Source organism: Streptomyces sp. NBC_00885 (assembly GCF_045207475.1).
Classification (GTDB): domain Bacteria; phylum Actinomycetota; class Actinomycetes; order Streptomycetales; family Streptomycetaceae; genus Streptomyces.
Map to the genome: position 1 here is coordinate 4,651,945 of NZ_CP108796.1, position 226,322 is coordinate 4,878,266.

General features: G+C 69.5%; 210 protein-coding genes, 1 tRNA gene and 6 pseudogenes (1 of these 217 running past the window's edge). 113 read left to right on the forward strand and 104 right to left on the reverse strand.

The window, feature by feature from the left end:
* The 3 genes from OHA61_RS21150 to OHA61_RS21160 form a co-directional block, all read right to left on the reverse strand.
* Window positions 1–578, reverse strand: the 5' portion of a protein-coding gene (locus tag OHA61_RS21150; RefSeq protein WP_406304325.1) for an aldo/keto reductase. Its footprint begins 412 nt before the window's first position; 578 of the gene's 990 nt are visible here — the first part of the coding sequence; its start codon is at window positions 576–578; its stop codon lies beyond the left edge, outside the window.
* Between the two features lie 50 nt (window positions 579–628).
* Window positions 629–1,219 carry a Uma2 family endonuclease gene (locus OHA61_RS21155; protein WP_406304326.1) on the reverse strand — a complete coding sequence of 197 codons (591 nt, stop codon included), beginning with the start codon at window positions 1,217–1,219 and terminating at the stop codon, window positions 629–631.
* A 92-nt stretch (window positions 1,220–1,311) separates the two neighbouring features.
* A complete protein-coding gene (locus OHA61_RS21160; protein WP_406304328.1) occupies window positions 1,312–1,827 on the reverse strand; it encodes a MarR family winged helix-turn-helix transcriptional regulator in 516 nt (171 codons plus the stop codon).
* A 25-nt stretch (window positions 1,828–1,852) separates the two neighbouring features.
* Here OHA61_RS21160 and OHA61_RS21165 point away from each other — a divergent pair, with 25 nt between their 5' ends.
* Together OHA61_RS21165 and OHA61_RS21170 are read left to right on the forward strand one after the other, a co-directional pair.
* Window positions 1,853–2,356: a carboxymuconolactone decarboxylase family protein gene (locus tag OHA61_RS21165; protein ID WP_406304329.1), complete on the forward strand. Its 504-nt coding sequence runs from the start codon at window positions 1,853–1,855 to the stop codon at window positions 2,354–2,356.
* A 235-nt stretch (window positions 2,357–2,591) separates the two neighbouring features.
* The gene (locus OHA61_RS21170; protein ID WP_324972338.1) at window positions 2,592–3,056 is read left to right on the forward strand and encodes a hypothetical protein; all 465 of its coding nucleotides are present in this window, start codon (window positions 2,592–2,594) and stop codon (window positions 3,054–3,056) included.
* A 51-nt stretch (window positions 3,057–3,107) separates the two neighbouring features.
* On the opposite strand, the gene OHA61_RS21175 is transcribed toward OHA61_RS21170, so the two are convergent.
* Window positions 3,108–3,821 (reverse strand): GDSL-type esterase/lipase family protein, encoded by a 714-nt coding sequence (locus tag OHA61_RS21175; RefSeq protein WP_406304330.1) that lies wholly within the window; start codon window positions 3,819–3,821, stop codon window positions 3,108–3,110.
* 110 nt (window positions 3,822–3,931) lie between these two features.
* Between OHA61_RS21175 and OHA61_RS21180 the strand changes: the two genes are divergently transcribed.
* Window positions 3,932–4,930 carry a WD40 repeat domain-containing protein gene (locus OHA61_RS21180; RefSeq protein ID WP_406304331.1) on the forward strand — a complete coding sequence of 333 codons (999 nt, stop codon included), beginning with the start codon at window positions 3,932–3,934 and terminating at the stop codon, window positions 4,928–4,930.
* Window positions 4,931–5,000: 70 nt separating this feature from the next.
* On the opposite strand, the gene OHA61_RS21185 is transcribed toward OHA61_RS21180, so the two are convergent.
* Entirely contained in the window at window positions 5,001–6,713 is a 1,713-nt protein-coding gene (locus OHA61_RS21185; protein ID WP_406304332.1) for a serine/threonine-protein kinase, read from the reverse strand.
* Window positions 6,714–7,130: 417 nt separating this feature from the next.
* Here OHA61_RS21185 and OHA61_RS21190 point away from each other — a divergent pair, with 417 nt between their 5' ends.
* Entirely contained in the window at window positions 7,131–9,056 is a 1,926-nt protein-coding gene (locus tag OHA61_RS21190; protein ID WP_406304333.1) for an FHA domain-containing protein, read from the forward strand.
* 144 nt (window positions 9,057–9,200) lie between these two features.
* On the opposite strand, the gene OHA61_RS21195 is transcribed toward OHA61_RS21190, so the two are convergent.
* From OHA61_RS21195 to OHA61_RS21210, 4 genes are all read right to left on the reverse strand, one after another.
* Complete coding sequence (locus tag OHA61_RS21195; protein ID WP_266481413.1) at window positions 9,201–9,590, reverse strand: PPOX class F420-dependent oxidoreductase; 390 nt, start codon at window positions 9,588–9,590, stop codon at window positions 9,201–9,203.
* A 134-nt stretch (window positions 9,591–9,724) separates the two neighbouring features.
* Window positions 9,725–10,903, reverse strand: coding sequence for a serine hydrolase domain-containing protein (locus OHA61_RS21200; RefSeq protein ID WP_406304334.1), 1,179 nt, complete (start codon window positions 10,901–10,903; stop codon window positions 9,725–9,727).
* A gap of 197 nt (window positions 10,904–11,100) precedes the next feature.
* Window positions 11,101–12,219, reverse strand: a complete 1,119-nt coding sequence (serC, locus tag OHA61_RS21205; protein ID WP_406304335.1) for a phosphoserine transaminase — start codon at window positions 12,217–12,219, stop codon at window positions 11,101–11,103.
* A gap of 98 nt (window positions 12,220–12,317) precedes the next feature.
* On the reverse strand, window positions 12,318–13,016 hold the full coding sequence (locus OHA61_RS21210) for a GTP-binding protein (protein WP_406304336.1): 699 nt from the start codon (window positions 13,014–13,016) through the stop codon (window positions 12,318–12,320).
* A 220-nt stretch (window positions 13,017–13,236) separates the two neighbouring features.
* On the opposite strand from OHA61_RS21210, the gene OHA61_RS21215 reads away from it, so the two are divergent.
* Window positions 13,237–16,128, forward strand: coding sequence for an FAD-binding and (Fe-S)-binding domain-containing protein (locus OHA61_RS21215; protein ID WP_406304337.1), 2,892 nt, complete (start codon window positions 13,237–13,239; stop codon window positions 16,126–16,128).
* Here OHA61_RS21215 and OHA61_RS21220 read toward each other — a convergent pair.
* Entirely contained in the window at window positions 16,115–16,534 is a 420-nt protein-coding gene (locus tag OHA61_RS21220; protein WP_406304338.1) for a pyridoxamine 5'-phosphate oxidase family protein, read from the reverse strand. The two genes, OHA61_RS21215 and OHA61_RS21220, sit on opposite strands and share 14 nt — an antisense overlap.
* 175 nt (window positions 16,535–16,709) lie before the next feature.
* On the opposite strand from OHA61_RS21220, the gene OHA61_RS21225 reads away from it, so the two are divergent.
* The gene (locus OHA61_RS21225; protein WP_406304339.1) at window positions 16,710–18,266 is read left to right on the forward strand and encodes an oxidoreductase; all 1,557 of its coding nucleotides are present in this window, start codon (window positions 16,710–16,712) and stop codon (window positions 18,264–18,266) included.
* 34 nt (window positions 18,267–18,300) lie between these two features.
* On the opposite strand, the gene OHA61_RS21230 is transcribed toward OHA61_RS21225, so the two are convergent.
* The 8 genes from OHA61_RS21230 to OHA61_RS21265 all read right to left on the reverse strand — a co-directional run bounded on the left by OHA61_RS21230 (window position 18,301) and on the right by OHA61_RS21265 (window position 22,807).
* Entirely contained in the window at window positions 18,301–19,065 is a 765-nt protein-coding gene (locus tag OHA61_RS21230; RefSeq protein ID WP_406304340.1) for a hypothetical protein, read from the reverse strand.
* Between the two features lie 232 nt (window positions 19,066–19,297).
* Window positions 19,298–19,945 (reverse strand): hypothetical protein, encoded by a 648-nt coding sequence (locus OHA61_RS21235; protein ID WP_406304341.1) that lies wholly within the window; start codon window positions 19,943–19,945, stop codon window positions 19,298–19,300.
* Between the two features lie 93 nt (window positions 19,946–20,038).
* Window positions 20,039–20,506 (reverse strand): hypothetical protein, encoded by a 468-nt coding sequence (locus OHA61_RS21240; protein ID WP_406304342.1) that lies wholly within the window; start codon window positions 20,504–20,506, stop codon window positions 20,039–20,041.
* 64 nt (window positions 20,507–20,570) lie between these two features.
* Window positions 20,571–20,804, reverse strand: coding sequence for a DUF397 domain-containing protein (locus OHA61_RS21245; RefSeq protein ID WP_406304343.1), 234 nt, complete (start codon window positions 20,802–20,804; stop codon window positions 20,571–20,573).
* Window positions 20,805–20,898: 94 nt separating this feature from the next.
* Window positions 20,899–21,210: a hypothetical protein gene (locus tag OHA61_RS21250; RefSeq protein ID WP_406304344.1), complete on the reverse strand. Its 312-nt coding sequence runs from the start codon at window positions 21,208–21,210 to the stop codon at window positions 20,899–20,901.
* A gap of 38 nt (window positions 21,211–21,248) precedes the next feature.
* The gene (locus OHA61_RS21255; RefSeq protein WP_406304345.1) at window positions 21,249–22,106 is read right to left on the reverse strand and encodes a helix-turn-helix domain-containing protein; all 858 of its coding nucleotides are present in this window, start codon (window positions 22,104–22,106) and stop codon (window positions 21,249–21,251) included.
* Window positions 22,090–22,623 carry a DUF6879 family protein gene (locus OHA61_RS21260; protein ID WP_406304346.1) on the reverse strand — a complete coding sequence of 178 codons (534 nt, stop codon included), beginning with the start codon at window positions 22,621–22,623 and terminating at the stop codon, window positions 22,090–22,092. Before OHA61_RS21260 ends, OHA61_RS21255 begins: the two co-directional genes overlap by 17 nt.
* Entirely contained in the window at window positions 22,604–22,807 is a 204-nt protein-coding gene (locus tag OHA61_RS21265) for a hypothetical protein (RefSeq protein WP_406304347.1), read from the reverse strand. The genes OHA61_RS21260 and OHA61_RS21265 overlap by 20 nt, the downstream gene beginning before the upstream one ends.
* Window positions 22,808–23,084: 277 nt before the next feature.
* Here OHA61_RS21265 and OHA61_RS21270 point away from each other — a divergent pair, with 277 nt between their 5' ends.
* Window positions 23,085–23,420 (forward strand): PadR family transcriptional regulator, encoded by a 336-nt coding sequence (locus OHA61_RS21270; RefSeq protein WP_406304348.1) that lies wholly within the window; start codon window positions 23,085–23,087, stop codon window positions 23,418–23,420.
* Window positions 23,417–24,445, forward strand: a complete 1,029-nt coding sequence (locus OHA61_RS21275; RefSeq protein ID WP_406304349.1) for a hypothetical protein — start codon at window positions 23,417–23,419, stop codon at window positions 24,443–24,445. The genes OHA61_RS21270 and OHA61_RS21275 overlap by 4 nt, the downstream gene beginning before the upstream one ends.
* A gap of 52 nt (window positions 24,446–24,497) precedes the next feature.
* Here the strand turns inward: OHA61_RS21275 and OHA61_RS21280 are convergent.
* Window positions 24,498–25,355, reverse strand: a pseudogene (locus OHA61_RS21280) (LysR family transcriptional regulator).
* 96 nt (window positions 25,356–25,451) lie between these two features.
* Between OHA61_RS21280 and OHA61_RS21285 the strand changes: the two are divergent.
* The 12 genes from OHA61_RS21285 to OHA61_RS21340 all read left to right on the forward strand — a co-directional run bounded on the left by OHA61_RS21285 (window position 25,452) and on the right by OHA61_RS21340 (window position 38,618).
* Complete coding sequence (locus OHA61_RS21285) at window positions 25,452–26,396, forward strand: EamA family transporter (protein ID WP_406304350.1); 945 nt, start codon at window positions 25,452–25,454, stop codon at window positions 26,394–26,396.
* 77 nt (window positions 26,397–26,473) lie between these two features.
* Complete coding sequence (locus tag OHA61_RS21290; protein WP_406304351.1) at window positions 26,474–27,262, forward strand: TIGR03084 family metal-binding protein; 789 nt, start codon at window positions 26,474–26,476, stop codon at window positions 27,260–27,262.
* Between the two features lie 3 nt (window positions 27,263–27,265).
* Window positions 27,266–28,939, forward strand: a complete 1,674-nt coding sequence (locus OHA61_RS21295; protein ID WP_406304352.1) for an acyclic terpene utilization AtuA family protein — start codon at window positions 27,266–27,268, stop codon at window positions 28,937–28,939.
* Window positions 28,936–30,534, forward strand: a complete 1,599-nt coding sequence (locus tag OHA61_RS21300; RefSeq protein ID WP_406304353.1) for an acyl-CoA carboxylase subunit beta — start codon at window positions 28,936–28,938, stop codon at window positions 30,532–30,534. The genes OHA61_RS21295 and OHA61_RS21300 overlap by 4 nt, the downstream gene beginning before the upstream one ends.
* Before the next feature lie 7 nt (window positions 30,535–30,541).
* Window positions 30,542–32,581: an acetyl/propionyl/methylcrotonyl-CoA carboxylase subunit alpha gene (locus OHA61_RS21305; RefSeq protein WP_406304354.1), complete on the forward strand. Its 2,040-nt coding sequence runs from the start codon at window positions 30,542–30,544 to the stop codon at window positions 32,579–32,581.
* Window positions 32,578–33,705 carry an acyl-CoA dehydrogenase family protein gene (locus OHA61_RS21310; RefSeq protein ID WP_406304355.1) on the forward strand — a complete coding sequence of 376 codons (1,128 nt, stop codon included), beginning with the start codon at window positions 32,578–32,580 and terminating at the stop codon, window positions 33,703–33,705. The genes OHA61_RS21305 and OHA61_RS21310 overlap by 4 nt, the downstream gene beginning before the upstream one ends.
* 48 nt (window positions 33,706–33,753) lie before the next feature.
* The gene (locus OHA61_RS21315; protein ID WP_406304356.1) at window positions 33,754–35,331 is read left to right on the forward strand and encodes a 4-coumarate--CoA ligase family protein; all 1,578 of its coding nucleotides are present in this window, start codon (window positions 33,754–33,756) and stop codon (window positions 35,329–35,331) included.
* Window positions 35,332–35,351: 20 nt separating this feature from the next.
* Window positions 35,352–36,098 carry an enoyl-CoA hydratase family protein gene (locus OHA61_RS21320; protein WP_406307411.1) on the forward strand — a complete coding sequence of 249 codons (747 nt, stop codon included), beginning with the start codon at window positions 35,352–35,354 and terminating at the stop codon, window positions 36,096–36,098.
* Entirely contained in the window at window positions 36,086–36,664 is a 579-nt protein-coding gene (locus tag OHA61_RS21325) for a TetR/AcrR family transcriptional regulator (RefSeq protein ID WP_324985560.1), read from the forward strand. Before OHA61_RS21320 ends, OHA61_RS21325 begins: the two co-directional genes overlap by 13 nt.
* A gap of 47 nt (window positions 36,665–36,711) precedes the next feature.
* Window positions 36,712–36,963 carry a hypothetical protein gene (locus OHA61_RS21330; RefSeq protein WP_406304357.1) on the forward strand — a complete coding sequence of 84 codons (252 nt, stop codon included), beginning with the start codon at window positions 36,712–36,714 and terminating at the stop codon, window positions 36,961–36,963.
* Window positions 36,960–37,361 carry a PIN domain-containing protein gene (locus OHA61_RS21335; protein ID WP_406304358.1) on the forward strand — a complete coding sequence of 134 codons (402 nt, stop codon included), beginning with the start codon at window positions 36,960–36,962 and terminating at the stop codon, window positions 37,359–37,361. Before OHA61_RS21330 ends, OHA61_RS21335 begins: the two co-directional genes overlap by 4 nt.
* 222 nt (window positions 37,362–37,583) lie before the next feature.
* Window positions 37,584–38,618: an isopenicillin N synthase family dioxygenase gene (locus OHA61_RS21340; protein WP_406304359.1), complete on the forward strand. Its 1,035-nt coding sequence runs from the start codon at window positions 37,584–37,586 to the stop codon at window positions 38,616–38,618.
* Here OHA61_RS21340 and OHA61_RS21345 read toward each other — a convergent pair.
* Window positions 38,597–39,697 (reverse strand): citrate synthase 2, encoded by a 1,101-nt coding sequence (locus OHA61_RS21345; protein ID WP_324985573.1) that lies wholly within the window; start codon window positions 39,695–39,697, stop codon window positions 38,597–38,599. The two genes, OHA61_RS21340 and OHA61_RS21345, sit on opposite strands and share 22 nt — an antisense overlap.
* 346 nt (window positions 39,698–40,043) lie before the next feature.
* On the opposite strand from OHA61_RS21345, the gene pdxH reads away from it, so the two are divergent.
* Window positions 40,044–40,679 carry a pyridoxamine 5'-phosphate oxidase gene (pdxH, locus tag OHA61_RS21350; RefSeq protein ID WP_406307412.1) on the forward strand — a complete coding sequence of 212 codons (636 nt, stop codon included), beginning with the start codon at window positions 40,044–40,046 and terminating at the stop codon, window positions 40,677–40,679.
* Window positions 40,680–40,936: 257 nt separating this feature from the next.
* Here pdxH and iscB read toward each other — a convergent pair whose 3' ends face one another.
* Window positions 40,937–42,277, reverse strand: coding sequence for an RNA-guided endonuclease IscB (gene iscB, locus OHA61_RS21355; protein ID WP_406304360.1), 1,341 nt, complete (start codon window positions 42,275–42,277; stop codon window positions 40,937–40,939).
* Between the two features lie 632 nt (window positions 42,278–42,909).
* On the opposite strand from iscB, the gene OHA61_RS21360 reads away from it, so the two are divergent.
* Complete coding sequence (locus OHA61_RS21360; RefSeq protein ID WP_389370560.1) at window positions 42,910–44,295, forward strand: PAS domain-containing protein; 1,386 nt, start codon at window positions 42,910–42,912, stop codon at window positions 44,293–44,295.
* Between the two features lie 40 nt (window positions 44,296–44,335).
* Here OHA61_RS21360 and OHA61_RS21365 read toward each other — a convergent pair whose 3' ends face one another.
* On the reverse strand, window positions 44,336–45,091 hold the full coding sequence (locus OHA61_RS21365; protein ID WP_361909793.1) for an SIS domain-containing protein: 756 nt from the start codon (window positions 45,089–45,091) through the stop codon (window positions 44,336–44,338).
* A 234-nt stretch (window positions 45,092–45,325) separates the two neighbouring features.
* Between OHA61_RS21365 and OHA61_RS21370 the strand changes: the two genes are divergently transcribed.
* The 3 genes from OHA61_RS21370 (at window position 45,326) to OHA61_RS21380 (ending at window position 47,656) form a co-directional block, all read left to right on the forward strand.
* Window positions 45,326–46,018, forward strand: coding sequence for a metal-dependent transcriptional regulator (locus tag OHA61_RS21370; protein WP_324985588.1), 693 nt, complete (start codon window positions 45,326–45,328; stop codon window positions 46,016–46,018).
* A 563-nt stretch (window positions 46,019–46,581) separates the two neighbouring features.
* The gene (locus OHA61_RS21375) at window positions 46,582–47,445 is read left to right on the forward strand and encodes an alpha/beta fold hydrolase (protein WP_406307413.1); all 864 of its coding nucleotides are present in this window, start codon (window positions 46,582–46,584) and stop codon (window positions 47,443–47,445) included.
* 88 nt (window positions 47,446–47,533) lie between these two features.
* Window positions 47,534–47,656, forward strand: a complete 123-nt coding sequence (locus OHA61_RS21380; protein ID WP_324978964.1) for a hypothetical protein — start codon at window positions 47,534–47,536, stop codon at window positions 47,654–47,656.
* Between the two features lie 9 nt (window positions 47,657–47,665).
* Here the strand turns inward: OHA61_RS21380 and OHA61_RS21385 are convergent, their stop codons facing one another.
* Entirely contained in the window at window positions 47,666–48,136 is a 471-nt protein-coding gene (locus tag OHA61_RS21385; RefSeq protein WP_406304362.1) for a subtilase-type protease inhibitor, read from the reverse strand.
* Between the two features lie 691 nt (window positions 48,137–48,827).
* Between OHA61_RS21385 and OHA61_RS21390 the strand changes: the two genes are divergently transcribed.
* Window positions 48,828–50,687: a hypothetical protein gene (locus tag OHA61_RS21390; protein ID WP_406304363.1), complete on the forward strand. Its 1,860-nt coding sequence runs from the start codon at window positions 48,828–48,830 to the stop codon at window positions 50,685–50,687.
* Between the two features lie 43 nt (window positions 50,688–50,730).
* Here OHA61_RS21390 and OHA61_RS21395 read toward each other — a convergent pair whose 3' ends face one another.
* The 4 genes from OHA61_RS21395 to OHA61_RS21410 form a co-directional block, all read right to left on the reverse strand.
* Window positions 50,731–51,558, reverse strand: a complete 828-nt coding sequence (locus OHA61_RS21395) for a hypothetical protein (protein WP_406304364.1) — start codon at window positions 51,556–51,558, stop codon at window positions 50,731–50,733.
* A gap of 62 nt (window positions 51,559–51,620) precedes the next feature.
* A complete protein-coding gene (locus tag OHA61_RS21400) occupies window positions 51,621–53,216 on the reverse strand; it encodes a transporter (protein WP_406304365.1) in 1,596 nt (531 codons plus the stop codon).
* A complete protein-coding gene (locus OHA61_RS21405; protein ID WP_406304366.1) occupies window positions 53,213–54,034 on the reverse strand; it encodes an ABC transporter ATP-binding protein in 822 nt (273 codons plus the stop codon). The genes OHA61_RS21400 and OHA61_RS21405 overlap by 4 nt, the downstream gene beginning before the upstream one ends.
* A 67-nt stretch (window positions 54,035–54,101) precedes the next feature.
* Entirely contained in the window at window positions 54,102–54,800 is a 699-nt protein-coding gene (locus OHA61_RS21410) for a bifunctional DNA primase/polymerase (protein WP_324978944.1), read from the reverse strand.
* Between the two features lie 245 nt (window positions 54,801–55,045).
* Here OHA61_RS21410 and OHA61_RS21415 point away from each other — a divergent pair, with 245 nt between their 5' ends.
* On the forward strand, window positions 55,046–56,428 hold the full coding sequence (locus tag OHA61_RS21415; protein ID WP_406304367.1) for a transcriptional regulator: 1,383 nt from the start codon (window positions 55,046–55,048) through the stop codon (window positions 56,426–56,428).
* 154 nt (window positions 56,429–56,582) lie between these two features.
* Window positions 56,583–58,226, forward strand: a complete 1,644-nt coding sequence (locus tag OHA61_RS21420; RefSeq protein ID WP_406304368.1) for a hypothetical protein — start codon at window positions 56,583–56,585, stop codon at window positions 58,224–58,226.
* A gap of 68 nt (window positions 58,227–58,294) precedes the next feature.
* On the opposite strand, the gene OHA61_RS21425 is transcribed toward OHA61_RS21420, so the two are convergent.
* A complete protein-coding gene (locus tag OHA61_RS21425; RefSeq protein ID WP_406304369.1) occupies window positions 58,295–59,611 on the reverse strand; it encodes an ABC transporter substrate-binding protein in 1,317 nt (438 codons plus the stop codon).
* A 173-nt stretch (window positions 59,612–59,784) separates the two neighbouring features.
* Here OHA61_RS21425 and OHA61_RS21430 point away from each other — a divergent pair, with 173 nt between their 5' ends.
* Window positions 59,785–60,231 (forward strand): SCO4402 family protein, encoded by a 447-nt coding sequence (locus tag OHA61_RS21430; RefSeq protein ID WP_266481800.1) that lies wholly within the window; start codon window positions 59,785–59,787, stop codon window positions 60,229–60,231.
* Between the two features lie 46 nt (window positions 60,232–60,277).
* On the forward strand, window positions 60,278–61,129 hold the full coding sequence (purU, locus tag OHA61_RS21435) for a formyltetrahydrofolate deformylase (RefSeq protein ID WP_406304370.1): 852 nt from the start codon (window positions 60,278–60,280) through the stop codon (window positions 61,127–61,129).
* 10 nt (window positions 61,130–61,139) lie between these two features.
* Here the strand turns inward: purU and OHA61_RS21440 are convergent, their stop codons facing one another.
* The 3 genes from OHA61_RS21440 to OHA61_RS21450 are packed head-to-tail and all read right to left on the reverse strand — an operon-like array spanning window position 61,140 to window position 67,278.
* Window positions 61,140–62,429: a hypothetical protein gene (locus OHA61_RS21440; protein WP_406304371.1), complete on the reverse strand. Its 1,290-nt coding sequence runs from the start codon at window positions 62,427–62,429 to the stop codon at window positions 61,140–61,142.
* Window positions 62,426–63,562: a hypothetical protein gene (locus OHA61_RS21445; RefSeq protein ID WP_406304372.1), complete on the reverse strand. Its 1,137-nt coding sequence runs from the start codon at window positions 63,560–63,562 to the stop codon at window positions 62,426–62,428. Before OHA61_RS21445 ends, OHA61_RS21440 begins: the two co-directional genes overlap by 4 nt.
* Window positions 63,559–67,278 (reverse strand): tetratricopeptide repeat protein, encoded by a 3,720-nt coding sequence (locus tag OHA61_RS21450; RefSeq protein ID WP_406304373.1) that lies wholly within the window; start codon window positions 67,276–67,278, stop codon window positions 63,559–63,561. Before OHA61_RS21450 ends, OHA61_RS21445 begins: the two co-directional genes overlap by 4 nt.
* Before the next feature lie 36 nt (window positions 67,279–67,314).
* On the opposite strand from OHA61_RS21450, the gene OHA61_RS21455 reads away from it, so the two are divergent.
* Window positions 67,315–67,620 carry a trypco2 family protein gene (locus OHA61_RS21455; RefSeq protein ID WP_324975531.1) on the forward strand — a complete coding sequence of 102 codons (306 nt, stop codon included), beginning with the start codon at window positions 67,315–67,317 and terminating at the stop codon, window positions 67,618–67,620.
* 285 nt (window positions 67,621–67,905) lie between these two features.
* Here OHA61_RS21455 and OHA61_RS21460 read toward each other — a convergent pair whose 3' ends face one another.
* Together OHA61_RS21460 and OHA61_RS21465 are read right to left on the reverse strand one after the other, a co-directional pair.
* A complete protein-coding gene (locus OHA61_RS21460; RefSeq protein ID WP_406304374.1) occupies window positions 67,906–68,421 on the reverse strand; it encodes a hypothetical protein in 516 nt (171 codons plus the stop codon).
* Window positions 68,418–72,317, reverse strand: coding sequence for a polymorphic toxin-type HINT domain-containing protein (locus OHA61_RS21465; protein WP_406304375.1), 3,900 nt, complete (start codon window positions 72,315–72,317; stop codon window positions 68,418–68,420). The genes OHA61_RS21460 and OHA61_RS21465 overlap by 4 nt, the downstream gene beginning before the upstream one ends.
* Before the next feature lie 366 nt (window positions 72,318–72,683).
* On the opposite strand from OHA61_RS21465, the gene OHA61_RS21470 reads away from it, so the two are divergent.
* Window positions 72,684–73,187 carry a hypothetical protein gene (locus OHA61_RS21470; RefSeq protein ID WP_406304376.1) on the forward strand — a complete coding sequence of 168 codons (504 nt, stop codon included), beginning with the start codon at window positions 72,684–72,686 and terminating at the stop codon, window positions 73,185–73,187.
* 77 nt (window positions 73,188–73,264) lie between these two features.
* A complete protein-coding gene (locus tag OHA61_RS21475) occupies window positions 73,265–75,379 on the forward strand; it encodes an FG-GAP-like repeat-containing protein (RefSeq protein WP_406304377.1) in 2,115 nt (704 codons plus the stop codon).
* Between the two features lie 157 nt (window positions 75,380–75,536).
* On the opposite strand, the gene OHA61_RS21480 is transcribed toward OHA61_RS21475, so the two are convergent.
* Both OHA61_RS21480 and OHA61_RS21485 read right to left on the reverse strand, forming a co-directional pair.
* A complete protein-coding gene (locus OHA61_RS21480) occupies window positions 75,537–76,853 on the reverse strand; it encodes a zf-HC2 domain-containing protein (protein ID WP_406304378.1) in 1,317 nt (438 codons plus the stop codon).
* On the reverse strand, window positions 76,850–77,446 hold the full coding sequence (locus OHA61_RS21485) for a sigma-70 family RNA polymerase sigma factor (RefSeq protein WP_324975541.1): 597 nt from the start codon (window positions 77,444–77,446) through the stop codon (window positions 76,850–76,852). The genes OHA61_RS21480 and OHA61_RS21485 overlap by 4 nt, the downstream gene beginning before the upstream one ends.
* Before the next feature lie 263 nt (window positions 77,447–77,709).
* Between OHA61_RS21485 and OHA61_RS21490 the strand changes: the two genes are divergently transcribed.
* Both OHA61_RS21490 and OHA61_RS21495 read left to right on the forward strand, forming a co-directional pair.
* A complete protein-coding gene (locus OHA61_RS21490; protein ID WP_406304379.1) occupies window positions 77,710–78,084 on the forward strand; it encodes an STAS domain-containing protein in 375 nt (124 codons plus the stop codon).
* Between the two features lie 138 nt (window positions 78,085–78,222).
* Window positions 78,223–78,735: an EF-hand domain-containing protein gene (locus OHA61_RS21495; RefSeq protein WP_406304380.1), complete on the forward strand. Its 513-nt coding sequence runs from the start codon at window positions 78,223–78,225 to the stop codon at window positions 78,733–78,735.
* Window positions 78,736–78,994: 259 nt separating this feature from the next.
* Here the strand turns inward: OHA61_RS21495 and OHA61_RS21500 are convergent, their stop codons facing one another.
* Window positions 78,995–80,506: a class I adenylate-forming enzyme family protein gene (locus OHA61_RS21500; protein WP_406304381.1), complete on the reverse strand. Its 1,512-nt coding sequence runs from the start codon at window positions 80,504–80,506 to the stop codon at window positions 78,995–78,997.
* A 159-nt stretch (window positions 80,507–80,665) separates the two neighbouring features.
* Between OHA61_RS21500 and OHA61_RS21505 the strand changes: the two genes are divergently transcribed.
* The 4 genes from OHA61_RS21505 to OHA61_RS21520 all read left to right on the forward strand — a co-directional run bounded on the left by OHA61_RS21505 (window position 80,666) and on the right by OHA61_RS21520 (window position 84,775).
* Window positions 80,666–81,859 (forward strand): amidohydrolase family protein, encoded by a 1,194-nt coding sequence (locus tag OHA61_RS21505; RefSeq protein WP_406304382.1) that lies wholly within the window; start codon window positions 80,666–80,668, stop codon window positions 81,857–81,859.
* Window positions 81,859–82,992, forward strand: a complete 1,134-nt coding sequence (locus tag OHA61_RS21510; protein WP_406304383.1) for an acyl-CoA dehydrogenase family protein — start codon at window positions 81,859–81,861, stop codon at window positions 82,990–82,992. Before OHA61_RS21505 ends, OHA61_RS21510 begins: the two co-directional genes overlap by 1 nt.
* Entirely contained in the window at window positions 82,992–83,918 is a 927-nt protein-coding gene (locus OHA61_RS21515; protein ID WP_406304384.1) for an acyl-CoA dehydrogenase family protein, read from the forward strand. The genes OHA61_RS21510 and OHA61_RS21515 overlap by 1 nt, the downstream gene beginning before the upstream one ends.
* A 389-nt stretch (window positions 83,919–84,307) precedes the next feature.
* The gene (locus OHA61_RS21520; RefSeq protein WP_406304385.1) at window positions 84,308–84,775 is read left to right on the forward strand and encodes an ATP-binding protein; all 468 of its coding nucleotides are present in this window, start codon (window positions 84,308–84,310) and stop codon (window positions 84,773–84,775) included.
* A gap of 3 nt (window positions 84,776–84,778) precedes the next feature.
* Here OHA61_RS21520 and OHA61_RS21525 read toward each other — a convergent pair whose 3' ends face one another.
* On the reverse strand, window positions 84,779–85,705 hold the full coding sequence (locus tag OHA61_RS21525; RefSeq protein ID WP_406304386.1) for a cyclase family protein: 927 nt from the start codon (window positions 85,703–85,705) through the stop codon (window positions 84,779–84,781).
* 86 nt (window positions 85,706–85,791) lie between these two features.
* Here OHA61_RS21525 and OHA61_RS21530 point away from each other — a divergent pair, with 86 nt between their 5' ends.
* From OHA61_RS21530 to OHA61_RS21540, 3 genes are all read left to right on the forward strand, one after another.
* Complete coding sequence (locus OHA61_RS21530) at window positions 85,792–86,703, forward strand: SDR family oxidoreductase (protein ID WP_406304387.1); 912 nt, start codon at window positions 85,792–85,794, stop codon at window positions 86,701–86,703.
* Window positions 86,704–87,000: 297 nt separating this feature from the next.
* Window positions 87,001–88,149 (forward strand): acyl-CoA dehydrogenase family protein, encoded by a 1,149-nt coding sequence (locus OHA61_RS21535; protein ID WP_406304388.1) that lies wholly within the window; start codon window positions 87,001–87,003, stop codon window positions 88,147–88,149.
* Complete coding sequence (locus OHA61_RS21540; protein ID WP_406304389.1) at window positions 88,146–89,195, forward strand: Zn-dependent alcohol dehydrogenase; 1,050 nt, start codon at window positions 88,146–88,148, stop codon at window positions 89,193–89,195. Before OHA61_RS21535 ends, OHA61_RS21540 begins: the two co-directional genes overlap by 4 nt.
* Window positions 89,196–89,421: 226 nt before the next feature.
* On the opposite strand, the gene OHA61_RS21545 is transcribed toward OHA61_RS21540, so the two are convergent.
* Window positions 89,422–90,405, reverse strand: coding sequence for a GlxA family transcriptional regulator (locus tag OHA61_RS21545; protein WP_406304390.1), 984 nt, complete (start codon window positions 90,403–90,405; stop codon window positions 89,422–89,424).
* A gap of 59 nt (window positions 90,406–90,464) precedes the next feature.
* Here OHA61_RS21545 and OHA61_RS21550 point away from each other — a divergent pair, with 59 nt between their 5' ends.
* Complete coding sequence (locus tag OHA61_RS21550) at window positions 90,465–91,817, forward strand: MFS transporter (protein WP_406304391.1); 1,353 nt, start codon at window positions 90,465–90,467, stop codon at window positions 91,815–91,817.
* 9 nt (window positions 91,818–91,826) lie between these two features.
* On the opposite strand, the gene OHA61_RS21555 is transcribed toward OHA61_RS21550, so the two are convergent.
* From OHA61_RS21555 to OHA61_RS21570, 4 genes are all read right to left on the reverse strand, one after another.
* Entirely contained in the window at window positions 91,827–92,417 is a 591-nt protein-coding gene (locus OHA61_RS21555; RefSeq protein WP_406307414.1) for a flavin reductase family protein, read from the reverse strand.
* An 88-nt stretch (window positions 92,418–92,505) separates the two neighbouring features.
* Window positions 92,506–93,303, reverse strand: coding sequence for an enoyl-CoA hydratase/isomerase family protein (locus OHA61_RS21560; protein ID WP_406304392.1), 798 nt, complete (start codon window positions 93,301–93,303; stop codon window positions 92,506–92,508).
* A complete protein-coding gene (locus OHA61_RS21565; RefSeq protein ID WP_406307415.1) occupies window positions 93,294–95,525 on the reverse strand; it encodes an acetate--CoA ligase family protein in 2,232 nt (743 codons plus the stop codon). The genes OHA61_RS21560 and OHA61_RS21565 overlap by 10 nt, the downstream gene beginning before the upstream one ends.
* Window positions 95,526–95,942: 417 nt before the next feature.
* The gene (locus OHA61_RS21570; RefSeq protein ID WP_406304393.1) at window positions 95,943–97,094 is read right to left on the reverse strand and encodes a flavin-containing monooxygenase; all 1,152 of its coding nucleotides are present in this window, start codon (window positions 97,092–97,094) and stop codon (window positions 95,943–95,945) included.
* A gap of 152 nt (window positions 97,095–97,246) precedes the next feature.
* Here OHA61_RS21570 and OHA61_RS21575 point away from each other — a divergent pair, with 152 nt between their 5' ends.
* Window positions 97,247–97,696, forward strand: a complete 450-nt coding sequence (locus tag OHA61_RS21575; protein WP_324990585.1) for a DoxX family protein — start codon at window positions 97,247–97,249, stop codon at window positions 97,694–97,696.
* Window positions 97,696–98,190 carry a Zn-ribbon domain-containing OB-fold protein gene (locus tag OHA61_RS21580; RefSeq protein WP_406304394.1) on the forward strand — a complete coding sequence of 165 codons (495 nt, stop codon included), beginning with the start codon at window positions 97,696–97,698 and terminating at the stop codon, window positions 98,188–98,190. The genes OHA61_RS21575 and OHA61_RS21580 overlap by 1 nt, the downstream gene beginning before the upstream one ends.
* Here OHA61_RS21580 and OHA61_RS21585 read toward each other — a convergent pair.
* Window positions 98,142–98,834 carry a pyridoxal 5'-phosphate synthase gene (locus tag OHA61_RS21585; RefSeq protein ID WP_406304395.1) on the reverse strand — a complete coding sequence of 231 codons (693 nt, stop codon included), beginning with the start codon at window positions 98,832–98,834 and terminating at the stop codon, window positions 98,142–98,144. The genes OHA61_RS21580 and OHA61_RS21585 overlap by 49 nt on opposite strands.
* A gap of 55 nt (window positions 98,835–98,889) precedes the next feature.
* Here OHA61_RS21585 and OHA61_RS21590 point away from each other — a divergent pair, with 55 nt between their 5' ends.
* Window positions 98,890–99,468: a TetR family transcriptional regulator gene (locus OHA61_RS21590; RefSeq protein ID WP_324990579.1), complete on the forward strand. Its 579-nt coding sequence runs from the start codon at window positions 98,890–98,892 to the stop codon at window positions 99,466–99,468.
* A 58-nt stretch (window positions 99,469–99,526) separates the two neighbouring features.
* Here the strand turns inward: OHA61_RS21590 and OHA61_RS21595 are convergent, their stop codons facing one another.
* On the reverse strand, window positions 99,527–100,708 hold the full coding sequence (locus OHA61_RS21595) for a thiolase C-terminal domain-containing protein (RefSeq protein ID WP_406304396.1): 1,182 nt from the start codon (window positions 100,706–100,708) through the stop codon (window positions 99,527–99,529).
* A 42-nt stretch (window positions 100,709–100,750) separates the two neighbouring features.
* On the opposite strand from OHA61_RS21595, the gene OHA61_RS21600 reads away from it, so the two are divergent.
* Window positions 100,751–101,122 carry an iron chaperone gene (locus OHA61_RS21600; protein WP_406304397.1) on the forward strand — a complete coding sequence of 124 codons (372 nt, stop codon included), beginning with the start codon at window positions 100,751–100,753 and terminating at the stop codon, window positions 101,120–101,122.
* A gap of 91 nt (window positions 101,123–101,213) precedes the next feature.
* The gene (locus OHA61_RS21605) at window positions 101,214–102,383 is read left to right on the forward strand and encodes an acyl-CoA dehydrogenase family protein (protein WP_406304398.1); all 1,170 of its coding nucleotides are present in this window, start codon (window positions 101,214–101,216) and stop codon (window positions 102,381–102,383) included.
* 298 nt (window positions 102,384–102,681) lie between these two features.
* On the opposite strand, the gene OHA61_RS21610 is transcribed toward OHA61_RS21605, so the two are convergent.
* A complete protein-coding gene (locus OHA61_RS21610) occupies window positions 102,682–103,329 on the reverse strand; it encodes a TetR family transcriptional regulator (RefSeq protein WP_406304399.1) in 648 nt (215 codons plus the stop codon).
* A gap of 286 nt (window positions 103,330–103,615) precedes the next feature.
* Between OHA61_RS21610 and OHA61_RS21615 the strand changes: the two genes are divergently transcribed.
* The 5 genes from OHA61_RS21615 (at window position 103,616) to OHA61_RS21635 (ending at window position 108,625) form a co-directional block, all read left to right on the forward strand.
* Complete coding sequence (locus tag OHA61_RS21615) at window positions 103,616–104,389, forward strand: VOC family protein (RefSeq protein WP_389371699.1); 774 nt, start codon at window positions 103,616–103,618, stop codon at window positions 104,387–104,389.
* A gap of 118 nt (window positions 104,390–104,507) precedes the next feature.
* Window positions 104,508–104,822 carry a hypothetical protein gene (locus OHA61_RS21620; RefSeq protein WP_361913913.1) on the forward strand — a complete coding sequence of 105 codons (315 nt, stop codon included), beginning with the start codon at window positions 104,508–104,510 and terminating at the stop codon, window positions 104,820–104,822.
* Window positions 104,823–105,016: 194 nt separating this feature from the next.
* Window positions 105,017–107,449, forward strand: coding sequence for a PQQ-binding-like beta-propeller repeat protein (locus tag OHA61_RS21625; RefSeq protein WP_406304400.1), 2,433 nt, complete (start codon window positions 105,017–105,019; stop codon window positions 107,447–107,449).
* Between the two features lie 73 nt (window positions 107,450–107,522).
* Window positions 107,523–107,978 (forward strand): hypothetical protein, encoded by a 456-nt coding sequence (locus OHA61_RS21630; protein WP_406304401.1) that lies wholly within the window; start codon window positions 107,523–107,525, stop codon window positions 107,976–107,978.
* A gap of 71 nt (window positions 107,979–108,049) precedes the next feature.
* On the forward strand, window positions 108,050–108,625 hold the full coding sequence (locus OHA61_RS21635; RefSeq protein ID WP_406307416.1) for a hypothetical protein: 576 nt from the start codon (window positions 108,050–108,052) through the stop codon (window positions 108,623–108,625).
* Window positions 108,626–108,678: 53 nt separating this feature from the next.
* Here OHA61_RS21635 and OHA61_RS21640 read toward each other — a convergent pair whose 3' ends face one another.
* From OHA61_RS21640 to OHA61_RS21650, 3 genes are read right to left on the reverse strand one after another with little or no spacing between them, the layout of a single operon-like run.
* The gene (locus tag OHA61_RS21640) at window positions 108,679–109,452 is read right to left on the reverse strand and encodes an enoyl-CoA hydratase/isomerase family protein (protein ID WP_406304402.1); all 774 of its coding nucleotides are present in this window, start codon (window positions 109,450–109,452) and stop codon (window positions 108,679–108,681) included.
* A complete protein-coding gene (locus OHA61_RS21645; protein ID WP_406304403.1) occupies window positions 109,449–109,874 on the reverse strand; it encodes a Zn-ribbon domain-containing OB-fold protein in 426 nt (141 codons plus the stop codon). Before OHA61_RS21645 ends, OHA61_RS21640 begins: the two co-directional genes overlap by 4 nt.
* Window position 109,875: 1 nt before the next feature.
* A complete protein-coding gene (locus tag OHA61_RS21650) occupies window positions 109,876–111,024 on the reverse strand; it encodes a lipid-transfer protein (protein ID WP_406304404.1) in 1,149 nt (382 codons plus the stop codon).
* 80 nt (window positions 111,025–111,104) lie between these two features.
* On the opposite strand from OHA61_RS21650, the gene OHA61_RS21655 reads away from it, so the two are divergent.
* Window positions 111,105–112,658, forward strand: a complete 1,554-nt coding sequence (locus tag OHA61_RS21655) for a FadD3 family acyl-CoA ligase (protein ID WP_406304405.1) — start codon at window positions 111,105–111,107, stop codon at window positions 112,656–112,658.
* 212 nt (window positions 112,659–112,870) lie between these two features.
* Here the strand turns inward: OHA61_RS21655 and OHA61_RS21660 are convergent, their stop codons facing one another.
* The 8 genes from OHA61_RS21660 to OHA61_RS21695 form a co-directional block, all read right to left on the reverse strand.
* Window positions 112,871–114,100, reverse strand: a complete 1,230-nt coding sequence (locus OHA61_RS21660; protein WP_406304406.1) for a cytochrome P450 — start codon at window positions 114,098–114,100, stop codon at window positions 112,871–112,873.
* Entirely contained in the window at window positions 114,097–115,335 is a 1,239-nt protein-coding gene (locus OHA61_RS21665) for a cytochrome P450 (RefSeq protein WP_406304407.1), read from the reverse strand. The genes OHA61_RS21660 and OHA61_RS21665 overlap by 4 nt, the downstream gene beginning before the upstream one ends.
* Window positions 115,332–115,964 (reverse strand): GTP-binding protein, encoded by a 633-nt coding sequence (locus tag OHA61_RS21670; protein ID WP_406304408.1) that lies wholly within the window; start codon window positions 115,962–115,964, stop codon window positions 115,332–115,334. Before OHA61_RS21670 ends, OHA61_RS21665 begins: the two co-directional genes overlap by 4 nt.
* Window positions 115,936–116,295 carry a DUF742 domain-containing protein gene (locus tag OHA61_RS21675; RefSeq protein ID WP_406304409.1) on the reverse strand — a complete coding sequence of 120 codons (360 nt, stop codon included), beginning with the start codon at window positions 116,293–116,295 and terminating at the stop codon, window positions 115,936–115,938. The genes OHA61_RS21670 and OHA61_RS21675 overlap by 29 nt, the downstream gene beginning before the upstream one ends.
* The gene (locus OHA61_RS21680) at window positions 116,292–116,714 is read right to left on the reverse strand and encodes a roadblock/LC7 domain-containing protein (protein ID WP_406304410.1); all 423 of its coding nucleotides are present in this window, start codon (window positions 116,712–116,714) and stop codon (window positions 116,292–116,294) included. Before OHA61_RS21680 ends, OHA61_RS21675 begins: the two co-directional genes overlap by 4 nt.
* Window positions 116,711–118,177 carry a sensor histidine kinase gene (locus OHA61_RS21685; RefSeq protein ID WP_406304411.1) on the reverse strand — a complete coding sequence of 489 codons (1,467 nt, stop codon included), beginning with the start codon at window positions 118,175–118,177 and terminating at the stop codon, window positions 116,711–116,713. The genes OHA61_RS21680 and OHA61_RS21685 overlap by 4 nt, the downstream gene beginning before the upstream one ends.
* A 285-nt stretch (window positions 118,178–118,462) precedes the next feature.
* Complete coding sequence (locus tag OHA61_RS21690; protein WP_406304412.1) at window positions 118,463–118,804, reverse strand: hypothetical protein; 342 nt, start codon at window positions 118,802–118,804, stop codon at window positions 118,463–118,465.
* Between the two features lie 268 nt (window positions 118,805–119,072).
* On the reverse strand, window positions 119,073–122,021 hold the full coding sequence (locus tag OHA61_RS21695) for a BTAD domain-containing putative transcriptional regulator (protein ID WP_406304413.1): 2,949 nt from the start codon (window positions 122,019–122,021) through the stop codon (window positions 119,073–119,075).
* 234 nt (window positions 122,022–122,255) lie between these two features.
* On the opposite strand from OHA61_RS21695, the gene OHA61_RS21700 reads away from it, so the two are divergent.
* A complete protein-coding gene (locus tag OHA61_RS21700; protein WP_406304415.1) occupies window positions 122,256–123,482 on the forward strand; it encodes an amidohydrolase family protein in 1,227 nt (408 codons plus the stop codon).
* Between the two features lie 118 nt (window positions 123,483–123,600).
* Here the strand turns inward: OHA61_RS21700 and OHA61_RS21705 are convergent, their stop codons facing one another.
* The gene (locus tag OHA61_RS21705) at window positions 123,601–123,984 is read right to left on the reverse strand and encodes a winged helix-turn-helix transcriptional regulator (protein ID WP_406304417.1); all 384 of its coding nucleotides are present in this window, start codon (window positions 123,982–123,984) and stop codon (window positions 123,601–123,603) included.
* A gap of 195 nt (window positions 123,985–124,179) precedes the next feature.
* Here OHA61_RS21705 and OHA61_RS21710 point away from each other — a divergent pair, with 195 nt between their 5' ends.
* From OHA61_RS21710 to OHA61_RS21755, 10 genes are all read left to right on the forward strand, one after another.
* Window positions 124,180–124,716, forward strand: coding sequence for a luciferase family protein (locus OHA61_RS21710; RefSeq protein ID WP_406304418.1), 537 nt, complete (start codon window positions 124,180–124,182; stop codon window positions 124,714–124,716).
* Between the two features lie 109 nt (window positions 124,717–124,825).
* A complete protein-coding gene (locus OHA61_RS21715) occupies window positions 124,826–125,464 on the forward strand; it encodes an FMN-dependent NADH-azoreductase (RefSeq protein ID WP_406304419.1) in 639 nt (212 codons plus the stop codon).
* Window positions 125,465–125,557: 93 nt separating this feature from the next.
* On the forward strand, window positions 125,558–125,971 hold the full coding sequence (locus OHA61_RS21720; RefSeq protein ID WP_406304420.1) for a DUF6640 family protein: 414 nt from the start codon (window positions 125,558–125,560) through the stop codon (window positions 125,969–125,971).
* Between the two features lie 59 nt (window positions 125,972–126,030).
* Window positions 126,031–126,444 (forward strand): PaaI family thioesterase, encoded by a 414-nt coding sequence (locus tag OHA61_RS21725; RefSeq protein ID WP_406304421.1) that lies wholly within the window; start codon window positions 126,031–126,033, stop codon window positions 126,442–126,444.
* Between the two features lie 37 nt (window positions 126,445–126,481).
* Window positions 126,482–127,117: a pentapeptide repeat-containing protein gene (locus OHA61_RS21730; RefSeq protein WP_406304422.1), complete on the forward strand. Its 636-nt coding sequence runs from the start codon at window positions 126,482–126,484 to the stop codon at window positions 127,115–127,117.
* 149 nt (window positions 127,118–127,266) lie between these two features.
* A complete protein-coding gene (locus tag OHA61_RS21735) occupies window positions 127,267–128,172 on the forward strand; it encodes an LLM class F420-dependent oxidoreductase (RefSeq protein WP_406307417.1) in 906 nt (301 codons plus the stop codon).
* 85 nt (window positions 128,173–128,257) lie between these two features.
* Window positions 128,258–129,019 carry an SDR family NAD(P)-dependent oxidoreductase gene (locus OHA61_RS21740; protein ID WP_406304423.1) on the forward strand — a complete coding sequence of 254 codons (762 nt, stop codon included), beginning with the start codon at window positions 128,258–128,260 and terminating at the stop codon, window positions 129,017–129,019.
* 109 nt (window positions 129,020–129,128) lie between these two features.
* Complete coding sequence (locus tag OHA61_RS21745; protein WP_361913861.1) at window positions 129,129–130,250, forward strand: LLM class flavin-dependent oxidoreductase; 1,122 nt, start codon at window positions 129,129–129,131, stop codon at window positions 130,248–130,250.
* A 402-nt stretch (window positions 130,251–130,652) separates the two neighbouring features.
* Window positions 130,653–132,392: an amidohydrolase family protein gene (locus OHA61_RS21750; protein WP_406304424.1), complete on the forward strand. Its 1,740-nt coding sequence runs from the start codon at window positions 130,653–130,655 to the stop codon at window positions 132,390–132,392.
* Entirely contained in the window at window positions 132,389–133,840 is a 1,452-nt protein-coding gene (locus OHA61_RS21755; RefSeq protein WP_406304425.1) for an aldehyde dehydrogenase family protein, read from the forward strand. Before OHA61_RS21750 ends, OHA61_RS21755 begins: the two co-directional genes overlap by 4 nt.
* Before the next feature lie 25 nt (window positions 133,841–133,865).
* Here the strand turns inward: OHA61_RS21755 and OHA61_RS21760 are convergent, their stop codons facing one another.
* The 10 genes from OHA61_RS21760 to OHA61_RS21805 all read right to left on the reverse strand — a co-directional run bounded on the left by OHA61_RS21760 (window position 133,866) and on the right by OHA61_RS21805 (window position 141,681).
* Complete coding sequence (locus OHA61_RS21760; protein ID WP_406304426.1) at window positions 133,866–134,117, reverse strand: type II toxin-antitoxin system RelE/ParE family toxin; 252 nt, start codon at window positions 134,115–134,117, stop codon at window positions 133,866–133,868.
* Window positions 134,114–134,368, reverse strand: a complete 255-nt coding sequence (locus tag OHA61_RS21765; RefSeq protein WP_406304427.1) for a type II toxin-antitoxin system Phd/YefM family antitoxin — start codon at window positions 134,366–134,368, stop codon at window positions 134,114–134,116. The genes OHA61_RS21760 and OHA61_RS21765 overlap by 4 nt, the downstream gene beginning before the upstream one ends.
* A gap of 346 nt (window positions 134,369–134,714) precedes the next feature.
* Complete coding sequence (locus OHA61_RS21770; protein ID WP_406304428.1) at window positions 134,715–135,194, reverse strand: hypothetical protein; 480 nt, start codon at window positions 135,192–135,194, stop codon at window positions 134,715–134,717.
* A complete protein-coding gene (locus OHA61_RS21775) occupies window positions 135,191–135,631 on the reverse strand; it encodes an RNA polymerase sigma factor (protein WP_406307418.1) in 441 nt (146 codons plus the stop codon). Before OHA61_RS21775 ends, OHA61_RS21770 begins: the two co-directional genes overlap by 4 nt.
* Window positions 135,632–135,687: 56 nt before the next feature.
* A complete protein-coding gene (locus OHA61_RS21780) occupies window positions 135,688–136,152 on the reverse strand; it encodes a DUF3995 domain-containing protein (RefSeq protein ID WP_406304429.1) in 465 nt (154 codons plus the stop codon).
* 79 nt (window positions 136,153–136,231) lie between these two features.
* Window positions 136,232–137,758: a CehA/McbA family metallohydrolase gene (locus OHA61_RS21785; protein WP_406304431.1), complete on the reverse strand. Its 1,527-nt coding sequence runs from the start codon at window positions 137,756–137,758 to the stop codon at window positions 136,232–136,234.
* 154 nt (window positions 137,759–137,912) lie between these two features.
* Window positions 137,913–139,517, reverse strand: coding sequence for a cation acetate symporter (locus OHA61_RS21790; protein WP_406304432.1), 1,605 nt, complete (start codon window positions 139,515–139,517; stop codon window positions 137,913–137,915).
* Complete coding sequence (locus OHA61_RS21795; protein ID WP_406304433.1) at window positions 139,517–139,789, reverse strand: hypothetical protein; 273 nt, start codon at window positions 139,787–139,789, stop codon at window positions 139,517–139,519. Before OHA61_RS21795 ends, OHA61_RS21790 begins: the two co-directional genes overlap by 1 nt.
* Window positions 139,790–139,939: 150 nt before the next feature.
* Window positions 139,940–141,181 carry a PucR family transcriptional regulator gene (locus OHA61_RS21800; RefSeq protein WP_406304434.1) on the reverse strand — a complete coding sequence of 414 codons (1,242 nt, stop codon included), beginning with the start codon at window positions 141,179–141,181 and terminating at the stop codon, window positions 139,940–139,942.
* Between the two features lie 173 nt (window positions 141,182–141,354).
* Window positions 141,355–141,681, reverse strand: coding sequence for a hypothetical protein (locus OHA61_RS21805; RefSeq protein ID WP_389371721.1), 327 nt, complete (start codon window positions 141,679–141,681; stop codon window positions 141,355–141,357).
* 95 nt (window positions 141,682–141,776) lie between these two features.
* On the opposite strand from OHA61_RS21805, the gene OHA61_RS21810 reads away from it, so the two are divergent.
* Window positions 141,777–142,601 carry an LLM class F420-dependent oxidoreductase gene (locus tag OHA61_RS21810; RefSeq protein WP_406304435.1) on the forward strand — a complete coding sequence of 275 codons (825 nt, stop codon included), beginning with the start codon at window positions 141,777–141,779 and terminating at the stop codon, window positions 142,599–142,601.
* A gap of 136 nt (window positions 142,602–142,737) precedes the next feature.
* Here the strand turns inward: OHA61_RS21810 and OHA61_RS21815 are convergent, their stop codons facing one another.
* The 5 genes from OHA61_RS21815 to OHA61_RS21835 form a co-directional block, all read right to left on the reverse strand.
* Window positions 142,738–143,112, reverse strand: coding sequence for a hypothetical protein (locus tag OHA61_RS21815; protein ID WP_406304436.1), 375 nt, complete (start codon window positions 143,110–143,112; stop codon window positions 142,738–142,740).
* Window positions 143,113–143,140: 28 nt separating this feature from the next.
* Window positions 143,141–145,054 carry a polymorphic toxin-type HINT domain-containing protein gene (locus tag OHA61_RS21820; RefSeq protein ID WP_406304437.1) on the reverse strand — a complete coding sequence of 638 codons (1,914 nt, stop codon included), beginning with the start codon at window positions 145,052–145,054 and terminating at the stop codon, window positions 143,141–143,143.
* A 267-nt stretch (window positions 145,055–145,321) separates the two neighbouring features.
* The gene (locus OHA61_RS21825) at window positions 145,322–145,522 is read right to left on the reverse strand and encodes a hypothetical protein (RefSeq protein WP_406304438.1); all 201 of its coding nucleotides are present in this window, start codon (window positions 145,520–145,522) and stop codon (window positions 145,322–145,324) included.
* A gap of 54 nt (window positions 145,523–145,576) precedes the next feature.
* Window positions 145,577–145,771 carry a DUF397 domain-containing protein gene (locus OHA61_RS21830; RefSeq protein WP_406304439.1) on the reverse strand — a complete coding sequence of 65 codons (195 nt, stop codon included), beginning with the start codon at window positions 145,769–145,771 and terminating at the stop codon, window positions 145,577–145,579.
* Window positions 145,768–146,622 carry a Scr1 family TA system antitoxin-like transcriptional regulator gene (locus OHA61_RS21835; protein WP_406304440.1) on the reverse strand — a complete coding sequence of 285 codons (855 nt, stop codon included), beginning with the start codon at window positions 146,620–146,622 and terminating at the stop codon, window positions 145,768–145,770. The genes OHA61_RS21830 and OHA61_RS21835 overlap by 4 nt, the downstream gene beginning before the upstream one ends.
* Before the next feature lie 124 nt (window positions 146,623–146,746).
* Here OHA61_RS21835 and OHA61_RS21840 point away from each other — a divergent pair, with 124 nt between their 5' ends.
* Entirely contained in the window at window positions 146,747–147,163 is a 417-nt protein-coding gene (locus OHA61_RS21840) for an ATP-binding protein (protein ID WP_406304441.1), read from the forward strand.
* 6 nt (window positions 147,164–147,169) lie between these two features.
* Here the strand turns inward: OHA61_RS21840 and OHA61_RS21845 are convergent, their stop codons facing one another.
* From OHA61_RS21845 to OHA61_RS21860, 4 genes are all read right to left on the reverse strand, one after another.
* Complete coding sequence (locus OHA61_RS21845) at window positions 147,170–147,676, reverse strand: hypothetical protein (protein WP_406304442.1); 507 nt, start codon at window positions 147,674–147,676, stop codon at window positions 147,170–147,172.
* Between the two features lie 438 nt (window positions 147,677–148,114).
* Entirely contained in the window at window positions 148,115–148,348 is a 234-nt protein-coding gene (locus OHA61_RS21850; protein WP_406304443.1) for a hypothetical protein, read from the reverse strand.
* A 216-nt stretch (window positions 148,349–148,564) separates the two neighbouring features.
* Entirely contained in the window at window positions 148,565–148,942 is a 378-nt protein-coding gene (locus tag OHA61_RS21855) for a hypothetical protein (RefSeq protein WP_406304444.1), read from the reverse strand.
* Between the two features lie 534 nt (window positions 148,943–149,476).
* A protein-coding gene (locus OHA61_RS21860) for an IS3 family transposase (protein ID WP_406301159.1) occupies window positions 149,477–150,645 on the reverse strand; the annotation gives its coding sequence in 2 pieces (ribosomal slippage) (window positions 149,477–150,393 and window positions 150,393–150,645; 1,170 coding nt in all).
* A gap of 75 nt (window positions 150,646–150,720) precedes the next feature.
* Between OHA61_RS21860 and OHA61_RS21865 the strand changes: the two genes are divergently transcribed.
* Both OHA61_RS21865 and OHA61_RS21870 read left to right on the forward strand, forming a co-directional pair.
* Window positions 150,721–151,374 (forward strand): HAD family hydrolase, encoded by a 654-nt coding sequence (locus OHA61_RS21865; protein ID WP_406304445.1) that lies wholly within the window; start codon window positions 150,721–150,723, stop codon window positions 151,372–151,374.
* 454 nt (window positions 151,375–151,828) lie between these two features.
* Window positions 151,829–153,070 carry an IS110 family transposase gene (locus tag OHA61_RS21870; RefSeq protein WP_406307419.1) on the forward strand — a complete coding sequence of 414 codons (1,242 nt, stop codon included), beginning with the start codon at window positions 151,829–151,831 and terminating at the stop codon, window positions 153,068–153,070.
* A gap of 394 nt (window positions 153,071–153,464) precedes the next feature.
* Here the strand turns inward: OHA61_RS21870 and OHA61_RS21875 are convergent, their stop codons facing one another.
* Window positions 153,465–153,884 carry a hypothetical protein gene (locus tag OHA61_RS21875; protein ID WP_406304446.1) on the reverse strand — a complete coding sequence of 140 codons (420 nt, stop codon included), beginning with the start codon at window positions 153,882–153,884 and terminating at the stop codon, window positions 153,465–153,467.
* Window positions 153,885–153,975: 91 nt separating this feature from the next.
* On the opposite strand from OHA61_RS21875, the pseudogene OHA61_RS21880 reads away from it, so the two are divergent.
* Window positions 153,976–154,708 (forward strand): annotated as a pseudogene (locus OHA61_RS21880) (transposase).
* A gap of 260 nt (window positions 154,709–154,968) precedes the next feature.
* Here OHA61_RS21880 and OHA61_RS21885 read toward each other — a convergent pair.
* The 4 genes from OHA61_RS21885 to OHA61_RS21900 form a co-directional block, all read right to left on the reverse strand.
* Complete coding sequence (locus OHA61_RS21885; RefSeq protein WP_406304447.1) at window positions 154,969–155,421, reverse strand: hypothetical protein; 453 nt, start codon at window positions 155,419–155,421, stop codon at window positions 154,969–154,971.
* A gap of 1,001 nt (window positions 155,422–156,422) precedes the next feature.
* Entirely contained in the window at window positions 156,423–161,150 is a 4,728-nt protein-coding gene (locus OHA61_RS21890; RefSeq protein ID WP_406304448.1) for a putative T7SS-secreted protein, read from the reverse strand.
* Window positions 161,150–161,797, reverse strand: coding sequence for a hypothetical protein (locus OHA61_RS21895; RefSeq protein ID WP_406304449.1), 648 nt, complete (start codon window positions 161,795–161,797; stop codon window positions 161,150–161,152). Before OHA61_RS21895 ends, OHA61_RS21890 begins: the two co-directional genes overlap by 1 nt.
* The gene (locus tag OHA61_RS21900) at window positions 161,794–162,306 is read right to left on the reverse strand and encodes an SseB family protein (protein WP_406304450.1); all 513 of its coding nucleotides are present in this window, start codon (window positions 162,304–162,306) and stop codon (window positions 161,794–161,796) included. The genes OHA61_RS21895 and OHA61_RS21900 overlap by 4 nt, the downstream gene beginning before the upstream one ends.
* A 240-nt stretch (window positions 162,307–162,546) precedes the next feature.
* Here OHA61_RS21900 and OHA61_RS21905 point away from each other — a divergent pair, with 240 nt between their 5' ends.
* The 3 genes from OHA61_RS21905 (at window position 162,547) to OHA61_RS21915 (ending at window position 169,699) form a co-directional block, all read left to right on the forward strand.
* Window positions 162,547–165,153, forward strand: coding sequence for a bifunctional FO biosynthesis protein CofGH (locus tag OHA61_RS21905; protein WP_406304451.1), 2,607 nt, complete (start codon window positions 162,547–162,549; stop codon window positions 165,151–165,153).
* Between the two features lie 4 nt (window positions 165,154–165,157).
* Window positions 165,158–168,310, forward strand: a complete 3,153-nt coding sequence (locus OHA61_RS21910) for a tetratricopeptide repeat protein (protein ID WP_406304452.1) — start codon at window positions 165,158–165,160, stop codon at window positions 168,308–168,310.
* 273 nt (window positions 168,311–168,583) lie between these two features.
* Window positions 168,584–169,699 carry an ADP-ribosylglycohydrolase family protein gene (locus OHA61_RS21915; RefSeq protein ID WP_406304453.1) on the forward strand — a complete coding sequence of 372 codons (1,116 nt, stop codon included), beginning with the start codon at window positions 168,584–168,586 and terminating at the stop codon, window positions 169,697–169,699.
* 63 nt (window positions 169,700–169,762) lie between these two features.
* On the opposite strand, the gene OHA61_RS21920 is transcribed toward OHA61_RS21915, so the two are convergent.
* The gene (locus tag OHA61_RS21920; protein ID WP_389371738.1) at window positions 169,763–171,355 is read right to left on the reverse strand and encodes a sodium:solute symporter family protein; all 1,593 of its coding nucleotides are present in this window, start codon (window positions 171,353–171,355) and stop codon (window positions 169,763–169,765) included.
* 167 nt (window positions 171,356–171,522) lie between these two features.
* Window positions 171,523–172,305: an SDR family oxidoreductase gene (locus tag OHA61_RS21925; RefSeq protein ID WP_406304454.1), complete on the reverse strand. Its 783-nt coding sequence runs from the start codon at window positions 172,303–172,305 to the stop codon at window positions 171,523–171,525.
* A gap of 81 nt (window positions 172,306–172,386) precedes the next feature.
* Between OHA61_RS21925 and OHA61_RS21930 the strand changes: the two genes are divergently transcribed.
* Entirely contained in the window at window positions 172,387–173,226 is an 840-nt protein-coding gene (locus tag OHA61_RS21930; RefSeq protein WP_406304455.1) for a hypothetical protein, read from the forward strand.
* A gap of 110 nt (window positions 173,227–173,336) precedes the next feature.
* On the opposite strand, the gene OHA61_RS21935 is transcribed toward OHA61_RS21930, so the two are convergent.
* From OHA61_RS21935 to OHA61_RS21945, 3 genes are all read right to left on the reverse strand, one after another.
* Complete coding sequence (locus tag OHA61_RS21935) at window positions 173,337–173,546, reverse strand: DUF397 domain-containing protein (RefSeq protein ID WP_266489668.1); 210 nt, start codon at window positions 173,544–173,546, stop codon at window positions 173,337–173,339.
* Window positions 173,547–173,741: 195 nt separating this feature from the next.
* Window positions 173,742–174,599, reverse strand: coding sequence for a helix-turn-helix domain-containing protein (locus tag OHA61_RS21940; protein ID WP_406304456.1), 858 nt, complete (start codon window positions 174,597–174,599; stop codon window positions 173,742–173,744).
* A 220-nt stretch (window positions 174,600–174,819) separates the two neighbouring features.
* Window positions 174,820–175,551, reverse strand: coding sequence for a GPP34 family phosphoprotein (locus tag OHA61_RS21945; RefSeq protein WP_266489671.1), 732 nt, complete (start codon window positions 175,549–175,551; stop codon window positions 174,820–174,822).
* Window positions 175,552–175,791: 240 nt separating this feature from the next.
* On the opposite strand from OHA61_RS21945, the gene OHA61_RS21950 reads away from it, so the two are divergent.
* From OHA61_RS21950 to OHA61_RS21960, 3 genes are all read left to right on the forward strand, one after another.
* Window positions 175,792–178,176, forward strand: coding sequence for a serine hydrolase (locus OHA61_RS21950; protein ID WP_406304457.1), 2,385 nt, complete (start codon window positions 175,792–175,794; stop codon window positions 178,174–178,176).
* 208 nt (window positions 178,177–178,384) lie between these two features.
* Window positions 178,385–180,205 (forward strand): MFS transporter, encoded by a 1,821-nt coding sequence (locus OHA61_RS21955; RefSeq protein WP_406304458.1) that lies wholly within the window; start codon window positions 178,385–178,387, stop codon window positions 180,203–180,205.
* A 193-nt stretch (window positions 180,206–180,398) separates the two neighbouring features.
* On the forward strand, window positions 180,399–181,235 hold the full coding sequence (locus tag OHA61_RS21960; RefSeq protein WP_406304459.1) for an adhesin: 837 nt from the start codon (window positions 180,399–180,401) through the stop codon (window positions 181,233–181,235).
* A 5-nt stretch (window positions 181,236–181,240) separates the two neighbouring features.
* Here OHA61_RS21960 and OHA61_RS21965 read toward each other — a convergent pair whose 3' ends face one another.
* Window positions 181,241–181,537 carry a hypothetical protein gene (locus OHA61_RS21965; protein WP_406304460.1) on the reverse strand — a complete coding sequence of 99 codons (297 nt, stop codon included), beginning with the start codon at window positions 181,535–181,537 and terminating at the stop codon, window positions 181,241–181,243.
* Window positions 181,538–181,599: 62 nt separating this feature from the next.
* Window positions 181,600–182,130, reverse strand: coding sequence for an NUDIX hydrolase (locus OHA61_RS21970; RefSeq protein ID WP_324984752.1), 531 nt, complete (start codon window positions 182,128–182,130; stop codon window positions 181,600–181,602).
* Between the two features lie 201 nt (window positions 182,131–182,331).
* Here OHA61_RS21970 and OHA61_RS21975 point away from each other — a divergent pair, with 201 nt between their 5' ends.
* The gene (locus OHA61_RS21975) at window positions 182,332–183,636 is read left to right on the forward strand and encodes a hypothetical protein (RefSeq protein ID WP_406304461.1); all 1,305 of its coding nucleotides are present in this window, start codon (window positions 182,332–182,334) and stop codon (window positions 183,634–183,636) included.
* A gap of 111 nt (window positions 183,637–183,747) precedes the next feature.
* Here the strand turns inward: OHA61_RS21975 and OHA61_RS21980 are convergent, their stop codons facing one another.
* Window positions 183,748–184,044, reverse strand: a complete 297-nt coding sequence (locus OHA61_RS21980) for a DUF3303 family protein (protein WP_324984637.1) — start codon at window positions 184,042–184,044, stop codon at window positions 183,748–183,750.
* Window positions 184,045–184,356: 312 nt separating this feature from the next.
* Between OHA61_RS21980 and OHA61_RS21985 the strand changes: the two genes are divergently transcribed.
* On the forward strand, window positions 184,357–184,830 hold the full coding sequence (locus OHA61_RS21985; RefSeq protein ID WP_406304462.1) for an allene oxide cyclase barrel-like domain-containing protein: 474 nt from the start codon (window positions 184,357–184,359) through the stop codon (window positions 184,828–184,830).
* A gap of 138 nt (window positions 184,831–184,968) precedes the next feature.
* Here OHA61_RS21985 and OHA61_RS21990 read toward each other — a convergent pair whose 3' ends face one another.
* Window positions 184,969–185,364 carry a hypothetical protein gene (locus OHA61_RS21990; protein WP_324984643.1) on the reverse strand — a complete coding sequence of 132 codons (396 nt, stop codon included), beginning with the start codon at window positions 185,362–185,364 and terminating at the stop codon, window positions 184,969–184,971.
* A gap of 10 nt (window positions 185,365–185,374) precedes the next feature.
* Entirely contained in the window at window positions 185,375–186,139 is a 765-nt protein-coding gene (locus OHA61_RS21995) for a hypothetical protein (RefSeq protein ID WP_406304463.1), read from the reverse strand.
* A 597-nt stretch (window positions 186,140–186,736) separates the two neighbouring features.
* Between OHA61_RS21995 and OHA61_RS22000 the strand changes: the two genes are divergently transcribed.
* The 11 genes from OHA61_RS22000 to OHA61_RS22050 all read left to right on the forward strand — a co-directional run bounded on the left by OHA61_RS22000 (window position 186,737) and on the right by OHA61_RS22050 (window position 194,490).
* On the forward strand, window positions 186,737–187,093 hold the full coding sequence (locus OHA61_RS22000) for a hypothetical protein (RefSeq protein ID WP_406304464.1): 357 nt from the start codon (window positions 186,737–186,739) through the stop codon (window positions 187,091–187,093).
* A 70-nt stretch (window positions 187,094–187,163) separates the two neighbouring features.
* On the forward strand, window positions 187,164–187,682 hold the full coding sequence (locus OHA61_RS22005; RefSeq protein ID WP_406304465.1) for a hypothetical protein: 519 nt from the start codon (window positions 187,164–187,166) through the stop codon (window positions 187,680–187,682).
* Window positions 187,683–187,776: 94 nt separating this feature from the next.
* A complete protein-coding gene (locus tag OHA61_RS22010) occupies window positions 187,777–188,838 on the forward strand; it encodes a hypothetical protein (RefSeq protein ID WP_406304466.1) in 1,062 nt (353 codons plus the stop codon).
* Window positions 188,839–188,855: 17 nt separating this feature from the next.
* The gene (locus OHA61_RS22015) at window positions 188,856–189,383 is read left to right on the forward strand and encodes a hypothetical protein (RefSeq protein ID WP_406304467.1); all 528 of its coding nucleotides are present in this window, start codon (window positions 188,856–188,858) and stop codon (window positions 189,381–189,383) included.
* Entirely contained in the window at window positions 189,380–189,913 is a 534-nt protein-coding gene (locus OHA61_RS22020; protein ID WP_406304468.1) for an ATP-binding cassette domain-containing protein, read from the forward strand. Before OHA61_RS22015 ends, OHA61_RS22020 begins: the two co-directional genes overlap by 4 nt.
* Window positions 189,910–190,476: an ATP-binding cassette domain-containing protein gene (locus OHA61_RS22025; protein WP_406304469.1), complete on the forward strand. Its 567-nt coding sequence runs from the start codon at window positions 189,910–189,912 to the stop codon at window positions 190,474–190,476. Before OHA61_RS22020 ends, OHA61_RS22025 begins: the two co-directional genes overlap by 4 nt.
* 10 nt (window positions 190,477–190,486) lie before the next feature.
* Window positions 190,487–190,894: a hypothetical protein gene (locus OHA61_RS22030; RefSeq protein WP_406304470.1), complete on the forward strand. Its 408-nt coding sequence runs from the start codon at window positions 190,487–190,489 to the stop codon at window positions 190,892–190,894.
* Window positions 190,887–191,642, forward strand: a complete 756-nt coding sequence (locus tag OHA61_RS22035) for an ABC transporter permease (protein WP_406304471.1) — start codon at window positions 190,887–190,889, stop codon at window positions 191,640–191,642. The genes OHA61_RS22030 and OHA61_RS22035 overlap by 8 nt, the downstream gene beginning before the upstream one ends.
* A 251-nt stretch (window positions 191,643–191,893) precedes the next feature.
* A complete protein-coding gene (locus OHA61_RS22040; protein ID WP_406304472.1) occupies window positions 191,894–192,466 on the forward strand; it encodes a hypothetical protein in 573 nt (190 codons plus the stop codon).
* Window positions 192,467–192,825: 359 nt separating this feature from the next.
* Window positions 192,826–193,092, forward strand: a complete 267-nt coding sequence (locus OHA61_RS22045) for a DUF6959 family protein (protein ID WP_406304473.1) — start codon at window positions 192,826–192,828, stop codon at window positions 193,090–193,092.
* A gap of 330 nt (window positions 193,093–193,422) precedes the next feature.
* Window positions 193,423–194,490 (forward strand): GTP pyrophosphokinase family protein, encoded by a 1,068-nt coding sequence (locus OHA61_RS22050; RefSeq protein ID WP_406304474.1) that lies wholly within the window; start codon window positions 193,423–193,425, stop codon window positions 194,488–194,490.
* A 339-nt stretch (window positions 194,491–194,829) separates the two neighbouring features.
* Here the strand turns inward: OHA61_RS22050 and OHA61_RS22055 are convergent, their stop codons facing one another.
* Entirely contained in the window at window positions 194,830–195,300 is a 471-nt protein-coding gene (locus OHA61_RS22055) for an NUDIX hydrolase (protein WP_406304475.1), read from the reverse strand.
* A gap of 18 nt (window positions 195,301–195,318) precedes the next feature.
* Between OHA61_RS22055 and OHA61_RS22060 the strand changes: the two genes are divergently transcribed.
* The 12 genes from OHA61_RS22060 to OHA61_RS22115 all read left to right on the forward strand — a co-directional run bounded on the left by OHA61_RS22060 (window position 195,319) and on the right by OHA61_RS22115 (window position 202,641).
* On the forward strand, window positions 195,319–196,098 hold the full coding sequence (locus tag OHA61_RS22060) for a GntR family transcriptional regulator (protein ID WP_406304476.1): 780 nt from the start codon (window positions 195,319–195,321) through the stop codon (window positions 196,096–196,098).
* Window positions 196,099–196,236: 138 nt separating this feature from the next.
* Window positions 196,237–196,587, forward strand: a complete 351-nt coding sequence (locus OHA61_RS22065) for a hypothetical protein (RefSeq protein WP_406304477.1) — start codon at window positions 196,237–196,239, stop codon at window positions 196,585–196,587.
* A 5-nt stretch (window positions 196,588–196,592) separates the two neighbouring features.
* A complete protein-coding gene (locus tag OHA61_RS22070) occupies window positions 196,593–197,948 on the forward strand; it encodes an FtsK/SpoIIIE domain-containing protein (RefSeq protein WP_406304478.1) in 1,356 nt (451 codons plus the stop codon).
* 81 nt (window positions 197,949–198,029) lie between these two features.
* On the forward strand, window positions 198,030–198,221 hold the full coding sequence (locus OHA61_RS22075) for a hypothetical protein (protein WP_406304479.1): 192 nt from the start codon (window positions 198,030–198,032) through the stop codon (window positions 198,219–198,221).
* A 78-nt stretch (window positions 198,222–198,299) separates the two neighbouring features.
* A complete protein-coding gene (locus OHA61_RS22080; protein ID WP_406304480.1) occupies window positions 198,300–198,956 on the forward strand; it encodes a DUF2637 domain-containing protein in 657 nt (218 codons plus the stop codon).
* Window positions 198,957–198,971: 15 nt separating this feature from the next.
* Window positions 198,972–199,160: a mobile element transfer protein gene (locus tag OHA61_RS22085; RefSeq protein ID WP_406304481.1), complete on the forward strand. Its 189-nt coding sequence runs from the start codon at window positions 198,972–198,974 to the stop codon at window positions 199,158–199,160.
* A gap of 19 nt (window positions 199,161–199,179) precedes the next feature.
* Window positions 199,180–199,335 carry a hypothetical protein gene (locus OHA61_RS22090; RefSeq protein WP_186357128.1) on the forward strand — a complete coding sequence of 52 codons (156 nt, stop codon included), beginning with the start codon at window positions 199,180–199,182 and terminating at the stop codon, window positions 199,333–199,335.
* Between the two features lie 18 nt (window positions 199,336–199,353).
* Window positions 199,354–199,677: a SpdD protein gene (locus tag OHA61_RS22095; RefSeq protein WP_406304482.1), complete on the forward strand. Its 324-nt coding sequence runs from the start codon at window positions 199,354–199,356 to the stop codon at window positions 199,675–199,677.
* Between the two features lie 90 nt (window positions 199,678–199,767).
* Window positions 199,768–199,956, forward strand: coding sequence for a hypothetical protein (locus tag OHA61_RS22100; RefSeq protein WP_328676726.1), 189 nt, complete (start codon window positions 199,768–199,770; stop codon window positions 199,954–199,956).
* Window positions 199,953–201,332, forward strand: a complete 1,380-nt coding sequence (gene repSA / locus OHA61_RS22105; protein ID WP_406304483.1) for a replication initiator protein RepSA — start codon at window positions 199,953–199,955, stop codon at window positions 201,330–201,332. The genes OHA61_RS22100 and repSA overlap by 4 nt, the downstream gene beginning before the upstream one ends.
* Window positions 201,329–201,517, forward strand: coding sequence for a helix-turn-helix domain-containing protein (locus OHA61_RS22110; protein ID WP_406304484.1), 189 nt, complete (start codon window positions 201,329–201,331; stop codon window positions 201,515–201,517). The genes repSA and OHA61_RS22110 overlap by 4 nt, the downstream gene beginning before the upstream one ends.
* Window positions 201,517–202,641, forward strand: a complete 1,125-nt coding sequence (locus tag OHA61_RS22115) for a tyrosine-type recombinase/integrase (RefSeq protein ID WP_406304485.1) — start codon at window positions 201,517–201,519, stop codon at window positions 202,639–202,641. Before OHA61_RS22110 ends, OHA61_RS22115 begins: the two co-directional genes overlap by 1 nt.
* Before the next feature lie 55 nt (window positions 202,642–202,696).
* On the opposite strand, the gene OHA61_RS22120 is transcribed toward OHA61_RS22115, so the two are convergent.
* The 4 genes from OHA61_RS22120 to OHA61_RS22135 form a co-directional block, all read right to left on the reverse strand.
* Window positions 202,697–202,772 (reverse strand) — tRNA-Arg (locus OHA61_RS22120).
* 193 nt (window positions 202,773–202,965) lie between these two features.
* A complete protein-coding gene (locus tag OHA61_RS22125; RefSeq protein ID WP_406304486.1) occupies window positions 202,966–204,453 on the reverse strand; it encodes a hypothetical protein in 1,488 nt (495 codons plus the stop codon).
* Window positions 204,450–205,370, reverse strand: coding sequence for a hypothetical protein (locus OHA61_RS22130; protein WP_406304487.1), 921 nt, complete (start codon window positions 205,368–205,370; stop codon window positions 204,450–204,452). Before OHA61_RS22130 ends, OHA61_RS22125 begins: the two co-directional genes overlap by 4 nt.
* Window positions 205,371–205,584: 214 nt before the next feature.
* The gene (locus OHA61_RS22135; RefSeq protein ID WP_406304488.1) at window positions 205,585–206,454 is read right to left on the reverse strand and encodes a hypothetical protein; all 870 of its coding nucleotides are present in this window, start codon (window positions 206,452–206,454) and stop codon (window positions 205,585–205,587) included.
* 209 nt (window positions 206,455–206,663) lie between these two features.
* Between OHA61_RS22135 and OHA61_RS22140 the strand changes: the two genes are divergently transcribed.
* Entirely contained in the window at window positions 206,664–207,026 is a 363-nt protein-coding gene (locus OHA61_RS22140; protein ID WP_406304489.1) for an XRE family transcriptional regulator, read from the forward strand.
* 210 nt (window positions 207,027–207,236) lie between these two features.
* Here the strand turns inward: OHA61_RS22140 and OHA61_RS22145 are convergent, their stop codons facing one another.
* Both OHA61_RS22145 and OHA61_RS22150 read right to left on the reverse strand, forming a co-directional pair.
* On the reverse strand, window positions 207,237–207,836 hold the full coding sequence (locus OHA61_RS22145; RefSeq protein WP_406304490.1) for a hypothetical protein: 600 nt from the start codon (window positions 207,834–207,836) through the stop codon (window positions 207,237–207,239).
* Window positions 207,837–208,354: 518 nt separating this feature from the next.
* A pseudogene (locus OHA61_RS22150) lies at window positions 208,355–208,702 on the reverse strand (MFS transporter); the annotation flags it as partial.
* Here OHA61_RS22150 and OHA61_RS22155 point away from each other — a divergent pair.
* Entirely contained in the window at window positions 208,683–208,841 is a 159-nt protein-coding gene (locus tag OHA61_RS22155; protein WP_406307634.1) for a hypothetical protein, read from the forward strand. The pseudogene OHA61_RS22150 and the gene OHA61_RS22155 sit on opposite strands and share 20 nt — an antisense overlap.
* Before the next feature lie 203 nt (window positions 208,842–209,044).
* Here OHA61_RS22155 and OHA61_RS22160 read toward each other — a convergent pair whose 3' ends face one another.
* The 3 genes from OHA61_RS22160 to OHA61_RS22170 all read right to left on the reverse strand — a co-directional run bounded on the left by OHA61_RS22160 (window position 209,045) and on the right by OHA61_RS22170 (window position 214,251).
* Window positions 209,045–211,897 carry a LuxR C-terminal-related transcriptional regulator gene (locus tag OHA61_RS22160; RefSeq protein WP_406304491.1) on the reverse strand — a complete coding sequence of 951 codons (2,853 nt, stop codon included), beginning with the start codon at window positions 211,895–211,897 and terminating at the stop codon, window positions 209,045–209,047.
* 63 nt (window positions 211,898–211,960) lie between these two features.
* Window positions 211,961–212,137, reverse strand: coding sequence for a hypothetical protein (locus OHA61_RS22165; protein WP_406307420.1), 177 nt, complete (start codon window positions 212,135–212,137; stop codon window positions 211,961–211,963).
* A gap of 236 nt (window positions 212,138–212,373) precedes the next feature.
* A complete protein-coding gene (locus OHA61_RS22170; protein ID WP_406304492.1) occupies window positions 212,374–214,251 on the reverse strand; it encodes a S8 family peptidase in 1,878 nt (625 codons plus the stop codon).
* A gap of 705 nt (window positions 214,252–214,956) precedes the next feature.
* Here OHA61_RS22170 and OHA61_RS22175 point away from each other — a divergent pair.
* From OHA61_RS22175 to OHA61_RS22215, 9 genes and pseudogenes are all read left to right on the forward strand, one after another.
* The gene (locus OHA61_RS22175) at window positions 214,957–215,784 is read left to right on the forward strand and encodes an SGNH/GDSL hydrolase family protein (protein WP_406304493.1); all 828 of its coding nucleotides are present in this window, start codon (window positions 214,957–214,959) and stop codon (window positions 215,782–215,784) included.
* 48 nt (window positions 215,785–215,832) lie between these two features.
* Window positions 215,833–216,909: an acyltransferase family protein gene (locus tag OHA61_RS22180; RefSeq protein WP_406304494.1), complete on the forward strand. Its 1,077-nt coding sequence runs from the start codon at window positions 215,833–215,835 to the stop codon at window positions 216,907–216,909.
* A gap of 154 nt (window positions 216,910–217,063) precedes the next feature.
* Window positions 217,064–217,417 carry a hypothetical protein gene (locus OHA61_RS22185; RefSeq protein WP_406304495.1) on the forward strand — a complete coding sequence of 118 codons (354 nt, stop codon included), beginning with the start codon at window positions 217,064–217,066 and terminating at the stop codon, window positions 217,415–217,417.
* A 223-nt stretch (window positions 217,418–217,640) separates the two neighbouring features.
* Window positions 217,641–217,970, forward strand: a pseudogene (locus tag OHA61_RS22190) (transposase); the annotation flags it as partial.
* A gap of 1,400 nt (window positions 217,971–219,370) precedes the next feature.
* Window positions 219,371–220,201, forward strand: coding sequence for a hypothetical protein (locus OHA61_RS22195; protein ID WP_406304496.1), 831 nt, complete (start codon window positions 219,371–219,373; stop codon window positions 220,199–220,201).
* Window positions 220,202–220,317: 116 nt separating this feature from the next.
* A pseudogene (locus OHA61_RS22200) lies at window positions 220,318–220,615 on the forward strand (SbcC/MukB-like Walker B domain-containing protein); the annotation flags it as partial.
* A 177-nt stretch (window positions 220,616–220,792) separates the two neighbouring features.
* The gene (locus OHA61_RS22205) at window positions 220,793–221,491 is read left to right on the forward strand and encodes a response regulator transcription factor (RefSeq protein ID WP_406304497.1); all 699 of its coding nucleotides are present in this window, start codon (window positions 220,793–220,795) and stop codon (window positions 221,489–221,491) included.
* A pseudogene (locus tag OHA61_RS22210) lies at window positions 221,488–222,940 on the forward strand (sensor histidine kinase). Before OHA61_RS22205 ends, OHA61_RS22210 begins: the two are co-directional and overlap by 4 nt.
* Complete coding sequence (locus OHA61_RS22215; RefSeq protein WP_406304498.1) at window positions 222,937–223,557, forward strand: hypothetical protein; 621 nt, start codon at window positions 222,937–222,939, stop codon at window positions 223,555–223,557. Before OHA61_RS22210 ends, OHA61_RS22215 begins: the two are co-directional and overlap by 4 nt.
* Before the next feature lie 163 nt (window positions 223,558–223,720).
* Here OHA61_RS22215 and OHA61_RS22220 read toward each other — a convergent pair whose 3' ends face one another.
* From OHA61_RS22220 to OHA61_RS22230, 3 genes are all read right to left on the reverse strand, one after another.
* Window positions 223,721–224,785: a GNAT family N-acetyltransferase gene (locus tag OHA61_RS22220; RefSeq protein WP_406304499.1), complete on the reverse strand. Its 1,065-nt coding sequence runs from the start codon at window positions 224,783–224,785 to the stop codon at window positions 223,721–223,723.
* Window positions 224,786–224,790: 5 nt separating this feature from the next.
* On the reverse strand, window positions 224,791–225,486 hold the full coding sequence (locus tag OHA61_RS22225) for a hypothetical protein (protein ID WP_406304500.1): 696 nt from the start codon (window positions 225,484–225,486) through the stop codon (window positions 224,791–224,793).
* Between the two features lie 210 nt (window positions 225,487–225,696).
* A complete protein-coding gene (locus tag OHA61_RS22230; protein WP_406304501.1) occupies window positions 225,697–225,984 on the reverse strand; it encodes a cell wall hydrolase in 288 nt (95 codons plus the stop codon).
* Window positions 225,985–226,322 lie beyond the last annotated feature (338 nt).

Genomic DNA, 226,322 nt, shown 5'->3' on the forward strand with positions numbered 1-226,322 from the left:
TCGGCGAGGTTGTAGAGGCACTGCTCGCTGACGAGGCCGTACGAGCCGCGCTTCTGGGCGATCTCGTTGGTCTGGGCGATCTTCCAGCCGGGGAAGTTGGACGAGCCGGCGTAGAGGATCTTGCCCTGGGCGATCAGGGTGTCGATGGCCTGCCAGATCTCCTCGACCGGTGTGCGGCGGTCGATGTGGTGGAACTGGTAGAGGTCGATGTGGTCCGTCTGCAGCCGCTTGAGGCTCGCGTCGACGGCCCGGCGGATGTTGAGCGCGGAGAGCCGGTCGTGGTTGGGCCAGGCGTCGCCGTCGGCGGCCATGTTCGCGTAGACCTTGGTGGCCAGGACCACCTTGTCGCGCCGGTCGCCGCCCTTGGCGAACCAGGAGCCGATGATCTCCTCGGTGCGGCCCTTGTTCTCGCCCCAGCCGTACACATTGGCGGTGTCGAAAAAGTTGATCCCCGCGCCGAGCGCGGTGTCCATGATGACGTGACTGTCGGCCTCGTCGGTCTGCGGCCCGAAGTTCATCGTCCCGAGGACGAGTCGACTGACCTTGAGTCCGGTGCGTCCGAGCTGTGTGTACTTCATGGTTATTCAGCCAACGCCTTGGAGCGCGCTCCAGGCAAGGGGATAAGGGGTCAGTCGCGGGGGAACTCGGCGGTGGAGAGGGTGAGCCCCAGGGGGGTGGCGGTGAGGTCGACGTCCGCGCCGAAGGCGACCGTCTGTTCGCCGATGTAATCGCCGTCCTTGGGCCGGGTGTAGAGGTGGCACTTGCCCTGGTAGGGATCGGCGATGAGGTAGACGGGCACTTCGGCAGTGGCGAAGACGGTCTTCTTGGGGCCGTAGTCGTTGAAGCCGGTGCCCTGGGAGATGACCTCGGCGATGAACTCGACGTCCTCGTAGTGCCAGCGGTCCTGGCTGTCCGGCAGTGCTCCCTCGCGGAGTTTTGCCACGTCCGGGCAGAGGCCGTTCTCATGGCCCGGGAAATCGATGCGCACGTCCGACAGCACTTCGACATCCATGCCGAACTTGTCTTCCAGCGCTCTGACGATTCTGCGGGTGATCTGCCAATGGACGTTCCGCTGCGGCGACATGAAGACGTTTCCCCCGACGATCTCGACCTTGACTCCCTCGGGGACGGGCATCTGCTCAAGCCGCTTGAACCACTGGTCCAAGCGCTCAGCGTTGTCGTCGGCCATGTCGATCCTGCCGCTCTCTACGACGGTCATCGTGGCGCTCCTCCCCACTGCCGCGGGGTTGCATGCAGTCGCCTTGTACAACGATACGCACGGTGACGACGTCACACCGTGGCGACAACTCGTCACGCGCCGCCGAACCACCCCGCCGCGTCCAGCCGGAACGCATCCGACGGGACGACCGTACGCAGCGTCTCCTCGATATCGCGTACGCGCCCCGCGCCGACCGCGCCCGCCCACTCCGCCCGCAGTTCGTCGAAGATCGCCGCCGAGCGGGTAAGCGCGTCGATGCCGTGCGGGGTGAGGCGGACGAGCTTGCGGCGGGCATCGGACGGGTCGTCCGTGCGCTCCGCATAGCCCAGGGTGACGAGGCGGTCGACCGTCTTGCCCGCGGCCTGTTTGGAGACCCCGAGGCGTCGGCCGATCTCGCTGGCGGTCGCGCCGCCGGCGCCGATCGCCTGCATCGCGAAGCCGTACGCGGGCCGGACATCCGGGTGGCCCTGCTGGGCCAGTTCGGCGTGGAGGCGGTCGATGAGGGAGCGGAACCCGGCGAACAGGAGCAGGGGCAGCTCGTAACCAGGTGTGTCGCCAAGACCGTTGCGCGATTCGACAACCTGGTTTACCTTCTTTTCGTCAACCATGTTGTCGATTGTAGGAGGCTCTCGCATGTTCACCGAACACACCCTGGAATCGGCCCCGACCGCGTCGCGTCGTGCCATGGAGTCCACGATCAAACATCTGGGTCACCTGCCACCCGCCGTCGCGCGGCTCGCCTCCTCGCCGCAGCTGCTGGACGGCTTCCTGAAGCTCAGCGCGATGTTCGAGCAGGCGACCCTGGATCCCCTCGCCCGCGAGGTGGTCATCATGGTGGTCGCCACGCGGAACGAGTGCCATGTCTGCGTCGAGATGCACACCGGCAAGCTGCGGGCGCTGGGCGCGGACGAGGAGTTGGTCGCCGCGCTGCGCGAGCGGACGCCGCTCGGCGACGAACGGCTCGAAGCGGTACGGCAGTTCACGCTGGAGGCGCTGCGTACGGCGGGCGGCGTGGGCGACGAGGAGCTGAAGGCGTTCTTCGCGCACGGCTATACCGAGCAGAACGCGCTGGAGGTGGTCATGGGCATCGGCACGTACACGATGTCGACGCTCGCCAACCGGCTCACCCGGGCGTAGGGGGCGTCGGGGCGCCCGGAGGCGGGCGCCCCGGCGGGACGCGGATCGGCTCCGCGCAGGTGGAGGCCGGAACTGGCCGGTGCGCGGCGAAGCTTGCGGAATCCGTCTTGCCATTTTGAGGTGTCCATGCCGCAATGACGGTGTGTCGCTGACCGCTCGTCAGGAGCCGAGCCGCGGATCTGATGTGCTGGCCGGTGACGCCAGACCCGTAACCCCCACACGAAGGCGGGACCCCATGAAGTACGGCACATTCACAACAGGCGCGTTACTGGGCGGAGCTGTCGCCGCGGGCGTGCTCGTCATGGCACCCATCGCCACCGCCGTGACGCCGGAGACGGCCACCCTCTCCTTCGACTGCGGTTCCTTCGGCTCCGGCACGGCGACGCTCACGGCCACTCAGGACGGCACGGCCGCGACCATCAGCGTGTCGACTTCGGCCATCAAGTCGCCCATCGCCATCTCGGCGAACTCGGTCAGGTCGACCCTCAACCTCACCAAGAACGGCTCCGGTACGGCGACGTTCACCGGCAGCTCCAACCCGGCCATCCCGGCGGGGGGCGACGTGTCCACCGGGCCGCTGACCGGGACGGTCGCCGCGGGCGACAGCCTGGAGGGGAAGTCGCTGACGGTCGTCGTCTTCGGCATCACGGTGACGTGCAACGCCACGTCCGCGCAGACGCCCGGCCCGTTCGTGTTCTGACGGCCGTAGGCAGCAAATGGGGCGGCGCCCCGCGCGCGGGACGCCGCCCGATCAGTGGGCGGCGCCCGGCTCTGACGGCCCCGCCGTGACGCCGTACGGCCCGCCCAGCCCCCACGCCTGGTGCATCGTGTCCGCGAACGCCGCCGCCAGTTTGTGTTCGCCCGTCGGGCCCGGGTGCGTCCCGTCGTACGTGTCCGCGTCAAGGGCGTACGACTGCGGCGGCGACGCCAGCAGGACCGGCGAGGAGGCCGTGTCCAGGTCGGCGACCGCCTTGGCCAGGAGTTCGTTGAAGCGGTCGCACTCCGCCGCGAAGGGGGCGTCGGAGCGGGCCCGTACGTTGGGGATGACCGGCAGCAGGACCATCCGTACACGGGGGTTGGCGGCGCGGGCCTCGGCCATGAACCGGCGGGCGTTCAGGGCCGTTTGGGTGCTGTCCGTGTAGAAGCCGAGGTCTATCAGGCCGAGCGAGACCAGCAGGATGTCCACCCGCTCCGTGGCGACCGCCTCGCGGATGACCGGGGCCATGTGGAGCCAGCCCTCGCCCCAGCCGGACAGATGGCGGCGGGCTTCGGCCGGGAAGGCCGGATCGGCGTAGGTGTGGGAGACCGGTGCGTTCGCCGACGTGTCGTAGAGCTCGGTCCGGGGGCCGACGATTTCGTACGGGCCCTCGAAGGTCGTGGCAAGGTGCTGCCACATCCGGTAGCGCCAGGTGTAGTCGCCGGCGCGTCCGATGGTCATGGAGTCGCCGACGAACATGAAACGCATGGGGGCCATCATGTCCGATCAAGCCCCGCACCTGCGATGTGAGGCTGACCACGGCCGCCGGACCGCCGCCGGACCGGAGGCATCACGGGCGAGGTGGCAGGCTGGGGGGCATGCGTTCGCTTCCGTACGTCACCGGGGCCGCCGGGGCCGTTGCCGCGTCCCTCGCGGTCCTGGTGCTCGCCGCCGTCCCCGCCTCCGCCGACGACGACTCCGGTTTCACGATCAAGGACCCGCGCATCACGGAGTCCAGCGGGCTCGCCGCCAGCCGGGCGCACCCGGGGGTGTACTGGACGCACAACGACCAGGACGAGCCGCGCGTCTTCGCGGTCGATTCCAAGACCGGCGAGACGGTCGCGACGATCACCCTCAGCGGGGTCGGGAAGCCCCGTGACATGGAAGCGATCTCGGTCGGCCCGGACGGGAAGGTCTACGTCGGGGACATCGGCGACAACCTGAACGGCAGCTGGGACCACGTCTGGATCTACGCGTTCCCCGAGCCGAAGGCCCTCAAGGACATGACCGTCCGGGCGACGCAGTACACCGTCAAATACGAGGACGGGGCGCGGAACGCCGAGGCGCTGATGGTGCATCCCAAGACCGGGCGGGTCTATATCGCGTCGAAGAACGAGGACGGCGGCGGGCTGTACGAGGGGCCCGCGAAGCTCACCTCCTCGGGCACGAACACTTTCCGGCGGATCGGCGAGGTGCCGTGGGTGACCGACGGAGCCTTCTCGCCCGACGGCAGGGAACTGGTGCTGCGCTCCTACTTCAGCGCGCGCGGATACGAGTGGAACGGCGGCCGCCTCGGCGCCGACCACCGCGTGAAGGCGCCCCTTCAGGGGCAGGCCGAGTCGGTGACGTACACCCTCGACGGCAAGGCGCTGATGTTCGGCTCGGAGGGCGGGCAGAGCGACGTGCAGCGGGTCGCCCTCGGGAAGGAGTCCTCGTCCGACAAGGGCCGCACGCCTGACTCCGGAAGCGGGAGTTCGGGCGACGCGGGCAGCAGCGGCGGCAGCGGCGGGACCGGGAACTTCACGTACGGGCTGATCGCCCTCGCCGGAGGCACGGCGCTCGTTCTCGGGTTCAAGCGGCTGCTGCGGCGAAACTAGACGTGGCTAGTCGTCCTTGCCGGACTTGACGTGCGGCACTCCGGTGGTCCGGGCGAGCTCGGCGATCCGTTCAACCGCCGCACGTAATCGAGAAGGGAACCGTGTTGGACGTCGCGTTGAAGGGCCGGCGGATCTCCACGCCGATCTCGCTCTTCAGCGTCCCGCCCTTCGACCACGTCGTCAGGCTCACAGTGTCGTGGCCCGTACCCCCTCCCGCCTCCCCGATCGACAGGATGCGCCAGTGCGGATCGACCACTGAACCGTCCTTGGACACCCAGCGGTAGGAGATCTGAGACGGCTCCGTCACGGTGAATGTCGCCGTGAACGTGGGCGCCTGATCGCCCGGCGGCGGGCAGGCGCCCGCATACGTTGTGTTCGAGCCCGTCACCGAAACCCGTACAGCCGGCGCGGCCGACGGGTTCTTGGCCCCCTGCGACGACGCGATACCCCCGGCGGGAGTCCGGTTGGCGTTCGCGTCGGTGTCCTCGTGGCGGTTGACCAGCGCGTAGGCCAACCCGGCCACGAGCAGTGTGCACACGGCCGCGCCTGCCCACACCACGGCCGCGCGCCGCTTGCGCCGAGGGCCGGAGGGCATGGGAGGGGTGATGGCGGCGGGGGCCCAGGCGTGGTCGGTGCCTGCGACAGGTGGGGCCACCGGCGGAGCGACGGGCGCGGGCGCCGTGACGGGCGCGGGCGTCGTGACGTGGGTGGTGCTGGGCTCGGGGGACGCGGCGGGCGGTGCGACTGGTGCTGCCGTCGTCGTGGGTTCGAGCGGCGCGACGTCGATTGTCTCGGGCTCTGGGGTGGTCAAGGAGTCCGGGGTTGCGACGGTGGTCGTCGAGGCCGTTTCGTGGGGCGACGGCTGTCTCGCGAGGCCCGCAGCGATCGTCGGCGCGTCGGTGGTCTCCGACGTTGCGCTGTCGTCGACGGGCGACGTGACCGCCTCGCCGATGTTCCGCAAGGCCACGGCGACTTGCTCGGCGGAGGTCCGTTCGGCGGGCTCCTTGCGTAGGAGTCCTTCGATGACGGGAGCGAGAGGGCCGGCCCGGCGCGGAGAAGGAAGTTCCGCGTCGACGACGGCGCGCAGGGTGCTCAGCGCCGAGTTCTGCCGGAACGGGGAGGTGCCCTCGACGGCCGCGTACAGCATCACACCGAGGGACCACAGGTCCGACTCGGGGCCGGAGCCGCGGCCCAGCGCCCGCTCCGGCGGCAGGTACTCGGGGGAGCCGACGACCTCACCGGTCATGGTCAGCGCCGATGTGCCTTCGACCATCGCGATGCCGAAGTCGCTGAGCACCACCCTTCCGTCGTCGGCGAGCAGCACATTGGCCGGCTTCACGTCCCGGTGTTCGACCCCGACGGCATGGGCGGCGCGCAGCGCGGTCAGCACCTCGGCACCGATGCGGGCGGCACGCTGCGGGGTGATCGGCCCCTCGGAGCTCAGCAGATCGGCCAGTGACCGGCCACGGATCAGTTCCATCACGATCCAGGGGCGCTCGTCGTCCATCGCCACGTCATGGACCGTCACCACGTTGCGGTCGGCTATCCGCGCCGCCGCCCACGCCTCCCGCTCCAGCCGGCTGTACATCCGCGCGATGTCGTCGGCGCGCAGACCGGCCGGGGCGCGCACCTCCTTGACGGCGACTTCCCGGTGCAGTTTCTCGTCGCGAGCGCGCCACACGGTTCCCATGCCACCCTCGCCGAGACGGGACAGCAGGCGATAGCGGTCTGCGACCAGCCGTCCGTCGTCCGACTTCTCCGGCGTGGATTCCTCGTTGTACATCGGGGCGATTCTCCCTCTCCTTGTGAAGCGGCTCGGCGGCGGTGCGCGGACGTCGCTCTTCAGGATCGCTCATGCGGCCGCCGACCGGGGCTCGCCGCGAGGCGGGGCGGCTCGCTCTCACCCAGGGCAGAACCTGCGAGAGCCGTCGCCAACACCACGTACGGACTGGGGCTTTCGGTTCGACGCGGTGCGGGGGAGCCTATCCCGTACGCTTTTGTGGTACGCGCCTGAGGGCCGCCCTGGCGGCCGATGACCAGACGCTTTAGGCTCTTCGCGGCCCGGGACGAATGGTCGCGAAAGGTGGAATCAACCCCTCACGACGATGTGTTGGTGTCGTACGCGTCGGCACCCGGGCCCAATTGGCGGTCCGGGGCGGGCCAGTTACCGGATATGGGCATCGTTCGCAAGGAGTGTGGAGTGCCATCGGTCATCGTAGGGCGCACGGGTCCCTTCACGGGGCAGAGCGTGGTTCTGGGCAGCGCCCCCCTCACCTTCGGGCGCAAGAGCGACAGCGGCGTGGTGATCGTGAGCCCCAACGCCTCCCGTCTGCACGCTGAGATCGTCGTGGAGGACGCGGGCTTCGTCCTCTACGACCGCGACAGCAGGAACGGCACGTTCGTCAACGACCAGCGGATCACCCGACATGTGCTGCGTCCGAACGACTGCATACGGATCGGTGAGGAATCGTTCCTCTATGAAGCGCAGGACGTCATGGAGACGGTCATGGACCTCTCCCAACTCGACGTCCCGCGGCTCGGCGCCGTCGCGGACCCCGGCATTCTGCGGGTGACGATCACCGGCGGTGGCCCGGTGGGTCTTGCCTTCGCGCTGGCGCTGGAGGAGATGCTGCACGGGCGGGTGGCGATCACCATCCACGACGGACGATGGACCAGGAACGACTCCGGGGTCGTCTGGAAGAGTGAGGCCCAGGGCAACGTCCGCCGCCAGCAGGTCGTGACCGTCCAGAGCCGGCAGTATCTCGCGCTGTCCCGGGAGGTGCAGTCGGCACTGTTCGACGAGGGTGCCTACTCGGAGATGTGGCCCGTCGGACCGGACTCCGTCGACGGCCGCCCTCCCCGTAACATCCGGATCGCCTACATCGAGGACCGGCTCCTGGAGCTGGCGAACAAGAGGGCGGCGATCCGGCTCGTACCGAAGCGATTCGACCCGGAGGAGCAGCACAACCGCCTCTCCCAGGAGCACATCCTGGTGATCTGCGAGGGCGGGCGCTCCCGCACCCGCGAACACTTCGCCGACCGTTTCGGCGGGGCCGACGCGTCGATCTACTCCCTCGACGGAGAGCACCTGCAGGATGTCGTGCTGGGGCTTCGGGTCAAGTCGAAGCTGTCGGACCCGATGAGTGTGCTGCTGACCGTGTCGCAGAACCGGTTCCTGCTCAACTCGCTGAGGGGCGAGGGCTTCTTGAACATGCGCCTCACACGCGAGGAGGCCAAGAACGTCATCGGCATCGATCCGGTTCGCCAGGTCTTCGAGGAGTGCATCGCCGCACGTCCCTGTCTGATGAGCCGTGAAGAGGACAACGAGTTCCGCTGTCCCACGCACGGGACGCTCTTCCTGCCCGCCCTGCTGCGCAGCTCGCCCCTGTGGAAGGAGATCCGGCAGGGCCTGAACCTGTTCGGTGTGGCCGAGGACGATCTGTCCGCGATCACGTCGTTCCGGCTGGACATGGTGCAGCGTCCGAGGTTCACGGCTCAGCTCAGCCGCCCGACCGCCACGAGCCCGGGCACATACGGCCTCCTTCTGGGCGACGCGGCCAACGCCATCCACTTCTGGCCCGGTCGGGGCCTCAACAGCGGTCTCGCCTCCGCCACTTCCCTCGCCCGCACCCTCAGTCGCTCGTGGCGGGGAAAGCCACTGCGCGACGCCGACTTCATCCGGCACGAAGCGGCCATGTCCATGCTGCAGTACCGGCACAAGAGCCGGGCCTGGAACGCCATGGTGACCACCGACGAACAGGGCGTCACCCGCGCCATCAAGGACATCATCGCCCGCAGCGCGGAATCGGCGCACGGGTCCGGCCCGGCCTCGCAGCGGCCCGACCTCGACGAACTGCTGGAGCGTATGGTCGCGATCCGCGAGCGTCTCGGGTCCCGGGTGCCCGGAATGCCCACGGACGAGGAACTGCGCTCCCACCTTGCCACGATCGCGCCCGCCACCCTCCGGGTCCTGCAGGAGAGCGGCGCCTGGGACACCTTGATCGTCGGTGGGGAGGAGGCCGACATCGACCTCTTCTACCAGTCGGACTCGCCGGTCTACATTTCGCGTCCGGCCGACCCCCGAAGCGCCGCGCCGGCCGGCGTCCCGCGGGAATCCATGTCCTGAACCCGCACGACGCGGGGCCACCGATCGGGTGAGGGCCAGACGGTCGGAGGTCGGCGCAGAACGGCCCAGGCTCCCCGGCAGAGGAGTTGCGACGTCGGACGTCTCAACTCCTCTGCCGGGGAGCCCCGGATCTTCAGCAGTCCTCTAGAGCGGGCGCACCTCGTAGTGCAGCGTCTTGTCCCTCATCACCTTGTGCGCGATCGGGACCAGCGCGCCGTGCATGAACGGGTGCTCGTGCAGCAGCATCTTCGACGCATGCTGGCTCTCCTCGCTGCCCGGGTCGAGCAGCCGCACCCTGGCCTTGATCGCCGGCCCGGTCGGCTTGCCGCGCGCCGTGCAGGGCGCGAGCTCGATCTCCGGGTTGTTCCGCATCCGCTTGGCCTTGCCGGACGTGGCATAGGTGCGGACGTATGCGTGGTCGCCGTCGACGACGATGCTGACGGGGGTACCGACGGGGGTGCCGTCCTGTTTGTAGCTGGTGAGCAGAACAGCCCACTGTTTTTCGAAGGGGATGAGCCCCGGGCTCGTACTCATACCTCCATGAATGCACGTTCTGCGCGCCGCGTCACGTTCGGGGGGTCTTTCCCCACCCCGCCCCTTCCCGTAACCGGGGGCAGCGCCCCCGGTTACGGGAAGGGGCGGGGTGGGGAACAAGCCCGCCGCAGGCGCTAGCGACGCAGCAGCGCGCAGATGAAGTCCTCCTGGACCGACCGGAGTTCCGCCAGCAGCTCCGGCTTGTTGTCCTTGTTCACCTGCGTCGTGATCGAGAACGTCAGCGACCGCTCCCCGTCCGGCGTCGCCGCCATCAGCTGGGTGTAGCCGGGGAAGTTGCCCGTGTGGCCGTACACGACCCCGCACCGTGTCGTGTAGCGGAAGATCGCCAGGCCGGTGGCGTTGACGCCCGGGCCCGCCGGTTCGGAGGCGCCGGCGCGCCACTGCAGCTGCTGGTGGCGCGTCGGCTTCGAGATGAGGTCGCCGCCCGCGTAGGCGCGGATGAACCTGGTCAGGTCCCTGGGTGTGGAGACGATGCCGCCGGACGCCCAGACGCCGGACGCGCCGAGTGCGGTGCTGACGTCCTCCGTGGGGTCCGGCGGGTCGACGGCGTAGCCGTGCAGATAGGGCTTGGGGAGACGGAAGCCCTGCGGGAGGCTGGTGTTCCGCAGGTCGAGCGGGCGGTAGACGAGCCGCTTCAGCAGCTCCTCGTACGTCCGGCGCGACACCGCCTCGGCCATGAGGGCTACGGCGATGTTGTCCGAGTTCGAGTACTGGTACTGCGAGCCGGGAGGGAAGGCCAGCGGTTCGTCGGCGACGAAGTCGAGCAGGCGGCGGGAGTCGAAGACGTGGTGCGGGTCGGCCATCAGGATCGCGAGGAGTTCCGGGGACAAGATGTAGTCCGGCAGGCCACTGGTGTGGTTGAGCAGCTGCCGGAGCGTCACCGCGTGCCAGGCCTCGGGGAGCGCGGGCAGGCGCTCGCCGATCGTGTCGTCGAGGCCGAGCAGTCCGCGGTCGACCAATTGCAGGGCGACGGCTCCGCTGAAGGCCTTGGCCGTGCTGGCGATGCGCATGTGGTCGGTCGGCTGCGGCTGCCGGTGGGTGCCGAGCTCGGAGACGCCGGCCCGGTAGACCTTCTTCTTGTCCCCGCGCTGCAGTACGGCGATGATTCCGGGCGGGCCGCCGGGTGCCCGGAGCAGTTCTTCGAGGCGTTCCTGCAGTGCGTTGTCGTGGCCGGTGCTTGCCGGCTCCCCGGCCACCGCGGGGGCGGACACCGGCCCGGCGAGGCAGCCGACGGCCAGCAGGACGGCGGCGGGGAGCCGCCAGGTACGGAAGCGGAAACGGGACACGGGCATCGCTCCTGACGGTGGTGACGGTGGCGGGTGCACAGAAACCAGCATCAGGAGAGGGAGACGAGCCCGCCCGCTGCGGTGGTCCATCCGGCAGACAGCGCCCTCAGGAACGAAGGCAGGCGGGCCCGGGAACGGGACGGGCCCGGCAGCATCACGCCGCCGGGCCCGGCCCGTACACATCCGTAGTGCTACAGCCAGCGCTACAGCTTCTCGATCACGTAGTCGATGCACGCCGTCAGCGCCTCGACGTCCGCCGGGTCGATCGCCGGGAACATCGCCACCCGCAGCTGGTTGCGGCCCAGCTTGCGGTACGGCTCGGTGTCGACGATGCCGTTCGCGCGCAGCGCCTTCGCGACGGCCGCCGCGTCGATGTCGTCCGTGAAGTCGATCGTTCCGATGACCTGCGAACGCTTCGCCGGGTCGACCACGAAGGGGGTCGCGTACTTGGACGCCTCGGCCCACCCGTACAGTGTCCGCGAGCTTGTCGCCGTGCGGCCGACCGACCAGTTGAGGCCGCCCTGGCCGTTCAGCCACTTCAGCTGCTCGTTGAGCAGGAAGAGCGTCGCCAGCGCGGGCGTGTTGTACGTCTGGTTCTTCAGGGAGTTGTCGATCGCCGTCGGCAGGCTGAAGAACTCCGGCACATGGCGGCCCGAGCCGTGGATACGCGCGGCACGCTCCAGCGCGGCCGGGGAGAAGACGCCGATCCACAGGCCGCCGTCGGAGGCGAAGGACTTCTGCGGGGCGAAGTAGTAGACGTCCGTCTCGGCGATGTCGACGGGCAGGCCGCCCGCGCCGGACGTGGCGTCGACCAGGACGAGCGCGCCCTCGTCGGCGCCCGGCACGAGCTTGATGGGGGCCGCGACGCCGGTCGAGGTCTCGTTGTGGGTGAAGGCGTACACGTCGATGCCCGCCTCCGCCTCCGGGTCCGGGTGCGTGCCCGGGTCGGAGGTGATGACGGTCGGCTCGGCCAGCCACGGCGCGAGCTTCGCGGCCTTGGCGAACTTGGAGGAGAACTCGCCGAAGGACAGGTGCTGGGACTTGTTCTCGATCAGGCCGTGCGTCGCGATGTCCCAGAAGGCGGTGGAACCGCCGTTGCCCAGGATGACCTCGTAGCCCTCGGGGAGCTGGAAGAGGTCGCGTACGCCGTCGCGCACCGCGCCGACCAGGTTCTTCACCGGGGCCTGGCGGTGGGACGTGCCGAGGAGAGAGGTGCCGGTGGCGGCCAGGGCGTCCAGCGCCTCCGTACGCACCTTGGAGGGGCCCGCGCCGAAACGGCCGTCGGCGGGCTTGATGTCAGCGGGAATCTGGATCTCAGCCACGTATCGGAGCGTATACCGGTCCCGTGCCGTGGTGGACACGCGGTCCGGCGGCTGAGACGGGCTTCCGGCCGCCTGACCTGCGCGTCGCGGGTCGCGCTTCAGTCCTTGTCCTGGAGGGCGTGCTCGTGCTCCTGCACGGACAGCTCGTGCAGATGCTCGACCAGCGCGAGCAGGACGAACTTGCTGGAGGAGTGGTCGCGGGCGTCGAACTCCACGAGCGGCACCTCCGTCCCCAGCGCCAGTGCCTCGCGGATCTGCTCCTCGCTGTGCAGGGGCCCGCCGAAGTCGTTGACGGCGACGATGAAGGGCGTGCCGTTCTGCTCCAGGCGGTCCAGCGCGTACCAGGCGTCGGGCAGCGCGCGGGTGTCGACGAGGACGACCGCGCCGAGCGTTCCCTCGAAGAGGCGATCCCACAGAAACCCGAAGCGTTCCTGGCCGGGCGCGCCGAAGAGATACAGGATGCTGCGGTCGTCGATCGTGATGCGGCCGAAGTCGAAGGCGACGGTCGTGGAGCCCTTGGCACGGACGCGGCGGGGGTCGTCGGGGGCGGGGGCGGTGCGGCGGGTGGCGTCGGGGGCGGGGCTCCCGGGGTGGGTGCCGGTGCCGCCGGGGTCGGTGCCGGCGAGGCCCATGACCTCCTCCGTGTGCAGCGGGCGGATCTCGCTGACGGAGCGGACCATCGTCGTCTTGCCGACTCCGTAACCGCCCACGACGACGATCTTCAGGGCGTTGACGGTCGTCCCGGCGCGCGCGGGGTGGAGCTGCGCCGGGGGGACCTCCCGCGTGGCGGGGGTCATCGGTTCCGCGGGGTGCCGGTCATCGAGTGTTGCCTTCCGGGGTGGCGAGGGCGTAACTGGAGCCGCTTGTTCCCTGATCAAGTGGTGGTCACTATAGGAGAGTTGGCGACCGCATTGGGCAGTTCGGGGCGGGCTTTGCGCACCGGTGACGGTACGCGGCGCCCGCAACCGGCAGGTTTCGTTCCGGTGTGATGTGAGCGACAGGGGCATCCTGAGACACATGGCTGAGCAGCGAGGGGCAGCGCGGAGCCGGCGCGAGACGGGCGAACTGGCGCGAGCGCTCACGCGGGCGGTGCGCGGCGAGGTGGACTTCAGCGCGGCGGCCCGGGCCCTGATGACGATGGACGCCTCCAACTACCGGCGGGTGCCGGTCGGCGTCGTCGCGCCGCGCGACGCGGCGGACGTGGCGGCAGCCCTGGAGGTGTGCCGTACGCACGGGGTGCCGGTGGTGCCGCGCGGCGCCGGTACGTCCATCGCAGGTCAGGCCACCGGCATCGGCGTCGTCCTCGACTTCACCCGCCACATGAACGCCGTCGTCGCAGTCGACGCCGAGGCGCGCACGGCGGTGGTGCAGCCCGGCGTCGTACTGGACACGCTGCGCGATGCCGTACGGCCCGACGGGCTCACCTTCGGGCCCGATCCCTCCACGCACAGCCGCTGCACGCTCGGCGGGATGATCGGCAACAACTCCTGCGGCGCGCACTCGGTGGCGTGGGGCACCACCGCCGACAACGTCCGCGCGCTGTCGGTCGTGACGTACGGCGGAGCCGAGCTGCATCTCGGCCAGGGCTGGGACGGCCCTCCCGGTAGTCACGGTGCTCCGACGGGGTTGCGCGAGCTGGTCGACCGGAATCTCGCCCTCCTGCGGACCGGGTACCCCGACGGGCTGCCGCGCCGGATCTCCGGATACGCGCTGGATGCGCTGCTGCCGGAGAAGGGCGTTGACCTGGCGCGGTCGTTCTGCGGCAGCGAGGGCACGCTGGGGGTGCTGACGGAAGCATCCGTACGGCTCGTCGACGCGCCACGCGCGCGTGCGCTCGCCGTGCTCGGCTACCCGGACGAGAGCGCGGCGGCGGACGCGGCGGCCGGACTGCTGGCGCACCGGCCGCTGACCGTCGAGGGGATGGCCGAGGATCTGGTGCGCGGTGAGCGGGGACTGCCGCGCGGCGGGGCCTGGCTGTTCGTGGAGACGGGCGGCGGCACGGCGGCAGAGGCACGGGCCCGCGCCGAGGACATCGTGCGGGCGGCCGACCCGCTGGACGGCACGGTCGTGGACGACCCGGCCGGAATGCGGGCGCTGTGGCGGGTCCGTGAGGACGCGGCGGGCACGGCGACCCGCGGCGCCGATGGGGCCGAGGCCTGGCCGGGCTGGGAGGACTGCGCGGTGCCGCCCGCGCGGCTCGGCGCGTATCTGCGGGAATTCCGCGCCCTGCTCACGGCGTACGGCCTGCGCGGCACGCCGTACGGGCACTTCGGCGACGGCTGCATCCATGTCCGTATCGACTTCGACCTGATCAGCGACGGCGGTGTGCGGGCCTTCCGGCGCTTCTCGCAGGAGGTGGCGGACCTGGTCGTCGCGCACGGCGGCTCGCTGTCGGGCGAACACGGCGACGGGCAGGCGCGTGCGGAACTGCTGCCGAAGATGTACGGCGACGAACTGGTCGCCCTCTTCGGCCGGGTCAAGGACGTCTGGGACCCGGCGGGCGGCATGAACCCGGGCATGCTCGCCCGGCCTTCGCGGCTGGACGCGAACCTCCGCTTCTCCGTCCTGCCGCGCGAACGCGTCGATGTGGCCTTCGGCTATCCGCACGACGGCGGAGACGGCGGGGACTTCTCGGCAGCGGTACGGCGGTGCGTCGGCGTCGCCAAGTGCCGGGTGGCGGGACCGAGTTCGGGGCCGGACGTGATGTGCCCCTCCTTCCGCGCGACGGGCGAGGAGCAGCACTCCACGCGGGGTCGGGCCCGGCTGCTGCACGAGATGCTCGCGGGCGAGGTGGTCCACGGCGGTTGGCGCTCCCACGAGGTGCGGGACGCGCTCGATCTGTGCCTGTCCTGCAAGGGGTGCCGCAGCGACTGTCCGGTGGGCGTCGACATGGCCACGTACAAGGCGGAATTCCTGCACCACCACTACGCGCACCGGGTGAGGCCCGCCTCGCACTACGCGATGGGCCGGCTGCCGCAATGGCTGCGGGCGGCCGCGCCGTACGCACGGCTGGTCAACGCGGCGGCGCGGGTGCGCCCGCTGGCGGCGCTCGCCAAGCGCCTCGGTGGCATCGCCCCCGAACGAGCCCTTCCGCTGCTGGCGCCGCAGACCTTCCGCAGCTGGCTGCGGGACCACCTGGCCACCCGTACGGAGGTCCTCACCCGCAGCCGCACGGCGGTGCTGTGGCCCGACACCTTCACCGACCACCTCTCACCGTCCGTTGGGCGGGCGGCGGTGAAGGTCATGGAGTCGGCGGGCATCGGCATCGCCCTGCCGCCGGGCCCGGTCTGCTGCGGCCTGACGTACGTCTCGACGGGCCAGCTCGACCGGGCCCGCACGGTCATGCGCCGGACCCTGGACACGGTGGAGCCCCTGCTGGACCTGGGCGTCCCGGTGGTGGTCCTGGAGCCGAGCTGCGCGGCGGCCCTCAAGACGGACCTGCCGGAACTCCTGACCGACGACCCGCGGGCGGCCCGCCTCGCGGCCTCGGTCCGCACCTTCGCCCAGGCCCTGGAGGAATGCGCCCCTGACTGGGAGCCGCCCCGCCTGAACCGCCCGGTCGCGGGCCAGACCCACTGTCACCAGCACGCGGTCCTGGGCGACGAGGCGGAACGCCGCCTGCGCGAACGGGCCGGCCTGGAGGGCGAGTTGAGCGGCGGCTGCTGCGGCCTCGCGGGCAACTTCGGCTTCGAGAAGGGCCACTACGAGGTATCGGTCGCCTGCGCCGAGGACCAACTGCTCCCGGCGGTGCGGGCGGCAGGCCAGTCAACGGAAATCCTGGCGGACGGCTTCTCGTGCCGTACGCAACTGGAACAACTGGAGGGGCGCAGGGGGAGGCACCTGGCGGAGGTGCTTGCGGAGGGGTTGGGGCGGGGCCTGGGCGAGGGCCCTGGGATCACCCGATCGTGAGCTCCTCGATCAGCGGCGGATCCTGGGTGAAGTCGCTGTAGCGCACCCAGCTCGGCCGCACCCGCACATGCGTGATGCCCGGCCACGACAGCCGGTCCAGGCCGTCCGGATACGCGGTGAAGTAGCACGCCTGAATGCGCTCCAGCTCGGCGCCGGTGGGGAAGTCGGCGACGCCCTCGATCTGCGCGGTGATCGCGTCGTCCCAGCCGATCACGAGCGCGATGCGGGGGTCGGCGCGCAGGTTGAGCCACTTGCGCGTCGTCTCGACGGTGTCGAAGACGATCTCGAGGTCGTCACTGACCGCGTATCCGACGACGGCGGCCTGGGGCGCGCCGTCCGGGGCCACTGTCGACTGGACGGCGAGCTTGTAGCGGCGAAGAAACCAGATCAGCTCGTCGCGGTTCATGAGCCCTCCCTACCACGGGCGCGGCGGCGCGGCGCGTTGTGCGGGGGAGCGGGGTGGCCGGGCAGGCCCGGGGGACCGGGCCGACATCGGGCGCCGTGGCGGCCGGCGGCTGCCCCCTCCGATCCGTGCCCGGTAGGGCAAGGCGAGCGCGAAGGAAGATCATTACTCTGCATGAGTGCTCTCATACGACGAGTTGACTTCACCGGAGCGTGAGCTGTGGGATCTCTTCCCCGAGGGACGTCGCGTGGACCTGCGCACAGGTGTGCCCGAGGATGACCGTGTCGCCGAGGGTGGGCAGTGGGGACCCGGGCGAATGGTTCGGGCCGCCGTGATCGTGGCGCTCCTCCAGGGCGCGAACACCGCGCAGACGGGTGCCGTCGCGTGCCTGAGGCTCGCCGGGGCGCGGATATCCGGACACCTCAACCTGGCCGGCGCGCAGATCGCTCACGCCCTCTGGCTCGAAGACTGCTGGTTCGAGGAGGGCGTGGACCTGTTCGGGGCGTCGACCCAGTCGATTGCGATCGTGGGCAGCCGAGTGCCGGGCGTGGAAGCCGGCACGATCCGTATCGAGGGGCGCCTCGACCTGCGGCGCTCTCGCCTGGAAAGCGGCTCTGCCTCGCCCTTCCACCGCAAGGTCACCGCCTTGTCGCTCATCAACGCCCACGTGAGCGGCGCCGTGAATCTCAGCGGCGCCGAGATCACCGCACCTGAGCAATGGGCAGTGTCCGCCGGCGGACTGGTCGCGGAGGGCGGCGTTTACTGCGTGGACGGATTCGTCGCGCACGGTGAGGTCCGTCTCATGGGGGCACAGCTGCCAGGCGGACTGCACATGCGGGGCGCACTACTGGAACGCCCCGGCCAACGCGGGGTGACGCTCGCCCTGGACAACGCGGTGGCCTCGACGCTCGACTTCTCCGACGGGTTCATCTCGAACGGGACCGTACGGCTGCGGGGTGCCCGGATCTCGGACAACCTGACCTTTGAAGGAGCGGTCCTGAACGGGCCGCCCGACGGTCACGGCCCGTCATTGGCCGCCCTGCTGATGCAGGCAGTCGACTTCGACTTCACTCTCGCCCGGCAACCGTCCGGCACCGTGGACCTGCGAGGGGCGCAGGTGTCCTACCTCCACGACAGCGACCGCAGCTGGCCGGACGTGGTGGAGATGGACGGCTTCGTCTACGGCTCCATCAAGGTGGACGAGGCAGGCGAGCGGCGGGAGGCAGTGGGGCGGCGGGACTCTGTCGCCCACCGTGTGGCGTGGATTCGACGCAGCCCGGGCTACAGCCCCCAGCCGTATGAACAGTTGGCAAGCTGGTACCGGAAGGCCGGCCACGACGACGACGCCCGCCGCGTACTCCTGGCCAAACAGCGCCATCGGCGTCAAACGCTGTCCCCGGCCGCGCGCGTGTGGGGGCACCTGCTCGACGTGACTGTCGGCTATGGCTACCGCCCCTGGCTGGCCGGTGTCTGGCTCCTCGCGCTGACCTTGCTGGGCACACTGTCCTTCGGCACTCACTCCCCCAACCCGGTCAAACAAGGCGAAGTCGCCCCGTTCCAGGCCCTTGTCTACACACTTGACCTGTTGATCCCCATCGGCGGTTTGGGTCAGCGCACGGCCTGGTACTGGTCGAACGACAGCCTCCAGTGGCTGGCCTACCTCCTGATCGCCTTCGGCTGGGTGCTGACGACCGCCGTCATCGCGGGTGTCACCCGCGCCCTGCAGAAAAGCTAGCGGGCGACAGCTGAGGTCAGGGCGTGGGTGGACGCTAGGAGTTGATCAGGCTCAGCAACCGCTGCGTGGCCTCGAAACCGGTACCGGCCGTCTGCAGGAACCGCTGGATCCGTCCCACCGCCTGATCGCGAGCCTGCTCGTCGCCCTCGGCCAGCGCCGCGTCGAGGACATCCGCATGGCTCGCGGCGACATCGGCCTGTTCCTGCGGAGCGCCTTCGGCTTCTCTCCTCAGTTGCTGTGCCAACTCCTGGTAGCTGACACGGCCTTGCTCGTTGTGGGACTGATAGGTGGTGGAGGTCGCACCGGGGCTGTTGAAATTCCCCGAGACGTGGTTGTCGCCGGAGCCCGACGTCTGATGGATGGTGACACCGGAAGGCGCGTGCCTGCGGCCGTAGTTCGCCACGTTCTCTCTGACTCCCACTGCGGTGGCCCGGTAGCGGCTGGGGCTGAACGGATGGTGGTCGGTCACCTGCTGATGGGCGAGCCCCAGGTCCTCCAGCCTGCCCATGATGTGATGCACGTCCGCGGGATTCCAGGCCATCTGCCGGAAGTAGCCCGACATGTCGACGAACACGTCAGGAACACTCCCGCTCGAGCTGCACAGGTGGTCCAGGGCGCCCAGCGCGAGCCTGTCCGTTTCCCCCTCCGGCGTCGACCGGGCCGGCAGGGCATTCCTGAACTCGATCTCCCTGTGGGCCCGGCCTCGCGTTGCCGTTCCGCGGCGGACGATGACGACGATCACCGGCAAGAACAAGATCACGGCTAAGGGCAGAAGGGTGACAAGGCTGACGAAGTTCACGCGGTGGTCCTCCTGTGCCGGGCGCAGCACGGAGCGTAGAGCCGGGTCGCCTGCGTGAACAAGGGCCCGGGGGAGCTGGTGCTGTGACCGCACAGGTTCGCCGGGTTGGTGGTCGTGGCGGGTGCCGCGAACACTCTGGCCGCGCTGAAGTCGATCCGCGTCGCAAGACCCCGAACGGCGCCGGCGGCCTGATCGCCAACCTGGGGACCTTCCCGGCGAGCGCATCCGAGAGCTATGACCGGGGCGTGCCGTGCCAGCGCCATGTGGTGAGGCGAGGGTGCCCGGGCAGTTCGGTGCGTCCGGTGGCCCACAGGAGGGTGGGCCAGGGAGCCGTGGTCGATGGGGCATCCGGAAACAGCCGGGCGAGCACGCGCGAGCACAGATCGGCGGGCGGGGTCCAGGCGAGCCCGAGCCCCTCGGCCAGATCATGGGTGTGCACCAAGGTCTCCACGATGCCCATCGCGGCGAAGCCCACGGGGTCCGAAACCCCGAAGACGTGGTACGCGCGGACCCGCGACGGCGTCGTTCGCACCATGGCGACCAGCAGCGCACCGCTCGCCTCCAACACCTGCAACAGCCCGGCAGATCCCGCCGCGCGGTCTGCGCGAACAGCGTTCGCAGGGCCGCCGGGCCTTCGGCTTTCCCACACGAAGGGCACGTCGCCCTCCAAAGGTGGTGCCTTGGGACCGAGTTGGGCGGCATAGGCGAAGAGGTCGTCGCTCAGGTGCTCGACGGTCTCCCAGCAGTCCCACTCCAGAGAGCCGGCCTTGCGGTCCCAGGCCGCCGAAGGTGCCTCCCGCAGAGTGGCGACGGCGAGTTGGACAGCTTGCTCAAGGTCGTCCGCGGTGACAGGCAACGGTCCGGCGGTTGATGGCGGCATGGCAGGAACCGTAGCGCGAATGCTGGGAGCGACTTCCTTCAGGAACCGGCTGGGAACCCGGCGAACCTTTCCGGTCACAGCATTGGCCCTCGTCTAGCGAATGGGGCAGTTGAGATCGGGCGATGAGCGATGGGGCGAGCACGTCACCAAGGCCACTGACAGGAACGACGGCCGTTCGAGGTAGAAGCCGATCGACACGTCGCCGCCCCAACCAACTCGATCAGCCGCTGAGTCGATCAATGTGGTCATGCGCGTGGCGTCACGATCCGATGCGGAAGCGAAGCGAGGTGCGTACTCGGTCGGCCGCTCACCGAGCCATTCCGCTGCGCTCTTCGCCTCCTCCCACGTGCCCTGGACGACCTTCCCGGGCTTCATGAGCCAGTGCGCTGTCTCAAGGGGTGGCAGATCGGAGACGGGGAAGTCGGCGACGACCTCGCGGTACCGCTGGATCAGTTCCGGCTTGCTGCCGGGCGGGGGCGGATCGGGGTGCGTAGGGCGGCGCAGGGCTTCCTGGTCGAACTGTTGCTTCGGGCCGGTCCAGAGGTAGCCGTGGACGTGCAACTGTCACCTCGTTCGGTGCGGTTGGAGGCCCGGCCCCCGGGGGAAGGGGGGCCGGGGCGGCTCGCTAGGCCGAGAGTCCGAACCGCTCCGGGTCGATCCCGGCGGCGTCCAGCTCGGCCGTGGTGAACCGGAGCGGCTGAAGGCCCGGTTGCTTGCTGTCACCCAGGGCCCAGGCGTCCTCGCCGATGCGGGCGAGGGTCACGCAGGACTCGCCGTCGGGGTGGGTGTTTCCGCCGCAGGCCTTGGCGAAGGCGGCGCGGTCGATGGGGAGTGCGTACAGGTCGGTTCCGGTCTGCATGGGTATGCCTTCCTGATCGTCCGACGGTCACAGGGCGTGGCCGTCCCCCGCCCTTGGTCGGGCGGAAGTCATGGGGGTGTGAGGGGCGGCCGCCTCAGGTGGAGTGGGGGAGCTTGGACACGACCGTGACGCCGTGGCCCCGGGCGATGACCTGGGCGTGGTGCAGCGCCTGCAGGTTCGACGGCGGGTCGCCGATGGCGTTGGTCAGCCGCTCGTTCAGCAATTCGGCTTCCGAGGGGAGCAGCACGATTTCCGTGTCCGCCGCATGCCGACCGTTCTTCGTCAGCCAGATGGGAATGCGGATGTTCCCGTCTTCGTCCTTGTAGGCGGGACGACTTGGAATGGGGTCCATTCGCCAGCCCTTGGCGACGGGCTGCTCACCTGGATTCATGTGCGTGGTCGGCATGAATCCATTGTTGTGCCGATTCCAGTCGCCTGGTGGCCTCAGTTGCGTTGTTGCATAAAGCCATCGGCGGCATTCCTGAGGAACTCCGTCGCTGCCGAGCCCGTCAGAGCATGGGTGAGGAACAGGTTGAACAGGTCAAGGTGTTGAGACACGTCGCGCGGGTCACGCAGCACCACCTCACCGGAGAACAGTTCGACCGTCACCAGACGATCGTCGTAGATCACAAAGATGTTCAGCGGGATGGCCGGGACCTCGGCGGCTTGCGGAATGATCGCGATCTCTACGTTCGGTTTCATGGAAACGTCGGCCATGTGAGCGCACTGCGCGGCCATTGTCTGCGAGTTCGCCAGTCGCCACCTGACGGCCTGCTCGGTCAGCAGGAACGTGAAAGTGCGAGAGGTGTCGTCCAGGACGGCCTGGCGCTCTATGCGCGCCTCGACAGCCCGACTGACGTTCCTGGACGGTGCGCTGGCAACCGCAGGAGTCAGAGTCTGTTCCGCATACTCGCGGATGTGCAACAGGCCAGTTGGGGCGGCAGGGAGGAAATGGCGCATCACCCTGGATGATCGCTCCAGGGCTCTCAGTTCAGCCTGTTTGTGAGACAGGCCGACGCGCGCGTAGGCGCGCCAGGATGCGTAGTCGACGTTCGCCCTGCGGGCCAGTACCAGTAGATCGTGAGTTATCTCTTCCGGCACCTCAAGAGCAGCAAGAATTCGCTCGACGTCGATCACGCTCGGCAGGGAACGGCCGGTCTCGATGCGGCTGATCTTCGTCTGGCTCATGTTGCATCGAATGGCCAGGCGCTCACCACTCAGCCCGGAGGCCAGGCGGAGACCCTTCAGGGCCCCCGCCAAGTCCCTTCGTTCTCTAGCTTGATGCTCAGGTTCGATAGTCACTGAACGGAATGGAACTCTCTAGGGCTTGGTCGCGCCATGCGAGGTACTGGCTGATGTCAGGGGAATGGATGAGTTCCCGGTTGATCTGCGTCCCGTCGGGTCGGTAGTTCAGGTGCACCACGGTCGTCTCGTCGAACATCCAGAAATCCTGGTTCGGCACGCCGACTTCCCGTTCCGTCACGTCAACGATGCGGTAGTCCTCTCCGGCCTCGACGTTTCCCGGGATCGCCCACTCGAACAGGTACCGGCTGTAGTCCGTCAATGGCCTATGGACCAGCTTGGCCCGGGTCATGGTACGGCCAGCTGCCTTGTGGCCCCGGATCGTCTGGTGCCATGTCCCGTTGAAGTCCTCAGGCTTGGGTTCACCGGCGAGGAAGCTGCTGAGCGTCTCGGCCTCGGCCGGCATGGTGTACACCTGGTGCACTTCAAGCCGGAATGCCGAGTGCTTGAAGTTCCGGAAGTACGCCTTCCACTCGTCGCCTTCCAGCAGGACAGGGCTAGAGCCATCCACGGGCACGTGCGGCCTCCTTCAGGAGTTCCTCGGGGAGCAGGACGACGGACTCACCGTCGGGTGTCGGACGAGCCACGTTGTAGCCCTGTACTGCGAGCATGCTCGGCTGGTCGGTGGCGAACACGGTGGGGCAGTCGCCGTTACCGCACTTGTCGTCGTCCCCCGTACTGCATGGCCCCCCGGCGATCATGGTTAATTCCATGTGGTCCTCTCTCTCCAGCGGTCGACAGCAAGCTACGGAGAGTGATCACCCCTGGCAAGGGCGGCCAGCCCTTCAGTCACGTTCTCGCATAGATACCTGGTCGCCGACCACCAGTCGGCCTGCCGCGGCCACCTCCCGCGCCGGCGCCCCCAGTTGCCCGATCCCCCGGTGCCCCGCCCCGCCCCTGCGAGGTGGCGGTCCTCCTGTTTCCTGGACTAGTGTGATTCTCGAACTAGTCGAGACTTCGAGAGGGGGGCCGGTCTTCATGGCCGAACCTCACCCGGCGTGGGTACGCGCATGCCTGCAGCTCTGCCTGCTGGGCGTCCTGGAAGCCGAAGGGCCCAGCTACGGCTACGCGTTGCTGACCCGCCTGTCGTCGGCCGGCCTCGGCACAGTGAAGCCCGCAACCCTCTACCCCGCGCTGGCCCGTCTGGCGGAGGAAGGCGCCGTCGAGGTGCAGTGGGCGGCGGGAGAGGCCGGGCCGGGGCGCAAGTACTACCTCATCACCGAAGAGGGCCGAGGGCGCCTCGAGGACCAGCGCACGGCCTGGAAGGACTTCAGCACCACAGTGACGGCGCTCACGGGAGGGAAAGGACTATGACGGCGAACACCAGCATCCAGTGGACGCGGGAGGAGGACGAGAGGTGGGCTGCCGCCTTCGAACTCGAACTCGTTCTGAAGCACAACCCCCAGAAGGGGCTGGCGGACCAGGCCCTCGCCGAGGTCCACGAGATGGTGACCGAGACCGGCAGGTCGGCGCGGGACCTGTTCGAAGACCCCCGGCAGTACGCAGCCTCGGTCGCGGCCGAACGGATCGACGAGGCGCACACGAGCAGGGTGGACCTGGCGGGTACGACGGCCGGTGAGCGGTTCACCGCCGGGCTCGCGGTGGCCGGGTTCACAGGAGTCCTGCTGAGCGTGATCGTCTGGGTCCGCGACGGGATATGGACCGATGTGTCGTGGGCGATGCTGACCGGCGTCGGCGCGCTTGCCGCAGCCACCGTGGTCGCCTGTGTCGCGCTCGCTCTGCGCACCGCGGGCCGCGTGGCGGCGATGAGGGCGTGTCTCGGAGCGTTCGCGGTCGCGCTGGTGGGCGGAATCGCAGCAGCTTCCCTGCTGCCCCATCACGCCCTGTTCTCGCTGCCCGCGCCGGTACTGGCGGCGGCATCGGCAGCGGTGATGGCGGGCGCGCTCTGCTTGCCCGAGGGAACAGCGGACAGGTGGTTCGCCCCGGCCCGGGGCGGTGACACCGAGGCGTGGCTCCGGCGCCTGGACGGGCTGCTGCGCGGACGTCACGGAATGTCGGCGCAGGAGGCGCGCGGGCATGTGACCGAAGCCCGCTCACACCTGGCCACGGCACCGGAACTGACGGCGCAGGAGGAATTCGGCGATGTGGAGATCTACGCATCCCGGTTGGCCGGCGGTCCGGGCCGTGAGGGGCGGGCCCAGCGGCGACGGGTCCTTGGCGTCGGGCTGCTCGCCGTGCTGATCGCCGTGGCGTGGAGCGACGAGCTGCGCAGTCCGGACGTGGTCTCGTACCGCTTCTGGGCCCCCGTGGTGCTCCTGGTGATGTGTGCGGCCGACATCGTGCAGGTGTCGAGGGACCTGCAGCGCCACAAGCGGTGAAGGCACCGCCCGAACGGCACCGCTCGAACGGGGCCGCCGCCTGGGGGCCACCTCACTGGTGCGCGGTCACCTCCCGTGCCAGCGCCCCCAGTTGCCCGATCCCTGGGTGCCCCGCCCCCGCCCGCCACGCCAGGACCACCTGCGCCGGTGGTGCGTCCGTCAGGGGGCGGTAGGCGACTCCCGGGTGCGGATGCATCGCGGCGGTGGAGGACACGGAGACTCCCGTGCCCCGGCCCGCCGCGATGGTCGTCAGCCAGTCGTCCGTGTTGCCGACCGTGAGCGTCGTCGTGGGGCGGGCCGACGGGGGCCAGAGGTCCAGGGCGGTCAGGCCCGAGACCGTGTTCAGGATGACTGGGCCCGCCGTCAGGTCCGCCAGCGTCAGGGTGGCGCGGGCGGCCAGGGGACCGTCCGAGGTGACCGCCGCGATGCGGGGTTCCGTGAAGAGCAGCTCGGTGACCAGGCCGGGGGTGTCCACCGGGCCGCGCAGGACCGCCGCGTCGACCTCGCCGCGGGTCAGGCCCGCCGTGCGGTCGTCGATGCGGAGGAGTTCGAGGGGGGTGCCCGGGTGTTCCCGTTCCCAGCGGCGCAGCAGGTGAGTGGTGTACGGGCCGAGGGCCGACCAGGCGTAGCCCAGCCGCAGGGGTCAGTGGCGCAGGCGGGCCGGGTCGAGGGCCTCGTCGAAGGCGGCGACCGCGACCGCGGCCTTGTCGCGGAAGACGTGGCCCTCGGCGGTCAGGGCGAGATGGTGGGTCGAGCGGTCCACCAGCCGGGTGCCGAGGTGTTTTTCCAGCGCCGCGAGCGTGCGGGAGACGGCCGGCTGTGTCAGATGCAGCCTGGCTGCCGCCCTGGTCACGCTGGATTCCTCGGCGATGGCGAGAAAGCAGCGGAGATGGCGCAGCTCGATGCTCATGCGTGTGGAGCATAACCGCAGCCCAGTCGGCATTTCACCCTTCGCGCGTCGACCCGTAGCTTGGAGGGGGTCAGAAATCAGCCTGGGAGGTGTGCGGTGGACGAGACCCGTGCCGTGGTCGTCGCCAATGAGCCGGAGGCCGCTGCCGCACTGGAGGCTGGCGCTCCCGCAGCCGGTTCCCGCCGCGCGCTCGCGCCCGTGGCGCTCGTCGTCGCAGGGGCGCTCTCCGTCCAGTTCGGTGCCGCCATCGCCGTGCTGCTGATGCCGCGCGCCGGTGCCCTCGGTGTCGTGACGCTGCGGCTCGTCCTCGCCGCCCTCGTGCTGCTGGTGGTCTGCCGGCCCAGGCTTCGCGGGCACTCGCGCGCCGACTGGCGCACGGTCGTCGCCTTCGGTGCCGTCATGGCCGCCATGAACGTGCTCTTCTACCAGGCCGCCGACCGTATCCCGCTCGGCGCGGCCGTCACCTTCGAGGTGCTGGGCCCGCTCGTGCTCTCGGTGATCGTGTCGAGGAGGCTGGTCAATCTCGTCTGGGCGGGCCTCGCGCTCGGCGGTGTGCTCCTGCTCAGCGGCGGTGGTTTCGACCGGCTCGACCCCGTGGGCGCGGCCTTCGCGCTCTCGGCGGGCGCGATGTGGGCGGCGTACATCGTCTTCAGCGCCCGTACCGGGCGGCGCTTCCCGCAGGCGGACGGGCTCGCCCTGGCGATGGGGGTCGGGGCGGTGCTGAGCCTGCCGCTGGGGCTCGCGGAGTCCGGGTCCAAGCTGATCGTGCCCTCCACGCTCGGGCTGGGGCTCGCCGTCGCGCTGATGTCCTCCGTCCTGCCGTACACCCTTGAGCTGCTCGCGCTGCGCCGCCTGCCCGCGCCGACCTTCGCGGTGCTGATGAGCCTGGAGCCGGCGATCGCGGCGACGGCCGGGTTCTTCGTACTGCATCAAGCCCTTTCCGCGGTCGATGCGTTGGCGATAGCGCTGGTCATCGCGGCGAGCATGGGCGCGGTGCGCACTCAGGTGGCCGGAAAGGCACCGGGCGACCTCAAAAAGTAAAGCAAGCATGCTTGCTTGTTTTCGCTGGCGCTGCCATGCTCCGGGGCACACAACGTCGTGTCCCGAGGGAGCGCACCGTGTCCGACCCGGCCGTCGTACTCGACGATCTGCGCAGCGAGAGCGATCAACTCGACCAGCTGGTGGGGGAGTTGACCGAAGAGCAGTGGGCGTGTCCCACCCCCGCGCCCCGCTGGACCGTCGCCCACCAGATCGCCCATCTCGCCTGGACGGACGCGGCCGCGCTGCTCGCCGTCACCGACCGCGAGGCCTTCGGCGCCCAGGTCGAGAAGGCCCTGAAGGCGCCTGACGACTTCGTCGACCAGGGCGCCGAGGAGGGTGCAGCGCTGCCGCCCGCCGAGCTGCTGGCCCGCTGGCGAGCCGGACGCGAGAAGCTGCAGCAGGCCCTGCGCGCGGCACCCGCCGGAGCGCGTTTCCCCTGGTACGGGCCGCCGATGAGCGTCGCATCGATGGCGACCGGACGCCTGATGGAGACCTGGGCGCACGGCCAGGACATCGCCGACGCGCTCGGAGCCGTACGCGAACCGACCCCGCGCCTGCGGCATGTCGCCCACATCGGGGTCAGGGCACGCGACTACGCCTTCGGGGTACGCGGCCTCACCCCGCCCGCCGAGCCGTTCCGCGTCGAGCTGACCGCGCCGGACGGGGAGCTGTGGGTGTACGGACCCGAGGACGCCGCCCAGCGTGTCACCGGGCCCGCGCTCGACTTCTGCCTCCTGGTGACCCAGCGCGCGCACCGCGCCGACCTCGCCGTACGCGCCGAGGGCGCCGACGCCGACCGGTGGCTCGACATCGCGCAGGCCTTCGCCGGGCCGGCAGGACCGGGGCGCGAGCAGAGGGAGGCGTAGAGCGTGCTGCGCATCGCAAACGCCTCCGGCTTCTACGGCGACCGCTTCGACGCCATGAAGGAAATGCTCACCGGCGGGCCCCTCGACGTCCTGACCGGCGACTATCTCGCCGAGCTCACCATGCTCATCCTCGGCCGCGACCGGCTGAAAGACCCCCGCCTCGGCTACGCCAAGACCTTCCTGCGGCAGCTGGAGGAAAGCCTCGGCCTCGCCCAGGACCGCGGAGTGAAGATCGTCGCCAACGCGGGCGGGCTCAACCCGGCAGGACTCGCCGACGCCGTACGCGAACTCGCCGACCGCGTCGGCGTCCCCGTCAAGGTCGCCCATGTCGAGGGCGACGATCTCGCCGACCGCTTCCCCGGCGCCCTCAGCGCCAACGCCTACCTCGGCGGCGCCGGAATCGCCGAGTGCCTGCGCGCCGGGGCCGACGTCGTCGTCACCGGCCGGGTCACCGACGCCGCGCTCGTCACCGGGCCCGCGGCCGCGCACTTCGGCTGGGGGCCCGAGGACTACGACGCGCTCGCGGGCGCGGTCGTCGCCGGGCACGTACTCGAATGCGGCACCCAGGCCACCGGCGGCAACTACTCCTTCTTCAGCGGCCACGACGTACGCCGCCCCGGCTTCCCCCTCGCCGAGATCCACGCCGACGGCACCAGCGTCATCACCAAGCACGACGGCACCGGCGGCCTCGTCGACGTCGGCACGGTCACCGCGCAGCTCCTGTACGAGACCGGAGGCGCGCGCTATGCCGGACCGGACGTCACCGCGCGCCTGGACACCGTACGGCTGGCGCAGGACGGCGAGGACCGGGTGCGGATCTCCGGCGTACGCGGCGAAGCCCCGCCGCCCACCCTCAAGGTCGGCCTCAACCGCATCGGCGGTTGGCGCAACGAGGTCGTGTTCGTGCTCACCGGGCTCGACATCGAGGCCAAGGCCCGCCTGGTGCGCGAACAGCTCGACGACGCCTTCGGCAAGCACCGCCCGGCCGAGGTCCGCTGGGAACTGGCCCGCACCGAGCGGCCCGACGGCGACACGGAGGAGCGCGCCAGCGCCTATCTGCGCCTCGTCGTGCGCGACAGCGACCCCGGCAAGGTGGGGCGTGCGGTCAGCGGCGCGGCGATCGAGCTGGCGCTCGGCAGCTACCCGGGCTTCCATGTGACGGCCCCGCCCGGCAAGGGCGCGCCGTACGGGGTCTTCGAAGCCGAGTACATCGACGCGGCCGAGCTGACGCACACGGCCGTACTGCCCGACGGGCGCCGGATCACGGTGCCGACTCCCGTATGTACGAAGGACGTCGAGCCGGTCCCGGACGAGGGCCGGCTGCCCGCGGAACTGCCCGCCGGGCCGCGCCGGGCCGCGCCCCTCGGGCTGGTCGCCGGCGCCCGCAGCGGCGACAAGGGAGGCGACGCCAACGTCGGCGTGTGGGCGCGCTCCGACGACGCCTGGCGCTGGCTTGCCCACGAGCTGACCGTGAGCCGCTTCCGCGCGCTGCTCCCGGAGACCGCGGAGCTGACCGTCGTGCGCCATGTCCTGCCGAATCTGCGCGCCCTGAACTTCACCGTCGAAGGAATCCTCGGCGAAGGCGTCGCCGCGCAGGCCCGCTTCGATCCGCAGGCCAAGGCGCTCGGCGAGTGGCTGCGCTCGCGCTACGTCGACATCCCGGAGGTATTGCTGTGACCGTGCTCGCCTCGGCCGTCGACCCCACGGGGCCCGAGTACGCCGCCCGCCGCGAGGCCATGCTCGGCCGGCTCACCGAGCTGGAGGCCGAGCACGCGAAGGCGCTCGCGGGCGGCGGCGAGAAGTACGTCGCCCGGCACCGTGCGCGCGGAAAGCTGCTCGCGCGCGAACGCATCGAGCTGCTGCTCGACCCCGACACGCCCTTCCTGGAGCTGTCCCCGCTCGCGGCGTGGGGCAGCGACTATCCCGTCGGCGCGTCGATGGTCACCGGCATCGGCGTGGTCGAGGGCGTCGAGTGCCTGATCACGGCCAACGACCCGACCGTGCGCGGTGGGGCGTCCAACCCCTGGACGCTGAAGAAGGCCCTGCGCGCCAACGAGATCGCGTACGCCAACCGGCTGCCCTGCATCTCGCTCGTCGAGTCCGGCGGGGCGGATCTGCCGTCCCAGAAGGAGATCTTCATCCCCGGCGGGGCGCTGTTCCGGGATCTGACGAGGCTGTCGGCGGCCGGGATCCCGACGATCGCGGTCGTCTTCGGCAACTCGACCGCCGGAGGCGCGTACGTCCCCGGCATGTCCGACCACACCATCATGATCAAGGAGCGCTCGAAAGTCTTCCTGGGCGGGCCGCCGCTGGTGAAGATGGCGACGGGGGAGGAGAGCGACGACGAGTCGCTCGGCGGCGCTCAGATGCACGCCCGTACGTCCGGACTCGCCGACTACTTCGCCCTCGACGAGGCGGACGCGCTGCGGCAGGCCCGTCGCGTGGTCGCCCGCCTCAACTGGCGCAAGGCGCACGGCGATCCGGGACCATCCGCGCCGCCCAAGTATGCGGAGGAGGAGCTGCTCGGGATCGTGCCCGAGGATCTCAAGACTCCCTTCGACCCGCGCGAGGTTGTCGCCCGGGTCGTCGACGGCTCGGACTTCGACGAGTTCAAACCGCTGTACGGGCCGAGCCTGGTGACCGGGTGGGCGCGGCTGCACGGCTATCCGGTGGGCGTGCTGGCCAACGCGCAGGGCGTGCTCTTCTCGGCGGAGTCCCAGAAGGCGGCGCAGTTCATCCAGTTGGCGAACCAGCGCGATGTGCCGCTGGTCTTCCTGCACAACACCACCGGCTACATGGTCGGCAAGGAGTACGAGCAGGGCGGCATCATCAAGCACGGCGCGATGATGATCAACGCGGTGTCGAACTCGAAGGTCCCGCATCTGTCGGTGCTGATGGGCGCGTCGTACGGGGCCGGGCACTACGGCATGTGCGGGCGGGCCTACGACCCGCGCTTCCTCTTCGCCTGGCCCAGCGCCAAGTCCGCGGTGATGGGGCCCCAGCAGCTCGCGGGCGTGCTGTCGATCGTGGCGCGCGCTTCGGCCGCCGCGAAGGGGCAGCCGTACGACGAGGAGGCGGACGCGGGGCTGCGCGCCATGGTCGAGCAGCAGATCGAGGCGGAGTCGCTTCCGGTGTTCCTCTCGGGGCGGCTGTACGACGACGGCGTGATCGACCCCCGCGACACCCGTACGGTCCTCGGACTGTGCCTGTCCGCGATCCACACGGCACCGGTCGAGGGCGCGCGCGGCGGCTTCGGCGTCTTCCGGATGTGAGGCACTGATGATCTCCACACTGCTGGTCGCGAACCGGGGCGAGATCGCCTGCCGGGTCTTTCGCACCTGTCGCGAGCTGGGCATTGCGACGGTCGCGGTGTACTCGGACGCGGACGCGTCGGCACTGCATGTGCGGGAGGCGGACGCGGCGGTACGACTGCCGGGGGCGGCGCCCGCGGACACGTATCTGCGCGGCGACCTGATCGTGAAGGCGGCGCTGGCGGCGGGCGCGGACGCGGTGCATCCCGGCTACGGATTCCTGTCCGAGAACGCGGAGTTCGCACGGGCGGTGACGGACGCGGGCCTGGTGTGGATCGGGCCGCCGCCCTCGGCCATCGAGGCGATGGCGTCCAAGACGCGCGCGAAGGAACTGATGGGCGGCGCGCCCCTCGACCCGGCGACGGTCACGGAGGCGGACCTGCCGCTGCTGGTCAAGGCGGCGGCGGGGGGCGGCGGGCGCGGCATGCGCGTGGTGCGCGCACTGTCGTCTCTGGGTGCCGAGCTGGAGGCGGCGCGTTCCGAGGCGGCGTCGGCCTTCGGTGACGGCGAGGTGTTCCTGGAGCCGTACGTCGAGGGCGGGCGCCATGTGGAAGTGCAGGTGCTGGCGGACGCGTACGGGACGGTGTGGGCGCTCGGGACGCGCGACTGCTCGCTCCAGCGCCGCCACCAGAAGGTCATCGAGGAGTCCCCGGCGCCGGGCCTGCCCGCCGAACTGGTCGCCTCGCTCCACGAGTCGGCGGTGACGGCGGCGCGGGCGGTGGGCTACCGGGGCGCGGGCACGGTGGAGTTCCTGATCTCCCCGGCGGGCCGCGCCCACTTCCTGGAGATGAACACCCGCCTCCAGGTCGAACACCCGGTGACGGAGGCGGTGTTCGGCCTCGACCTGGTGGCGCTCCAGCTGCGGGTGGCGGAGGGTTCGCGACTCCCGGCGACGCCGCCGGAGGCCAGGGGCCACGCGGTGGAGGCGAGGCTGTACGCGGAGGACCCGGCGACGGGGGGGACGCCGCAGACGGGGGTGCTGCGGGCCCTTGATGTACGGGTCCTTCCCACCCGCCCGCCCTTGAACGTGGGGGGCGGGACCCCCCACACCCCCGCGAGCCCGGCGCTGCGTGCGGGCGGGCCCGTGGACGACGGCCCCGGAGGTGGGGCCGCCGCAGGCCACGACCTCGTGCACGCCGCCCCCTGGCTGCGCGTCGATGCCGGGTACGCCGCCGGGGACTCCATCGGCGTGCACTACGACCCCATGATCGCCAAGGTCATCGCCTGGGCACCCACCCGCGACGCCGCCGTACGGCTGCTCGCCCAGGCCCTGCGGCGGGCGCGCGTGCACGGGCCCGTGACCAACCGGGCTCTGCTCGTGCGCTCCCTGGAGCATCCCGACTTCACCGGCGCCCGGCTCGACACCGGGTTCTACGAGCGGCACCTCGACGCCCTCACCGCGCCCGCCGCCGGGGAGCGGTACGCCGCCGTCGCCGCCGCGGTCGCCGATGCCGCCGCCCGGCCCGGAGCCTGGCGGAATCTGCACTCGCAGCCGCAGGCCAAGGGCTACGGCGAGCACGAGGTCCGGTACCGCCGAACCCGCGGCGGCGGGTTCGAGCTCGTCGACGATCCCGGTGTGCGCGTCGTCGACGCCCGGCCGGACCGGGTGCGGCTCGAGATCGACGGGGTCGTGCGGCCCTTCGACGTCGCCGATCACGGTGACGGGTACGTCCACATCGACAGCCCCACCGGCGCGCACGCGCTCGCCGTGCGGCCGCGGTTCACCGATCCGCAGGACCGGGCCGAGCCCGGCTCGCTGCTCGCGCCCATGCCCGGCACCGTCGTCCGTGTCGGGGACGGGCTCGCCGCGGGGGTCAAGGTCACCCAGGGGCAGCCGCTCGTATGGCTGGAGGCCATGAAGATGGAGCACCGCATCCTCTCGCCCGCCTCCGGCATCCTCACCGCGCTCCACGCCGTACCCGGCCGTCAGGTCGAGGTCGGCGCCCTGCTCGCCGTCGTCAACGAAGCAACGGCGGAAGCCACACAGGAGGAGGACACCGCGTCATGACCATCGAGAGCCAGGAACACACCGCACTGCGTGCCGCCGTCGCCGCGCTCGGACAGCGCCACGGCCGGGGCTACGAACGCGAACAGCTGTGGGCCGAGGCCGCCAAGCTCGGCTATCTCGGCGTGAACCTCCCTGAGAAGCACGGTGGTGGCGGCGGCGGTATGGCCGAACTGTCCATCGTTCTGGAGGAGTTGGGCGCCGCGGGCTGTCCGCTCCTCATGATGGTCGTCTCACCCGCCATCTGCGGCACCGTCATCGCCCGGTTCGGGACCCCGGAGCAGAAGCAGAAGTGGCTGCCGGGCCTCGCCGACGGCAGCCTCACCATGGCCTTCGGCATCACCGAGCCCGACGCCGGGTCCAACTCGCACCGGATCACGACCACCGCGCGCCGTGACGGCGACGGCTGGGTGCTCACCGGGCGCAAGGTCTTCATCTCGGGCGTGGACATCGCCGACGCCACCCTCATCGTCGGCCGCACCGAAGACGCCCGTACGGGCAGGCTCAAGCCCTGCCTCTTCATCGTCCCCCGCGACGCCGAAGGCTTCCAGCGCTCGCAGATCGACATGGAACTGCAGGCCCAGGAGAAGCAGTTCGAGCTGGTCCTCGACAACGTCGCCCTGCCCGCCGACGCCCTCGTCGGGGACGAGGACGCCGGTCTGCTCCAGCTCTTCGCCGGGCTCAACCCCGAGCGCATCATGACCGCCGCCTTCGCCATCGGGATGGGAAGGTACGCACTCGCCCGCGCCATCGACTACGCCAAGACCCGCCAGGTCTGGAAAGAGCCCATCGGCGCCCACCAGGCCGTCGCCCACCCCCTAGCCCAGGCCCACATCGAGCTCGAACTCGCCCGGCTGATGATGCAGAAGGCCGCGGCCCTCTACGACGCCGGCGACGACATCGGCGCGGGCGAGGCCGCCAACATGGCCAAGTACGCGGCCGGTGAGGCCTGTGTGAAGGCCGTCGACCAGGCTGTCCACACCCTCGGCGGCAACGGCCTGACCCGGGAGTACGGCCTCGCCTCCCTCATCACCGCCGCCAGGGTCGCCCGGATCGCCCCGGTCAGCCGCGAGATGATCCTGAATTACGTATCCCACCAGTCCCTGGGTCTCCCCAAGTCCTACTGACAAAGGAGATTCTGGGCGTCCACCCGGAGGACACAGCGAGGGGCCACGATGGTGTTTCAGAGCGAGTACGCAAGTGTCACGCCCGTCACCGAGCCGATCCACGACGCCGTGCTGGCCCGAGCAGCCGAGTTCGGCGACGCCATCGCCCTGGTCGACGGCGTGAACGGCACCACCGTCACGTACGCGCAGCTCGACCGGTTCCACCGGCGCATCGCCGCCGCCCTCGCCGACGCGGGCCTGCGCAAGGGCGACGTCCTCGCCCTGCACAGCCCCAACACCGTCGCCTACCCCTCCGTCTTCTACGGGGCGACCCGCGCCGGCGCCTCGGTCACCACCGTGCATCCGCTCGCCACGGCGGAGGAGTTCGCCAAGCAGCTGCGTGACTCCTCCGCCCGCTGGATCGTCACCGTCTCACCGCTGCTCGAAGTCGCCCGCAGGGCCGCCGAACTGGCCGCGGGCATCGAGGAGATCTTCGTCTGCGACCGCGCCGACGGGCATGTGAGCATCCTCGACATGCTCGGCTCGACCGCACCCGAGCCGGACGTCGTCATCGACCCGGCCGAGGACATCGCCGCACTGCCGTACTCCTCGGGCACCACCGGCATCCCCAAGGGAGTGATGCTCACGCACCGCTCCATCGCCACCAACCTCGCCCAGCTCCACCCGCTGATGCCGATGGGTCCCGGCGAGCGCATCCTCGCCGTACTGCCGTTCTTCCACATCTACGGACTCACCGCGCTGATGAACGCGCCGCTGCGGCAGGGCGCCACCGTCGTCGTACTGCCCCGCTTCGAGCTGGAGAGCTTCCTCGCGGCGATCGAGACGCACCGCATCAACGCCATCTACGTCGCCCCGCCGATCGTCCTCGCCCTCGCCAAGCACCCGGCCGTCGCGAAGTTCGACCTGTCCTCGCTGGAATACATCATCAGCTCGGCCGCGCCCCTGGACGCCGAGCTGGCCGCGGCCTGCTCCAAGCGGCTCGGGCTGCCGCCCATCGGCCAGGCGTACGGCATGACCGAACTCTCGCCCGGCACCCACCTCGTCCCCAAGGGCGCCGAGAACCCGCCGCCCGGCACCGTCGGCAAACTCATCGCGTCGACCCAGATGCGGATCTGCTCCCTCGACGACCCCGGCAAGGACGCCGCACCCGGCGAGGAGGGCGAGATAGCGATCCGCGGCCCGCAGGTGATGAAGGGCTATCTCGGACGTCCCGAGGACACCGGCCGGATGATCGACGCCGACGGCTGGCTGCACACCGGCGACATAGGCCGGGTCGACGACGGCTGGCTCTTCGTCGTCGACCGGGTCAAGGAACTCATCAAGTACAAGGGCTTCCAGGTCGCGCCCGCCGAGCTGGAGGCGCTGCTGCTCACCCACGAGGGCATCGCGGACGCGGCGGTGATCGGTGTGTACGACGAGAACGGGAACGAGATCCCCAAGGCGTACGTCGTACGGCAGCCGGCCGCCGACGACCTCAGCGAGGACGGCATCATGAATTTCGTCGCCGAGCGCGTCGCGCCGTACAAGAAGATCCGCCGCGTCGACTTCATCGGCGCGGTTCCCCGCGCCGTGTCGGGAAAGATCCTCAGGCGTGAACTGAGGGACCGGGAGAGGGAGAACACGTGACGGAAAGCCTGCCGGAAGGCATGACGCAGCGCCCGCCGCTCCTCGCCACCGCACGCGAACGGGGCATCGCCACCCTGACGCTCAACTCGCCGGACAACCGCAACGCCCTGTCGGCGCGGCTGGTCGGCGAGCTGGCGCAGGCGCTGGCGGACTGCGCCAAGGACGAGTCCGTACGGGCTGTGGTGCTCACCCATACCGGGTCCACGTTCAGCGCGGGCGCGGACCTGAAGGCCCCGCCCAACCCGTACACCTTCGTCGGCCTGCTGCGGCAGATCGTCACGCTGCCCAAACCGGTCGTCGCCCGCGTCACCGGGCACGTACGGGCGGGCGGCCTCGGCCTGCTCGGCGCGTGCGACATCGCGGCCGGCGCCACGGGCGCGGACTTCGCGTTCACGGAGGTACGCATCGGGGTCGCGCCCGCCGTCATCTCCCTGCCCCTGCTGCCGCGCATGGACCCGCGCGCGGCGGAGCGCTACTACCTCACCGGTGAGCGTTTCGACGCGGCCGAGGCGGCCCGCACCGGACTGCTCACCCTCGCCGCCGACGACGTGGACGCGGCGCTCGCCCCGGTGCTCGACGGACTGCGCAGAGCATCCCCGCAGGGCCTCGCCGCATCGAAGGAACTGCTCGCGGCCAGGGTGCTGGAGGCCTTCGACCGGGACGCCGAGGACCTGGTCCAGCGCTCGGCGTCCCTGTTCGCGTCCGCCGAGGCCCGCGAGGGGATGACGGCCTTCCTCGAACGACGGGATGCCGCATGGGTGTGGTGACCTCCCCCAAGCAGGACCGCAGCCGGGCGACCCGCCAGCGGCTCCTGGAGGCCGCGGTGTCCTGCCTCGCCGAACACGGCTGGGCGGGCTCCACCGTCTCGGTGGTCGCAGAGCGGGCGGGAGTCTCACGGGGCGCCGCGCAGCACCACTTCCCGACCAGGGAGGACCTGTTCACGGCGGCCGTCGAGTACGTCGCGGAAGAGCGCTCGCAGGCACTGGCAGCGCTCCCCACACAGGACCGCACGGCGGTCGTCGCGGCTCTCGTCGACCTCTATACGGGCCCGCTGTTCCGGGCCGCCCTGCACCTGTGGGTCGCGGCATCCAACGAGGAGCAGCTGCGCTCACGGGTCACGGAACTGGAGGCCCGGGTCGGCCGCGAGACCCACAGGATCGCGGTCCGGCTGCTGGAGGCCGACGAGTCCGTGCCCGGGGTGCGGGAGACGGTCCAGGGCGTGCTGGACATGGCCCGCGGGCTGGGCCTGGCGAATCTGCTGACGGACGACGCGGCGCGTCGGAAGCGGGTGGTGGCGCAGTGGGCGCGGCTGCTGGAGGAGGCGCTGGGCTGAAACGTATCTGCATACCGGGGTATGCAGATCTGCTGTACGCTCATCTCATGGCTGAGACGACACGCATCACGGTGACGCTCCCCACCAAGGATGTGGAGGCGCTGAAGAAGCTGACGGACAACGTGTCCGCCTATGTGGCGGAGGCGGTTGCCCGCCAGATAAGGCACCAGCTGCGCGACGAAGAGTTCGAGCGCTATGAGGAGGAGCACGGCGCCTTCACCGAGGAGGAACTCGCGGAGGCACGGGCCCGGATCGCCGAGGCGCTCAGCCCCGACAACCCGGCGGCGAGGGCAGCGTGAGCTTCTTCGCTCAGACCCTTGTGCTGGATTCCGAAGGACTGTCCGCCTGGCTCACGCAGGACCGCAAGATCACGGCGATCCTCAGGGCAATCGACAAGGCCGGCGCCGAATTCGTCGTCTGCGCCAACACCATCGTCGAGGTGATGCACGCCCGGGTGAACCTGCCTCGGCTTCAGTGGGCTCTGTCGCAGGTAAAGGTGGAGCCGGTCACCGAGGCGTCCGCGAAGGCGGCGGCCCGCCTCCTGAAGGGCACCGGGCTGCACGGCCACAAGTACGCCATCGACGCGACCGTCGCCGAGATGGCGCTGCGCCAGCCCGGGCCGGTCGTCATGCTGACCTCCGACCTCGATGACATGGCCCGGCTCTGCGGCGGCAGGGTCCGCCTTATGAGCCTCTGACGCCCGTTTCCGGTCTGTGACCCGGGCCATTACGGTTCCGCCCGCTCCGCAGTACCCTGGGCGAATGCTTCTGCTCGTACGACGCCGCCACGTGGACTACGTCCGCGTCACGAGCATGGGCTGTCCGCGCTCCGTCTGACCCAGCGCACAGCCCCCTCTCCACCCGGCACCCCTGGCCCCGCCCCACCCCCGGCGGCCCCACGGGACCCGTACACCCCGCGGATGCAAACCATGTCGTACCTTCAGCTCCCCGTCATCGACCTCCCGGCCGCCGACCGCGGCCCCCAGGCCCGGGCCCTGCTGCACGCCCAGCTGCACAGCGCCGCCCACGACGTCGGCTTCTTCCAGCTCACCGGCCACGGCGTCACCGACGCCGAGACCGCCGCCCTCACCAGCGCCATGCGGGCCTTCTTCGCGCTGCCCGATGCCGACCGGCTCGCCATCGACAACATCAACTCGCCGCACTTCCGCGGCTACACGCGCATCGGCGACGAACGCACCGGCGGCGCCCAGGACTGGCGCGACCAGCTCGACATCGGCGCCGAACGGCCCGCCCACGTGCCTGGCCAGGGCGAGCCCGGCTACTGGTGGCTGCAGGGTCCCAACCAGTGGCCCGCCGCCCTGCCAGAGCTGCGTACCGCCGCACTCACCTGGATCGACCGGCTCAGTTCCGTCGCCGACAAACTGCTGCACGAACTGCTCGCCGCCATCGGCGCGTCCCCCGGCTTCTACGACGACGCCTTCGGCGACCGTGCCCACCTCCACCTCAAGCTGGTGCGCTACCCCGGCAGCGGCCCCGACGGCGGCCAGGGCGTCGGCGCCCACAAGGACTACGGCTTCCTCACCCTGCTCCACCAGGACGAGATAGGCGGACTCCAGGTCGAACGCGGCGACGGGCAGTTCCACGAGGTGCCGCCGCTGCCCGGAGCCTTCGTCGTCAACCTCGGCGAACTCCTCGAAGTCGCCACCAACGGCTACCTCAAGGCCACCAACCACCGCGTGGTCAGCCCGCCCGGAGCCGTCGAGCGCTACTCCGTGCCGTTCTTCTACAACCCGCGCCTGGACGCCCGTATCGAACCGCTGCCCTTCCCGTACGCGGCGAACGCGCCGGGCGTGACGGCAGACCCCGCGAACCCGCTGTTCGCGGAGTACGGCCGCAACGAACTCAAGGGGAAACTGCGGGCACACCCGCTGGTCGCCGCCCGCCACCACGCGGACCTGCTGAAGCAGGAGCGTCAGCCCGCGATGTCCTCGTAACCGACGATCTCGCGCGGGTCCCGCGCCGCAGGACCGACATAGCGCGCCGACGGCCGCACCAGGCGGCCCGTGCGCTTCTGCTCCAGGATGTGCGCCGACCAGCCGGCCGTACGGGCACAGGTGAACATCGACGTGAACATGTGCGCCGGGATCTCCGCGAAGTCCAGCATGATCGCCGCCCAGAACTCCACGTTCGTCGCCAGAACCCGGTCCGGACGGCGATTGTGCAGCTCCTCCAGCGCGGCCCGCTCCAGCGCCTCGGCCACCTCGAACCGCGGCGCGTCCAGCTCCTTGGCCGTACGGCGCAGGACCCGCGCCCGCGGGTCCTCGGCGCGGTAGACCCGGTGCCCGAAGCCCATCAGCCGCTCGCCCTTGTCCAGCGCCCGCTTCACATACGCCGTCGCATCCCCCGTGCGCTCGATCTCCTCGATCATCCCGAGCACACGGGAGGGAGCACCACCGTGCAGCGGCCCCGACATGGCGCCGACCGCGCCCGAGAGCGCCGCCGCGACATCCGCGCCCGTGGAAGCGATCACGCGCGCGGTGAACGTGGAGGCGTTCATGCCGTGCTCGGCGGCCGAGGTCCAGTACGCGTCCACAGCCTTGACGTGCCGCGGGTCCGGCTCCCCGCGCCAGCGGATCATGAACCGCTCCACGACGGACTCGGCCTTGTCGATCTCACTCTGCGGCACCATCGGCAGCCCCTGGCCGCGCGCCGACTGGGCGACGTACGACAGAGCCATCACCGCGGCACGGGCCAGATCGTCACGCGCCTGCGCCTCGTCGATGTCCAGCAGCGGCTTCAGACCCCACACCGGGGCGAGCATCGCCAGCGCCGACTGCACATCGACACGGATGTCACCGGAGTGCACGGGAATGGGGAAGGGCTCGGCGGCCGGCAGCCCGGGGTTGAACGCGCCGTCGACCAGCAGCCCCCACACATTCCCGAAACCGACATGGCCGACAAGATCCTCGATGTCGACACCTCGGTAGCGCAGGGAGCCGCCCTCCTTGTCGGGTTCGGCGATCTCCGTCTCGAACGCGACGACTCCTTCGAGTCCAGGTACGAAGTCGGACATCAGCGGCTCCTCAAGATGTGTACGACGAGCAGGGGTCGGAGTGGATCTGTCACTCCGGTGATGCCCCGTGCGGGAGGTGGTCACCCAACCGCCGGGGAGGCAGGCACGATATCCCCTGCTGTATGGAGGCCACAGTGGCCCGACCCAAGATTTTGGCGGGTCCGCCTCATGCGGGGAAGCGTGACATCCGGCACACTGCCCCATTCCGGACGGGAAGGATTAGCGGCACTCCGTGCCGGGCAAACTCGGCCCCTGCGGCAATATTGGCCCCGTGACCGACCACTCCGCCCCGAACCCGGTTCCCGACGCCCCGCAGCCCGATCCGCTCCCGTACGACCCCGCCGTCATGCGCAAGCAGTACCGCTCCACACCGCTCCTGGAGACGGATCTGGCCGACAACCCCATGGAACAGTTCGCCCGTTGGTTCGAGGAGGCCGCGTTCGCCGGTCTGCACGAACCGAACGCCATGATCGTCTCCACCGCCACACCCGAAGGCCACCCCTCCTCGCGCACGGTGCTGCTCAAGCAGTACGACGCGGACGGCTTCGTCTTCTACACCAACTACGGCTCCCGCAAGGGGCAGGAACTCGCCGCCAACCCGCACATCTCGCTGCTCTTCCCCTGGCACCCCCTGGCCCGCCAGGTCATCGTCACGGGCACGGCGGCCCGCACCGGCCGCGACGAGACAGCCGCGTACTTCCGCACCCGCCCGCACGGCTCGCAGCTGGGCGCCTGGGCGAGCGAACAGTCCTCGGTGATCGGCTCACGCGACGACCTGCTGCGCAGATACGAGGAGCTGGCGACCCGCTACCCCGAGGGCGAACAGATCCCGGCCCCGCCGGAGTGGGGCGGCTACCGGGTCGAACCGCAGGCGATGGAGTTCTGGCAGGGCCACGAGAACCGGCTGCACGACCGGCTGCGGTATGTCCGTACGGGCGAGGAGGGGGCGGCGCCGTGGCGGGTGGAGCGGCTGGCGCCGTGACGTCCGGGTGCCCGGATACGCAGAAACCCGCGGGCTCTGGTCCCTCCTTGCGGAGGAGCCGGCCGGACATACCGGCGAGCCCGCGGGTCGGTGACTGCTTGGAATTTCGGCCGACGGTCAGTCGGCTGCACACAGAGTGCGACGACGGGCCGTCAGCCCGCAGCCACCTCACGAGTCCGAGAAGAAATCACTTCCGGAACACCTCCTTTCCTGTGTGCACGACACATTAGGAACCTCCGGGCAGCGGATCAACCCATTTATTCGGTGACCTCTCGCTTGCTGGAGTACGCATAGCCATCGGCCCGCTGGAGGAGCTGCAGATTCACGTAGGAAACGCTGAAGCGGCCAGTCGGTGTCGTCATGCTGTGCTGGCCCGTGGCCCGCACAGAGATCCGGCCGGTCCAAGTGCCTAACCACTTCCCGGTGGGCACGGTCGCACGGACGAGGTCGCCGGTGGCGAAGCCGTAGTGCCGCTTGCGGCGCGAACGCCGGAGCCGAGGGAATCCGAACCGGTCGGGGGTGGTGCGGGCGTATACGCCGCGCCCTGTAGCCCTGATGACGCAGACCTGCCGCGGGACGCGGACGATGGCGTCCCCGCTCTCGTGGTCAAGCCGACCGACGGAGAGGGCGTCGAGGGTATGGGACTTGGCCAGGCCCATGGCAGTGCGGTTCCACTTCGTACGGCTTCCTGACCAGGCATGTACCGGTCTTCCGAGGGTCTTGAGGGCATCGGTCAGTTGCCAGCGGGTCGCGTTCATGACCCCGGCGTCATATAGCGGTGCTTTCGCCTGCTCCAGGACCGCCGCGAGGCGATTCGGCCGCTTGGCCAGGAACTTCTCGACGGGAGTGGATCCCTTTGCCTGGTTGCAGGGGACGCAGGCGAGGGTCAGATTCGAGACGCGGTTGGAGCCGCCACGGCTGCGGGGGCGTATGTGCTCGATGTTCAGCGGCACGCCTGTGGCTCCGCAGTAGGCGCATGCGCGCCCCCATGTGGCGAGCAGGTACTCGCGGATCTCGGTCCCTGCCAACGTGCCGTTCTGGTACTCAACCGCGGTGAGGCTTCTGCCCTCGCTCATGGCGTGGGTGTCGAACGCGACCCGTTCGACATGGATCTCGGTGACTGGTGCGTATTGGCAGAGGCGCCGGGCGATCGACAGTGTCGAGTCGACTCGGTGTCGCAGCGACGGGGCCAACCAGCCCCGGGGGCGGGCGCGGTTGTTGGACCGGCGCGCCCGGTATCGGCAGTTGGCTGATCGTCGTCTGTGGCGGTATCCCGCCCGCTGCCCCATGGCTTTGTGGATTTGCTCGCCCCGGTGCTGGAGTTCGACTGATGCGAGCCCCCGTCGCACGGTCATCGGTGTGCCGTCCGCGGCGATTTCCGTTTTGGTGTCGGTGAGGGCGATCCCTGTGCCTTTTGAGCCCGGGTCGATGCGTAGTTGTACTCCGGCGACGTCGGAGTCGGCGTGCGTGCGGTCCTTGAGGCGGATGGTGAATGGTGCCTGCCGCGCGACCACCGCCCGCCCTCTGGTCAGGAGTTCGCGAGCCCGGGCCGGGTGGCAGGGCATGAGGGGTTGTCCGTCCTTCGCGAGGACGAACACCGAGCTTGCTCCTGCTCCGCCCTTGTACCTGTTGCCATGTGTGAGGACGTCACCGTCCCCGGTCTCTGCCTGTGCGGCGTGACGCCGACGGGGCCGGGTGCTGCGCCCGCCGGTCTCCCCTCGCCTATGTTCCCTGTCGGAGCCCCGTGCGCTGGCGGGGTGTCCGTGAGCCGTTTCGTCCCCGCTCCCAGGGGGTGTCTGCTCCCACGGATTCCAGAGCGGGCTGCTGAGGAAGCACAGCCCGGTGGGTCTGCTCGCCTGGAGGAAACGTAGTCATCGAAGGCACCTCCTTCTGATCTCGCGATCGCGATGACTTGGGCTGGCCACTCGGCCCGCCCCGGTGACGGGGCAGACCCTGGCTGGGAGACCAGGGAGCGAGTGGCCTCCTATCGACGTGTGGTGAGCGACGCTAGCCAGGCGGACTCCGCCGAATGCCCGGAGCTGGCCGAATGCCCTCGTATGTGTGATCGGCTCCGGAATCTCGAACAGGTGACCGCTCATCGTGTAGCGCCGATTCGGCCGATTTCCGGAAGGCAACGATTTCCGGGAACAGGGTGTGTCCTGTGTCACGTTCCAGTTGAATGATCTGACGTGCACAGTTCGCGCGGACACGTCCTGCCAGGGGGTTCAGGATGAGTGCTTCCAGGAGTGAGACCACCAGTGCGCTGGGGCCCGACGAGCCGGACCGGGAGGGCGCGGGGTTGGACGATTCTGCGCCGGTGCCCGGGTCGGAGTTGCTCGCGGCGCTGCTTGACGGGATGGATGCCGCCCTGTGCGCTTTCGACGCCGGCGGCACGATCACGCACTGGAACCGTGAGGCGGAGCGGATTCTCGGCTGGTCCTCCGAGGAGGCCGTGGGGCGGCGCGGGTTCGCCGGGTGGGCGGTGCGGACCGCGGATGCCGGGGAGGTGGAGGGGCGGCTGATGGCCGCGATGGACGCTCCCGGGCGGCAGGTTCATGAGTTCGCGTTGCTGCGCAAGGACGGCGGGCGGGTTCTCGTACGGACCCAGTCGGCGCGGGTGCTGGGCGCGGACGGGAAGCCCGCGGGGGTGTACTGCGCGTTCAGCGAGGTGCATGCGCAGATCGACCTGGAGCGGTCCATCGCCCTGAGTGAGGCGCTGTTCGACGACGCGTCATGGGGTGTCGTCCTGGTCGATGTGGATCTGAGGCCGACGGTCGTCAACAGCTATGCGGCGCGCGCGCTGGGCGCGGGGCGTACGTCTCCGCTCGGGCGGCCGCTGGGTGAGCTGGTCGTCCAGGGTGTCGAGGAGCTGGAGGGCGCGCTCCATCATGTGCTGGCGGAGGGCGCGCCGCGGGGCCTGGCGGAGCTGTGGGTGACGCTGAGCACGACGCAGGGGGAGCGGCGCCGGTGCTGGCGGAGTGGTTTTCTGCGGCTGGCCTCGCCGCTGGCGGAGGAGCCGGTGCCGCTCGGGGTGGGGTGGCTGTTCCACGACGTGACGGAGTCGAAGCTGGCGGAGCAGGAGGCGGACCGGCTGCGCTTCCGGTCGAGCCAGCTGCACCGGGCCGGGCGGGCCGCGGCGGAGTGCGAGGACCCGATGGAGGCGGCGACGGCGTATCTGGACTTCGCGCTGGCGGGTTTCGCGGACCACGCGCTGCTCGATCTGATGGAGCCGGACGGGGAGCGCCTGGTCCGCGCGGCGGCGACCCCGTCGGGTGCGCCGGGTCCGTGCGTCGCGGTGGCGGGCGGCGGCTTCCCGGTCCGCTATCCGCAGGGCCATCCGGCGCTCCAGGCGGCCGACCGCAATGGTTCGGTCCGGGCGAGCGCGCCCGCGCCGGCGGCCGCGACGGGTGACTGGGCGGCGGACCGCCAGTGGCCGCGGGACGCCGTGCACGCGCTGTGCACGGTGCTGCGGAGCCGGGGCCGGACGCTGGGCGTGGTGACGTTCCTGCGGGGGGCGAGCCGGCCGGCCTTCGAGCGGGCGGACGCGATGTACGCGGAGAGTGTGGCGGTGCTGGCGGCGGCGTCGCTGGACCTGGCGCAGCGGGCGGAGGAGTAGCGGAGGAGTAAGGGGGCGCAACCGGGGGCCCGGCGCGCAGCTAGTGCCGGAAGAAGATCCGGTCCCCGTACTCCGTCATCACGCGCCCGTTCCAGTCGTGCCCGCCGTCCACGTTCCCCGAGCGCAGCAGCGGCGGCTCGATCCCGCGCTCCACGAGCTGCTCGGCCGCCGCCGCCATCGTCGCCTGCATCAGCGCGCTGGTGACGACGGTGGACGCGGGCGCGAACGGCGCCTCGATGCCCTCGTGCGTGAGCTCCGCGTCGCCGACCGCGATCTTCGAGTCGAGGACGATGTCGCAGTGGTCCTTCAGGAAGGTGCCGGAGACATGCCGGGACTTGGTCTCTTGCGCGTACGCCATCGATGTCACGCCGATGACCTTGAGTCCGAGCGCCCGCGCGTTCATGGCCATCTCGACGGGCAGGGCGTTGCGCCCGGACAGGGAGATGATCACGAGGACGTCGCCGGACTTGGCGGGGCTGGAGTCCAGGACCGCGCCCGCGAGACCCTCCACGCGTTCCAGCGCCGAGCCCAGGGTCGCGGGCATGACGTCGACGCCCACCACGCCGGGGACGGCGAGCAGATTCATCAGGGCGAATCCGCCCGCGCGGTAGACGACGTCCTGCGCGGCGAGAGAGGAGTGCCCGGCGCCGAAGGCGAACAGGCGGCCGCCCGCGGCGACGGTGTCGGCGATCGCGGCCCCGGCTTCGGCGACGTTCGCGGCCTCCTCGTCCCGTACGCGCTGAAGCAGACCGATCGCGGCGTCGAAGAACTGACCGGCCAGCTTGCTCTCGCTCATCGCCGAGCCCTTTCCGTGGGGTGGGAACGCGGATGGGTACGTAAGGAGTACGCAGACGGGCCGCTGGGGGAATACCAGTGCCGTCGATCACGTTGCGGTCTGGACCATTGCCCTGTCAATACGCTCTCACCGACCGGCTTCCCCGGGCACGGCACGGTTGTCGGTGGGATGCGCAAGAATTGGGTCGGGGCCAGCGCACGACTGATTTTCTAGTCACAGCATCGAGGGGCACGTATGTCCGGACTGATCGACACGACGGAGATGTATCTCCGCACCATCCTCGAACTGGAAGAGGAAGGTGTGGTGCCCATGCGCGCCCGTATCGCCGAGCGGCTCGACCAGAGCGGCCCGACGGTGAGCCAGACCGTGGCGCGTATGGAACGGGACGGCTTGGTGCAGGTCGCGGGCGACCGCCACCTGGAGCTGACCGATGAGGGCCGGCGGCTGGCGACGCGCGTCATGCGCAAGCACCGGCTCGCCGAGTGTCTGCTCGTCGACGTGATCGGCCTGGAGTGGGAGCAGGTCCATGCGGAGGCGTGCCGCTGGGAGCATGTGATGAGCGAGGCGGTGGAGCGGCGGGTGCTGGAGCTGCTGCGCCATCCGACGGAGTCTCCGTACGGGAACCCGATCCCGGGCCTGGAGGAGCTGGGCGAGAAGGCGGAGGCCGATCCCTTCCTCGACGACGGCATGGTCTCGCTGGCCGACCTTGACCCGGGCGCGGACGGCAAGACCGTGGTCGTACGCCGAATTGGTGAGCCGATCCAGACGGATGCGCAGCTGATGTACACACTGCGGCGGGCGGGCGTGCAGCCCGGTTCGGTGGTCAGCGTGACGGAGTCCGCGGGCGGAGTGCTGGTGGGCAGCAGTGGGGAGGCGGCGGAGCTGCAGGCGGATGTGGCCTCGCATGTCTTCGTGGCCAAGCAGTAGGGCGGTCGCCGGCGTCGGCCGGTAGCGGTTATTCACCCGCCAGTAACCGTTTTCCGTCCGGAATGGCAGCGCCCGGGCGAATCGCGTGCCAGGCTGTGGCTGAGGCATATGACCCGTGGCCGGGGTGGGAGTCCACCCGGCGAAGCCAGGGGGAGGATCACGGTATGCGCCCGTCGTACGCCCCGCGCGCACCGCAGCGCGCTCAGCACATCCCGTGCACTGCGTACAGCCCGAGCACCGCGCACGGCCCGAGCGTCCCGCTCGACCACTCGTACGTCCCTTCTTCAGGGGAAGGCCCCGGCGCCCATGGGCGCCGGGGCCTGTCCTCCCCTGTGCTGACCCGGAGCCCCGAGCTCTCAAGGTCAATCCCCTCGGACCCTCTTCCCCGAGTGGCCCGCCTCCCGCTGAAGATCTCCCCACGGCCACGGGAGTCAATCCTCGAGCGCGGTCACTCGAACGAGCGGTGTTGCGCGCCAGAACCCGGTTTTCGAATAAAGGTTCGATAGTCTGGCAGGACGAGACGGAGCTCGACCACCGGGGGAGAGAAGGGGGTGCCAGGCCAGATGGTGCGGCGCATCGATGTGACCGGAGCCGAGGGCGTACGCCTGGCTGCCTGGGAGTTCGCGGATCCGCCCAAGGGGCGCGGCGAGGCGGAGCGCTCCCCCGGGGTATTACTGCTCCACGGCCTGATGGGCCGTGCCTCGCACTGGGCATCGACGGCCCGCTGGCTGGCCGAGCGCCACCGGGCGGTCGCCCTCGACCAGCGCGGCCACGGCCGCAGCGACAAGCCGGCGGAGGGCCCCTTCACCCGCGAGGCGTACGTCGCCGACGCGGAGGAGGCGGTGGAGCAGCTGGGCCTGGCCCCCGTGACACTGATCGGCCACTCGATGGGCGCGCTCACCGCCTGGCAGCTTGCGGCCAAGCGCCCGGACCTGGTCCAGGCGCTGATCATCTGCGACATGCGGGCCTCGGCGCTCGGGGCGGCCTCGCAGCGCGAATGGGAGGACTGGTTCCGCTCCTGGCCGGTCCCCTTCGCGACGCTGGCGGACGTACGGAAGTGGTTCGGCGAGGACGACCCCTGGGTGGAGCGCAACAACCCGGCCCGCGGTGAGTTCTTCGCGGAGGTCATGGCCGAGCGGGCGGACGGCTGGCGGCCGGTCTTCTCCCGGCGCCAGATGCTCAAGTCCCGCGAGACCTGGGTCCATGACGCGCACTGGGAGGAACTGGCCCAGGTCCAGTGCCCCACGCTGGTGGTCCGCGGCCTGGACGGCGAACTGGGCCGCGCGGAGGCCCAGGAGATGGTGCGGGTCCTGCCGCGGGGTGAGTACGGGGAGGTGGCGGACGCCGGCCACCTGGTGCACTACGACCAGCCGGAAGGCTGGCGGACGGCGATCGAGCCGTTCCTCGACGGCGTCCTGACGCCATGAGTGAGGCGCCTCGCCGGGTCGCGAACTTCTGGGCGGGGCGCCGGAGTTACGGCAAGATCGACCGGACAGGGCCCTAGTCCCTGCGGGGATGGGGACCGCCTTCAGCCGCGGCGGCAGCGGCTGGGCGGTCGGCGAGGTCGGCCTCGTGACGTTCAGGTTCGAGGTCGTCCGCTGCGGGGGAGCGCTGTCAGCCTCGTGGAACCTCGGGTGAGCGGACCGGTCAGAAGTTGAAGACCGAGCCGTCGCCCATGCTGCCCTCCATCTCGCACGGGTTGCCGTACATGGCCGACCAGTCGACCCGCTTGCCCTGCCAGACACCCTGGGCGCTGATCACCACGGGGTTCCACTGGCGCGTACACATCTTGTGCGAGGTCTTCTCTCCCAGCGCGGAGAACTGGCCGTCGACGATGAACAGTTCCGTGCACGCGGCCGCGGCGGCGGGGTGCGTGCCGTCGGGGCGCGGGGCGCAGGTCAGGGTGACGGCGCGCGACACCGTGGCGGTCTCGGCGGTCTCGCCCATACCGATGGTGAGGACGAGGGCCGAGGGGGCGTACAGGCTCTTCGCCTGGGCGGGCTGCTGCGTGGGCTGCGTGGGCTGGGCGGCCTGTGCGGCGCCGGTCGCCGCGGTGCCGGTCAGCACAAGTGCGGATGCCGTGGCGACTGCGGCGACTGTGTTTCGGATGTAACGCATGTGTGAAAACTCCTTCGCTCGGGGGGTGATTGCGGTCGGGAGTCTTGCGCATGCGGACAGTGAGTGCACATCGATCGCGCGTTTCCGGCCGCGTACGTTCGTTCGGTGGTGACCGAATGGTCGTTCGGGCAGCTCGGGGCAGGTGCGGAGGGGTGTCCAGCATATGGACGATCTTCGGTGGTGCAAGGGAAAACTATCTTCTGAGCTGCGCAGATGTGCGGACGACTCTCCGTGCGAGAGGGTCGCATCGTCTGGAAACTGCCGCTCGGTCAGGGGCGTTGCGACGGCCGTGAGTTCCGCCTTCGGGGGCGGAACGTATACGGGTGCTAATCCTTCCGACACGCCGAGCGGCGAGACATTCTCATCCGACCCGTGCGAGATCGCTGACGGTCCGTGGATTCCGCATCTACCTTGAGTACGGTCTCCGAGTCTCAGGGAGTGACGCATGGAACGCAGGCGGTTATTGCATGCCGGGGCCGGGTTCGCACTGGCGTCCGTGGCGGGGCAGATCGCGGTCCCGGGCACGGCGAAGGCCGACCCCGCAGGCACAACCAGCACGGCAGACCCAGCCGGCCGAGCCGGCGCGACCAGCACCACCGGTGACACGAGTACGACCACTGGGGTGGAGGACTGTTCGGGCCCTCCCCTCTCGACCTACGGCGTGGCATCGTTCACGGCCGCGATAGTAGGTATGACAACCCTCGGCGACCGCGCGTACGTCGTCGCCCGCGGTCAGAGCCCGCCGCTCCTCGGCGAGATCGATCTGACGTCCAGAACCCTCACCAGAACCGTCCGGCTCGGGCGCGGCGAGGGCGGCTGGGCGGCGACCGTATCGGGCGGGCAGGTCTACCTCGGGACCTATCCGTTCCCGGACATCTACCGCTTCGACCCGGCCACCGGCGAGGTGAAGCTGATCGGCACGGTGGGCCCGTCGGGCGGATTCGTCTGGTGTCTGACCACGGCGCCCGACGGCACGGTCTACGCGGGCACGTCTCCGCGCGGCGAAGTGTGGGAGTACAAGCCGGCCACCGGCACCCTGCGCAATCTCGGCAACGCCGTCCCCGGCCAGCAGTACGTACGCGCGATCACCGCCGACGACCGGTACGTCTACGCGGGCACGCTGCCGTCCGGCTATGTCGTCGCGTACGACCGGACTACCGGTGTGAAGACGAACCTCACGCCGACGCCCTACGGCGGCGCGGCCGCCATGATCGCCCGCGGCGGCCGGGTGATCGCGGCGCTCACCAAGTACCTCGTCGACATGGCGGCCGACGGCAGCGACGCACGGGTGATCGCGACGCCGGCGGCCGAGCGGCTGATTGACGCGATGACGATGACGGAGGACGGCACGCTGTACTGCGTCGGCCGCCCCACCGGAACCGTCTACCGGCGGGACGGCGACACGCTCGTGCCGGTCGTCGCGCCGGTGAGCGGCGACGAGCACCGCGCGCTGATCCCGCTCGACGGGGGCAGAACGCTGCTCGGCGGCGCTGGCAGCGGCCGGCTCTGGTGGCTCGATGTGGCCGGCGGCCAGTCGGACATACTGGAGCTGATCGACGCGGGCCTGTCCGGGCCGGATCCCGTGCAGTCCATGACGTACGGATCACACGGGTCGGTCCACGTCGGCGGGCACTTCTCGATCACGACGCACCGGCCGGAGCGCGGCACGCCCAAGCGGGTCAGGGTCGCGGGCGAGCCGAAACAGCTGCGGGTGATCGACGGCAAGGTGTACGCGGCGATGTACCCGAGCACCGAGGTGATCCAGCTCGACCCGGACCGCGGCAGGGTCAGGTCACTGGGCTTCATCGACCACGAGCAGCAGCGGCCCACGGACTTCGTGCGCTTCGGCCGCGAACGCCTGCTGCTGTCGAGCGCCCCGGGCGTCGGCCTGCTCAAGGGCGCGCTGACCGTGGTGGACACCTGGCGGTGCAGACTCCAGGTCTACCGGGACGTGATCGTCGACCAGAGCGTGATGTCGGTCGCGCTGGACGACCGGCACGGCTGCCCGATCGCTTATCTCGCCGGGGACACCTGGGGCGGCGGCAGTGTGCCGCCGACCCGGCCGAGCGCGACGATCGCCGCCTTCGACCTGCGGCGCCGCGAGGTGCTGTGGGAGGTCGCACCGGTCGAGGGGTACGCGAGCATTCAGCACATCGAGGTGTGTGACGGTGTGCTGTACGGGGTCTACAAGCGCCTCGCGGGCGCCTGGTTCGCGATGGACCTCCAGACGCGTACGGTCCTGCGGACGGGCAAACTGCCGAGCTACGGCGAACTGAGCGTCCACCGCGGCCAGGTGTACGCCTCGGTGTTCGGCGGGCTGGTCTACCGGCTCGGACCGGGGCTCGACGAGCCCCAATTGGTGCTCGGGGGCCTCGGCGACGGCTGGTACAACCCGCCGCAGCTGGCCTGGGAACGGTCGTCCTGGTACGCCTGGGGCGTCGCAGGCCGCGATCTGGCCAGGCTCCGGCTCAATCCGTCGTGCCCGAGCGGGGTCGATACCAGGGTGCGGCCGCCGGACGAGGCAATACTGGAGTCGCTGCTCGCGAACTGAGCGATCAGGGGCACGTGTTGCCCCGTCGTGCGGGACGAACCCGTCAGCCGATCGGCTGACGGGTTTCCGTCCGTACCTTCACCGTCGCCTCCGCCACGGCCTTGAGGTCGATCTCCTGCGGGGACCGCTTGGCGCTCTCGGGCGTGACGATGGCCACCGACGCACTGGTGTTGCCGTCGGCCCAGGCGCACATCGGGAGCGTGGCCTTCCCGCCCGTGGTCTGCTGAGTGACCACCACCTGGCAGCTCACCGGCACGTCCGAGCCCGCCGGGGTGAAGTCCGCCGCCGGCACGACGATGCTGGAGCCGTCCGCCTGCCCGGCGCCCGCCAGCAGTTTCGTACGGGCCAGATCAGGGTCCTTGATACGGCCGTGCAGGCCTGAGACGACCAGGACTCCGGACTCGGACGCCGACACGTACTGGGCCACGGAGCCCCGGGGGTCGCGGATATTCGCCTGGCTCGTTCCCGCCAGCGCGCCCTGGTGCTTGTCCGACTGGTCGTCGGCAAGCTTGTATTTTCCGTCGAGCAGCGTCGGGGGGAGGGTGAGCCGGTACTCCGCCTTCGGGAAGCCCGCGCCCGCTGCTCGCTCTCCGGCGGGACGAATGACGCTGTTCACCAGCCAGGCAACAGCGACGAGTGCCGCGATGGACGCCACCACGATGCTCAGGACCATGACCGTGCGGTCCTTCTTCGGCGGCGGTACGGGAGGCGCCATCGGCAGGCCGCCCCAGCCGCCGGGGGCGCCCGCGCCCGGGTAGGGCTGCTGGTACGGGCCGGGAGGCGGCCCCCCGTACCCCTGCGGGTTCTGCGGATACTGCGGGTTCTGCGGGTACTGAGGCTGCGTGTAGGGGTTCGGGGGCGGCGTAGACATGATCGTCACGCTATCCGTACGCCGCCACGCGGCGGGCGCCCGCCCCCTCAACCCTCCCCGGCTCAGCCCTTGCTGACCGCCGCCAGGATCTCCGGCAGCCGGTTCGCCGTCTGCGGCGCCGCCAGCCGTACGCCCGCCCAGCCGATCAGCAGGCCGTACGCCGCACCCACCGGCAGCAGCACCCATGTCGCCGACTGGCCGCTCGCCGCGTGCAGCAGGATCGTCAGAGTGATCACCGGTGCGCACAGCACCGCCGCCGAGATCATGCCGCCGAAGATCGAGATCCAGGCGAGCCCGCCCTGCCCGGGGGCGACGTTCTTGTACGCGCTGTCCTGCGGGATCGAGTAGGGGAAGCGGGCGGAGGCCACCGCGCCCGTCGCCAGCATCGCGCCCAGCAGCGCGAAGGACAGGCCGAGCGCCTCGGGGAGGGCCTTGAAGTTGCCCAGCAGCGACGCGGTGAGCACGGTGACGAGCGCGGTGTACGGAAGGGTGATCACGAGCAACGCCAGGGCGCGGGCGCGCAGTTCGGTGTACGCGTCCTTCGTGGACGAGATGGTCAGCGCGACCATCCAGAACGCCGAGGTGTCCTGCCCGAACTGGTTGTACATCTGGATGCCGAGCATCCCGGCCGCGAAGCAGGCGAAGTAGATCGAGCCGGTGCCCTGAAGGGCGTTGAACAGCGGCACGATCAGACCGATCGCCAGTGCCGTCACCCAGGCCGCCTTGGTCTTCGGGTCACGCCACACATAGCGCAGGCTGCGCTGCATCACCGTGCCCGTGCGGCCCTCGGGCAGCAGCCGGTGGAAGTTGGAGGCGGACTCCTTGCGGGTCGGTTCGGACGCCGCCGCCAGTGTCGAGCCGTCCGGGGTCGTCATCAACTTCGTGAGGCTGCGCTGCCAGGAGCCCAACAGCAGGGCCAGGGCGAGTACGGACAGGGCGAGTTGGGCGACCGCGGCCCCGTACGCTCCTTCGCTCGCCGAGTCCACCGCGCCGATCGCGGACGCGGGCGGAAGCCACCGTACGACCGCCGTCACCGGGTCGAGCGCCGAGAGGCCGCCCGCGTCGCCGAGGCGCTGGGCGCCGAAGTTGACGATCTGGATGCCCACCGCGATCACCAGTCCGCTGAGCACGGCCAGGTCGCGGCCCTTGCGCGAGGTCAGCAGGCGGATGTTGGCGGCGGCGACCGCCCGCGCGAGCGCCACGCACACCAGCAGCGTGAGCGGCACGGCGATCACGGACACGACAACCGCTGTCCCACCGTGAGCGATCGCGAACGCGGAGCCGACCGCCAGACAGAGCGTGAACAGCGGCCCGATGCCCACCAGCGAGGCCGCGAGCAGCGCCGAGACCAGCGGGCGCGGCCGCAGCGGCAGCATCACCAGACGCGTCGGGTCGAGCGTCTCGTCACCGCTCGGGAAGAACAGCGGCATGACCGCCCAGCCCAGGGCGAGCACCCCGGTCAGCAGTACGACCACCGACGCCGCGTGATCGTTGCCGCGCAGTGCGATCAGGCCGATGAGCTGGAGTGCCGCGAAGAGCAGCGTGACGACGACGGACGAGATGTACGCGGCCCTGCGGCCCGACGACTGGCGCAGGCCGTTGCGCAGCAGCGACAGCTTGAGGCGGACGAAGACCGGGGTGAGTGCGGAGGTGCTCACCTGGCGCCACCGCCGCCGAGCCAGTCCAGCGACGCCCCGGTGTCCCGGCCGTTCGCCCCCACCAGCTCCAGGAAGGCGCTCTGCAGCGAGGGTGCGTCGCCGCGTACCTCGGCCAGCGGGCCCTGCGCGCGGATACGGCCCGCCGCCATCACCGCCACCCAGTCGCACAGCGACTCCACCAGCTCCATCACATGGCTGGAGAAGACGACGGTGGCACCCGAGGCGGTGTACCGCTCCAGGACCCCGCGGATGGTCTGCGCAGAGACCGGGTCGACGCCCTCGAACGGCTCGTCCAGGAACAGCACTTCGGGATTGTGGAGCAGCGCCGCCGCGAGACCGATCTTCTTGCGCATGCCCGTCGAGTAGTCGACCACCAGCTTGTGCTGCGCGCCCGCCAGGTCCAGTACGTCGAGCAGCTGCGCCGCGCGCCGGTCGACCTCGTCGCCCGGCAGGCCCCGCAACCGTCCGTTGTAGGCGAGCAGTTCGCGGCCCGAGAGCCGCTCGAACAGGCGCAGGCCCTCGGGCAGTACGCCGATACGGGACTTCACCTCGACCGGGTCGCGCCACACGTCGTGGCCCGAGACCTCGACCCGGCCCTGGTCGGGGCGGAGCAGGCCGGTCACCATCGACAGGGTTGTCGTCTTGCCCGCGCCGTTCGGGCCGACCAGGCCGATGAACCTGCCCGCGGGGAGCGTGAGATCGATACCGGCGACCGCGATCTGCTCGCCGAACCTCTTCCACAGTCCCTCAACGCGAACGGCGGGCGGCGCTGTTCGCGCTCCGCCCGCCGTCTCGGCTCCAATTGCCTGGTCCGGCATGGTGCCCCTGCCCTTCGATGTCCCCGTGGGTATGTCTGTACGGGGACCACCTTATGTACGGCGCGTCCTAACCGCGCCGGGCCCGTTCAGCTGCCGCATCCCGCCCGCACGCGTAGGCCAGGGGGCTGATCAACTCCTCCGCGTCCGGCAGCCATCGGTTGGCCGGGGTGGGGCGGCGCGCCCACTGGACCGCGCCGTACCCGCCGATCCGGGTCGGCGGGGCGGCGACGTAGTGTCCCTCGCCCCGCGCGATCAGGTCGATGCCGCTCGGTGTCCAGCCGAGGGTGCGGATCATGTCGGGGATCTTGGGCGCCGCTCCGGGCAGTACGAAGAACAGCATCCGGCGGTCGGGGGTGCAGGTCACCGGGCCGAGCGGGAGTTCCATCCGCTCCAGGCGCGCCAGCGCCAGGAAGCCCGCCGACTCCGGGACTTCGAGAGCGTCGAAGGTGCGGCCCGTCGGCAGCAGGATCGAGGCCCTTGAGTGTTTCGACCACAGCCGGCGGGCGGCGACCGCGCTTCCTGTCGCCTGGTTCGCCCAGTCCGGCCTGGCCGGGTGGGCGCCGGGCGCCGGGCACGCTGTGTCGCCGCACGAGCAGCGTTCCCGGCCCTCCGCCGCCTCCAGCCAGGTGCCGGGGAACACGTCCCAGTGCCGCTCTTCCGCGTACCGCACGGCATTGTCCAGCAGCTGCTCACCTCGCTGTTGGGGGATCCGTGCGGCTTCCGTGAGTCCGATGGTCTCTTCCACGTCACACTCAACTCCCGCCATCACCTTGAGTTACGGGCGGGTCTCGGGCGGGGCCCGGGGCATCGATCCTGCACGCGGGGCGCATGGGTGCACGGGCGGGGGCGCGCATGCGGCGGGGCCGCAGCGGGCGGGTACCCACTCGCAATGGGCGTCACGCGGACCGGGGCGTCAGGGAAAAACCCGACCAACTCAGTCCAAGTCTGCATTGTCCGACATCGGCCGGGCATTGATCACTTCATGGATCACCGCGGCCTCAGGGGGTAATCATGGCAGCCAGGCCTCTCGTCGCCCGACAACCGAACGAACGGTTGCAGGCGCTCATTCAGGAAGCCGGGTGTTCCAACGCCGGCCTCGCCCGTCGAGTCAACATGGTGGGAGCCGAGCGGGGTCTTGATCTCCGCTACGACAAGACATCGGTGGCGCGGTGGCTGCGCGGACAGCAGCCGCGCGGCCGGGCGCCGGGAATCATCGCCGAGGCGCTGGGCCGCAAACTCGGGCGCACGGTCACGATCGACGAAATCGGCATGGCGAACGGCAAGAACCTCGCGTCGGGCGTCGGCCTGCTCTTCTCGCCGACCGTGCTGGGCGCCATCGAGCAGGTCTGCGAGCTGTGGCGCAGCGACGTCGGCCGCCGCGACTTCCTGTCCGGCTCCGCGGTCGCCGCGTCCGCGCTCGTCGAGCCGAGCCGCGACTGGCTGATCACCGGCGCGGACAGCCAGGTGGCGCGGACGGCAGGGGCGCGGGTGGGAGCCTCGGACGTCGAAGCGGTACGGGCGATGACGGCGGCGCTCACCGAACTGGACCACCGCTTCGGCAGCGGGCATGTCCGACCGGTCGTCGTGCACTACCTGAACAGCGTGGTCTCCGGGCTGCTCTCGGGCTCGTACCGCGAATCGGTCGGCCGTGAACTGTTCGCCGCGGCGGCCCGGCTCACGGAACTCGCCGGATACATGGCCGTCGACACCGGCCAGCCCGGTCTCGCCCAGCGCTACTACATCCAGGCGCTGCGCCTGGCCCAGGCGGCGGGCGACCGGGGATACGGAGGCTATGTGCTGGCCGCCTCCATGAGTCATCTGGCGGCCCAGCTCGGGAATCCGCGCGAGATCGCCCAGCTGGCGCGGGCCGCCCAGGAAGGCGCCCGGGGGAGGGTCACGCCGAGGGCCCAGGCGATGTTCTTAGCGGCCGAGGCGCGTGGCCACGCCCTGCTCGGGGACGCCCGCACCTGCCACGAGGTGGCGGGGAAGGCGGTGCGCGCGCTGGAGCAGGCGGAGCCGTCGGCGGGCGACGACCCCGCCTGGATCGCCCACTTCGACCGGGCCTATCTCGCGGACGAGCTGGCGCACTGCTACCGCGACCTCGGCCAGCCCGAGGCGGCCGCGCGCCATGCCTCGGACGCGCTGGACGGCCTGCCGGAGTCGCGGGCCAGGCGGCGGGCGATCGGGCTCGTGCTGCTGGCCACCGCGCAGGTGCAGCAGCGGGAGGTCGAGCAGGCCTGCCACACGGGCACGCGCGCGGCGGAGCTGCTGGGCAGCCTGCGCTCCAGCCGGGGTTCGGAGTACCTGGACGATCTCCAGCAGCGGCTGGAGCCGTACGCGGACGAGCCGGCGGTCCGCGAGTTCGGGGCGCGTCTCGAGCTCCAGGCGGCGTAAGGGGGATCGCGGGGTAGCGATCGCGGGGTATCGGCGGGCAATACCAGCGTCTTGTGCAGCAGTCTTGTCACCGCTCCCACGCGTGTGTGCGGAGCGGCCGAGTCACCCGGTAGCGTGAGCCGTCGATTCCGTAGGTCCACACGTAGGAGTCCCGGTGACGCAAAGCGGACAGGGTGACGAGCAGCAGCAGCCTGCAGCTCGGCCCGCGCACGAAGGCGTCGTGCTGCCCGCCGACGGAAGTGACCCCTGGATACCGGGCGTCTCCGAGGCTCAGGCTTCTCCGGCGGGCGGCCGTCCCTGGGGCGAGCCGTGGGGACCGCAGCAGGGTGGACCGGGTGCGCCTGGTATGCCGGACATGTCCGGCGGCCAGGGCGCCCATGCCGCGCAGGACGGCTGGGGTCAGGCCCCGCAGCCCGGCTACGGCGATCAGCCGCAGGGCCCGCCGCCGCAGGAGCCTCAGCCGGGATACGGCGCGCACGCGCACCAGCAGGGCGCGCATGCACTGCCGCCGCACGAGCCTGCCGCCCAAACCGGGTACGGCGCCCAGCCGCTCCCCGCGCCGGGCGCGCCGGCCCAGTCCGGGTACGGCGGCCAGCCGCTGCCCCCGCAGGGCCCCGCCGCGCAGAGCGGATACCCGCAGGGTCCGGCCCCGGACGAGTACGGCACGCAGGTGCTGCCCGCGCAGCCCGGGGCGTACGGCGCGCAGCCGCAGCCTCAGCGACAGCCGTTGCCGGACGCCCTGCCCCCGCACGCCGCCGGCGCGGACTCCGACGCCACGCAGTACATCCCTCCCGTCGCCCCGGGCGCGCCGCCGGGCCAGAACCCCGCCGAGTCGACGCAGTTCCTCGGCGCCGTGCCCGGCCGGGGTCCCGCGCAGGGGCCCGACGCCGATGCCACGCAGTACATCGCGCCGGTTCCGCCCGCGCCGACCGCCGCGCCCTTCGGGATCCGGCCGGGGGCTCCGGGGGACAGGCAGCCTCCCGCGGAGTTCGACAGCCTCTTCCGTACGGACGCGCCCGCGGACCGGATTCCGGACTCCACCCGGCAGTTGCCCCGCTTCGAGGCGCCCCGGGTGCAGTTCCAGCAGCCGCACCAACAACAGCAACAGCAGCAGTACCAGCAGCCGCAGTACGAGCCGCACGACCTCGACCCCGAGCCCGGCGTGCACAAGTCCTCGCGCACGCCGGTCATCGCGGCGGTCGTCATCGGCTGTGCCGTACTCGGACTCGGCGTGAGCATGGTGATGTTCAACGGGGACGACAAGAAGGAGGACTCCGGCACGGGCAAGAACGTCGCCGCCTCGTCCCCCGCCCCGAGCGGCAGCCCCCAGTCAGCCGCCGACCCCGCCAAGGCGCAGGCCGAGGCGCTCGACAAGCTTCTTGCCGACAGCAACAACAGCCGCTCCGTCGTGATCCGCTCGGTGGAGAACATCAAGCGGTGCCAGAACCTGGACCAGGCGACCACCGATCTGCAAGGCGCCGCGCAGCAGCGCCGCGGTCTGGTGACCCGGCTGGACGGTCTGACCGTCGACAAGCTGCCCAGCCACGACGAGTTGACCTCGGCGCTCACCAGGGCCTGGCAGGCGTCCGCGTCGGCGGACGACCACTACGCGGCCTGGGCCCAGCAGGTCAAGGACAAGAAGGGCTGCAAGGACGGCAGGGCGCGCAACACCGGCCAGACCGCCCTGGCCAACCGCGCCAGCGGTGAGGCGAGCAAGGCCAAGAAGGAAGCTTCCGGGCTCTGGAACGACATCGCCGCCAAGTACGGGCTCACCAAGCGGCGCAGCGAGCAGCTGTAGAAGCGGCCCGCGGTGGCTAAAAGGCCTCAGAGCACCTCTGGGGCTCAGAAGGTCTCAGACGGAAGTTCTCAGAGGGTCGAGGACTCCGTCAGCGTCTTGGTGACGTCCACGAAGCCCGGCTTCTGCGCCACCAGCCGCCCGCCGCGCACCACTTGGAAGGTCACGCTGCGGTTGACGATCCGCGGGAAGCTGGGCGCGCCGAGCATGTCGTCGTACTCCCACCGCAGGGTGGGCGTGAGCCCGCCGGTCGACACCTGCACCCCGTTGTCCAGAGCCTTCGAGATCATCCCCGGGGTGATCTTGTCCGCGTTGAGCGACTTGATGACCGTCCGCAGCACGGTGTAGGCGATCCAGGTGGTCTGGACGCCCGCGTCGGCGGGGTCGATGCGGTTGTCGCCGAAGGCATGGGCGCGGATGACCTTCTCCATCTCGTTCCAGCGCGCATCGCCCGCGTCCGGGTACCAGCCGGTGACGTACGCGCCTTCGAGCGGGCCGTTGCGGCCGCCGGTGCGGTCGATGAGCGGCTGGCCGACGCTGCCCATGACGGAGGAGATCCGGATCTTGCGGTTGTCCTCGGGCAGTCGTCGGAAGGAGTCGACGAAGGTCTCGGTGCGGTCCCCGAGGGCCGCCGTCACACACCCGGGGCGGTCCGACCCGACCGATATGCCGGCCCCCGCCTTCTTGCGGGCCTGCTTGGCCTGCGAGGTGTAGTCGGTAGCGTCCTCGGCCGCCAGGATGTCGGTGGACTTGTCCCGGCTGCCCTCGGAGAGACCGGAGTTGAGGAGCAGGGGCAGTTCGTCGCCCGCGAGGGTGTTGGGTCGTACCAGCGAGACCCGCTCGCAGACGTCGGCGAGCTGGCGGCCGTTGCCCGCGAGGAGGGACGCCTGGCCGCCGTTGACGGGGTAGGAGAGGTAGCTGGTGAACTCCTCGCCGGATATCCCGTACCCGCCGATGTAGGGGATGCCCGCGGCTTCCAGGGGAGCCATGAACGCGTCGCCGTGCTGGCTGTAGGAGCCGACGACCGCGACCACGCCCTCCTTCACCGCCCGCCGGGCGCAGGCCGCGGCGCCGGTGGAGCTGTTCTCCTCGTTGCAGGAGATGACGCGAAGCTCGTGCCCGTCCAGGCCGCGCTGTGTCTTGGCCCACTTGGCGTAGGCCTTCGCCATCGCGGGCATGCCGGGCATGTTCGTCGCCCGGGTGTCCTCGGGAGCGAAGGTCATCACCTTGACGGGCTCCCTGGAGCCCCCCGAGCCACCAGGGAGCACGCCACAGCCCGCGACCAGCGACGTTCCAGCCGCCACAGCTGCCGTGGTGGTCGTCCAAACGGCGCGAACGCGTGCGGTCCTGGAGGGGCGGGGGGAGGAGGAACGTCGCCAACCGGTCATGGTCAAGTACATTTCCGCCCCCCGGGTAACGGCGCAGTGAGCGTTGTTCAACGAAGGGTGACGGGAAGGTGAATTACGGGGGGCGGTCAGGCCGACCGGCGGGGGAACGTACGATCGACGGCGTGCAGCAAGGTTCGGTCCCCTCTTCCCGTCGCGGCCGTCGCTCATCCACCATGGGCGGCATGCCGCTCAATGACATGCCCTGGTGGCGCTGGCGCAGCAATGTGCGCTCGGCGCTGCACATGCTTTCCGATCCCGTCTTCCATCAGGAGTGCTGGCTCGCAGGCCGCGAGGGGTACGGCGACGTCACCGACGCCGTGTACCGCCTGGTCGAGGACACCTGGCTGGACAACTGGTCCGCCGAGAAGTACGTCGGCACGATCTTCCGCGACTCGGGCGAGGCCGCGCTGGTCGACGTCGCCGTCCTGCGCGTGCTGCGGATCATGCACCAAGTCGGTGCGGACGCTCCCGTATCGGCGTATCTGGAGCATCACGGCTGGCCGGAGGCCGTACGGGCCGCCCGTGAGGCGCATGTCCGGCTCTCGGCCAACGACGGCGAGGACCCGGACGCCCCGCCGCGCTCGCTGGATGTGCTCCGCATCATGACGCGGTCCGCCTGACGGACGCCTGCCCTGCCGGGACCGGCGGATATGGCAGTCTACGAGGATGACTGACCAGTACGTCCTGACGCTCTCCTGCCCGGACAAAAAGGGCATTGTGCATGCCGTGTCGAGCTATCTCTACATCACCGGCTGCAATATCGAGGACAGTCAGCAGTTCGGGGACCGGGACACGGGTCTGTTCTTCATGCGGGTCCACTTCTCGGCCGAGGAGCCGGTGACCGTGGAGAAACTGCGGGCGGGCTTCGCCGCCGTCGGGGAGTCCTTCCGGATGGACTGGCAGATCCATTCCGCCGAGGAGCCGATGCGGATCATCCTGATGGTCAGCAAGTTCGGCCACTGCCTCAATGATCTGCTCTTCCGCTGGAGGACGGGCGCGCTGCCGGTCGAGATCGCCGCGGTCGTCGCCAACCACACGGACTTCGAGGCGCTCGTCACCTCGTACGGCATCCCGTTCCATCACATTCCGGTCACCAAGGACACGAAGGCGGCCGCCGAGGCGCAGGTGCTGGAGCTGGTACGCGCCGAGAATGTCGAACTTGTCGTACTCGCCCGCTATATGCAGGTGCTCTCGGACGATCTCTGCAAGCAGCTGAGCGGCCGGATCATCAACATCCACCACTCCTTCCTGCCGAGCTTCAAGGGCGCGAAGCCGTACCACCAGGCCCATGCGCGCGGCGTGAAGCTGATCGGCGCGACCGCGCACTATGTGACGGCCGACCTCGACGAGGGCCCGATCATCGAGCAGGAGGTCGAGCGCGTCGGCCACCAGGTGACCCCGGAGCAGCTGGTGGCGGTGGGTCGCGACGTGGAGTGCCAGGCGCTCGCCCGCGCGGTGAAATGGCACGCCGAGCACCGGATCCTGCTGAACGGTCGTCGTACGGTCGTCTTCGCCTAGCTCGAAAACCTCAGGGCGACTGCCCGGGGGCGTTGTCGCACAGGTCGTCGAGGAGGAACGCGTCCTCCTGCAACTGCAGCTGCCGCTCCGCCTCCAGTTGCTCCAGCAGCCGCGTCAGCAGCGCGCTGCTCCGCGGCGCGCCCAGGAACTCCAGCACCGCCCGGTAGAACGCGTCCCGCAGCGTCGGCGGCATCGCGTCCGAGGCGTCCAGGCAGATCTGACCCGCCCCGTCGAAGAGGTCCTGGACGGCTCGCGTGCTGCGCGACAGCGGTACGGAGCCGAACGCGCCGCCGGGGAAGTACGGCCGCTCCGCCGGCTTCGCCGCCTTCGCCCAGTCCTCGCGCGCCTCACGGGAGGTGAGACGGCCCAGCAGGTCCCACGCCGCGGCACTGGGCTTGAAGACGGCTGCCAGGTCGCCGGAGACCTCGTAGACGTGCGCGCCCGCGCTCCTGGCTCCCAGGAAGCGGGCGGTCGGCTCGGGCAGGACGTCGTCGCCGTAGTGGCGGCGGATGAACGAGCCCTGGTGCTCATGGGTGCAGTCGTCCCGGTTCAGCAGCCCGTACCGGCCGTTGCCGAGCAACTCGAAGGAGTAGCGCAGCCCCTCCGCGCCGAGGGCCTTGCCGTCGTCCGCGTCGTCCCCTTTGTTCTTGGCCAGCAGCCTGCCCCACTCCTCCCACGCCGGCCTCGTCGACTGCCACGAGGTCTTGCCGGTCGCCCAGCTCTCGTACTGTGCGGGTCCCTGCCGCTGCAGCAGCAGGTCCTCCACCCAGTCGGTGCCCGGCCAGCCCGAGGTGGCGCCTGAGCCCATGCCGAGGCACCAGTCCGGCTTCTTGTCCGGGCTCGCCCCGCGGCTCCACACGAGCGACTTGAGGTCCACCCGCACGGGCGCCCAGTAGGCGTGCGTACGAGCCTCGCCCCGCTCGTTCTCGACGGTCACGGCAGGCGCCCACGGCGGGACGGCGGCCCCGGCGACCTTCTCGGGGAGCGGATAGGCGTCGCCGGTGCGGGCGTACTCGACCAGATCGCCGGGGCTGCTCAGGATCGCCAGGTCCGGCGGCGCGTCCGCCTGGAGCTGGGCGAGCAGCGTCTCGCGCAGGGAGCGGGTGCCCTTGTAGACGTAACTGCGCCCGGTCCGCTCGCCGATACGCCGCAGCGCCGCAACGAACGGCCGTTCCTCGCCGTCCGTCCACGGGCCGAGGACGACCAGTGTGCGCTCCTCGGCCGCGTCCGAGCAGCCGCCCGCCGTCACGGCGGCGGCGGTCAGCAGACAGCTGGCCAGCAGTGCCCTCAAGCGCTTCATGTGAGCCTTCGTCGGGGGCGGACGGCCGGATAGGGGCGGCCGTAGAGGAAGAGCGTGACGCCGCAGGCGAGCGCGCCGGCACCGCCGGCGGGCACGACGACGCCCGCCGTCAGCGACCAGCCCTCGGGGTGGGCCCCGCGCATCGCCGCGTCCGCCTCCCGCGCGGCCGACTCGATCCGGCGCGTGGCCGTGTCGTCCGCGGACACGGATTCGAGCCTGCCCACAGCCGCACGCGACCGCTCCTGCGCCGCATGCTCCCCGTACCCGCCGAAGGCCAGCAGCGCGGGAGTCAGCAGCACCGGCACCGCGGCCACCGCCAGCTGCAGGCTGATCAGCCGCAGCCGGTCCGCCAGGAACACCGAAGTGCCCAGCAGAACGAAGGCGAAGAGCACGGCCGCCAGAGCGGCGGCGGCCGCGCCGGTCAGCGTGAGGGGGCTCCAGGCCGCCAGCTCGTGGTTCTCCCCCTGGAGCTGGCGCTCCAGCTCCCGGAGCCGTTCGAGGATGGAGATCGGCTCCTGCGCGGTTCCCGCGGTGACCGCGCGGTGCCGGCCGCGCAGCATGTCCTCGGCGTAGGCGACCCCGGCCCGGCGCAGGACAGGGCTCGTACGGTTCCGTTCCGCCCAGGCGATCTTGTCCCCGTACGCGACGACCAGGCCGGAGACCACCCGCAGCTCCTGCTCCTGACCCTTGTGCAGCGCCCCGGAGCGGGCTACCCGGCTGAGGCTCTGCGCGGCCTCCGTCAGCAGGGAGCGGTAGGTCTCGCCCAGCTCGACCAGACCGGGCGTCGTGCTCTTCAGCAACCGCACATCGGCCTGCCCCTGGGCCAGTTCGAGGGAGGTCCTGGCCCGGGCCAGATCGACCAGCGCGGGTGCGCACCGGTCGCGCAGCCGCTGGGTACGGCCGTGGATGTCGCCGTACGCGGCCGCGGAGAGAGCGAGGGAGACCACGGCGAGCACCGGCAGGACCAGCATGCGGCGGCGCAGGAACGCGGCGGTGGGGCAGTTGCCCCCGGGGGTGCGGCCCGCGGCGCGCCGCCACAGCGCGGGGAAGAGCCCGCGCAGCGCGGGCAGGGAGCGAGGTGCGACGAGACGCAGCCGCGTGAGGGCGGGCCTGACCCGCTCGCGGAGCTTCACGCGTTCTCCCCGGGGTCGCGCAGCCAGAGCCGGCGCGGCAGCCACACCGCCAGGGACCGAGGTCCGCGGCCGGGGCGCCCGTTCCTGTGCCCGTCCCGGTCGTGTCGCAGGCCGAGAGGACGCGTGCGGTACGCGTTGTCGAGCAGCGCCTCCGCGAGCTCGGCGTCCTCGGCGAGGTCGGTGCGCGGCACCTGCTCGGCCAGCCTGCGGTAGCAGGCGGAGAGCTGTTCGCGCAGCTCCCGTTCACCGGCGGGTACGGGAATCCCGGGCGGGAGCGAGCCGCGCAGCTCGGCCAGCGGGTCCTTCTCCCGTGCGGCGGCGACCAGTTCGAGCAGCAGCTCCAGGAGCTGGGCGGTGAGCCGCTCGTACGCCTGCCGGTCGGTGAGGCCCTCGTGGCTGACCAGCCTGCGCAGGGCGGCGTAGGCGCGTACCGCCGATGCCACGGTCGGCGGCGACCCGTCGGCGGGCGGGCCGGCGTGGATGCGCACCATCGCCGTACGGGCGGCGGTGCGATGCCGCGAGTCCGGCGGCACGCCGTCCAGCGAGGCCAGGGCCAGGTCCGGGCTGCGGCGGGCGAGATGGATACGGGCCAGGCCGAACGCGGCACTCCCGAGCGCGTGGTTGCGCCGCCACACCGCATCGTAGAAACGCATGGCCTGCTGCTCGTGCCCCTCGCGGAACTCGGCGTCCGAGGTGGAGTCGGCGAGCTTCTCGTGGCAGTAGCCGAGGGCGAGCTTCGGCGCGTACTCGCCGGGAATCGCGTCGTACACCTCGTCGAAGCAGGTCAGCGCCTGGCGCACATGGCCGTGGGCGAGTTCGGTCAGGCCCCGGTGCCAGTCGAGTCGCCAGTCGTAGCGCCTCCGGTCGCCGAGCAGCCGCCCGGCCCGGTCCAGCTCCATCGCCGCGGTGACCAGCTGCTGGTCGCGCCCGCGCTGCTGGTCGCGGGCGAGCTCCAGATGGAGGCGGCAGCGCAGCAGGTGCAGTTCGGGCGAGGGCAGCCACTCGTCGCTGAGCTGGAGCAGACCGGCCGGGTCGGCGTACGAAGTGCGCTGCAGCTCCTTCCAGTTGGGGTCCTGCTGGTCCGCCTTGGGCACGGGCAGGGCCACCGCGACCTCGGCAGGGCCCGGCACCTGCGCGTCCTGGTCCTGTCCGGACGGCTTCGCCGGGCTCGCGTGCCCCGGGTCGCCGCCGCTGCCGCCGGCCCGCCAGCGGGTCAGCGGCGGGGCCTTGCCCAGCTGCCCGTCGAGGGCGGTGGCGGCCCGGTCGAAGAGCGGCGACGGCTCGAAGGTCTCCTCGCCGAGCCGCAGGGAACGCAGTTCGCGCAGCACCCCGCGCAACTGGAGCGCCATCTCCTGGGCGGTGGCGTAACGCCGCTTGGGGTCGCGTGCCATGGCGCGCCGCAGGGCGCGCTCCAGCGACTGGGTGCCGAGGTCGGCCGGCGGCACGGGGTCCTTGGCGAGCAGTTCGTCCAGGACCGCGCCGACCGTGTACAGATCGCCCGCGGTCGTCATCTCGCCCGAGGGGCCCGTCTCGGGCGGTCGGTGGCTGACCGGTCCCGGTGTGCCAGGTCTGCGGACGCCCGCGACATCGATGAGTTTGATGCCCTTGCCGCAGTGCAGCACGTTGGTGAGGGAGAGATCGCCGTAGACGAGGCCCTCCTGGTCGTGGAGATAGCTGAGCGCGTCCAGGATCAGCAGTCCGTAGACGACGATGAACTCGCGCACCCGGGGCCCGGAGAACGGCGGACGCTGCCGGCCGATACCGGCCGCGACCCACTCCAGCGGCGCCCCGTCGGCGAACTCCATCACGATGAACTCCGCCGAAGCCGAGGGATGGCGGGCGTAGTTGACGACCCGGATCACGGAGGGATGGTTGAGGCTGACCAGCCGCAGCCGCTCCTGATGGGCCTGGAGGACCGCGGCCGGATTGCCGGGGTCGAGGATTCCCTTCAGCGCCACCGGCCGGTTGTCCAGCAGCAGATCGCGGGCGAGATACACCTGCCCGTGGCTGCCCTGGCCGATCGGGCCCACCACCTCGTACTGCTGGTGCAGCCGGTCGCCGCCCGTCAGATGGGGCCCGGCCGGTGCGGTGACGAGCGCGTCCGGGTCGCGCACGGCGACCACGGGCAGATCGGTGAGCCCGTCGCCCGGCGGCTCCACGACGAACTCGTGCGGGCCGAGCGGCCCGGCCATGACCTGCTCGGCGGCCTCGGCGTCCAGCAGCGCCGTCTCGACGTCGACTGCGAGCCGGAACAGGGCGTGCGGCAGGGCGGGCGAGTCGTGCAACGGGCCGCCGTGGCAGAGCTGTTCGAGCTCGCGGCGCAGCTTCGGAGACCGGACCTCGGGGCGGCGGGGTGCGGGACGGCCCGCGGTGGCCGGACGCGCGGGGAGTTGCCGTAATCGCTGCTCGCACTCGGCCAGCCGGTTCACCCGCGCGGCGAGCCGGTCCGCGCGGCGCTGTGCCCACTCGGGATCGAGGAGTTCGCTCCGTACGCGTGCGAGCAGTGGGGAGCCCGGATCGCTGAAGACGAGCAGCAGCCGGCTGTCGCCGCGTGCGAGCAGGGCGCGGAGCAGGGCCGTGATCTCCGCGTCCTCGGAGGCGGACCGGTCGACGGCTAGAAAGGCGGCTATCAGTGGCGGGCTCTCCTCGGCGATCTGCTCCAGGCGCGCGCCGTGGGATCTGCCGCCCTCCAGGCCGATCCGCTCGGCGGCGTGGACGGCGAGCTCTCCGGCCGTGCGGTTGGTGGCGTCGACGGCGATGTCGATGCTGCCCACCTGTGGCTCGCCCGCCGGGCTTCCGGACGCGGAGGGCGGGCTCTGCTCCCGGTCGGCGAGGGTGAGCACCGAGCGGATGGTGTGCAGCAGCGCGTGCTCGCCCTCACCGGCGAAGGCCAGCTCGACGGGGTCGGTGTCCGGCTCACCGTCCAGCCAGCGGGTGAGCCTGCGGTGCAGTCCGGGGACGCGGCCGGACGCGGTCCGGTCGGGTGCCACGGCGACATCGCGGGAGACGGCGCGGGGGCCGGTGACCCTCAGACCGAGGCGTTCCAGCGGCAGATGCTTGAGGACCGTCTCGGTCGGGATCATGTACGCGTGCTCCCGCCGCACGGGTGCCTGCGGGGTGCCGAACTGGTGGGCCACGATGCCGATGAGACGGCGGGAGCGGCTGTGCACGACCCCGCCGCCGCTGTAGCCGTGCCGGACCACGTAGGGCGAGCCCTCGGTGTCCAGCTGCACCCACTCGGGCCGGTGCGCGGGCCCGCCGCGCCCCATCAGCCGGGCGTCGAGGTGCTCGCCGCCCGGCAGGTCCTCGGGATAGCCGGTGAAGTGCACGGGTTCATTGCGGGCCGGGATCTGGCGGTGCAGCACGGCGTGGGGCACGGGCGGCTCGTGGTCCAGCTTGAGCAGGGCGAGATCGCCGCTGAAGTGCGCGGTGGGCAGGACCAGATACTCCCGCAGCAGCCGGGCGCGCAGAGGCTCTGGCGCATCACCGGACAGCGCGGCGGCGGGCACGTCGACATAGACCGTGTCGAAGGGGGCGCGGGTGCCGTCGCGTCCGGGCCGGGAGAGCACCGTATGGGCGCAGGTGAGCACCAGTCCCCCGGGGAGCAGCACCCCGGCGCCCAGCGGGCGGCCGGAGCGATCCTGCGTACGAAGCAGACAGACCCGCCAACCCTCTTCGGGCGACGATGAGTTGGACGTGTGCCACGGCTCCCTCATACTTCCCAACCATAACTACAGGAGACGGGGTGCGCGATGGCTGAGCGTGACGATGCCGCTGTGGCGGGACTGGCCGAGGTGATCGGACAGGTCCGCGACGAGCTGGAACGGGCACAGCGGGCGGGCGAGGGGCGCGACCTCAAGTTCAGCGTGGAGAAGGTGAATCTGGAGTTCGCGGTCCAGGTACGCCGCGAGGGCAGCGGACGCGCGGAGCTGCGCATCGGGGTACTGACGGCGGGCGCCGGCGCCTCGGCGGCGCGGGACACGACGCACACGATCCAGATCGAACTCAAGCCACAGGGGCGGGACGGGAACCCGAACGTGGCGGTGGGCGGGGAGTGAGGTCACGCCATGGCGTGGCGGTTCAGCGACCGGCGGCCGGGGCACGAGCCGCGAGGGTGATGTCGGTGAAGTCGCGGTCGTCGTGGGTGTAGATCGTCGCCTCGACGCGGCGCGGGCCGGTGGCCCTGGTCAGCCCAGACCAGCTCCTCCTTCTCCGCGCTCGCCCGACGCCGTGCACCAGGATCCAGGCGGGGTCGCCTGAGCGTGCCCCTCGTTCGGGCGCGCCATGAAGTGAAGCGGCTGGCCAAGGAAGAACCTTGGCCAGCCGCTTCGGTCACCGTTGTGTCACCTGCCGCTCGTAGTGGCCGACTGCAGCACCGTGCAGTCGGAGGTCCACGACGGCAGCTCATGCCGAACCTGATCGAGATCGCGCCCCGGGTAGCTCGGTGGCGCTTCAGGGATCCCGTGGGCTTCCAGAAGGTAGAAGTCCGCACGATCTCCACTGACGGAATGATCGCCGTCCGGGAAGAATTCCAGCTCCAGTCGCAATCCGCCACCGGCGACCCCGGAAGGCCGACTGGACATTACCGAGAATGCCATTAGTTGCTGTTGCTGCGGCGCTCCGCTCCAGTGAAACGATTGCAGTCCGTGGACCACAAGGAGGGCGGAATTACCCGTTGGATAGTACGACGCAGTTCGCATGTCGAAGAGCAGCGCCGCACGATTCGCGGTCGGACACACTCTGCAATCCAGGAGTTGCGCGTCCTGCAGGGCGTCTTGTTCCTTCAGCGGGTCCCAGCCGATGGGCTCCGGAGCCTGACGGTAATCCTGGGACGTGAAGAAGTTCTCGATGAGGGTCATTGGATCGGAATGTGCCAGTAGGGGTCGGACTTGATCACGGTCTTGCCGGTCATCGGATTGATGATCTGGCCTCCCTCATTGAGATAGCTGATATAGCCGTTGGGGTACGGATGCGGCCCACTGGTCACCGGATCCATGACGCGCACGTATCTGACGCTCTTGTGGAATCCGTTAGCCGAAGTTTCGGATGCCTTGATGTAATAGAACCACCCCTTCAGGTTGTTAGCCGTCGCAATGGCCTTGCGGCCCTTGGGGAGCCAGAGCTTTTCGCCCTGGGGCCCGACGATGTCGGCGATCAGGCACCGGCTGTTGTGGACCAGCACCGCGGTGTTGCCGGCCAGCACGTAGTACGTGTGGAGGTCGTTGATGGTGAGGTTGTAGGCGGGCGCGAGTCCGGTCCGATGGTGGACGCTGTTGATCTGTGCTGTACGCCCGTCGGGGGTGCGGAGGTTGTCCTGGGGGGTGAGGTCGGCTGCGTTTTTCCACGTCTTGTCGTTTTCGGTCCAGAAGGGGTGGTGGTCCGTTGTGGTGAGGGTGCCGCCGCCGTTGGTCTGGTCCAGGGTGACGTCGGTGAAGTCGCGGTCGTCGGGGGTGTAAATCGTGGCGTCGACGCGGCGCGGGCCGGTGGCCCCGGATTCAGGGTTGGTGGCCAGCACATGGTCGCCGGTCTTGATCTGCTCGATCGGTCTCGTGGTGTGGTCACCCATCAGAACGCGGGTGCCGGCCGGGAAACTGTGCTTGGCCTGCTTGACGAGGCACTCGGCCGCTTCTTTGCCCGCCCGAGTTCCCTTGACGATGCCTTCGACGCCGTCCTTGGCTTTCTTGAGGAGCTTGAGCTTGCCGATGGGGAGTACGCCGACGACGGCCATGGTGCAACCGCCCCAGGCGGGTTCCTTGATGCACCTTTCGATGTCGGCGGCGCCGGTGATCTCCCAGGCGGCCTTGCCGAGTAGCTTGGCGAGTTCGGGGTCGGGTTTGGCGAATTCGATCTCGTACTCGTCCGCTGCGTAGATACACGGCGGCACGGTGTCCCGGTTGTAGGGGACGATGCAGCGCTTCTTCTTGTTCTTTGACGCCTCGGCCTGCTGCTTTTGCTGTTCCTCTGCCTGACGCTTCGCTTCGGCGATCTCCGCCTCGCGCTTGCGCTTGACCTCGGTCCAGGCTTGGCTCGCGGCTGCGTCGGCCTCGGCCTTGCTCTTGCCGGCCGCGACTGCGGAGTCTCGTGCCCGTGCGGCGGCGTCGTCCGCTTCGCTGGCGGACTGTCGGGCGTAGCTGGCGGAGAACTCGGCCTGTTGGGCGGAGGCTTCGGCGGCGTCGGCGTCGCGGGCGGCGGCAGCTGCGGCGTTGCGGGCGGTGGCTGCGGACTGGCTTGCCTGGTTGGCGCTGGCGGTGGCGGCGTCGGCGGATTTCCTGGCGTCGGCTGCGTAGCCTTCGGCGGCCTGGGCGGACTTCTTGGCCTCGCCTGCGGCGGTGGCCGCTTCGGCGGCGGCTTTGTTGGCTCTGGCGGCGGCTTCGGCGGCGCGCCAGCGGTTGGCCTGGGCCTTGGCGGCGATGATCTGGCCTTCGGCCAGGAGCCGTGCGATCTGGGCACGGTGGTGGGCGGTGAGGCCGTCCTTGCGGGCGGCCAAGTACTGGCCGACGGTGACGAACTCGTGCAGCTTGTCCGGGGGCCCGGCCAGGGCTGCCTTGGCGGCGGCCTTGACCTCGTCACCGCCGTCGTTGACGAGCTTGGAAGCGATGACCTCTTCGTCGGTCACGCGGGCGCCGTACTGGCCGACTTCGAGGAAGGTGGCCAGGGCCTTGCCGGTGCCGTCCTTCAGGGCCGCCTTGGAGGTGTCCTTGACGCTGATCCCGCCGAAGTTGTTGACCTTGGAGACGGCGACGGCGAGGTCGGTCTCACCGACGACGTACTGGCCGCTGGTGTAGAAGTCGGCGACCTGCTCCGGGGTGCCCTTGAGTGCCTCGGCGGCGCCCTGCCGGATCGAGGGGTAGGGACTGCTCACGCTGAGCTGGAGGACCTTGTCACGACTCTCCTCCAGGGCCGCCTTCTTCCAGCCGCTGCGCAGGTACTCCAGAACCTCGGCATCCGAACCGCCGAGCGCCTTGATGGCGGCCTGCTGCTGCCAAGGGCCGCGGAGCTTGAGGGCGTCCAGGGCGAGCTTGCGGCCCTTGGCCGCGGTTGCTGGCACGTCCACGTCCGACTTGGTCGCCTCGTCGGCCAAGGTCTCGGCGTTGGCGTCGAGGGCGCGGGCGTCACGGGCGACGGTTGCGGATGCGGAGATCAGACGGTCGCTCTGGGCCTTCTCGGTGCGGGCCTGCTCCAGAGCGGCCTCGCTGCGGGAGGTGAGATCCTCGGTCTCGACGTCGAGAGCGACCTGGTGGACCTTCTTGGCGGTATTGACGGCGATGGTCGCGGAGTCGGCGGCGGCCTTCGCGGCGGCGGCCCACTTGCGGGCGTCGGCGGCGGCGGTCGCGCTCTGACCGGCGTACTTCGCCGCGAGGTCGGCGGCGTCGGCGGCCTTCTCGGCGTGGTCGGCGGCGGAGTTCGCCGCGTCACGGGCGTCGGACGCCTGCTGTGCCGAGCGGCGCGCCAGGGCGGTGGCGTTGTCCGCGGCGCGGTTGGCGGCGCCTGCGTGGCGGCGGGCCTCGGCCGCGGCGTTGCGGGCCTCGGCGGAGTGAACACCGGCTGCCTCGGCGTGCCGGTTGGCAGCATCGGCCGAGTCCGCAGCGGCGTTCGCGTTTTCGCCGGCGCTGCGGGAGGCGGCCGCGGCGTCACCGGCGGCCTGCGAGGCCTTGCGGGCCTGCTCCGCCGCAGCGCCGGAGGCACGGGTCAAGACAGCCGCGTTGCGGGCGACGACTGCGGCCTGCTTGGCGGCCCCGGCCTTGCTCGCGTCCCCGGCCGCGGCGATCGCCGCGTTGTAGGCGTCGTTGGCCGCGTTCGCCGCCGCGGCGGCGGCGTTCGCGGTCTGCGCCGCGGCGAGCGCGGCGGTGCGGGCGGCCCGGTTGGCGGCGTTGGCCGCGCCGATCGCCTGCTGGGCGGCGGCGGCCGCGGCCCGCGCGGACGCGGCGGCCTGCTGCGCCTTGTAGGCGGCACGGTTGGCGTCCTTGCGGGCCTCCTCCGTCTCCCGGGCGGCCTTCGCTGCGGCTTCCTTTGCCAGGTTCGAGGCGGCGACCGCGCGGGCAGAGGCATCCTCTGCCTTCTTGGTGGCGGCCTCGGCCTGGCGCCCCGCCTGCTTGGCCTGCTCGGTCAACTGCGCAATCGTGGCATGTTCCTGGTCACGGTCGCGGGCGACAAACTGCCCGACGTCCAGGAACTCGGCGATGTCGTCCGCGGTGCCCTTCAGCGCAACCTTCCCGGCGGCCTTCATGTTCGGACCACCGAAGTTGATCAGCTTGGAGACCTCAACCTCGTTATCAGTCTCCTGCGCCTCGTACTGGCCGCTCTCCAGAAACTTCGCAACAGCCTCCGGGCCGGCCTTCAGCGCAGCCTTGCCCGCGTCCTTGACCCCATTGCCGCCGAAGTTGATGACGCGGGAGGCTTCGACCTCCTGGTCTTCCTCCAACGGGCCCTTCCAGCCACTCCTGAGATACTCATGCAGCTCGTTCGGGGTGCCCTTCAGCGCCTTCTTCGTCGCCTCCCGTACGGCCACGCCACCGGTGTTGAAGATCCGGCTGGCATCAACGTAGTCGTCGTCGTACTCGATCGTGGGCGCCTCATCGAGGTACTTCCGGACATCCTCATCCGAACCCAGCAGCGCCCGCTCGGCCGCCTCCCGGATTCCCGCTCCGCCGTCCTCCCAGTCGGAGACGACCAGGGCCCGGTCAGAGGGGAAGTCCTCGGGACCCTCCTGGGCCGACGCGGGCGCGGCTCCCAGCAGCCCTACCGCCAGTGCCATGGGCAGCACAACACTGCAGATCCCCCGACGTGTTCTTCCCGCCACGTTGGATGACGTTCCGGAATTCGATCTTCCGGAACGGAATGTTCGCCGTTCCATCCGGCAGGCTCCCCCTCATTCGCATTTCAACTTTCCGTGTGCACAGGTCAGCTCCCGCCCCGGGTGCACCGGTTGGTGCGACAGTTTCCGGCCAAAAGGATTCAGTGACTGGCGGCGTTACTGCTGGCCGTGTGAACCCAAGCCCCTGGCACCCCGCAACGCCCCCTGGGGGTGGGATATGCATCCACAACACCCTACATGTGTTTTACTCAAGGGTAACTTGTGTACAAGTCTTCACACTTGCTCCATTGAGCCAAGGGGGAAACCGTGGCGATATCCCGTGCCCGCACAGCACTCTTTACCGGTCTCATCGGCGCGATCACAGCTGTCGCCGGGATCACGATGTTCGGCGTCGCAAACGCCTCCCCGCAGGCGGCAGAACCGGCATCCGCCTCCGAAATGCCCTCGGCGGTGGAGGACTTCTCTTACCCGGGTGCCGCTCAGATCCAGAAGGACCAGAAGATCCTCCTCAAGCGGGGCGACGGCCACATCACTCTCGTCAGCTGTGACGGAACCCCGGACATCACGGTCAAGTCCCGCACCGGCCAGAAGACCTACTGTTTCGACGTCAGCGCCAAGCAGGGCTACCTCTCCCTCGAGCTGCCCGACGCTTTCGGCATCTGGACCGAGGTCTACCCGGTGAAGGCGACCATCACGGCGGGGGGCAAGGAGACGGTGGTCAACGCCGCCGCCAACGACTACAAGCCCTTCGGAGAGGCCGGAACCTCTGACCAGCGCTCCGTCCTCGTCGAACTCCGCGTCACCAGCTGACAGGCGACAGACCTTCCCGGCCCGCGGCAGCCCATAGCCAGCCGCTGTCTGAACCTCGTGGTGTAAGGAAACAATTCGTGTCTGCAACACGTACTCGCGCTGCCGCTGCCGCGAGCGCCCTGACAGCCGTGGTCACCTCCGCCCTGCTCGGCCCCGCTCACGCTCACGCAACAACTGGTCCAGCCACCGCCGACGGCTACACGTTCACCGCCAAGCTGGAGATTGGTGACGGTGACACCAAGCGCGCCTGCACCGGAGCACTTGTCGAACCGCAGTGGATACTTACCGCCGCCTCGTGCTTCACCAGCGGCAACGCTGAGCTGACGCCCGGCAAGCCACAGTGGAAGACGGTCGCCACCATCGGCCGCGCTGATCTGTCCGCCACAGGTGGGCATGTCAGCGAGATCGTCGACCTGGTGCCCCGTGAGGGCCGCGATCTGGTCATGGCTCGCCTGGCCCAGCCTGCCAAGGGCATCGCCCCCGTGACCACGGCCGCCTCTCCCGTCGCCGTCGGCGACACGCTCACCGTCGCCGGTTTCGGCCGTACGAAGACCGAGTGGGTGCCAAACAAGCTCCACACCGCCGCGTTCACCGTCAACGCCGCCAAAGAAGCCGGCCTGGACATCGCGGGCAAGACCGCGAACGACGCCATCTGCAAGGGCGACACCGGCGCCCCGCTCCTGCGTGACAACAACGGCACGCCCGAACTCGTCGCCGTCGCCGGGCGGTCTTGGCAGGGCGGATGCCTCGGCGAGAGCGAGACCCGCACCAACGCCGTCGCCGCACGGGCCGACAACACCAGACTCGGCACCCGCCTGACGCCCGGCCAGGACCTGCTGCCCGGCGACACCCTGGCCTCGGCATCAGCCCGGCTGACCATGCGCAGGGACGGCAACCTCGTCGTCACCTCCACCGCAGGCAAGACCCTGTGGTCCACCGGCACTGCTCAGGCCGGGTCCTTCGCGCGGCTGCAAAGCAGCGGGAACCTCGTCGTCCGCAACGCCGCTGACACCGCCACCCTCTGGGAGTCCAAGACCTCCGGCGCCACCACGGCCGTCCTGACGGACAGCGGTGACCTCACCCTCTACAACGCGCAGAAGCAGTCCCTGTGGTCCAGCGGCACCGCGATCCGTCACGACTACAACGGTGACGGCCGCAGCGATCTCGGTGCCTGGTACGACTTCGAAGCGGGCGCGGACGCCATGTACACCTTCCTCGGCAATGAGAATGGCACCGTCAGCGCCCCCAAGAAGTCCTACACCGCCCAAAAGGGCGCGTGGGAAGCGAAGTCCATGAAGTTCGTCACCGGCGACTTCAACGGTGACGGGCGCGGAGACATGGCCGCCGCCCACGGCTACAGCGACACCAGCGTCAAGATCTGGGTGGCACTCGGCAAGCCCGACGGCGGCTTCGACACCCCCTCCGCCGCCTGGAGCGCCCCGGCCGGCAGCTTCCACATCAGCTACATGACCCCGCAGGCCGGCGACTTCAACGGGGACGGCCGCGACGACATCGCTGTCTGGTACGCCTACCCCGACGGCACCACCAAACTGTGGACCTTCACCGCGACCGACAAGGGCACCTTCAACGCCCCCTTCACCTCCTGGTCCGCGCCGAAGGGCACCTGGCTGCGCGAGCGCACCAAGTTCATCACCGGTGACTTCGACGCGGACGGCCGGGACGAGATCGGTGTCTTCTACCGCCAGGGCGGCAACTCGGTGAAGACCTATGTCTTCACCACCGAGCCCAACGGCGGCTTCTCCACCCCTGCGGTGTGGTGGGAAAGCGACTCCCTCGACTGGCACCGCGCCCAACCGCACTCCGGCGACTTCAACGGCGACAGTCACGACGACGCACTGCTCTGGTACGACTACGCCGACGGCAGCGACAAGACTTCCACCATCCTGTTCGAGAAGATCGACGGCAAGGACCGTTTCGGCTCCGCCAAGGTCACACTCAACAGCGCGCCCGGAAACCTCGACGTCAAGCGCCTTCAGATCGTCACCGGCGACTACGACGGTGACGGCCGCGACGACCTCGCTGCCCTGAACCACCAGGCCGACGGCGGGGTCAAGATGTGGACCTGGACCGCCCGCCATGACGCCATGTTCAACGGGGGCAAGGCCGGATGGGCAGCCCCCGCCGGCAGTTGGGTGTACGACTCCACCACCCTCTTCAACACCTACAACTGATATCCCGTCCGACAACAACCCAAGGGGGCTCACCTGTGGTGAGCCCCCCGGCACCTCACCAGCCTGGTGGCCTTCGCCACCGGGACTCGGAGCATCACCGCCGAACTCGGCGTCATCCGCGCAACACCACCCAGACACCGCAACTGAAACGCGCAGGCTAGAGCCTGCTCAGCGATGCCGCCGCGAACAGCACGTCCCGGATCGCCTCCCGGTCGCCGTCCTGGCCCGCCGCTGCCTCCTCCGGGGAGACGTGCCCCGCCACCAGGCGGCAGAACTCCAGGCCGTCCAGCGCCACTTGGGCAACCGCCTGGTCCGCCGAGGCGACGGCCGCCGGGGAGTCCAGGGCGATGTACCAGTTCCCGCCGCCCGAGCCCTCGACCTCCAGGTGCAGTGAACGGCCGGGAGCGCCGGCCGCCACCAGATGTCTGGCCGGTCCGGCGAGCCCCGCGCGTCGGCGGTCGGCGAGGGCCGCGGGCAGCAGCCGTGCCGCCAGGTCGATCATCCGGTGCAGATGGGAGCCGCTCGGCGGCTCGTACGGGTAGTCCACCGCGTCGGCGATGTCGCCCGCGTGGATCCAGCACTCGAAGGCCCGGTCCAGCAGGGAGTCCCGCAGCGGCAGGGCGAAGTCCCCGTACGAGACGGACAGTTCGGCGACTCCGCGGCCCGCGAAGGACACGGTCCTGATCAGGGTGTGGCTCTGGTCGCGCCACGGTTCACGGACGGCGCGCGTGCGCGGCAGGCCGGTGGTGCGCCAGTACGCCTCGGTGCGATCGGCCGGCACCTTCGGTGCGTTCGCCCCGAGGGGGTCGTCCAGGCCGAGCGCGCTCGCGACCAGGCCGTCGATGGCCATCAGGTGCCCGATCACCCCGGCGACTGTCGTCCGGCGGCTCACCTGCCGTTCGTCCTCGAACCACTTGAGGTGCACCGGCGCGTGCCATTCCGACTCGCCGATGTCCCGCAACAGCGCGTCGAGCCGCGCGGTCTCGGCGTCGTACGGAGTCGCCCAGAGGGGCACGGGGATACGCGCGGGCCTGCGCCCCAGGCAGTTCTCCAGCACCCGGAAGCGCAGCAGCGGGTCGAGGTCCAGATCCCGGTCGGTGTGCAGCAGCGCGACGGCGTCGCGCAGCCGCAGGGCCTCTTCCGCACAGGGCGCGCAGTCGCCGAGGTGCTGCTCGACCGCCGCGGTCTCCTCGGCGGAGCAGGCGGACAGCGCCCACGCGCCGAGCAGCGACTTCAGCACGCTGTGGGAAGGCCGTTCGACGGGCGCCGACGGTGCTTCGGGTACGGGCCGCGGCTCGGGCACGGTCGGTGGTTCCGGCTCGGGAACGCCGCGGAGCGGCAACAGGCGCGCGGGCGGGTCCAGATCGTCCGCCGCCGGCCGCGGTCCCGGTATGCGCGGACCGCCTCGCACTTCGTCGCGGCCGTCGTCGCCGGAGCGGCCGTTTCCGCGGCCGCTGTCGAATGGCCCGTTCACAAGGAGCGTCCGTATCGGGGCGGGGAGGAGCCTTTCAGGGAGGAGCCTTCCAGCGGGCGCGTGTTGGCGGTGGACAGCAGCTGGAGGCCGAGCCGCAGCCGGCGCCTGGCCTCGTCCTCGGTGACCCCGAGGTCGGCGGCTGTCTGGCGGTAGTCCCGGCGCTGGAAGTACGCCAGTTCCAGTGCGTCCCGCAGGGGCGCGGGCATGGAGGTGACGATGTAGTCGGCGCGGGCGGCGACCGCTGCCCTGCGTACCTTCTGCTCCAGCTCCTCGGTGGTGCCCTCGCCGCCCTGGGCGAGTGCGGCGGCCTCGGTCTGGCGCAGCCGGTGCACGGCCTGGCTGTTGGTGAGCCGGGCCACCCAGGAACGCATCGAGCCGTGCTTGGGGTCGTAGGAGTCGGGGTTCTCCCAGATGTAGCCGAAGACCTCACGTGTCACCTGGTCGGCGGCCTCGTCGTCGTCGAGCACCCGGTGGGCGAGCATGTGCACCAGTGAGGCGAACTTGTCGTACAGCTCTCCGAGCGCGGCGGCCTCTCCCCGCGCCAGCCGCTGCTGCATCCTGCGGTCCCAGCGCGGCGGTGTGTCCTTTGCCATTCGGCCCCCAAGCCTGTCCCCTGTGCCTGTCGCCTCTTCGAATGTAGTGCGCGTTGCGGCGAACGCACGCCCCTTTATGGCAAGTGCGCCCCCGAGGAGCAGGTTCAATGGTAGGGGCGGTCCGCTCCCGTAAGCCTGCCTTGAGCTTCGTGTTTCAGTCGGGAGGAGCGGGGCAGTGGCGTCAGGAAGGGCAGCTTCCGGATGTGTCCGGCCGCACCACAGCGGGCGCGGCACTCCGGATCGGCGTGAGGAGAGGTCCGGACGTGATGCTCAAGGTGGACGAGACCCGTCAGGGCACATGGACCGTGCTGCACGTCCGCGGAGAGCTCGACCTCGTCTCCTCGCCCATGATCCGCCAGCACGTCCACGACGCGGTCGCCGTCGGCCGCCGCGATGTGGTGCTCGACCTCTCCGAAGTGCTCTTCTGCGACTCCAGCGGTGTCGGAGTGCTCATCGCCGCCCGCCGTCTGCTGCGCTCCTGCCGGGGCAGGCTGCGCCTGATACTGCCCGCCCACGGCGCCGAGGAGGGCTCGCACGTCAACCGGGTGCTGGGCGCCCTGGGGGTGCGGCGCCTGTTCGAGGTGTACGCGGACACGCACTCGGCCACCGACGAGGAGGCCCAGCCGCTCTCCGCCTGACGCGGAAGCCGCTCCCGTGGTCACCGTGTGACCCATTGCCGTCACCAGGCGTACCCGCGGATGTCGTCGTGAGGTCGTCAGCAGGTAAATGGGGGAGTAGTTGCACGCGTCAGCGCTCGGAGTCGTACGCTCGCCCTCATGGACAGCGCAGAATACGAGCGCAAGATCGCTTCCCGCTTCGCCGCCTTCGACCAGGACGGCAATGGCTACATCGACCGTCAGGACTTCAGCGGGGCGACAGCCGCGCTGCTCGCCGAGTTCTCCACCACCGCCCGCTGTGACAAGGGCCAGGCCCTCTACAGCGGTGCCGAGGCGTTCTGGCAGGGCATGGCCGGGATTGCCGATGTGGACGGCGACCAGCGGGTCACCCGCTCGGAATTCATCACGGGCGCGGTGAAGAGACTGCGCGACAACCCCCAGCGGTTCGCCGAGATCGCCCGCCCCTTCCTCCACGCCCTGATCGACATCGCCGACGAGGACGGCTCCGGTGTGACACCGTCCGCCGCCGAGCGTGTGCTGAAGGTGCTGGGCGTCGAACCGACGCTGGCGGCGCGGGTGGCGGTGGGCCTTGACGCGGACGGGGACGGGCGGATCACGGAGGAGGAGATCCTTTCGGGCTTCGCGTCGTACTTCGTCACGCCGGAGCCGTAGGCGTCCTTACCTGGTTCGTGGTGGACGTCGCGGCCGTCGGCGCCTGCGGCGGGCCTTGTCCCCTACCCGCCCTCCCCCAGACTCCGTCCGGGGGGACCCCCAACCTCACCGCGCCTCAAACGCCGGAGGGGCTGAATTATTCAGCCCGTCCGGCGTTTGAGGACATGCGGCCGAAGGTCGCATACGGGGGTCTGGGGGCTTGCCCCCAGTTCGGGAAGGGGCGGGTCGGGGAACAGCCCCGCGCAGCGGAACCCACCCTTCACGAATACCGTTCCCGCAGCCTGTACTTGAGCACCTTCCGCAACGTCTCGTTCCGCGGCAACCCATCCGTGATCTCCAGCTGCTCCGGCAGCTTGTGCACCGACAACCCCGCCCCCCGCAGGTACGACGTCACGGCGTCGAGCGTCAACTCCTCCGCGCCCGCCACCTGTTCCACCACCGCGCACACCCGCTCCCCCCTCTCCGCGTCCGGCAACCCGATCACCGCGACGTCCGCCACCCCCGCGTGCTCGTGGAGCAGGTCCTCGATCTCCTTCGCCGAGATGTTCTCGCCCTTGCGGATGATGACGTCCTTCAGCCGCCCGGTGAGCACGAGATGCCCCGAGTCCGTGACATGCCCGAGGTCGCCGGTGATGAAGAAGCCCTCGCCGTCGAAGGCCGCAGCGGACTGGACCGGGTCCAGGTAGCCCTGGCAGACCGCCTCGCCGCGCAGGCGGACCTCGCCGTCCACGATGCGTATCTCCATGCCCGCGGGCGGCCGGCCCTCCGTCGTGGCGAGGTTGTCGGCCGTGTCGTCGGGCGTGCCCATGGTGATCATGGGGACCTCCGTCATGCCGTATCCGTGGGTGAGCCCGCAGCCCATCTCGCGTACGACGGCGTGGTAGATCTCCGGCGGCTTGGGCGCCCCGCCCCCGGCCAGCAGCCGCAGGCTGGGGATCAGCGGGCGCTCGGGCTGTTTGCGCTGCTCGGTGAGGAACATCGAGTAGAACGCGGTGGATCCGCCCGCGACGGTCACCCGGTGTCCGCGGTATTCCTCCAGCGCGTCGGGCAGCGCGAACTGCTCGAACATCACCGCGGGGAAGCCGTACAGCAGCAGCATCACCGTGTAGTCGGGCCCGGCGATGTGCGCGAAGGGGAAGGCCATCGAGCCGACGTCGTCGGCCGACAGATGCAGTGCGTGCGCCAGGCACGCGCCGCCCGCGATGAGGGAACGGTCGGTGTGCAGCACGCCCTTGGGGTCGGATGTGGTGCCCGAGGTCCAGTAGATCCAGCGCACGTCCGTCCCGGATTCCGGCGGCGGTGGCAGGACCGCCGGATCGGCGTCGGGCAGCGTGTCGTACGCCTCGAAGACCAGTGGCGGTTCGGGCAGTTCCAGCGCGAGCCGGTGCGCCATGCGCGCATGGTCGAAGCCCCGCCAGGTCCCGGGCACGGCGAAGAACGCGGCCTTGGACTCCCGTAGCGCGAAGCCGACCTCGCGGTCCCGGTAGAAGGGGATGACGGGCGACTGTACGGCGCCGATGCGGGCGAGCGCGAAGGAGAGCAGTGCCGTCTCGATCCGGGTCGGCAGCTGCCAGGCGACCACGCTTCCCGGTCGCACGCCCAGTTCGTACAGACCGGCGGCGACCCGCTCCGAGCGGTCCCGCAGTTCGCCGAAGGTGAGGCTGCGGCTCTCCTGGAGGAACACGGGCCGGTCGGGGGTGAGGGCCGCCCTGCGCAGGACCAGTTCCCAGAGGGTGCGCGATGCGCCCAGGGCGTGTGCGGTCTCGTTCATGGTCCGTAACCCTCCATTGCTGACGGGTAGTCAGATCGTCCCGAGAGCGTAGGGCTCACCGCCTTGTCGGTCCAGGGGTGCGGGGCTAGCCTGATTTCTGACGGGTCATCAGATTCAGCGCTGCCCGGCGGCCGCACCGGGCACGGCGGAGGGGACACCATGACGGAACTGCCTCGGATCGTCAGCGTCGACGACCATGTGATCGAGCCGGCCCACCTCTTCGAGACCTGGCTCCCGGCGAAGTACCGGGACCGCGGCCCCCGGCCGCTGACCGCGGGCATCGGCGAGCTCGCGTACGTCGCCGGGAAATACCGGATCACCATGGACCCCGACGGCCCCCCGACCGACTGGTGGATCTATGAGGACCTCAAGTTCCCGTACAAGCGCAACATCGCCGCCGTCGGCTTCGACCGCGACGACATGACCCTCGAAGGCATCACCCGCGCGGAAATGCGCCGGGGCTGCTGGGACCCCAAGGAACGCCTCGCGGACATGGACCTCAACCATGTGGAGGCGAGCCTGTGCTTCCCCACCTTCCCGCGCTTTTGCGGGCAGACCTTCGCCGAGGCCCACGACAAGGAGGTCGCGCTCGCCTGTGTGCGCGCCTACAACGACTGGATGGTCGAGGAGTGGTGCGGCGACAGCGGCGGCCGGCTCATCCCGCTGTGCATCATCCCGCTCTGGGACATCGGCCTGGCCGTCGCGGAGATCAGGCGCAACGCCGCACGCGGCGTGAAGGCCGTGACCTTCTCCGAGATCCCCACCCATCTGGGGCTGCCGTCGATCCACTCCGGCTACTGGGACCCGTTCTTCGCCATCTGCCAGGAGACCGGCACGGTGGTGAACATGCACATCGGCTCCAGCTCCCAGATGCCCGCCGCATCCCCGGACGCGCCGCCCGCCGTGCAGGCCTCGCTCAGCTTCAACAACGCCATGGCCTCGATGATGGACTTCCTCTTCTCCGGCGTCCTGGTGAAGTTCCCGCGGCTGAAGCTGGCATACAGCGAGGGCCAGATGGGCTGGATTCCGTACGCCCTGGAACGCGCCGACGACGTGTGGGAGGAGCACCGGGCCTGGGGCGGGGTGCGCGATCTGATCCCCGAGCCGCCCTCGACGTACTACTACCGGCAGATGTTCTGCTGCTTCTTCCGCGACAAGCACGGGATCGCGTCCCTCGACGTCGTCGGCCGTGACAACGCCACCTTCGAGACCGACTACCCGCACGTCGACTCGACCTTCCCGCACACCAAGGACGTCGCGCTCGACCACGTCAAGGGCCTGGACGACGAGACGGTCTACAAGCTGATGCGCGGCAATGCGATCCGCATGCTCGACCTCGACCTGGATCGTTGATGGACCTCACGTACACCGCGGAGGAGGAAGCCTTCCGGGCGCGGCTGCGCGAGTGGCTTGACCTCTCGCTGCCGAAGCTGCCCGCCCGGCCCGACCCGCTGGACTGGCCGGGCCGCCGGGCGTACGACACCACCTGGCAGCGGATGCTGTACGACGCCGGATACGCGGACGTCCACTGGGACGCGTCCCCCACCCAGCGCCTGATCTTCCTTGAGGAGACCGAGCGGGCGGGCGCGCCCTATGTCGGCGCGAACTTCGTCGGGCTGCTGCACGCGGGCCCCACGATCGCCGCCGAGGGCACGGCCGGCCAGCGCGAACGCTGGCTGCCGCCCGTACTGCGCGGCGACGAGATCTGGTGCCAGGGGTTCAGCGAGCCGGACGCGGGCTCGGACCTCGCCTCGCTGCGTACGAGAGCCGTGCGGGACGGCGACGACTATGTCGTCACCGGCTCCAAGATCTGGACCTCGCACGCGGAGGTCGCCGACTGGTGCGAGCTGCTGGTGCGCACCGATCCGGACGCGCCCAGGCACCGCGGTATCTCATGGCTGGCCATGCCGATGGACGCGCCCGGGGTCACCGTCCGCCCGCTGCGGACACTGGCCGGGTCGGCGGAGTTCGCCGAGGTGTTCCTGGACGAGGTCCGGGTGCCGGTCGCCAACCGGGTCGGCGAGGAGAACGACGGCTGGCGCGTCACCATGGTCACCCTCTCCTTCGAGCGCGGCACGGCCTTCGTCGGCGAGGTCGTCGCCTGCCGCCGTACGCTCGGCGAACTGGCCGCCGCCGCCCTCGCGAACGGCACCTGGGACGATCCGGTGCTGCGCCGCCGGCTCGGCCGCCTGGGCGCCGAGTTCTGCGCACTGTGGCGGCTCATCCAGTGGAACGTCAGCGAGTCCCAGCAGACGGGCGGCGTGCCCGGCATCGGCGGCTCGGTCTTCAAGCTCCGCTACTCCCACGCGCGCCAGGAGCTGTACGAGGCGGCCGCCGAGGTCCTCGGCCCCGATGCCTTCGACCTCGACCGGCAGTGGGCCGCCGACCGGCTCTCCTCGCTCTCGTACACCATCGCCGCGGGCACCTCCCAGATCCAGCGGAACATCGTCGCCGAGCGGATCCTCGGCCTGCCGAAGGGGCGCTGATGGACTTCCGGTTGACCGAGGACCAGCGTGCCCTCCAAAAGGGCGTACGGGAATTGCTGGCGGGCCGCTTCGGGCCCGAGGCGCTGCGGGCCGCCGTGGAGCGCGGAGGCACGGTCGACCGTGAGCTGTGGCGCGAGCTCGGCGCGGCCGGATTCTTCTCGCTGCGCCTGCCCGAGGCACAGGGCGGTGCCGGGCTCGGGCTGCCCGAGGCGGCCCTGGTCTTCGAGGAGGCGGGCCGGGCGCTGCTGAACGGGCCGCTGGTGGCGACCCATGTGGCCGCCGAGCTGATCCCGGAGGCGGCGGACGGCACCTGCGTGGTCACCTGCGCGACCCAACTGCGCTCGCTGATCCCGCACTTCGCCGAGGCGGATGCGGCCCTGGTGATCCACGGCACCGGGATGCGCAGGCGGGACCCGAAGGACCTGCCCCGCGCCCGTGCCGTGCGGTCCATGGACCCGCTCACCCCGGTGCACCGGATCCCGGACGGGACGCCCGCCAAGGCCCCGCCGCGCCCGGACGCCGTGCTCCTGACCGCCGCCGAACAGCTCGGAAGCGCCGCCCGCACGACGGAGACGGCCGTGCGATACGCCGGGGAACGCGAACAGTTCGGGCAGCCCATCGGCGGCTTCCAGGCAGTCAAGCATCTGTGTGCCCAGATGCTCGTACGCACGGAACTGGCCCGCAGCGCCGTCTACGCGGCCGCCGTCACCGAGGACTTCACCGAGATCGCCGGCGCCAAGCTGCTCGCCGACGAGGCCGCGGTGCGCAATGCCCGCGACTGTCTTCAGGTGCACGGCGGGATGGGCTTCACCTGGGAGGCGGAGGTGCATCTGCATCTCAAACGGGCCTGGCTGCGCGGGCAGATGTGGCTGACGGCCGCGGAGGCGGAGGAGATCCAGGCGGATGCCTTGGCCTCAGCACTCTGAAGCGTCACTGAGCGTCGATACCGGGTTGTGTCCTTGGGATGACTCGTCACGGGCCGGAGTCGGGGTCACGCTCCGGTACCCTCCGTGGGATGCGAGTGCTTCCGAGCCAGGGTTGTCACGGAGTTGCCGGTGTGGCGGCTCCGGGCCCGGGAATGCGCGCCGCTCGTGCCCTGCGAGTGCGGGCTGCGAGCCTCTGTTCGACTCCCCGCAACGTGCGTCGCACAGTATGCACCACGGGTACTCCTTCGCGCTGGAATATGCCCGAAGCGCTTGTTGCGGTGACTGTACGTCAACCATGCTGTCTCGTAACGGAGTCACGTTCGGTGACCTGGTCGAGGACCTTGTCGATGCGCGAGGCGATGTGTCCGCCGGTTCGGATGGTGTGAGCGGTGCAGGTGCTTCTGGTTCAGTTGGAAGTCGGGCCCGACCCGGCGGAGGTGGGACGAGCCCGTAGGTGGGCGCGATCGCGGCTCGTAGGGTCCGGGATAGGGGACGACGAGCCGCTGGCCGAGACGCTGATCCTGCTGATCTCGGAACTGGTCACCAACGCGGTCGTGCACACAGGCTGTCCGGCGGTCCTGCGCATGCTGTTCGGCGCGGGAGTGACCGAGGCGGGGACGGTACGGGTGGAGGTCGCCGACATCAGTGCCTGCCCGCCGCAGCCGCGGCACGCCGAGGGCGACGACACCAACGGCCGCGGCCTCGAACTCGTCGACGGACTCGCCGACCGGTGGGGCTGGCAGCGGGAGGGCGTGGGCAAGTCCATCTGGTGCGAGGTGGACCGGTGCGAGGTGGACCGGGGCGCGCCCGGGACTGGGTACGAGCCCGGAGTGCGGGGCTTCGTCACCACCCCGTAGGGCTCACAGGACCGCGACCGGAGCAACGGGGGTTCCGGTGGCGCCGACGAACGGCTCGGGCATCGCGGACAGCAGGAATGCGTAACGCCTCGCCTCCGCACAGGCTGTGGACAGGTTCTCCAGGTTCCAGTTCTGGCCCTGGAGCATGCCCATCTCGACGAGATCGAGGGCGTGCACGGGCAGCCAGAGGTCCTCTATCTCCGGTGGGAAGATCTCGAAGGTGAGGGTGTCGTTCGCGACGGCGGCGACGTCGTGGGCGTGGAACCACTCGGGGGTGCGGACCGACAGGCCCGGGGACGGATAGCCGTAGCCGTGCTTGTCGCCGCCGAGAACGACCTGGATCTGTCCCGTCCGTACGAGAACGATGTCACCGGGCCCGACGGCGACCCCGCCGAACTCCGCGGCCTCGTCCAGATCCTCGGGCGTCACCGCGTGCCCGCCGGGCAGCCGGTCCAGCCCCTTGGCGCGCGCGACATCGAGCAGGACGCCGCGGGAGACGATGTACGGAGCCTTGTCGATGCCGCTGAACTGCGCGCGGGTGTGCGGGGTGATGGTGTCGGCGGACCGGCCGTTGTAGATCTTCCCCGAGTGGGAGACATGGGGCAGGGCGTCCCAGTGGGTCGCGGCCTGGAGCCCCATGGTCACGGCGTCGTCGCTGGTGGCGACGGTGCCGGGGCCGAAGAGCTCCTGGTTGATCTGAACCATGGTGTGCAGGGGGTTCACGCGGCCCGGGATGACGCCGGTCTGGATGCCGTCCTGGTGGAGAGGGAGGGCGAGGGGTACGCGACGCCCGCTGCTGACTGCTTCGGCGGCGGCTCTGACGACCTCGTCAGTGATCAGGTTCAGCGTGCCCATCTCGTCGTCGGCGCCCCAACGGCCCCAGTTGTTCACACGTTTGGCGATCTCGAAGAACTCGGCCGGGAGTGACATCGGGCTGCCTCCTGGGGCTTGTGCTCGAGTATCTGACTGACCGTAGAATCTAACGGTCCGTCAGAAACCGCGGGAAGGGGCCGGACGTGGGGAACTTCTTGGCAGGCAAGGTCGTCGCCGTCACCGGCGCGGGCCGCGGCATCGGCCGGGCCGTCGCCCTGGCCGCGGCGGCGGAGGGGGCGCGGGTCGTCGTCAACGACTACGGCGTCTCCATCGGCGGCGGCGAGCCGACGTCCGAGATCGCGTCTGCGGTCGTCAAGGAGATCGTCGCGGAGGGCGGCGAAGCGGTCGCCGTCGCCGACGACATCTCCACGATGGCCGGGGGCCAGCGGCTCGTGGACGTCGCGCTCGCCGAGTACGGGCGGATCGACGGAGTCGTGTGCGTGGCCGGGATCCTGCGCGAGCGGATGCTCTTCAACATGTCCGAGGAGGAGTGGGACCAGGTGGTCGCCACACATCTGAAGGGCACGTTCACGGTCTTCCGGGCGGCGTCCGCGGTGATGCGCAAACAGGGTGCCGGAACGCTGATCGGCTTCACCAGCGGCAACCACCAGGGGAGCGTGGCGCAGGCCAACTACTCCGCGGCGAAGGGCGGCATCATCTCGCTCGTCCGCAGCGCGGCGCTGGGCCTCAACAAATACGGCGTCACGGCGAACGCGGTCGCGCCGGTGGCCCGTACGCGCATGTCCGCGAACGTCCCCATGGAGCTCAAGGAGATCGGCGAACCGGAGGACGTGGCGGCGCTGGTCGTCTACCTGCTCTCCGACCGCGCCCGCGAGGAACGGATCACGGGCCAGGTCTATACGATCGCGGGCCCGAAGATCGCGGTGTGGGCGCAGCCGAGGGAACTGCGGGCGGGGTACGCGGAGGGAGGCTGGAGCCCGGAGAAGATCGCGGACTTTCTGCCGGGGACGGTGGGGGTGGACCCGATGCCGATGCTGGCGCGGCTGGAGGAGATGGCGAGGGCGGCGGCGTCCGGGGATCGCCCGAACGTCTAGCAGGGTTCCGCCCCGGCCGCGGGGCGCACATTCGGCCGCCTTGACCTGGGGCTCCGCTCCGTGCCCGGCGCCTGCGGCGGGCTTGTTCCCCACCCCGCCCCTTCCCGTAACCGGGGGCGCGCTGCCCCCGGACCCCCGCGCCTCAATCGCCGGCGGGGCTGAATGTGCGGCTCGGTCGCACATTCAGCCCGTCCGGCGTTTGAGGACATGCGGCCGAAGGTCGCATACGGGGTCCGGGGCGGAGCCCCGGTTACGGGAAGGGGCGGGGTGGGGGAAACGCAACTCCTAGGAGACGACGTGGACTTCGAGTTCGGCCCGGCGGACGACGCCTTCCGCGCAGACGCCCGCGCCTGGCTCGCCGCGCGCATGACCCGCCCCACCACCCCCCGCACCTGGGAGCGCCTGCTCGGCCGCGACGGATGGATCGGGATCGGCTGGGCCGAAGCCGGGTACGGCAACCGGCAGGCCCGCCTTACCCAGCAGGTCGTCTGGGCCGAGGAGTACGCCCGTGCCGCCGCCCCCGCCCGCGTCGGCCATATCGGCGAGAACCTGCTCGCGCCGACACTCATCGCGCACGGCACCGACGAGCAGAAGGCGCGCTTCCTGCCCGCGATCGCCCGCGGCGACGAGCTCTGGTGCCAGGGCTACAGCGAACCCGGCGCCGGTTCCGATCTCGCCGGGATCAGGACCGCCGCCGTCCGGGACGGGGACATGTACCGGATCGACGGGCAGAAGATCTGGACCTCACTCGCCCAGGACGCCGACTGGTGCTTCGTTCTGGCGAGGACCGAGCCCGGCTCGCGGCGCCACCACGGGCTCTCCTTCCTCCTCGTCCCCATGGACCAGCCGGGCCGCATCGACGTGCGACCCATCCGCCAGATGACCGGCACGAGCGAGTTCAACGAGGTCTTCTTCGACGGCGCGGAGGCCCGTGCCGGGCATCTCGTCGGCGGCGAGGGCAACGGCTGGCGCGTCGCGATGAGTCTGCTCGGCTTCGAGCGCGGGGTCTCCACGCTGACCCAGCAGATCGGATTCGCCGAGGAGTTGGAGCGCGTGATCCGGGTGGCCCTGGAGAGCGGCGCCGCCGGCGATCCCGTGCTCGCGGACCGGCTCGTATGCCAGTGGGCCGAGCTGCGCACCATGCGCTTCAACGCCCTGCGCACGCTGGGCGGTTCGGAGCACCCCGACGACCCCGGCGCCCCCAGCGTCGCCAAACTGCTCTGGGGCGGCTGGCACCAGCGCCTCGGCGAGCTCGCCATGGCCGTCCGGGGCGCCGCCGCGGCCATCGGCCCGTACGACTGGAGCCGTGAGCGCCCGTACGAACTCGACGCACTCCAGCACCTGTTCCTCTTCACCCGCGCCGACACGATCTACGGCGGCTCGGACGAAATCCAGCGCAACATCATCGCCGAGCGGGTGCTCGGCCTACCGAGGGAGCCCCGATGAGAGGCGTCGTCTTCGACGGCAAGCAGCCCCAGGTGGTAGACGATCTGGAGATACGGGAGCCGGGGCCCGGCGAGGTGCTGGTCGCCGTCGCGGCCGCTGGGCTCTGTCACAGCGATCTCTCCGTGATCGACGGCACGATCCCCTTCCCCGTGCCCGTGGTCCTCGGGCACGAGGGCGCGGGCGTGGTGGAGGCGGTCGGCGCGGGCGTCGGCCATGTCGTGCCCGGCGACCATGTCTCGCTCTCCACGCTCGCCAACTGCGGCGCCTGCGCGGACTGCGACCGAGGCCGCCCCACGATGTGCCGCAAGGCGATCGGCCGTCCCGGACAGCCCTTCTCCCGCGCCGGCGAACCCCTCTTCCAGTTCGCCTCCAACTCCGCCTTCGCGGAACGCACGATCGTCAGGGCCGTCCAGGCGGTGAAGATCCCCTCCGAGCTTCCGCTGACGTCCGCCGCGCTGATCGGCTGCGGGGTTCTGACGGGCGTCGGAGCCGTACTGAACCGCGCAAAGGTCGACCGCGGCGACACCGTCGTCGTCATCGGGACCGGCGGCATCGGGCTGAACGTCATCCAGGGCGCCCGGATCGCGGGGGCGTCCGCGATCGTCGCCGTCGACTCGAATCCGGCGAAGGACGCCGCGGCCCGGCAGTTCGGGGCGACGGACTTTCTCCCGTCGGCCGACGGGGTGCGGGACATACTGCCGACCGGCGCCGACCATGTCTTCGAGTGCGTCGGGCACGTCGGCCTGATCCGGCAGGCGATCGAACTGCTCGACCGGCGCGGGCAGGCAGTCTTGCTGGGGATGCCGTCGGCGACGGCGGAGGCGACCTTCGTGCCCGCGGCGATGTTCCTGGACAAGTCCATCCTGGGCTGCCGTTACGGTTCCTCGCGCCCGCAGCACGACATCGCCCTGTACGCCGAGCTGTATCGGCAGGGCAGGCTGCTGCTGGACGAGCTGGTGACCGAGACGTATCCGGTGGAGGACTTCGCGAAGGCGGCGGACGACGCGCACCACGGGCGGGTGGCGCGCGGCGTGCTGACGTTCTGAACCCCCTAGGTCCTGTCCGGCCGATCTTGCCGGGCTCGCGTGCCCTGGCACGGCACCTCTCCCCAGTAGCCCTCCGGGCACGGGAGGTACCCCCACCGTTGTCGTAGTCGCCTACGCTCCGGGTGGGCTCGCCCCCTGCCTTCGGCGGGGGGACCCCCATCCTCCGGCCTGCGATGCACCATGCCAGACCCCGCTCGCTGATCCGGCCTGATCGACCGGACAGGACCTAGCCTTCAGCGCCGGCGCGGAAAGCGCGCCGGTACGCCGTCGGCCGGACGCCCAGCGCCGCCTGCAGATGCTGCCGCATCGACTGCGCCGTGCCGAAGCCCGCGTCCCGGGCCACCTGGTCGACGGAGAGATCCGTGGACTCCAGCAGGTGCCTGGCCCGCTCCACGCGCTGCCGCGTCAGCCACTGCCCGGGGCTGATGCCCGCCTCCTCGCGGAAGCGGCGCGTGAACGTCCGTACCGACATGGACTCCTGGTCGGCCATGTCGCGCAGCTGGATCGGCTCGTGCAGCCGGCTCAGCGCCCAGGCCCGCGCGCCGGTGGTGGTCGCCAACTGCGGTTCGGGGACGGGCCGGTGGATGTACTGGGCCTGCCCGCCGTCGCGGTGCGGCGGTACGACGGTGCGGCGGGCGACGTCGTTGGCGACGGCCGTGCCGTGGTCGCGCCGCACGATGTGCAGGCACAGATCGATGCCCGCGGCGACGCCCGCCGAGGTGAGCACGTCACCGTCGTCGATGAAGAGCACGTCGGCGTCGACCCTGACGGAGGGGAACAGTCGCTGGAAGTGCTCGGCGGAGGACCAGTGGGTGGTGGCGGGCCGCCCGTCGAGGTATCCGGCGGCGGCCAGCACATAACCGCCGGTGCAGATGGAGACCATGCGGGTGCCGGGCCTGACGTGCGCGAGCGCGTCGGCCAGCTCTTCGGTGAGCCGGCCCTCCTCGTAGACGGGACCCAGTTCGTACGAGGCCGGGATGACGACGGTGTCCGCGGTGGCGAGGATCTCCGGGCCGTGCTCGACGTGGATGTCGAAGTCGGCTTCGGTGCGGACGGGGCCCGGGCGCAGCGAGCACGTGACGATCTCGTAGAGCGGAAGGCCGTCCGCGTCCTTGGCGCGGCCGAAGATCCGGTGCGGGATGCCCAGCTCGAAGGGGAGCAGCCCGGTCAGAGCCAGCACGACAACCCGGTGCTTTCTGTCATCACCCATGGCCCGATCCTATCGAATGCTGTCCCTCCGGCCACTCGATGGCGGGGATCCGCCCCCGGATGCTGAGTGACGTGAACGAGACAACCGCCGCGCACGGCAGCCCGCCCACCCTCCGTCGACCTCCTCGTGTTCACCGCGCCTGGTTCGTCGCCGTCGTCACCTTTGTGACGATCATCGGCGCCGCCGCCTTCGCGTCCCTGCCCGGTCTGCTGATCGAGCCGCTGCACGAGGAGTTCGACTGGTCGCGCGGCACGATCGGCTTCGCGGTCTCGGTCAATCTCGCGCTGTACGGGCTCACCGCGCCGTTCGCCGCGGCGCTGATGGACCGCTTCGGCATCCGCCGGGTGGTCGCCGTGGCCCTGTCCGTCATCGCGCTCGGCTCCGGGCTGACGGTCTTCATGACGACGTCCTGGCAGCTGGTCCTGTACTGGGGAATCCTGGTCGGTCTGGGCAGCGGCTCGATGGCGCTGGCCTTCGCCGCGACGGTCACCAACAGGTGGTTCGTGCGGCGGCGCGGTCTGGTCACCGGCATCCTCACCGCGGCCGGCGCCTCGGGCCAGCTGGTCTTCCTCCCCCTCCTCTCCTGGCTGGTCGAGCACCACGGCTGGCGCCCGGCCGCGATCACCGTCGCGCTCTCGGCGCTTGCGGTCGTCCCCTTCGTCTGGCTGCTGCTGCGCGACCACCCGGCGGACGTGGGGATCGCGGCGTACGGCGCGGAGGGCTTCACGCCGAAGCCGGACCCGGTTCCGGGCGCGGCCCGCCGCGCGCTGAGGGTGCTGTTCCGGGCGGCCCGCACGGGGCCGTTCTGGCTGCTCGCGGGCACCTTCGCGATCTGTGGCGCATCGACCAACGGCCTGGTCAAAACCCACTTCGTGCCCGCGGCCCACGACCACGGCATGCCGATCACGGCGGCCGCGTCGCTGCTTGCGGTGATCGGTGTCTTCGACGTCGTGGGCACGATCGCCTCGGGCTGGTTCACCGACCGCTTCGAGGCCCGGCGGCTGCTGGCGGTCTACTACGCGCTGCGGGGCATCTCCCTGCTCTTCCTGCCGATGCTGCTGGCACCGTCGGTCCACCCGCCGATGCTCTTCTTCATCGTCTTCTACGGCCTCGACTGGGTGGCGACGGTCCCGCCGACCATCGCTCTGTGCCGCGAGCACTACGGCGAGGACAGCGCGATCGTCTTCGGCTGGGTCCTGGCCTCCCACCAGGTGGGCGCGGCGGCTGTGGCCTTCGCGGGCGGCGTGGCGCGGGACGTGTTCGGCTCGTACGACGTGGTCTGGTACGCCTCGGGAGCGCTGTGCGCGGCCGCGGCACTGATGGCCCTGGTCATCCGCCGCAGGCCGCTTGCCCCGTTGCCGACGGCGCTGCCGGTCTCGCTCGTGAAGGGTGCGCCCGACCCGGTTGCCTGACGTCGGCGCTCACGCGCTGAAGCGGCCGAACTTCCCCCGGTGGAAGAGCAGTGGCGCGGCCTCGTCCGCCGCTCCGAGCGCCGCCACCCGCCCCACGACGATCAGATGGTCGCCGCCGGTGTGCACGGCCTGGATCGTGCAGTCGATCCAGGCCGGTACGGACTCCAGGCGCGGCGACCCGGTGGCCGGTGCGCGGTCGTACGGGACGCCCGCGAACTTGTCCGCGCCGCTGACCGCGAAGCCCCGGCACAGCTCGCCCTGGTGCGCGCCCAGGACGTTGACGCAGAAGGCGCCCGCGCCGGCGATGCGCGGCCAGGTCGTCGATGTACGGGCGACCATGAAGGCGATCAGCGGAGGATCGAGCGAGAGCGAGGCGAAGGACTGGCAGGCGAAACCGGCCGGGCCCATCTCGTCGTACGCCGTGACGACGGTGACGCCGGTTGCGAAGTGGCCCAGCACGCGCCGGAATTCACCCGGGTCCACGGGCAGCCGCTCGTCGTCGCCGACGGCCCGCAGGTCCGGGCGCGGCAAGGCGTCGAACGACTCGGTGGCCGTGGGGGCCCCGACCGACCTGAGGTATCGGACGGCGGTGGCCGCCATCCCTGCATGTCCCATCACATCAGCCATTGAACCTGACGCATCGTCAGATTGGAAGCCTGGCGACACAGCAGACGTGGACGGCGGCTGACTACAGCCCCCGGTACCGCGGAGTCCGGCGTTCCACGAAGCTCGCCACGCCCTCGTTCGCGTCCCTCGTCGTCATATTGATCTCCTGCGCCGCCGCCTCGGCGGCGAAGGCCGTGGCCAGGTCCGACTCCAGCGACGCGTTCACCAGTTGCTTGGTGAGCGCCAGGGCCCGCGTCGGTCCGGTCGCCAGGCGGTCCGCCCACTCGCGGGCCGTCTTCTCCAAGTCCTCTGCGGCGACTACCCGGTTGACCAGGCCGATCCGTTCCGCCTCGGCCGCCGGGAGCGCGTCGCCGAAGAACATCAGCTCCTTCGTGCGCTGCGGCCCGATCAGCCGGGGCAGCAGATACGCCCCGCCGCCGTCCGGGACGAGGCCGCGGCGTACGAACACCTCGATGAACTTGGCGGTTTCGGCAGCCAGGACCAGGTCGCAAGCGAGGGCCAGATGCGCGCCGATGCCGGCGGCGGTGCCGTTCACCGCGGCGATCACGGGCTTCTCGCAGTCCAGTACCGCACCGATCAGCCGCTGCGCCCCCAGCCGTATCGTCCGCGCGACGTCCCCGGCCACCCGTTCGCGGCCGGTCTGCGCAGTGCCGCGCAGATCCGCGCCCGCGCAGAAACCCTTGCCGGTGGCGGTGATCACGACAGCCCGGACCTCCGGGTCGGCGGACGCGGCGTCCAGCAGCTCGATGATTCGCTCCCGCTGGTCCGGGGTGACGGCGTTCATCGCCTCGGGGCGGTTGAGGGTGATCCACCGGACGCCGCCCTCCGCGCGGTGGAGCACATCGCCGCTCACCGGCACACCGCCAGCGCGTCCAGTGCCACCGCGCCCTGCCCGCGCGGCAGCACCATCAAGGGGTTGATGTCCAGCTCGGACAGTTCGTCGCCCAGTTCGAGGGCCATCCGCTGGATACGCAGCACGACTTCCACCAGCGCGTCCACATCCACCGGCGGCCCGCCCCTGACCCCCTCCAGCAGGGCACGCCCGCGCAGTTCGCCGAGCATCGCGCGTGCCTGGTCCTCGCCGAAGGGAGGGACGCGTACGGCCGCGTCGTGCAGGACCTCGACCAGCACGCCGCCCAGGCCCACCGTCACCGTCGGTCCGAACAGCGCGTCCTGGGTCACGCCGACGACCATCTCGACGCCCCGCTCGACCATCTGGCAGACCAGGATCCCGTCCAGGTCCACGTCCTCGTAGCGCGCGATGTCGGTCAGCTCGCGGTAGGCGTCACGCACCTGGCTGGCCGAGGTCAGCCCGACCTTGACCAGGCCCAGTTCGGTCTTGTGGGCGAGCTGCGTTCCGGACGCCTTCATGACGACGGGGTAGCCGACCAGGCCCGCGGCCCGGACCGCCGCCGCCGCGCTGGTAACCAGCTGTTCGCGCGGCACGCGGATGCCGTACGCCCGCAGCAGCGACTTCGCCGCGTGCTCGCTCAGCTGCTTGCCCGGGCGCATCAGTGCCTGCGCCTTGCGGAAGGAGGGGGACGGGGTGCGCGGCGCCTCGTCGAAGGGCGAGAGGTAGCCGGTGGTGAAGCGGTGGTGGTCCAGATAGGCGCGGACGGCCGTGATGCAGTTGCCGAAGGTACGGAACGTGGCGAGGCGCGAGGACCCGAGCAGCGTCTCGCGGTACGCCGCCTCCGTACCCACCGGCGACCCCCACACCACGCACACCAGCTTGTCCGTGGCCTCCGCGGCATCCACCAGGTCCTGGGCCAGCTTGTCGCTCATCGGCGGGAACGGGCCGGTGATGGGACAGATCAGGACCCCGACGGACGGGTCGTCGAGTATCGCGTCGATGATTCTGCGCCCGCGCCAGTCGCCGACCGGGTGCCCGCCGTTGTCGACGGGGTTCGCGACGCTCAGATACTCCGGTATCCAGGTGTGCAGTTCGGCCTGCTTGGCCTCGGAGAGCCGCGGGAGCTCCAGCCCGGCCGCCGTCGCCAGGTCCGAGAAGTGCGCGCCCGTGCCGCCGGAGATCGAATAGACGACGACCCCGTCGGCCACCGGCCTGCGCGCCCGCGCCAACAGCGCGGCGGTGTCCTGGAGTTCGTCGAGCCCGTCCACCCGGATCACCCCGAACTGCCGCATCGCCGCGTCGACCACCTGGTCCGCGCCGGTCAGCTTGCCGGTGTGCGAGGCGGCCATCCGTGCCCCGGCCTCGGTCCGCCCGACCTTGACCGCGACGACCGGGACCCCGCGCCGCGCGGCCCGGTCGGCGGCGAGCAGGAAGGAGCGGCCGTCCTTGATGCCCTCCACGTAGCAGGCGATGGCCCCGACCTCGGGCCGCTCGGCGAAGTACGAGATGAAGTCGGCGGTCTCCAGATCGGCCTCGTTGCCGGTGGGCGCCCAGTGGGAGAGCCGTATGCCGAGCTCCTGCAGGGCGAAGACGGGCCGTCCCTGGTGCCCCGACTGGGTGATCAGCGCGATCGCCGGTCCTTGAAGGTCCTCTCGGAACTTCTCGAAGGCGTTGAGATTGGTGTTGGGCCCGAGCAGCCGGAGCCCCGACCGCTCCACCGCGGCCGCCAGCCGCGTCTGCGCCGCCGCGCCCTCCTGGCCGGTCTCGGCATAGCCGGATGCGAAGGCGACGGCGAACTTCACCTTGGCCTCGGCCAGTTCCTCGATGACCGGCAGCGGATCGCCGACCAGCAGTACGGCGAGATCGACCTGCTCGGGCAGCTCGGCGACGCAGGGAACGCAGCGCAGTCCGAAGACGCTCTCCCGGGAGGGATGCACGGGATACAGCCGCGCGCCGACGCGCCTGGCCCAGTCGACGAGCTGCCGGGTGATACCGGTATTGGGCCGCCCCTCGGCGTCGGAGGCCCCGACGACGGCGACGGACGCGGGCCGGAAGAAGCGGTCCAGATCGGGCACGGACGCGTACAACGGCCGCCCGCTGACGTCCAGATCGCCGTCCACCGCGGTGATGGCGGCCGTGTCATGGACGGCGTTGCGGGGCTGTTCCCCGCAGGCCACCACACGTGCGCGGAGGTCGGAGGTGAGGGTGCCGTGAGTAGATCCAAGCATCGCTGTGCCCCGCTCCTGCTCGTTGGCATTGAACTGACGCATAGTCAGATTACAGACCTGACGACCAGTCAGGAACACTCCTGCGGGCAAAGCCTGGAGGCGGGCGGCGGTTCGGGGTCCGGCTCCGGGGGATTCCATACCCGCGCTCGGTGCGCGGGAGACGGTTCGATTCAGCCGACCTTCCCTGCGGGGGTGCGGGGTGCGGGCGGTGCGCCTGCGGCGGGCTTGTTCCCCTACCCGCCCTCCCCCTACGGCTTGGCGGCCGTGGGAGGTACCCCCATCCCGAACTGGGGGCAGGCCCCCAGGCCCCTGTATGCGACCTTCGGCCGCATGTCCTCAAACGCCGGACGGGCTGAATACTCAGCCTCGCCGGCGATTGAGGCGCGGGGGTCCGGGGGCAGCGCCCCCGGGTGCGGCTCAGCCCCGCGCCACCGCTCGCGCGATCCGGCGCGCGTCCAGACTCATCTCGCGGAACATCCCGCTGATCGGGTTCGTGAACCCCGTGAAGTACAGCCCCGGCGCCGTCCCCGGCGACCTGCCCCCGTGCGCCACCGGTCGGCCCCGCTCGTCGAGCACGCCGAGGTGACCGACCAGGCCCTCCAGTGCCCGCCGGTAGCCCGTCGCCGCGATCACGACGTCGGGGGAGATCCGGGTGCCGTCCGCGAGGACCGCCTTGTCGGCGTCGAAGGAGTCGAGTGCCGCGACCGGTTCGACCTTCCCGGTGCGTACCGCGTCGATCAGGCCCACGTCCTGGACCGGGATCGCGCCTTCCTTGACGCGGGAGTACAGGCCCGTGTCCGGGCGCGGCAGGCCCTGTTCCGCGAGGTCGGGCACGGCGATCCGGCACATGATCTCGCCCGCCCGGTCCACGGCGCGGACCGGCAGTCGGCGGACCAGGATGCCGGTGCGCTGGGCGGGCCAGCCCGCGGTCGAGCGGCGGACGATGTGCGGGATCGTCCGCACGGCGATGCGCACCCGGGCGGCTCCGCCCTCCACCAGGTCGACGGCTATCTCCGCGCCCGTGTTGCCGACGCCGACGACCAGCACGTCCTTGCCCGCGTACGGCGCGGCGTTGCGGTACTCGCGCGCGTGCAGCAGTTCACCGGTGTACGCCTCGCGGCCCGGCCAGTCGGGCAGCCGCGGGGTGTGGTTGAAGCCGGTGGCCACCACCACGGCCCGTCCGGTCAGCTGCCGGCCGCCGGTCGCATGGAGAAGCCAGTCGGCGCCGGACTGCTCGATACGGGAGACCTCGACGCCCGTCACGATCTCCAGCTCGTGGAACTCCGCGTACTTCTCCAGGTAGCGGATCACGTTGTCGCGGGAGACCCAGCGCCCGAACGACCGCGGCATCGCGAGCCCGGGCAGCCCGGAGAGCCGCCGGGTGGTGTGCAGGTGCAGCCGGTCGTAGTGGCGGCGCCAGGACGCACCCACGGACTCGGACTTCTCCAGCACCACCGCTCGTACGCCCCGCTCCCGCAGTGCAGCCGCTGCCGCGAGACCGCCCGGGCCGCCGCCTATGACGTACACGGGCCGGTCGTTGGTGAGCGTGATGTCCTTTTCGTCGGCCATGAACCGTGAGCGTAATCGCGCGATTACTTGATGGGTCTCAGTCAAGACGGGAATCGGTTGCGAATTGATCACGCCCCGCACACCTCTTGCGCACACGCCCCCGCGTCCGCTGAACTGACATGCCGTCAGAAATCAGAGAGAGGGAGTCCGGGATGGAGACCGTCTGGCTCACCGGCGCCGAATGGGTCGCCGTACTCCGTATCGGTCTCGGCCTGTGGTGGCTGGAGAGCTGGCGTCACAAGGACAAGAAGGGCTGGTTCGAGCGCGGCACCGGCATAGCCTGGGCGGCCGGCGTCGCGGGCAAGCACAAATGGCCCGTGGTGAAGAACGGCTTCGCGAAGGTGGTCGAGCCCCGCCCCAGGGCGATGGCGTACATCGTCGTCTACGCCGAACTCGCCCTCGGCCTCGGTCTGATCGTCGGCTTCCTCACCCCGATCGCCCTCGTCGGCGGCCTGCTCCTCAATCTGATCTATCTGGTCCTGATGATCCACGACTGGGCCGAACAGGGGCAGAACGCCATGATGGCGCTCATATCCTTCGTCGCCCTCTTCGCCATGTCCTGGCAGACCTGGTCCCTCGACAGCGCGATCGGACTCTTCTGATGCCCGCGGCACCCCGCTTCGACCTGCCCGAGGCCGACGACTTCACCCGGCCCTTCTGGGACGCGGCCACAGAGGGGCTGCTGCTGATCCGCCGCTGCCGCGCCTGCGCGAAGGCGCATCACTATCCGCGGGAGTTCTGCCCGTACTGCTGGAGCGAGGACGTCGACTGGGAGCGGGCGAGCGGCCGCGCCACGCTCTACACGTGGTCGGTCGTACACCGCAATGACCTGCCGCCGTTCGGCGAGCGCGTCCCATACACGGCCGCGGTCGTCGATCTCGCCGAAGGTCCGCGGATGATGACCGAGATCGTCGGGTGCCCGGAGGCGGAGCTGCTGATCGGCATGGAGCTTGAGGTCACCTTCCGTACGGCAGCCACGGCAGCCACGGCAGCCACGGCAGCCACGGAGGGGGACGGCGTGGCGGTACCGGTGTTCCGGCCGGCGGGTCAGGGCCAGAGCAACTCCCTCACCCAGGAATCCTCTTCGCGCCGGTAGCGCAGCCGGACGTGCCGCCGCTGCCCGTCCCCCTGGAAGAACTCCACCTCGTACGCCCCCAGCACATAGAGCGTCCAGGTCGGCACAGTCGCGTCCGGGTCCCTCCGGGCCCGGTCCCATGCGGCCCGCGAGGCGTACTCCAACTCGTCCTGGGAGTCGAGTACCTCACTCTGACGGCCGGTGAGCGCGGCGGCCAGCGCGCCCGTCGAGCGGGCGTGCAGATCGGCCCGGCTCTCCGTCGAGCTGCCCGCAGTCACCCGTCCGCGGATCCGGATCTGGCGGCCCTGTGTCGCCCAGTAGAAGCCCAGGGCGGCCTCGGGGTTCGCGGCCAGCTGCCGGCCCTTCGCGCTGGTGGCGTGGGAGGCGAAGTGCCAGCCGCGCTCGTCCGCGTCGTGCAGCATCAGCGTCCGTACGTCGGGAATCCCCTGCTCGTCCACGGTCGCCAGCGTCAGGGTGTGCGGCTCGGCCTGACCGGCGGCCACGGCCTCGGCGAACCACCGGTGGAACAGCGGCAGCGGTGTACCGGGCGCGGTGGCCGGGTCGAACCCGGGAAGCTCGGTGTCCCATACCCGCTGCGCGTGCAGCAGCGTACGGAAGGCCTTCTGATCGTTGTCGCTGTGATCCATACCGTCCATACCGTCCATGCGGCCAGTCAACACCACTCCGTCTAGAGTGGTCAGCCAAGCGGAAGGAACACGCATGCGGCAGAACCTGGCCAGGCGCGCTGCACTGGTGGACGCGTCCATAGAGGTGCTCGCCCGCGAGGGCGCCCGCGGCCTCACCTTCCGGGCCGTCGACGCGGAGGCCGACGTACCCCAGGGCACCGCGTCCAACTACTTCACCAACCGCGACGATCTCCTCAACCAGGCCGGCGGCCGCATCTACGAGCGGATGCGCCCGGACGACGCGACGATGCGGGCCATGCTGCACGGCCCGACCACGCGCGCACGGACCGCGGAGCTGGTGCGCGAGGTGGTGGAGCGGGTCACCGCGTTCCGCACCGGATATCTCGCCCTGCTCGAACTGCGCCTGGAGGCCACCCGCCGCCCCGAACTGCGGGCGGTGCTCACCGAGCGCGTCAGCGAGGACGTCGAGGCGAATGTCGAGGCCCACCTGGCGTCCGGTCTCCCCGGTGACGCCGACGCGGTCAGGATGATCTATCTGGCGACCAACTGGCTGGTGGTGGAGCGCCTCACGCTGCCCGACGTGTTCCCGAAGGAGCAGGCGGGCGATCTCATCACGGCCCTGGTCGAGCGACTGCTGCCGCCGGACGAGTAAGCCGTCCTCGGCGGAAGCCGGCGGGCCGGGCGGGCGTCAGCCCTCGTACACGCGGTACTCATCGGTCCCGGCCGAGCACCACCGTTCCGGACGAGCAGAACCAGCCGCCCGTACCGGATGCCACCGCCAGTCGCGGCGGTCCTCCGTCCCGCCGCCGCACCTGATGGCCGCCCGCCTCGCCCCGAAGCTGCCGTACCGCCTCGACCAGCAGAAACAGCCCTCGCATCCCCGGATGGCAGGCGGAGAGGCCACCGCCGTCGGTGTTCACCGGCAGCTCGCCGCCGCGCCCGATGCGGCCCTTCTCGACGAACGGGCCGCCCTCGCCCTTGGCGCAGAAGCCCAGGTCCTCCAGCGTCACGAGGGTCATATAGGTGAAGGCGTCATAGATCTCGGCGATGTCGATGTCGGCGGGGGTGACGCCCGCGCGCTCGAAGGCGAGGCGTCCGCTCACCGCCGCCGGGGAGACGGTGAAGTCCTCCCATTCCGACATCGTGGTGTGCGAGACGTACTCGCCGGTGCCGAGGATCCACACCGGATCCTTCGCCGTGTCCGGCACGTACTCCTCGGCCGCCAGCAGCACCGCGCAGCCGCCGTCGCTGCGGATGCAGCAGTGCAGCTTGGTGAACGGGTCCGCGATCACCGGCCCGTCCAGCACCTCGTCGACGGTGATCGGCTCGCGGAACATCGCGTCCGGATTGCCCGCGGCGTTCGCCCGTGCCTGGACGGCCACCGAGGCCAGCTGCTCCAGCGTCGTGCCGTACTCGTGCATATGGCGGCGGGCGGCCATCGCGTACTTGGCGATGAGCGTGTGCCCGTACGGGACCTCGAACTGGAGCGGTCCGCGCGCGCCGAAGGAGAGGTTGGAGGTGCGCCGGCGCGCCTTGATGTCGGCGCGGGCGGTCGATCCGTAGACGAGGAGTACGGCATTGGCGTGACCGGCCGCGATCGCGTCGGCCGCGTGCGCCGCCATGACCTCCCAGGTGGCGCCGCCCACGGCGGTCGAGTCCACCCAGCGTGGTTTCAGGCCCAGATATTCGGCGACCTCGACCGGGGCGAGGGTGCCGAGGCCGGCCGAGCCGAAGCCGTCGATGACGGAGCGTTCGAGTCCCGAGTCGGACAGTGCCCGGCGCGCGGCCTGGGCGTGCAGGGCGTAGGGCGTGGGACCATCGATACGCCCGCAGTCCGAGAGGGATATGCCGACGATGGCTACCTTGCGCGGAGCTCGCGGGGTGGAAGGCATGAATCTGACGGTACATCAGATAACTCGGACGGCGTGGAGCGTATGCCCAGAAGCACTGCGGAAGACGTCGACGGCTACCTCGCCGAGGTGGTGGAGCCGGACCGTCTCACGGCGCTGGTGAGGATCCGGGAGCTGTGCCGCACGGAGCTTCGTGGTTACGAGGAAGTGATGGCGTGGGGCATGCCCTGCTATCGCCCCAAGGAGGGTGAGCCTGAGATCTCCTTCGCCAACCAGAAGCAGTACATCTCCTTCTATCTGATGCGCCCGGACATCCGGGAAGGCTTCGAGGAGCGGCTGGCGGACCAGGACATGGGCAAGGGGTGCCTGCGGTTCCGGCGGACCGAGAAGATCGACTACGACCTGGTGCGGGATCTGCTGCGGGCTACCGCGGCGGCACCGGGTGAGGCCTGCTGAACTCTCGTCCTCGTACCGCTGTGTCCGCGCCTCTGTGCATCTGGATCCTCCCGTCCTAACATGACGCGCCGTCAGATACGGAGGGGACCCCATGGACACCGCCTTCACCGCGGAGCAGGACGAGATCCGTCGCACCCTGCGTGAGCTGCTGGCCAAACGGTCGGGCCCGGACGAGGTCAAGGCCGCTGTCCGCACCTGTGCCGGGTACGACCCGCAGCTGTGGGCGCAGTTGTCCGAACAGCTCGGCCTGCCGGGCCTCGCGCTGCCCGAGTCGTACGGAGGCGTGGGCTGCGGCCTCACCGAACTCGCGCTCGCCTGCGAGGAGACCGGCCGGGCGCTGCTGCCCTCACCGCTGCTGGCCACGGCGGGGCTCGGGGCGCCGCTGATCGCCGCGCTCGGGACGCCCGAGCAGCGGGGCGAACTGCTGCCGCGTATCGCGGACGGCTCGCTGACCTGCGCATTCGCCGTGCCCGGCGAGGGCCTGGCGCTCGCGCTCGCCCTCAGCGGGGACAACGCCTCGGGACAGTGGGCGGGCGGCGGCCGGGCCGGTGGCATACAGGCACGGCCCGGGGACCGTGGGGAGTGGCTGCTGTACGGGGAGGCCGGGCAGGTACTCGACGGGCGCAGCGCCGGACTGCTGCTGGTCGCCGCGCACACCGGAGGGTACGCCCGCAGCCGAACCCTCCTGTTCCTGGTCCGGGCGGATGCGGCGGGCCTGTCGCGCACCCGGCAGACCTCGCTGGACGAGACACGGCCGCAGGCGCGCATCGAACTGCGCGACTGCCCCGCCCGGCTGCTGGGCGAGGACGATGCGGCGGATGTGCCGGGGGCGCTGGCGGCCGTGGGGGCCGGGGCGGCGACCCTGCTCGCGGCGGAGGCGGTCGGCGCGGCGGCGAGCGCGCTGGACCGGACGGTGGAGTACGTCCGCGCCCGCGAGCAGTTCGGCCGGGCGATCGGCTCCTTCCAGGCGGTCAAGCACCGGCTCGCCGACCTGTACGTACGCGTCCAGGCGGCACGCTCGGCGGCGTACTACGCGGCCTGGGACCCGGCCGAGGGCGGGCTGGCACTGGCCCAGTGCCTTCAGGCGCTGCGGGTGGTGACGGGCGAGGCGATCCAGCTGCACGGAGGCGTCGGCTTCACCTGGGAACACGAGGCGCACCTCTACTTCAAACGGGCGGCCTCCGACGAGTTGCTCTTCGGGCCGGTCCACCGGTTGCGCGCGCATGCGGCGGAACGGGCGGGGCTGTTCGCGGCGCGGTGAGGGGGTGACGGGTGCGGGGTGCCGCTGCGCGGGGCTGTTCCCCGACCCGCCCCTTCCCGAACTCGGGGCAAGCCCCCAGACCCCCGGTATGCGACCTTCGGCCGCATGTCCTCAAACGCCGGACGGGCTGAGATGCGCGGCAGGGCCGCACAATCAGCCCCGCCGGCGTTTGAGGCGCGGGGGTCCGGGGGCGGAGCCCCTGGTTCGGGAAGGGGCGGGTAGGGGACAAAAAAGCCGACGGCGCCCCCCAAGGCAGGGACCGCCGTCGGCGTGACAGGACTCGGTGCAGGTAGCGCAGCTACCTCGTCGGCTTCTTGCCCGTGATACCCAGGTGCACCAACAGCGCCAGATTCGGCTTCAGTTCCGCCTGTTTCACACCCCAGGTCGTGAACCCCTTCTGGTGCGACGCCACCGCCGCCAGCATCGCCACCAGCGATCCGGCCATCGCCGCCGGGCTGACGTCCTTGTCGACCTTGCCCCTGGACTGGAGGTCCTTCACCGAGTCCGTAAGAGAGTTGGTGACGGAGTTGAGGATCTTCATGCGGATCTTGTAGAACCGCTTGTCCCCCTCCGCGGCCCCCAGATCCACCACCCGGAGGATCGCGTCGTGGCGCCGCCAGAAGTCGAGGAAGCCCTCGACCAGTTCCTCCGACGTCTGCCAGCCCGCCTTGCCGACCCAGGAGCGGCCGGAGACGAGTTCGGTCAATCCGGCGCCTTCCTTGGCCATTTCCTCGGCGATCTCGAGGACCGCGCCCTCGACGTCGGGGAAGTACTGGTAGAAGGTCGCGGGGGACGTGCCCGCCTTCCGGGCCACGTCGATGACTTTGACGTCCCGGTACGGCGAGGAGCTGAGCATCTCGCTGAGGCAGTCGAGCAGCTTCTGCCGCGTTGCCTGTCCGCGTCGTCCGGCCACGCGGCCGTCGACGGTGCGTACTTGTCCTGTCATGCCGTCAGCTTACCGAGGGGTGATCGGCGCGCGATTCGGCCGACTGCAAATGGGGTGCATCACTAGTCTTATCAACAGCCTGTGGACAACTTCCGTGGACAACTCAACAATTCTGGGCCGCTTGCATGCCGTATTGTCCGGACAATAAGGCAAATGTTCGATTCGATGCCCTGCGGCCCGCGGCGGGCGCCGTTAGCTTGAGTGTGACGGGTGCCACACCCTCCCCCTACGGCCTGGCGGCCGTGGGAGGTACCCCCATATCCCGCGCAGGGAAGGAACCAGGTCCATGGCCGCATTCCCAGAGGGCACGCCGTGCTGGGTGGACGCAGCGCTCCCCGATGTCGAGGCGGGCAAGCGCTTCTACGGTGAGCTGTTCGGCTGGACATTCCGCGAGGGCGACGGCCCGCAGGCCGACGCCTTCAGTGACGGCAAGCTCGTCGCGGCACTCGTGCCCAAGACCGACGGCCGGATGCCGACCGTCTGGGGCGTCTATTTCGCCACCGCCGACGCCGGCACGCTGGGCCGGAAGATCAGGGACGCCGGTGGTCAGGTGATCAGCGACCGCCAGCCGGTCGGGACATCCGGCACGGCCAGCGTCGCCGCGGACCCCGGCGGGGCCGTCTTCGGGCTCTGGCAGTCGGGTGACAGAGACGGCTTCGAGAAGCAGGGCGAGCCCGGATCCTTCTGCTGGGCCGAGGTGTACACCCGGGACCCGGAGCGGGTCGACGCTTTCTACGAGTCGGTCTTCGGCTTCGGGGGGACGGACCTGCCCGACTCCTCCGTCGACTTCCGTATGTGGTCGCCCGCCGGTGCCGAGCCCGGCGAGGACACCGCGATCGGCGGCCGCAGCGTGATCACCGATGCCTTCCCGGCCGAGATGCCCGGCCACTTCCTCATCTACTTCAGCGTCGAGGACTGCGACGACACCGTCGCGGCCGTCACCCGCCTCGGCGGGCGCATCCAGGCCCCGCCCTTCGACATTCCCTACGGGCGTATCGCCGTGCTCTCCGACAATCAGGGCGCGACCTTCGCCGTGCTCGCCGAACCGAAGGCCGCCTGACGGCAACCGGCAACCTGAAAGCGGCCTGAAATTAAGGGAGTTGAGCCGGTGCGGTGGTCTAGACCTAAGCCCGGCTGCTGATCCATAGTGGGGTCCCCCACGTCAGGAAAGGACCCCCGTGTTCCGTACCCGAACCGCGCTCGGCCTCGCCGCCTGCGCCGCCGTCGCCGCCGGACTGCTCACCGCGACCCCCGCCTCCGCCGCCCGCCTGCCCTGCAACCTCGCCGGAAGCGGCAGCAACGCCTACGCCAATTGCTATAGCGGCTCCTCCTACACCTGGCGTCTCGTCGTCGACTGCGACGACGTGAGCAACCCGAAGTGGCCGGTCCGCGTCACCACCCTGTACGGGGCCTGGCACACGGGTGACGGCAGCGACTCGATCTCGTGCGCAGGCTCCCTGCGGGCCACCGGACGCCTGGAGGCGCGCGGCTGAACCATCTCGGGCCCCGATCCGTGCCCGAATACGGGTGAGACACCCCGATCCGCCCCCGGGTTCGCAACCGTCGCCTTCGACAGGAAGAATCAGGGTGCGCACCGCTGAGGGCTCGGTGGTGAGACGCTGCACGGGGCCGTAGGTGACGGGCTCCATTTCTTATGGGGCCCGTACGGGGAGGTGGCAGGCAAGTGATGGAGCAGCTGACGCAGCATGACCCGAGACGGATCGGTCCGTTCGAGGTGCTGGGCCGGCTCGGTGCCGGCGGCATGGGACTGGTGTATCTCGCCCGGTCGGCGTCCGGTCGCAGGGTGGCGATCAAGACGGTGCGTACCGAACTCGCCGAGGACCAGCTGTTCCGCGTCCGCTTCACCCGTGAGGTGGAGGCGGCACGGGCCGTCAGCGGCTTCTACACGGCAGCCGTCGTGGACGCCGATCCACGGGCGGCCGTGCCCTGGCTGGCCACCGCGTATGTGCCTGCCCCCTCCCTCGAAGAAATAGTGAATGAGTGCGGGCCGATGCCGGCCCAGGCGGTCCGCTGGCTCGCGGCCGGGATCGCCGAAGCGCTGCAGTCCATCCACGGCGCGGGCCTCGTCCACCGCGACCTCAAGCCCTCGAACGTCCTGGTCGTGGAGGACGGGCCGCGCGTCATCGACTTCGGTATCGCGTCCGGCGTCTCCAACACCCGGCTGACCATGACCAATGTCGCCGTGGGCACACCCGCGTACATGTCGCCGGAGCAGGCGCGCGACTCCCGTAGCGTGACCGGCGCGAGCGATGTGTTCTCGCTCGGCTCCACGCTCGTCTTCGCCGCGACCGGGCATGCGCCCTTCCACGGCGCGAACCCGGTCGAGACCGTCTTCATGCTGCTGCGCGAGGGCCCGGACCTTCAGGGCCTGCCCGACGAGCTGAGGCCGCTGATCGAGTCCTGTATGCAGATGGAGGCCGGGCGGCGCCCCACCCCCGAGGATCTGCAGGCACAGCTCGCCCCCCATCTCTTCTCCTCCGGCAGCGACGACAGCGGGACCGCGTCCGCCTGGCTGCCCTCGCGGGCCACCGCGATGATCGAGCATCGCCGCGGCGGACGGCCCACACCCCCGGCCCCCGCCCAGCGCCCCGCCGAGCCCGCCCCGCCGGTGCCGCAAGCACCTCCGCCCCGTCAGGGCGCCGACTGGGACTCCGCCTGGCGCGGCGGCAGCGACCCGCGTACGGGACAGGCCGCGCAGTCTCCCGTCGGGGCCCCGGCTCCCGTGCCCGCGGCCGCCGGGCCCGTGCGGCTGCCCGGTTCCAAGGTCGCGATCGGCCCCGGCCCCCGGGCCTTCGACGCGGGCCGCAGCGCGGTCGCCGAGGCCGGTCCCGCGACCGGCTGGGTCCGCCCGCCCGTCGGGCTGAACGGGGCCGAGGCGGCCACCAGCACCGTCCCCGCACCCGCACCGGCCCCCGACCCGGCCCCGGCCGCACCGCCCGCCTCAGCCCAGGACGGTGCCGCCGGACACTGGCGGCCGTGGCGTTTTCGGATGTCGAACGACGTCTGGGGCACCCCCGTCGTGTCCGGGGGGCTGCTGTACGTCACCTCCTTCGAGGTGCACGCGCTGGACGTGGCCAGCGGCCGCCGCCAGTTCAAGACCAAGGACGTGGCCTGGGCGATGGCCGTCGCCGGGGGCCGTATCCACGCCTCCGACGGTCCCTCGCTGTACGCCCTCGACGCCGCGAGCGGCGTCGAACGCTGGCGGCTCCAGACGGATGCGTGGGTGTACTCCCTCAAGGTCGACCGCGGCACGGTCCTCACCGGGACGCGCGGCGGCGGCGTACAGGCATGGGAGGCCTCCAGCGGCGAGAAGCTGTGGGAGACCAGCGGGGCGCAGAGCGACTTCGAGACCCCCGAGGCCGGGCCCGCGATCTTCGACGACACGGTGTACGTGTGGCAGGACGCGAGGCTTCGCGCGCTGGAGACCCGTACGGGCGTCGAGCGCTGGTCGTACCCCGTCGGCGACGCGGCCTCCTGCGGCGGTGTGCCGGTCCGCGTGCATCCCGCGTCCGACGGCTATGTCTATGTCGCGGCCGGCACCCGAGTCCTCGCCATCGACATCGCCAACGGGCTCGTGCGCTGGCACTTCGAGGCCCCCGCGGTCTTCCTCTCGCCGCCGGTCTTCGCACCGGGCCCGGCGGTGACGGGCGGCGGCGTGTATCTCGCCGACTACCTCGGCACGGTGTACGCCCTGGACGCCACCACCGGCAAGGACCGCTGGCGCATCGCCACCGAGTCGCGCCAGTCCATCGAGCCGGTCCTGGTCGCGGGCGGCAACGTCCATGTCGGCAGCGGCAGCGCGCTCTACACCCTGGACGCCGTCACGGGCACCCCGATGTGGCGCTTCGCCGCGGGCGGCGAGGTCATCGGCGCACCGGTCGTCGCGGACGGCCGCGTCCACTTCGGCTCCGCGGACCATGTGCTCTACACCCTGGACGCGAGCGGGGGACAGCTGCGCTGGAAGCTCGCGACGGGCGGCGAGATCACCGGCTCCCCGGTGGCGCAGAGCGGTGTCGTGTACGCGTGCAGCAAGGACCGCTGTGTGTACGCGCTGGACGCGGTCAAGGGCACTGCGACCGGCCGCGGGACGCCGGGATGACAGGGGCCGTCCCAATGGCGAGGGGCACGGTCCGGGCGTAGCGTCGTGATCGAGAGCGGCGCAGGGAGGGCCGATGATGATCCGCAACGTCATCGGCTCGGTCCTCGCCCTCATCGGAGCGACGGCCGCCGTATGGAGCCCCTTCCGTGACTGGTACGACGGCCGTCACGGGCGCGACTACCGGATCCAGGACCTTTTCAACGGCATCTCGGACACCGGGGCCGAACTGCTCGGCTCGATCCTGCTGCCCTTCGCCTTCGCGGCCCTCGTGACCCTGATCGGCCTCGTGCTGCGCTCACGGCTGCTGGTCGCGCTCGCCGGGGTGATCGTGCTCGGCTTCACGGTCCTGTGGATGGTCCGCCAGGGTCAGGCTGCGGGCAGCCTGACCGTCGGGGGCGTGGGAGGGGGTCTCGGCTACGGGGTCGCCTGGGCCGTGGGCGGCGGCGTACTGCTGCTGGTGGCCGCGGCGGTGATGAGCGGCCGTACGAGCGCGGAGTCGGATCACACCGAGCCCCTGATCCTTCGGTGATTCGCGACTGCTACGGTGTCGCGCGCTGTTGTCAGGTACATCAAGTACCGCAGCACTGGGGGAAGGTGGCCATTGTGCGCCGGCATGCAAAGCTCACGGCCGTACTCGTTGTCGTGATGCTCGCCCTGACGGGCTTCTCGAGTTCGCACACGACCGGCAAGGGCGGCAGGGGCGGCAAGAGCAGGTCGGGGAGCGGCGGGGGCGACGGTGGTGGTGGCTGCTCGAACTCCAAGAAGTCGAACGGCGGTTACCGCGACTACGACAATGACGACTACAGCTCGTCCGGGTCCTCGGGCTCGTCCGGCTCGGACTCGTACACCGCCTCGCCCACTCCCACACCCACGGGATCGGCCACCGCCGCCGCGCGCGCGTATGTCGTCGACTGCGTGAAAAAGGCCCGCGGCAAGCGCAAGGCCGACACGTCCGCCACGGTGAAGGTCGTCGCGGAGGGGAGCGGCTCACACCGGTACGAGGTCGACGTGGTGTTCCTGGACGCCGCGGGCGATGTCGTCGACCGCGGATACACCGAGGTCACGCTGGACGGCGGCGAGACCAGGACGGTGCAGGTCAGGATGCAGAGCCCCAAGTCGGTTGCGCGGGTGACGAAGTGTGAGGCGGACGAGCTGCTCAGCCGGGCCGGCGATTGAGGACATGCGGCCCGAGGTCGCATACGGGGTCCGGGGCGGAGCCCCCACGCGAGCTAACGCAGCCGGTACTCGCCCCGCCCCCGCCCCTCAAAGCGCTCCGCCTGCCGCTCCGGCGGCACGTTCCCCAGCGCAATCAACTGCGGCGCATGCGCCACCGCCTGCCCCCGCGCCCCCTCCCGCGCCGCCCACACCGCCCGGACCGTCCCCTGCACCGCCCCCGTCGGGTAGGACGCAATGGTCCGGGCGCAGCCGAGCGCCGCGTCCAACGCCCCACCGGGCTCGGTGAGTTCGGACACCAGTCCCGTCTCGTACGCCCGCTGCGCCGACGTCCGTTCCGCCGTCCCCATCAGCGCGATGCGCGCCACCTCGCCGTACGGCATCCGCTGCGCCAGATAGATCGTCTCGTACGCGCTGACCATGCCGTACGTCGTGTGCGGATCGAAGAACGTCGCCTCCCGCGAGGCCACCACGAACTCGCTCTCGCCGAGCAGATAGAACGCCCCGCCGCACGCCATCCCCTCCACCGCCGCGATCACCGGTTTCCACAGGTCGTTCGCCTTCGGGCCGACAGCGATCAGCGGATCGTCGATCGAGTACGGGGACGAGGGCTGCGGCACGTCCACCGAGCGGTCGATGCCGGTGCAGAAGGCCTTGCCTCCCGCGCCCGTGACCACCACCGCCCGTACGGCGTCGTCGAAGCGGAACTGCCTCCACACATCGGACAGTTGGCTCGCCATGCCCAGATCGATCGCGTTGTGCTTATCGGGCCGGTCCAGCGTGACGAGCGCGACGCCCGTCTCCTTCTCCGTCTCGACGCGGATGCTCATGCCCGCTCCAGAAGCCAGCGCGGCACGGTGATGTCGCCGAGGCGCGTGAACGCCACCCTCACCCCGGCGCCGATCCGCAGCCGGGCCGGGGCGACGGAGCCCAGCGGGGCGTCCGGCGCGGCGACCACATTGCCCACCAGCCGGATCCGGGGCGCGTCCAGCAGCTCGACGACGACCGCGTTGTAGGGGGCCAGGGCCGCGTACGCGGGCAGCAGCGGCGGGTGGGGCACGACGTAGGACCAGATGCGGCCGCGACCGCTCATCCTGCGCCACTCGCTGTCGAAGGACCCGCAGTGCGGGCAGCAGGGCCGCGGCGGAAAGCGCAGCTCGCCGCATGCCGCGCAGTTCTGGATGCGCAACTCGCCCTGCGCGGCGTACTCCCAGAACGGTGCGCCGTCCTCGTCGAGAACCGGTGTGAGCATCTCAACTCCTCAGCAGAACAGCCGAAGTGGGCACTCCCTCGCCCGCCGTGACCAGGCAGGTCGCGGCGCCCGGCACCTGTGCGGTGGAGGTGCCGCGCAGCTGCTTCACGCCCTCGTTGATGAGGTTGAAGCCGTGGACGTACGCCTCGGAGAGCCCGCCGCCGCCGGTGTTGAGCGGCAGCCGGCCGCCGATCTCCAGGGAGCCGCCCTCGGTGAAGGCGGCGCCCTCGCCCCTGCCGCAGAAGCCGTAGCCCTCCAGGGAGAGCGGTATGAGCGGGGTGAAGGCGTCGTAGATCTGGGCGACGTCCACGTCCTGCGGGCCGAAGTCGGCGGTCTTCCACAGCTGGCGGGCGGCCGTCCAGGCGGGTCCGGTGAGCGGGTCGTCGTTCCAGTAGTTGACCATGCCGTGGTGCTGGGCGGGCAGGCCCTGGGCGGCGGAGTGGACGTAGACCGGTTTGCGGCGGCAGTCGCGGGCGCGCTCGGCGCTGACGACGACGCAGGCCAGCGCGCCGTCCGTCTCCAGGCAGTTGTCGAAGAGGCAGAGCGGCTCGCTGATCCAGCGCGAGGTCATATACATGTCGCGGGTCAGCGGCCGTTCGTACATCATGGCGGCGGGATTCTGGTTGGCGCGGTTGCGGCAGGCCAGGGCGACATTGAAGAGATGGTCGCGGGTGGCGCCGTACTCGTGCATATAGCGCCGGGCGAGCATGCCGATCTCGTCCGCGGGGCGCAGCAGCCCGAAGGGCCGGGTCCACTGCGCGGGGGTGGGGAGCTGGATGGCGGTGTTCTTCCACGGGCGGGGGCCCGAGCCCCTCTTGCGGGACCGCCAGGCGACCCCCACGCTCGCCTGTCCGGTCGCGATCGCCCCGGCGAGATGGGCGATCGTGGCGCACGAACCGCCGCCGCCGTAGCCGGCCTTGGAGAAGAAGGTCACGTCGCCGGCGCCGACGGACTTCGCGATCTCGACCTCGTCCGTCTCCTCCATCGTGTACGAGGCGAAGCCGTCGACCTCCGACGGGGCGATCCCCGCATCGTCGAGCGCGGTGAGGATGGCCCGGCAGGCCAGGGTCTTCTCGGATTCGGGGAGTTGTTTCGCGAAGGCGGTCTGTCCGATCCCGGCTATCGCGGCTGCGTCCTTGAGGCTCGCCATGAGGGGGAGGGTACAGCTAATCTGACGGGTAGTCAGCTACTAGTCGGCTACCGAGCGGGACTGCGGCGGGAGGGCTTGCGATGCGCGGCGACCTGGAGTGGGGCACCATCCCGAGGCTGGTACGGAGCGCTGCCGAACGGTACGCAGACCGGGAGGCCGTCGTCGAGGGCCGCACCCGCGTCTCGTACGCCGAACTGGGCGAGCGCGTCGAACGCGCCGCCGCCGCGTGCATCGCGGCCGGTGTGCAGCCGGGCGACCGGGTCGCCATCTGGGCGCCCAACACCCTCGACTGGGTCGTCTCGGCGCTCGGCGCGGTGACGGCCGGGGCGGTGCTGGTGCCGCTGAACACCCGCTTCAAGGGCACGGAAGCCGCGTACGTACTCCAGCGCAGCCGCGCCAGACTGCTCTTCGTCACCGGCACCTTCCTCGGCACCTCGTACGTCGCGTCCCTGCGGCGCGCGGAGGTGGACCTGCCGCATCTGGAACAGGTGGTGGTCCTCGCCGACAGTGCCCCCGAGGACTACCGCACGTGGAAGGACTTCCTGGCGGGCGGCGACGGCGTCACGGCCGCGGACGTACGCACCCGGGCCGACTCGATCCAGTCCTCGGCCCCCTCCGACATCATCTACACCTCGGGCACCACCGGGCGCCCCAAAGGCGCCGTCATCACCCATGCGCAGACCCTGCGCTGCTACGACGTGTGGAGCGAGCTCGCCGGACTGCGGGAAGGCGACCGCTATCTGATCGTGAACCCCTTCTTCCACACCTTCGGATACAAGGCGGGCATCATCGCCTGTCTGACCCGCGGCGCGACGATGGTGCCGCAGCCCGTCTTCAACGTCGACACGGTGCTGGCCAACATCGCGTCCGAGCGCATCTCCGTACTGCCGGGACCGCCGACCCTGCACCAGTCCCTGCTCGACCATCCGGCACGCGACCAGCACGATCTGACCGCGCTCCGGCTCGTCGTCACGGGTGCGGCGGTCGTGCCGCTCCAGCTGGTCGAGCGGCTGCGCAGTGAACTGCACATCAACACCGTCCTGACGGCCTACGGCCTCTCCGAGGCGAGCGGCATCGTCACCATGTGCCGCCGCGGCGACGCCCCGGAGACGATCGCGACCACCTCCGGCCGCGCGATCCCCGGCACCGAGGTCCGAGTGTCGGCGGCCACCGGCGAGCCCGGCGAGGTCCTCGTACGCGGGCACAACGTGATGCAGGGCTACTTCGAGGACCCGGACGAGACGGCGAAGGCGATCACGGAGGACGGCTGGCTGCGGACGGGGGACGTGGGGGTGCTGGACGAGGGCGGCAACCTCCGGATCACCGACCGGATCAAGGACATGTTCATCGTCGGCGGCTTCAACGCGTACCCGGCGGAGATCGAGCAACTGCTCGGCCTGCACCCGGACATCGCGGACATCGCGGTGATCGGCATACCGGACGCGCGGCTGGGCGAGGTGGGCAAGGCGTACGCGGTACGGCGCCGGGGGGCGACGGTGACGGCGGACGACCTGATTGCGTGGTCGCGGCGGGAGATGGCGAATTACAAGGTGCCGAGGGTGGTGGAGTTCGTGGGGGAGCTGCCGCGGAATGCGAGCGGGAAGGTGCTGAAGGGGGAGCTGCGGGCGCGGTGACGCCTGTGGCGGGCCCACGCGGCGGAGCCGCACATCGACACAGTCCCACCCCGCCCATTCCCGTAACCCGGGGCGCTGCCCCCGGACCCCCGACGGGGCTTCGCCCCGGACCCCGTATGCGACCTTCGGCCGCATGTCCTCAAACGCCGGACGGGCTGAAAATCAGCCCCGCCGGCGATTGAGGCGCGGGGGTCCGGGGGCAGCGCCCCCGGTTAGCCCAGCCGCACCGGAATCTCGCGCCAACCCAGGGCAATGAACGACGGGACCTGCCGCAGTTCATCCGGCTTCGCCGCCAGCCGAAGGTCCGGGAAGCGGTCGAACAGCGCCGGCAGCGCCGTCGCCGCCTCCATGCGGGCCAGCGGCGCGCCGATGCAGCGGTGGACCCCGATGCCGAAGGCCAGGTGGTCGTCCGCGCCGCGTGCCGCGTTGAACTCCGTGGCGTCGTCCCCGTAGTGCGCCGGGTCGTACCCCGCCGCCGCGTACGTCGTGACGATCGCGTCCCCCTCCGGGATCGTCACGCCCTCGATCGTGATGTCGGTGACGGCGAACCGCAGCGGCAGATTGGCGATGGACGGCTGGACGCGCAGCACCTCGTCGATCACCGCGTCCCAGCCGATCTCGCCGGAGCGTACGGCGGCGAGCTGGTCGGGATGCGTCAGCAGCGCGACGACCGCGTTGCCGATGAGGTTGACCGTCGTCTCGAAGCCCGCGCCGATGACCAGCAGCAGCGTGTAGAGCAGTTCCTCGTCGCTGAGCCGGTCGCCGTCCTCGTCGCGGACCTTGATGAGCTCGGTGGTCATGTCGTCGCCCGGGTGCTCGCTCTTGTACGCGATGAGCCGGCCCAGCACGCTGCCGATCTGCTCCTGGACGAACGCTCCGTGCTCCGGGCTCGGGTCGGAGGTGTCCATGATGGCGGCGATCAGCCGGCCGGTGTCGCCGACCAAGTCGTCGGGGACACCGAAGAGTTCGCAGATCATCCGCATCGGCAGGGGATGGGCGAATCCGGCGCGGACATCGACCGTTTCGCCCGGGGCGCCCTCGATCTCCAGGCCTTCCAGGAGCTCGGCGGTGATCTGCTCGACGCGGGCGCGCATCGACTCCGTACGGCGGGCGGTGAAGCTCGGCGCGACGAGCTTGCGCAGCCTTGTGTGGTCGGGGCCGTAGGTGGAGAGCATGTTGACCACGCCCACCCAGCCCAGGATCCAGCCCCAGGAGGGGTGTTCGCCGATCTCGGGGAAGAGCGACCAGTGCTTGCGCGGGTCCTTGCTGACCCGGGGGTCCAGGATCAGGGTCTTGAGGGTGTCGTATCCGGTGGGCGCCCAGGCGGGGATGCCGCCGGGCAGTTCGACGGGCACCACGGGGCCCAGTGCACGCAGCCGGGCGCTCTCCGCGGGGATGTCGGCGCCGAACGGGTCGAGGGCCACGGGGGTGGACGCGGTCATGCTCGGTCTCCTGGCTGGTCGGGGACACGGGGGGTGAAGCGGACGGGCAGGGCTTTCAGCGACCGGTGGAAGGGGCCCGGGCGCCAGGTGAGGCGCTCGCGGGGGGTGGTGGGCTCCAGGTCGGGGAGCCATTGCGTGAGCCGCTCGATGGCTTCGGTGGCGATCAGCAGGGTGTGCTGTTTGACGGGACAGCCGTGTTCGCCGGCGGACCACGACAGATGCGAGGCGTCGTGGGGGTGGAGGGCGCCGTCGAACTCCTTGTCCGCGAAGTGTCCGAGCGCACCGTAGGAGACGACGACGGGGACCGCCGCCTGCACCCACACGCCGTGGAAGCTCAGGGACTGGCGGGCGAAGTGGATGCCGTAGTTCGACAGCGGGGTCTCATAGCGCAGCACCTCGACGACGGCGTCCATGACCGGGCGGGAGCCGCTGGTGAGGGTGGAGTAGTAGGCCGGGTTGCCGAGGATGCGGGACAGGGCGTTGGAGACGAGGTTCGCGGTGGGCTCGTGTCCCGCGCCCAGGGTGAGGAAGACCTGCCAGGTGACCTCTTCGGGGGTGAGCTCCAGGGGGTGGTCGAGCAGCCGGCTGGTCAGGTCGTCACCGCGCTCGGCGCTCTTGGCGGCGATGAGTTCGAGTACGTAGCGTCCGTACTCGGCCTCGCCCTGCGCGGACTGCTCGCCGCCCTCCATCATCCGGCCCAGCGCGTCGTTGAGGCGTCCGCTCTCGCTGTCGGGGAGGCCGAAGAGGTTGTTGAAGACAAGCGCCATCAGAGGGCGGGCGAAGTCGGCGACGAGATCGGCGCGGCCGCCGGGGCCGAAGCGGGAGACCAGGATGTCCACCGCGCGGTGCACCCGCTCGCGCAGATCGTGCGGCTCCACCAGGTCGAAGGCGTCCAGGAGGGTGCGGCGGTAGCGGATGTGCGCATCGCCGTCGGAGAAGAGGGCGTTGGGCCGCCAGCGCATCATGCCGAGGATGGGGGAGTCCTCGGCGACCGTGGCCTCCCAGGGCCTGGGGTCGTGCGACCAGGTCTCGGCGTCGTGCAGCAGATCGAGGGCGGCGCGGCGGTCGGTGACGACATACGCGGGGACACCGGGGGCCAGTTCGGCCCAGCCGATCGGTCCCTGGGCTTTCAGTGTCGCGTAGTAGCTGTGCGGGTCGGCGGCGAAGCCCTCCTCCCAGAGCCGGACCGGAGCCGACAGGTTGAAGGCTTCTGCGGGGGCGGGATAGGTGTTCACCGGGTCTCCGTCGGCGGGGGCGGGGTGGTGCGGGCGATGAGGTGCGTCACGAGGGCGAGCAGCGCGTCGATGGAGGCCCCTGTGTCACGGGCGTCGCAGGTCACCATCGGGGTGCCGGGCTCCAGATCCAGGGAGCGGCGCAGCTGCTCCTCGGTGTAGTGCTTGGAGTCGGGGAAATGGTTGAGCGCGACCGCGTACGGGACTCCCGAATCCTCCACCAGGCCCAGTACGTCGAAGGAGTCGTCGATACGGCGGGTGTCCACCAGGACCAGCGCGCCGAGCGCCCCGTAGGCGATGTCGTCCCACAGCGAGCGGAAACGCTCCTGGCCGGGAGTGCCGAAGAGATACAGCACGATTCCGCCCGCCAGCGAGATCCGTCCGAAGTCGATGGCGACGGTGGTGGTGGTCTTGTCCCGTACGCCTGCGAGGTCGTCCGACGCGGCGGACGCCTCGGTCAGCTGTTCCTCGGTGTGCAGCGGGCGGATCTCGGAGACCGAGTCGATCAGCGTGGTCTTGCCGACCCCGAAGGGGCCGGTCACGAGGATCTTCACCAACTCGCGGGCACTGCCCGGCAAATGCAGCCCGCTGGAGCTTGTGGGCTCACTGAAGCTTGAGGGCGCGGAGGCCATCGGCGACTCTCTTCAACAGGTCAGGGTCGGGCTGGGCGGCATAGGGGACCGGCGGGCGGGCGTCCACCAGCCCCTGGTCGATCAGAGCTGCGGCGAGCACGCGTACGGCGGAGACCGGCAGCTCCAGCAGGGCCGCGGTCTCCACGACCGTGAGTGAGCCGCCGTCCAGCGTTTCCAGCAAGCTCTGCTGGGCGGCGGGGAGTTCGGCGGGAACGGGTCCCCTGCCGGTCAGCACCGAGAGGCGCTCCAGGCTGTTGCGGCTGGGCCGCGCGACCCCGCCGGTGGACAGATAGGCGGGGACCAGGGGGCGGCCGCTCCGGCGGCCGGTCATGCCTCAGCGCCGCCATCGGCTCCGCGGGGTGCGGCGGCCATCGCCTTCTCGCCGAGCCGTGCCACCTGTGAGTGGACGCGGTGACCGAGCAGGTCGAGGCGCACCTCGGGATCGCCGAAGGCGGCCACGCAGGTGCCGTGCGCGGTGGGCGCGACCAGGATGTAGCCGTGGTCGGACTCGATGACGACCTGGCGCAGCATGGCGCCGTCCTGGTCGGCGAAGGCCGCGGCGGCGGTACGGCAGGCGCCCTGCACGGTGCTGGTGATCGCGGCGACGCGCTCGGCCGAGGGCTGGGAGAGCGCGTCGGAGTATCCGGAGACGAGGCCGTCCCTGGTGAGCAGGACAGCGGCCCGTACGTGCGGGATCTGAAGGATCGGATCGAGCACCCACGCCGTGTCGCCGGAGTCGCGGCTGGTCATCGGGGGTCGTTCCCTTCGGCGTCGGTGGCGGATCGTGCGGCGGCGGTTCCGGACTGCAGGGCTCCGAGCGCGGCGGCGGCCTCCTCGGGGGTGCGCGCGGGCAAGGGCTCGGGCACTGCGGACGGGCGGTGCGCGGACGGGCGGTGCGCGGACGGGCTGTGCGCGGGCGGGGTTTGGGCGGGCAGGTCGTCGGCGCGGACCCGGCGGCGGCGCCGGGGGAGTTCGTCTCCGTCGGGCGCGGGCGCGGGGGTGGATTCGTGGGTGATGGGCGCGGTGTCGCGCGCTACGGGCGCGGGTGTACGGGCCGGGCGCGCTTCCGGCGCGGGCGCGGGGGGCGCGGGAGGTGCGGGGGGCGCGGCCGGGGCGGCCTGGCGGGTGGACCGCGGGGCGCTGGCTGCGGGCGGCCGCTCGGTGGGGTCGATATGGCTGAGGAGATGGTTCTTGACGAGCAGCACCGCGCGTACGCCGCCGTAGGGCGAGGGCGTCGACAGATCGACGGACAGGTCGAACTGCCGGGTCAGCTGGCCGATCGCGGCCAGGCCCATCCGGGGCGGGTCGCCGAGCTCGGAGAGCAGGATCGGGTCGCGTCCGGCCACCATCCGCTGTGCGTAGGCCCGTTCGTCCGAGGCCATCCCGACACCGGCGTCGTCGATGGTGACCGCGACCCCGTGGTGGGCGCGCTCCAGGTTCACCGAGACGGTGGTGTCGGGGGAGGAGTGCCGCAGCGCGTTGTCGAGCAGCTCGGCGACGATGATCGCCACCGGCTCGACGGCGTGCGAGACGAGCGCGGTGCCCTCGTCGAGGTGGTTGTGCACCTGGACCCGGTGGTAGCCGACGAGCCGGGACTGGCCGCCGGTCACCGCGTCGACCAGGTGCGACTCCTCCCGGGCCAGCCCCACCCAGGCCCCGCACACCACAGCGGCGACCTGCGCGCGGCGCAGGGATTGCTCGTTCTCGTGGTCGAGTTCGAAGAGGGTCTGTGCCAAGTCGGGATCGTCGTAGCGCTGTTGCAGCCCGCGGAGCACGTCCTGCAGCCGGTAGAGCCCGGCCTGGATCTCACGTGTGGCACCGCGCATACCGGCGCGGGCGGCGGCGTCGACCCGCTTGCGCTCCTGCGCCATCGCGGCCAGCAGCCCGGCAACCACGCTGTCCATCCCCGCGCCCAGCTCGGTCCCGGCGAGCTCCGGGTGCAGGGTCCCGGGCACCTGGACGTGCGGATGCGCGGCACGGGTTGCCTCGGCCGGAATACGCCGCTTCGCGAGATGGACCACCTCGGCGGTGAACGCCTGCGCGGCACGGTCGACCTCCTGCCGCGCGATGTCCATATGGGCGCGCAGGGTGGCGATCTCCTCGCGCTGCCGGGCCCGTTGGCGACGGGAACGCAGCAGCCCGCCCCCCAGAACGAATGCCGACAGCGTCCCGGCGGCCAGGCCGCCGACGGCCAGGTCCGGTATCTCGATCATCGAATCGACCTCGGGGATGGCAAGGGGTGGGTCCGTACGGGGGAGGACCCGCACAGTACACACTGCCATCGACCGGTCGCGCACCGCTTTGAAGGAAGATCCTTTTGGAATTGTCCGAGGGGAGACCACTTCTGGCCGAAGTGTCTGAGTGCGTCTCAAGACCTATTGGATTCACGCCACTTGATCATCGCGACCGGTGCAATGAGGCCGTGGGGACATGCTGCGGCCGCGACGGCCTCCCCTCCGCGCCGCCGCGGCCGCACCCCGTCGAAGTGAAGTCCTGAATCAGCCCTTCGGCGGGAGGGGGGCGTGGTGGTCGCCCTGGGTCGTGGCCATACCGTCGCTCAGCAGCTGGGGCGGCACAGGCGCGTGGTGGTCACCCATCGTCGTGATGGTGCTGTCGGCGGGCGGCGCCGGGGCGTGGTGGTCGCCCATGGTGGTGATGCCACCGTCGGCCGGCGGGGCGGGCGCGTGGTGGTCGCCCATGGTGGTGATGCCACCGTCGGCGGGCGGGGCGGGGGCGTGGTGGTCGCCCATGGTGGTGATACCGCCGTCGGCGGGCGGCGCCGGGGCGTGGTGGTCGCCCATCGTGGTGATCTCTTCCTGATTCGGCTCTTTCGTGCTCATGGTGTCCCCCTTGGGATGTGCAACATGACCGAAGGCGGCCTTCTGCCCGGAGACTCCCCCGAGGGTCGCCGGACAGAAGGCCAGTGGACCTGCCGCCCTCCGCTGAGGTGACGGTCCCGGCGATCCGCCTGCCCCCCGACGCGACGGATCGAATGCTGTTGAGCATGTCGGACGAGCATAAACATTCGATGAACGCCCTGGCATAGGTGTTGTCTTCAACATCCCGAATGCCTGGCGGCGCTTGCATTGAAGACACTCCCTGGTGCGCTCAGGCCGCACCGGTGAGCGGAGTCAGCAACTCCCGGACTTCCTGGGCCTCGGGCGCGCCCGTCTGCTCCTGCAGCAGCAGTGCCTCGCGCCAGCAGGCGCGCGCCCGGTCCGGCTGGCCGAGGCTGTCAAGCGCCTTGCCCAAGGTGACCAGCACATTGGCGCGGGTGCGGTCCCCGCCCATGCAGCCGATCGCGAGCGCCTGCTCGGCAGACTGCGCCGCGCGGGCCGGGCGCCGGGCCGCGAGATGCGCCTGGGCGATACGGAAGTGCGCCGTACCTTCCCACAGCCGCTGCCGGTTCTCCTCGAACCGGTCGAGGGCCTGCGCCAGTTGCTCCAGCGCCTCGGTGTGGCGACCGGCCTGGGTGAGGGCGACCCCCAGCGCGTACTGCGCGTTGGCCAGCCGGAGGGTGTGCCCGATCCGGTCGTAGATCGCGATTCCCTGCTCGGCCAGTGCGATGCCCTGCTCGGTGCGGCCCATGGCGACATGGATCCGAGAGAAGGTGCACAGGGCACTGGCCTCACCGGGAAGATTTCCGTCGGCGCGGGATCCCTCCCTCGCCCGGCGCAGGTGTGCCTCGGCCTCCTCGTTGCGTCCCTGTATGAAGGCGATGATGCCGCGGTCGTTGTCGGACCAGTACACGGGCACCGGGTCCTGCGCGGCGAGCGCGAGCACAGCCGCCTGCTTGGCCTCTTCGTCCGCCTGCTCGTAACGGCCCGCCACCATATGGACGTTGGTCAGCGACGTCCGGACGCGTCCTTCGGTGCGGGTGTCCCCAGCGGCGCGTGCCGCGTCGAGTGCCGCCAGGGCGACCGACTCGTACACCTTGGAGTTCGCGCCGGACTCCGCCAGATCCTGCGCAACCCACAGCAGGTCGACGGCGGCCCGGAGCCGCGCCCCACCGGCCGCCTGCCGTGCGCAGGCCAGCAGGCAGTGCGCCTCCGCGTAGAACCAGTCCTGTGCTTCCTCCCGGTCGGTCAGGGCGAGACCCGCCTGACCGGTGGGCTCAAGATGGTCCACCAGACGGTCGCAGGGACGCTCGATCGCGTACACCTTCGCCGCCGTCGCCAGGTAGAAGTCGAGCAGCCGGGAAAGGGCCAGTTCCCGTTCCACCTGCGGGTGTTCATCGCGCTCGGCGCATGCACGCGCGTAGAGACGCACCAAGTCGTGGTAGCGATACCTGCCCGGCGCCGCCGACTCGACCAGGGAGGTGTCGACCAGCGCCTCCAGCAGGTCCTCGGTGTCCTGGGGCGACAGGTCGAGTACGGCCGCCGCCGCGGCCAGCGAGATGTCGGGGCCGTCGGCCAGGCCGAGCAGGCGGAAGGCGCGGGCCTGGGCGGGCTCCAGCTGGCCGTAGCCGAGTTCGAAGGTGGCCTTCACCGCGAGGTCGCCGGCCTGGAGTTCGTCCAGGCGGCGGCGCTCGTCGGCGAGCTTCGCCGCCAGCACCGAGACGGTCCAGGTGCGGCGGGCCGCCAGCCGGGAAGCGGCGATACGGATCGCCAGCGGCAGGAACCCGCACGCCGCGACCACGTCGAGCGCCGCCTCCCGCTCGGAGGTGACCCGCTCCTTGCCCACGATCCGGGTGAAGAGCTGCAGCGCCTCCTCCGGCGACATGACGTCCAGGTCGACGAGATGCGCCCCGGCCAGGTCGACCATCCTCACCCGGCTGGTGATCAGGGCCGCGCAGCCCGCCGTGCCGGGCAGCAGCGGGCGGATCTGGGCGGCGTCCCGAGCGTTGTCCAGCAGGACCAGGACGCGCCGGCCGTCGAGCATGGACCGGAAGAGCGCGGCCCGCTCGTCCAGCGAGTCCGGGATGGCCGAGTCGGCGACGCCGAGGGCCCGCAGGAAGGCGCCGAGCACCGTCTCAGGATCGGCGGCGCGGTTGCCCGCGCCCTGCAGGTCGACGTACAGCTGGCCGTCCGGGAAGTGCGGTCTCGCCTCGTGCGCCACATGGACGGCCAGGGTCGTCTTGCCGACGCCGCCTATGCCCGCGAGCGCGGAGACTGCCATGACCGAACCCTCGGCGGTGGCGAGCTGGTCGCGCAGTTCGCGTACGAAGGAGGCACGCCCGGTGAAGTCCGGGACGGTGGCGGGCAGTTGCGCGGGACGGGTGACTTGCGGGGACGGGGCGGGCTCCTCGCTGGGGCGGGCAAGTTCCGCATCGGCCTGCAGGATGCGCTGCTGGAGCGTGGAGAGTTCGGGCCGCGGGTCGACACCCAGTTCGTCGGCGAGCAGCCGGCGGGTGTCGGCGTACACGGCGAGCGCTTCGGCCTGCCGTCCGCTGCGGTACAGCGCCAGCATCAGCAGCTCGCGCAGCCGCTCGCGCAGCGGGTGCGCGGCGGTGAGCGCGGTCAGCTCCGAGACCGCCTCCGCATGGCAGCCGACCTCCAGATCGAGGTCGAGCCCTGCCTCCAGAAGCTGGAGCCGCCACTCCTCCAGACGGGCCCGCTGGTTCTCGGCGTACGGCCCCGGCACACTGGCCAGCGGCTCGCCGTCCCACAGGCCCAGCGACTTGTTGATCAGCGCCCGGGCGTTGCAGCGGTCCCCGGCGGCCCGGGACTTCTCCGCCTCGGTGGCCAACTCCTGTGCCACCGCGAGGTCGAGGGCGTCGCGGCGGACGCGAATCGCATAACCGCCGGACTCGCTGACCAGCGCGTTCGCGGAGAGGACCTTGCGCAGACGGGAGGCATACGTCCGTACGGCCGCGAGCGCCTGGGAGGGCGGGGCTTCGCCCCAGATCGCGTCGATCAGCTCGGAGGCGGTGGCGGTACGGCCGTCGCGCAGCAACAGCGCGGCCAGCAGCGCGCGCTGCTGGGGCGAGCCGGACGGGAGGCTCTCCCCGCCGCGCCAGGCGCGTACCGGGCCGAGCACGCTGAAGCGCAGGTCAACGACGCCGCTGTGCTCCGGAGCGCGCTGCTCCGGTACGCGTGGCCCGCTGTCACGGTCCATAGCTGCCCCCTGCCCCCGTACTGCCGGAATCGCCCTCGACAGTCTGCCTTGTTCGGGGCGGCCCCGTCAGCAGCGGGGCACCTCATCCTGGCTCTCCCCCGGCCGGACTGCGGGGTAACCCCGGTCCTGTGAAGGCCGTGTGTGATCTTCGTCAAGGACTGCGGGTCAACGGCGGTGCGCGTCAAGGGCGTCCATCAGCTGACGGATCGTCAGATCGGCGCTACGGTGGAGCGTATGGAGACCTTCCCGAAGATCATCTCGGTGGACGACCACACGGTTGAGCCCCCCAACGTCTGGCGGGACCGGCTCCCGTCGAAGTACCGGGACATCGGACCGCGCATCGTCCGCGCGCCACTGAAGGAAATGACCTTCATGGGCGGAAAGTTCGCCCCGGTGATGGGCGCGCAGGGGGACGACGGGCCGATAGGCGACTGGTGGGTGTACGAGGACCTGCACCGGCCGCTGACCCGCCTCGACACCGCCGTCGGCTACGACCGCGACGAGATCAGGCTCGAGGTCATCACATACGAACAGATGCGGACGGGGTCCTTCAGCGTCCCGGACCGCCTCGCCGACATGGACGTCAACCATGTCCAGTCCGCGCTGTGCTTCCCGACCTTCCCGCGCTTCTGCGGCCAGACCTTCACCGAGGCGAAGGACCGCGAACTGGGGCTGCTCGGGGTGCGGGCGTACAACGACTGGATGGTGGAGGAGTGGTGCGGCCCCGACGCGCACGGCCGCCTGATCCCGCTGACCCTCATCCCGCTCTGGGACGCCCACCTCGCCGCCGCCGAGGTCCGGCGCAACGCGGCGCGCGGTGTGCGTGCCGTGGCCTTCTCGGAGATCCCGCCGCACCTGGGCCTGCCCTCCATCCACACGGACGAGTGGGACCCATTCCTCCAGGCCTGCGACGAGACGGGCACGGTCATCGCGATGCACATCGGCTCGTCGTCGAAGATGCCCTCCACCTCGGCGGACGCCCCGCCGGCCGTCGGCTCGACGATCACTTTCGCCAACTGCTGCTTCTCGATGGTCGACTGGCTGATGAGCGGCAAGTTCGAGCGCTTCCCGAACCTGAGGGTCATGTACGCGGAGGGCCAGATCGGCTGGATCCCGTACATCCTGGAACGCGCGGACGTGGTGTGGGAGGAGAACCGCGGCTGGGGAGGAGTGGCGGACAAGGTCCACCGCCCGCCGTCGGAGCTCTTCACGGAGCATGTGTACGGCTGCTTCTTCGACGACGCGTTCGGGCTGAAGAACCTGGACGCGATCGGGGTCGGGAACGTCCTGTACGAGACGGACTACCCGCACTCGGACTCGACGTGGCCGAAGTCGAAGGAGGTTGGCGAGTCCCAGATGGGCCACCTGGCGCCGGACGTGGTCGACCGGATCGTAAGGGGCAACGCGATCGAGCTGCTGGGCCTGACACCGGAAGGCCTGTGGGCAGGCCCGGGGGTGTGACTGGGGCAGCGCCACCACTCGCCGCGGCGACATCCGCGACTACGGTCTCGTCGGGAGGCCCGGGCCAGGACTTAGGACACGACGGATGCGCCGGCGGCCGTCAAGGCTGGTTGCCCGCTCAGCCTTCGGCCCAGGCTTCTTCTTCCCGCCGCGCGGCGTCGTAGGCGCGGCGGGCGTCTCCGACCTGCGGAAAGTGCGCTTGGGACCAGTCCGTGATGGCGCCGAAGAGGGGTACCAGGGTGCGGCCCAGGTTGCTGATCTCGTACTCGACCCTCGGGGGGATCTCGGCGTGGTAGGTGCGGATGATCAGGCCGTCGCGTTCGAGCTGGCGCACGCGCTGGGTGAGGACTTTGGGGGTGATGGTCGGCAGGTGTCGCTGCAGTTGGTTGAAGCGCAGCCGGCCGTGGTGTTCCAGGACCCACAGGATGGGGGTGGTCCAGCGGCTGAACACCAGGTCGATCACCGGGTTGATCGGGCACGCCTGCTCTACGGGATCGGTCACGGCTGCTCCCTCTCCTTCTCGGCCCCGTCATCGCCGAACCAAGGGGCACTTTCCTACGGGAAACCACTATACGCAGGATACTAGCCTGGTGGTGTCAGGGCAGCGGGCCCCGGTGTCCCGCCGGAGTCGCTGCTGGAAGAGCGGCCCGCTCATCGCGTAGGTGAGAGGTCCCGCGACCACAGACGAGGCATCACCATGACGTTCCCTGTACTGCCCGAGCGTGAAGGCGACCGGCCCGAGACCGGGCCCGAAGTCCCGCACCTGCAGCTCACCCAGACCAGCCCACCACAGATCAGGGAATTGCTGCTGCAGTGGATGGACATTGCGCTGCCCGGCACCGTCTGGGGCCGCAGCGAGATCTCCGCTCCCAGCTCGCGGGCACTGTTCCTCGACGCGGTCGCCCCCGCAAAGGGCGCCGTGCTGTTGCCGCCCCGCGGTGATGCGGAGTTCGCACACCTGCACGCCGACGGCAGCCTCCACCTGGCCCTGGAGCCCTCCGACCACGCCGCGTTCCTGTCCTCCGGCTGGGGAGAGAAGCACCCGCTCTACCACCTCGGCATCAACGTCGTGATGTTGTACGCCCCCCGCAGCCAGGCTGACCTGGAGGTGGCCAAGAAGGTCATCGCCGCCTCGTACGAGTACGCGACCGGCCACGCATCGCCCGCCGCGGTTGACCCTCACCCGCCGACGCGCCGGTGGCCCGTCGGCAGTACTCACCAGCGCACCTCGTAGCCGAAACCCTCTCCGACCGGCCGCCGCGCAAATCTGCTTTTGCCCCGACGGGGCCGTACAGCAGCGGCCCGTCTTCCCAGTCCCTCCTTCCTGCTCATGAACGGTCACCATGTCCTACCTGCTTCACATCGACTCCTCTTCGCTCGGGGCCAATTCGGTCTCGCGCCAGGTCGCCCAGTCCTTCCGCGACTCCTGGGACGGGCCGGTCGTCCACCGGGACCTGGCCACCTCGCCTGTGCCTCACCTGAGCGCCGCGGGCATATCGGTCTGGGGCACTGACCCTGCCCGGCACACTCCGGAACAGGCCGCGGCCGCCGCCGTACAGGACGAACTCATCCACGAGTTCCTCGGAGCGAGCGCCTACCTGTTCACAGTGCCGATGTACAACCTCACGATGCCCTCAGTGTTCAAGGCATGGCTGGACCAGATCATCGTCAAGGGCCGCACCTTTGGGCTCTCGGAAGGGCCTGCGGCGGCCGATCGTCCGGCCCTGCTGATCTCCGCCCGCGGCGGTGGCTACAGCCCTGGTGCTCCTCATCACGGCAAGGACTTCGTCGTGCCGGCTCTGGAGCTGATCCTCGGAGACTCTCTCGGTCTTGATGTGACCGCACTGACTCCTGAGCTGACGATGGCGCCCGTGGCCCCGGCGATGGCCCATCTCGTCCCGCTTCACCAGGCATCCCTGGCCGATGCACACGAGCGGGCCCGCCTGCAGGCCGAGAAGGTCAGCCAGCAGCTCGCCGCCTGACCGTCCGCCGGGAACCCGGCGCCCGTTGCCGAGGTGGGGTCACCTGAACTGCCCCTCGGCGACGAAGGAACAACACACCTTGCGGAGAACCCCATGCCCAAGCTCACCACAGGGCGAGCCCTGCTCACCCTCACCTCACTCGTCACCATGACCGGCGCATACCTCGCCGACTGGAACGAAACCCACATCTACAACCCCGACTGGCCACCTCACGCCAAGTTCCACAACGCCCAGACCATGAGCATGGGAGCCGCGCTCGGGCTTATGGGCCTGTACCTGCTGTGGGTGCACCGCGACGCTTGGTCACCCTTCCGGCTTCAAGTCATCGTCGGTGCGGCGTCGGTGTACTGGATCACTCAGCTGTCGGCGATCCTCTACCCTGGCACCGCGCTCGTCGATGGGGACTGGGTACCTCCCATTCAGCCGCCACTCGCAGGAACCATGCTGGCCCTCAACGCCCTTGCGTACGTGCTCGAGCGACGACGAATCGAGAGCCGCACGGCGTAGCACTGCTTCAGCCGCCCGCGGCGTTGTGGCGCGCCGCCCCCACCGTCACCATTCAGGACATGACGCTGAGCCTTACCGACGCCGAAAAGATCCTCGCCGACAACTTCGCCCCCTGGGTGCTCGACCTCGGGCTCACGGTCGCCGAGACCGGAGAGACGCATGCCGTGCTGCGGCTGCCCTGGTCCGGCCGGCTGGCCCGCGAGGGCGGGGGCATGTCCGGGCAGGCGCTCATGGCCGCCGCCGACACCGCGACCGTGATCGCGGTCGCCTCGGCGCGGGGGGCGTACGTGCCGATGACCACCGTGCAGCAGTCCACCAGCTTCCAGCGGGCCGTCCTCGACGCGGATGTGCTGGTCGACGCCCGGATCACCAAGCTCGGCAAGCGCATGGCGTTCGCCGACATCACCCTGACCGCCGAAGGGTCGCCGGACGTGGTCGCGCGGGCAAGCACGGTCTACGCCCTGCTCGGCTGAGAGGCCGTTGTCAGTGGCCCGGTGTTCAATCGGAAGCATGTCCAACAGACGCGAGCGAGCCAACGCCGACCCCCTCTCGCACAAGCCCTCCGACCAAGACGTCGTCATCAGGGACGAGGACTGGTACGGACGCGATCTGTCCGGACAGAGATTCACCCGGCACACCTTCTACGACACCGACTGGACCGAGGTCGTCGACGACGGCGGGATCTTCGACGAGTGCACCTTCTTCGGGGTGCGTTTCAATGCCTCCCGGCACACCCATGCCGCCTTCACCAACTGCACCTTCAAACGGTGCTCCTTCTTCGACACCCGCTTCGAGCAGTGCAAGGCCGTCGGGAGTGTCTTCCAGCAGTGCACCTTCAGCCTGATCTCGGTGACCGGCGGCGACTGGTCGTACGTCGCGCTGCCCGGTGCCGATCTGCGCAAGGCCGTCTTCGACGGTGTGCGGATGCGGGAGGCGGATCTGACCGCCGCCCGGCTGGAGGGGGCGAGCGTCGTCGGGGTCGATCTGTCCGGGGCCTTGCTGCACGGGTCGAAGCTCATAGGTGCCGATCTGCGGGGCAGCGACCTCTCCGCGCTCGACCCGCTGACCGTGGAGCTCGCGGGCGCGAAGATCGACCTGGAGCAGGCCGCCGTCATCGCCACCGCGCTGGGGTTCGACGTGACCTGAGACCGGTTGCCGCCCGCCCACCTCTTGTCTGATGGATCGTCAGGTACGACGATGGGCCCCGTCCAGCCGGTTGACGGATCGTCAGGCCAAGGCGGAGGAGGCGCACGGTGCACGTGCAGGTACTGCCCAAGGGGCAGCTCTCGTACGGAATGCAGCTCCCGGTCCAGTCGCAGAGCACCATCTACGCGGAGCCGTGGGAGGCCGCCGCCGGTGCCGAGGATCTCGCAGAGATCGCCCGGGCCGCCGACCGGGCCGGATTCACCTACCTGGCGACCTGCGATCACGTCGCCATCCCGCGGCGGCTCGCGGATGCCATGTCCACCGTCTGGTACGACCCCGTCGCCACGCTCGCCTTCCTCGCCGGGATCACCGAGCGCGTGCTGCTGCTCAGCCATGTCGCCGTCGTGGGGCTGCGGCACCCGCTCGTGAGCGCCAAGCAGTACGCCACCCTCGACCATCTCTCCGGCGGGCGGCTGATCCTCGGGGTCGGGGCAGGGCATGTCCAGGAGGAGTTCGAGGCGCTCGGCGTCGACTTCGCCGCGCGCGGGGCCGTACTCGACGAGACGATCGACGCGCTCAGGGCGGCGCTCGGCGAGGAGGAGTTTCCCGAGTTCGCCGGGGAGCGGTTCTCCTTCAGCGGGCTCGGGCAGCGGCCCAGGCCCGCCCAGTGCCGGATCCCCCTCTGGGTCGGCGGCTCCTCGCCGGCCGCCGTGCGCAGGGCCGCCGTGCGCGGCGACGGCTGGCTGCCCCAGGGTGACCCCCGTACCAGGCTTCCCGACCAGATCGCCAAGCTGAAGGCCCTGAGAGAAGCGGCGGGCATCACCGCGCCCATCGAGATCGGGGCGATCACCGAGCCGCTGTATGTGGGCGACGCGGACTGGGAGATCGGACGCCGCACCGTCAGCGGAAAGCCCGAGGCCATCGCCGAGTCGCTGCGCGCCTACGCCGCGATGGGCGTGCACCAGATCCAGGTCCGCTTCCGCAGCCGGAGCCGAAGTGAACTCACCGACCAGATCTCGGCGTTCGGCGCCGACGTGGCGCCGCACCTGAACTGACACCGGAACTGCCCAGCACCTGGACCGACCGCATCTGGACCGACCGCATCTGAACCGACCCCGCACCTGAACCGAGGAGATTGGCATGGGAAAGCTCGACGGACGCGTGGTCCTGATCACCGGCGCGGCGCGCGGCCAGGGCGAACAGGAGGCGCGGCTCTTCGCGGCCGAGGGTGCCCGGGTGGTGCTCGCCGATGTGCTCGACGACCAGGGCGAGGCTCTCGCCAAGGAGCTGGGCGAGGGCACGGCCACCTACCTCCGTCTCGACGTCGGCCGGGAGGACGACTGGAGGGCCGCCGTCGCCGCCGCGAAGGACGCGTTCGGGAAGATCGACGGGCTGGTCAACAACGCGGGCATTCTGCGCTTCAACGAGCTGGTCTCCACGCCGCTGGAGGAGTTCCAGCAGATCATCCAGGTCAACCAGATCGGCTGCTTCCTCGGCATGCGCACCCTCGCGCCGGAGATCGAGGCCGCCGGCGGCGGCACGATCGTCAACACCGCCTCGTACACGGCCCTGACGGGCATGGCGGGCGTGGGCGCGTACGCAGCGACGAAGCACGCGATCCTCGGCCTGACCCGGGTCGCCGCGCTGGAGCTGGCCGCGAAGAAGATACGCGTCAACGCCATCTGCCCGGGCGCGGTGGACACCCCGATGAGCAATCCGGACGGCGTGGACCCGGCGGCGGTGGGTGCGCTGTACCAGAAGCTCGTGCCGCTCGGCCGGGTGGGGCAGCCGGAGGAGGTGGCGCGGCTGGCGCTCTTCCTGAGCGGCGAGGACTCCTCGTACATCACCGGACAGCCCTTCGTCATCGACGGCGGCTGGCTGGCCGGAGTGAGCCTTTTCTGAGCGTGCCTGACGATGCGTCAGCTATTGACGGCTCACCCGCGCGGTGGAACAGTCGGGCTCATCCAGATCTGACGGTTCGTCAGAAACATCAGGACGGTGGTGAACCCCCTTGGAATTCGGGCTCTTTGTACAGGGATACGTCGGCAAGCGCGCCGAGACCGACCCGCTCGCCGAGCACAAGGCGCTGATGGAGGAGACCGAGTACGTCATCCAGGCGGACAAGTCCGGGTTCAAGTACGCCTGGGCCTCCGAGCACCACTTCCTGGAGGAGTACTCCCACCTGTCGGCCAGCGATGTCTTTCTCGGCTACCTCGCGCACGCGACGGACCGGATTCATCTGGGCTCGGGCATCTTCAACCCGCTGGCGCCCGTCAACCACCCCGTGAAGGTCGCCGAGAAGGTCGCCATGCTCGACCATCTCTCCGAAGGCCGCTTCGAGTTCGGCTCCGGGCGCGGGGCGGGCTCGCACGAGATCCTGGGGTTCATACCGGGCGTCACCGATATGAACTACACCAAGGAACTCTGGGAAGAGACCATCGCAGAGTTCCCCAAAATGTGGCTTCAGGACGAGTACGTCGGCTTCCAGGGCAAGCACTGGTCGCTGCCGCCGCGCAAAGTGCTGCCCAAGCCGTACGGGAAGTCCCACCCCGCCATGTGGTACGCCGCCGGGTCGCCGCCGTCGTACGCCATGGCGGCCAGGAAGGGCCTCGGCGTGCTCGGCTTCAGCGTCCAGAAGGTCTCCGACATGGAGTGGGTGCTGGAGCAGTACAAGACGGCCATCATCGAGGCCGAGCCGGTCGGGGACTTCGTCAACGACAACGTGATGGTGACGTCGACCGCGATCTGCGCGCCGACGCACGAGGAGGCGGTACGTATCGCGGCGGGCGGCGGGCTGCACTACCTGCAGTCGCTGGTCTTCCGGTACCACGACACCTTCCCGCGGCCCGAGGGCTTCCCCGTGTGGCCGGAGACCCTGCCCGAGTTCAACGAGGAGATCATCGAGCTGCTCATCGCGGAGGAGCTGCTGATCTGCGGTGATCCGGACGAGGTCTTCCGCCAGTGCAAGAGGTGGGAGCAGGCGGGGGCGGACCAGTTGTCGTTCGGGATGCCGATCGGGATCTCCCGGGAGGACACGCTGCAGTCGATCCGGCTGATCGGTGAGCACGTGATCCCGAAGATCGACACGGATCCGGTGCACCGGACGACGCGTTTCCGCGGGGCGGCGGGCTGAGGGTCCGGCTGCGCCTGCGGCGGGCCTGTTCCCCACCCCGCCCCTTCCCGAACTGGGGCTCCGCCCCAGACCCCGCGCCTCAATCGCCGGCGGGGCTGGATGTGCGGCAGGGCCGCACATTCAGCCCGTCCGGCGTTTGAGGACATGCGGCCGAAGGTCGCATCCGGGTCTGGGGGAGGGCGGGTAGGGGAAAACCCCCCGCCCCCACAGAACGGCGGCGGCCTCCCGGACCGCCGTCCCCGGGCTCCGGCCGGGTGCCCGTCGGCAGCGGCCTGCCGCACGCGCCCCGGCCGGAGCCATGAAACGGCCAGGACGGCCAGGACGGCCAGGACGGCCAGGACGGCCGAGAACCAAGACAGCCAGGACAACCAGGACGACCAACACCGCGCTGAAGGGACCGTCATGCTCGACCACCTCATCCGCTCGGCGACCGTCGTGGACGGAACGGGCGCCCCCGCGTACGTCGCCGACGTCGGGATACGGGACGGGCGCATCGCCGTCATCGCCGCCCCCGGGACCCTCGACGAGGCGGCCACGACGAGCGAGGACGCGTCCGGGCTCATCCTCACCCCCGGGTTCGTCGACCCGCACACGCACTACGACGCGCAGCTGTTCTGGGATCCGTACGCGACCCCCTCCATGAACCACGGCGTGACGACCGTCGCCGGCGGCAACTGCGGCTTCACGCTCGCGCCCCTGAACCCCGACCGTCCCGAGGACGCCGACTACACCCGCCGCATGATGTCCAAGGTGGAGGGCATGTCCCTGGTCGCCCTGGAGGAGGGCGCGCCCTGGAACTGGCACACCTTCGGGGAGTATCTGGACGCCCTGGAGGGGCGGATCGCCGTCAACGCGGGCTTCATGGTGGGGCATTGCGCCCTGCGCAGGCATGTCATGGGACCCGACGCCGTCGGCGGGCAGCCCACGCCCGGGCAGCTGGACGAGATGCTCAGGCTCTTCCACGACGCGATGGACGCGGGCGCATGGGGGCTGTCCACCACCCAGTCGTCCACCCATTCCGACGGCGACGGCAAGCCGGTCGCCTCCCGCCACGCGAAGCCGGAGGAACTCCTCGCGCTGTCCCGGGCCGTCGCCGAACACGAGGGCACCCAGCTCGAAGCGATCGTCGCGGGCTGCCTGGACCAGTTCGCCGACGAGGAGATCGACCTCTTCGTCGAGATGACCGCGGCCGCCGGACGGCCGCTGAACTGGAACGTCCTGACCATCGACGCGTCCGTGCCCGAGCGGGTGCCGCGCCAGCTCGTGGCGAGTGAGCGCGCCCGTAAGGCCGGCGGCCGCATCGTCGCCCTGACCATGCCGATCCTCACCCCCATGAACATGTCGCTCGGCACCTTCTGCGCGCTCAACCTCATCCCCGGCTGGGGCGAGATCCTCGGCCTGCCCGTCCCCGAGCGGATCGAGAAGCTGCGCGACCGGGCCGTACGGGAGGAGATGCTCCGCCGGGCCGACAGCAAGGAGGCCGGTGTCTTCCGGCGCCTGGCCAACTTCGGGCGGTACGTCATCGGCGACACGTACTCCAGGGAGAACGAGGGCCTGCGCGGACGCGTCGTGAAGGACATCGCCGCCGAGCGGGGCCAGGAACCCTTCCACTGCCTCGTCGAGATCTGCGCCAACGACCAGTTGCGTACGGTCCTTTGGCCCATGCCGACCGACAACGACCCGGCCTCCTGGGAGCTGCGCCAGCAGACCTGGCAGCACGAGGACGTCATGCTCGGCGGCTCCGACGCGGGCGCGCACCTGGACCGGATGTGCGGTGCCCCGTACACCACCCGCTTCCTCGGCGACTGTCTGCGCGGCCGCAGGCTGCTCGGCCTGGAGGAAGCCGTGAAGATGCTGACCGACGACCCCGCGCAGCTCTTCGGCCTGCGCGAACGCGGCCGCGTCCAGGAGGGCTGGCACGCGGACCTCGTGCTGTTCGACCCCGAGCGGATCGAGGCGGGCCCGGCCACGCTCGTGCACGATCTGCCGGGCGACAGCCCCCGACTGGACTCGCGCGCGATCGGCATCGTGTCGGTGCGCGTCAACGGCGTCGAGACGATACGGGACGACGAGGTGACGGGCGCGGTGCCGGGCACGGTGCTCAGGTCGGGCCGCGACACAAGGACCGTGAGTACCCAGTGACGCAGAGGCTGTTCATAGGAGGGGAGTGGGCCGAGCCCGACGGCGGGTACTACGACGTCGTCAACCCGGCGACCGAGGAGGTCGTCGGGCAGGCCCCCGAAGCGAGCCGGGAGCAGGTGTACGCCGCGGCCACCGCCGCCCGCGAGGCTTTCACCGTCTGGTCGCGCACCAAACCGGAGGAGCGGGCCCGGATCCTGGACGCGGCCGCCGATGTCATCCAGCGCGAGGCCGAACCCTACGCGGCGCTCGCCCGGGCCGAGAGCGGTGCGACCACCGCCACCGCGCGCGGTATGCAGGTAGCGGTGGGTGCGGCGCGCTTCAGGCGGTACGCGAAGGGCGCGCTGGAACCGGTGGAGCAGGGGCTGCCGCCGCAGATCAACGCAGCAGGACCGATGGGGAAGGCGGGCGTCTTCGGGGCGCTCGCCGTACGCCGCCCGGTCGGCGTCGTCACCTGCATCACCTCGTACAACAACCCCTGGGCCAACCCGGCAGGCAAGGTCGCGCCCGCGCTCGCCATGGGCAACACGGTGGTCGTGAAGCCCGCCCCGCAGGACCCCCTGTCCGTCTACAAGTTGGCCGAAGCCCTCGCGGAGGCGGGCGCACCGCCCGGCGTCGTGAACGTGGTGACCGGTTCCGCGCCGGCCGTCGGCGAGGCCGCGGTCGACTCCCCGGACGTCGACATGGTCAGCTTCACCGGCTCGACGGCAGTCGGGCAGCGCATCGCCGAGGTCTGCGGCCGCGGGATGAAGCGCCAGCTGATGGAACTGGGCGGCAAGGGCGCGGCGCTCGTCTTCGACGACGCGGACGTGGACTTGGCGGTGATGGGCATCGGCACGACGTTCTCCTTCTACAGCGGCCAGATCTGTACGGCGCCGACGCGGGTGATCGCGCAGCGCGGGATCTACGACGTCCTGGTCGAGAAGCTGACCGGCTATCTGACGTACATGAAGGTCGGCGACCCGGCGGCACAGGGCACGGTGGTCGGCCCGGTGATCTCGGCGGCGCACCGCGACCGGGTCGAGTCGTACATCGAACTGGGCAGGAAGGAAGGCGCGCGCCTCGTCGCCGGCGGCGAACGTCCCGCGTTCGAGAAGGGTTTCTACGTAGCCCCGACACTCTTCGCGGACTGCACGAACGACATGCGGGTGGTGCGGGAGGAGATCTTCGGCCCGGTGGTGGTCGTGGTCCCCTTCGACGACGAGGACGAGGGCGTCGCGCTGGCGAACGACAGCGACTACGGCCTGATCGACTACGTCTGGTCGGGGGACGTGGCGCGGGCCTTCCGGGTCGCCGGGGAACTGAGGGCGGGCGGGGTCGGCGTGAACACGATCGGCCGGAACATGGAGGCGCCGTTCGGGGGGTTCAAGAAGAGCGGCGTGGGCCGGGACGTGGGCTCGTACGCGCTGCACGCGTACAGCGAACTGCAGGCGGTGGTGTGGCCGGGCTGAGCCGGCGCCCACAGGGCGGTCGTGGTCAGCTGACGCGGCCGACGTGAATGACCACGATGGTGATCGTCCCGTCGGCGATCTCGTACATCACGCGGTACTGGCCGACGTGCAGGCGGCGCAGATTCGGTGAGCCGTACTCGGCTGAGCCTGACGGACGTGGGTCGTCCGCCAACAGGTCAACCACGGCGTAGACCTGCCTCAGGCCGTCGGGGTCGTCCTTGAGGAAGCGCGTCGCGGTGTCGGTTGCCCGCAGCCGCCAGATGATCTGATGGCTCACTCACGCCCCAGGCCCAGTCGAGAGCCGACCTCCTCGTGGGGGACACCGACGAACGTACCCGCGGCTTTCTCCGCCCGGTACTCCGCGAGAGCCAACGCGTCCTCAAGGTCGGCCAGTTCCTGCGGGTTTATCAATACGGCCGCGGGCTGACCGTGATCGGTGATGGTGATGCGCTCGCGGGCGTGCGAAGCCCGGCGGACGAGTGAGCCGAACCGGGCGCGAGCTTCGGTGATGGGCAGCGTCTCGTTCATGGCGAAAGTGTACACTTCGCGCTCCTTCGAGCGGGATGGTCGGGGAAACTTTCACAGGGGTTGCAGTTCTGGCGTCGTAGCCTTTTGGGGGCGATCCCGCGTTCCAGCCGGCGGTCGACAGCTGGTGCAAGCCGGTGGATGTCACGCTCGGCGAGGAGCAGCCGTGGGTCGTTCAGTCCGAGCCTGCACTGTGAATTGGCATATGCGCCAGCTGAGTTGGGGTGGATCACTCGTGTGAGTGACGGGCATGGGGCGTCGAGCCGCACCGGGCGGCAGTCCACCGGAGCGAGGGAACCGAATGTGCGGACGCTGCGGGGATTTCGGTGCAAGCCGGGCCTATCCCTTCTCACCCCGTTCGCCCGGAACCCACCCGCGCCTCCAGCCGCCCCAGCACCCTGCGCCCCGCGCCCCCCACCCCCACCGGGATCAGTGCGGCGCGGCCCGGGATGCGGATGCCGCCCGTGAAGGCGACCCGGGTGCGGCCCTCGCCGCTGGGGGTTGCCGCCACTCCCATCAGGATGAAGCGGCTCTGGAGCCAGATCCAGCCGGGGCGCATTACGCCGTCGAAGCGGGCCCGCGGGCCGAAGCGGCTCCGCGCCACCGCCTGGACGCGGTCGCCGTCGATCCGGGTCACCCGCAGGCCGCGCATGTCCGGGACCAGGCGGGCGAGTTCGCCGTCCAGGTCGGCCAGGAGCGGCCAGACCTCGGCATAGTCCGCCTCGATCTCGCCCTCGGTGATCAGGGCGCCTGGTACGCCCGCGGCCAGCGCGTGCAGCCGCCGCACCGGGTCGAGGTCCGCGGCGGGCGGCCAGTTGGCGGTCGTCATGATGACCACGCCTTCCTGAAGGAGTCCCGGGCCCTGTGCAGCCGTGACTTGACGGTGCCTACGCGCAGGCCGAGCAGTTCGGCCGCGGACTGTTCGTCGAAGCCCTCGATGTCCCGCAGGACGAGGACCGCCCGGTGTTCGGGCGAGAGCCGGGTCAGTACGTCCCCGATGTCTGCGGCGAGTTGCGGATCGCCCCGCTGGGGGAGGGTTGCGAGATCGACCGGTACGGCACGGGCCGACCTGCGGGCCACCCGTACGGCCTCCCGGCACGCGATCGCCCGCACCCATCCGTACAGCGCCGCCGGTTCCTTCAGGGAACGCAGTCCGCGGAAGACGGCGACCAGCGTCTCCTGGACGGCGTCCGGGCCGTCGGCCAGGGCGATCGGGGTGCAGATGCGGCCCGCGTACGGGGTGAGGACGTCCAGGAGTTCGTTCATGGCGATGGTGTCGCCGCGCTGGGCGGCGCGCACCAGCCGCTCGACATCGTCGTCACTCAACTCCGCTCCCTGATCCGGCCCGACCCGCCGGACCCCCTCGCCACGCGCAGTGCCGCGGCCGCCAGAGCCAGGCACAGCGGAGTGTAGAGCGCCAGATTGAGCCAGTAGAAGGTGTCTCCCGCGCCCTCGTCGAGGCCCGCGCGCAGCCCGAAGGCCCAGCCCAGACCGACCAGCCCACGTAGCGCCGTACCGCAGGCGACGGCAACCGTGGCCGCCTGGAGCAGTCGGCCGCGGCGCCGCGCCCGTGCGGTCACCAGGCCCGCCGCGGTGAACAGCATTGCGGCGAGCGGCAGGAGCACGGGCGGGGTGAACGGCACATCGGCGCCGAGCACCGCGTACGACAGGGCTTTCGTGTCGTCCGCCGGCCAGTGGCTGCCGGTCGCCCAGAGCACGTGCAGCAGCCCGTCGGCGGTCAGTACGGCCGCCACGGCGCGGGCGGCGGTCCGCCGGTTCGTCTCCATCACAACCTCCTCGGTGAGCGGATGCGTCACCCCACAGAGGAGCCGAACCGGCGATTCGTTCCGACGAGTTCGCAGTAGGTCAGGCGCCGAGGAAGATCGGGTTCGTGAACGCCGCCAGCGGCCCCGGCAGACCCGGAACCACCACCGCGTGCCGGACCTCCGCCCGCACATACGTCGCGTACTCCGGCGTCGTCCGCCACTCCACCGTGCCCGCTCCCTCCGGCGGCAGCGTCACCGTGTGCAGCACACCCTGGTCGGTGACGAAGCGCACCGAGCAGCCCGGCGCGCCCGTCACCTCCAGCCGTACCGTCACGGGGGTGTCGTCGTCGGCCCGGAGCCTTTCGCCGATGTCCGCGTGCTGCCCGCGGCCGCCCGCCGCCGAGAAGGACAGCGTGATCGCCTTCGACTCGGCGACGTACGAACGCCCCGCGCGGATGCCGTCCAGGATCGCCTCCCGCGTCAGGGCCTCGGCGAGGACCACTGTCTGCGGCGTGCCGACCGGGTCCGGCGAGCGGTGCGCGTCGCTGTTGCCCATCGCGGGTGTCCAGCGCCTGCCCGAGCGTGCGGCCGCGACCAGCGTGTTGTCCCAGGCCTGGAGCGAGACCTCGTCGTCGGGCGTGTACGCGCCGTTCCACACCTCCACCGCGTCCGCCTCGCCGAACCCGAACTTCCAGTTGCAGCCGATGCAGGTCGCGTGCGGATGGGCCGGGACGACCAGGCCGCCCGCCCGCCTGATCTGGCGCGCGTAGTGGCCAAAACGGTTGTCCTTGGCCCTGTAGCGCCAGTCGACGAACGTCCCGGGATCGATGCCGAGCGCCACCACGTGGCCGTTGCGCGTGGTGACCTCCTCGCCGGTGAGGATCAGCAGGTCGTCGCCCGCCTGGTCGGCCCAGTGGGCGTGCGAGGAGTGCGTGTTGTGCTCGGAGGTGTTGATGAAGTCGAGCCCGGCGGCACGCGCGAGTTCCGCGATCTCGGCGGGGGTGCGCTTGCCGTCGGAGTACCAGGAGTGCAGATGGCAGTCACCCCGGTACCAGGCACGGCCGCGCCCCTTGGCCCGCTCCGGCGGATAGACCGGCCTGGGGGTGGTGCCGGGCTCACCGAACCGCAGCGTGATGGAGACTTCGTACGCGAGACCCTGCGGCGCGACCGTGTACGGCCCCAGCGCGATGTACCAGGTGCCCGCCCGCACGGGCCCCGGGACGTAGCCCGGCGTCGCCTCGTCCGCCCGGATGAAGAACTCCGTGCGCGCCCCGCCCGACCAGCCCCGAAAACCCTTTCCGCCCAGCTCGGTGCCGCGCTCGTCGAAGATGCCGATGTCGAGCGCGTTGCCCTGGGTGCCGGGCGGGACGACGGGCCGCTCGTAGGTGTACGCGACGTGGATCTCGCGTACGCCCTTCGGGATCTCGACCGGCAGATAGACGAAGTCGGGGGAGCCGGGCGGCAGTGTGCCGCGCACGACCTTGGTCGGTTCGGCGGCGGTCGGCCCGCCGTCGTTGGGTGCGGCGTTCGCGAAGCTCACAGTGCCCAACGTAAGCGCCGTAGCGGCTCCCGTCACGAGCAGTCCTCGTCTGTCCATCGCGTGTTGTGCGTGTCCGTCGTTGCACATGCCGTCGGCTCCCCGGGGTGAGTGAGGGGGACAGGAGTGGTGTACTCAAACCCTCGTATTGAGCCGTGAACTGCCGTGCAAGGGGAAGGGGTTCGCGGGTTGCGCAGGCCTTTCGGGGAGGGGTTTCGGCCGTTGCGGTTGTGCTCTGCCGAACTCATACCCCTGCGGTCTCCGCGACCGGCCGCACCCGCCGCTGTCCCACGAGGCTGCCCACCAGGCCGAGAAGGAAGGCCACGGGCATCGAGACGAGGACGACCGTCTGGAGCGGGAACCAGTTGAGGTGCCAGTCGGGGAAGAGCGCCAAGGGGTTTCCGGTGAAGACCGGGCCGGAGATCTGCAGTCCAATCGCGCTGAAGAGGCCTCCGTACAGCGTCCAGAGCAGGCCGCCTCGGGTGTAGCGGCTCCAGAACAGGGAGTACACCAGGGCCGGAAGCAGGCAGGAGGCCGCCACCGCCAGGGCGAGAGCCGACAGGAACAGGACGTTCCATCCCTGGCACCAGACCGCCAGGGCGATGCTCAGCAGTCCGACGCCCGCGGATGCCAGGCGAGCGGCCGCCACCTCCCGGCCCTCGGTCGTGCGTCCCTTGCGCAGGACATGTGTGTACAGGTCATGGGCGACCGCCCCCGCGGCCGCCAGGGTGACGCTGGCGACGACGGCCAGCGTGGTGAGGAAGACGGCGGAGGAGACCAGTACGACGAGAAATGCTCCGTCCGCGTCGGTGGACGGGCCGCCCGCCAGCTCGCTGGTGAGCAGCAGCAGGGTGCTGTTGCCCCCGGGATCCGCGGCCATGATCGCCGGGGCGCCGATCAGCGCGGCGGCCGCCAGGCCCATCAGCGCCGTGGCGAGGCAGAAGCCGCCGACGATGCCGATGGTGTGGCGCACCGTGCGGCGTGCGGTGGCCGCGTCGGGAGCGGTGTTGAGCTGCAGGGCCACATGCGGCAGGCAGGCCACCCCCAGCACGATGGTGATCATCAGGCCGATGAAGTCGAGGGTGGCTTCCGGGTTGCTGCTGCCCGCGAACCGCAGGCCGGGACGCATATGGCCGTCGGGACGGCCGCTGCCCCGCCCGGCGGCATCGATCAGCGAGTCGGTGTTCCAGTGGAAGCGGTGGAGCAGTACGGCGGTCACAGCGAGGGCCGCGCCGAGCAGCACCACCGTCTTGATGACCTGAATCACCACTGTGCCGCGCATGCCGCCGAACACCGTGGCGCAGACGACCAGGAGGCCGATCATGACGATGGCTGTCTGCTCGGCGCCCGGACCTGCCAGTCCCAGCAGCGTCGTGGTGGTCACTCCCGCGCCGGAGAGCTGTACGACCAGATAGGGCACGCATGCGCTCAAGGTCACGACGGCGGCCGCGATTCTCACGGCGGGCCCCGGGGTCCGCAGGGCGAAGGTGTCCCCCAGGGTGTAGCCGGCGCGCTCGCGCAGGGGAGTGGCGAGCAGCAGGAGCACCCCGAGTGACAGCACCGTGCACAGGGCGATGAGCAGGCCGTCGTAGCCGAAGACCGCGACACTTCCCGTGGTGCCGAGCACCGTCGCCGCGGACAGGTACACGCCGGACAGGACGAGAGCCCCGCGTATCGGACGCATTCTGCGGCCGGCTGTGTAGAACTCGTTGACCCGGTCCCTCTCAGGGCCGCTGAGCACGCAGATGAACAGGATGGGGACGATGAACGTCAGGAAGCCCGCGAGGACCAGGGCGCGTGTGTCGGTGTCCAGGAGGCCGGACGCGGCGAGCGGGATTTCATGGCTCATCAGTACTGCTCCACGTCCTGCTGGTGCGGGGCGCGGTCGTCCTTGCGGCGGTCGTATCGCGCCGCCGTCCACATCAGGAGGGAACCCTGGAGAAGCAGTGCCAGCACGCCGACGTTGATCTCGCCCCAGACGCGGTTGCCGAGGAAGTCGGCGGCGGAGCAGGCGAGCACCAGATGTACGCCGAGGGTCAGCCCGTTGACCAGGGCGAAGGACCTGCCTGGGCGGGGCGGCCGTGGCCGCTGATGCAGGTGGTGGGCGTGCTCGTATGCCATGGCGATCTCCTGGCGGGCGTGGGCAGTTCCCTGTGCTGGGGGCTCACCAGAACACGCGTGAAACGGCGCGTCGACACGCTGGACGCACGCCGTTCACCACTCCCAATGCCGCTACGAGATCAGTGTGCTGATGCCCATTCACGCGCCCATTCACTCGAGGCACGCGCCGAGCGCGGAAGCCGGTCCGAACAGGCGGTGGGCATCGAGCGCGAGGGTGAGTTGCACCAGATCGCGCGGGCGGGACAGCACCAGGCCGGTGAGCTGCTCGAAGCGGCGCAGGCGGTTGAGCACGGTGTTGCGATGGCAGTACATGTGCCGGGCGGCCTGCGCGGCGGAGCCGCCGTTCTCGATCCAGACACGGAGGGTGTCGAACAGCGTGTCGCGGTCGGCGGGTTCCAGGTCGTACAGGGGCCGCAGCACCATGTGGGCCAGTTCGGCGGACAGGTCGGGCCGCGAGATCAGCAGCCCGTCGGGGAGGCGGGCGTCGAGCCGGGCGATCTCGCCGTCGGCGCGGCAGGTGCCGAGGGCGAGTCCGGCCATGTCACGCGCTCGGGGCAGGCTGTCCAGTCCCTGGACGACGGGGCTGATCCCGATACGGAGCCCCGGTCCGGCCTCCAGTCCGGACACGAGCGAGTCCAGGGGGCGATCGCCCAGGTGGGCGACGAGCACATCGCCCTGCGCGCAGGTGTGGCGCAGGATCCGGACGCCGCGGATCTCCGGGACGCCTTCCGGGGTGCGGCCGTACGGCGGTGTGGCTCTCACCACCGCCACCGCGAACCGTCCGTCGAGCGGCAGATCGAGGATCCCCGCCGCGTCCCGGGTGAACTCGGGTTCGTTGCGGCTCTCCAGCAGCGCGGCGAGGATCAGCCGGACTCGTTCCCCGTGCCGGCTGGCGAAGCCCTTGGCGACCTGGCGGTAGGCGTCCGCGACCATGACGGCGTCGCGGTCGTTGCTCTTCCACACCAGCTCGGCCACATGCACCAGTTGCCGCGCGTCCCCGAGGTCGTCCTGCTCCACCGCTCCGACGATCCCGCTCCAGACCCCCGAGCCGGCGACCCGGTAGGCGTGCAGCACCTCGTCGAGGGGGCGGCCCTGTTCGGCGCGCCGTATGCCGAGCTCTCTCGTGAACCGTTCGATGTCGGCGATCCTGCTCGGATCCAGCGTGGCTTCCAGCGCGTGGCGGATGCCGGTGTCCACGCACATGCGGACGTCGGGGGGCGCCAGCACGGGGTCGGCGTAGTACGGGACCTCGGCGCGGATCTTGTCGAGCACGGTGTCGGTGAACTCCGTGCCGCGCCGGAGCAGGCTCCGGCAGGCATGGTCGAAGAGTTCGAGAGGCGACGTGTCCGCGAGAGGGGGCACGGTGAGAACGGAGACGGGACTGGTGTGCATGGGCCCTCCAGCAGCGCGGAGATCAACCGCCGACGTCGGACGCCGGCGCCACCCGTACAGGAAGGCATCATGCTAAGCGGTTGGTCAGTCCAGGACGAGGATTAGGCCAAATCGTGATGATTCCGTGCGTCGGGGCCTGCCCGGACGGTCGCCCGAGCAGGCCCCGCGAGTCCTTAGTCGCTGCTCCGGCTCCGCCGCATGAGCATCATCGCGATGAGGACGAGCACCGCGATGCCGATGATCAGGCCGATGACCAGACCGGCGGAGAGGCCGCTCTTCTTCTTTTTCTTCTTCTTGCTCTTCTTGCGGTCCTTGCTGACGGTGCTGACCGTGCTGGTGGTCGACGTCTTCGCCACGGCCGCACCGGCTTCGGGTGCCGCTGTGCTGATCTGCTGGGTTACGGCGGTGGTGGGTGCGTACGCCGCCGAGGCGGCGGGCGCCCCGGCCAGCAATGCCCCCGACAGCACAAGTGCGGTGGTGGCGACGCGCAGGCGCATCATGATGTGGATCCTCCCCGTTGATGCCGGGCTCTCGGCATGGGGCACCGTACGGCATACGTTTGGGCGGTCACCAGAGACGACACGGAAGGTTCCGTATGCGGATCTCGACCACGATCTTCCTCACGGACGAGACGATCACGCCGGTACGGCTGGCGCGCGAACTGGAGGAGCGCGGATTCGGCGGGCTCTATCTGCCGGAGCACACCCATATCCCGGTGGAACGCACGACCCCGTACCCCGCGGGCGGTGAACTGCCACCCGAGTACGGCCGCACGCTCGACCCCTTCGTCGCCCTCGGCCAGGCGGCAGCGGTCACCTCGCAGCTCGGCCTCGGCACGGGCATCACGCTCGTCGCCCAGCACGACCCGATCGACCTGGCCAAGCAGATCGCCACCCTCGACCATCTGTCGGGCGGCCGCTTCACGCTGGGCGTCGGCTTCGGCTGGAACCGGGAGGAGGCCGCGGACCATGGCGTGGAATGGACGACGCGCCGCGAACTGACCCAGGACCGGATGGCACTGATGCGCGCGCTGTGGGCGGGCCAACCGACGCCGTACAAGGGCGAGTTCGGCTCCGTACGGGCCTCATACGCCTACCCCAAGCCGCTGAGCGGCCCGCGCACCCTCATCGGCGGAGCGGCGGGCCCGAAGCTCTTCGCGCACATCGCGGACTACGCGGACGGCTGGCTCCCGATCGGCGGCCGGGGCCTGGCGCAGTCGCTCCCGGTGCTGCGGGACGTGTGGTCGGCTGCGGGCCGGGACCCGGAGAAGCTGCAGGTGGTCCCGTACGCGGTCCTGCCGACGCCGGGGAAGCTGGCGCACTACGCGGAGCTGGGCGTGGAGGAGGTGGTGCTGCAGTTGCCACCGGCGGGGGAGGCGGAGGTACTGCGGGTGCTGGACGAGTTCGGGCAGTACGTGTAGGGGCGGCGAGGTGCGGGCCGTGCACCGCGAGCTGCCGTCGGTCTTCCCCTGAGTGCGTCACCGAGAGATCGACACGCCCCACGCCGAGATCATCACGGCGTGAGGCGTGGCCAGGAGCCCAGTTCTCAATCACGTGCTAGGCGCGGACTTCGGTGGAGATCACCCCGGTGTCCGGAAGCGCGCTGGGCGGCTCATCGCCGTACCAGGCGTATTCGATCGCCGACAGGTATCCATCGGTGGCCCAGAGCAGGATCTCGCCGAAGAGTGATCCCGCCTCGTCCACGACAGTCGCGTCCACAGGGATGACGCCCGTGGCAACCGGCGAACGAGGAGCGCTTTCCAGCACCTCCAGATCGACGCTCGCCGAATCCGCTGCCCATTGCGCAACCACCCGCGCGAAGCCGACCTGGGACCGCAGCTCGGCCGCTCCGGGAAACTCGTTGGCGAGGATCAGATTGATGACAGCCCGCTCCCCCTGGGTCAGGGGGCGGGGATCCATTGCGATCGGCATGGCACAGTGCCTTCGGATAGGGCGGACGCTAGTTTCTCGTGAACTTCGCGGGAATGAAGGCCGTGCCGAGCCGCGGGACTCCGTTCACCACGGCTCCTCGGATCGTGACCACCTCGCCCGCGATAAGTCGGTCCACCTCGTATTTTCCCGCGACCGGCAGGTCTGTCGCACCGCGAAGGCTGTCCAGGATCCCACGCAGGGCCTCCTCTCGCCCTCCGGCTTTCGCGACCAAGGTCCCGAACCCGTGCTTGGGCGGGTCGATGACATGCTCAAGATTCGCCGGGGTGTTCCACGTCGACCAGGCCTCATCCAGGGTCTCCGTCGTCACACGGCAACCAGGGCTCGTGTTGTGCACCAGGACCGGGGTGTTGCCCGCCAGCACGTAGTAGGTGTGCAGATCGGCGACGGTGAGGTTGTGGACCTGCTGGTTCTGCGCGGTCCATGCCGCGACGGCACTGATCTGCACGTGCGTGCCTGCGCTCGTGCGCAGCCACATGCCGGGCCTGAGGTCGCCCGCGGTGGTCCACTCCTTGAGGTCCTCGCCCCAGAAGGGGTGACCCTCGGTGGCGGTGACGGAGGACGTGCGCTCACCCCTGCCGTCGGCAGCCTTCACATCGACCTTGACGAGGTTCTTCTCGCCCTCTCCGGTGATCAGAGCGGTGACCGGTTCGGCCTCGGTACGGCCGGTGTCCGGGTCGGTGGCGAGGACCTCGTCGCCCACCTGCACCTGCTCGATGGGCACATGGGAACCGTCCGCCAGAAGCACCGGGGTGCCGGCTGGGAAACTGTTGCAGGGGACTGCGCCGCCGCTCTTGCGGGCCTTGCCGACCTCTTCCGCCGTGAGGGCCTTGCCGCCGGCCCTGAGCCAGCGCAGCACCGACAGCGAACCGAGCACCCGCTCCTGCGTGCCCAACTTCTCACCGGTCACGAGATCCTTGCCGGTGATCGCGTCGACGATGCCCTTGCCGTCGCCGATGCCGGGCAGCAGATCCAGCAGCAGCGACATCCGGCGCTGTTGCTCGGCATCGTCCGACGAGCCCGAGCCCCAGGTGTCACCGATGTGGGAGAAGTCGAAGTCGATGCCTGGCATCTCGCGCAGCTTCTCTGCGCCCTTCTTGATACCGGCGACGTGCTTGTTCGCCTCCTGCACGCCCTTGTTGGCCTGGGCGATGCCCTCGTTGAGCTCCTTCATGCCCTTGTTGGCCTTGGAGACGCCCTTGTTGGCCTGCTTCAGTCCCTTGTTGACCTCGGCGACGCCCGCGTTCATCTCCTTCAGGCCCCGGTCCATCTGGGCGAAGCCCCGGTTCATCTTGTCGAAGGCCGCGTTGATGTCCGCGAGGTCCTTCTTGAAGTCGAACACCGGCTTGGCGGCCGGGTACTTCTTCGGCTCGTAGTCCGGGTAGTGGTCGCCCACCGTGATGGTCAGGATGGCCAGCGCCAGGAGGGAATCGCTCTGGGCGCCCAGCAGCCGGTCGGCCTTGGCAATGTCGGAGCCGAGGCCGTCGAGGTGCGGCTTGACGGCCTTGAACGTCTTGACCGCCTGCTCCAGGAGCTTCAACTGCTGTTCCGGATCAGGGGCCTTGGTGGGGTCCGCCACGTCGCCCGGTTTCAGTTCGCCCAGTGCCTTCAGCTCTTTGTTCAGAGCGGTGAAGCTCGCGCCGTGGTCCTTCATGGCGTCCTGCGTGATGTACAGGAACAGGGCCGTGCCGATGCCGAGTTTGACGGCCTTCCCGGCGAAGTCCTTGAGGCAGCCCGGCCTTTCCAACAGCGGCAGGCGGTCACAGTTTGCGTACCGCGAAACCTTCGCCGCGATCTCTGCCAGACTTGGTTTGTCCCCCCGCTCGGCGGCGGCAGCGTTGCCGGCGGCTCCCGCGCCTCCTGCGAGCAGGACGCACAGCACGACGATGATCGTCGCGATTCTCGATGTGAATTTGTGGTACATGAATTCCTTGCTCAAGGGGCCGCGTTACCTCCGGTACCGGCAGCCCCTCGTTCCCCGTGACAGAAAAGTCTTGTTACTGGCGCGTACGCCGTGTGGTCGCGTGCAGTTTAGCCAGGTTCTTGTATGCCCCCGCACGGGCACCGACGGCGGTGAGTCACCAGGGAGTTGAGGACATGGAGAAGACCGTCGGCGGGGAGCGGCTCCGACTGGCAGGCCTGGCCGCCGAGCACGACTCACGTGGCGAGCCCAGATAGCAAAACCCGGTCTCTAGGCGTCGACCCGGCACCCGAAGGACACCGATACTGCGTCAGCCGCGGGCTGCCTCTCGTCAAGGCAGTCGCTGAGGTCGTCGGCCGCACCGGGCGCCTGCACGGTGGGCTCCCCGTTACGTGGTCCGTACACGGCATATGCGGGGAACAGTGCGGCGGCGGTGAGTACGGTGACGGCGATCAGGCGTGAAGTGGTCACGCCCCCCGAGCCTGCCGATACGGACGGGCCGCGCCCGGGAGACACGCGTGCGGGCTAATCCAGAGGGAGCAGCGCGGGGTGCGCCAGGAAGGCGGACCAGGTTGCGGGGGTGACGGCGAGGTGGGGGCCGTCGGTGACTTTGGAGTCACGGATGCGGATGGTGGCGGGGGCGGTGGCGACCTCGACGCAGGCACCGCCTTCGCCGCTGCTGTAGCTGCTCTTGTACCAGTTGAGCTCAGTGGTGTTCATCGTTCTCCCAGCATCTTCTCGACCAGGGACAGCGACTCCCGTGGGGTGAGAGCCTGCGCCCGGATAATCCCATAGCGCTCGGTGAAGACGCGGACCTCCTCCGGATCGGTGATCAGCCGGGGGTGTCCGTAGATCTCCGTATACGCGACCTGTTGCCGCCCCTTGGGCGTCAGCAGGATGAACGCACCATCCAGGCTCGGGTGTTCCTCGCGATCCAAAGGCATCACCTGAAGCTCTACGGTCCGCAACCGCCCGATGCGCAGCAGTCGACGCAACTGGTTCTCATGAACGGTGCGCCCACCGATCGGCCGCTTCAGCACGGCCTCCTCCAACACGAAGCTGAAGGTCGGTGCGGGCCAGCGTTCGAAAATCTGCTGCCGGGCAAGCCGGTCGACCACGCGCTTTTCGATGGTCTCTTCGTCAAGCAGCGGCCGCCGCTGGGTGAAGATGGCCCGCGCGTACTCCTCGGTCTGAAGGAGCCCAGGCACAGCCTGGTTGCTGTAGTCGTGCAGCGCGACAGCCTCCGCCTCCGCCCGGGCGTAGTCCCGGAACCAGTCCGGATGCCGCGTCCGCGCCTTCGCCTGGGCCTCCCGTACGTCCTCCACCGCTGCCTTGAGTACGCCCCCGGCCGACAGCAACTCATCGGCCCGCACCAGGAAATCGGGCTGCGGAGTCCGTACACCCCGCTCTATCGCGGAGATCAGGTCCTCCCCGCAGTGCGCAGCAACCCCCAGCTCCCGCTGGCTCATCGAGGCGTTCTCCCGCAGCACCTTGATCTGCTTACCCAGAGCGCTGAAGAGATGCGCAGTCCCATCCACTTCGGCCGGCCGCTCCGGCCGCTCTTCCGTCATGCCGTACCGCCTTCTCGGGTGACGACCGACGTTCCGCACAGCCCGCCGTCCGTACCCGTACAGTTACCCAGAGTCGCGATCAACCTCCTGGTCAGGGTACGGGGAACCGGTCACGCTCGGTGACATGAAATCCGAAATCGCCACCCCCACGGCTGAGTTCACGCAACGCTTCAGCGCCACTCGCCGCGGCGCCCGCGTGGCCCGCCGCCTCGCGGTCCACCAACTCGACGGCTGGGGCATCCCCTACGGCAGCGACCTCTCCGACTCGGCAGCACTGATCGTCGCGGAGCTGACAGCGAACGCGGTTACCCACGCCCGCGTCCAGGGCCGCGACTTCGAACTGCGCCTCACGCTCCGGCCGCTGACGCTCCGCATCGAGGTCTCGGACGCCCGAGCCGACCGCCAACCGTCCCCGAGGCCACCAACCCCCGACGCGGAGACGGGCCGCGGCCTGCTCCTGGTCGACGCACTCGCCACGGCGTGGGGCACGGCCGACCGGGTCGTCGGCAAGACGGTATGGGCCGAACTGTCGCTGGAATGAGCCGACTTACGGCGTCGGATCAGCGGCCCACACGCTGACGCTCCACACATCTCCATGCCCCAGCGACCCCCCACGCTCTTCGTTATCGTCGCTCACGATGACGGACACGTTCACGTCCGCCACGGCTGCCCGGTACTCCAGGAACCCACCTTGGTCGGTGACCTTCATGGCCGGAGCCTCCGGCGTCCGGGAGAGCGCGTCCCGCAGTTCATCCCAGGCGAGGTACTGCGGGAAGTCGACCCGCATGCTCCTGCACCACTTCTCGCCCATGACGGGACCGGAGGCCAGCCTGTGCAGCTCGATGGAGCAGTTGGCCATCACCCACTCCGGCCCCGGGTTGAATGAGAACTCGAAGAATCCGTAGTCCCGGCGCAGCGACAGACCTCCGCTGTCGACCACGTCCATGAAGCTGGCATCGATCGCCCGGTCAACCTCACTCAGGCTGGAGCCGATCCCCAGCCCGTGCAGCCGCCCCGTGGTGATGAACGACACGAGAAATGGAATCGCCTTCACGATCAGCTCTCCAGCGCTTCGATGGCGCCGTCGTGAGCGCCCGTAGGTTGATACCTCGCAGGGCAACCCAGCGAGTGGAATTGCTGGGCGCGTTTGCCCCGTTCAGTCATCTGCGGGCCCCTCGGTCAGCGCTCGGAAATCATTCAAAGCGGCAACGTAGTCCTTCTGGGCGCGCAACGGCGGAGTTGGACGAGCACTCACTTCTGCCTGTTCGGGGGCCCGCTCGGACCGGCACCCCACGTCGCCGAGCGGCGGGGCTCACGCGTTTCGCCCGGGCCCCTGTCTAACCTCGTGCTTTCACGAGGTGGGATGTCTGGCAGCTGTTCAGCTGCACGGAAAGCGCCTCTGACCAGCGAGAATGATGACTTTCGAGAGCCTGCTCTCGCGCCAGCCGAAGGCACTTCTCAGGTGAGTAACTAACCGCCATGGCGCCCGGGATTATGAGGGCTCAGGAGCGGGCACCGCGGTTAGAACGGCGGCGACCATCGGCCAGAGGTAACCGACGAGCGAGAAAGCGAATGACGCCACCGACCGGTAGCGGATCGCACCGGTCGCGTACCGGCGCTCGCACATCGGGTTGTCGGCAGCGTTCCCGAACTGGTGAGCCAGGCAGTCACACTCCCGGGTGACCGAGTTGGGCTGCCCGGACAGCGGCACGGAAGACTGCGACATCAGGGGCCTCCTGATGCTCGGCGATTCGACACCGACGAACTGTTCAGGAGGCCCCGGTCGGATGCGTCGACCACCCCACGACCACCCCATCGCGACCCTCGTTCGATCGACAAGGCCCAAGACCGGTACGACAACCGCCGGGGAAGATCTCGTACGACGAGTGAGGTGATGGAGGAGGAGCGGGGCGATCGACGGCTCGGTCCGCGGGTCCGTGGATCAGGCGTCCATGTGGAACTTGTCGATGTCCCAGTGCTGGTCGCCCCGCTCGGTGAAGACCAGGACGTTCAGCCGACCGCTGTTGAAGTTGAAGTCGCAGGTCTTGGACTTGCCCTTGCCCCCCACCTTGCACACATGGACGCCGTCCGCGGCGGGCCCGAAGAGACTGACGGCGAAGGTGCGGCCGTCCTTCTTGAGGTCCTTGACTGTGAGAGTGTCGGTGGCCGAGTTGTACGACATGGAGCCCTGGGCGTACTGCTGGCTCACGTTGTGCGTGGCGGCCGAACTCGTGCCGACGCCGACCGTGAAGGCGAAGCCGAGGCATACGGCGGCGGAAACGGGGGTGGCGATCAGCGCCCGACGTATGGACTTGTGCATGCGCGTTGCTCTTTCTGTTCGACGTGACCTGGAAGCAATGATCTCTCTTCGCAAATGCTAAACGCGCGGCGCGACTTGCCCGCCGGGGGCATCCCGATGACAGGCCTCACGCCTCCGGATCTGCCAGACCTTGCGCGGTCAGAGCTCTCCGGGCGGGGTTCGCCGTCCGAAGTCCCCAATCTGCCGGGGACTGGGGGGACTTCGGGCCTGCGTCGGCCGAGCCCGACCAGTTCGATCCAGCTCGACAGCCTGCATCCGGTTCAGCCCTCCGAGCCGGCTGTTGCCGGCACGGCCCCCGGATGGCCTCGTCCAGGATCACCTCGGATCGGCTCTGCAGCGCAGGCACACACCGACGACAGTGCATGCCGCCTGCGTGCGGGGGCGTCCACTACTAGCCTCGGGCTTTCACGAGGCTAAGGCTTGTCCCGCAAAGTCGGCTCAATGCCTGATGGCATGATCGAGGCGTGATCAGTGAACCCGACCGTCCTGGTGAGGGGCCCTGCGCTTCTCGGACAGCGGTGTTGAGGGTTCTCTTTATGCCGCCGTCTGCAACTCCTCGTACTCGGCGTGGACTTCTGCGGGAGTCTTGTAGCCGAGGCCGGAGTGGAGGCGTTTTCGATTGTAGAACATCTCGATGTAGCGGACGATCGCCCGGTGGGCATGTGCGCGTGTTGGGAACGTAGTTCGGTGCACGAGTTCGTTCTTGAGGGCGCCGAAAAATGATTCAGCCATCGCATTGTCCCAACAAACACCGGTGCGGCCGACCGACGCTCGCAGGCCCAACGAGCGGAGCTTGCAACGAAGTTCCCGAGACGTGTATTGACTGCCGCGATCGGAATGAAATACGCAGCCTTCGGCGAGGTCGATGTTCCGGACTGCCATATCGAGTGCATCCGATATGAGAGAGGTCTTCATATGGTCGGCCATCGCCCAGCCGACCACAGCTTTGGTGTGGCAGTCGATGACGGTCGCGAGATACAGGAACCCGGCCCAGGTGTGAACATAGGTGATATCGCTGACCAGTTTGCGCCCGGGAGCGTCAGCGGTGAAGTCACGGGCCAGCAGGTCGGGCGTGGCCGGCGCCGCATCATCGGCGATCGTGGTCGCCCGCCAGGGCCGCGGCTGGCATGGCACCAGGCCGAGCTCGCGCATCAGCGCGCGGACCAGCTCCGCTCCGGCCTGCACGTTCATCCGCTGGAGCGCGGCGTGGACACGCCGGTAGCCGTAGGTCTCCTGAGAGTCAGAGAAGACCTTGAGGATGACGGCCCTCAGTTCCGCACGGCGCTTCGCGGTGGCCGACAATGGCCTGGACCTCCAGTGGTAGAAGCCCGACGTGGATACTCCCGCCCAGGTGCACATCTGCTGCACGGGAAAGTTGTCAGCCTCGCCGTCGATGAACTCGTACTTCTCCGTCACCGGTATTCCTGGGCGAAGAAGGCCGCCGCTTTTCCCAGGAACTCGGTCTTCATACGGAGTTCCCGGTTCTCGCGTTCCAGTTCGCGCAGGCGGGCGCGTTCGCTGATGTTCAGGGGAGGCTCCTCCCCGGCGTGCTCTTGCCGGTACCGGCTGACCCAGGTGCCCAGCGTTCCCTCGTTCACTTGTATCTCTCGGGCGACCTCGGCGATCGGGCGGGACTCCACGACCACCATCTTGACCGCCTCGTCCCGAAACTCAGGACTGAACTTCCTACGCTTCTGTGCCACGTGCTCTCTCCGCCGTTCTGGACTTCGATCCTATGGGGACCGCTGTCCGAGAACTTCGGGGCGCCTCATGGTGTGATGAGGCATGTCCTGTTTGATGTCGATGGCACGTTGATCGATGCCGTGGACAATCAGCGCCTGGTTTGGCGAACGTGGGCAGAGCGGTACGGACTGGACCCCGATGAGGTCTACCGAGTGGCGCTGCGGACGAGGCCGATGGAGACCTTCGCGCAGGTCGCTCCGGACCAGGACCCCGGGGAGTGCCTTGCCGCACTGCACGAGCTGGAGGACGAGGACGTCCGCTCCGGCGCCTATACGGCCTTTGGCGGCGCCTCGGAGCTGCTGAGTGCTCTGCAGCCCGGGGCCTGGGCGTTGGTGACGTCGAACTATGAGCACCGGGTACGTGGACGTTTCGCACGGACGGGCTTGCCGGTCCCGAATGTTGTCGTGGATGCGGCCGCTGTGGAGGAAGGCAAACCATCGCCGCTGCCGTATCTGCAGGCCGCTGCGCGACTTGGTGCCCAACCGGAGAACTGCCTGGTCATTGAGGACGCCCCCTCCGGGGTGCAGTCCGGGCTGCGTGCCGGGATGACGGTGTGGGGCGTCAACACCCCTGCGGCGGTAGACGGTGTGCATCGTCACTTCGGCAGCCTGCGCGAAGCGGTCCGCGACATCCTCGCCTTCACATCCGAAAGCCCTCACCGGCTGGAGGGATCAACCCCAGTGGAATGATCTTGCTGTGGCTGGTGTGATCACGGCGTCGGAGCCGTCCTAATCCGGTGGTAGCGACAGCCCTCTGGGACGTACGGCAGGGCCGTTCGAGCCGTAGAAGTTGGCCGCGATGGCGGTCACGTGAGCGTCGGGCTGGCGCCTTGAGCCGTCAGGGGACTTGATCCCTATATCCAGAGCGGTGTTGCCCGACGCTCTCGTGACCACCATCGTCGTCAACACGGTTCTCTTGATCACTCGTTGGCGTCTGTGGTGCGAGCCCGCTGCATGGTGACCCCTCGTGATGCCCGAGCCGCTTCAGCTCCAACGCAGACCGGGGCCCGTGCGGTGAGCTGGTGCCACGAACAGCTGCTGAGGTGGCGGACCGACCCCGTGTCGAGTCCTCGGATTAGGTCGCTGCGTGGTTCCGCATGAGCTCGTGACCAGTACAGACACCTGAAACGCGGGGAAGGGAAAGATCTTGATCTATTGCGGCATCGACTGGGCGGAACGTGCGCACGACGTTGCCCTGGTTGACGACAGCGGCCAGTTACTGGCCAAGCGGCACATCACCGATGACGCCGCTGGCTACAAGGTTCTGCTGGATCTGCTTGCTGATCACGGCGACACAGAGGAATCCCCGATCCCGGTTGCACTCGAGACATCCCGAGGCCTGCTGGTCGCGGTGCTGCGGACCGGCAAGCGGCAAGTCTTCGCGATCAACCCGATGGCCGCTGCCCGATACCGCGACCGTCATTCGGTCTCGCGCAAGAAGTCAGACCCGGGCGATGCCCTGGTCCTGGCCAACGTGCTGCGGACCGATATGCACGCCCACCGCCCTCTTCCCCAGGACAGCGACCTGGCCCGCGCCGTCGCCGTCCTCGCCCGTGCTCAGCAGGACGCCACGTGGAACCGGCAGCAGATCGCCAACCAGCTTCGATCCCTGTTGCGCGAGTACTACCCGGCGGCTCTCACAGCCGTCGAATCCTGGAAAAATGGACTCTGTCGGCCCGAGGCGCACGAGTTGTTGAAGGCGGCCCCGACACCAGCCAAGGCGGCTCGGCTTACCCGCACACAATTGCAGGCCGCACTCAAGCGGGCCGGTCGCCAGCGCGGCATCGCAGCCGACGCCGAACGGCTTCGCGAGGTCTTCAGGGCCGACTGGGCCCACCAGCCGCAGCTCGTCGAGGACGCGCTCGGCAAGCAGATGCTTGCTCTCCTGATTCAGCTGGAGGCCGCCTGCACCGCCGCCGACAACCTCGCCGAGGCGGTTGAAGAGGCATTTCCTCAGCACCCAGACGCTGAAATCATCCTCAGCTTCCCCGGCCTGGGCACCCAGCTCGGCGCCCGCGTGCTCGCCGAGATCGGCGACGACCGACAACGATTCGCCGACGCCCGCGGACTGAAGGAATACGCCGGCGCCTCACCCATCACACGAGCCTCCGGCAAGAAGTCCAGCATCACCCGACGCTGGGTGAAGAACAACCGCCTCAACCACGCCGGATACCTCTGGGCGTTCTCCGCGATCAGCGCATCGCCCGGTGCCAAAGCCCACTACCGGCGCCGCCGCGACAACCGCGCAGACTGGCACGCCGCCGCCCAGCGCAACCTCTTCAACCGCATGATCGGCCAGCTCTACCACTGCCTCCAGAATCGAAAAGTCTTCGATGAGGAGTTCGCGTTCCCCGCACCGCCTGACGTCGCGGTCAGCGCGGCTTGACTGGCAACACCTCGTGCACCCAGGCAGGCAGCTCAGGGTCATCGCGCCAGGACGCAGTGATCGTGATGAGGGCCTCCCACGAGGCTTCGGCGCCGGACCCAGGGCGACCTGTCGCAAGCTCGGCATACAGCCGACTGCATAGGTGGGAGGTGACTTCGTAGAGTGCTCCGTTGACCTCCGCCACTCGCGCCAGATCGGATCCGGGGGCGTGAGGCGGTTCTCCATTGAGTCGGATGGTGGGGGCCGCAGCCGCGTATGTCCGTCCGTGGATGAAGTCCCGCAACGCGATCACTTCGTCCCACGTTGGCAAAGGGCGCTGGGCGGGGGCCGAGTCAGTCATCCGGCAAGGCTATCCACGAGCTCACCGTTGTTCGAGGGCGTGGCCCGAGACCGTCTACTGGCCGGGGGACCGCACCCAGGGAGCGAAGCGCTGATCGGGGCCTGCATCCTCGCGCCAGTACCGCAAGACGGTTCCCTGGACGATGTCGAGCCGCTCCGCGGCGATGAGGCACGAGACCGGCTCTTGCCCGCCTGCATCGGCCTCAAAGGTGACCACGACGGCCGGCTCCTCGCCGAGCTGACGAGTGACTTTCAGGAGCTCGTCCAGTGTCGGTGCGCGGAAGACCGGATCGTGAAAGGTGGACGGGCAGCTGACGAAGAACGGATCGCCGAAAACCAGCTCCAGGCTGTGCTGGTAGGACAGGTCGGGGCCAGCGGCAAGCCTGAGCTGCCCGCCATCCCAGGCGACGACGTCCCAATCCCACCAGGACCCTTCAGGGAGCTGGATCGCAGCATGCGGTCGTTCGACGTGCACCCTCGGCCCCTCACCCCGTTCGAACAGATCGACAGGCTACACGGCGGCCTGAGGCCCGCAGCTTGACGAGTTAGGACCCTGAGGTGTCTGGATAGTCCCGTTCACCGGGCTGAGCCCGCGCCAGTTCACGAAGCTGGTGACGGCGCTGCGTCGCGCGGGGGGCGATGCCACCCGCCGGGGCAGGCCGTGGAGCCTGCCCCTGGCAGACAGGACACTGCTGGTCACGGCGTACTGGCGCACGAACTTGACGATGCGCCAGCTCGCCCCGCTGTTCGGTATCTCCAAGTCCGCTGCCGACCGCATCATCGACCACCTCGGTCCGCTCCTGGCGCTGCAGCCCCGGCGCCGCTTCGCCAGAGACGCCGTACTCATCGTGGACGGCACCTTGGTCCCGACCCGCGACCACACGATCGCAGAACAGTCCAAGAACTACAGGTACTCCACCAACCACCAGGTCGTCATCGACGCCGACACCCGCCGGGTCGTCGTGGTCAGCCGGCCCCTGCCGGGCAACCGCAACGACTGCAGGGCGTGGAAGCAATCCGACGCCAAAGCCGCCGTCGGGAGGACGTTGACGATCGCCGACGGCGGCTATCCGGGAACCGGACTCGTCATGGCCCCACCGCCGCCGCAAGGGCGAGGAACTCCCCAACTGGAAACAGGAGCACAACCGCGCACACAAGCAGGTCCGCGCCCGCGTCGAGCACACCTTCGCCCGAATGAAGACCTGGAAGATCCTCCGCGACTGCCGCCTCAAGGGCGACGGCGTCCACCACGCCATGCTCGGTATCGCCCGCCTGCATAACCTCAACCTCGCTGGATGAACGAACGGGCCATCAGCGGCCGACCCTTCCAACCCGACCCAAAGATCTTTTGCGGGACAAGCCTTAGTTGTCCGGGGAGAGCCGTAAAGGCGAGGGCTATCTCTGAAACGACCTGTCCCAACGGCCAGCAGCACCAACCGGAGACGTGGAACCCGGCGCCCATCCGACGCGACAACCGGGCCACCACCCTGCCCGCAATCCTCCCGACAAGCCGAAACGGCCCACCGGAAGAGCCGACGGACCGTCACGAAATTTCGAGGCTAAGGATGTGCCGAACTGCCGCCCAGAGGGCGGAATCTTTCGAGCGCGCCGAGGTAGTCGATCCTGGCAACGTCGGTTTCGGGAAGGCTCATTACCTTTACCAAGAATTCTTCCGCAGCGGCAAGTGCTGCGTTGCGCAATTCGACTTGACTGACTTTGGCTACGGATTCCTTATTGACGGAAACGGAAAGCCCATCCTTCTTGAGTCGGCGGACGCGGATGCTGAATGATGTGTCGGCTCCCGTGTAGCTGAATACGCCCTGACTCCCTTCCAGGAAAAGGCGAAGTGTGTCGAGGAGTAGGGATACGGAAAGATAGATCATCATGCCCTGGTCCGGCGTGCGGCCTCGTGAACCAACTCGGTCCAGATCACCGGAGACCTCCATGTCGCCGAGGTCGAACCCACTGGGGCCGCCTTGACCGGGCCGCACGGAAAATCTCAGGCTGATCACGGGGGTCGCTCCCTCTGTCAGGTTCTAAGACGAATCGAAATCCCGCCCTCATCCATGTGAGCCCAGTCCCAACCCCGTCCCGCTTCGGGAAACTGATGGTCCCGCGGCGCCGCGAACAGGACCTGACGACGCGCTCGCCACGAGGCGTGGGGCCACGGCCCACCGCGTCGTCGGCAAAAGAGTCTGGGCCGAACTGGCGCTGTGGTGAGTGGATTTGGCGGTTACTGCGAAGTGTACGTACCTGACGCCGAGGAAACGATAGTGGATCCTCTGCTCAGTGCTCCGACGGATTCTCCTGAGAGGTGAATTCTCGCTGCATGCGGAGGATCGAAAGACTCCACAAATATGCCGCTATACCGCTCGATTTGATCCAAAGTGACTCGCAGGTCGGGGAGGTTGGTTCGCGAGTCGCACTCCACTGTGTAACCCTGTCCGACTCGTGCAACCCCAGCGACGCACCGTGCGATGCAGATTCCTCCGGACTCGGTCGCCTCTTCGACGGAATGGATCTGAATCCTGCCAGCCTCGGCCATGCTCGTACTCCTCTGGCCTGAAGTGCGATCCGGCTTCATACGTCCCGTGCCCCGACCAGGGGTAGGAGCGCCTGACGCAGCAATCAATTCCATTTCTGGTTCCTACCGCTTCACGAAACTCTGCGGAAGTTCTCCAGCGTCCCACAACTCGTCCAATCGGCGCAGAAAGGAATCGAAGTCCTGCTGCAGTCCCCGGCGCTCGCTCGCGGAGAGTTCGCTCAGCGGATCGGAGAATTCGAGACCGTCGTTGTCTGGCCCGGTCCACCCCTTAAACCGCCTGCACGAGGCACACCATGCGTACGTGATCCGCGAAGGCCTGCCCTCCATATTCGGGCGATAAATGTACATGCGAACAGACCGATGGCCACACGCCGGGCAAACACGTTCTGTCTGATCATCCGTGAATCGGGGACCTGCAACCAACTTCTGCGCTTGCTCTCTGCTGAACTCTTGCATCCCGCAGAACACCTATCCTCTCTCTCGTCTGAATTGCTCGAGCATTTGTTGACCGTAGGCTTCAGCCGCTTCTTCCGATCCGCCCCACGGATTTGCCGACTTTCTAGTCAACTCAAAATGTCGATGATGATATACCTCGTGATTTATCGTCGCGACTGCCTCATCCAAGTCCCGCAAGCCAATGTCGGAGATCTCAATCAGTGGAAGTCCGCGCGGCCCGACCATTGGGTAGCCATCCATTGTGTGCGGACTGTTCCCGAAGGCGACCCCGTCGGGAGTTCGGATCTCGGGAACGTGAACGATATCGTAGCGAGACGCAGACATTCCGGCTCGGCCCAATTCCATTTTGAGTTGATCGACGCTCACGGCCGGACCGTGCTGCCCTCCAGGGCGATTCTGGGATTCACCGCGGTGCACATCCTGCCTCGCTGGGCTGCAATCTGGTGCGAGACCATGGGAATCAGACCAAGTATGCGGGTTGGGGACGTATGCGACAGGGTTTGGGGCCGCTACCAGACCAACTGGGTCGTTGGAAAGGTAACGGGCGGTCTCTGGGTCGTAGTGGCGATGGAAGTTGTAGTGGAGCCCCGACTCGGGATCGAAGTACTGGCCCGGAAAGCGTAGAGGTGTGTGTGCTGTCGCATCCACATTCCATGTGGTGCTACCCCAGAGGGTGGTACGGGTGCGCCAGGCGATGTCGCCTTGCTCGTCGATTAGCTCGCTTGGGCTGCCGATCAGATCGGTGACGATGGCGAAGAATCGCTGGTCGATCTCCATTTGTGGAGCGCCTGCGACTGTGATGCTTTCGGTTTGGGCAACGGGGCACAAGCCCTGGTAGTCCCAAGTGAGAGTAATCGGATTCGGCAACTCCCTAGACATAGCAGTCTGTTCGCACAGGAGGGCGCTGTCCCATACGAAGTCGACCTGCTCCAGGATCGTTTCGGCGTCTGAGGCGAGACGCTGCTTGGCGGTGCGGCGGCCAAGTGGATCGTAGAGATAGCGCCAGCGTGAACCGTCGGGCGTGGTTACCCCGATGAGGTGGTTCTCCGCATCCCATTCATACCGCCAGGTGTCTGGCTTTCGGGAGAGTCGGCTCTTCTGTCGCAGGGTGATGCGCCCGAGCCCGTCGTGTTCGTAGCGGACGTTTCCGGCTCGGGTGATGGTGGTTCCGGTGTAGATGCGGGGCCCCGTCGCTTCCTGGCCGGGGTGGGACATGGGCCAGGAAGCTTCGGTCTGGTTGCCCGCGTCATCGTATGCATATCGCTCTGTCCAGCCGCGAGCGCGGACTGCAGTAACGCGTCCAGCCGCGTCCAGGTCGAAGCGACGGCTGCCGGAGAGCTGGTCGTCGATGCCTATGAGGTTGCCGTCGGTGCGGTATGTGTAGCCGCGGCGCTGGATGCTTCGGCCCGCGCTGGTGACGTTTTGGTCGGTGAGGCGGCCGAGCGTGTCGTAGGCGGACGCGAGCGTAATCGTTTCACCGACGTGGCGAGTGAGCTCCTGACCCAGTGCATCCCGTTGGAAAGTGAGGGTTCGGCCTGATGTTGTCAGACTCACGCATCGGCCTGCAGCGTCATACGTCCAAGTGCTCACTGCGCCCGACGGCGTCGTGCGGGAGATGCGCCGGCCGAGGGGGTCGTAGTCGAAGGTGAGCGTGCGCCCGTTTACGATCTCGGACTTGAGGCGTCCGAAACGGTCGCGTAGGTAGATGATCGTCGCATCTGGTCCGGTTGCCTGGGCGAGCTGGTCGGAGAAGTCATACGTGAAGGTGGTTACGCCGACTTCCGTCTCTTTGGTGACGATTCTGCCCAATTCGTCCCGCCCGTAGCGGACGGTCTGTCCCACAGCATCGGTTCGGGAAATGAGGCGGCCCGTCGCATCGTGCACGTAGGTGACGGTGCGGTCGTCGAAGTCGCTTTCAGATGCTAGGCCGCCTGTCGCGTCGTACTCGTAGTTCCAGGCTAGTCCATGGGGGTTGAGCACCTGGGTCAGGCGCAACTCTGTGTCGTGCTGGAACTCGTAGCGCACACCGTCGGCACCAGTCCGTGCCTTCAGTAGATCGAAATGGGTGTACTCGGAACGCGAAACCGCGCCCATGGCGTCGGTGTGGGTGACGCAGTTGCCCTCGCCGTCGTAGGTCCACAACTGCTCGGTACCGTCGGTCTCCACACGGCGCGCAAGTTTGCCTTCCGGCGTCCATTCCAGGCGGGTAACGGCGCCCAGTGGATCGGTGATGGTGACAGTGCGGCCGAAGGGGTCGCGGTCGAAGCGAATCGCTGCGCCGAGGGGGTCGGTGATCTGGACGGGGAGGCCGGCCCGGTTGCTGTGGATGCGGGTGGTGTTACCCAGGGCATCAGTGACTGAGGTCGCTTGCCCGTACACGTCGTAGGTGTAGCGCGTGGTGGCACCCGCTGGCTCGGTGACGGCGGTGCGGTTGCCCCGCTCGTCGAATTCCTGGCGCACCGATGTTCGGTCGGGGTTGGTTACTCGTACCGGGAGGCCAAGCTCGTTGTATTCGGCGTACACCTCTCGCCCGTCCGGGCGGACCACTGTTGTCAGCCGACCCTTCTCGTCATACCCGAACCGCGTGCTGCGTCCAAGTGCGTCGGTGTGCGACAGGAGACGGTTATGGCGATCCCGCTCGTAGCGGGTGACGGCTCCCAGTGCGTCGATCTCCGAGATGACCTGATGGGCATCGTTGATCACGTAGCGGTGGGTGGCACCGCTGGTGGTGGTCGTGGTGGTGACCCGCAGACCGGTTTCGGGGTCGATGCCGTCATAGTCGACCCGCAGAGCCATGTGGCCCTCGGCGCCTCCCTCGGCGATGCACCGGTCGCGGTCGTCGTAGGTGTACTCGTAGCGGCTGCCGTTGGTGTCGGTCCAGGACGTGACCCGGGCTCGCTCGTCGTACCCGAACTTGAGTGGCAGGCCTGAGGAGTTGATGACCTCGACGAGTTGGCTGTCGGCGTATCCGTAGCGCAGGATCTCCTGGTCGGTGCCGTCCGGCGCTGCATCGGCCAGGTGGAGGGCAGTGACGCGACCCTGGTCGGTGGTGAGCTTCAGGTGGTAGCCGCCACAGTGAACGATGCTGGTCGGCGTGCCCATCTCGTCGTACTCAAAGGTGATCCAGTTGCCGTTGCGGTCGTCGATCTGGGCAAGCAGGGCCAGTTCGGCCGTGTGTGTGGTGAAGTGCCAGATGTGACCGGTGTCGGGGTCGGTCACTGTGTAGTCCCCGTCGGTGTCACGGTCCAGAGGCCAGCGCGGGCCGTGACTCGGCATTACCGGGACGCCGGGAGCCGGGTGAGGGTAGGCCAGCAGTAGGCCGTCCTCGCAGACAAACACAACGCCCTCGGAGTCGATTTCCAGGCGCTGGTCGGCAGTCGACGACCAGGAAGGGCCGAACCAGCGCCCTGCCCGGTAGTCCGAGGCCACTCGACGGAGGAACACCAGCGGGAGCGTGCCAGGCAGCGCGACGTCCGCCTGTGACAGGTACATCGCACCGGTGGCGAGGTCAATCGGGTCGGTCTTCCCGCTTTCGACAGCCTCCGTGGTGCGGGAAGGCTTGGCGGGATCGTCGACGCCCTTACGAGCGGCCGACTCCGCGCCTTCCTCAATGCCATGCTTTGCGCCGGAGCGCAGCAGCCCCTTGAGGCCGCCCGCGCCCTTGGTGCCGATGAGTTCGGGAACCAGTCGGCCGAGGAACTCCGACGGATCCCCCTTCGCCGCATCCCACGCGTTCTTCAGCGCGCGGTCCGGGTTGGCCGCCGTGGACGCCAGCCCTGCCAGCGTCATGTTCAGGCCCTTGTAGTACTCGGCCGGGTGGGTCAGGTTGTAAGGGTCGATCGGGTTGACCGTGCGGACGAAGTTGAGCAGGCCCGCCGTGCCCTTGACGACGCCGCCGCCGAAGTGTGCCAGTTCGAAGCCCTGGCCCATGGCGTAGTCCATGGCTTCGAGCTTGAGCTTCTCGCGCCCGTGGGGTTCCTTCGGGGCGTGGGCCATCGCCGCGGTGACAGCTGTCTTTGCCGTCTCGGCCGCTTCGTTGCGGTGGCGGCGTGCCTCCTTGAGGATCTCCCGCGCCCGCTCCCGCTTGGCCTCGCCGGGGTCGGAGTCGGAGAAGGGGCCGGGCTTGGGCAGCGGGTTGTCGCCGTTGCGGGCGTCGTTGTACGCGTCGACCTTCTTGTTGTACGCGTCCGCGGCCGTCTTGGAGGACTCGTTGCCCTCCTTGTAGAGGGCGATCGCTTCCTTCGCCTTGCCCTGCGCGCTGGTGATCGACTTGGAGTACGTCTCCAGTGCCTTCGCCGCGTCCTCGAACGCGTCCGCCGCGTGCAGCCAGTCGGTGGGCAGCGTCTGGAACTTCTCGCGGAACGCCTCCGCCGCCTCGCCCTTCCAGTGACTGGCGTCGAGCTTCTTCATCCCGCCGCCGACCAGGTCGAACGCCGACTGGAAGTCCCGCAGGTTCTTCACCGTTTCGGCGATCTTCCCGGGGTTGCCGTGGATCAGCTCGTTTGCTTCCTCGGTCTGGCCGAGCTGCTGCTCACCGACCTCCGCGCCCAGGGATGAGGCGGTCTCGTCGCCCCAGTCCTCGACGGCATCCGCCCAGTCGTGCGCGCCGACCTTGTCCAGGCCATCGCCGACCTGGTCCGTTGCCCAGTCGACGCCCTCGCCGACCTTTTCCTTGGCCTTGTCGATGCCCTTGTCGACAAGATCGATACCCTTGTCGGCCCACTTCCCCCAGTCCGGCATCAGCCGTGCTCCCCCCACCGCGGCTGTTCAGCCTGATCGATCGTCGCTTGATCCGGATCGAACGTCTCGCGCAGCTGCTCGTCCATCTTCTCGCGCACCTTCGGGTCGATGATTCCCGAGCGCTCCATCGAGTCCATCTGCGCGTCCATGACGTCGTATCCGGTGTTCTTCCAGGTCTGGTTGACCTCTTTCTGGGCCTCGGAGAAGGACTCGGCGCTCCAGTCCGCTCCGTCGAACGCGGACTGGGTGCTGATCTTGTCCCAGCTCATGCCCTTGACCTCGTCCTCGCTCAAGTGCGGATTCCCGTTGACGGAGTTCACGCCGATCTTGATCGAGTCCTTGATGTACTGCTCCTGCTCGGCGAACGAGCCGGCCGACAGACCAACCGCCTGTGCGAAGCCGTTCCCTCGCATGGTCAGCGCCCGAACGCCCCATTCCCAGCGCTCGCAGAACGTCTTGAACTCCGACGTCAGCCCGCTGTGCCCCAACTCCATTCCGGACAGGGACAGATCGGAGAAACCCCGCCCGGCCGACGCCTCGCCGATCATCCCGAGGTCCTTCAACTCGGAATGCGCGAGGTTGATGCCCTTCGCGATCTCTGCCAGCGCCGACGGCGGCGCCGCGAGATCTGGATCGCTTCCGGTCATTCCGTCCCCCCGAGATCGACCGCCACCGCGTCCGGCACGATGCCCTGGACCGGCGGGAACAACATGCCCTCGTCACTGCCCGCGTCGAGTGCCACGCCCCCGGGTCCCGGCAGCATCGGCACCATCACGTCCAGCAGCCGTGAGCCCAGGATCGTTTGGTACGTCCACTCGCGCTCGGCGTCCCCCTGCGCACGCGCAAACTGTGCCAGCGCCTCCTCGTCGGAGAACGCGCAGATCCACCGAACCCCGCCCTGGTCCGCCGTCCACAGGCTCCCGTACGGGTCGATCGGGACCAGCACCGCGGTGCGCCGGAATTCCCCCAGCAAGACCGCGAACTCCCTGCGGGCTGCGGAGAGCTGATCCTCGGGAGAAGTCTCGGGTGCCGCGTCGGCCGCTGTGGCAGCGGAGGCTCCCGGCGCCCCGGTAGAAGAGGTAGCCTCCGCATCGGCCAAATCGGTCAGCCTCAGCGGCTGTTCCGGCTCCGGTATGCCGTCCCCGTTACTGGTCATGTGGCTCATGCTGGCACGATCCGATTCTCACAAGCAACGGCGTTAAGCGGGCATTTGGGCGGACATGCGGAAGCTCACCGGAGTTCCGGCGACTGCACCGTGGCCGGGAGCCACCGCCCTCCTGTTCCCGCTGAAGACGAGTCGTGAGGCCGGGCAGTTCCGTCATGAGGCCCGACGCCGGGCGCGGGCCGATCTTGTGCCCCGAGCCGGCCTGTCAGCCCGCGCTCGTATGCTCGATCCATGACGGATCACCAGCACGGACGGCCCGCACGCCCCACCGAGAACGCCATGCGCCGCGCCCTCAGGCGAGCCAGGGACGGGGTGGCGCTGGATGTCGTCGAGGCTGCCGTGCTGTTGCAGGCCCGTGGGGACGACCTCGTCGATCTGTGTGCCTCTGCCGCGCGCGTGCGGGACGCCGGGCTGGAGGCCGCGGGCCGCCCCGGCGTCATCACGTACTCGAAGAGCGTGTTCATTCCGCTCACCCGGCTGTGCCGGGACAAGTGCCACTACTGCACCTTCGCGACCGTGCCGGGGAAGCTGCGCCGGGCCGGGCACGGGATGTTCATGTCGCCCGACGAGGTCCTGGACATCGCCCGGCGCGGGGCCGAACTGGGCTGCAAGGAAGCGCTGATCACCCTCGGGGACAAGCCCGAGGACCGCTGGCCCGAGGCGCGGGAGTGGCTGGAGGCCGAGGGGTACGACGACACCATCGCGTACGTACGGGCCATGGCGATCCGCATCCTGGAGGAGACCGGGCTGCTGCCGCATCTCAACCCGGGCGTCATGACCTGGACCGACTTCCAGCGGCTGAAGCCCGTCGCGCCGAGCATGGGCATGATGCTGGAGACCACGGCGACGCGGCTGTGGAGCGAGCCGGGCGGCCCGCACTACGGGTCGCCGGACAAGGAGCCCGCCGTCCGGCTGCGGGTGCTGGAGGATGCCGGGCGCAGTTCCGTGCCGTTCACGAGCGGGCTGCTGATCGGGATCGGCGAGACGTACGAGGAGCGCGCCGATTCGCTGTTCGCGCTGAGGCGCGTCGCCCGTGCGTATCACGGCATCCAGGAACTGATCATGCAGAACTTCCGTGCCAAGCCGGACACGGCGATGCGCGGGATGCCGGACGCTGAGCTGGACGAGCTGGTCGCGACCGTCGCCGTGGCCCGGCACATCATGGGTCCCTCCGCCTGTCTCCAGGCGCCGCCCAACCTGGTGGCGGGCGAGTATGCGCGGCTCATCGAGGCGGGCATCGACGACTGGGGCGGGGTCTCGCCGCTGACGCCGGACCATGTGAACCCCGAGCGGCCCTGGCCGCAGATCGACGAACTGGCCGAGCGTTCGGCGGCGGCGGGCTTCCGGCTCGAAGAACGCCTGTGTGTCTACCCGGAGTTCGTGCAGCGCGGTGAGCCCTGGCTCGACCCGAGGCTGCTGCCGCACGTGCGCGCGCTCGCCGATCCGGAGACCGGGCTGGCGAACGCGGACGCCCCCGTCGTGGGGCACGCGTGGCAGGAGCCCGACGAAGGCTTCACCTCCACCGGGCGCACCGATCTGCACCGGACGATCGACACCGAAGGCCGGACCGCCGACCGGCGCGATGACTTCGACGAGGTGTACGGGGACTGGGAGGCGCTGCGCGAGGCCGCCGTGCCCGGCATGGTGCCCTCCCGCATCGATGCGGACGTCAAGACAGCCCTCAAGCAGGCCGCCGACGATCCGACCCGGCTCACCGACGACGAAGCCCTCGCCCTCCTGCACGCGGACGGGCCCGCGCTGGACGCGCTGACGGGCATCGCTGACGAGCTCCGCAGATCCGTCGTCGGCGACGACGTCACGTACATCGTCACGCGCAACATCAACTTCACCAACGTCTGCTACACAGGCTGCCGCTTCTGCGCCTTCGCCCAGCGCCGTACCGACGCCGACGCCTACACGCTCTCGCTCGACCAGGTCGCCGACCGCGCCGAGCAGGCCTGGGAGGTCGGCGCCGTCGAGGTGTGCATGCAGGGCGGCATCCACCCCGACCTGCCGGGCACCGCTTACTTCGACATCGCCAGGGCGGTGAAGGCCAGAGTCCCGGGCATGCATGTGCACGCCTTCTCGCCGATGGAGGTCGTCAACGGCGCGACCCGCACCGGGATGTCGATCCGGGAGTGGCTCACCGCCGCCAAGGAAGCCGGGCTCGACTCGATTCCCGGGACCGCCGCGGAGATCCTGGACGACGAGGTCCGCTGGATCCTCACCAAGGGCAAGCTGCCCACCGCCACCTGGATCGAGGTCGTCACCACGGCGCATGAGCTCGGCATCCGGTCCTCGTCGACCATGATGTACGGGCATGTGGACCAGCCCCGGCACTGGCTCGGGCATCTGCGCACCCTCACCCGTATCCAGCAGTCTGCGCTGGATTCCGGGCGGCAGGGCTTCACGGAGTTCGTGACGCTGCCCTTCATCCACACCAACGCGCCCGTCTATCTCGCGGGGATCGCGCGGCCGGGCCCCACCGCGCGCGACAACCGCGCCGTCACCGCCATGGCCCGGCTCCTGCTCCACCCCCACATCACCAACATCCAGACCAGCTGGGTGAAGCTCGGTGCCGAGGGCGCGGCCGAGATGCTCCGCTCCGGGGCCAACGACCTCGGCGGCACGCTGATGGAGGAGACCATCTCCCGTATGGCGGGCTCCAGTTACGGCTCGTACCGCTCCATCAAGGACCTCGTCGCCATCGCCGAGGCGGCAGGGCGGCCGGCGAAGCCGCGTACGACGCTGTACGGAGACGTGCCGGATGAGCGCATGCGGGCCGCGACCGCGTCCGACGGACATCTGCCCGAGCTGCTGCCGCTGCTGCCAGACTGATCGCATGAGTGCTGGAGGAGCCGCGCGCCTGTCCATGCAGGAGCTGCTGGACATCGCCAGGCGCGCGAGCTTTGTGGGACGCCGCGATGAACTGGACGCGTTCCGCGCGAACTTCGACGTACCCGTGAGCGATCCGCGGCATCGCTTCATCTTCCACATCCACGGCAATGCGGGCGTCGGCAAGAGCTCCCTCGTACGCGAACTCACCCAGGCCGCGCGCGGACGCGACGCCCTCACCGCCGTCCTCGACGAGTCCGTGAACAGCGTGCCGGAGGCGATGGAGGGGCTCTGCGCGCAGTTCGCCCAGCAGGGGCATCCGCTCAAGGCACTGGACAAGGCGCTGGCGACCTACCGCCAGCGCCGTTACGAGGCGGAGTCGGCCGCCGCGGCGGCGGCCGCGGGCCCCGGTCCGCAGCAGGAAGCCGGCCCCACGGCAGGGTCCACGACAAGCTCGACGGCAGGCCCCACCGCAGGGTCGCTCGCCGTCGCCCAGGCCGGACTGTTCGGCCTCGGCCTGGTCCCGGGCGTCGGCGCCATCGCCGGAGCCGTCGACCCGGCCCAGGTCGCCCGTGGCGCCACCACCGTGAAGGCCCTCCTCAGCGCCCACTTCGGCAAGCAGGAGGACGTACAGCTCGTACTCGACCCGATCGGTGCTCTCACTCCGGTGCTGGTGTCCGAGCTGAACCGGGTCGCGGCACACGTCCCGTGGATCGCGCTGTTCTTCGACACGTACGAACGCACCGGACCCTTCCTCGACTTCTGGCTGCGCGATCTGATCACCAGCAGGCGCCATGGCCTGCTCCCCCCGCAGGTGGTCGTCACCCTCTCCGGGCAGCGGCCGCTCGACCCCAACTGCTGGGCGGACTACGCCGGTTTCGTGACCGACCTCCCGCTCTCACCCTTCACCGAGTCGGAGGCCCGCCAGTTTCTCGCGTCCAAGGGGGTGCAGGACGAGGAAGTGGTACGAGAGGTGCTCAAGCTCTCCGGCCGGCTGCCCGTCCTGGTCTCGACGCTGGCCGAGAATCCGGGAGCGGTCGACGACCCCTGCGCCACCGCCGTGGAACGCTTCCTGAAGTGGGAGCAGGACCCGGTCCGCCGCTCGGCCGCGCTGGACGGCGCTCTGCCGCGCCGACTGAACGAGGATGTGTTCCGGGCGGCAGTCGAGGGGGACGGGGAGGGGCTGTTCGGCTGGCTGTGCGCACTGCCGTTCGTGAGCAATCGAGGGGGCCGGGCCCAGTACCACGACGTCGTACGGGACCCGATGCTGCGGCTGCGGCGCAACAGCTCACCGGAGCGCTGGCGGGCCGGCCACGACCGACTGGCCCAGGCGTTCGCCGGATGGCGGGCCGAGGCCGGGGAGGGCCTCGACGAGGAGCACCGGTGGGGGCAGGACGCGTGGCGCGAGCTGCGCGCCGAGGAGACGTACCACCTGCTGTGCGCCCGGCCGCGCACAGAACTGCCGGAGGTACTGCGGGACGGCATCGACGCGTGCGACGCGGGCATCGGCGCGGCCCGGCACTGGGCGCGGGCCGTCGCGGACGCGGGCGCCGACGGTGACATCGAACTGCTGCGGACACTGGGCAGGGACGCGCTCGCCGCGCTGGAGGACGAACAGCGCAGATGCACCACGGTGTTGGAGCTGATCCTCGCCCGTGGCGAACTGGCCCACGAGGCACGAGTGAGGGCCCTCGTCGTCCGCGGCCGTGACCACCGCAATCTGGGCGAGTACGAGCAGGCGCTGCGCGATTACCGCAGGGCGCTCACCCTGGACGACGACTGCACACGCGCGCACTACGGACTGGGGGAGACGCACCGCCTGACGGGACGGTTCGAGGAGTCCCTCGCGGAGTTCGGGCGGGCCCTCGAACTCGACCCGGCCGACATCTGGTCCCGCTCCAGCGGCGCCCAGACCAAGCACCTGCTGGGGCGCAGCGAGGAGGCGCTGGCCGATCTGGACCAGGTCATCGAGGCCAGGCCCGGCCATGTGTGGTCGCTGATGCGCAGGTCCCAGGTCCGGCGCGCGCTCGGCGATGTCGACGGCGCCCTGGCGGACATCGGCCGGGCGGAGCAGCTCGACCCGGACAACCCGTGGATCGTGGGTGAGCGAGGGGAGATCCTGCGGCACGACGGGCGGCTGGAGGAGGCGGTCGCGGAGTTCGACCGGGCGTTCGCGCTCGACCCGGCGTATGCCTGGGCGCTGGGCAGCCGCGCCATGGCGAAGCAGGCGCTGGGCAGGACGGACGAGGCGCTGGCCGACCTGGACGAGGCGCTGGAGCTGAAACCCGCCTATGTCTGGGCGCTGATCAGGCGGGCGGAGATCCATCGTGAACGGGGCGACAAGGTACGGGAGTTCGCCGATCTCGACCGGCTCGTGGAGCACGCGGAGCCGAAGGCGTGGGCGCTGGTCAACCGCGGGTTCGCCCATCAGCAGGCCGAGCGGTACGAAGCGGCGCTCGCCGACTACGGCCGGGCGCTCGCCCACGACCCGGAGTACAGCCATGCGCTGGCCTCCCGGGGCGGGGTGCACGAGCGGCTCGGCCGGCACGAGGAGGCGCTGGCGGACCTGGACAGGGCGCTGGAACTCGATCCCGAGTCGGCCGTCGCGCTGACCGTGCGGGCGGGCGTGCGGCGGGCGCTCGGAGATCTCGACGGTGAACTCTCGGACCTCGATGCGGCGGTGGCGTGCGGGTCGGACACGGCGGTCCATCTGACCCTGCGGGGCGAGGCGCATCGCCGCGCCGGGCGGTACGAGGAAGCGATCGCGGACTACGACCGGGCGGACGACCTCCGCCCCGACGACGGCTGGATCATCGGCAGCCGCGGCCAGGCGCTGCGGAGCCTCGGCCGCTTCGAGGAGGCGCTGGCCGATCTGGCGCGAGCCGCGGAACTCCAGCCGGACAAGGCATGGATCGCGGCCGAGCGCGGTGCGGCCATGCAGGACCTGGGGCGTCACGAGGAGGCCCTGGCCGAACTGGACCGGGCGATCGCGGTCGACCCGGGGTACGGCTGGGCCTACGGGCGGCGGGCTTCGGTCCGGCTGGCGATGGGGCGGGCGGCGCAGGCGCGAGCCGATCTCGACCGGTACGGGGAGCTGGGCGAGGATCTGGGGGAGCTGGATGCGGAGGTACGGGGTCTCGCCGGGGGCGGAGAGGAATAGGGCACCTCAGTCTCCCCCGGCGGGGCTGATTGTGCGGCTCGGCCGCACATTTCAGCCCGTCCGGCGTTTGAGGACATGCGGCCGAAGGCCGCATACCGGGGTTCGGGGGCGAAGCCCCCTTCGCGCCGCGAAGCGGGCGCCGGAGGTTGGGGGTCCCCCCGGACGGAGTCTGGGGGAGGGCGGGGTGGGGGAAACTCCACGCCCCCACCCCCCACTCTCGTTCGATTAAAGTGCTGCGCCAGGCATATGTTCGACGTCCAGGGAGGGCGCGGGGTGAGCGCAGCAGCTACTGCCGTGTGGGGCCGGGCCGAGCAGCAGGACTTCCGCGCCCGGGTGCGCGGTGCCCTGCTCGGCGGCGCCATCGGCGACGCGCTCGGCGCCGGGGTCTCGGCGCTGACCCTGGAGGAGATACGGGCGGACCACGGCCCCGAGGGCATCGCCGACCTCGTGCCCGCGCACGGCCGGCGCGGCGCCGTCACCGCCGCCACCCAGCTGACGCTGTTCACCGTCGACGGGCTCATACGCGCCCAGGTCCGCCGTGACACCGGCGCCTGGCATCCGCCCACCGATGTGCACCGCGCCTATCTGAGATGGGCCGCCACCCAGCGCGACTGGGGTCCCGACGAACGCCGCAAGGACGACGGCTGGCTGGCCCGCGAGGAGTGGCTCTACACCCGCCGCAACGCCCCCAGGGCCTGCCTCGTCGGGCTGGGCGACGAGACGATGGGCACTGTCGAAGCGCCGAAGAACCCGACCGCGTGCGACGCGGGCGCTCTGGTGCGCTCCGCGCCGTTCGGGCTGCTCGTGGGCTGGGAGCCGCAGCTGGTGTGCCAGCTGGCCGTGGAGTGCGCGGCGCAGACGCACGGCCAGCCCACCGCGTATCTCTCGGCGGGCGCGTTCGCCGTCATCGTGCATGGACTGGCCCGGGGCGAGACCCTCGACGGCTCGGTGCAGCGCGCGCTCGCCCTGCTGGCCGCGTGGCCCGGGCACCAGCCCGTCACGGACGCCCTCCAGCTGGCGCTCGGCACCGTACGCCAGGGCATTCCGGGCCCGTCCAGGATCGCCTCGATAGGCGCGGGCGACAGAGCCGAGGACGCCCTCGCCATCGCCGTCTACTGCGCCCTCGTCGGCGAGGACATCCGGCACGGCCTGCGGCTCGCCGTCAACCACGACGGTCCCTCCGAGGTCACCGGCTCCGTCACCGGCGCGCTGCTGGGTGCCCTGCACGGCGAGACGGCCCTACCGCCCGCCTGGCTCTCCGAGCTGGAGGGCCGCCCCACTGTCATCGAACTCGCCGACGACTTCGCGATGGAGATGACCCAGGGCCCGGCCCTGCACGGCCCCACGGTCGCCTCGCCCGGCTGGCTGGCCCGCTACCCCCGCAGCTGACGCGCGAGGACCCGGCTCCACCCCTGGGGAGCCGGGCCCTGGTACGGGGGACGAAGGCGCGCGTCAGCCGTCCGCGCCCTCGCGGCCCAGCACCTTCGCCTCGGCCGGCTCGGCAGGCGCCGGCACGCTCGCCGTGGCGAGCCCGGAACCCTCCGGTCCGTCGTCGTCCGTGTTGATCCGGGCGATGACCGCGTCGCGCTCGGGGGTGTCCTCCGGCTTGACCAGGCCGATCACGATGTAGAGCACGAGCGAGATCGCCAGCGGTACGGAGACCTGGTACTGCAGGGCCACATCGGTCCTGGCGGTGCCGTCGATCTCGTAGTTGAGGAAGAAGAAGGCGATCAAGCCCGCCGCCCAGCTGGTGAGCGCCGCGGTCGGTCCGGACTTACGGAACGGACGCAGCAGGCCGAGCATGAACGGGATCGCGATCGGACCCATCAGTCCGGCCACCCACTTGATCACGACGGTGATGATGTCCTTGAACGTGGGCGAGTTGACCTGGGTGGCGATCGCCATCGACAGCGCCAGGAAGGAGATCGTCGACAGACGCGCGGCGATCAGCCCGGCCCGCTCGGTCCAGCTCCGTGCCTTCTTGGAGATGACCGGCGCGATGTCACGGGTGAAGACCGCGGCGATCGCGTTGGCGTCGGAGGAGCACATGGCCATGGTGTGCGAGAAGAAGCCCACGATGACCAGGCCCAGCAGACCGTGGGGCAGCAACTGCTCGGTCATCAGCGCGTAGGAGTCGGACGCGTCCGGCTTCTTCGCCTCGACGAGCAGCGGTGCGCACCACATCGGGAAGAACAGCACCAGCGGCCACACGGCCCACAGGACCGCCGAGAGCCGCGCCGAGCGGGTGGCCTCGCGGGCGTTGGCGGTCGCCATGTAGCGCTGCGCCTGGTTCCACATGCCGCCGTTGTACTCGAAGGTCTTGATGAAGAGGAACGCCAGCAGGAACGTCACGGTGTACGGTCCGGCGGTCGCGTCCGTGTGTCCCTGGAGCTCCGGCTCGTCCCAGATGGTCCACAGGGTGCTGAAGCCGTCCAGTTTGCCCATGACCGCGATGAGCATCGCGAGTCCGGCGAAGAGCTGGATGATGAACTGCCCCAGCTCGGTCAGGGCGTCGGCCCACAGACCGCCGACCGTGCAGTAGACACCGGTGATGATGCCGGTGATCAGGATGCCCTGGTTGAGCGAGAGACCGGTGAAGACGGAGAGCAGGGTGGCGATCGCGGCCCACTTGGCGCCCACGTCCACGATCTTCAGCAGGAGGCCCGACCAGGCCAGTGCCTGCTGGGTCTTGAGGTTGTAGCGGTTCTTCAGATACTCCAGCGGCGAGGCGACATGCAGCTTGGAGCGCAGCCGGTTCAGCCGCGGCGCGAAGAGCTTGGCGCCGATGAAGATGCCGATGGCGATCGGGAGGGACCAGGTCACGAAGGACGTGACACCGTACTTGTAGGCGATGCCCGCGTATCCGGTGAACATCACCGCGCTGTAGCCGGACATGTGGTGCGAGATGCCCGACAGCCACCACGGCATCTTGCCGCCTGCGGTGAAGAAGTCGCTGACGTTGTCGACGCGCTTGTGCGACCAGAGTCCGATCGCGACCATCACACCGAAGTATCCGGTGAGCACGGTCCAGTCGAGACTGTTCATGTGCCCCCTCCTGGGGTCCGCCTTGTGAACGCCGTTCATGGTGTGTCCATGCGCGCGGCCACGACAACGACCTGAGGGGTCAAGTGCAAGTAAAATTGTTCGAGTTAATGACCTCCATTCACATCCGTGACTCGGGAGGGGGTGAAAAGGGGGGTCAAAAAGGGCGGCTACCGCATCAGTTCACCCGCGTTGACGAGCAGTGACTGACCCGTGATCGCCCGGGCCCGGTCGGAGACGAGAAAAGCTGCTGCCTGCGCGACATCGCCGTCCGTGGCCAGCTCCGGCAGCGCCATCCGCTCGGTGAGCCGTGCGAGAACCTCGTCCTCCGGCACCCCCTCCGTGTGCGCGGTGAACTGGACGTACGCCTGCACGGGCGGCCCCCACATCCAGCCGGGCAGCACCGTGTTGACCCGGATCCGGTCGGGGCCGAGCTCGCGCGCCAGCGAGTACATCGCCGAGGTCAGCGCGCCCTTGGACGCCGCGTACGCCGCCTGCCACACCTGTGAGGGCGCGGCGACCGCCGACTGCGTCCCGATGATGACGACCGAGCCGCCGCGCTGCTTCAGCCCCGGCAGACAGGCCCGGGTCATCCGCAGCGTGCCCAGCAGATTCACGTCGATGACCCCCCGCCAGGTCTCGAAGTCGGCGTCCGCGAGCCCGCCGAAGTAGCTGTCCCAGGCGGCGACATGGACGACCGCGTCGATCCGCCCGAAACGCTCCAGCGCGAGCGCCGCGAGCGCGTCGCACTGGGCCTCGTCGGTGATGTCCGTGGCGCGGTGCGCGGTGCGTGAGCCCTCGGGGTCCATCTCGCGCGCCGACTTGGCGAGATTGGCCTCGGTGCGGGCGCCGAGGACCGCGTTGCCCCCGTCCCGTACGACGGTCGCGGCGATCTGATGACCGAGCCCGGCTCCGACACCGGAGACGATCACGGTCTTCCCCTGGAGCAGCATCTGGGCGCCTCCCGGCTCTGGCAGTTCTTCTGACGGGGCGTCAGAGTAGGTGCCTCCACCGGAGGAAGGAAGGGGAGCGTCGTGAGCGAGGACACTCGGTCGGAGGTGTACGCAGAGCTGGCGGGCGTCGGTCCCTACGGGGTGCGCCCCGGCCACGCCCTGATCACCATGGTCGAACCGCACCCGGGCCAGGAGTACGCGTACAACCGCTGGTACGAGGACGACCACTACTACGCGGGCGCCATGGCCATGCCCTGGATGTACGCGGGACGGCGCTGGGTCGCCACGCGGGAACTCCAACTGCTGCGCTACCCGGAGAAGTCGGCCGTCGCCCAGCCCGTCACCGCGGGCTGCTACATCTCCACGTACTGGATCACCGACGGACGCTACGCCGACCACATGAAGTGGACCGTCGGGATCAACAAGCGGCTCAACCGGGACGGCCGCGTCTACCAGGACCGTACCCATGTCTTCACCGCATTCCAGGACCACGAGGCGACCGTCTACCGGGACGGGGCGGCCGGCCCGCGCGACTATCACGCGCTGGACCATCCCTACGCGGGCCTGGTCGTCGAGGTGATCGACGCGGAGGGACCCGAGCAGCGGGCGGAGCTCCTTGAGTGGCTGCGTACGAAGCATCTGCCCAAGCGGCTGTCCGGATCGTGCGCGGCGATGGTGACCGTCTTCCGGCCGACGCCACTGCCCGGCGACCGGATGACCTATGTGAAACAGGTCGAGGGCGTGGACACCCGGCTGACGCTGCTGTGGTTCCTCGAGGAGGACCCGAGGGAGCGCTGGGACTCTGCATTCGCAGGCCTCGACGTGGCGGTCGTCGAATCGGGGCTCGGGCGGGTGGAGCTCGTGGCTCCCTTCATCCCCACGGTCCCCGGCACCGACCGTTACGTCGACCAACTGCGCTGAGCCTGCGGCCGACTGGACGGCCGGACAGCAACCAGCCCCCTCGGCCAGGACGGCGGACCAGTCGAGAGGGCTTGACTCGGGCTGTCTACGAGGTGGGTGTACGGCTCAAGTCACGCACCGCGCGGCGTGGTTCGGCTGACGTCAAGGACGAACGCCGACCACGTCTCGGCGGTGAAGTCGAGGACTCCCCTTCGAGGCTCCTTCGAATCGCGGACCGCGACGGTGGCGGCGCTCTCTGCCTTGACCTCCACACAGTCTCCGTTGACGGCGGAGTACGAGGACTTGGTCCATTCCGTCAGCGCATCGTGCCGAATCAGCATGGTGACTCCGATGGTTGTGCCAGTTGTTGGGCTTGCGCGCCCAGCCGCTGATTGCAGCGGCTCTGCGGGCGACGCTACGCCGCAACATCATTGGAGACATGCGGCGTTCACCCATCTGGATGGCATATTCCATCGAGATCTTCTCAGTTGAGGATGCGCGGGTGTATCGTGCGCGCCCCTAAGCTTGTTGCTTGATCACGGGCAGCAGCTCTCCGCCACCTTGTGAATGAACTCGCGGGATTGCTCGGCGCTCAGTGCCTTGGCTCGCAGGTGCTCGTACATCACGGCGTAGCTCTGGACGTCGTTGGCCTTCTCCAGGTAGAGATCGCTGGTGACCCCCTCCAGGTAGACGACGCTTGCGTCCATCGCCTCCTGAAACTCAAGGATGGCGAACTTGCCGTACATACCGGGATGAGCCCCGACGTCGTACGGCAGGACCTGCAGCGTGACGTGCGGCTGTTCACTCAACTGCGCGAGATGCAGGAGCTGGTCGGTCATGATCTGCCGATTGCCGACGACGCGTCTCAGCAGTGCCTCGTCGATCACCGCCCAGAAGCGGAGAGGGTTGACCGGGTCCGTCAGGCGATCCTGGCGCTTGAGGCGGATCTGGATGCGTTTGTCGATCTCGCTGGGCGTGGCTTCGGGCCACATCCCCTCGATCACCGCCTGCGCGTACTCACGCGTCTGCAGCAGACCGGGAACGATCAGCGATTCGTACACCCGAAGACTCGCCGCGTCGGTCTCCAGGCCGATGTAGACGCTGTACGGGATGTCGCCGAAGGCGTGCCACCAGCCCTGCTGGCGGGAGTCCTTGGCCATTTGCATCAGCGAGTCGACGATCCGGTGGTCCTCGACCTCGTACACTCCGCACAGGTCGCGGACATCGCGCTGACTGATGGAACGGCGGCCGTTCTCCAGGCGGCTGATCTTCGACTGGGAGACGAGCAGACGCTCCGCCACCTCCTCGGCCGTCATGCCCTTCAGCTCGCGGAGCCGGCGCAGCTCCTGTCCCAAACGGCGTCGCCTGACGGTGGGGTTGACATTGGACGCCACGGAAACTGCACCTCCGGCTGCGTAGCTGAGCGTATCTACCGCTCAGCAGACTGCCACCAATGGTCGTGGCTGCGCGGCGAAATGGCTACACAGGCGTCATGTGCGAACGCGCGGGGCAGCGACAAGGCTGCCCCGCGCGTTCTGTGCGGCTCCCGAACCGGGTCAGTGGGGACGTCGGTGCGGCGGTCTTACGGGTGGTGCTTTTACTGCTGCTTCCGTGTCAGTGCAAGGCGACGCGGGCCATGGTTCCGCGGCGCGGTTGCATCGCCGCCACGGCTGCCGGCTGCCTGGTGCCGTTCACCGCGGTGGGATTACGGCGCGGCTGAGCGGCCACACCGTTCTGGACGTCCATCACGGCGTGCGCCACGAGGCCGCCCATCGGGTCGTGCCTGATGAGATCCCGCAGACGGGACCTCGAGGAACGCCCCTCGTTGCCGGGGTACAGGTGCTTGCCGAGTCCGACCGCGTGGGCCAGTGCGGCGAGCGCCGCGGTCCGCGGGTCCGGCGGTACGCCGGTGCGGATCGCACTGTCCAGCCTGGCTCTGATGTCCCGGCTGATTGCCGTGTCCGTCGCCTGGTAGCGAGTCGTCGGCAGCACTCCGCACATCTGGCCCGCCACGGCATGCACCATGCCGCACCGCTCCAGATGCGAGAGGTAAATCTGGCGCAGCCCCAGTCGGGGCCCGCCGATCCAGTGAACAGCCCGGACCGGACTGCCGCGTCTGCGCAGCAGTTCCAGTGCGGAGTCCAAAGTCGGATCTCCTGTCGGCCGTGGCATCACCACGGCGATACGATCCCCGTCTGGGGCTATCCGTCCTGCCAGAGCCAGCTCTACTAGCTGGGCTCCGGCCAGGCCGAGGTCGAGCGACTGCGGCTGCGCTGTGGTACCCGTGGCCGGGTCCAGAGCGAGCAACAGAAGCTCCTCCGGAAGTGTTCTGCGGCTCCTGCCCATCCATGCCTCCCCGCGTGGATGTACGACAGGGTGACCCCTCTCACATTGGTCTGTCGAGAGCGCCTGGGTGCTTTCTGAGGGAACCGGCAGGTATGTCGTTCTCGTCTAGGCCCGGGAGCGGGGCTCTCACACAGGACACTGGTAGATGGTTCGGACAACACGGGCTGTCGCGTGAGGATGCCTGTGAGTACGTACGTATGGCCCAAGAGCGCATGACGCAAGACTCATGGAGGAGGCACGGTGGCGGGCGAGTCCCCCGACAAGTCGGAGCAGCGGAAGTCGTCGGGGGAGACGACTTCGGGTGAGCGCGACCCGCGCCTCGCCGTGTTCCGGCAGGCATCTCCGGGGGCGACGGCTCCCCAGGTGGACCAAGCGACGGCGGTCTTCAAGCTGCCGGCGGAGCGGACGGCCTCCGAGCCGGAGGCCGAGCCGGGCACGGAGTCGGGTTCCGTGGCGAACGACGTGAGGCTGCGGGCCGCGGTGGCGGCGTGGGTGGCCGGCGACGGGGATGTCGCGCCGGACGAGAAGGCCGCTCCGGCTGCGGAGGACGCGGAGGATGCGGAGGACGCGGACGCGCAGGCCGCTCCGGTTGCCGACGCCGATGATGCGGACGCCGATGAGACCCCGGTGGCGGAGACCGCGGAGGTCGCGGACGCCGAGGTGTCGGACGTGGACGGAGCTCCGGTCCGGGATGACGCGGACGAGGACAAGGCTCCGGTTGCCGCGGACGCGGACGTGGAGGCCCCTCTGGTCGCCGAAGACGCGGACGTCGAGGTTCCGGATGCCGAGGAGCGTGAGGAGGCGTCTGAGGGCGACGAGGACGCGTCCACAGACGCAAAGTCCACGCCTGCTGAGCCCGAGCCCGCGGCAGCCGACGAGGCCGACGCGGCCCCCGAGGTCGAGGCCGGCGACGAAGCCACTGCTCCGTCCGCCGACGCCGATGCCGACGCGCCCGCGGTGAAGCCCGACACCAAGCCGTCCGGCGAGGACGAGGACGAGGGCAAGGACGAGGACAAGGGCGAGGGCAAGGGCGAAGCCACCCCACCTCCCACCAAGTCTGCGGAAGCAAACGCTCCGGCCAAGCCGCCCGTCGATCAGGCCACCGCCGTCTTCAAGGCCCCCCGCCGGCCCGCCGTCGACCACCCCACCACCGCACTCAAGGTGTCCCCGGCGCCCCGCCCCGAGGCCCCCGCCGAGCGGAGCAGTACCTTCGTGCCGCTGCGGACCGACGACGTACGGACGCCGCCCGCCCCGAGCAGGCCCGAAGCAGCCGCATCGGAGTCCGCGCCCGCCTCGCTCACCGAGGCCGAGCGGACCAAGCAGCAGCCCATGCCCCCGCTGCCGCCGCTCGATCTTCTCGCCGAGCTCACGAACACCCCGCCGCCTCCCCAGACTCCCGTCCGCACCGTCATGCGGCGAGTCAAGATCTGGACGCCGCTGGTCGTCCTGCTCCTGATCGTCTTTGCGGTTGTACAGGCTTTCCGTCCGCTCCCCGACCCCAAGCTCTCGCTCTCCGCCGAGCCCACCTTCACCTTCAAGGGCGGAAAGCTGAACATGCCGTGGCCCGGTGAGGGCCAGGGCGCGGTCGAGGTCGAGGGCGTCGGCAGCATCGGCACGTACGGCGCGCAGAAGCCCGCCCCGATCGCGAGCGTCGCGAAGACGATGACGGCGTACGTGATCCTCCAGGAGCACCCGATCTCCGGGAAGCAGGTCGGGGAGAAGATCACCGTCGATCAGCAGGCGGAGGACGAGTCCAAGATCGAGGACGAGTCGACCGCGCGGGTGTCCCAGGGGCAGCAGTTCACCGAGAAGCAGATGCTTCAGCTGCTGATGATCCCGTCCGGGAACAACGCCGCGCGTCTCCTCGCCCGCTGGGACTCGAAGTCCGAGGCCGAGTTCGTCAAGAAGATGAATGACGCCGCCAAGAAGCTCGGCATGACCAACAGCACCTACACGGACCCGAGCGGCCTGAAGGCCACCACCGTGTCCACCCCGCAGGACCAGCTCAAGCTGGCCAGGGCGGTGCTGCAGAACGACATCTTCCGCGACATCGTCAACACGCCCAACATCACCATCCCGGGCATCGAAGGGCGGATCGAGAACAACAACACGATCCTCCTCGAGCCGGGCGTGAGCGGCATCAAGACCGGCTCGTCCACCCCGGCCGGAGGCAATCTGCTGTGGACTGCCAACACGATCGTCGACGGCAAGAACCGCCGGATCGTCGGCGCGGTGATGGGCGCACAGAACGCGGCGCTGCTGCACGAGAAGCTGACGCTGGCGGTCAAGACCTACAGCCTGCAGCTGATCAAGGCCGCCCAGGAGGGCGTCACATCCGCGACCGTCATCAAGAAGGGTGAGGTCGTCGGTCATATCGAGGACGGCCTCGGGGGCCGGGTGGCCGTTGTCGCCACGAAGGACCTCAAGGCGGTCGGCTGGGCCGGTCTCCAGGTCCAGATCGCGATCGACGACGCCGGCAACAAGATCCCGCACAGCGCGAAGTCGGGCACGGTCGTCGGCCAGGTCTCGGTCGGTTCGGGCACGGGCAAGGTGACCGCCCCGGTCGCGCTCCAGCAGGACCTGGCGGAACCTGGATTCGGCGACAAGCTGACCCGGCTCGGCTAGGTACAGGGCCTGGTCCGGCCGGGCAGGGCCCAGACGCCGTCACGTCACGCGGGCGTCCCGAGATGACGGGGCGCCCGCGTGCTAGCGTCCCGGGGCAACTTCAAGGTGCCCGGACAGCGTCCTTGAACATGAACAGCAGCAAAAAGCACGTCGGAGGTAGGCAGGCCGGGTGACCACGGCACAGCCGGGGAAGACGGAGAGAGCCGCAGTGACCACCGCTGAGCCGACCCAGGCGGACGGCAGCAGCCCCGACACCGGGCTGCGAATACGTCTGCCCGCGCCCGGCCGCACCGAGCCCGGTCCTCTCGCCGACCTGCGGGACCGGCTGTCCCGTCACCCCGTGCTTCTCGCGACGGCTCTCGCCGCGCTCACCCATCTGATCTGGTTCTTCTTCTTCGCCAACAGCGGTGGCGACATCGCGGCCCAGGACGCCTGGGCCGAGTTTGTCGGACGCCATCCCGACTCGGCGTACAACCTCGCCTGGTACGGCGGGATGCACCCCGTCTCGTACAGCGTCGTCTCGCCGTATCTGATGTCGCTGATCGGCGTCCGCTCGACGATGATGGTCGCCGGTACGGTCTCGGCCGCGCTGACCGCGCTGATCCTGGTCCGCGTCCCTGCCGTCCGCAATCCCGTGGCCTGTGCGCTGGCGGGGGTCTTCGCCTTCCTCTGCAACGCGCTGTCCGGCCGGGTGACCTTCGGCCTCGGCATGATGTTCGCGCTCGGCGCGGTCGCCGCGGTCTTCTGCTGGCCGCACAAGTGGCGGATGAAACGCTGGGCGAAGGCGGCGGTGGCCGCCCCGCTCGCGGGTATCGCCACCGCGTCGAGTCCGGTCGCGGGCCTGTTCCTCGGCGTGGTCGCGGCGGCGCTGTTCCTGAACCGGCGCCGTCCGGGCGCCTACGCCCTCGGTCTGGCCCCCGTTGCCGTCGTGGCGCTGTCCTCGTGGCTGTTCCCCTTCTCCGGTACGCAGCCGATGTCGTTCTGGTCGACGTCGCTCCCCTTCCTGTTCGGGCTTTTCGTCTTCGTCCTCGTACCCAAGGAGTGGCTGACGGTCCGCGCGGCGGCGGCCGTGTACACCCTGGGCACGCTGCTGACCTGGCTGATCGACTCGCAGATCGGCTCGAACGTCTCGCGGCTCCCGATGCTCTTCGCGGGTGTGGTGCTGCTGGCGGCGCTGCCGTACACGGTGCCGAAGTCCCGTAAGTGGTACGCGCTCGTCCTCGCCTTCGCGGGCCTGAACTTCTGGATCGGCTTCAAGGCCGTGGACGACATGGTGCGTACGGCGCCGGCCGCGTCCTGGAGCCGGGAACTCGCGCCGCTGGTCAACCGGCTCCAGCAGGTAGGCGCCGAGCGTGGTCGGGTCGAGGTCGTCCCCGCCAGCAGCCACCGGGAGGCATCCGCGCTCGCGCCGTACGTCAATCTGGCCCGCGGCTGGAACCGCCAGGCCGACATGAAGCGCAATCCGCTCTTCTACGACGACGACAGGACGCTGACGGCATCCGGCTACCGCGCCTGGCTCGACCGGTGGGCGGTCCACTATGTGGTGCTGCCCAAGGGCTCGCCCGACTCCAGCGGCGCGAAGCAGGAGGCGGAGCTGGTGCGTGAGGGCCAGCCGTATCTGACACGGATCTGGAGCGACGAGAACTGGCAGCTGTTCCGGGTGAAGGACCCGATGCCGCTGGCCGACCCGCCGGCGACCGTGGACCGGGCGGGTGCGGGCGAGCTCACGATCCAGGTGAAGACGGCGGGCCGGGTGCTGATCCGGATCCCGTACTCGCCGTGGCTGAGCATCGTCGACGAGCACGGCAAGAAGGTGAAGGGCCCGCAGGAGACGGAGGCGTCGAAGAAGCGGGACGACGAGGACGAGGCGAAGACCTTCGTCAATCGCCACGGCTGTCTGTTCAAGGCGCAGGAGGACTCCGAGGGCGACGAGTGGACCGAACTGCTCGCGCCCGCGCCGGGGGTGTACCGCTTGGCTGCCCCGTACCAGCTGCCGCGTGGCACTCCGTGCCCTGATGAGCTCCGCTGACCCCCCTTACCGCCGTTTACACCTACCTGGGCCTGTCGTGCTGATGCATAGTGGACAGCCTTGACCTACCGAGCAGTTGGTCTACTGGTGCAGGTGCGACATGGCGTGCGAACGATGCGGGGGCGACAGTAGAGGTTCGCTACCCGGAACGAGATGCCCGAAGTGCGGAACAAGGGCGATGGGTGGGGCATGGGTGGCCCGCGAGACAATGGCGGGACGAGTCTCCCTCCTCTCCCGTACGGGAAAGATCCTGCTGGCGGGGGGAGTTGCCCTGACCGCGGTCGCGGTCGTCGTCTCGGCGGTCACGCTGTACGTAGGTGACTCGGCAGCGACCGAGGCGAACGGGTCCGGCGACGCGGACTTCGACCCGGGCGACTTCGGGGGCGCCCCGCAGCGCATCGTCCCCACGGCACTGCCCGGCACCTCCCCGACCGCGTCGTCGACACCCAGGCCCGCCCCGAGCCCGGGCGGCTCCGCCACGAAGAAGCCGGCCACGCCGGGGGCCCCGGTCCGGCCCTCGTACTCCGCCTGGGCGGGCCCGGGGTGCACCGGCGGCGGCCTCTACCGCGAGACAGGCCGCTTCAGCGACGGTTTCGACGGCTGGTACACGGTGAACATCGGCGGCCACAAGGGCGACGGCTGCGACGGCCGCTTCAGCGCGGTGCCGATGTCGGGCAGCGACACCAAGGACAGCGGGGGCAGGGCGACCTGGTCGTGGTACGTGGGCAGCGGATACACGACCTGCTCGGTGGCCGTCGTCATCCCGGAGGCCAACCGCGACCAGGACGTGGCGGGCGACCCGACGACGTACCGGGTGCTGGCCGACCCGGACGACGAGGACAGTGCGATCAAGTCCTTCGAGATCGACCAGACGTCACTGCGGGGCCGTGGCCTGATCGTCGAGAAGATCCCGGTCACCAACCAGCAGCTGGCGGTGCAGCTCGTGGACCGAGGCAAGGACTGGGGCAGCGACGAACGCGACGGCGCGCACCACGCGGCGGCCCAGATGCGGGCGATCTGCCGCGCCTGAGGCCGTCAGTCGTGCGGGGCGGGGGCAGTGGCCGCCTTCACGGCCTCGTCGCAGGCGTCGCACGTCAGCCGGTCCCACCGGGGCGCATGCCACAAGGTGGGTTCGGCAGCCGTGTGCACGGCCTTCTCCATCCCGGCCGCCGGACGTCCGCACATGGTCCGAGCCTCGTCCCAGTGCTCATCACCCGGCCCCGGCCAGTGAACGGCGTGGACACGGACCGGCTGGCGTATGTCGTGCCCGCTGGGACCGAAGTGGTCCTGCTCCTGGGCTGCGTCCTGTATCGCGGTGGCGTACTGACTCATGGGCAGACCCTAGGCCCGAACGGCCGTCCGGGAGAGGGGAATGCACGCCCTTTCTGTTGCGATCAGCCGGCCTCGTCCAGGAGCAGGTACAACAGCCCGACCAGGCTGCCGCCGCTGACGATCTCCCGGCGGTCGATCAGGCCGCGGATCTCCCGCAGCGGGATCCACTCGATCCGGTCCGACTCGTTCATCTCGGTGGGCGGGCCCGCGTACGTGGCTCCGTCGGCGCGGAAGACATGGTGCTCGGAGTCGGTGATGCCGTTCGCGGGCTGCGCGTACACCAAGGGCTTCATGGCTTCCACCCGCCAGCCGGTCTCCTCCTCGACCTCCCGCGCGGCGGTCTGCTGAGGTGTCTCGTCCGCCTCGATGAGGCCCATGGGCAGCTCCCACCCCCAGGTGTCGGTGATGAACCGGTGCCGCCACATCATCAGTACGCGCCTGCGCTCGTCGACCACGGCGGCCACCGCCAGATGCCGCATCCGTACGACGTGATGCTCGAATCGGTGACCGTCCGGCTGCTGGACGTCCGTGAGCCAGAGGTTGACCCACGGGTTGCTGTAGATCTGCCGTTCGCCATGGACGGTCCACCGCACGAGCCCAACTCCCATTTCCCGTACTCCGAACGGCTCTGCGCGATCTGCCCTGAGGGTCATCACTCGCTGCCTGTACGTAATGCCTCGGAAGCGGAGAGTAGCGGGTCGGGTTAGCGTGACGTCAACCGTTGTGTGATCGTCGGTCCGCTCCGCGTTGACCTTGCCGCGGAGCGGGCTGCCATGGCCGAAAAGGGTATGCCCATGCACTTCGTTTCCAGCCGCACCCGCCTCAGCAGGGCCGTCGCAGCGACGTGCGGGGTGTCGGCGCTGCTGCTCGCCGCGTCCGCCACGGCCGGCCCCGGTGCCGCTGCCGCCGGGCCGGACGGCCCGGGGGGTGACCCCTCCCGTGGGGGCGCGGTCATCACGGTGACGACCGCCGAGGTCGGCGCGCCCGGTAACCCTTCGGTGGGCGTGGTCCCGTTCACGGACGCCATCTACCCGTCGTGCGCCGACGCACCGCAGACGTCGAGCGGCTGTCAGACGGTCGGCGGCGTCAGGTATCCCTACGAGATCGGGCAGCTCGAAGTCACCGTCGAACAGTGGGTGGCATTCCTGAACACGGTCGATCCCGAGGGGCGCAATCGCCTTGATCTCTACGACGAGACCGAGAGCTCTTCGGCGTGGCCCAAGTACGGCCAGATCAATCTTTCCGCCGATGCCGGCAACGGCCAGCACTACTCGGTGGCTTTTCCAGAATGGGCGGACAAGCCGTACGGTTTCGCCAACTTCCTCAGGGCGGCGCGCTTCGTCAACTCGCTCTACAACGGTCGACTGATCTCCAGGCAGTCCAGCAGCAACGGCGACTTCAACTACGTCACCTACCGGGTCAGACTGTCGTCCCGGACCGAGCGCGGAATGTACGACCTCGCCCGGCGCAATGCGACCCGAGCCCATGACTCCGGCTTCGTCGTGCCGAGCCAGGACGAGTGGATCAAGGCGGCCTATTACGACCCGAACGGCGGCGGCACCTACTCGTACTGGAAGTACCCGACCAACCCGGGAGTCTTCGGCGACGGCGACGCGACCGCACCCAACCCCACCGTCCTCAACCCCACCACCGGCGATGTCACCAACGCGGCGAACCAGCCACTGGCCTCGTACCACGCTTCTGGCCAGCCGGCACCGAGCTGGTGCCCGGCGCAGCTGCAGCCCGTCGCCTGCTCCACCGTCAATCCGATCGGCCTGGACCCCCTCACATATGCCGATCTCTACCAGGGCAGCCTCAGCACGGTCGGCCAGGCGGAGACCACCTCACCGTGGGGCACTTTCGACCAGGGCGGCAACGCGGTCGAGTGGACCGACACGATCACGGCGCCCCCCACCGGACGGAACTCCGCGCGGGTCTGGCGGCGGCTGCACGGCGGAGTCTCCAACGCCCCGGCCTTCCAGATGTGGCCCTCGGCGGTCGGACTGCAACCGCAGGACAACGTGTTCTACAACCACACCTATCCGTGGCTGGGCATCCGGATCGGAGTGATCGGCGACCTCGGGCTCGGCAAGTCCTGAGCCTGTGGCGCACGGTGGGGCGTGAGCCGCCGCTGCAAGACGGAAGCCCTCCCGCCCTGCTGGGCGGGAGGGCCTCTGAACCGCTGTCCCAGACCGATTCTGTGCGTGCCTTCAGTTCGATCCGTACTTCTGCAGACCGGCCTGGACATCGTCGAAGGTCATCACCGGCATGATGCTCACCTTGGCGCCGAGCTCCTGGAAGAACGGTTCGGCGACGGAGGGGATGTCGGACGCCTCCTTCAGGTCGAAGACGATGAACCCGGTACGCATCCCCTCCTGCGCTCCGAAGTACGCGGCCTCCGGTTTGACCCGGTCCAGCACCGACTTCATGGTGTGCGGCAAGGTTTTGCCCGTGATGGCCTTGTTCGCCTTCTCGGTGTCCATCTCGACGGTCAGCAACACCCTCATGCTCTTCCCACCTTTCGTTGGCGCGTCGGCACACCTGTGCCCACCAGCCGATCGTCGTCGCGATCCCGGGCCTTCGCATCCGGAGCGGGCCAGTGGGGCGGGTCGGACGCCGCGCTGTTCGTCCGGGTGCCGGGTACGGAGCGCCCGGGCGGACGCGACCGATCGGGCGGCGTTGCCGGGTGTCGGGCGCGTCGGCGGGGTGGCCCGGTAGTGAGTTGTTTATATAGCCGTTAGATGATGATTGGTCACTAAATCACCCGTTCGTTTCAAAGGGGGCGCACTGTGCGCCGTTTCATGGCTCTGAGGCTGGGCGTGGTCGCCGGCCTGACCGCGGTCCTCACCGGCCTTCCGATCGCGGATGCCGCCACGGCCACCTCGCGCAACATCGCTACGGGAGGTGACGGCCAGGTCATCCACCTGCTCGCGCGCCTGACGTCGCGCACCGACCTCGATCTGGGCAACCCGGGCTTCGATCAGGGTGACGAGGAGGTGTTCACCGACGACCTCTTCCGTGGCAGCGTCAAGGTCGGCTACGACGGTGGCGTTTGCACGGTTCTCATCGTCGAACCGGACGGTTCGAGCGAGTCGCAGTGCGCGGCCACGTTCTCGCTGCCCGGGGGGCAGATCGCGGCCCAGGGGCTGATCCGGCTGCCCGCCACCGGGCAGGCCGAGTTCGACATCGCGATCACCGGCGGCACCGGAAAGTACCGAAAGGCCCGCGGCCACATCAGTGGGACGTTCCTGAATGCCACGGACTCCCAAATCGCCATCCACGTGACTCACTGAGGACAGGCGCTCCGCGAAAAGACCCCCAACCGCTCACGGTTGGGGGTCTTTCAACGGACCGGCTCCTCGAAGCGCCAGATCACAGGCCGGGCAGGCGCACGATCGGCTGCTGATCCCTCGGCGCTCCGGGCGGCCTTGCTAGCTGACGAGGCCGGCGGATGTCAGGCCACCGCCGACGGCCACCGCCCAAGCGATGCCGCGCTGCCAGCGGACGACCGTGTCAGGGCGACCTCGCGTGGCCAGCACCATGACGGAGTTGGCGGCGAACGCCGGGAGGAGAATGCCGAACAGGGCGAACGTGCCGACGGCCGACAATGTCAGCTCGACGCGAGTCGTCACTGCGCCAACCGCCACAGCTACAGCAGCGAGCGCATACAACAGCGCCGGCACATGCGTGATGTCGTCTTTCCTCAGCGGGAGGGGCCCGCGGCGCTTGTGGTGGTTCCAGTGACGCCGCTCGGTGCCCAATCGTGCCAGCACCATGATCGCCACCTCTACCACGAGGGCGATCACAGCCACATGCTCAACCGTCATGACTTCATCCTTACCTGCTGCATGCCGCAGAGATGGCGGAAATACCGATGAACGCCTTCACGGCCTCGCGCTCCGCAGAGCCAACCCTCTTGCCGTTCACGAAACGCCAGATGATGTTCGCTGTCTTCTTCGCGCCGTAACGCTTGAACAGCGCGACGGCCCGGACAACCTTGATGCTGGAACCGGCCGGTGCAAAAGAGATCAGCACAGCGGCGATAGCGGCGCTGCACTTGATGATGAACTTCGTCTCGTCCCACCAGCTGGCGGCGAACAGCTTGTGGTCCTTCTTCCCACCGGCGATCTGGGCCAGGAGAGTGTGGCGCACCTCTTTGTTGGCGAACAGAGGCGACAGTGCGGCCTGTGCTGCGCTGTCGTTCGGATACGCCGCCTCCGCGATCTGGCGCGCTGTCGGCTCCGCAGGAAGCGCGGCGAGGCGGGACTGGAAAGCCTCGGGGTCGGGAGTCGGTCGGTTAAGAACGACATCAAGGGCCGAAGCGAACTGGTCCTCGCTCAGACCCAGTTCGGCTATGCCCTTCGCAAGGGCCGCGCCCTGAGCCTGCTCCGCAGGCGTGAACTCGGATTCGTCCGCCGACGCTGTGGTGCTGGTGCTGGTGCTGGTGCTGGTGCTGGTGCTGGTGTGGTGCGAGGAGGCCGGTGCAGCGTTGGCACCGGCAACGGTGGCGAAGAGGGCGCCGGCGGTCACTGCGGCGACGAACATCGCGCTGGTACCGCGGAACGCTCGACGCGGCTGCTTGGTGGAGATGGCACTGGTCATGTGCGGAATACCCCGTATCTAGTTGTTTGGGCGCCGGTTCCCCCGCCCCGGGAGGTCAGCCCGGGGGGTCGGCGCCCGCTCGGTCGGCACCAATTCGATCATGAACCGAACGGCGACCAATGTGATGGAGGCCATGATTCCGCCTCAGAAGTTGCTCAAGGTTTCCGTTTGCGCAGTCACCACCAACGACGAGGCCGCCGCCCGTAGAGCCGCGGCTTCGTCACAGCAGCCGCGGAGCGAAGTTCCCGCCGGCGTTCCACGCAGTTCCCAAGGGCGCCAACTACGTCTGGGCCAACCGTCTGTGGTTTCAGGAACCTTCTGCTTGTGGGGAACATCGCCTACGGCCGCCAGGACATACCCGGTGACAACAACACCGGTTGGAGCCTGAAATTCTCCACAGTTCGGCGTCAATTCGGCGTGCGTAGGGATGCGCCTCAAGGCCGCCAAGTAGTCGCTGTTTCAACCGTGTTTGGCGGGCGCTGACAGTTTCAACGTCGACCGTACGCTCGGGTAATGTCCACTGGAGCAACCTGACTGGACGACGTTGCCGTTGAGATCGGGACAGCGATCGGATGGGGCACCGCGGTCCTTGCCAACATGGCGACGGTAGGGGTGCTGGGGGTCCTGCTCGGCGTCGTCGGTGCTCTGGCGGTCAGATGGGTCGCGCCGAGGAGCGATTTCACCCGCCTGGGAAGGACGTTCACTTTCGCCTGGGTGGTCTTCGTACTCGTCAAGCTGGTCGGCTGGTGTCTCGTGATGCCTCTGCTGTCGTGGGGTGAGGCAGCTGACGCCGTGCCGGCGTTGACGCGGGTCGATGCCTGGCTGGTCCTGCTCTTTGCGGCGCTGCTATGGGCTGCCCGGTCCGTGCCGGACGTCGCGTGGCCGCGTGCCGTGGCGATAGCGGCCTCCATCACAGCGCTCTACTCCAGCACGCTGCTTCTGCTCCCCGCCTGACTGTCCTGCCCACCCCGATCATCCGTACCGAATACGGTGCGACCGGAGAACTGTGATTCACCGCTTCATCATGAGCCTCCTGGGAAACCGGAAACTCATCGCCTTCGCTGTGCGTTGCTGGGTCGTGATCACGGACGGCCTGGTCCACCCGGGTATCCGAATCGCGGGTGGCGTGGCTGCGACGGGGGCCGGCATCTGCGCCATCGCATACGTCATCCGCTTCCGCGCCACCCTCGAGGAGACGCGTCACGCGGTGGAGACTTCCGAGGATCTCACCGGAGATCCCGGAAACGTGATGGACATCCTGCAACTGCTCAGCCTGGTGTGGCTGATCAGCGGCATCGCGCTGATCGTCCTCGGGCTGCTGGTGGCTGTCGCCCGGACCGGCAGCCTGTTGATCATCGTTGGTGGGTGCGTGTGGTGGGCCCCACTGGGTTTTCTGGGACTCAAGCTTCCGGCCGCCTCCGGCCTGCATCTGATCGCCGGGATCTTCGTGGCGCTGGTCATCCCGGCCGCTGTGCTCTGCCCGACCGAGCGGTTCACCGGTGGCATACGGCGGCGAGCCCAGCCGGCAACCGATGAAGTCTGACTCTGTGTCCGGATCTCATGCCCGTCGGACAGGCCGGTGGATCCGTTCCGTCTCCGCCTTGTGTCTGGCGGACAGCCGCAGGCGCCTCAATCTGATGACGGGCGCCGACGCTCGGGGGCGGCGACGCCGACAGGCCGCCGCACTTGTCCTCTCCTGCGGAGCGGCGGCCGGCTTCGGGGCCTTGGTGCTGCTGGGCCGGATGCTGGGGACACTCCTGCCGCCGGACGACTTGGCAGGTGTCGACCTGGCGGCGTGGACCTGGACTCCCGCTGTGCTCTGGCTGCTCCATCAACTCCTCAGCGTCGAGCCAGGGCTGGGTCGATCTCTGGTACGTCCGCAGGACGAATCCGTCCTGAGCACGCTGCCTGTCGGCCGCGGACACCTGGTTGCCGCCCGGCTCGTCCTTCCCACCGTCGGAGTCGCGCTCACGCTGCTGCTCGCGGTGAGCGCGCTCGCCGTCCCGTGGCTCGCCGCAGCCGAGGCCGGCAGGCATCTGCTGCCCGCGCTGCTGATCAATCTTTGCGGTTCGGTCGCAGTCGCCGCGGCCCTGCGAATCCTGTTGGTCTCCGTCTTCATGGTCCGCGTCGTCAGGGTCGCCCATCTGTCCCGGGCGCTGCTCGCCGCGGTGGGCGGCTGGCTGCTGGGAGTGTTCGCTGCGCCGATCGTCGGGTTGCTGGGAGGTGGTCCGGGGGAGGCGGAGGCGGATGTGACGCGCCTGCTCGGGAACGCCGTCGCGAACACCCGTCCACATGTATGGACAGCCATGCATACGCCTGGACGGCTCTGGTGGACCGCCGCCGGTTACCTGACAGTTGTCGTGGTGGCAGGGACCGTGGCCGCGTTGCGAGTTCATGGCACCGTTCGTCGCGACCTGACCGCCCAGAGCGCCGCTCCTGCCCATGGCGAAAGCTCGTGTGACCGACGAGGGCACATGACCGGCCGGGAACCGTCACTCTCCCCCATGGCTGTGGTACTTCGCCTGACCTGGCTCCGGCTTCGTCGAGCCGACCCGGCAGTGGTCGGCGGCGTCGCGCGGATGCAGCGACTGAGCATCCTCGTCGGAGCAGCCTGCGCGGGCACCGCGATGACACTGGACGAGCAACCGTGGCACCTGCCCGCTCCTGCACTCGCCGGCCTGCTCATCGCGGCCGCCTGATCTCCACCGGAGAAGTGGTGCAGATCTGCGGGATCGAGGCCGATCGCGACTGCTGGGACGTACTGCGCCAGTCCCCCCTGCCGACGGGAGCCTGGCCCGCGGCCAAGGTCGTGACGTCCGCGATCGGTGTCCTCGCCCTGACCGCGCCGTTCTACCTCGGGGCAGCCACGCTGTGCGGAGTGAACGGCGCGCAGTGGGGCGTAGCCCTACTGCTTCTGCCCGCCGTGGCTGCCGCGGCGGGATGTTCCTCGATCATCACCTGGTACGTGGTTCCGGCTACCGAGACGTTCGAGGGCGGGCGCACAACTCGGCCTCCGATGGCGGATGTTGTGGAGGGCGTACTCATGGCACTGCTCACCCTTCCGGTGACGGTCGGCCTGGCACTGAGCGAGCGGGTCACGGGCGGCCTCCTGACCCAGGTTGTCGATGCGGCACTTCTCGTCTGCGTACTCGCGGCTTCCGCCGTCTGCGTCCGCCAGGTGGGCAGGCGCGACCTTCCAGTACCGCGGCCACATGAGCAGCAGGCATTCGGAGAAGTAAAATGATCGAAATCGCAGGTCTGACAGTCCGTGGTGGCGATACCGAGATACTCGGCGGCCTCACCACGCGCGTCGCGAAGGGTGAGGCGGTCCGGCTCACCGGTCCGAACGGCTGTGGCAAGAGCACCCAGCCTCCGCCGCTCTACGAACATCTCACCAGCCGTGAGCAGCTTGCACTGATGGCCGGGCTCTGGGGCACGCGCATCGGGACACTGCTGGAGAGGGTCGACGCACTGGGGCTCTCTGCCCGTCAGGACGTATTGATAGGTGAACTGTCCCTCGGACAGCGCAAGAAGCTCGGCTATGTCTGCGCAACGGCGCACGATCCCCAGTTGCTGCTCCTCGACGAGCCCTTCAACGGACTCGACTCGGCTGCCGTCACAGCGGTGGTGGACGACCTGAGCCGCCGGAAGCAGCAGGGACGGACGATCGTGTGGGTGTCTCACACCGATCCGGCCGGGGACCTGACCGACCGCACCATCGACCTCGGCGCCCGGGACCGTTCCCAGGTCCGGCCGACCGGAGACGACGAATGATCGATGTACACGAGCTGGTCAAAACGTATGAAGGCAAGCGAGTACTGAACGAGCTCTCCTTTCATGTCACTTCAGGACGAGTCACCGCATTTCTGGGTCCCAATGGGGCGGGCAAGTCCACCACTCTGCGCATGATCATGGGCGTGGGGAAGCCGGATTCCGGTTACGCGACCGTCCTTGGCGTCCCTTACCGGGAGCTTCGGTCGCCGCTGCGGTCGGTAGGCGCACTGCTGGACGCCTCGGCCGTCCATCCCGGCTTCAGCCCTCGTGCTCACCTCGACTGGCTTGCCAGAACCCACCGCATCCCGCCGAAGCGCGTGACCGCCGTGCTGGAGCTGGTGGGACTGTCCTCCGCCGCAACCAAGCGAGTCGGTGGCTTCTCCCTCGGCATGCGCCAGCGGCTCGGCATCGCGGCCGCGCTGCTGGGGGACCCGGAGGTGCTCCTCCTCGACGAGCCCGTGAACGGGCTCGACCCGGAAGGCATTCGCTGGTTCCGCAAAGCTGGTACGCGCCCTGGCCGACGAGGGGCGGACCGTCCTTGTGTCGAGCCATCTGATGACTGAAATGGCTCTCGTGGCCGACCACGTACTGGTGGTCGGTCGCGGCCGGGTGCTCGCTGATGGCCCCATCGGCGAGCTTGTGCACCGTGAACCCACCTCTGTCCGCCTGTGCTCCCCTCAGCTGCCCGTCCTCGCTGAGGCTCTGCGCGAGGCGGGTGCACATCTGGAGTACGACGGGTCGGCAGGCGATGGCGGGCAGGAAACCGCCATGGTGACTGGTCTGTCTTCCGGACGGATCGGCGACCTCGCCGCAGAGCACGGTTGCAGCATCCACGAACTCACGCCACTTCGACCGGCGTTGGAAGACATCTACCTGCGGCTGACCGATGAGGCAGCGGAGTATCGCGCGTCGATTCCCGTCGGCGATCGAGAAGTCACCTCCTCGAGCAGCGACCGGAACGAGGTCTTCGCCCGTGTATGACGCCATAGGCGCCGAATGGATCAAGCTCCGCTCGCTGCGCTCGACCCCAGCCCTGCTCGTCATCGGCTTGACGGTCACCGTGCTTACGGCGCTTCTGTTCGGCCTCTTGATCGGACCAGAATTCCAGCGAGCCACTCCTGCGGACAGGATGGACTTCGATCCCGTCGGCCTCTCCTTCACCGGGATGCAGCTCGGCCAACTGGCCGTCGTCGTCCTGGCGGTTCTCGCGGTCGGTTCGGAGTTCGGATCCGGCATGATTCGCACGTCACTCGCCGCGGTACCACGCCGGGGCACCCTGCTGACGGCAAAGTTCGTCCTGCTGGGCAGCATCGGCATGGCCTGGGGACTTGTGACCGGAGCCGCTTCACTGCTGGTGGGCACATGGGCGCTCGGCGCCGACTTGGCAGCACTGCCCCCGGGCGACCTGATCCGAACCGTGTCCGGGGCCGGTGTATACGCCGCACTGCTCGCGGTGTCCGCCGGATCGGTCACCTTCATGGTCCGCCGGTCCATCGCGGCACTCGGCATCCTGCTGCCGCTCCTGTTCCTCGTCTCCAGCCTGCTTGCGGCATCGTCACGACTACGCCCGCTCGCCCGCCTCTTGCCGGACCGCGCGGGGCTGAGACTGATGCAGGTGCACCAGGAGTCGGGCGATCTCACACCACTGGCGGGAGGCGCGGTGCTGTTGCTGTGGACCGCGTCGGCAGCCATCGTGGCGCACCTGGCTTTTGTCCGCCGGGACGTCTAGCCCGCCAGGTGCCCGGTTGAGGTCGAGCGTGATCAGGGGGCGTACGCCATTGGGCTGTCTGTATGGTTCGGCCGCTCGTCCAGCCGAGCCCCGCTGGCGGGGGACCAGAGCCGACTTGAGAATGCTGCTCGTGGCCGATGAGCACAACAACCGTCCGCTGCAGCGGGTCATCAGGCTCCGCCGCGGCGCAAGGCACGACTGACCGGCATCCGCGCCGGCGCGCTGACGGACCGGCGGTGAAGGAGGCCTGGATGACGTCTGAGACCAACCCGGGTGCGGAGGCCGGGCGAGCATCGGTAGTCATCGCCCGCTTCGACAGCTACCGTCGCGCCGAGCACATGCTGGCGTCACTCGGGCGGCGGTTCCGTACGAAGGCCCGCAAGGGTGGCACGACTGCTGTCGTGGTCAGACGCAACCCCGACGGGTCGCTGAAGGTAACTGAGTCTCGGGTGCTGTCGGCCAGTGATTTCCTGTCCACCCTGATCCGTGTCTCGCTGTCATGGATGATCGGGTTCATCGGCCTGTTCTCCATGCTGAAAGGCGCAAAGAGTGGCGTCCACGCCGCTCGCGTGCGGAGAGGGCCCACCGGATCGGATGAGCACCGGGCCCACGAACTCCTCGCCGAAGCCGGCCCGCACGGGGCCCTGGTGCTGGTTCGGTGCGAGGACCACCAGACGCGGCAGATGGTTGCCGCGGCAGCGGCCGACAGCGCGGAAGGTAGCTGGGATGGCTCGCTGACAGAGTTTCTCGCCGCTCTTGACCCCAGCAGCGCTGACGATTGGGTGCGCGCCGCCGTCGGCGAGCCATCCAGCACGAACCGCTAGGCGGATCGCACGGGCGGCGCTGATCTATCAGCACATGACCGCCGACCGGAACCGCGCCATTGCCGACCGGCTAGGAGCCATGATCCGCCAGCGGCAGGGCGACACGAGCTCCTAGTGGCACGTGCGGGGCACGGCCGCGATCAAGCGAAAGGGCCAGTTCGAGGGGATCAACCCTCTGAACTGGCCCTTAGTCGTGTGCCCCCGGCAGGATTCGAACCTGCGACACCCGCTTTAGGAGTTCGATCGGGTGGGCCTTGCAGAGCACTCGGCCGTGCGAGGCCCAACCGCTCACGACCGCCCAACGCTGTGCTTGTCTGCTGTCGTTGATGTCAGATGGTGATGTCAGGTTGGATGACCGCATGGAACGTGTCGAGGCTGAGCTGTTCACGGACGGTGGGAACAACGCAGTGGTGCGCCTGCCCGGCCGCCGGTTCCCCGGGGTGCTGATCCAGGGCGACTCACTCTCAATCCTCCGCAGCAACGTTGCCGAGGTGGTGGAAGCCCTCGGCCAGGGCGACGTGGTCGGTGCCCAGGGAACCGCCGGCCTTCTGCTGGCCGACCTCGACGAGCTGCTGGCGCGCTACGCCGATGCGCTGGAAGCGCACGACATCCCGCCCCCGTACTGAGCCAAGACCTAAGCTTGGGAATCACCGGGTGATCAAGCCCCGAAACACGTCTGAGCTGCAGGAAGCCAACCTTGGTGGAGACTCGTTGATCTCTCACAGAGCCTGCGGTTCACCGTGGTTCCCCGAGGTGTCGGGTACGCAACGGGCACGCGTTGCGCTCGTGCGGCCAACATGCTCTCCAAGTCTGTTGGTGGCCTGCCGTGGGTTGTCCGCCCTCGTTCACCTGCGTACATGGGCGGTCTTCGAGGGTGAGCCTCCCTGTACCGCCGTGGACGGCTTCGAACGCTGATGAATGAGACGGAAACTGAGACGGCTTGGGGGAGCCGACTCGTGATCCCCCAGACCATGCCCACGTTCTACGGAGTCCCTACATCTGACGCCCGACGGCCCTACTCTATGTTCGTGGAGATCCGGACATACGACGCACTGGCCGACCAATATAGATCGAGAAGGAAGGAGTATGAAGCACTGTGTGAAGAATTAGAGTTCAGCCTAAAGAAGAAACTGAATGATGCTGGGATTAAGTGGCACTCCATCACCAGTCGAGTTAAGGAGCTTGAGAGTTTCCTTGAGAAGGTGGAAAGAAAGGAATATGCAGACCCTTTCGGTCAGGCCGAGGATCTAGCTGGCGCGCGCATCGTATGCCTATTCATGCTGGATCTCGATCGCGTAGGCGAGGTCATCTCTGCCATCTTTGATGTCCTTGATAAAGAGGACAAGATTAACGAGGGTGAGGCTTCTGCGTTCGGATATATGTCGCATCACTACATCTGCAAGCTGTCCGATCGGTATTCGGGTGAGCGCTACGACAGCATCAAGGGGATGAAGTTCGAGATCCAGGTGCGCACCATCTTAATGGATGCCTGGGCAAACATGTCGCACTATCTGAGCTACAAAAACGAGGAAAGCATCCCTCAGGACCTAGTGAAGGACTTTCATGCGCTGAGCGGGCTCCTTTATGTAGGGGATCGTCATTTTGAGGCGCTATTCAAGTCGTCTTCCCGTTCCGCTGCTACGGCTGTGGAGAAGGTCCTCAGGAGTCCCGAGGTGCAAGAATCGGAGGTCAATTCCGATACGGTTCAGGCTCTCCTTGAAAGGGTATTTCCAGATCGACGACCAGCGTCATCTGTAGCCGTCTCTGAATTCACCTCAGAGCTTCGAGAGGCGGGATTTTTGGATCTGGCGGAGGTTGGTCGGATCCTTCTGGGGGATCGAGAAAAGGCAATTGCTTCCGAGGAGCGCCGGAACTCGAAAGTGAAGGATGGGGAAACGAGGTTTAACTTCAATAGGGTCGGACTGGCCCGTGAGGTGTTCGACTTGCATAGTCCGGAGTTTAAGAAAGTCCGTGTCGATAAGAGGCGCAAGAGAAGCGAGCGGCGCATTCGGCGGGAAAGCTAGATTATAGGTCGGTGGAGCGGGTTTGGTCGGTGTCCTGCCCGGTCTGGGGCCGTGCATGATCAGGGGGCCTTACGCTGCTCAGCGAAATCGGGCAGCCCTTGGCCTGCCCGCTGATGTGCCCGATTGGCCCCCTGGTCTTGCTCGGCGAGGGACCCTGATCGGGGAGGTGGCTAAAGCCGTGGAGCCGACCGCCCCAGCCCCGGAGGGTTTCCTACATACGGGCCGCAGTGGAGCTGCGGCCCCATGCGGGCGGCTGGGCCCGCCGAAGGCAGGGGCCCGAGCCGCCAGCAAGGGGGCGCGCCCGCGCTTGCGCGGGCCCTTGATGAAGTAGGGAAAGTTCTATCCAGCTGCTGGGATCAAGCGGCGTCCGTCGTGGCTTCGGACGTGCGGGCCGTTCCCGTCGAGGGCATCGAGTAGCCGGACTGCGTAGACCTCGGACATCCGCTCGGCGACTTCCTCGGGCGTGAGCCACTGGACTGCGGTGGACTCGTCGGAGGTGCGCTCGGTGCCCCCGGAGGGCTTGCAGCGGAAGACCAGGGCGACGATGCCGCGCGCCGTGTTCTTGTAGACGCCGGAGAGCTCGTCCACCTCAACGTGGATGCCGGTCTCCTCCAGGACCTCGCGGCTGACGCCTTCTTCGGGTGACTCGGAGAGCTCCAGGATGCCGCCCGGCAGTTCCCAAGTCCCGTTGTCCGCCCGGCGGATCGCCAGAAGACGGCCGTCCTCGCGCACCACTGCCCCCGCCACGGACACGGAGTGCATCGGCGTTGACTTGTGTTGCTGGGACCCGTTACTCATGTACAGGAGCATAGGAGAGTGAGAAGGACTATGGGAACCGCGGTAGGAGGTGGCACGAACGGACCTCGATACGTGCAGATCGCTGACGACATCGTCAAGCAGATCCGGGCCGGTGTGCTGAAGCCTGGTGACATGGTGCCGAGTGAGTCCGAGCTCGTCGAGCGCTACGGCGTCTCCGGCGGCACGATTCGCAAGGCAATGGTGGAGGTCAGAGCCAGCGGCCTGGTGGACACGCGCCACGGCAAGGGCTCGATCGTGAAGGACCGGCCGCCCGTGCGGCTGCGCTCCTCGGACCGGTTCCGGGCTTCACATCGACGGGGCGGCAAGGCCGCGTATCTCGCAGAGTCCGCGCAGTCCGGTGCCACGGCGAAGGTGAGCGTCCTCTACATCGGCCCGATGGAAGCGCCCGAGGACATCGCCGATCGGCTCGGTGTCGAGGCCGGCACCCAAGTGCTCGCCCGTCGGCGGCTCTACTTCCGCAACGGGACCCCGGTCGAGACCGCTACGTCGTACCTCCCGTGGGACGTGGTCAAGGACATCCCCGAACTGTTCGCCGAGAACCCCGGCCCCGGTGGCATCTATGCCCGGCTGGAGGGGGACGGCCATGTCTTCGCCGAGTTCGTCGAGACGCTGCAGGCGCGCCCGGCCGCGAAGGCCGAAGCCTCCGAACTCGCTCTGAGCCCCGGTGCACCCGTCGTCCACCTCATCCGCGAGGCGGTGACCGAAGAGGGTCGAGTGGTCGAGGTCTGCGACACGCTCATGGCTGCTGACCAGTTTGTTTTCAGCTACCGCATCCCCGCTGCAGACTGACGCTCTCTCAACTCCCCACAGCCCGCTGCGAGTTTCTCGTCGTAGCGGGTTGACTCATGTATAGGAGTCAGGCACTCTTCTTCATGTCACTCATGTGCATGAGTGACTGAGTCCAACCCCTCTATAGGAGTGATCTCTGTGCGTCAGATCCCTGTGGACACGACCGGCGCGACCGTGATGGTTGCCCAGCCGCCCCAGCCGAAGCTGAAGGACAAGAAGACCGGCCAGATCGCCACCGACATCGAGACTGGGCACACGCTGCTGACCGTGGACGTGCTGTTCGTGTTGAACGGCAACGCCGAGGTGCTGACCGTGACGGTGGCCGAGCCGGACGTCTCCGGTGAGATGGTGACGGGCGCTCCGGTTGCCCTGACCGGTCTGGTAGCACGGCCGTGGGAGAACGAGTTCAACGGCCAGAAGCGGCACGGCATCAGCTTCCGAGCAGCCGCAGTGACCGCCCACAGCCTGGCTTCGAGCGGCAAGGGCTGATCGCCATGACTGGGGGACAGCTCACCATGCTGATGGGCTTAGTGCTCGTCGTCGTTGGGCTGGGGCTGCTGCGCTGGCGGCTTCCGGCCTGGTACTGGCTCGGCTTCGGCTGGCTGGTCATGCTGACCCGGATCGTCGTCACGTTCCGGTCGGTGATGGAAGCGTGCGGGCTGACTGAGCAGCCCTCGCGCTGGCGGATCTGGGTGGCTGCGGCTCGCAACCGGCCGCCCTCTCGGATGGTGCCCAGGGTCCGCCGGGTCCGGATCACCCGCTCGGGGCTGGTGCTGCGGCTCAAGATGCAGCCTGGTCAGGAAGTTCAGGACTTCGACGCTGCGACTGAGCGGCTGCGGCATTCGTGGCGGGCGCACGGTGTGCATGTGAAGGCGCTGAAGCCCGGCTTCCTGGAAGTGCGGCTGATCGGTCACGACGTGCTGCGCAAGGTCGTCATGCCCCGCAAGATCCCGACTGAGCTCCTAAGGGTCCCGGTTGCACTGCGGGCCGACGGCAGGCTGCATGTGCGGGACTTCCGTACCAGCGCTCACGAGCTGGTGATCGGTGCCACCGAGTCGGGCAAGTCCGTGTACTTGCGGGGCCTGTTCAAGGGTCTGGCCCCTCAGCGGGTCGCGCTGGTCGGGATCGACTGCAAGTGGGGTGTGGAGCTGGCGCCGTTCGCCCGTCGCCTGTCCGCTCTTGCTTGTACGCCGGATGAGGCGTCCGAACTGCTCGACGCCCTGGTAGAGGAGATGACCAGCCGGTACGAACTGATCCGCTCCGCACAGCACTTGGACCCGGCGAGTCCGCTGGAGTCGATCACCTCGGACATCTGGGGCCTGCCCGAGGAAATCCGCCCAGTGCCCCTGGTGCTCTTCGTCGACGAGGTGGCCGAACTCTTCCTGATCTCCAGCAAGGCCGACGAGAAACGCCGGGACCACATGGTCACCCAGCTCATCCGGCTCGCTCAGCTCGGCCGCGCCGCCGGTCTCTATCTCGAGGTCTGCGGGCAGCGCTTCGGCTCCGAACTCGGCACCGGCGCCACTGCTCTGCGGGCTCAGCTCAGCGGCCGCGTGGCTCACCGCGTCAACGACGAAGCCTCCGCCAAGATGGCGCTCGCGGACATCAGCATCCGCGCCGTGGGAGCCGCTACCTCGATCGCAGCCACCCGCCCCGGTACCGCTGTGGTCGGCCTGCTCACCGGCGGCTGGGCCCGGATCCGATCCCCGTTCACCTCGCTGGATGAGGCTGTCGCGGCCTGTGTCGAACACGAAGCTGTGACGCCGGACATCCCGGCCCTGGCTGCCTTCCGCCCGCACCGCCCCGCGGTGCATGTCGAGGCCTTCGAACTGGCCGCCGACGCCCTCTGACCCACCCCGTTCTATCCCGGTCGGCGTGACCGTCTCGCGCCAGGTCCCTACCCGAGCCATGCCCGAAGGAGGGCGAACCGCATGTGTCCGCACTGCATCGACCTTGCCCGTACGGACGAACTGCTCAGCGACTTGGTCGCCTACGAGTCCGGTCCCGACGCCGATCCGGAGTTCGCGGACGTCGTCGGCGACGCGCTCACCATCTCGTTCGAACTGGCCCTGAGCACGCCGTACTACCCGCCGCCCGGCCACGGCTACCCCGCCGCCGACTAGCCCTGGCTGGGACCGGGCGGCAGGACCTGTGAGCCCCGCCCGGCCCGGCCCCAAATCCCTGTGAAGGAGGTGAAGACCATGACCCCCTCGATCCGCCCGGATGCTGTGCTCGTGCAAGCCGTGATCGCCGGTGCTCTGTCGTTCGCCCACCTGCACGACATCGCCGCGGCTGCCGGACAGGACGGCTGGAAAGCGTGGGCCTACCCGATCTCCGTGGATCTGCTCCTGGTCGCTGCCTGGCGACGGCTACGCATCCTCCGCAGCACCGGAGAGCCGATCCGTGCCGCGTGGACCTGGTTCGCCGTCGCGCTCGCAGCCTCGCTCGGGGCGAACGTCGCCACCGCCGGACTGCTCGACCTGACGAACGTCCCCGCCTGGCTGCGGATCCTGGTCGCCGGATGGCCTGCGCTGGCCTTTCTCGGCGGCACCCTCCTCGTCCACACACCCGCTGACCGCGAAACCGAGCACGACCCGGTGGAGCCGGTGAGTGTGCCGGCCTCTTCCGCCCCCGAGCCGGACCCGGCCCCGGAAGAGATCGCCGCCCCGGATCAGCCCCCGGCGGCACTTCCCGCGGCTCCGGCCGTGAACGTCCCGGACGCGCTGCTCTCCTACGCGCGCAAGGTCGCCGCCGAACACCACACCCGCACCGGTGCCCCGATCGACACCGACACCCTGCGCACTCGCCTGGGTGTCCCGACCCCGATGGCTGACGCCATCGCCGCCCAACTCACCTGAAAGGACTGATCACCCATGGCCCGCTATCGCTTCCGCGATGTCCGCCGGATCGGCCCGGTCGAGGTTGGCAGCTACATCAACCGCCACGGCCGCGAAGCACATGCCACCGCCTGCACCGCCCCCGGCTGCGACTGGTCCGGCGACTACCACTCCCGACCGGCCGCCGAACTCGCCGCATCCGCCCACCGCTGCAACCCCCGCTGATCACAAGGGAGATCGCGTCATGGACGTACCGCTCTGGCTCGCCCTGATCATCGTCGGTGCCCTCGGCATCAAGCTCGCCCGCCCGCCGCTGTGGCTGGTCGCCCTTCTGCTGCTCGGCGGCTACCTCCTCGCCGACAGCTTCCTGGCCCCCGCCATCGACCCGCTCACCAAGTAGCTCCGAAGGGAGAACGCCGTGTTCAAGCCCAAGTACCCAACCCCGGACACCTACAAGCCCAGCCTGGAGGCAAGTACCCCGGCTGCGCCGCTGGTCCAGCCCACCAGCCCGGCCCCGGCACCCGCGCCGACCGCCCCCGGGAACGGGCTCGCCGCACTCGTCCAGCGCTCACCCGGTACTGCCGTGCTCGTGGTCGCCGGAGGCATCGGCGGAACGCTCGCCCTGGCCGCCGTCGCCGTCTCGCTGCTGCTCGCGGTCGCCGTCACCGCCATCGCCCTGGCCACCAGCGGCGTGGTCCTGCTCTTCCTCGTCCGCACCGTCCGCGACGAGCTGCATCGCTGACCGGCCTCCGGGGTGGCCCAAGCCGCCAAGCATCGCGCCGCCCCGGAAGCCATGCCCCTCCGACCCGAAGACCGAAGGAGAAGCACCAGCATGACCCACCGCCCGACGACCCCGGTCCGGATCTGCCCGGACTGTGACGGCTTCGCCTCCGTCGCGATCACCCTCGGCGGCCGCAACCGCGCCGGAAACCTGCGCACGATCACCGCGCACTGCACCGGCTGCCACGGCATCGGCACCATCCCGGCCCGCGTCACCGTCCGCGCCGGGAGCCGCGCATGACCGAGACCTTCACGGGTCTGGACCCGGCCACCCTCGGCGACGCGCTGCGGGTGGCCGGTTCTCCGGACTTCGACCGCTGGCAAGACCAGGTGCGCCATACCGGCGGGTGCGCCGACCCGATCCACCTCACCGGCTGGACCCTCGCCAAGGACAAGACGACCGGCGAGAGCCTGCGCCACTACTCGACCGAGACGGAACCCGGCGGGCGTCTCCGGGTCGCATGCGGCAACCGCCGCGCCTCTCGCTGCCCCGCCTGCGCCCACACGTACGCCGGGGACACCTTCCACCTGATCCGCGCCGGACTCGCCGGGGACGAAGACAAGGACATCCCCGCCACCGTCCGCGACCACCCCCGCGTCTTCGCCACCTTCACCGCGCCCTCGTTCGGCCGCGTACACAATCAGCCCGACCATGGGCCGTGCCGCTGCGGCGCCCACCACCAGGACGACGACCCCGCCCTCGGTACGGCGCTCGACCCGGAGACGTACGACTACGCGGGAGCCGTGCTCTTCAACAACCACGCGGGCGAACTGTGGCAGCGCTTCACCACCCGGCTCCGTCGCGAGATCGCCGCCCGAGCCGGGCTCTCCCGCCGTGAACTCACCGATGCCTGCCGGGTCTCGTACGGAAAGGTCGCCGAGTTCCAGAAGCGCGGAGCGATCCACTTCCACGCCGTGATCCGTCTCGACGGACCAGACGGGCCCGACTCTCCGCCGCCCTCCTGGGCCACGCTGCAGCTGCTCACCGATGCGATCCGGGCCGCTGCCACGCACTCGTACACGACGGTCACCGCGCCCGCCGCTGGAGACCAGCCCTGCCAGCCCTTTCGCTGGGGCCGAAAGCTCGACGTCCGACCCATCAAGGCGTTCGGCGACGACGACATCACCGAACGGAAGGTCGCGGCCTACGTCGCCAAGTACGCCACCAAGGCGGCCGAGACCACCGGCAGCCTGGATCGCCGGATCGGCAACCGCGAAGTCCTCGACCTGCTCGACGTGCCGGATCACCCCCGCCGCCTGATCGAAGCCTGCTTCGATCTGGACCCGCTATACCCGGACCGGAAGTTGACGGCCTGGGCGCACATGCTCGGTTTCCGCGGTCACTTCTCCACCAAGTCCCGTCGCTACTCGACGACCTTGGGTGCCCTCCGGCAGATCCGCGCCGACTACCGCGCCGCCCAGGAACGCGAAGCCCTCGGCATGCCCGACGAGCCGGACACCGTGCTCGTCCTCTCCGACTGGCAGTACGCCGGACACGGCCACACACCCGGTGAATCCGCCCTCGCCGCATCGATCGCCCGGGATCTCCAGCTCAACCGCGAAGCCGCCCGCGAAGCCCTGCAAGACCGACGGGCCCTGGAAGGAGCCGCAGCATGACCACCGCCACTGCCGAACTGCTGACCGTGCCCGAGGTCATGGCGCGGCTCAAGCTCGGCCGCTCGAAGGTCTACGACCTGATCCGCTCGAAGCGCCTCGTCTCGATCACCGAAGGCCGCTGCCGCCGAATCCCTGCGATCGCGCTCCAGGACTACATCCGCGACCGGATCGAGGAGGCTGCCTGATGGCCTCCCAGCGCAAGCGCAACCCCAACGGGGCAGGCACGATCACCAAGCGCAAGGACGGCCGCTTCCAAGCTGCCGTCTACGTCCTCCAGCCGGACGGCACCCGCGCCCGGAAGTTCGCCTACGGCAAGACCTGGGCCGAGTGCGACACCAAGCGCCGCGCACTGCTCGACAAGGTGGACCAGGGCGTGCCCGTGCCCACCAGGTCGGCCAAGCTCTCGGAGTACCTGTCGTACTGGCTCGACAACATGGTCAAGCCGCGCCGGAAGCTCAGCACGTACGACAAGTACGAGGCGCATGTGCGCCTCTACCTGACTCCGATGCTCGGTACCAAGCGCCTTGAGTCGCTGGGTGTTGCTGATGTCCGGCGGTTCCTCAACCAGCTGGAGAAGAAGACAACCGCGGCGACCGCGAAGGAGTCGCACCGTGTGCTGCGTACGGCGTTGTCGGCGGCATGCGGTGAGGAACTGATCGCTCGGAACGTGGCCAAGCTCGTGGAGCCGCCTCGGGCCAAGTCGCGAGAGCTGAGCCCCTGGACCCTCGACGAGACGTTGGACTTCCTCGCTGCCGCTCGAAAGGACCCGCTGTATGCCGCGTTCGTGCTCGCCATCGCCATGGGCCTGCGCCGTGGTGAGATCGTCGGCCTTCGGTGGGAAGACCTCGACCTGGACAACCGGGTGCTCTATGTCCGGCAGCAGACACAGCGCCGCCGCGGGGTCCTGTACGACGACGATCCCAAGGGGCGTCGCCGCCGTGCCGTGCCGCTGCCCGCGATGTGCATTGCGCCTCTTCGTTGGCACCGGATGCGTCAGGCCGCGACGGCTTCGGAGGTCACTGGCCACGTCTTCGTCACCCGCAACGGCCGACCGGTCGAGCCGAGGAATCTGTACCGCTCGTTCACCCGGGTCGCCAGTGGCGCCGGCCTTCGAGTGATCCGGCTGCACGACGCCCGGCACGGTTGCGCGACCCTGCTGACCGCCGCTGGCGTCGCTCCGCGCGTCGTGATGGAGATCCTGGGTCACAGCCAGATCAGCATCACGATGGATGTCTACACGCACGTCGTCCAGGACACGCAGCGCGAGGCCATCAGCCACATGGACAGGCTGCTGAAACGCCGCCGTTGATGTCAGATGTGGATGTCAAAGACCCCCAACCATGATCGGTTGGGGGTCTTTTCGCTGGTGCCCCCGGCAGGATTCGAACCTGCGACACCCGCTTTAGGAGAGCGGTGCTCTATCCCCTGAGCTACGGAGGCGGGGATCTGTCGGAAAACGTGTCTGAAAGTCGGTCCAGGTGGACGCGGTGATCCAGACGGTCTTACCGGCAGCGTGCGGAGACCTGGCTGTGAGGCCGGGCCGCCGCGGTCAGTGTAGCGGGTGGTGCTTGATCCGCATCTGCGATCCATGGCGCCTGGCGCTCCCAGGCGGGCGCACCAGGGGGCAGGGGCATCATGCTGCGGGGACGAGATCGATCATGGCGCGGGTGACGGAGTTACTGAGCCAGGCGTAGCCGATGTAGATGAGCAGAGCGGCGTTCGCCCCGTAGGCCGGGACTCGCTTGTGCGGGTAGCTCTGGTCGAAGCGTGAGTGCTGGGACTCGCTGTCCTGTCGGAAGCCCTTCAGGCGGCGGCCGGCATGGGTGTCCGGGGGCACCTGCCGCAGGTGTTCGGTTCGGTTGAGCCGCTGCCGCCCCGTTGACGGGTCGATCTGCCGGTCCTCCTCCGTTTCGTCGACCCGGATGTGCTCGGCGTGGATCTCCACGGGGCACTGGATGGTCACGCGATGGTAGAAGCGGACTCGCTTGCCCTTCCTGCACTCGAGTTCTTCGACGGGCAGGGGGGTGTAGTGGGTGACGCCGTCGACGGTGATCCGTCGCTCGCAGATGCGGCCCTCGGCAACGTAGAGGTCATGACGGCAAGCGTCGTACTCATAGCGTTTGAGCGACTCGGGCGCGAGCCCGCCGTGCTGGGTGGTGAAGACGACGAGACCGTCCGCGATCAGCGGCGCGCGGTGGACGCCCCGCAGAGCGTTGTCGTACGTGATGGCGCGCAGGCCGGGCGCGCGGGTCAGGATGCGCCGGGCCAGCTTGATAAAGGCGGTGCCCTCGTCGTCGCGGAGAGGATCGCGCTTGGCGGACTTGTGCCGGATTGACTCGATGCCGAGGATCACGCGGCTGTGGGGTGTGTTGGCGAGGCGTACAGCGGCGGAGAGGAACTTGTTGCCGTAGACGCGGGTGCCACCGCCTTCGACGGTGTAACTGGCATCGGCGTCGACGCGGTGGTGGCGGATTTCTCCGGTCACCTTGTTCACGGTCTTGTGGTGGCGTTGTGAGGAAGGAGGGCAAGCGACTGTGGCGTCGGCATGGATGACCTGATGGCGCTCGGGATAGCTTCGGCTGACCCGCTTCCCGGTCTCTTTCATCATTCCGTGGTCGAGGGCCTGTTGGATCCAAAGGCAGCGGCTGATGTCACGCACGTTCGCGAAGACGGGCTTGAGCTTCTTGTGGAAGAAGTAGTTCCACTGGCCCCGTGTGGGTCCGGTCGGCTGAAGGGCGTCTGCGGCTTCATCGCCCATGTGGGTACGAATTCCTCGGCGTACGACATCCCACCACTGCTCCTCCTCGAAGTGGGACGCGGTGGCCCGCGCGGAGCCGAACAGAGAGATGGCGCAGAGGAACACCAGATAGGCGATGGGCGGGTGGATGGCGGGCCGGCCCACCCTGCTCGGTGAGGGCAGCGCGCTGACAGCGGCGTACAGATCGGGGTTGTCCAAGAGGTGTTTGAACCGCTTGCTGATCGTCAGCGGAGGCGCCTCCGGCCCCTTGGGCGGCAGGGGATCGGTGGCAGCACCGAACGTGTCATCGGGGATGGTGCCCATGACGTATTCGGGCGTCTTCTTGACTACCTTGCGCCTTCTGCGCTTCTTGGGAGCGGTCACGTGGCATCGCCTCGCCGGGGCGTGTTCCACTGCAGGTCGGACAGGGCGGCTGCCACGTCGAGGGAGGACAGTCCCAGGCGGCGGGCGACCTCGGAGAGCTGCCCGGTCTCGTTCAGGATCCGGCGCGCGACATAGCGGGTGACATCTCGAGGCTCGACCTTGCGGGCCATCGTGGACAGGCCGCTACGGCGCGCGATCTCACTGAAACCGGCGCCGACACTCGACTGCACGACGCTGGGGGACGAACCGGCACTGGCCACCAAGCGGTGCGGTCCAGGCCGCTTCCCGTCCAGATAGGTGGCGCGCAAGGTCAGGACCTGGACGCCCCAGGCATCCAGGGGGCAGCGTCGGGCAAGCGTGTGGGTCGCGCCCTGCGTGTGCACTGTGCCAGCGGTGACGTCGAGGTCGGTAGTGGATGCGGCGCCGGTCTCCGCGCTGGTGAGCCCGGCGAGCAGGAGTGCCAGCAGGGCGGAGTGCCGGGTGACCGGCATACCGCGTTCGGAGTGGAACTGGAGCCGGGCGACTTCCTGGGGTTGCAGGTCGGCGCTGGGCCGCCGGGGGCTGCGGGGAATGGACCGGGAGTCCACCAGCGGAGCGGCCTTGGTCAGGCCGAGCTCGCGGGCATGGGCGAAGAGGGAGATGACTCCTGAGCGTCGCTGCCGCTGGGTGGCTCCCGCCGGCGTCTCGATGGTGATCCCGCGCCGGTCGCGTCCCGGGGCGTTGACGAAGGCCTCGGCGAGAGCCGGAGTGATCTCGTCGATGAAGGCAATTCGCTGCGCGTCGGCGTATTCCAGCAGGCGTTCGCAGACTTCGATGTACTCGTCCACGGTGTCGATGCTCAGCAGGCCATCCTGCGCCAATCGCTTCCAGACGCGGGAGACCTGCAGCAGCGCTTCCTTGACTGTTGTCCTAGCCATGACGTTTCACCGCCGCGGTCCGGTGCCGTGCGAGTGAATCCCACGCGTCACATCGCATGAGGGCGCTACCGTGGGCAGCGTCCCTCTCCTTGTGTGAGGGCATGCCGAAGCCCCTTCCGCGCGGCCACGCCGCGCCGGTCGATGGGTGGAGGAGGGGTCCGGCAGCGCCAACCCGGCCAAGGGATGAAGGCGCTGCCGGACCGTTTTCGTGAGGTCAGGAGACGGGGCGCCCCCTGAGCTTGGCTGTCAGCACGGCGATGCCGCGTAGGTGCTCGTGCAGCTGCAGCAACTCGTCCCTGCTCAGACGGACCAGATCCGCGAGCAGCACGGGTGGGCAGAGCAGGGCGAGCAGGTCCAGATCGGCGTACGGGTCCGCGTCGGATTCGGTCCGGGCATCGTCGGCAACCCGTCGTCGCGGCCGTGGGATAGACGCATTCGCTGCTTCGGCCCCCTCACCCGATGAAGGCGTGTGAGCCGCGGTTTGGAGGGCCGGATGGGGTCGTTCGTCTCCGGTGAGGACTGCGGGTGATCGTTTGGAAAGGCCGATCTCCGGATCGGGTTCGAGTGACAGCTGGGCTTCGCGGCCTTCACCTGGCTGCTCCGCCGGCCCGTAGCACGGGCCCTCGTGCCAGCTCATGAAGCCGTCCCCGTCGGAAACGACCATCCCGATGGCGACCAACAGGTCGAGCAGGAGCTCCGCCTGCCGCATGCGGTGTCTCTCCGCGTTGGCGTTCATCAAAAGCCTGGCGACCAGCCCGTCGCGCGGCACCGGTCCGTACCCCAGGCGCTCCCTCATGGCTCGGGCGAACCACTGACCCTTCCAAGCAGAGCGAAGAGCATGCAAGCCCTCCTCCTCGCCCTTCTCCCAGGCAGCGGCGATCGCACGGGCCTTCTTCGTGGGCTGGAACCTGGAGAAGTGCCCGCCCGCCGGCTCGAGCAGGCCGGTCTTGAACATGAAGGTCGGCACAAGCCCGCACTTCTTCGGATCCAAGCCGGTTGCCGCGCCGAGCCGAGCAGCATTGACGAACGAATCGGTACTCGCGCACGCAGCCCTCATTACCTGAAGCTGCTCGTCGGATCGCATCTTGCACGTGGGTAGCTGTCGCTCGTCCGGCCCCAGCTGCGAACGCCCCCGTGTCGTCACCGCTCACCTCCACTGTGTGTCGTGGCCATTTCTCGAATGGCTGGTCTTGCAGAACGAACCTGGCGTAAGGACTGCACATGCCATTGCTGCTTGAGTAGCATGCATAGTGTGAGTACGCATCTCGGCGCCCCTTCCGTCAGACTGAGCGCGTGCCTGGAGGAACGAGACGTCAGAAGAAGCCGTTCGAGTACGCGCTCGACGCCAACTGGCCGTACGCGGTGATGGACGCCTTCCGGGCGGCGCAGATCGGCCAGGCGGTCGCACGGGCTCTGGCGGAGGCGATGGAGCGGCAGCAGGTGAGTGCCAACGTGCTCGCCGCCAAGGCTGAAGTCAACCGGCAGGTCATCGCGAACATCCTGGCGGGCACGACGTGGCCTGACCTGCTGACGGTGGGGTGCCTGGAGACCGCGCTGGACGTATATCTGTGGCCGCAGCACCTCGACTGGCCGGCGGACGATAACGGAGTCGTCCAGCAACCGATTCCCCTGGAGGGATTGCAGGGCGTCGAATAGCCCGAGCTCGAGCAGATCTAACTTCAAAAAGGCAAGGATGTTCGACCTCCTGAAATGAGGGAATTGGCCGAACACCCCGCGCAGGCGGATGTTTGCCGCTAGCGTCAAGGATGGCGGCCAAGCCGCGCTGAGACCGCCGCCCTTAGCACGGTGTGGCCTCGACAACTACGGCCGTGCTTGGGGCGGCGGTCGCCTATATAGGGCCTGTCCCTAGGCGGCCTCCCATGTGGCCGCGAGCCGGTAGTACGTCCGCTTGCCATCGGCGCTGTAGATCTTCTCCAGGACGGACTGCCGGTGCAGACTGTCCAGCAGGCAGCGCGTGCGCCGGTTTGCCCCCTTGGCCTCGCCTTCGAGTAGCCGGCCGACCTCGCCCGCGCTCCACGAACGGCGCGGATCCCCGCTGATGACCTGCATGGCGGCGATGGAGCGAGCGCCCCCAATCCGGATGGGGTCGGCTGATGCCGCGACGGGCTCACTGTCCGCGGGGGTCTGGGCGGCGACATCTGGCGCAGGGGGCACGATCCGGAGCCGGCTGGGGCGGTGCCCGCGCGAGGCCCGCAGTCCCGCGGCCTCCGCGACGGCAGCGTGGATCTTGTCCAGCACATGCTTTGCCTGCTGCCGGGCAAGGACGGCCTGTTGACGTTCCTCGGTGGCCTTGGTCATCTTGCCCCTGAGCGCCTCGATGGCCTCGTCTAAACGGCGCAGTTCATCGTCCTTCGAGGCGATCACGCCGTCGCACTCCCGGAGCATGGCCTCCATGTCCATGGCGACCCAGTCCGGGGACGGCGCGCCGCCGTCGATCAGGCTCATGCGGAAACAGTAGGGGTGCTCTAAGGCTTCCGTCTGCCCTTTGGCGGCCATAGCGCATAGGTGATTGATCTTGACTGGAGCCGGTCACTCACGACTAATTCTGTTCGCTCACCAGCTCTCCTCTCCTGTCTCTGAGCGGAGGGGAGTTGTGACATGAAAGCTTGCTCACAGAGTGGCGCTCACAGAGGCTTCCAGGAAACTGTTGCATCGCTTTATTGCAAGGTATCAACTGGTCAGGGCCGTGAACCCGGCCCGGATCCGGCCTCAGGAACGATGGATGGGTGTGCCTCAGCGGTGCACAGACTTATCCCTATCCATGCCGCCTTTGAACGGTGGCTGGCGGCCTTTTGACGGTGCTGTCCGCAAACAGTCGGGAGAGGGCTGAGGCTGCCCAGCCCGAACGCCGGCTCCTTGCAGATGGGCACCCTGCATCCTCGGTTCCGCATACAGCCGCAGGTGGCGCCCGAAGGGGCACTGCCGTGACGGTGCTCTGTTGGACCCGGTCATCCCTAACTGCCCTATGACCGAAGCCTGGTTGTGCGAGGTGCTGCCGCGCTGATCACAGCCATGGCCGCGAAGAGGTGAGGGTAGCCGCCGATGCGGCCAGCCAGGGCGGCACCTGCCCAGGGTGCCAGGGCATCTGCGATGTGAGCCGGGGCACCGAGGAGGGCGGAGAGGCGCCCATAGTGGGTGGTGCCCCAGCGGTCGGTAACAGCGGTGGCCTGGAGGAGGGTGAGGTTGCCTTGGACGGCTCCTGCCAGGATCGAGAGGACAACCAACAGGGTTACGGGGCCAGGGATGAGGGCGATGGCCGCGGTGGTCGTTCGCCGAGCGCCATGAGGGGCCGTGCGGGTGGACAGGCTGGCCAGGCACGCTACCGTCCACGCCCTGCTGGAAGCTGGCCACAGCCGCCGCTCCATCGGCCGCCAACTGCACATGACCCACCGCACGGTCAAACGCCTCGCCGACGCCGCCAAGTCGGAAGACCTCTTCCGAGGGAAGTGACAGTACAACCGGACGTCAGTCCTCGACGAGTACAGGCCCTACCTGGACGACCGTTGGAACGAGGGCTGCACCAGCACTTGGAAGCTGTGGGAGGAGATGGTTCCCCTCGGCTGCCAAGGCAGCTACGGCCGCGCCCCGGCAAGGCCTCGGTCTGCCGCCGGGCCAGGGCCTTTCATGTTCGGGGTTGCTTGCGGCGCCGGGGGCTACGGATGCCCCGGTGCCGGCTTGCCGCCGCGGTCCGTCGCGGCCAGGTCTCGTCGGGAGGCCGCGCGTAACTTCCTGAGGGAACGCGCGACATGCTGCTCCACCGTGCGCGGGGACAGGTGCAGGGTGGCCGCGATCTCGCGGTTACTCAGGCCGGCACCCGCGAGCTCTGCGACTTCCTGCTCACGCGGCGACAGCCGCTCACCGTATCGGGGGCGGCCCGGTGGGCGCCGCTCGGCGCCGGGGTGGGCTCGCAGTACAGCCCGTACTCGGGCCACGTCCCATGTCGCACCGAGGACTTCCAACTCCTCAGTAGAAGTCGCCAGTTTGGAGATGCCCGCAGTGGTCTCCAGGCTGCCTGCCAGGGCACATCGTCCGACGGCTTCCGCTGCAAGAGCCGCCTCGTAGGGCCGGGGAAGCGCTTGATAGCAAGCCCGGGCGCGCCGGAAGTACTCGGCTGCCTCTGGGAACGCGCCGTCCGCCTCGGCCAACAGTGCCCGGCACGACATCAGTGCTGCCGCGGCGGCGGGTGCCTGTCTGCCCACGGTGCCTGCCGCGAATTCGTCCACCATCTCCCGCGCCCTGTCCACCTCTCCGGCGCGGACGGTTGCATCCACAGCCCAGGGGGCCAGCTCGGTCGCCCATACCCACACGGCCTTGGCTTGCAGCCGTGCCCATGCCTCGGCCGCCTCCCGGGCCGCGGTCTGCTGTTCGTTGCGGGCCAGGGCGAGCCTGATGCGGCCGCCCGCCGCCGCGGCTGCCAGCGGTACGGGGCTGTCGTCCCCGGCCAGGTCGGGAGCGGACAGCCAGGTGCCCACCTGGTTCCATTCACCCCTCGCCACGGCAAGCAGGCCGAGCACCAGCCCGGCGTGGCCCGCTATGAGCGGCATCTCGCCGAGCTCCGTGACGAGCGCGCGGGCCTGGGCGGTCAGGCCTGCCCAGTGGCCGGTCATCATGTCCAGAATCAGCGACTTACCCCGTGCCCCCTGTTCCACGTACAGGTGCCCGCTGCGGGCGGCCAGCTTCGGGCCCTCGGCCAGGAGTTCGCGCGCTGTCGCGTACTCGCCCAGCCAGATCGCCGCATCGGCGGCGTTGGTCACACCACGGGCCGAGTGTCCGAGAATGCGCACATCATCGCTCTCCCGGGGAAGTTGTTCCAAGAGCCGCCACCCGTCCGGATCACCCACGCTGAGCAGCACGGTCACCCGGTTCGCCGCGACTGCTGCCTGGACCGTGGTATCCCCGCTCCCGCCTGCTGTCGCTTCGGCGCGCTCCAGCCAGATGAGATTGTCCGCCAGCGCGCCACGGGGCCAATACGGCAACGCAAGGGCCGCCATGGCGCGCGCCGCCAGCGCCGGACGGGTACTCAGCTCTTCGATCGCTCTTATGAGTTCGAGACCCCCTTCGCTGCCCCGACCGACCTGATTACCGATCAGCAGCCCGAGGTCGAGCCGGATCTCACCACGCGCGGCGCCGGGCAGCGCAGGGTCATCGACCAGCCGGCGCAGGACCTCGACCGTCTGATCGGAGCGCAGCCCGTTGTAGGCGATGCGTGCGAGCATCAAGGCCAGCCAAACCCTGTTCGACTCCCGGACTTCAGGATGTGCCAGCGTGTCCTCGAGCAGCGAGATCGCCAGCTGGTGGTCCCCGGCCTCGACGGCTTCACGCGCGGCGTTCTCCACGCTGTCCAGCCAGTCCGGGATCAGACCGGATGCGAACTGCTGGCGGGCCAGCCCCGCCCACGGCACCGAGCGCCGGGCCGCCAGTGCCTCGGCCGCTCGACCGTGCAGCTCCCGCCGTACCGGGCCGGGCAGCAACTGATACACGACCGCGGCCTCCATGGGAGTGCCAAATCCGTATTGACCGACCCCGATCTCGTGGAGCACCGCTTCGGACAGAGCGGCCGTCAGCGCCGCACGGCCGCTCTCCGCCGGCAGAGCCGCAACCGAGGTCAACTCGTCCTCCGTCGCGGCCTCATCGAGCACGGCTGCCGCCCACGCCAAGCGCCTCGTCACCTCGTCCTGCGCCGCCACGCGGCCGACCACCAGCTCGGCGAGCCGTAGCGGAACCGCGGCCTCGTCCACGTCTTTGGCCGTCAGCCGGTCCCGGCCGATCGAGTCGGCTCTCCCACCCGGAAGCGGACCGACAAACTTCAGCTCTGCCACCAGATCGGCCACCACCTGCGCGATTCCCCCGGAGCGCGTGTGAAGCCGCGCGACGAACTGGGGCGGGCAGCGGTCCTCGCCCAGCGCCTCCACCGCCATCGCGCGGACCTCCTCCTCGTCAAGCGGACCCAGCCGCAGTCGGACGAGGCTCATCTCGGCGGGGTAACCCACCGGAGCTCCCAGCACCAGCCCGGGACTCGCCAGTTCCTCAGGGCGATAGGTCAGCACCGCGCGTAGTCCCGCCGGAGGCTGAGCCAGCAGGGTACGCAGCGCGTGTGCGTCCTGCTCGTTCGCGCGGTGCACGTCCTCGGCCACCAGCACGACCGGAGCACCGGTGTCGAGCGAAGTCACCAGTTCCCCGAGAGATGAGGTCTTGAGCGGAGTCGGCCCCGGCGGCACCAGGGCTCCGGGCCGGGTACCTGCGGGACGACGTACGGGCCCGGTCTTCGACACTGCTGATGGGGTCCTGTCTGGGCGTGTGGACTCCTGGAGGACAACGGCGCCCGAAGCCGTGAACGTCACCTTCAGGCGAGGCACTGCGCCGAGCTCGGGAAGCGCGAGGAGCCACTTCACGAACCAGGTCTTGCCCGTCCCCGCCGCTCCGTCGACGAGCACCAGCGCCGTCACATCCGGCGCGGCTGATGCCAGTGGCTCGCGTACCGCCGTCTCCCACTCGCGCTCACGCATCGCAATCTCTCCCCTGTGCTCTGCTTGCCAGGACACTGCCCCGACCCGTCTGGTCAAACGCCGTTAATCGGCATGGCCATCGTTGACGGACGCAACGGCCGGCCGGGCTCCGTCTGTCACCGACCGCCCGCTTGTCACGCTCGACCGCCCGGTGGCGGGCACCTGCGGGGACCATCCGAGCCGGTGCTGCAGGTACACCCCGCGCGGGGTGTACCTGCAGCCGCATGAACGGTGGATCAGCTCCGCGACCCGGACGAGAGTCCACTGCGCCGGCCGGCGCTGTCACCCCAGCCTTTCAACCTCAGCTGCAGGCCCGTGCGGGGCCCCGGCAATGCGGAAACAGGAACCCCGGATCCTGCCGAAGGCGCACGTCAGACGGTAGGCGTTGAAGCCGTGTTGTTCTTGTTCTGCCAGCCGACCGGCCCAGCAGGTCGGCTGCGCCTCCCGACTGTTCCAGCAGCACGCACCGAGCCGAATCAGGAAAGCTGGATGGTCGCCCGGTCGCCATCGATGCTGATGAGGTCCACGACGAGGTCGTCGATCGTGGAGCGGCCCGGGCTGGTCTGGCTGCCGCTGGACTGCTGCGTGCCGTTGCCGGACGATGCCGTGAAGGTCAGCGTGTTGTCGGCGACGCTGTCGACCGTGAACTCGTCGACGCCTGCCGTGCCGTCGAGCTTGATCGTGTCTCCGCCTGTCACCTCGACCTCGCAGGTGTTGTCGAAGCACGCGCTGAGGTCCGTGCCGTCCGCCGCCTGTCCGTTGCCGGCCGACGGCGAGGGCGAAGGGGGAGGCGAGTAAGGCGCAGAGGGCGGCGACGAGGACGAGTCGGCCGGGGGTGCGGCGCCGTTCGAGACGCTCGCGACGGTCTTCGCGGCGTCGGCGAGCCCAGCGCCGCAACCGCCCTCGCACGTGCCGGGCAGGGGCCGTGCGTTGGCCAGGATGGCCGACTCGATCTGCGCGGGCGTCAGCGCGGGGTTGGTGGCCTTCATCAGGGCGGCGAGGCCTGCGATGTGCGGGGCGGCCTGACTGGTGCCCACCTCGAACTTGAAGTTTTCGGCACCGGGCTCGGTGGTGCCGGAGTTGAACGTGGAGAGGATGCCGTTGGCGGGGTCCTGCCTCATGTCACCGCCTGGGGCCGCGATGTCGACGACATCGCCGAAGTTGGAGTACTCGGCCTTGTTTCCGTCGCGGTCGGTGGCAGCGACGGTGATGACGTTGTTGCAGCTGGCCCAGTCGAAGTTGCCCGCATCCTGAGGCGCAGGCAGCGTGCCGCGATTCCCCGCTGCCACGACGATCGTCGTGCCGCGCTCGACGGCTCCGTCGACGGCGCTCTGCATGGCCTCGTCACATGGGCCCACGAGGCCCAGGCTCATGTTGATGACCTGGGCAGGCGTCTTGTTGTCGGGTACGCCGTTGACGGGTCCGCCAGAGGCCCAGGTGATGGCGTCGATGATGTCGGAGTTCGGGGTGGAGCAGCGGCCCAGTACTCGAACAGGCTGGACCTTCACGCCGGGGGCGACGCCTGCGACACCCTTGCCGTTGGCGGGGGCGGCCACGATGCCCGCGACATGGGTGCCGTGCCAACTGGACGGCGTTGTCGACTGGCCTCCGCAGTCACCCGGCTTGGTGGCGTCACCCGGGTCGGTGGGGTCGCCGTCGCGGCCGTCGCCGTCGTTCGCCGAGAAGGTGTCGGTGATGAAGTCGAATCCGGCGACGGTGTTGGCGGCCAGGTCGGAGTGCTCGGTGATGCCGGTGTCCAGGACGGCGACCGTCACCCCTTGGCCGGTGGACGATTTCCACGCGTCGGGAACGTCCATGCCCGCCTTGGCCTCGGACAGGTTCCACTGCTCGGGGAAGAAGTCGCCGTCGCCCGTGCGGGTGTCGCCGCCATCGGGGACGTCGGTGTCGGCGACGTCCTGTGACTTGACGGCCTGCACCCGGCGGTCCGGGACGACGTAGGCCACGTCCGGGTCGGCCCGGAATCGGTCCATGAGAACGGCGACGTCCTTGGCCGGCTGTACTCCGCCGAGGTCCACCAGCGCCGCTCCCGTGCCCAGACGGCGGTCGTACGACAGCTTCTCGCCGGCCTGTGCGGCAATGGCCTGGGTGTCCTCGCGCACCGCCTTGTCCGAATGCGCTTGGGGTGCCTTCGGCTTGTAGCCGACGATCAGGCCGCCGGTCTGCTGAGCCGCCGACGCCGCGGACTTCGGTGAAGCGAGGGCGGCGCCGGCCCGGGACTCGGAGGATTCCTCCCCGGCCATGGCGGTGGCCACGGCGCCGATGCCGAGGAGCGTGCTGCCCAGTGCAGCGGCGACGAGTATGCGTGCCCGCCTGGGTTTTCGGTGTGGGTTCACTGCGTGCCTCTCGCGTGGACCGGATTCGGGCAGGCCGAACACCGGGTCGTGTGAAGGAGATGTCCGCCTGAGCCGGCTGCCGGCTGCCCCGTGCGGTCGGGCCTCCGCCGTTACCGACGGACAGGGGGATGACCGCGACCGCACCGGGTGGGTGTGTCCCGCCCTGCGTCGACAGGGTCCGTGAACACACGCGCCGCGCCCTGCCTCCCGTGGCGCACACTGCCCGCTGGATCCTGCAGGCACCGTGCGGCCCCCGGGGACAGCGAGTCCGGCGGTGCTTCGAACTTAGGCCCGGCGTACGGGAGTTAACTATGCGCAGCGGCAAATCACGGGTACGTACTTAACTGCGCGGACTACGAGGCGGCGAGCTCTCCGGGGCAGGTCGCGTGCGCCCTGGCCGGCCGTCGACTCGTCGCCCGACCAGGATCTTTCGTGTTCTGCGTTGCACGCGGCACCGGGTGCTACGGATACCGGCGCACCCCGCCCCACACTGCGTTCGGCACCATCGTGTGCGCCGGCAGGTGGCCAACCACTGCCCGGCCGGGCAGTGGTGTGGCCCGGGGGGCGGGGCCTGGGCGGACGTGGTGAAGTCCTGCGGCTCTGCGGATACGCAGGTCCGGCACCTCCATGAGCGTTTGTTGTCCGCTGTATGAGCAAACGATGATGGCGGGCGGAAGACAGCGTTCGTGCTGTTGTGCTGGGTGCATGAACAGCAGCCACAGGTCCCGTTTCCCGTATCGAGTCACGTCCCGTCGTCCCTCCCGCCATGTCCTGACCACGGTGGCAGCGGCCGCCGTGCTCGGTGTCGCCCTGGCCGGATGCGCAGGCCCGGACAGAGGGAAGAGCACGACGGCGAACGAGGTGAACAGGACCGGTACGAAGGTGCTGTGGGCGGGCGACTCCATCGCCGGCGCCGAAGGCCCTGCCCTGGGTGCGGCCCTGAAAGCCAGCAGCGTGGAGTTCAAGGACGCTTCGTCCGACGGCGGGGGTACGGTCGTCGCCGGCGGCGAGGAGATCACCAAGACGATCGCTGCCGACACGTGGAAGCAACTGTCCAAGAACGTCGAGTCGTTCCAACCCACCGTGGTCGCCTACCAGATCACCACGTACGACTGGGGAACCCAGGACCAGCAGCGCGCCGCCTACGAGAAGCTCGTCACGACAGCCAAGGCCGCCGGGGCCAAGACGGTGTTCGTTCCGGCCCCGCCCATCAAGATCGATGACTTCTACAAGAAGTACGCGTCGCAGATGCGTACCGCTCCCCAGGTCGCCATGGAAGTAGCCAAGAACAGTGGCGGCGCGGCGGTGTTCCTCGACGCCTCGCAGCTGTGGGGCATCGATGCCTCGGCAAAGAAGGCTCAGCGGGCTTCCGACGGGATCCACAACTGCCAGCAGGGGGCGGCCGCTTTCGCAGCCTGGTTCGCCACAGAGCTCGGGAAGAAGGAGGGCTTCACGCCCGCAGCCGTGGACACCTGGGCCAAGGGATCTTGGACCAGTGATGACCGGTACGCCACACTCAAGTGCGACAGCTGAGGGAGCGGCACATCTCTCTTCCACGCCGGACTTCTGCGCGGGGGCTTCTTGGGCGTTGATCTGTTCTTCGTGCTCTCCGGGTTCCTGATCAGCGGACTGCTGCTCGGTGGGGCGGCGGGGCGCGGCCAGGTCGCCCTGGCCGCCTTCTGGAGTCGCCGTGCCCGTCGTCTGCTGCCCGCCCTGGTGTGCGTGGTGGTCGTGACCGTGGCGGCGACGTGGGCCTGGGGGACCTCGGCCCAGCTGCGGTTCGCGCTCGAGGACGTGCCGTGGGTCGGGGCCCAGGCCGTCAACTGGCACTACATTACCGAGCAGATCGGATACTGGAATGCCTCCGACAGTCGGGTCTTCGCCCATCTGTGGAGCATCGGCGTGGAGTGGCAGTTCTATCTGGCCTGGCCGCTGGTGGTGGCGGTGGCAGCCCGGGGCCGCTACGGCGAGCGGATCGTGGCCCTGCTCGCCGGTGCGGGCGCCCTGCTCTCCCTGGCTCTGGCCGTCTCGCTCGGCGCTGCGGTGGACACCACTCGCGCCTACGAGGGCACCGACACCCGCGCGGCCGCACTGCTGTTCGGGGCGCTTGTGGCCACCGCGCCGGTACGCAATCTCGCGCGCCCGGTGCCACGCCGCACAGCCGGCCTGGTGTGCCTGGTCCTGGCGTGCGCACTCGTGGTGTCGTGGGCGATGACCGAGGGCGAGAAAGCGCCGCTGCTCTTCCAGGGCGGGCTGTTCCTGCACTCCCTGGCTGCGGCAGCTCTGATCGTCCTCATGGCCGAGGTGCCGGGCACCAGCGCGTCCCGGGTCGCGGGCAGCCGCCTGCCGCGCCGCCTGGGTGAGGTCTCTTACAGCCTGTACCTGTGGCACTGGCCAGTGTATCTGCTCCTGCTGCCCCGGCTTTCCGGGTTCGGGGAATGGGGCGGCGCCGCCGTCGCGATCGGCGTGTCGCTGGTGGCCGCTGAAGCGACGAAGCGGCTGGTCGAGGATCCAGTGAGGTTCCGCTCGGGTTGGGCGCGCGGCCGGCGCGGCCTGGTAGCGATGGCGGCACTGGCTCTGATCGGGGTCGCGTTGTGGGTGGCAGTTCCTGCACCCGTGCCGGGCGCGGGCACCGTAGACATCAGCCAGTTGAGGTGAGCCACGCGAAAGCCAGCGGCACAGTGAGCGACTGCCTGATACTGCCTTAGCTTGTTCTTTATGGTCTGACCTGGTCACAACAGTAGGCTGCCGGACGCCGAGATGGCGGAGGTCTGCAGGAGACCCGCACCGGCCGGAATGAGTCGAGGAGCCGATGCAGCAACGGCGGGCAGTCTCCCCCGAGAAGCGGTACGAGCAGCTGGTCGCGCAGTTCGCGGAGCTGGACGGGGTGACCATCCCTGGCGACGAGCCGGGACGGGAGGGAAAGTTCGGCGCTGCTGCGCTCAAGGTCGGCGGGAAGATTTTCGCGATGCTCGCGCAGGGCCGTCTGGTGGTGAAGCTCCCGCGGGCCCGGGTCGACGAGCTGGAGGATGCCGGTGAGGGTGAGCGCTTCGACCCGGGGCACGGGCGGCTCATGCGCGAGTGGCTCAGCCTGGACCCCGGCTCGGAGCTCAGCTGGGACGGAGTGGCCCGTGAGGCCCTGGACTTCGTCAACCCTGCCCACTGACCCGCACAAGGACGGCTTCCCAGCCCATGGCGACCCGCAGGCCGCCGATCCGGCGGCAGCGCGTAGCGATCGTGGGCGTCTCAGCTTGTTCTTATGGTCTGACCTCGAACGATGCCCCGAACGTGATCCCCCGTACGTGGATTCCGGGGACGTGAACACGGCCTTCGCCTGATCCCGTGCTCCGACCAAAGAGGCACCTGACCAGCACGAAAGCCGTGGGGGAATGAGTCTGCTGCATCGCGATGCCAGGCGGGATGCGTTCGCTGTGGCGTCACACTTCCGGGACGACTTCTACCGGTGCCTGCGCGCACACGGTGACGAACTGTTCGAGCTGACGGACGCGCTGCTGTGCGCGGACGGGCCGGTGAGGACGCCGGTGGACCTGACCCTGCTGGCCGAGCACCGCCGCGGGCACGGCGCGCTGTACGCGGCCTTGAACCAGGGCTGCATGGACGTTGGCCGGCTGCGTCGGACGCTCGCCGCGCTGCCCCAGCCCCAGGCCGCCGACGGGCGGCTGGTCCTGGCCGTGGACGTGAGGAACTGGGTGCGGCCGGGCAGCCGGTCGTTTTCGGCAGGGGCATTTGCGGGCGCGTCCATCCACGCTGGTGACCATCCGTAGTCGCATTCATCGCAGTACGGTTCCGGCTCGACACGCCGCGATACAGCGGCAGGCGGGGTCCAGCGCTCCAAGTGGCGGTCCAGGTCCATCCAGTTGGGCTGGCGCGCCATGTCAGCGGCTGCCTGCAGCAAGCCTCCTCCGCATGCCGGAGGCCGCCAGTGACGCGGCTGCCCGCGCCACCCGCTCGCGTCCCAGCACCCGGACCGAAATCCTGCGCTGCTCCCGTGCCTTGGCCCAGGCATCCGCTACCCGGGACCCGTTCGGCTGAGCATCCGCGATTGGCAGCGGCGTCGCCGCTGGCCCCCGCCGAAGGCGGCGGCCCACGAGGGGCGGGAGCGCAGGCACCGTGGCCAGTCCCTCCGCTCTGTGGGGTGCAGGGGTCTCTCTCGTTCCTGTCCCTGGCCGGTGTCGCCCGGATCCCGCCATCCTGGCCCTGCCCGGCAGGGAGAAGAGTCTTGTAGGCGAAGTGTTCTTTCTTCACATGGCTCAGCTGCCCAGGGCGGGTGGCTGGCCCCCGGCCTCGGGGGTGTCGGTCAGTGGACGTGCCCCAGAACGGCTGACGACATGACCGGGAGCCACACCGGACGATGTGCGACAGGCGATGGCCGATCGCCTGGTGTCGGTGCGGGAAGCGGGACCGTCTCGGCGTGTGGCGAGGCCGACGCCCGAGGCGTCGCCGGATCGGGAGAGCAAGCCACGAGGAGTGGCCGGGCCTCGTGGCCGACCCCACGGCGCGGGGCACCCCCCGCCGTACCGCCTGCCATTCAGTACGTATCCGTGTTCCGGGGCCACGGATAGCCGGTTCCCGGTTTCACTCTCTAGGTTTCGTTGTGCCCGCAGACCCTCACCAGGCGCCTGTGCGGCGGCATGGATTTCCGGTCATCGTCGCTGCCTGTCCGGAGGGCCGAGATATGCCTCGCGAAGTGAACCGTGCCTGGAGACCCCGGTTAACCGTGCGCGCCGGCTCGGTGCAGGCACGGCCGATCCCTTGTCCTGCGGCAGCGGCCTAACCGCGCTGTGCGGCGCGGTCGGTGCAACGGGCTGCTGCTGCCAGTCGAACACGATGACGTCAACTCGCCACACGCAGAAAGGCTTCCGCGATGGGCAAACACAGCAAGAGTCTCGCTAAGGGCAGGCACCGAAAGGCTCCCGTGAAAGGCCGCCCCGGACTCCTGGCCGCCATGGCGGCGGGCACGCTCGGCAGCCTCGCGCGGCCCCCCGTCGAGCCGTCTTCACGTCCCCCACAGGAGCGACGCCATCCCATAGGGAACAGGCGAACGGGCGCCGTAGTCCTCACTGCCTTCGGGCTGGCCGCGCTGGGTGCCAGCCCGGCCATGGCGGACCATATCAACCCCTGGGACCGCTACTGGCAAAAGACCGGCCCCGGCCCCATAGAGGTGCCCGTCATCGACAGTACCTCGCCCAAGTGGAAGCCCCACCTTCAAGGGGCCGTCGAGAAGTGGAACGAGAACCCCGACATCAAGGCAAAAATCGTGCCGGGTGAGAACGACCTCGAGACCCGCCAAAAGTGCGAACGCATAAAGGGCGCAGTCCACGTCTGTGACGACGACCTCGGGGATGATGGCAATCGGGGAGGGGCGGCCTTCGAGGACGCGCCCAACGGCACCCCTATCGAGTCGGTCGAGCTCAAGCTCAACAACTTCTATCTGGACAACGAGCCCGAGGAAGTAAAACAGCATGACGTATGCCACGAGATCGGCCACTCCCTGGGACTCGGCCATCAGTATGCGGCTGGAACCTGTATGAACGACAAGGCCGCCGGCTCGGACCCTGTCCCCGAGGAGCCTTGGCAACCACAGCCCAACGAGCACGATTTTGAACAGCTGAAGGCCATGTACGGCCCTGGTAGTGACGAGCAGTCCGACGGCAGTGTCGAGCAGCCTTCGGTATCGGGCGAGTCCGGTAGTGACGAGCAGTCCGACGGCAGTGTCGAGCAGCCTTCGGTATCGGGCGAGTCCGGTAGTGACGAGCAGTCCGACGGCAGTGTCGAGCAGCCTTCGGTATCGGGCGAGTCCGGTAGTGACGAGCAGTCGTCGGTATGGGACGAGTCCGGTAGTGACGAGCAGTCCGACGGCAGTGTCGAGCAGCCTTCGGTATCGGGCGAGTCCGGTAGTGACGAGCAGTCCGACGGCAGCAACGATTAGAAGGTTGCTGAACACGTAACGACCTTGGGTGAAATTGCGGTCGGGGGTGCTGGCCTGGCGGTTCGGCTGGTGGGTGATCAGCAGATGGTGTCGCGGACGAGGGCGAGTTCGGTCCCGGCGGCGAATCCTTCTTCACCTCCCTGTCCCTGGCCCTGGGACTGGCCGACATCGTCACCGCCGAATCGGCGGGCCAAGCCCCTCGACACCCTCTTCATCGACGAAAGCTTCGGAACTCTCGACGAAGACACCCTCCACCAGGTCCTCGACGTCCTGGACTCCCTACGCGCCCACGACCGCACCGTCGGAGTGATCAGCCACGTTCCCGAACTCCGCCGCCGCATCACCCACCGGCTCCACGTCCGCAAGGTCCCCACCGGCTCCACCCTGGCCCTGACGACCGAAGCAGCCGAGTAACCCCAAATTGCGGTGCAACAATGCCAATGCACCCACAGCTCAGCATCGGAGCGGCCCACTCCATGGCCATCGCCGACCTCGAACTGCGGCCTCACCGGGCCGAAGCCGTCACCGCGGCCACCAGGACACTGCGCACTTAGTGCCGTATTACGCACTCTGCCGGAAGGGACCCTGTCCATGACCCGCGTCCTGTTGATCGAGGACGATCCGGCCGTACGCCGCGGTGTCGTCCTGGGCCTGTCCCGCAACGGCCACGAGACCGAGGCAGTCGACACCGGTGAGGACGGTCTGAAGGCGCTGGCCGCCATCAAGCCCGACCTCGTACTCCTCGATCTGATGCTGCCCGGCATGAGCGGCCTGGAGGTCTGCAGCCGTATCCGCGAGACCGGCCGCTTACCGATCGTGATCCTGTCCGCGCGCGGCGACGACACCGACGTCGTGACCGGCCTGGAGGCGGGCGCCGACGACTATGTCGTCAAACCCGCGAGCACCGCGCTCATCGAGGCCCGTATGCGCGCGGTGCTACGCCGCGTCGCTCCCGCCCAGGCAGACACCGGCGCGGATACCGGTCCCGCCACCGCGGGCGATCTGCGGATCGACCGAAGTGCGCTCATCGTCCGCAAGCGCGGCGAGGAACTCCCGCTCGCCCCGTCGGAGCTGAAGCTGCTGCTCATTCTCAGCGCCGCACCGGAGCGGACCTTCAGCCGCCAGCAGTTGCTTGAAGACATCTGGGAGCACAGCTACTACGGGGACGTGCGCCTGGTCGACGCCTGCGTGATGCGGCTGCGCGCCAAGATCGAGGAGGACCCGCGCCACCCTGTGTACGTGCAGACCGTGCGCGGCTTCGGCTACCGTTTCGGCCCGCTGCCCGCATGAAACCCGTGCTCCCCCGGGGCCTGCGCCCGCGCCTGGTCGTCGCCTTCCTCCTGGTCGCCGCGCTCAGCGCGCTCATCACCGCCGCGCTCACCTTCCGCCAGGCCCGCAGCGCGATCCTGGACCGCAGCCAGAACAGAGCCGTCCACGACCTGCGCCTCCAGGTCGGCTCACTGGCCCCCAACCTGCCGCCCGACCCCACCCCCAGGGCCCTGCGCGCCTTCACACTCCAACTGGACCGTTCGTCCGGATCCCGCGACTGGCACACGGCCGTCTCCCGCAACGGCGGCCCACTCATCGGCACCGCGGGCAAGATCAGCAGCGCCCTGCGCGCCGCGACAAAGAACGGCGACACCACCTTCTACGAGCGCGTGGAGTACCCCGGTGGTCCCCGGCTGCTCATCGGCATGCCGGTGAGCTACACCGACCGGGGCGATGGAGCGGGGAAAGCCTCGGGGCTCGTCGTTTACGCCGTTCTTTCGCTGCACGACGAACGGGCCGACATCTCCGCGCTGACCACCGCGGCGTGGGCGGGAGCCGTCCCCGCGTTTGCCCTCGCCGTCGTCCCCGCCCTGTTCGCGGCCCGCCGGGTGCTGCGTCCGGTACGACAGCTGCGTACGGCCGCCGAGAAGATCACGTCCGGGGCCCTGGACACACGCCTGGACGTCGTCGGCAACGACGAGCTCGCCACGCTGACCGGCACGTTCAACACCATGGCTGCCACGTTGGAGCGAGACGACGCCGAACTACGGCGTATGGAAGCCAACGCCCGCCGGTTCGCCGCCGACGTCTCGCACGAGCTGCGCACCCCGCTCGCCGCGATGGCAGCCGTCACCGACGCCCTCGACGAGGACGCCCGCTCCGGCTCGCTGCCCCCGGACACTGCCGAATTCGTCCTCCTCATCAGCGACGAGACCCCGCAAGCTGGCCGTCATGGTGGAGGACCTGATGGAGATCTCCCGCTTCGACGCCGGCGCGGCGGTCCTCGACCTGGACGACGTGAGCCTGCGCACCGTCATTCACAAGACGCTTCAGCTGCGCGGCTGGCGGGAACCGGACGAGGTGATCACCGCGCTTCCCGAAGACGATCCGCGCATCAGGGTCGACGCGCGCCGCATCGACGTCGTCCTCGCCAACCTGATCGGCAACGCGCTGCGGCACGGCGCCGCGCCCGTCACCGTCCGGGCGACCGCCACACCGGAAACCGTAGTGATCGAGGTCGCCGACCGCGGACCCGGCATACCGGACGACGCCCTGCCGCACGTCTTCGACCGCTTTCACAAGGCGGACGCCGCGCGGACCCGCTCCGAAGGCAGCGGTCTCGGGCTCGCCATTGCACGAGAGAACGTACACCTGCACCGCGGTAACCTCACCGCCGCCAACTCCCCCGAGGGCGGCGCGGTGTTCACGATGACCCTCCCGTACAGGCACTCGCAGGAGGACGCGTCATGAAGCGTCAACTCGGCTGCGTCGTCGTCCTCTTTGCGGCGTTGGCGGCGGGCTGCAGTGTCGGTTCCACCGGCCCGGTCCCGGCAGGCGCCCCGGCCTCTGGTCTGCAGGCGGGCTCTGTGTCCCGCGCTCGCCTCTACTTCGTCGGCCCGTACGGCATTCAGGCCGTACTCCGCGAAGTGGACGCCCCAGCGACCCCGCAACAGGCCCTCGACCTCCTCCTCAAGGGCCCTGACACGGCCGAACAGGCCCGTGGCCTGATCACCGAGTGGGCCCCGGTCCAAGGTCGCCCGACCGCGCAGGCCGCCGACGGCGCCGTGGACCTGTACCTCCCCGTGTCTGTGGCAGACATGACCGGCGGGAACCTCGCGCTCAGCCAGGTCATCTGCACGGCAGCCAACGCCGACATACCCGGCGGCAAGCATCCCCCCGACGTGGACGTACGGGTCTATGAGTCGGGGGTCTCGACGGCATGGACCGTGCGATGCAACGCGGCGGGCAATGTCATTCCCAACGCGCTCCTCCGCAAGAGCCTTGCCCCGGGCCGGCTACCGGTGCGAGGACATCCGTCCGGGCCTGATCAGCAGGGCCCGCGCCTGCGCACCCTGCTCACCGGCTGAGCCTCGCCCACGTGGCGGTCAGGCCCGGAGCCGCAAACCCGGCGTCGGCGGCCGGGTGAAGGCGTACCGGCCCAGAGAGTTGATGTGGTCGAACAACGTCTCTCGTCGTTGGGGCGAGGCGGTCCGGTCGCCGGCGCCATCCGACTGCCATCTGTCCCTGCCGTTATCGCGTCAGATCTGGCGGGAGGGTGCGGCGGGCAGTGAGCGTCTCGCTCCAGACCGGGGCGTAGGCCGCCTTGTAGGCGGCCTGGCCTGGCGCGCAGGTGGTGCGCCCGAGGTCCAGCGACACGTAGCCCGCGGTGGTGAGTTCGTCGGTGAGGCGTCGCAGCAGTGCGTGGCCGGGCGACAGGTCCTGATGTGCCGGGTCCATCGCGGGGAGCATCGAGTAGACGTGGCGGCCGCGGTGCAGACACAGCTGAGCCGCGACCGTGTCGTCATCGAGGGCGAGGGTGGCGATGAACGCGATGTCGGCGCAGCGCTCCAGCACGGCGCGCAGACGCTCGCCGGCTGAGGTGAGCGCGGGCTCGGGCCGGTCGCGCCAGCGGCGCTGATGCAGATGGGCCAGCATCGCGTAGGCATCGAGGAGTTCGGCTGCGGTCTGGGTGCGGTGGTAGGTGACGGTGTGGCCACCGGTGGCGAGGGCGTCCCAGTCGCGTTGGCGGCGCCGGTGGTCGCGGCGGGTGGAGCGGGACATCGCCGCGTACGGGACGGGCAGCTCGATGCGGGCGCAGCGGGTCACAGCGCGCTGCCACTGCGAGACGTGGCGGCCCAGCGCGCTGGTTGCGGGGACGTCGGGGAGCATGACGTCACTGTCCAGCCGGGTCAGCGCCTCGGCCAGGGTTGCGGCCACGGCGGGTTGTTCGGCGTCCGGGCCGACAATCCGCACGTACTCGGCGGTCGGCGCGGACAGTGGCGTCACCTGCATCCATCCCCCGGCCGTGTGGTCCCGTACGACGGCGAGGGCGGCGCGGGGGCCGGTGGCGTCCTGGGCGACCAGGAGCAGCAGTTCGGCTGTGGGAGGGAGGCAGTCGGCGTGTGCGGCGAGCCATCGCGGCGACTGATAGGGCGTGGCCCGCCGGTCCAGCTCGAACAGCAACGGCCAGCCGGTATCCAGGAAGGCGTGTGCTGCCTCGCCGTCCATGACCCGTACGGACACCGGAGGGATGGGGGGCGCGGCCGTGAGCTCGTCGTCTCGTGCGATGAGGGCGCCGGGGCGCGGTGGGGTCATGGCGGTCAGCTCCGGGGGCTCGCGTCGGGCACAGCGGCGGCGGGGTCAAGGAGCGCCCGCAGTGGGAGGCAGAGCGCGGCCCCGAGCAGTCCGGCCGTGAAGATCACGGCAGCGGCCAGCAGGTCCCCGCCGGTCTCGATGGCCCAGGAAGCGAGGATGGGGGCGGTGATGACCGGCAGTGCGAGCTGCGTACCCCACGCACCGGCGTAGAACCCGCGGGCCTCCGGCGGGCTGATCTTCCCGATGAGGTCGCCGGCTGCGACGAAGAGGATCACCTCGCCGGTGACGGCCGCCCCGGCGGCGAGGCTGTACTGGAGCGTCGTGTCGGCGAGACCGGCGGCGCCCATGCCCACGCCGAGGATCAGCGAGCTGATCGCGAAGTGTCCGACCATGGGTGTCGGTCCGTCAGCGCGGCGGCCGAGGAACGGCATCAGGACGGGGGTCACGAGGACGACGACTGCCGCGGTGGCCACTTGGGTCCAGCCATAGGCGGAGGCGTCCAGGCCGTCGACCGCCATGAGCATCGGCAGCCAAGTGAACATGGCGGCGGCCGCGTTGAGGGCGCAGGCAAATCCAGCCGCGCGGGCTATGAACGTTCCGACGAGCAAGGCCCAGATGACCCGCGGCCATCGTCGGGCGGGCGGGGCGGGGGCGGGTGGAGAGAGGTCGGGGGACAGCGACATGCGTACTGAGGTGGTCACTGGCGCTCCAGGGATAAGGCGGAGGGAGAGAGGCGGGGTGCCGCCGGGGGGACGGCGGCACCCCGCAGAGGGCCGAGGGCTTGCCCGCGGAGGACAACGGGCTCAGCCGGGCTGCGCGTCCTGGGGGGAGGACGGTGCCCGTGGTCTCGGCCTGTCTTCCGGCCGACCAGCAGGGGAGGTTGCCCGGTCGGGCGGGAGCTGCAGGAGCGATCAGTCAAGCTGGGTGGGGACGCACTCTGCGGCGTATCTCCGCACCCAGCCCGTCGTCGCGGCCGGGAGGCCGCTCCGTGACTTCTTGATCAGCCGGAGCTTGACCCAGGAACCGCTGCTCGCGATCCGTCGGTCCTGGTCACTGCGGTACGGGGAGCCGATCGCGCGATAGGTCGTGCCCCCGCCGCTTCTGACGTTGACGCCGCTGCCGGTCACCTCCCGGATGCCGGCGCACGTGCCGGCCTGGGCCTCGGTGGAGGTCTGAGGCGCGATGGCGAGGGGATGCATGGCGAGCGCGGCCGCAGCGATGGCTGCGCGCCGGACGGACTTGTTCCATGCGAGAAAGACGAAGACTCCTGTGGTGATACGGACATGGCGCTGCCTGCCCTCGATGGGGCATGGGCGGGTGCTGACTCGTCGCCGGACGAGGCAGTGAGGAGGCGACCGCTACACCGCCGGGGAGGCCTCGTGGTTGTGGGTCTGGTAGTCCGCGCCGTCGTTGCCCCAGTCGAGCTTGAGCTGACCGTCGGCATACGCCTTCGGCCATCCGGCCGGGTAGCTGATCATCGGCGTCTGGTATGACCCGTTGCAATTGCCCCAGTAGTCGAATTTCTCCGACTTCGCCT

Bases quoted from the DNA above. Each gene is read 5' to 3' on its own strand.
- OHA61_RS21780 (WP_406304429.1), bottom strand. From the start codon at position 136,152: ATGGAGACGAACCGGCGGACCGCCGCCCGCGCCGTGGCGGCCGTACTG.
- OHA61_RS22135 (WP_406304488.1), bottom strand. From the start codon at position 206,454: ATGCGATCCGACGAGCAGCTTCAGGTAATGAGGGCTGCGTGCGCGAGT.
- OHA61_RS21575 (WP_324990585.1), top strand. From the start codon at position 97,247: ATGGAGACCGTCTGGCTCACCGGCGCCGAATGGGTCGCCGTACTCCGT.
- OHA61_RS21640 (WP_406304402.1), bottom strand. From the start codon at position 109,452: ATGAGCATCCGCGTCGAGACGGAGAAGGAGACGGGCGTCGCGCTCGTC.
- OHA61_RS21210 (WP_406304336.1), bottom strand. From the start codon at position 13,016: ATGACCCCCGCCACGCGGGAGGTCCCCCCGGCGCAGCTCCACCCCGCG.
- OHA61_RS22160 (WP_406304491.1), bottom strand. From the start codon at position 211,897: ATGCGTGAGCGCGAGTGGGAGACGGCGGTACGCGAGCCACTGGCATCA.
- OHA61_RS21405 (WP_406304366.1), bottom strand. From the start codon at position 54,034: ATGCCGGACCAGGCAATTGGAGCCGAGACGGCGGGCGGAGCGCGAACA.
- OHA61_RS21980 (WP_324984637.1), bottom strand. From the start codon at position 184,044: ATGAGGGTGTTGCTGACCGTCGAGATGGACACCGAGAAGGCGAACAAG.
- OHA61_RS22075 (WP_406304479.1), top strand. From the start codon at position 198,030: ATGTGTCCGCACTGCATCGACCTTGCCCGTACGGACGAACTGCTCAGC.
- OHA61_RS21570 (WP_406304393.1), bottom strand. From the start codon at position 97,094: ATGGCCGACGAAAAGGACATCACGCTCACCAACGACCGGCCCGTGTAC.
- OHA61_RS21850 (WP_406304443.1), bottom strand. From the start codon at position 148,348: ATGTCGCAGTCTTCCGTGCCGCTGTCCGGGCAGCCCAACTCGGTCACC.
- repSA (WP_406304483.1), top strand. From the start codon at position 199,953: ATGACCGAGACCTTCACGGGTCTGGACCCGGCCACCCTCGGCGACGCG.
- OHA61_RS22215 (WP_406304498.1), top strand. From the start codon at position 222,937: ATGAAGCGTCAACTCGGCTGCGTCGTCGTCCTCTTTGCGGCGTTGGCG.
- OHA61_RS21990 (WP_324984643.1), bottom strand. From the start codon at position 185,364: ATGACGGTTGAGCATGTGGCTGTGATCGCCCTCGTGGTAGAGGTGGCG.
- OHA61_RS21610 (WP_406304399.1), bottom strand. From the start codon at position 103,329: ATGACAGGACAAGTACGCACCGTCGACGGCCGCGTGGCCGGACGACGC.
- OHA61_RS21455 (WP_324975531.1), top strand. From the start codon at position 67,315: ATGGCTGAGCGTGACGATGCCGCTGTGGCGGGACTGGCCGAGGTGATC.
- OHA61_RS21840 (WP_406304441.1), top strand. From the start codon at position 146,747: ATGAAATCCGAAATCGCCACCCCCACGGCTGAGTTCACGCAACGCTTC.
- OHA61_RS21425 (WP_406304369.1), bottom strand. From the start codon at position 59,611: ATGACCGGTTGGCGACGTTCCTCCTCCCCCCGCCCCTCCAGGACCGCA.
- OHA61_RS21935 (WP_266489668.1), bottom strand. From the start codon at position 173,546: ATGCTGATTCGGCACGATGCGCTGACGGAATGGACCAAGTCCTCGTAC.
- OHA61_RS21685 (WP_406304411.1), bottom strand. From the start codon at position 118,177: ATGATCGAGATACCGGACCTGGCCGTCGGCGGCCTGGCCGCCGGGACG.
- OHA61_RS21695 (WP_406304413.1), bottom strand. From the start codon at position 122,021: ATGGACCGTGACAGCGGGCCACGCGTACCGGAGCAGCGCGCTCCGGAG.
- OHA61_RS21305 (WP_406304354.1), top strand. From the start codon at position 30,542: ATGATCTCCACACTGCTGGTCGCGAACCGGGGCGAGATCGCCTGCCGG.
- pdxH (WP_406307412.1), top strand. From the start codon at position 40,044: ATGCGCAAGCAGTACCGCTCCACACCGCTCCTGGAGACGGATCTGGCC.
- OHA61_RS21340 (WP_406304359.1), top strand. From the start codon at position 37,584: ATGCAAACCATGTCGTACCTTCAGCTCCCCGTCATCGACCTCCCGGCC.
- OHA61_RS21710 (WP_406304418.1), top strand. From the start codon at position 124,180: ATGACGTTCCCTGTACTGCCCGAGCGTGAAGGCGACCGGCCCGAGACC.
- OHA61_RS21645 (WP_406304403.1), bottom strand. From the start codon at position 109,874: ATGCTCACACCGGTTCTCGACGAGGACGGCGCACCGTTCTGGGAGTAC.
- OHA61_RS21810 (WP_406304435.1), top strand. From the start codon at position 141,777: ATGCGGATCTCGACCACGATCTTCCTCACGGACGAGACGATCACGCCG.
- OHA61_RS21805 (WP_389371721.1), bottom strand. From the start codon at position 141,681: ATGATGCGCCTGCGCGTCGCCACCACCGCACTTGTGCTGTCGGGGGCA.
- OHA61_RS21920 (WP_389371738.1), bottom strand. From the start codon at position 171,355: ATGAACAGTCTCGACTGGACCGTGCTCACCGGATACTTCGGTGTGATG.
- OHA61_RS21465 (WP_406304375.1), bottom strand. From the start codon at position 72,317: ATGGCACTGGCGGTAGGGCTGCTGGGAGCCGCGCCCGCGTCGGCCCAG.
- OHA61_RS22080 (WP_406304480.1), top strand. From the start codon at position 198,300: ATGACCCCCTCGATCCGCCCGGATGCTGTGCTCGTGCAAGCCGTGATC.
- OHA61_RS21460 (WP_406304374.1), bottom strand. From the start codon at position 68,421: ATGACCCTCATCGAGAACTTCTTCACGTCCCAGGATTACCGTCAGGCT.
- OHA61_RS21740 (WP_406304423.1), top strand. From the start codon at position 128,258: ATGGGAAAGCTCGACGGACGCGTGGTCCTGATCACCGGCGCGGCGCGC.
- OHA61_RS22025 (WP_406304469.1), top strand. From the start codon at position 189,910: ATGATCGATGTACACGAGCTGGTCAAAACGTATGAAGGCAAGCGAGTA.
- OHA61_RS21835 (WP_406304440.1), bottom strand. From the start codon at position 146,622: ATGACGGAAGAGCGGCCGGAGCGGCCGGCCGAAGTGGATGGGACTGCG.
- OHA61_RS21540 (WP_406304389.1), top strand. From the start codon at position 88,146: ATGAGAGGCGTCGTCTTCGACGGCAAGCAGCCCCAGGTGGTAGACGAT.
- OHA61_RS21235 (WP_406304341.1), bottom strand. From the start codon at position 19,945: ATGCCGCCATCAACCGCCGGACCGTTGCCTGTCACCGCGGACGACCTT.
- OHA61_RS21800 (WP_406304434.1), bottom strand. From the start codon at position 141,181: ATGCACACCAGTCCCGTCTCCGTTCTCACCGTGCCCCCTCTCGCGGAC.
- OHA61_RS21220 (WP_406304338.1), bottom strand. From the start codon at position 16,534: ATGAACCGCGACGAGCTGATCTGGTTTCTTCGCCGCTACAAGCTCGCC.
- OHA61_RS21175 (WP_406304330.1), bottom strand. From the start codon at position 3,821: ATGCGTTTCATGTTCGTCGGCGACTCCATGACCATCGGACGCGCCGGC.
- OHA61_RS21320 (WP_406307411.1), top strand. From the start codon at position 35,352: ATGACGCAGCGCCCGCCGCTCCTCGCCACCGCACGCGAACGGGGCATC.
- OHA61_RS22230 (WP_406304501.1), bottom strand. From the start codon at position 225,984: ATGCATCCCCTCGCCATCGCGCCTCAGACCTCCACCGAGGCCCAGGCC.
- OHA61_RS21670 (WP_406304408.1), bottom strand. From the start codon at position 115,964: ATGGCCTCCGCGCCCTCAAGCTTCAGTGAGCCCACAAGCTCCAGCGGG.
- OHA61_RS21590 (WP_324990579.1), top strand. From the start codon at position 98,890: ATGCGGCAGAACCTGGCCAGGCGCGCTGCACTGGTGGACGCGTCCATA.
- OHA61_RS22185 (WP_406304495.1), top strand. From the start codon at position 217,064: ATGCAGCAACGGCGGGCAGTCTCCCCCGAGAAGCGGTACGAGCAGCTG.
- OHA61_RS22085 (WP_406304481.1), top strand. From the start codon at position 198,972: ATGGCCCGCTATCGCTTCCGCGATGTCCGCCGGATCGGCCCGGTCGAG.
- OHA61_RS21730 (WP_406304422.1), top strand. From the start codon at position 126,482: ATGTCCAACAGACGCGAGCGAGCCAACGCCGACCCCCTCTCGCACAAG.
- OHA61_RS21765 (WP_406304427.1), bottom strand. From the start codon at position 134,368: ATGAACGAGACGCTGCCCATCACCGAAGCTCGCGCCCGGTTCGGCTCA.
- OHA61_RS21630 (WP_406304401.1), top strand. From the start codon at position 107,523: ATGATGATCCGCAACGTCATCGGCTCGGTCCTCGCCCTCATCGGAGCG.
- OHA61_RS22010 (WP_406304466.1), top strand. From the start codon at position 187,777: ATGACGGGCGCCGACGCTCGGGGGCGGCGACGCCGACAGGCCGCCGCA.
- OHA61_RS21215 (WP_406304337.1), top strand. From the start codon at position 13,237: ATGGCTGAGCAGCGAGGGGCAGCGCGGAGCCGGCGCGAGACGGGCGAA.
- OHA61_RS22145 (WP_406304490.1), bottom strand. From the start codon at position 207,836: ATGAGCCTGATCGACGGCGGCGCGCCGTCCCCGGACTGGGTCGCCATG.
- OHA61_RS21380 (WP_324978964.1), top strand. From the start codon at position 47,534: ATGGGGACCGCCTTCAGCCGCGGCGGCAGCGGCTGGGCGGTCGGCGAG.
- OHA61_RS21815 (WP_406304436.1), bottom strand. From the start codon at position 143,112: ATGCCGATCGCAATGGATCCCCGCCCCCTGACCCAGGGGGAGCGGGCT.
- OHA61_RS21375 (WP_406307413.1), top strand. From the start codon at position 46,582: ATGGTGCGGCGCATCGATGTGACCGGAGCCGAGGGCGTACGCCTGGCT.
- OHA61_RS21585 (WP_406304395.1), bottom strand. From the start codon at position 98,834: ATGGACGGTATGGACGGTATGGATCACAGCGACAACGATCAGAAGGCC.
- OHA61_RS21180 (WP_406304331.1), top strand. From the start codon at position 3,932: ATGCGTTCGCTTCCGTACGTCACCGGGGCCGCCGGGGCCGTTGCCGCG.
- OHA61_RS21450 (WP_406304373.1), bottom strand. From the start codon at position 67,278: ATGAGGGAGCCGTGGCACACGTCCAACTCATCGTCGCCCGAAGAGGGT.
- OHA61_RS21965 (WP_406304460.1), bottom strand. From the start codon at position 181,537: ATGAGTCAGTACGCCACCGCGATACAGGACGCAGCCCAGGAGCAGGAC.
- OHA61_RS21770 (WP_406304428.1), bottom strand. From the start codon at position 135,194: ATGACGACCGCCAACTGGCCGCCCGCCGCGGACCTCGACCCGGTGCGG.
- OHA61_RS21655 (WP_406304405.1), top strand. From the start codon at position 111,105: ATGCGCGGCGACCTGGAGTGGGGCACCATCCCGAGGCTGGTACGGAGC.
- OHA61_RS21500 (WP_406304381.1), bottom strand. From the start codon at position 80,506: ATGAACGAGACCGCACACGCCCTGGGCGCATCGCGCACCCTCTGGGAA.
- OHA61_RS22020 (WP_406304468.1), top strand. From the start codon at position 189,380: ATGATCGAAATCGCAGGTCTGACAGTCCGTGGTGGCGATACCGAGATA.
- OHA61_RS21155 (WP_406304326.1), bottom strand. From the start codon at position 1,219: ATGACCGTCGTAGAGAGCGGCAGGATCGACATGGCCGACGACAACGCT.
- OHA61_RS21820 (WP_406304437.1), bottom strand. From the start codon at position 145,054: ATGTACCACAAATTCACATCGAGAATCGCGACGATCATCGTCGTGCTG.
- OHA61_RS21550 (WP_406304391.1), top strand. From the start codon at position 90,465: ATGCTGAGTGACGTGAACGAGACAACCGCCGCGCACGGCAGCCCGCCC.
- OHA61_RS21615 (WP_389371699.1), top strand. From the start codon at position 103,616: ATGGCCGCATTCCCAGAGGGCACGCCGTGCTGGGTGGACGCAGCGCTC.
- OHA61_RS21995 (WP_406304463.1), bottom strand. From the start codon at position 186,139: ATGACCAGTGCCATCTCCACCAAGCAGCCGCGTCGAGCGTTCCGCGGT.
- OHA61_RS21790 (WP_406304432.1), bottom strand. From the start codon at position 139,517: ATGAGCCATGAAATCCCGCTCGCCGCGTCCGGCCTCCTGGACACCGAC.
- OHA61_RS21270 (WP_406304348.1), top strand. From the start codon at position 23,085: ATGGCCGAACCTCACCCGGCGTGGGTACGCGCATGCCTGCAGCTCTGC.
- OHA61_RS21580 (WP_406304394.1), top strand. From the start codon at position 97,696: ATGCCCGCGGCACCCCGCTTCGACCTGCCCGAGGCCGACGACTTCACC.
- OHA61_RS21310 (WP_406304355.1), top strand. From the start codon at position 32,578: ATGACCATCGAGAGCCAGGAACACACCGCACTGCGTGCCGCCGTCGCC.
- OHA61_RS21555 (WP_406307414.1), bottom strand. From the start codon at position 92,417: ATGGCGGCCACCGCCGTCCGATACCTCAGGTCGGTCGGGGCCCCCACG.
- OHA61_RS22100 (WP_328676726.1), top strand. From the start codon at position 199,768: ATGACCCACCGCCCGACGACCCCGGTCCGGATCTGCCCGGACTGTGAC.
- OHA61_RS21905 (WP_406304451.1), top strand. From the start codon at position 162,547: ATGACGGATCACCAGCACGGACGGCCCGCACGCCCCACCGAGAACGCC.
- OHA61_RS21720 (WP_406304420.1), top strand. From the start codon at position 125,558: ATGCCCAAGCTCACCACAGGGCGAGCCCTGCTCACCCTCACCTCACTC.
- OHA61_RS21485 (WP_324975541.1), bottom strand. From the start codon at position 77,446: ATGGCAAAGGACACACCGCCGCGCTGGGACCGCAGGATGCAGCAGCGG.
- OHA61_RS21690 (WP_406304412.1), bottom strand. From the start codon at position 118,804: ATGAGCACGAAAGAGCCGAATCAGGAAGAGATCACCACGATGGGCGAC.
- OHA61_RS21725 (WP_406304421.1), top strand. From the start codon at position 126,031: ATGACGCTGAGCCTTACCGACGCCGAAAAGATCCTCGCCGACAACTTC.
- OHA61_RS21975 (WP_406304461.1), top strand. From the start codon at position 182,332: ATGCACTTCGTTTCCAGCCGCACCCGCCTCAGCAGGGCCGTCGCAGCG.
- OHA61_RS21735 (WP_406307417.1), top strand. From the start codon at position 127,267: ATGCAGCTCCCGGTCCAGTCGCAGAGCACCATCTACGCGGAGCCGTGG.
- OHA61_RS22060 (WP_406304476.1), top strand. From the start codon at position 195,319: ATGGGAACCGCGGTAGGAGGTGGCACGAACGGACCTCGATACGTGCAG.
- OHA61_RS22110 (WP_406304484.1), top strand. From the start codon at position 201,329: ATGACCACCGCCACTGCCGAACTGCTGACCGTGCCCGAGGTCATGGCG.
- OHA61_RS22205 (WP_406304497.1), top strand. From the start codon at position 220,793: ATGACCCGCGTCCTGTTGATCGAGGACGATCCGGCCGTACGCCGCGGT.
- OHA61_RS21245 (WP_406304343.1), bottom strand. From the start codon at position 20,804: ATGCAGACCGGAACCGACCTGTACGCACTCCCCATCGACCGCGCCGCC.
- OHA61_RS21415 (WP_406304367.1), top strand. From the start codon at position 55,046: ATGGCAGCCAGGCCTCTCGTCGCCCGACAACCGAACGAACGGTTGCAG.
- OHA61_RS21750 (WP_406304424.1), top strand. From the start codon at position 130,653: ATGCTCGACCACCTCATCCGCTCGGCGACCGTCGTGGACGGAACGGGC.
- OHA61_RS21565 (WP_406307415.1), bottom strand. From the start codon at position 95,525: ATGCTTGGATCTACTCACGGCACCCTCACCTCCGACCTCCGCGCACGT.
- OHA61_RS21775 (WP_406307418.1), bottom strand. From the start codon at position 135,631: ATGAACGAACTCCTGGACGTCCTCACCCCGTACGCGGGCCGCATCTGC.
- OHA61_RS21385 (WP_406304362.1), bottom strand. From the start codon at position 48,136: ATGCGTTACATCCGAAACACAGTCGCCGCAGTCGCCACGGCATCCGCA.
- OHA61_RS21495 (WP_406304380.1), top strand. From the start codon at position 78,223: ATGGACAGCGCAGAATACGAGCGCAAGATCGCTTCCCGCTTCGCCGCC.
- OHA61_RS22130 (WP_406304487.1), bottom strand. From the start codon at position 205,370: ATGGCTAGGACAACAGTCAAGGAAGCGCTGCTGCAGGTCTCCCGCGTC.
- OHA61_RS22175 (WP_406304493.1), top strand. From the start codon at position 214,957: ATGAACAGCAGCCACAGGTCCCGTTTCCCGTATCGAGTCACGTCCCGT.
- OHA61_RS21650 (WP_406304404.1), bottom strand. From the start codon at position 111,024: ATGGCGAGCCTCAAGGACGCAGCCGCGATAGCCGGGATCGGACAGACC.
- OHA61_RS21325 (WP_324985560.1), top strand. From the start codon at position 36,086: ATGGGTGTGGTGACCTCCCCCAAGCAGGACCGCAGCCGGGCGACCCGC.
- OHA61_RS22220 (WP_406304499.1), bottom strand. From the start codon at position 224,785: ATGACCCCACCGCGCCCCGGCGCCCTCATCGCACGAGACGACGAGCTC.
- OHA61_RS22115 (WP_406304485.1), top strand. From the start codon at position 201,517: ATGGCCTCCCAGCGCAAGCGCAACCCCAACGGGGCAGGCACGATCACC.
- OHA61_RS22070 (WP_406304478.1), top strand. From the start codon at position 196,593: ATGACTGGGGGACAGCTCACCATGCTGATGGGCTTAGTGCTCGTCGTC.
- OHA61_RS21910 (WP_406304452.1), top strand. From the start codon at position 165,158: ATGAGTGCTGGAGGAGCCGCGCGCCTGTCCATGCAGGAGCTGCTGGAC.
- OHA61_RS21700 (WP_406304415.1), top strand. From the start codon at position 122,256: ATGGAGACCTTCCCGAAGATCATCTCGGTGGACGACCACACGGTTGAG.
- OHA61_RS21525 (WP_406304386.1), bottom strand. From the start codon at position 85,705: ATGTCACTCCCGGCCGAGTTCTTCGAGATCGCCAAACGTGTGAACAAC.
- OHA61_RS21625 (WP_406304400.1), top strand. From the start codon at position 105,017: ATGGAGCAGCTGACGCAGCATGACCCGAGACGGATCGGTCCGTTCGAG.
- OHA61_RS21390 (WP_406304363.1), top strand. From the start codon at position 48,828: ATGACAACCCTCGGCGACCGCGCGTACGTCGTCGCCCGCGGTCAGAGC.
- OHA61_RS22090 (WP_186357128.1), top strand. From the start codon at position 199,180: ATGGACGTACCGCTCTGGCTCGCCCTGATCATCGTCGGTGCCCTCGGC.
- OHA61_RS21945 (WP_266489671.1), bottom strand. From the start codon at position 175,551: ATGGGCAGGAGCCGCAGAACACTTCCGGAGGAGCTTCTGTTGCTCGCT.
- OHA61_RS22005 (WP_406304465.1), top strand. From the start codon at position 187,164: ATGAGCCTCCTGGGAAACCGGAAACTCATCGCCTTCGCTGTGCGTTGC.
- OHA61_RS22045 (WP_406304473.1), top strand. From the start codon at position 192,826: ATGGAACGTGTCGAGGCTGAGCTGTTCACGGACGGTGGGAACAACGCA.
- OHA61_RS21925 (WP_406304454.1), bottom strand. From the start codon at position 172,305: ATGCTGCTCCAGGGGAAGACCGTGATCGTCTCCGGTGTCGGAGCCGGG.
- OHA61_RS21200 (WP_406304334.1), bottom strand. From the start codon at position 10,903: ATGCCCGTGTCCCGTTTCCGCTTCCGTACCTGGCGGCTCCCCGCCGCC.
- OHA61_RS21440 (WP_406304371.1), bottom strand. From the start codon at position 62,429: ATGAAGCGCTTGAGGGCACTGCTGGCCAGCTGTCTGCTGACCGCCGCC.
- OHA61_RS21160 (WP_406304328.1), bottom strand. From the start codon at position 1,827: ATGGTTGACGAAAAGAAGGTAAACCAGGTTGTCGAATCGCGCAACGGT.
- OHA61_RS21250 (WP_406304344.1), bottom strand. From the start codon at position 21,210: ATGCCGACCACGCACATGAATCCAGGTGAGCAGCCCGTCGCCAAGGGC.
- OHA61_RS21865 (WP_406304445.1), top strand. From the start codon at position 150,721: ATGAGGCATGTCCTGTTTGATGTCGATGGCACGTTGATCGATGCCGTG.
- OHA61_RS21600 (WP_406304397.1), top strand. From the start codon at position 100,751: ATGCCCAGAAGCACTGCGGAAGACGTCGACGGCTACCTCGCCGAGGTG.
- OHA61_RS21900 (WP_406304450.1), bottom strand. From the start codon at position 162,306: ATGACCAGTAACGGGGACGGCATACCGGAGCCGGAACAGCCGCTGAGG.
- OHA61_RS21715 (WP_406304419.1), top strand. From the start codon at position 124,826: ATGTCCTACCTGCTTCACATCGACTCCTCTTCGCTCGGGGCCAATTCG.
- OHA61_RS21410 (WP_324978944.1), bottom strand. From the start codon at position 54,800: ATGGCGGGAGTTGAGTGTGACGTGGAAGAGACCATCGGACTCACGGAA.
- purU (WP_406304370.1), top strand. From the start codon at position 60,278: ATGACTGACCAGTACGTCCTGACGCTCTCCTGCCCGGACAAAAAGGGC.
- OHA61_RS21510 (WP_406304383.1), top strand. From the start codon at position 81,859: ATGGACCTCACGTACACCGCGGAGGAGGAAGCCTTCCGGGCGCGGCTG.
- OHA61_RS21595 (WP_406304396.1), bottom strand. From the start codon at position 100,708: ATGCCTTCCACCCCGCGAGCTCCGCGCAAGGTAGCCATCGTCGGCATA.
- OHA61_RS21890 (WP_406304448.1), bottom strand. From the start codon at position 161,150: ATGCCGGACTGGGGGAAGTGGGCCGACAAGGGTATCGATCTTGTCGAC.
- OHA61_RS21515 (WP_406304384.1), top strand. From the start codon at position 82,992: ATGGACTTCCGGTTGACCGAGGACCAGCGTGCCCTCCAAAAGGGCGTA.
- OHA61_RS21675 (WP_406304409.1), bottom strand. From the start codon at position 116,295: ATGACCGGCCGCCGGAGCGGCCGCCCCCTGGTCCCCGCCTATCTGTCC.
- OHA61_RS21195 (WP_266481413.1), bottom strand. From the start codon at position 9,590: ATGAGTACGAGCCCGGGGCTCATCCCCTTCGAAAAACAGTGGGCTGTT.
- OHA61_RS22000 (WP_406304464.1), top strand. From the start codon at position 186,737: ATGGCGACGGTAGGGGTGCTGGGGGTCCTGCTCGGCGTCGTCGGTGCT.
- OHA61_RS21680 (WP_406304410.1), bottom strand. From the start codon at position 116,714: ATGACCAGCCGCGACTCCGGCGACACGGCGTGGGTGCTCGATCCGATC.
- OHA61_RS21330 (WP_406304357.1), top strand. From the start codon at position 36,712: ATGGCTGAGACGACACGCATCACGGTGACGCTCCCCACCAAGGATGTG.
- OHA61_RS22195 (WP_406304496.1), top strand. From the start codon at position 219,371: ATGGCGGACCATATCAACCCCTGGGACCGCTACTGGCAAAAGACCGGC.
- OHA61_RS21370 (WP_324985588.1), top strand. From the start codon at position 45,326: ATGTCCGGACTGATCGACACGACGGAGATGTATCTCCGCACCATCCTC.
- OHA61_RS21345 (WP_324985573.1), bottom strand. From the start codon at position 39,697: ATGTCCGACTTCGTACCTGGACTCGAAGGAGTCGTCGCGTTCGAGACG.
- OHA61_RS21275 (WP_406304349.1), top strand. From the start codon at position 23,417: ATGACGGCGAACACCAGCATCCAGTGGACGCGGGAGGAGGACGAGAGG.
- OHA61_RS21360 (WP_389370560.1), top strand. From the start codon at position 42,910: ATGAGTGCTTCCAGGAGTGAGACCACCAGTGCGCTGGGGCCCGACGAG.
- OHA61_RS21505 (WP_406304382.1), top strand. From the start codon at position 80,666: ATGACGGAACTGCCTCGGATCGTCAGCGTCGACGACCATGTGATCGAG.
- OHA61_RS21395 (WP_406304364.1), bottom strand. From the start codon at position 51,558: ATGTCTACGCCGCCCCCGAACCCCTACACGCAGCCTCAGTACCCGCAG.
- OHA61_RS22055 (WP_406304475.1), bottom strand. From the start codon at position 195,300: ATGCTCCTGTACATGAGTAACGGGTCCCAGCAACACAAGTCAACGCCG.
- OHA61_RS21795 (WP_406304433.1), bottom strand. From the start codon at position 139,789: ATGGCATACGAGCACGCCCACCACCTGCATCAGCGGCCACGGCCGCCC.
- OHA61_RS21855 (WP_406304444.1), bottom strand. From the start codon at position 148,942: ATGCACAAGTCCATACGTCGGGCGCTGATCGCCACCCCCGTTTCCGCC.
- OHA61_RS21660 (WP_406304406.1), bottom strand. From the start codon at position 114,100: ATGACCGCGTCCACCCCCGTGGCCCTCGACCCGTTCGGCGCCGACATC.
- OHA61_RS22040 (WP_406304472.1), top strand. From the start codon at position 191,894: ATGACGTCTGAGACCAACCCGGGTGCGGAGGCCGGGCGAGCATCGGTA.
- OHA61_RS21830 (WP_406304439.1), bottom strand. From the start codon at position 145,771: ATGAACACCACTGAGCTCAACTGGTACAAGAGCAGCTACAGCAGCGGC.
- OHA61_RS21430 (WP_266481800.1), top strand. From the start codon at position 59,785: ATGGGCGGCATGCCGCTCAATGACATGCCCTGGTGGCGCTGGCGCAGC.
- OHA61_RS21365 (WP_361909793.1), bottom strand. From the start codon at position 45,091: ATGAGCGAGAGCAAGCTGGCCGGTCAGTTCTTCGACGCCGCGATCGGT.
- OHA61_RS21605 (WP_406304398.1), top strand. From the start codon at position 101,214: ATGGACACCGCCTTCACCGCGGAGCAGGACGAGATCCGTCGCACCCTG.
- OHA61_RS21170 (WP_324972338.1), top strand. From the start codon at position 2,592: ATGAAGTACGGCACATTCACAACAGGCGCGTTACTGGGCGGAGCTGTC.
- OHA61_RS21315 (WP_406304356.1), top strand. From the start codon at position 33,754: ATGGTGTTTCAGAGCGAGTACGCAAGTGTCACGCCCGTCACCGAGCCG.
- OHA61_RS21185 (WP_406304332.1), bottom strand. From the start codon at position 6,713: ATGTACAACGAGGAATCCACGCCGGAGAAGTCGGACGACGGACGGCTG.
- OHA61_RS21895 (WP_406304449.1), bottom strand. From the start codon at position 161,797: ATGACCGGAAGCGATCCAGATCTCGCGGCGCCGCCGTCGGCGCTGGCA.
- OHA61_RS21785 (WP_406304431.1), bottom strand. From the start codon at position 137,758: ATGTGCAACGACGGACACGCACAACACGCGATGGACAGACGAGGACTG.
- OHA61_RS21265 (WP_406304347.1), bottom strand. From the start codon at position 22,807: ATGATCGCCGGGGGGCCATGCAGTACGGGGGACGACGACAAGTGCGGT.
- OHA61_RS21545 (WP_406304390.1), bottom strand. From the start codon at position 90,405: ATGGGTGATGACAGAAAGCACCGGGTTGTCGTGCTGGCTCTGACCGGG.
- OHA61_RS21165 (WP_406304329.1), top strand. From the start codon at position 1,853: ATGTTCACCGAACACACCCTGGAATCGGCCCCGACCGCGTCGCGTCGT.